This window comes from Clostridium sp. JNZ J1-5 (assembly GCF_053901425.1).
In genome coordinates this window covers 2,667,743-2,898,428 of the sequence record NZ_CM132773.1, presented here as the reverse complement: position 1 = coordinate 2,898,428, position 230,686 = coordinate 2,667,743, and the positions used below count along the sequence as shown (strand labels likewise).

General features: G+C 30.2%; 196 protein-coding genes, 22 tRNA genes, 3 riboswitches and 1 other annotated feature (1 of these 222 only partly in view). Of the genes, 34 read left to right on the top strand and 184 right to left on the bottom strand.

Translation table 11 applies throughout. The features are described 5' to 3' along the window. Nucleotides 1-199: 199 nt before the first annotated feature. The 4 genes from ACWW38_RS13960 (at nucleotide 200) to ptsP (ending at nucleotide 4,335) form a co-directional block, all read left to right on the top strand. A complete protein-coding gene (locus ACWW38_RS13960; protein ID WP_456258134.1) occupies nucleotides 200-1,294 on the top strand; it encodes a DEAD/DEAH box helicase in 1,095 nt (364 codons plus the stop codon). Nucleotides 1,295-1,380: 86 nt separating this feature from the next. Continuing rightward, on the top strand, nucleotides 1,381-2,220 hold the full coding sequence (locus ACWW38_RS13955; protein WP_456258133.1) for a PRD domain-containing protein: 840 nt from the start codon (nucleotides 1,381-1,383) through the stop codon (nucleotides 2,218-2,220). Between the two features lie 145 nt (nucleotides 2,221-2,365). After that, nucleotides 2,366-2,608: an HPr family phosphocarrier protein gene (locus tag ACWW38_RS13950; protein ID WP_456258132.1), complete on the top strand. Its 243-nt coding sequence runs from the start codon at nucleotides 2,366-2,368 to the stop codon at nucleotides 2,606-2,608. Nucleotides 2,609-2,634: 26 nt separating this feature from the next. Further along, complete coding sequence (gene ptsP, locus ACWW38_RS13945) at nucleotides 2,635-4,335, top strand: phosphoenolpyruvate--protein phosphotransferase (RefSeq protein WP_456258131.1); 1,701 nt, start codon at nucleotides 2,635-2,637, stop codon at nucleotides 4,333-4,335. A gap of 150 nt (nucleotides 4,336-4,485) precedes the next feature. Here the strand turns inward: ptsP and ACWW38_RS13940 are convergent, their stop codons facing one another. The 4 genes from ACWW38_RS13940 to ACWW38_RS13925 all read right to left on the bottom strand — a co-directional run bounded on the left by ACWW38_RS13940 (nucleotide 4,486) and on the right by ACWW38_RS13925 (nucleotide 12,558). Then, the gene (locus ACWW38_RS13940) at nucleotides 4,486-6,678 is read right to left on the bottom strand and encodes a DNA topoisomerase III (protein ID WP_456258130.1); all 2,193 of its coding nucleotides are present in this window, start codon (nucleotides 6,676-6,678) and stop codon (nucleotides 4,486-4,488) included. Nucleotides 6,679-7,174: 496 nt separating this feature from the next. Continuing rightward, complete coding sequence (locus ACWW38_RS13935; RefSeq protein ID WP_456258129.1) at nucleotides 7,175-9,196, bottom strand: ATP-binding protein; 2,022 nt, start codon at nucleotides 9,194-9,196, stop codon at nucleotides 7,175-7,177. 249 nt (nucleotides 9,197-9,445) lie between these two features. Next, complete coding sequence (locus ACWW38_RS13930) at nucleotides 9,446-10,408, bottom strand: HNH endonuclease (RefSeq protein WP_456258128.1); 963 nt, start codon at nucleotides 10,406-10,408, stop codon at nucleotides 9,446-9,448. A gap of 2 nt (nucleotides 10,409-10,410) precedes the next feature. After that, nucleotides 10,411-12,558 (bottom strand): AAA family ATPase, encoded by a 2,148-nt coding sequence (locus ACWW38_RS13925; RefSeq protein ID WP_456258127.1) that lies wholly within the window; start codon nucleotides 12,556-12,558, stop codon nucleotides 10,411-10,413. Nucleotides 12,559-13,405: 847 nt separating this feature from the next. On the opposite strand from ACWW38_RS13925, the gene ACWW38_RS13920 reads away from it, so the two are divergent. The 3 genes from ACWW38_RS13920 to ACWW38_RS13910 all read left to right on the top strand — a co-directional run bounded on the left by ACWW38_RS13920 (nucleotide 13,406) and on the right by ACWW38_RS13910 (nucleotide 15,649). Next, nucleotides 13,406-13,606: a hypothetical protein gene (locus tag ACWW38_RS13920; RefSeq protein WP_456258126.1), complete on the top strand. Its 201-nt coding sequence runs from the start codon at nucleotides 13,406-13,408 to the stop codon at nucleotides 13,604-13,606. Between the two features lie 832 nt (nucleotides 13,607-14,438). Further along, nucleotides 14,439-15,137: a Crp/Fnr family transcriptional regulator gene (locus ACWW38_RS13915; RefSeq protein WP_456258125.1), complete on the top strand. Its 699-nt coding sequence runs from the start codon at nucleotides 14,439-14,441 to the stop codon at nucleotides 15,135-15,137. An 80-nt stretch (nucleotides 15,138-15,217) separates the two neighbouring features. Beyond that, a complete protein-coding gene (locus tag ACWW38_RS13910; protein WP_456258124.1) occupies nucleotides 15,218-15,649 on the top strand; it encodes a DMT family transporter in 432 nt (143 codons plus the stop codon). A gap of 70 nt (nucleotides 15,650-15,719) precedes the next feature. On the opposite strand, the gene ACWW38_RS13905 is transcribed toward ACWW38_RS13910, so the two are convergent. Continuing rightward, on the bottom strand, nucleotides 15,720-16,124 hold the full coding sequence (locus ACWW38_RS13905) for a hypothetical protein (RefSeq protein WP_456258123.1): 405 nt from the start codon (nucleotides 16,122-16,124) through the stop codon (nucleotides 15,720-15,722). A gap of 104 nt (nucleotides 16,125-16,228) precedes the next feature. Here ACWW38_RS13905 and ACWW38_RS13900 point away from each other — a divergent pair, with 104 nt between their 5' ends. Beyond that, the gene (locus ACWW38_RS13900) at nucleotides 16,229-16,504 is read left to right on the top strand and encodes a hypothetical protein (protein ID WP_456258122.1); all 276 of its coding nucleotides are present in this window, start codon (nucleotides 16,229-16,231) and stop codon (nucleotides 16,502-16,504) included. Here ACWW38_RS13900 and ACWW38_RS13895 read toward each other — a convergent pair. From ACWW38_RS13895 to ACWW38_RS13830, 14 genes are all read right to left on the bottom strand, one after another. Then, complete coding sequence (locus ACWW38_RS13895; RefSeq protein ID WP_456258121.1) at nucleotides 16,488-17,063, bottom strand: hypothetical protein; 576 nt, start codon at nucleotides 17,061-17,063, stop codon at nucleotides 16,488-16,490. The two genes, ACWW38_RS13900 and ACWW38_RS13895, sit on opposite strands and share 17 nt — an antisense overlap. 90 nt (nucleotides 17,064-17,153) lie before the next feature. Beyond that, a complete protein-coding gene (locus ACWW38_RS13890; protein ID WP_456258120.1) occupies nucleotides 17,154-17,342 on the bottom strand; it encodes a hypothetical protein in 189 nt (62 codons plus the stop codon). A 160-nt stretch (nucleotides 17,343-17,502) separates the two neighbouring features. Beyond that, nucleotides 17,503-17,841: a hypothetical protein gene (locus ACWW38_RS13885; protein WP_456258119.1), complete on the bottom strand. Its 339-nt coding sequence runs from the start codon at nucleotides 17,839-17,841 to the stop codon at nucleotides 17,503-17,505. 10 nt (nucleotides 17,842-17,851) lie between these two features. Further along, a complete protein-coding gene (locus ACWW38_RS13880) occupies nucleotides 17,852-18,139 on the bottom strand; it encodes a hypothetical protein (protein ID WP_456258118.1) in 288 nt (95 codons plus the stop codon). 195 nt (nucleotides 18,140-18,334) lie between these two features. Next, entirely contained in the window at nucleotides 18,335-18,835 is a 501-nt protein-coding gene (locus ACWW38_RS13875) for a GNAT family N-acetyltransferase (protein WP_456258117.1), read from the bottom strand. Nucleotides 18,836-18,989: 154 nt separating this feature from the next. Then, complete coding sequence (locus ACWW38_RS13870; RefSeq protein ID WP_456258116.1) at nucleotides 18,990-19,448, bottom strand: hypothetical protein; 459 nt, start codon at nucleotides 19,446-19,448, stop codon at nucleotides 18,990-18,992. A gap of 33 nt (nucleotides 19,449-19,481) precedes the next feature. Beyond that, the gene (locus ACWW38_RS13865; RefSeq protein ID WP_456258115.1) at nucleotides 19,482-19,862 is read right to left on the bottom strand and encodes an SdpI family protein; all 381 of its coding nucleotides are present in this window, start codon (nucleotides 19,860-19,862) and stop codon (nucleotides 19,482-19,484) included. A gap of 24 nt (nucleotides 19,863-19,886) precedes the next feature. Beyond that, on the bottom strand, nucleotides 19,887-20,354 hold the full coding sequence (locus ACWW38_RS13860) for a VOC family protein (protein ID WP_456258114.1): 468 nt from the start codon (nucleotides 20,352-20,354) through the stop codon (nucleotides 19,887-19,889). Between the two features lie 184 nt (nucleotides 20,355-20,538). Further along, nucleotides 20,539-21,732, bottom strand: coding sequence for an ABC transporter permease subunit (locus ACWW38_RS13855; RefSeq protein WP_456258113.1), 1,194 nt, complete (start codon nucleotides 21,730-21,732; stop codon nucleotides 20,539-20,541). After that, nucleotides 21,725-22,453 carry an ABC transporter ATP-binding protein gene (locus ACWW38_RS13850; protein ID WP_456258112.1) on the bottom strand — a complete coding sequence of 243 codons (729 nt, stop codon included), beginning with the start codon at nucleotides 22,451-22,453 and terminating at the stop codon, nucleotides 21,725-21,727. The genes ACWW38_RS13855 and ACWW38_RS13850 overlap by 8 nt, the downstream gene beginning before the upstream one ends. 80 nt (nucleotides 22,454-22,533) lie before the next feature. Further along, on the bottom strand, nucleotides 22,534-23,229 hold the full coding sequence (locus ACWW38_RS13845; RefSeq protein ID WP_456258111.1) for a DUF3169 family protein: 696 nt from the start codon (nucleotides 23,227-23,229) through the stop codon (nucleotides 22,534-22,536). After that, the gene (locus ACWW38_RS13840) at nucleotides 23,216-23,437 is read right to left on the bottom strand and encodes a helix-turn-helix transcriptional regulator (RefSeq protein WP_456258110.1); all 222 of its coding nucleotides are present in this window, start codon (nucleotides 23,435-23,437) and stop codon (nucleotides 23,216-23,218) included. The genes ACWW38_RS13845 and ACWW38_RS13840 overlap by 14 nt, the downstream gene beginning before the upstream one ends. A 141-nt stretch (nucleotides 23,438-23,578) precedes the next feature. Continuing rightward, entirely contained in the window at nucleotides 23,579-24,124 is a 546-nt protein-coding gene (locus ACWW38_RS13835; RefSeq protein WP_456258109.1) for a DUF2812 domain-containing protein, read from the bottom strand. Continuing rightward, a complete protein-coding gene (locus ACWW38_RS13830) occupies nucleotides 24,117-24,467 on the bottom strand; it encodes a PadR family transcriptional regulator (protein WP_456260467.1) in 351 nt (116 codons plus the stop codon). The genes ACWW38_RS13835 and ACWW38_RS13830 overlap by 8 nt, the downstream gene beginning before the upstream one ends. Nucleotides 24,468-24,695: 228 nt before the next feature. Next, nucleotides 24,696-24,905 (top strand) — a binding site (T-box leader). 263 nt (nucleotides 24,906-25,168) lie between these two features. On the opposite strand from ACWW38_RS13830, the gene proS reads away from it, so the two are divergent. Beyond that, nucleotides 25,169-26,605 carry a proline--tRNA ligase gene (proS, locus tag ACWW38_RS13825; protein ID WP_456258108.1) on the top strand — a complete coding sequence of 479 codons (1,437 nt, stop codon included), beginning with the start codon at nucleotides 25,169-25,171 and terminating at the stop codon, nucleotides 26,603-26,605. A gap of 1,380 nt (nucleotides 26,606-27,985) precedes the next feature. Here proS and ACWW38_RS13820 read toward each other — a convergent pair. From ACWW38_RS13820 to ACWW38_RS13780, 9 genes are all read right to left on the bottom strand, one after another. Further along, a complete protein-coding gene (locus ACWW38_RS13820) occupies nucleotides 27,986-29,053 on the bottom strand; it encodes a GerMN domain-containing protein (RefSeq protein WP_456258107.1) in 1,068 nt (355 codons plus the stop codon). Between the two features lie 435 nt (nucleotides 29,054-29,488). After that, entirely contained in the window at nucleotides 29,489-31,201 is a 1,713-nt protein-coding gene (locus tag ACWW38_RS13815) for a methyl-accepting chemotaxis protein (RefSeq protein WP_456258106.1), read from the bottom strand. A 292-nt stretch (nucleotides 31,202-31,493) separates the two neighbouring features. Next, nucleotides 31,494-31,958, bottom strand: coding sequence for a methylated-DNA--[protein]-cysteine S-methyltransferase (locus ACWW38_RS13810; protein WP_456258105.1), 465 nt, complete (start codon nucleotides 31,956-31,958; stop codon nucleotides 31,494-31,496). A 39-nt stretch (nucleotides 31,959-31,997) separates the two neighbouring features. Then, a complete protein-coding gene (locus ACWW38_RS13805) occupies nucleotides 31,998-32,882 on the bottom strand; it encodes a GGDEF domain-containing protein (protein WP_456258104.1) in 885 nt (294 codons plus the stop codon). A gap of 237 nt (nucleotides 32,883-33,119) precedes the next feature. Beyond that, nucleotides 33,120-33,614, bottom strand: a complete 495-nt coding sequence (locus ACWW38_RS13800; RefSeq protein WP_456258103.1) for a QueT transporter family protein — start codon at nucleotides 33,612-33,614, stop codon at nucleotides 33,120-33,122. 309 nt (nucleotides 33,615-33,923) lie between these two features. Next, on the bottom strand, nucleotides 33,924-34,493 hold the full coding sequence (locus tag ACWW38_RS13795; RefSeq protein ID WP_456258102.1) for a class I SAM-dependent methyltransferase: 570 nt from the start codon (nucleotides 34,491-34,493) through the stop codon (nucleotides 33,924-33,926). A 65-nt stretch (nucleotides 34,494-34,558) separates the two neighbouring features. Beyond that, nucleotides 34,559-34,632 (bottom strand) — tRNA-Gly (locus ACWW38_RS13790). A 14-nt stretch (nucleotides 34,633-34,646) separates the two neighbouring features. After that, nucleotides 34,647-34,723 (bottom strand) — tRNA-Ile (locus ACWW38_RS13785). Nucleotides 34,724-34,955: 232 nt separating this feature from the next. Further along, entirely contained in the window at nucleotides 34,956-35,735 is a 780-nt protein-coding gene (locus ACWW38_RS13780) for an enoyl-CoA hydratase-related protein (protein WP_456258101.1), read from the bottom strand. Between the two features lie 578 nt (nucleotides 35,736-36,313). On the opposite strand from ACWW38_RS13780, the gene ACWW38_RS13775 reads away from it, so the two are divergent. Both ACWW38_RS13775 and ACWW38_RS13770 read left to right on the top strand, forming a co-directional pair. After that, entirely contained in the window at nucleotides 36,314-36,970 is a 657-nt protein-coding gene (locus ACWW38_RS13775) for a lytic transglycosylase domain-containing protein (protein ID WP_456258100.1), read from the top strand. Between the two features lie 1,013 nt (nucleotides 36,971-37,983). Continuing rightward, on the top strand, nucleotides 37,984-39,369 hold the full coding sequence (locus ACWW38_RS13770) for a diguanylate cyclase domain-containing protein (RefSeq protein WP_456258099.1): 1,386 nt from the start codon (nucleotides 37,984-37,986) through the stop codon (nucleotides 39,367-39,369). 56 nt (nucleotides 39,370-39,425) lie between these two features. On the opposite strand, the gene ACWW38_RS13765 is transcribed toward ACWW38_RS13770, so the two are convergent. The 7 genes from ACWW38_RS13765 to ACWW38_RS13735 all read right to left on the bottom strand — a co-directional run bounded on the left by ACWW38_RS13765 (nucleotide 39,426) and on the right by ACWW38_RS13735 (nucleotide 44,544). Next, complete coding sequence (locus ACWW38_RS13765) at nucleotides 39,426-40,109, bottom strand: hydrolase (RefSeq protein WP_456258098.1); 684 nt, start codon at nucleotides 40,107-40,109, stop codon at nucleotides 39,426-39,428. Between the two features lie 324 nt (nucleotides 40,110-40,433). Then, a complete protein-coding gene (locus ACWW38_RS13760; RefSeq protein WP_456258097.1) occupies nucleotides 40,434-41,285 on the bottom strand; it encodes a BsuPI-related putative proteinase inhibitor in 852 nt (283 codons plus the stop codon). Between the two features lie 151 nt (nucleotides 41,286-41,436). Next, a complete protein-coding gene (locus ACWW38_RS13755) occupies nucleotides 41,437-42,264 on the bottom strand; it encodes a M48 family metallopeptidase (RefSeq protein ID WP_456258096.1) in 828 nt (275 codons plus the stop codon). A gap of 38 nt (nucleotides 42,265-42,302) precedes the next feature. Further along, entirely contained in the window at nucleotides 42,303-43,292 is a 990-nt protein-coding gene (locus tag ACWW38_RS13750) for a tetratricopeptide repeat protein (RefSeq protein ID WP_456258095.1), read from the bottom strand. Between the two features lie 147 nt (nucleotides 43,293-43,439). Next, nucleotides 43,440-43,778 carry a hypothetical protein gene (locus tag ACWW38_RS13745; RefSeq protein WP_456258094.1) on the bottom strand — a complete coding sequence of 113 codons (339 nt, stop codon included), beginning with the start codon at nucleotides 43,776-43,778 and terminating at the stop codon, nucleotides 43,440-43,442. Between the two features lie 187 nt (nucleotides 43,779-43,965). After that, nucleotides 43,966-44,136 (bottom strand): zinc-ribbon domain-containing protein, encoded by a 171-nt coding sequence (locus tag ACWW38_RS13740; protein ID WP_456258093.1) that lies wholly within the window; start codon nucleotides 44,134-44,136, stop codon nucleotides 43,966-43,968. 198 nt (nucleotides 44,137-44,334) lie between these two features. After that, complete coding sequence (locus ACWW38_RS13735) at nucleotides 44,335-44,544, bottom strand: hypothetical protein (protein WP_456258092.1); 210 nt, start codon at nucleotides 44,542-44,544, stop codon at nucleotides 44,335-44,337. Between the two features lie 187 nt (nucleotides 44,545-44,731). Here ACWW38_RS13735 and ACWW38_RS13730 point away from each other — a divergent pair, with 187 nt between their 5' ends. Together ACWW38_RS13730 and ACWW38_RS13725 are read left to right on the top strand one after the other, a co-directional pair. Next, a complete protein-coding gene (locus ACWW38_RS13730) occupies nucleotides 44,732-45,313 on the top strand; it encodes a restriction endonuclease (RefSeq protein ID WP_456258091.1) in 582 nt (193 codons plus the stop codon). Nucleotides 45,314-45,390: 77 nt separating this feature from the next. After that, complete coding sequence (locus tag ACWW38_RS13725) at nucleotides 45,391-45,978, top strand: restriction endonuclease (RefSeq protein WP_456258090.1); 588 nt, start codon at nucleotides 45,391-45,393, stop codon at nucleotides 45,976-45,978. 58 nt (nucleotides 45,979-46,036) lie between these two features. Here ACWW38_RS13725 and ACWW38_RS13720 read toward each other — a convergent pair whose 3' ends face one another. The 16 genes from ACWW38_RS13720 to ACWW38_RS13645 all read right to left on the bottom strand — a co-directional run bounded on the left by ACWW38_RS13720 (nucleotide 46,037) and on the right by ACWW38_RS13645 (nucleotide 68,439). Next, nucleotides 46,037-47,317 carry a ComEC/Rec2 family competence protein gene (locus tag ACWW38_RS13720; RefSeq protein WP_456258089.1) on the bottom strand — a complete coding sequence of 427 codons (1,281 nt, stop codon included), beginning with the start codon at nucleotides 47,315-47,317 and terminating at the stop codon, nucleotides 46,037-46,039. A 141-nt stretch (nucleotides 47,318-47,458) separates the two neighbouring features. Next, nucleotides 47,459-49,108: a methyl-accepting chemotaxis protein gene (locus tag ACWW38_RS13715; RefSeq protein WP_456258088.1), complete on the bottom strand. Its 1,650-nt coding sequence runs from the start codon at nucleotides 49,106-49,108 to the stop codon at nucleotides 47,459-47,461. A 27-nt stretch (nucleotides 49,109-49,135) separates the two neighbouring features. Further along, nucleotides 49,136-49,876: an elongation factor P 5-aminopentanone reductase gene (gene ymfI, locus ACWW38_RS13710; protein ID WP_456258087.1), complete on the bottom strand. Its 741-nt coding sequence runs from the start codon at nucleotides 49,874-49,876 to the stop codon at nucleotides 49,136-49,138. Between the two features lie 103 nt (nucleotides 49,877-49,979). After that, nucleotides 49,980-50,591: a DUF3793 family protein gene (locus ACWW38_RS13705; RefSeq protein WP_456258086.1), complete on the bottom strand. Its 612-nt coding sequence runs from the start codon at nucleotides 50,589-50,591 to the stop codon at nucleotides 49,980-49,982. An 807-nt stretch (nucleotides 50,592-51,398) separates the two neighbouring features. Beyond that, on the bottom strand, nucleotides 51,399-53,708 hold the full coding sequence (locus ACWW38_RS13700) for a YcdB/YcdC domain-containing protein (protein WP_456258085.1): 2,310 nt from the start codon (nucleotides 53,706-53,708) through the stop codon (nucleotides 51,399-51,401). A gap of 195 nt (nucleotides 53,709-53,903) precedes the next feature. Beyond that, entirely contained in the window at nucleotides 53,904-54,107 is a 204-nt protein-coding gene (locus ACWW38_RS13695) for a heavy-metal-associated domain-containing protein (protein WP_456258084.1), read from the bottom strand. Then, entirely contained in the window at nucleotides 54,104-54,379 is a 276-nt protein-coding gene (locus ACWW38_RS13690) for a DUF3892 domain-containing protein (RefSeq protein WP_456258083.1), read from the bottom strand. The genes ACWW38_RS13695 and ACWW38_RS13690 overlap by 4 nt, the downstream gene beginning before the upstream one ends. A 177-nt stretch (nucleotides 54,380-54,556) precedes the next feature. Further along, nucleotides 54,557-56,701 carry a methyl-accepting chemotaxis protein gene (locus ACWW38_RS13685; protein ID WP_456258082.1) on the bottom strand — a complete coding sequence of 715 codons (2,145 nt, stop codon included), beginning with the start codon at nucleotides 56,699-56,701 and terminating at the stop codon, nucleotides 54,557-54,559. A 966-nt stretch (nucleotides 56,702-57,667) separates the two neighbouring features. Further along, the gene (gene trmB, locus ACWW38_RS13680; protein ID WP_456258081.1) at nucleotides 57,668-58,312 is read right to left on the bottom strand and encodes a tRNA (guanosine(46)-N7)-methyltransferase TrmB; all 645 of its coding nucleotides are present in this window, start codon (nucleotides 58,310-58,312) and stop codon (nucleotides 57,668-57,670) included. 265 nt (nucleotides 58,313-58,577) lie between these two features. Beyond that, on the bottom strand, nucleotides 58,578-59,723 hold the full coding sequence (locus ACWW38_RS13675) for an ABC transporter permease (protein ID WP_456258080.1): 1,146 nt from the start codon (nucleotides 59,721-59,723) through the stop codon (nucleotides 58,578-58,580). Then, entirely contained in the window at nucleotides 59,724-60,848 is a 1,125-nt protein-coding gene (locus tag ACWW38_RS13670; protein ID WP_456258079.1) for an ABC transporter permease, read from the bottom strand. Between the two features lie 10 nt (nucleotides 60,849-60,858). Continuing rightward, complete coding sequence (locus tag ACWW38_RS13665; RefSeq protein ID WP_456258078.1) at nucleotides 60,859-61,794, bottom strand: ABC transporter ATP-binding protein; 936 nt, start codon at nucleotides 61,792-61,794, stop codon at nucleotides 60,859-60,861. A 119-nt stretch (nucleotides 61,795-61,913) separates the two neighbouring features. Further along, nucleotides 61,914-62,552, bottom strand: a complete 639-nt coding sequence (locus ACWW38_RS13660) for a response regulator (protein WP_456258077.1) — start codon at nucleotides 62,550-62,552, stop codon at nucleotides 61,914-61,916. A 51-nt stretch (nucleotides 62,553-62,603) separates the two neighbouring features. Beyond that, complete coding sequence (locus ACWW38_RS13655; RefSeq protein WP_456258076.1) at nucleotides 62,604-63,704, bottom strand: sensor histidine kinase; 1,101 nt, start codon at nucleotides 63,702-63,704, stop codon at nucleotides 62,604-62,606. 132 nt (nucleotides 63,705-63,836) lie between these two features. Next, entirely contained in the window at nucleotides 63,837-64,490 is a 654-nt protein-coding gene (locus tag ACWW38_RS13650) for a site-2 protease family protein (RefSeq protein ID WP_456258075.1), read from the bottom strand. Between the two features lie 340 nt (nucleotides 64,491-64,830). After that, the gene (locus ACWW38_RS13645) at nucleotides 64,831-68,439 is read right to left on the bottom strand and encodes a 5'-nucleotidase C-terminal domain-containing protein (RefSeq protein ID WP_456258074.1); all 3,609 of its coding nucleotides are present in this window, start codon (nucleotides 68,437-68,439) and stop codon (nucleotides 64,831-64,833) included. Between the two features lie 280 nt (nucleotides 68,440-68,719). Here ACWW38_RS13645 and ACWW38_RS13640 point away from each other — a divergent pair, with 280 nt between their 5' ends. Continuing rightward, nucleotides 68,720-69,937: an IS701 family transposase gene (locus tag ACWW38_RS13640; RefSeq protein WP_456257760.1), complete on the top strand. Its 1,218-nt coding sequence runs from the start codon at nucleotides 68,720-68,722 to the stop codon at nucleotides 69,935-69,937. Nucleotides 69,938-70,243: 306 nt separating this feature from the next. On the opposite strand, the gene ACWW38_RS13635 is transcribed toward ACWW38_RS13640, so the two are convergent. The 4 genes from ACWW38_RS13635 to ACWW38_RS13620 all read right to left on the bottom strand — a co-directional run bounded on the left by ACWW38_RS13635 (nucleotide 70,244) and on the right by ACWW38_RS13620 (nucleotide 75,445). Next, entirely contained in the window at nucleotides 70,244-71,317 is a 1,074-nt protein-coding gene (locus ACWW38_RS13635) for a hypothetical protein (protein ID WP_456258073.1), read from the bottom strand. Nucleotides 71,318-71,330: 13 nt separating this feature from the next. Then, nucleotides 71,331-72,362, bottom strand: coding sequence for a phosphodiester glycosidase family protein (locus ACWW38_RS13630; protein WP_456258072.1), 1,032 nt, complete (start codon nucleotides 72,360-72,362; stop codon nucleotides 71,331-71,333). Between the two features lie 112 nt (nucleotides 72,363-72,474). Next, nucleotides 72,475-73,824 carry an LCP family protein gene (locus ACWW38_RS13625; protein ID WP_456258071.1) on the bottom strand — a complete coding sequence of 450 codons (1,350 nt, stop codon included), beginning with the start codon at nucleotides 73,822-73,824 and terminating at the stop codon, nucleotides 72,475-72,477. Between the two features lie 244 nt (nucleotides 73,825-74,068). Further along, nucleotides 74,069-75,445, bottom strand: a complete 1,377-nt coding sequence (locus ACWW38_RS13620; RefSeq protein ID WP_456258070.1) for a PhoH family protein — start codon at nucleotides 75,443-75,445, stop codon at nucleotides 74,069-74,071. A 197-nt stretch (nucleotides 75,446-75,642) separates the two neighbouring features. On the opposite strand from ACWW38_RS13620, the gene ACWW38_RS13615 reads away from it, so the two are divergent. Continuing rightward, the gene (locus ACWW38_RS13615; RefSeq protein WP_456258069.1) at nucleotides 75,643-76,059 is read left to right on the top strand and encodes a Fur family transcriptional regulator; all 417 of its coding nucleotides are present in this window, start codon (nucleotides 75,643-75,645) and stop codon (nucleotides 76,057-76,059) included. Nucleotides 76,060-76,127: 68 nt separating this feature from the next. Then, nucleotides 76,128-77,084 (top strand): FG-GAP repeat domain-containing protein, encoded by a 957-nt coding sequence (locus tag ACWW38_RS13610; protein ID WP_456260466.1) that lies wholly within the window; start codon nucleotides 76,128-76,130, stop codon nucleotides 77,082-77,084. 245 nt (nucleotides 77,085-77,329) lie between these two features. Here the strand turns inward: ACWW38_RS13610 and ACWW38_RS13605 are convergent, their stop codons facing one another. Continuing rightward, nucleotides 77,330-78,295, bottom strand: a complete 966-nt coding sequence (locus tag ACWW38_RS13605) for a helix-turn-helix transcriptional regulator (RefSeq protein ID WP_456258068.1) — start codon at nucleotides 78,293-78,295, stop codon at nucleotides 77,330-77,332. Between the two features lie 214 nt (nucleotides 78,296-78,509). Here ACWW38_RS13605 and ACWW38_RS13600 point away from each other — a divergent pair, with 214 nt between their 5' ends. Beyond that, nucleotides 78,510-78,863 (top strand): bactofilin family protein, encoded by a 354-nt coding sequence (locus tag ACWW38_RS13600; protein ID WP_456258067.1) that lies wholly within the window; start codon nucleotides 78,510-78,512, stop codon nucleotides 78,861-78,863. Nucleotides 78,864-78,913: 50 nt separating this feature from the next. Here ACWW38_RS13600 and ACWW38_RS13595 read toward each other — a convergent pair whose 3' ends face one another. The 13 genes from ACWW38_RS13595 to carA form a co-directional block, all read right to left on the bottom strand. Further along, entirely contained in the window at nucleotides 78,914-79,438 is a 525-nt protein-coding gene (locus tag ACWW38_RS13595; RefSeq protein ID WP_456258066.1) for a hypothetical protein, read from the bottom strand. 58 nt (nucleotides 79,439-79,496) lie between these two features. Beyond that, complete coding sequence (locus ACWW38_RS13590; RefSeq protein WP_456258065.1) at nucleotides 79,497-79,733, bottom strand: hypothetical protein; 237 nt, start codon at nucleotides 79,731-79,733, stop codon at nucleotides 79,497-79,499. A gap of 39 nt (nucleotides 79,734-79,772) precedes the next feature. Continuing rightward, nucleotides 79,773-80,285 (bottom strand): hypothetical protein, encoded by a 513-nt coding sequence (locus ACWW38_RS13585; protein WP_456258064.1) that lies wholly within the window; start codon nucleotides 80,283-80,285, stop codon nucleotides 79,773-79,775. A 198-nt stretch (nucleotides 80,286-80,483) separates the two neighbouring features. Continuing rightward, a complete protein-coding gene (gene yihA, locus ACWW38_RS13580) occupies nucleotides 80,484-81,080 on the bottom strand; it encodes a ribosome biogenesis GTP-binding protein YihA/YsxC (RefSeq protein ID WP_456258063.1) in 597 nt (198 codons plus the stop codon). Next, nucleotides 81,070-83,403: an endopeptidase La gene (gene lon / locus ACWW38_RS13575; RefSeq protein WP_456258062.1), complete on the bottom strand. Its 2,334-nt coding sequence runs from the start codon at nucleotides 83,401-83,403 to the stop codon at nucleotides 81,070-81,072. Before lon ends, yihA begins: the two co-directional genes overlap by 11 nt. Nucleotides 83,404-83,707: 304 nt before the next feature. Then, a complete protein-coding gene (lonB, locus tag ACWW38_RS13570) occupies nucleotides 83,708-85,390 on the bottom strand; it encodes an ATP-dependent protease LonB (RefSeq protein WP_456258061.1) in 1,683 nt (560 codons plus the stop codon). Nucleotides 85,391-85,652: 262 nt separating this feature from the next. Next, nucleotides 85,653-86,945, bottom strand: a complete 1,293-nt coding sequence (clpX, locus tag ACWW38_RS13565; protein ID WP_456258060.1) for an ATP-dependent Clp protease ATP-binding subunit ClpX — start codon at nucleotides 86,943-86,945, stop codon at nucleotides 85,653-85,655. Nucleotides 86,946-86,964: 19 nt separating this feature from the next. Beyond that, the gene (gene clpP, locus ACWW38_RS13560) at nucleotides 86,965-87,549 is read right to left on the bottom strand and encodes an ATP-dependent Clp endopeptidase proteolytic subunit ClpP (RefSeq protein ID WP_456258059.1); all 585 of its coding nucleotides are present in this window, start codon (nucleotides 87,547-87,549) and stop codon (nucleotides 86,965-86,967) included. A gap of 138 nt (nucleotides 87,550-87,687) precedes the next feature. Then, nucleotides 87,688-88,980: a trigger factor gene (gene tig / locus ACWW38_RS13555; RefSeq protein ID WP_456258058.1), complete on the bottom strand. Its 1,293-nt coding sequence runs from the start codon at nucleotides 88,978-88,980 to the stop codon at nucleotides 87,688-87,690. A 156-nt stretch (nucleotides 88,981-89,136) separates the two neighbouring features. Next, the gene (locus ACWW38_RS13550; protein WP_456258057.1) at nucleotides 89,137-89,919 is read right to left on the bottom strand and encodes a sugar phosphate isomerase/epimerase family protein; all 783 of its coding nucleotides are present in this window, start codon (nucleotides 89,917-89,919) and stop codon (nucleotides 89,137-89,139) included. Between the two features lie 20 nt (nucleotides 89,920-89,939). Next, nucleotides 89,940-90,791, bottom strand: a complete 852-nt coding sequence (locus ACWW38_RS13545; protein WP_456258056.1) for a hypothetical protein — start codon at nucleotides 90,789-90,791, stop codon at nucleotides 89,940-89,942. Between the two features lie 321 nt (nucleotides 90,792-91,112). Continuing rightward, complete coding sequence (gene carB / locus ACWW38_RS13540) at nucleotides 91,113-94,301, bottom strand: carbamoyl-phosphate synthase (glutamine-hydrolyzing) large subunit (RefSeq protein WP_456258055.1); 3,189 nt, start codon at nucleotides 94,299-94,301, stop codon at nucleotides 91,113-91,115. A 23-nt stretch (nucleotides 94,302-94,324) separates the two neighbouring features. Beyond that, nucleotides 94,325-95,410 carry a glutamine-hydrolyzing carbamoyl-phosphate synthase small subunit gene (gene carA / locus ACWW38_RS13535; RefSeq protein WP_456258054.1) on the bottom strand — a complete coding sequence of 362 codons (1,086 nt, stop codon included), beginning with the start codon at nucleotides 95,408-95,410 and terminating at the stop codon, nucleotides 94,325-94,327. 816 nt (nucleotides 95,411-96,226) lie between these two features. On the opposite strand from carA, the gene pflB reads away from it, so the two are divergent. Both pflB and pflA read left to right on the top strand, forming a co-directional pair. Beyond that, nucleotides 96,227-98,473: a formate C-acetyltransferase gene (pflB, locus tag ACWW38_RS13530; protein ID WP_456258053.1), complete on the top strand. Its 2,247-nt coding sequence runs from the start codon at nucleotides 96,227-96,229 to the stop codon at nucleotides 98,471-98,473. 32 nt (nucleotides 98,474-98,505) lie between these two features. After that, complete coding sequence (gene pflA, locus ACWW38_RS13525; protein ID WP_456258052.1) at nucleotides 98,506-99,216, top strand: pyruvate formate-lyase-activating protein; 711 nt, start codon at nucleotides 98,506-98,508, stop codon at nucleotides 99,214-99,216. A 746-nt stretch (nucleotides 99,217-99,962) separates the two neighbouring features. On the opposite strand, the gene pyrE is transcribed toward pflA, so the two are convergent. The 7 genes from pyrE to pyrB are packed head-to-tail and all read right to left on the bottom strand — an operon-like array spanning nucleotide 99,963 to nucleotide 105,671. Beyond that, nucleotides 99,963-100,535: an orotate phosphoribosyltransferase gene (gene pyrE / locus ACWW38_RS13520; RefSeq protein WP_456258051.1), complete on the bottom strand. Its 573-nt coding sequence runs from the start codon at nucleotides 100,533-100,535 to the stop codon at nucleotides 99,963-99,965. Nucleotides 100,536-100,583: 48 nt separating this feature from the next. Continuing rightward, nucleotides 100,584-101,480 carry a dihydroorotate dehydrogenase gene (locus tag ACWW38_RS13515; RefSeq protein ID WP_456258050.1) on the bottom strand — a complete coding sequence of 299 codons (897 nt, stop codon included), beginning with the start codon at nucleotides 101,478-101,480 and terminating at the stop codon, nucleotides 100,584-100,586. Continuing rightward, on the bottom strand, nucleotides 101,473-102,207 hold the full coding sequence (locus tag ACWW38_RS13510; RefSeq protein WP_456258049.1) for a dihydroorotate dehydrogenase electron transfer subunit: 735 nt from the start codon (nucleotides 102,205-102,207) through the stop codon (nucleotides 101,473-101,475). The genes ACWW38_RS13515 and ACWW38_RS13510 overlap by 8 nt, the downstream gene beginning before the upstream one ends. Before the next feature lie 8 nt (nucleotides 102,208-102,215). Continuing rightward, nucleotides 102,216-103,073 carry an orotidine-5'-phosphate decarboxylase gene (gene pyrF / locus ACWW38_RS13505; protein WP_456258048.1) on the bottom strand — a complete coding sequence of 286 codons (858 nt, stop codon included), beginning with the start codon at nucleotides 103,071-103,073 and terminating at the stop codon, nucleotides 102,216-102,218. Between the two features lie 44 nt (nucleotides 103,074-103,117). Next, the gene (locus ACWW38_RS13500; RefSeq protein WP_456258047.1) at nucleotides 103,118-104,302 is read right to left on the bottom strand and encodes a dihydroorotase; all 1,185 of its coding nucleotides are present in this window, start codon (nucleotides 104,300-104,302) and stop codon (nucleotides 103,118-103,120) included. A 14-nt stretch (nucleotides 104,303-104,316) separates the two neighbouring features. Then, nucleotides 104,317-104,745 (bottom strand): aspartate carbamoyltransferase regulatory subunit, encoded by a 429-nt coding sequence (locus ACWW38_RS13495; RefSeq protein WP_456258046.1) that lies wholly within the window; start codon nucleotides 104,743-104,745, stop codon nucleotides 104,317-104,319. Then, complete coding sequence (gene pyrB / locus ACWW38_RS13490; RefSeq protein WP_456258045.1) at nucleotides 104,745-105,671, bottom strand: aspartate carbamoyltransferase; 927 nt, start codon at nucleotides 105,669-105,671, stop codon at nucleotides 104,745-104,747. Before pyrB ends, ACWW38_RS13495 begins: the two co-directional genes overlap by 1 nt. 396 nt (nucleotides 105,672-106,067) lie before the next feature. On the opposite strand from pyrB, the gene ACWW38_RS13485 reads away from it, so the two are divergent. Next, nucleotides 106,068-106,361: a transposase gene (locus tag ACWW38_RS13485; protein ID WP_055668282.1), complete on the top strand. Its 294-nt coding sequence runs from the start codon at nucleotides 106,068-106,070 to the stop codon at nucleotides 106,359-106,361. Beyond that, entirely contained in the window at nucleotides 106,331-107,200 is an 870-nt protein-coding gene (locus tag ACWW38_RS13480; RefSeq protein ID WP_154674973.1) for an IS3 family transposase, read from the top strand. Before ACWW38_RS13485 ends, ACWW38_RS13480 begins: the two co-directional genes overlap by 31 nt. A gap of 896 nt (nucleotides 107,201-108,096) precedes the next feature. Here ACWW38_RS13480 and ACWW38_RS13475 read toward each other — a convergent pair. The 28 genes from ACWW38_RS13475 to ACWW38_RS13340 all read right to left on the bottom strand — a co-directional run bounded on the left by ACWW38_RS13475 (nucleotide 108,097) and on the right by ACWW38_RS13340 (nucleotide 144,589). Further along, nucleotides 108,097-108,852, bottom strand: coding sequence for an EFR1 family ferrodoxin (locus tag ACWW38_RS13475; RefSeq protein WP_456258044.1), 756 nt, complete (start codon nucleotides 108,850-108,852; stop codon nucleotides 108,097-108,099). A 304-nt stretch (nucleotides 108,853-109,156) separates the two neighbouring features. Beyond that, nucleotides 109,157-110,710 (bottom strand): acyl CoA:acetate/3-ketoacid CoA transferase, encoded by a 1,554-nt coding sequence (locus tag ACWW38_RS13470; protein ID WP_456258043.1) that lies wholly within the window; start codon nucleotides 110,708-110,710, stop codon nucleotides 109,157-109,159. Nucleotides 110,711-110,854: 144 nt separating this feature from the next. Further along, complete coding sequence (locus ACWW38_RS13465; protein ID WP_456258042.1) at nucleotides 110,855-112,246, bottom strand: GntP family permease; 1,392 nt, start codon at nucleotides 112,244-112,246, stop codon at nucleotides 110,855-110,857. Between the two features lie 130 nt (nucleotides 112,247-112,376). Then, nucleotides 112,377-113,162 carry a short-chain-enoyl-CoA hydratase gene (locus ACWW38_RS13460; RefSeq protein ID WP_456258041.1) on the bottom strand — a complete coding sequence of 262 codons (786 nt, stop codon included), beginning with the start codon at nucleotides 113,160-113,162 and terminating at the stop codon, nucleotides 112,377-112,379. Nucleotides 113,163-113,422: 260 nt separating this feature from the next. Continuing rightward, complete coding sequence (locus tag ACWW38_RS13455) at nucleotides 113,423-115,078, bottom strand: L-lactate permease (protein ID WP_456258040.1); 1,656 nt, start codon at nucleotides 115,076-115,078, stop codon at nucleotides 113,423-113,425. Between the two features lie 668 nt (nucleotides 115,079-115,746). Then, a complete protein-coding gene (locus tag ACWW38_RS13450; RefSeq protein WP_456258039.1) occupies nucleotides 115,747-117,132 on the bottom strand; it encodes a GntP family permease in 1,386 nt (461 codons plus the stop codon). Nucleotides 117,133-117,950: 818 nt separating this feature from the next. After that, nucleotides 117,951-119,336: a GntP family permease gene (locus ACWW38_RS13445; RefSeq protein WP_456258038.1), complete on the bottom strand. Its 1,386-nt coding sequence runs from the start codon at nucleotides 119,334-119,336 to the stop codon at nucleotides 117,951-117,953. A gap of 392 nt (nucleotides 119,337-119,728) precedes the next feature. Further along, on the bottom strand, nucleotides 119,729-121,282 hold the full coding sequence (locus ACWW38_RS13440; RefSeq protein WP_456258037.1) for an acyl CoA:acetate/3-ketoacid CoA transferase: 1,554 nt from the start codon (nucleotides 121,280-121,282) through the stop codon (nucleotides 119,729-119,731). Between the two features lie 351 nt (nucleotides 121,283-121,633). Then, on the bottom strand, nucleotides 121,634-123,355 hold the full coding sequence (locus ACWW38_RS13435; RefSeq protein ID WP_456258036.1) for a sigma 54-interacting transcriptional regulator: 1,722 nt from the start codon (nucleotides 123,353-123,355) through the stop codon (nucleotides 121,634-121,636). 189 nt (nucleotides 123,356-123,544) lie between these two features. Further along, nucleotides 123,545-123,970, bottom strand: coding sequence for a MaoC family dehydratase (locus ACWW38_RS13430; RefSeq protein WP_456258035.1), 426 nt, complete (start codon nucleotides 123,968-123,970; stop codon nucleotides 123,545-123,547). A gap of 680 nt (nucleotides 123,971-124,650) precedes the next feature. Next, nucleotides 124,651-125,592: an ABC transporter permease gene (locus ACWW38_RS13425; RefSeq protein WP_456258034.1), complete on the bottom strand. Its 942-nt coding sequence runs from the start codon at nucleotides 125,590-125,592 to the stop codon at nucleotides 124,651-124,653. Then, nucleotides 125,580-126,692, bottom strand: a complete 1,113-nt coding sequence (locus ACWW38_RS13420; RefSeq protein WP_456258033.1) for an ABC transporter permease — start codon at nucleotides 126,690-126,692, stop codon at nucleotides 125,580-125,582. The genes ACWW38_RS13425 and ACWW38_RS13420 overlap by 13 nt, the downstream gene beginning before the upstream one ends. Further along, on the bottom strand, nucleotides 126,685-128,217 hold the full coding sequence (locus ACWW38_RS13415) for an ABC transporter ATP-binding protein (RefSeq protein ID WP_456258032.1): 1,533 nt from the start codon (nucleotides 128,215-128,217) through the stop codon (nucleotides 126,685-126,687). The genes ACWW38_RS13420 and ACWW38_RS13415 overlap by 8 nt, the downstream gene beginning before the upstream one ends. Continuing rightward, nucleotides 128,204-129,352: a BMP family ABC transporter substrate-binding protein gene (locus tag ACWW38_RS13410; RefSeq protein WP_456258031.1), complete on the bottom strand. Its 1,149-nt coding sequence runs from the start codon at nucleotides 129,350-129,352 to the stop codon at nucleotides 128,204-128,206. The genes ACWW38_RS13415 and ACWW38_RS13410 overlap by 14 nt, the downstream gene beginning before the upstream one ends. Nucleotides 129,353-129,385: 33 nt before the next feature. Further along, entirely contained in the window at nucleotides 129,386-129,958 is a 573-nt protein-coding gene (locus tag ACWW38_RS13405; RefSeq protein ID WP_456258030.1) for a xanthine phosphoribosyltransferase, read from the bottom strand. A 219-nt stretch (nucleotides 129,959-130,177) separates the two neighbouring features. Then, nucleotides 130,178-130,279, bottom strand: a riboswitch (purine riboswitch). Nucleotides 130,280-130,461: 182 nt separating this feature from the next. Further along, on the bottom strand, nucleotides 130,462-131,763 hold the full coding sequence (locus ACWW38_RS13400; protein ID WP_456258029.1) for a dicarboxylate/amino acid:cation symporter: 1,302 nt from the start codon (nucleotides 131,761-131,763) through the stop codon (nucleotides 130,462-130,464). A 430-nt stretch (nucleotides 131,764-132,193) separates the two neighbouring features. Continuing rightward, on the bottom strand, nucleotides 132,194-132,445 hold the full coding sequence (locus ACWW38_RS13395; protein ID WP_456258028.1) for a hypothetical protein: 252 nt from the start codon (nucleotides 132,443-132,445) through the stop codon (nucleotides 132,194-132,196). A gap of 12 nt (nucleotides 132,446-132,457) precedes the next feature. Beyond that, the gene (locus ACWW38_RS13390) at nucleotides 132,458-134,311 is read right to left on the bottom strand and encodes an aldehyde ferredoxin oxidoreductase family protein (RefSeq protein WP_456258027.1); all 1,854 of its coding nucleotides are present in this window, start codon (nucleotides 134,309-134,311) and stop codon (nucleotides 132,458-132,460) included. A gap of 131 nt (nucleotides 134,312-134,442) precedes the next feature. After that, nucleotides 134,443-135,588, bottom strand: coding sequence for an iron-containing alcohol dehydrogenase (locus ACWW38_RS13385; RefSeq protein WP_456258026.1), 1,146 nt, complete (start codon nucleotides 135,586-135,588; stop codon nucleotides 134,443-134,445). Nucleotides 135,589-136,364: 776 nt separating this feature from the next. Further along, nucleotides 136,365-137,048, bottom strand: coding sequence for a HesA/MoeB/ThiF family protein (locus ACWW38_RS13380; RefSeq protein WP_456258025.1), 684 nt, complete (start codon nucleotides 137,046-137,048; stop codon nucleotides 136,365-136,367). Between the two features lie 29 nt (nucleotides 137,049-137,077). Beyond that, on the bottom strand, nucleotides 137,078-137,512 hold the full coding sequence (locus tag ACWW38_RS13375) for an MOSC domain-containing protein (RefSeq protein WP_456258024.1): 435 nt from the start codon (nucleotides 137,510-137,512) through the stop codon (nucleotides 137,078-137,080). Further along, a complete protein-coding gene (moaC, locus tag ACWW38_RS13370) occupies nucleotides 137,513-137,998 on the bottom strand; it encodes a cyclic pyranopterin monophosphate synthase MoaC (RefSeq protein ID WP_456258023.1) in 486 nt (161 codons plus the stop codon). Between the two features lie 2 nt (nucleotides 137,999-138,000). Further along, a complete protein-coding gene (moaA, locus tag ACWW38_RS13365) occupies nucleotides 138,001-138,963 on the bottom strand; it encodes a GTP 3',8-cyclase MoaA (protein WP_456258022.1) in 963 nt (320 codons plus the stop codon). A 23-nt stretch (nucleotides 138,964-138,986) separates the two neighbouring features. Continuing rightward, a complete protein-coding gene (locus ACWW38_RS13360; protein ID WP_456258021.1) occupies nucleotides 138,987-140,912 on the bottom strand; it encodes a molybdopterin biosynthesis protein in 1,926 nt (641 codons plus the stop codon). Between the two features lie 18 nt (nucleotides 140,913-140,930). Beyond that, complete coding sequence (locus ACWW38_RS13355; RefSeq protein WP_456258020.1) at nucleotides 140,931-142,160, bottom strand: molybdopterin molybdotransferase MoeA; 1,230 nt, start codon at nucleotides 142,158-142,160, stop codon at nucleotides 140,931-140,933. After that, nucleotides 142,138-142,887, bottom strand: a complete 750-nt coding sequence (locus tag ACWW38_RS13350) for an ATP-binding cassette domain-containing protein (RefSeq protein ID WP_456258019.1) — start codon at nucleotides 142,885-142,887, stop codon at nucleotides 142,138-142,140. Before ACWW38_RS13350 ends, ACWW38_RS13355 begins: the two co-directional genes overlap by 23 nt. After that, a complete protein-coding gene (locus ACWW38_RS13345) occupies nucleotides 142,877-143,578 on the bottom strand; it encodes an ABC transporter permease (RefSeq protein ID WP_456258018.1) in 702 nt (233 codons plus the stop codon). Before ACWW38_RS13345 ends, ACWW38_RS13350 begins: the two co-directional genes overlap by 11 nt. Nucleotides 143,579-143,713: 135 nt before the next feature. Beyond that, entirely contained in the window at nucleotides 143,714-144,589 is an 876-nt protein-coding gene (locus ACWW38_RS13340; protein WP_456258017.1) for a substrate-binding domain-containing protein, read from the bottom strand. 143 nt (nucleotides 144,590-144,732) lie between these two features. Further along, nucleotides 144,733-144,851: riboswitch (molybdenum cofactor riboswitch) on the bottom strand. A 249-nt stretch (nucleotides 144,852-145,100) separates the two neighbouring features. Here ACWW38_RS13340 and ACWW38_RS13335 point away from each other — a divergent pair. Next, nucleotides 145,101-145,595, top strand: coding sequence for a MogA/MoaB family molybdenum cofactor biosynthesis protein (locus ACWW38_RS13335; protein WP_456258016.1), 495 nt, complete (start codon nucleotides 145,101-145,103; stop codon nucleotides 145,593-145,595). 361 nt (nucleotides 145,596-145,956) lie between these two features. Here ACWW38_RS13335 and ACWW38_RS13330 read toward each other — a convergent pair whose 3' ends face one another. The 7 genes from ACWW38_RS13330 to ACWW38_RS13300 all read right to left on the bottom strand — a co-directional run bounded on the left by ACWW38_RS13330 (nucleotide 145,957) and on the right by ACWW38_RS13300 (nucleotide 154,729). Then, nucleotides 145,957-146,475, bottom strand: a complete 519-nt coding sequence (locus ACWW38_RS13330) for an SMI1/KNR4 family protein (protein ID WP_456258015.1) — start codon at nucleotides 146,473-146,475, stop codon at nucleotides 145,957-145,959. 24 nt (nucleotides 146,476-146,499) lie between these two features. Beyond that, nucleotides 146,500-146,979 carry an HNH endonuclease signature motif containing protein gene (locus ACWW38_RS13325; RefSeq protein ID WP_456258014.1) on the bottom strand — a complete coding sequence of 160 codons (480 nt, stop codon included), beginning with the start codon at nucleotides 146,977-146,979 and terminating at the stop codon, nucleotides 146,500-146,502. A gap of 134 nt (nucleotides 146,980-147,113) precedes the next feature. Further along, the gene (locus ACWW38_RS13320; RefSeq protein ID WP_456258013.1) at nucleotides 147,114-147,578 is read right to left on the bottom strand and encodes an RHS repeat-associated core domain-containing protein; all 465 of its coding nucleotides are present in this window, start codon (nucleotides 147,576-147,578) and stop codon (nucleotides 147,114-147,116) included. Nucleotides 147,579-147,878: 300 nt separating this feature from the next. Further along, nucleotides 147,879-148,469 carry an imm11 family protein gene (locus tag ACWW38_RS13315; RefSeq protein WP_456258012.1) on the bottom strand — a complete coding sequence of 197 codons (591 nt, stop codon included), beginning with the start codon at nucleotides 148,467-148,469 and terminating at the stop codon, nucleotides 147,879-147,881. Between the two features lies 1 nt (nucleotide 148,470). Further along, on the bottom strand, nucleotides 148,471-148,836 hold the full coding sequence (locus ACWW38_RS13310; RefSeq protein ID WP_456258011.1) for an AHH domain-containing protein: 366 nt from the start codon (nucleotides 148,834-148,836) through the stop codon (nucleotides 148,471-148,473). A gap of 572 nt (nucleotides 148,837-149,408) precedes the next feature. Continuing rightward, nucleotides 149,409-150,026, bottom strand: a complete 618-nt coding sequence (locus ACWW38_RS13305) for an imm11 family protein (protein WP_456258010.1) — start codon at nucleotides 150,024-150,026, stop codon at nucleotides 149,409-149,411. An 11-nt stretch (nucleotides 150,027-150,037) separates the two neighbouring features. Then, nucleotides 150,038-154,729, bottom strand: a complete 4,692-nt coding sequence (locus ACWW38_RS13300) for a polymorphic toxin-type HINT domain-containing protein (RefSeq protein ID WP_456258009.1) — start codon at nucleotides 154,727-154,729, stop codon at nucleotides 150,038-150,040. Between the two features lie 236 nt (nucleotides 154,730-154,965). Between ACWW38_RS13300 and ACWW38_RS13295 the strand changes: the two genes are divergently transcribed. After that, nucleotides 154,966-155,502, top strand: a complete 537-nt coding sequence (locus ACWW38_RS13295; protein WP_456258008.1) for a hypothetical protein — start codon at nucleotides 154,966-154,968, stop codon at nucleotides 155,500-155,502. Between the two features lie 165 nt (nucleotides 155,503-155,667). Here the strand turns inward: ACWW38_RS13295 and ACWW38_RS13290 are convergent, their stop codons facing one another. The 24 genes from ACWW38_RS13290 to ACWW38_RS13175 form a co-directional block, all read right to left on the bottom strand. Beyond that, nucleotides 155,668-156,066: a RidA family protein gene (locus ACWW38_RS13290; RefSeq protein WP_456258007.1), complete on the bottom strand. Its 399-nt coding sequence runs from the start codon at nucleotides 156,064-156,066 to the stop codon at nucleotides 155,668-155,670. Between the two features lie 446 nt (nucleotides 156,067-156,512). Then, nucleotides 156,513-156,589 (bottom strand) — tRNA-Arg (locus ACWW38_RS13285). Between the two features lie 24 nt (nucleotides 156,590-156,613). After that, nucleotides 156,614-156,687, bottom strand: a tRNA-Gly gene (locus tag ACWW38_RS13280). A 20-nt stretch (nucleotides 156,688-156,707) separates the two neighbouring features. Next, nucleotides 156,708-156,783 (bottom strand) — tRNA-Lys (locus ACWW38_RS13275). 5 nt (nucleotides 156,784-156,788) lie between these two features. Then, a tRNA-Gln gene (locus tag ACWW38_RS13270) sits at nucleotides 156,789-156,863 on the bottom strand. Between the two features lie 9 nt (nucleotides 156,864-156,872). After that, a tRNA-His gene (locus ACWW38_RS13265) sits at nucleotides 156,873-156,948 on the bottom strand. Between the two features lie 6 nt (nucleotides 156,949-156,954). Continuing rightward, nucleotides 156,955-157,031 (bottom strand) — tRNA-Arg (locus ACWW38_RS13260). Nucleotides 157,032-157,033: 2 nt separating this feature from the next. After that, a tRNA-Gly gene (locus ACWW38_RS13255) sits at nucleotides 157,034-157,108 on the bottom strand. 10 nt (nucleotides 157,109-157,118) lie between these two features. After that, a tRNA-Pro gene (locus ACWW38_RS13250) sits at nucleotides 157,119-157,194 on the bottom strand. 27 nt (nucleotides 157,195-157,221) lie between these two features. After that, nucleotides 157,222-157,297, bottom strand: a tRNA-Lys gene (locus ACWW38_RS13245). Between the two features lie 9 nt (nucleotides 157,298-157,306). Further along, nucleotides 157,307-157,383 (bottom strand) — tRNA-Arg (locus tag ACWW38_RS13240). Nucleotides 157,384-157,386: 3 nt separating this feature from the next. Then, a tRNA-Gly gene (locus ACWW38_RS13235) sits at nucleotides 157,387-157,460 on the bottom strand. Nucleotides 157,461-157,465: 5 nt separating this feature from the next. Further along, nucleotides 157,466-157,540: transfer RNA gene (locus ACWW38_RS13230), tRNA-Gly, on the bottom strand. An 11-nt stretch (nucleotides 157,541-157,551) separates the two neighbouring features. After that, nucleotides 157,552-157,635: transfer RNA gene (locus tag ACWW38_RS13225), tRNA-Leu, on the bottom strand. Nucleotides 157,636-157,723: 88 nt separating this feature from the next. After that, nucleotides 157,724-157,799 (bottom strand) — tRNA-Lys (locus ACWW38_RS13220). Nucleotides 157,800-157,804: 5 nt separating this feature from the next. Then, nucleotides 157,805-157,879: transfer RNA gene (locus tag ACWW38_RS13215), tRNA-Gln, on the bottom strand. Nucleotides 157,880-157,884: 5 nt separating this feature from the next. After that, nucleotides 157,885-157,960: transfer RNA gene (locus tag ACWW38_RS13210), tRNA-His, on the bottom strand. Nucleotides 157,961-157,964: 4 nt separating this feature from the next. Beyond that, nucleotides 157,965-158,040, bottom strand: a tRNA-Lys gene (locus ACWW38_RS13205). Between the two features lie 9 nt (nucleotides 158,041-158,049). Continuing rightward, a tRNA-Arg gene (locus tag ACWW38_RS13200) sits at nucleotides 158,050-158,126 on the bottom strand. Nucleotides 158,127-158,129: 3 nt separating this feature from the next. After that, nucleotides 158,130-158,203, bottom strand: a tRNA-Gly gene (locus ACWW38_RS13195). Between the two features lie 5 nt (nucleotides 158,204-158,208). After that, nucleotides 158,209-158,284 (bottom strand) — tRNA-Pro (locus tag ACWW38_RS13190). A 101-nt stretch (nucleotides 158,285-158,385) separates the two neighbouring features. Then, nucleotides 158,386-158,856 carry a metallophosphoesterase gene (locus ACWW38_RS13185; RefSeq protein WP_456258006.1) on the bottom strand — a complete coding sequence of 157 codons (471 nt, stop codon included), beginning with the start codon at nucleotides 158,854-158,856 and terminating at the stop codon, nucleotides 158,386-158,388. Between the two features lie 12 nt (nucleotides 158,857-158,868). Continuing rightward, a complete protein-coding gene (locus tag ACWW38_RS13180) occupies nucleotides 158,869-159,468 on the bottom strand; it encodes an XTP/dITP diphosphatase (RefSeq protein WP_456258005.1) in 600 nt (199 codons plus the stop codon). 84 nt (nucleotides 159,469-159,552) lie between these two features. After that, a complete protein-coding gene (locus ACWW38_RS13175) occupies nucleotides 159,553-160,560 on the bottom strand; it encodes an AIR synthase family protein (protein ID WP_456258004.1) in 1,008 nt (335 codons plus the stop codon). A 91-nt stretch (nucleotides 160,561-160,651) separates the two neighbouring features. Here ACWW38_RS13175 and ACWW38_RS13170 point away from each other — a divergent pair, with 91 nt between their 5' ends. Next, a complete protein-coding gene (locus ACWW38_RS13170; RefSeq protein WP_456258003.1) occupies nucleotides 160,652-162,031 on the top strand; it encodes a hypothetical protein in 1,380 nt (459 codons plus the stop codon). Between the two features lie 3 nt (nucleotides 162,032-162,034). Here the strand turns inward: ACWW38_RS13170 and ACWW38_RS13165 are convergent, their stop codons facing one another. The 5 genes from ACWW38_RS13165 to gatC all read right to left on the bottom strand — a co-directional run bounded on the left by ACWW38_RS13165 (nucleotide 162,035) and on the right by gatC (nucleotide 167,487). Continuing rightward, nucleotides 162,035-163,621 (bottom strand): peptide ABC transporter substrate-binding protein, encoded by a 1,587-nt coding sequence (locus tag ACWW38_RS13165; protein WP_456258002.1) that lies wholly within the window; start codon nucleotides 163,619-163,621, stop codon nucleotides 162,035-162,037. 93 nt (nucleotides 163,622-163,714) lie between these two features. Beyond that, nucleotides 163,715-164,197 carry a hypothetical protein gene (locus ACWW38_RS13160; protein ID WP_456258001.1) on the bottom strand — a complete coding sequence of 161 codons (483 nt, stop codon included), beginning with the start codon at nucleotides 164,195-164,197 and terminating at the stop codon, nucleotides 163,715-163,717. Between the two features lie 76 nt (nucleotides 164,198-164,273). Next, nucleotides 164,274-165,704: an Asp-tRNA(Asn)/Glu-tRNA(Gln) amidotransferase subunit GatB gene (gene gatB, locus ACWW38_RS13155; protein WP_456258000.1), complete on the bottom strand. Its 1,431-nt coding sequence runs from the start codon at nucleotides 165,702-165,704 to the stop codon at nucleotides 164,274-164,276. 19 nt (nucleotides 165,705-165,723) lie between these two features. Then, nucleotides 165,724-167,181: an Asp-tRNA(Asn)/Glu-tRNA(Gln) amidotransferase subunit GatA gene (gatA, locus tag ACWW38_RS13150; RefSeq protein ID WP_456260465.1), complete on the bottom strand. Its 1,458-nt coding sequence runs from the start codon at nucleotides 167,179-167,181 to the stop codon at nucleotides 165,724-165,726. 18 nt (nucleotides 167,182-167,199) lie between these two features. Continuing rightward, complete coding sequence (gatC, locus tag ACWW38_RS13145) at nucleotides 167,200-167,487, bottom strand: Asp-tRNA(Asn)/Glu-tRNA(Gln) amidotransferase subunit GatC (protein ID WP_456257999.1); 288 nt, start codon at nucleotides 167,485-167,487, stop codon at nucleotides 167,200-167,202. Nucleotides 167,488-167,730: 243 nt separating this feature from the next. Between gatC and ACWW38_RS13140 the strand changes: the two genes are divergently transcribed. After that, the gene (locus ACWW38_RS13140) at nucleotides 167,731-168,438 is read left to right on the top strand and encodes an FTR1 family protein (protein WP_456257998.1); all 708 of its coding nucleotides are present in this window, start codon (nucleotides 167,731-167,733) and stop codon (nucleotides 168,436-168,438) included. A 61-nt stretch (nucleotides 168,439-168,499) separates the two neighbouring features. Here the strand turns inward: ACWW38_RS13140 and ACWW38_RS13135 are convergent, their stop codons facing one another. The 15 genes from ACWW38_RS13135 to ACWW38_RS13065 all read right to left on the bottom strand — a co-directional run bounded on the left by ACWW38_RS13135 (nucleotide 168,500) and on the right by ACWW38_RS13065 (nucleotide 185,511). Next, nucleotides 168,500-168,838: an arsenate reductase family protein gene (locus ACWW38_RS13135; RefSeq protein ID WP_456257997.1), complete on the bottom strand. Its 339-nt coding sequence runs from the start codon at nucleotides 168,836-168,838 to the stop codon at nucleotides 168,500-168,502. Between the two features lie 94 nt (nucleotides 168,839-168,932). Next, complete coding sequence (locus ACWW38_RS13130; protein ID WP_456257996.1) at nucleotides 168,933-169,196, bottom strand: hypothetical protein; 264 nt, start codon at nucleotides 169,194-169,196, stop codon at nucleotides 168,933-168,935. A 33-nt stretch (nucleotides 169,197-169,229) separates the two neighbouring features. Beyond that, entirely contained in the window at nucleotides 169,230-171,221 is a 1,992-nt protein-coding gene (ligA, locus tag ACWW38_RS13125) for an NAD-dependent DNA ligase LigA (protein WP_456257995.1), read from the bottom strand. A gap of 202 nt (nucleotides 171,222-171,423) precedes the next feature. Then, nucleotides 171,424-173,700, bottom strand: a complete 2,277-nt coding sequence (pcrA, locus tag ACWW38_RS13120) for a DNA helicase PcrA (RefSeq protein ID WP_456257994.1) — start codon at nucleotides 173,698-173,700, stop codon at nucleotides 171,424-171,426. Nucleotides 173,701-173,730: 30 nt separating this feature from the next. Beyond that, nucleotides 173,731-174,030 (bottom strand): YerC/YecD family TrpR-related protein, encoded by a 300-nt coding sequence (locus ACWW38_RS13115; RefSeq protein WP_456257993.1) that lies wholly within the window; start codon nucleotides 174,028-174,030, stop codon nucleotides 173,731-173,733. A 216-nt stretch (nucleotides 174,031-174,246) separates the two neighbouring features. Further along, entirely contained in the window at nucleotides 174,247-175,362 is a 1,116-nt protein-coding gene (locus ACWW38_RS13110) for an alpha/beta fold hydrolase (protein WP_456257992.1), read from the bottom strand. 493 nt (nucleotides 175,363-175,855) lie between these two features. Then, nucleotides 175,856-176,572: a pseudouridine synthase gene (locus tag ACWW38_RS13105; RefSeq protein ID WP_456257991.1), complete on the bottom strand. Its 717-nt coding sequence runs from the start codon at nucleotides 176,570-176,572 to the stop codon at nucleotides 175,856-175,858. 94 nt (nucleotides 176,573-176,666) lie between these two features. Next, nucleotides 176,667-177,158 carry a hypothetical protein gene (locus ACWW38_RS13100; protein ID WP_456257990.1) on the bottom strand — a complete coding sequence of 164 codons (492 nt, stop codon included), beginning with the start codon at nucleotides 177,156-177,158 and terminating at the stop codon, nucleotides 176,667-176,669. Next, complete coding sequence (locus ACWW38_RS13095; protein ID WP_456257989.1) at nucleotides 177,146-178,666, bottom strand: TrkH family potassium uptake protein; 1,521 nt, start codon at nucleotides 178,664-178,666, stop codon at nucleotides 177,146-177,148. The genes ACWW38_RS13100 and ACWW38_RS13095 overlap by 13 nt, the downstream gene beginning before the upstream one ends. Before the next feature lie 142 nt (nucleotides 178,667-178,808). Beyond that, on the bottom strand, nucleotides 178,809-179,459 hold the full coding sequence (locus tag ACWW38_RS13090) for a potassium channel family protein (protein WP_456257988.1): 651 nt from the start codon (nucleotides 179,457-179,459) through the stop codon (nucleotides 178,809-178,811). After that, nucleotides 179,456-180,103: a potassium channel family protein gene (locus tag ACWW38_RS13085; protein ID WP_456257987.1), complete on the bottom strand. Its 648-nt coding sequence runs from the start codon at nucleotides 180,101-180,103 to the stop codon at nucleotides 179,456-179,458. Before ACWW38_RS13085 ends, ACWW38_RS13090 begins: the two co-directional genes overlap by 4 nt. 35 nt (nucleotides 180,104-180,138) lie before the next feature. Continuing rightward, nucleotides 180,139-180,672: a hypothetical protein gene (locus ACWW38_RS13080; RefSeq protein ID WP_456257986.1), complete on the bottom strand. Its 534-nt coding sequence runs from the start codon at nucleotides 180,670-180,672 to the stop codon at nucleotides 180,139-180,141. Between the two features lie 19 nt (nucleotides 180,673-180,691). Further along, nucleotides 180,692-181,285: a response regulator gene (locus ACWW38_RS13075; RefSeq protein WP_456257985.1), complete on the bottom strand. Its 594-nt coding sequence runs from the start codon at nucleotides 181,283-181,285 to the stop codon at nucleotides 180,692-180,694. 22 nt (nucleotides 181,286-181,307) lie between these two features. After that, nucleotides 181,308-183,140 carry an ATP-binding protein gene (locus tag ACWW38_RS13070; protein ID WP_456257984.1) on the bottom strand — a complete coding sequence of 611 codons (1,833 nt, stop codon included), beginning with the start codon at nucleotides 183,138-183,140 and terminating at the stop codon, nucleotides 181,308-181,310. A gap of 277 nt (nucleotides 183,141-183,417) precedes the next feature. Then, a complete protein-coding gene (locus ACWW38_RS13065) occupies nucleotides 183,418-185,511 on the bottom strand; it encodes a triple tyrosine motif-containing protein (RefSeq protein ID WP_456257983.1) in 2,094 nt (697 codons plus the stop codon). A gap of 215 nt (nucleotides 185,512-185,726) precedes the next feature. Between ACWW38_RS13065 and pulA the strand changes: the two genes are divergently transcribed. Beyond that, nucleotides 185,727-187,874: a type I pullulanase gene (gene pulA / locus ACWW38_RS13060; protein WP_456257982.1), complete on the top strand. Its 2,148-nt coding sequence runs from the start codon at nucleotides 185,727-185,729 to the stop codon at nucleotides 187,872-187,874. 43 nt (nucleotides 187,875-187,917) lie between these two features. Here pulA and ACWW38_RS13055 read toward each other — a convergent pair whose 3' ends face one another. Together ACWW38_RS13055 and ACWW38_RS13050 are read right to left on the bottom strand one after the other, a co-directional pair. After that, on the bottom strand, nucleotides 187,918-188,574 hold the full coding sequence (locus tag ACWW38_RS13055) for a phosphatase PAP2 family protein (protein ID WP_456257981.1): 657 nt from the start codon (nucleotides 188,572-188,574) through the stop codon (nucleotides 187,918-187,920). Between the two features lie 35 nt (nucleotides 188,575-188,609). Beyond that, a complete protein-coding gene (locus tag ACWW38_RS13050) occupies nucleotides 188,610-189,053 on the bottom strand; it encodes a YaiI/YqxD family protein (protein WP_456257980.1) in 444 nt (147 codons plus the stop codon). Nucleotides 189,054-189,265: 212 nt separating this feature from the next. Here ACWW38_RS13050 and ACWW38_RS13045 point away from each other — a divergent pair, with 212 nt between their 5' ends. Continuing rightward, a complete protein-coding gene (locus ACWW38_RS13045; protein WP_456257979.1) occupies nucleotides 189,266-191,581 on the top strand; it encodes a YcdB/YcdC domain-containing protein in 2,316 nt (771 codons plus the stop codon). A 48-nt stretch (nucleotides 191,582-191,629) separates the two neighbouring features. Here ACWW38_RS13045 and ACWW38_RS13040 read toward each other — a convergent pair whose 3' ends face one another. The 3 genes from ACWW38_RS13040 to gap all read right to left on the bottom strand — a co-directional run bounded on the left by ACWW38_RS13040 (nucleotide 191,630) and on the right by gap (nucleotide 195,284). After that, the gene (locus ACWW38_RS13040; RefSeq protein WP_456257978.1) at nucleotides 191,630-192,976 is read right to left on the bottom strand and encodes a glucose-6-phosphate isomerase; all 1,347 of its coding nucleotides are present in this window, start codon (nucleotides 192,974-192,976) and stop codon (nucleotides 191,630-191,632) included. 172 nt (nucleotides 192,977-193,148) lie between these two features. Continuing rightward, nucleotides 193,149-193,988, bottom strand: coding sequence for a metallophosphoesterase (locus ACWW38_RS13035; protein ID WP_456257977.1), 840 nt, complete (start codon nucleotides 193,986-193,988; stop codon nucleotides 193,149-193,151). Between the two features lie 255 nt (nucleotides 193,989-194,243). Then, nucleotides 194,244-195,284 (bottom strand): type I glyceraldehyde-3-phosphate dehydrogenase, encoded by a 1,041-nt coding sequence (gene gap / locus ACWW38_RS13030; RefSeq protein ID WP_456257976.1) that lies wholly within the window; start codon nucleotides 195,282-195,284, stop codon nucleotides 194,244-194,246. Between the two features lie 487 nt (nucleotides 195,285-195,771). Here gap and ACWW38_RS13025 point away from each other — a divergent pair, with 487 nt between their 5' ends. The 3 genes from ACWW38_RS13025 (at nucleotide 195,772) to ACWW38_RS13015 (ending at nucleotide 199,696) form a co-directional block, all read left to right on the top strand. Next, complete coding sequence (locus tag ACWW38_RS13025; protein WP_456257975.1) at nucleotides 195,772-197,367, top strand: ATP-binding protein; 1,596 nt, start codon at nucleotides 195,772-195,774, stop codon at nucleotides 197,365-197,367. Between the two features lie 680 nt (nucleotides 197,368-198,047). Then, entirely contained in the window at nucleotides 198,048-198,962 is a 915-nt protein-coding gene (locus tag ACWW38_RS13020; RefSeq protein WP_456260464.1) for a polysaccharide deacetylase family protein, read from the top strand. 23 nt (nucleotides 198,963-198,985) lie between these two features. Then, the gene (locus ACWW38_RS13015; protein WP_456257974.1) at nucleotides 198,986-199,696 is read left to right on the top strand and encodes a tetratricopeptide repeat protein; all 711 of its coding nucleotides are present in this window, start codon (nucleotides 198,986-198,988) and stop codon (nucleotides 199,694-199,696) included. Between the two features lie 117 nt (nucleotides 199,697-199,813). On the opposite strand, the gene ACWW38_RS13010 is transcribed toward ACWW38_RS13015, so the two are convergent. Both ACWW38_RS13010 and ACWW38_RS13005 read right to left on the bottom strand, forming a co-directional pair. Then, a complete protein-coding gene (locus tag ACWW38_RS13010; protein WP_456257973.1) occupies nucleotides 199,814-199,951 on the bottom strand; it encodes a Spo0E family sporulation regulatory protein-aspartic acid phosphatase in 138 nt (45 codons plus the stop codon). A gap of 632 nt (nucleotides 199,952-200,583) precedes the next feature. Beyond that, nucleotides 200,584-200,730 (bottom strand): restriction endonuclease subunit S, encoded by a 147-nt coding sequence (locus ACWW38_RS13005; protein ID WP_456257972.1) that lies wholly within the window; start codon nucleotides 200,728-200,730, stop codon nucleotides 200,584-200,586. Nucleotides 200,731-200,861: 131 nt separating this feature from the next. On the opposite strand from ACWW38_RS13005, the gene istA reads away from it, so the two are divergent. After that, the gene (gene istA / locus ACWW38_RS13000; RefSeq protein WP_456260430.1) at nucleotides 200,862-202,334 is read left to right on the top strand and encodes an IS21 family transposase; all 1,473 of its coding nucleotides are present in this window, start codon (nucleotides 200,862-200,864) and stop codon (nucleotides 202,332-202,334) included. Next, nucleotides 202,327-203,094 (top strand): IS21-like element helper ATPase IstB, encoded by a 768-nt coding sequence (gene istB, locus ACWW38_RS12995; RefSeq protein ID WP_456257365.1) that lies wholly within the window; start codon nucleotides 202,327-202,329, stop codon nucleotides 203,092-203,094. The genes istA and istB overlap by 8 nt, the downstream gene beginning before the upstream one ends. A gap of 47 nt (nucleotides 203,095-203,141) precedes the next feature. Here istB and ACWW38_RS12990 read toward each other — a convergent pair whose 3' ends face one another. The 16 genes from ACWW38_RS12990 to guaB all read right to left on the bottom strand — a co-directional run bounded on the left by ACWW38_RS12990 (nucleotide 203,142) and on the right by guaB (nucleotide 221,200). Next, complete coding sequence (locus tag ACWW38_RS12990) at nucleotides 203,142-203,600, bottom strand: hypothetical protein (protein ID WP_456257971.1); 459 nt, start codon at nucleotides 203,598-203,600, stop codon at nucleotides 203,142-203,144. Between the two features lie 48 nt (nucleotides 203,601-203,648). Continuing rightward, nucleotides 203,649-204,638 carry a site-specific tyrosine recombinase/integron integrase gene (xerA, locus tag ACWW38_RS12985; RefSeq protein WP_456257970.1) on the bottom strand — a complete coding sequence of 330 codons (990 nt, stop codon included), beginning with the start codon at nucleotides 204,636-204,638 and terminating at the stop codon, nucleotides 203,649-203,651. An 89-nt stretch (nucleotides 204,639-204,727) separates the two neighbouring features. After that, nucleotides 204,728-205,240: a hypothetical protein gene (locus ACWW38_RS12980; RefSeq protein ID WP_456257969.1), complete on the bottom strand. Its 513-nt coding sequence runs from the start codon at nucleotides 205,238-205,240 to the stop codon at nucleotides 204,728-204,730. After that, on the bottom strand, nucleotides 205,240-206,268 hold the full coding sequence (locus ACWW38_RS12975; RefSeq protein ID WP_456257968.1) for an AAA family ATPase: 1,029 nt from the start codon (nucleotides 206,266-206,268) through the stop codon (nucleotides 205,240-205,242). Before ACWW38_RS12975 ends, ACWW38_RS12980 begins: the two co-directional genes overlap by 1 nt. Nucleotides 206,269-206,377: 109 nt before the next feature. Further along, a complete protein-coding gene (locus tag ACWW38_RS12970; protein ID WP_456257967.1) occupies nucleotides 206,378-207,562 on the bottom strand; it encodes a restriction endonuclease subunit S in 1,185 nt (394 codons plus the stop codon). Between the two features lies 1 nt (nucleotide 207,563). Then, nucleotides 207,564-209,018, bottom strand: coding sequence for an N-6 DNA methylase (locus tag ACWW38_RS12965; RefSeq protein ID WP_456257966.1), 1,455 nt, complete (start codon nucleotides 209,016-209,018; stop codon nucleotides 207,564-207,566). 294 nt (nucleotides 209,019-209,312) lie between these two features. Then, nucleotides 209,313-209,636 carry a type II toxin-antitoxin system RelE/ParE family toxin gene (locus tag ACWW38_RS12960; protein WP_456257965.1) on the bottom strand — a complete coding sequence of 108 codons (324 nt, stop codon included), beginning with the start codon at nucleotides 209,634-209,636 and terminating at the stop codon, nucleotides 209,313-209,315. Nucleotides 209,637-209,638: 2 nt separating this feature from the next. Then, nucleotides 209,639-209,887, bottom strand: a complete 249-nt coding sequence (locus tag ACWW38_RS12955; RefSeq protein ID WP_456257964.1) for a type II toxin-antitoxin system prevent-host-death family antitoxin — start codon at nucleotides 209,885-209,887, stop codon at nucleotides 209,639-209,641. Between the two features lie 200 nt (nucleotides 209,888-210,087). Then, complete coding sequence (locus ACWW38_RS12950) at nucleotides 210,088-213,450, bottom strand: DEAD/DEAH box helicase family protein (RefSeq protein ID WP_456257963.1); 3,363 nt, start codon at nucleotides 213,448-213,450, stop codon at nucleotides 210,088-210,090. A 517-nt stretch (nucleotides 213,451-213,967) separates the two neighbouring features. Continuing rightward, on the bottom strand, nucleotides 213,968-214,729 hold the full coding sequence (locus ACWW38_RS12945; RefSeq protein WP_456257962.1) for a DUF1829 domain-containing protein: 762 nt from the start codon (nucleotides 214,727-214,729) through the stop codon (nucleotides 213,968-213,970). Between the two features lie 19 nt (nucleotides 214,730-214,748). Beyond that, entirely contained in the window at nucleotides 214,749-215,192 is a 444-nt protein-coding gene (locus ACWW38_RS12940) for a DUF6978 family protein (protein WP_456257961.1), read from the bottom strand. A 210-nt stretch (nucleotides 215,193-215,402) separates the two neighbouring features. Then, on the bottom strand, nucleotides 215,403-215,825 hold the full coding sequence (locus ACWW38_RS12935; RefSeq protein WP_456257960.1) for a hypothetical protein: 423 nt from the start codon (nucleotides 215,823-215,825) through the stop codon (nucleotides 215,403-215,405). Beyond that, a complete protein-coding gene (locus ACWW38_RS12930) occupies nucleotides 215,822-216,718 on the bottom strand; it encodes a ParA family protein (RefSeq protein ID WP_456257959.1) in 897 nt (298 codons plus the stop codon). The genes ACWW38_RS12935 and ACWW38_RS12930 overlap by 4 nt, the downstream gene beginning before the upstream one ends. 13 nt (nucleotides 216,719-216,731) lie before the next feature. Then, nucleotides 216,732-217,526, bottom strand: a complete 795-nt coding sequence (locus ACWW38_RS12925; protein WP_456257958.1) for an FRG domain-containing protein — start codon at nucleotides 217,524-217,526, stop codon at nucleotides 216,732-216,734. A 310-nt stretch (nucleotides 217,527-217,836) separates the two neighbouring features. Continuing rightward, complete coding sequence (gene guaA / locus ACWW38_RS12920; protein ID WP_456257957.1) at nucleotides 217,837-219,372, bottom strand: glutamine-hydrolyzing GMP synthase; 1,536 nt, start codon at nucleotides 219,370-219,372, stop codon at nucleotides 217,837-217,839. Nucleotides 219,373-219,745: 373 nt separating this feature from the next. Continuing rightward, on the bottom strand, nucleotides 219,746-221,200 hold the full coding sequence (gene guaB / locus ACWW38_RS12915) for an IMP dehydrogenase (protein ID WP_456257956.1): 1,455 nt from the start codon (nucleotides 221,198-221,200) through the stop codon (nucleotides 219,746-219,748). A 137-nt stretch (nucleotides 221,201-221,337) separates the two neighbouring features. After that, nucleotides 221,338-221,435: riboswitch (purine riboswitch) on the bottom strand. 211 nt (nucleotides 221,436-221,646) lie between these two features. Here guaB and ACWW38_RS12910 point away from each other — a divergent pair. After that, complete coding sequence (locus tag ACWW38_RS12910) at nucleotides 221,647-223,398, top strand: EAL domain-containing protein (protein ID WP_456257955.1); 1,752 nt, start codon at nucleotides 221,647-221,649, stop codon at nucleotides 223,396-223,398. 48 nt (nucleotides 223,399-223,446) lie between these two features. Here the strand turns inward: ACWW38_RS12910 and groL are convergent, their stop codons facing one another. Together groL and groES are read right to left on the bottom strand one after the other, a co-directional pair. Beyond that, nucleotides 223,447-225,075 carry a chaperonin GroEL gene (gene groL / locus ACWW38_RS12905; RefSeq protein WP_456257954.1) on the bottom strand — a complete coding sequence of 543 codons (1,629 nt, stop codon included), beginning with the start codon at nucleotides 225,073-225,075 and terminating at the stop codon, nucleotides 223,447-223,449. Nucleotides 225,076-225,143: 68 nt separating this feature from the next. Beyond that, nucleotides 225,144-225,428: a co-chaperone GroES gene (gene groES / locus ACWW38_RS12900; protein WP_456257953.1), complete on the bottom strand. Its 285-nt coding sequence runs from the start codon at nucleotides 225,426-225,428 to the stop codon at nucleotides 225,144-225,146. Between the two features lie 351 nt (nucleotides 225,429-225,779). Between groES and ACWW38_RS12895 the strand changes: the two genes are divergently transcribed. Beyond that, the gene (locus tag ACWW38_RS12895) at nucleotides 225,780-226,424 is read left to right on the top strand and encodes a TIGR01906 family membrane protein (protein ID WP_456257952.1); all 645 of its coding nucleotides are present in this window, start codon (nucleotides 225,780-225,782) and stop codon (nucleotides 226,422-226,424) included. 91 nt (nucleotides 226,425-226,515) lie between these two features. Here ACWW38_RS12895 and ACWW38_RS12890 read toward each other — a convergent pair whose 3' ends face one another. The 4 genes from ACWW38_RS12890 to gltA form a co-directional block, all read right to left on the bottom strand. Then, nucleotides 226,516-228,015 carry a 4Fe-4S dicluster domain-containing protein gene (locus tag ACWW38_RS12890; protein ID WP_456257951.1) on the bottom strand — a complete coding sequence of 500 codons (1,500 nt, stop codon included), beginning with the start codon at nucleotides 228,013-228,015 and terminating at the stop codon, nucleotides 226,516-226,518. 213 nt (nucleotides 228,016-228,228) lie between these two features. Next, entirely contained in the window at nucleotides 228,229-229,107 is an 879-nt protein-coding gene (locus ACWW38_RS12885; RefSeq protein WP_456257950.1) for a DNA-3-methyladenine glycosylase family protein, read from the bottom strand. Nucleotides 229,108-229,292: 185 nt separating this feature from the next. Then, nucleotides 229,293-229,991, bottom strand: coding sequence for an FTR1 family iron permease (locus tag ACWW38_RS12880; RefSeq protein ID WP_456257949.1), 699 nt, complete (start codon nucleotides 229,989-229,991; stop codon nucleotides 229,293-229,295). Nucleotides 229,992-230,196: 205 nt separating this feature from the next. After that, nucleotides 230,197-230,686 carry the 3' end of an NADPH-dependent glutamate synthase gene (gltA, locus tag ACWW38_RS12875; protein ID WP_456257948.1) on the bottom strand. It continues 902 nt past the right edge of the window, so 490 of the gene's 1,392 nt are visible here — the last part of the coding sequence; its start codon lies off the right edge, out of view; the stop codon is at nucleotides 230,197-230,199.

The window sequence follows — 230,686 nt, the reverse complement described above, 5'->3', positions numbered from 1 at the left end:
CTAAGTAAGTATTATTGAGTGCAACTTAAAAAACTACTATGCACTTTTAACTATTAGTTATTCACTAAAAAATTGCTTTGCAGAATACTTATATTAATAATGATAGGTAAATTGACAAAAATGTATACTAAGTATAGAATTATATAAGTTTAATCAGAAAAATATAACATTTTGGAAATTATATATAGAGGAGATAAATATGACAATGCCATTTGATAATTTAGGATTAAATTCAAGCTTAATAGAAGGACTAAAAAAAGAAGGCATAACAGAGCCAACAGATATTCAAGTAAAAGCTATACCACTAGCTCTTCAAAATAAAGACGTAATAGGTCAATCACAAACAGGAAGCGGAAAGACTCTAGCATACTTACTGCCAATATTTCAAAAGATAGATGCTAGCAAAAGAGAAATGCAGGCAATTATTTTAGCACCTACCCATGAATTGGCTATGCAAATAGATAAGCAAGTACAATCTTTAAGTGAAAACTCTGGTATGGCTGTAACTTCTGCTTCTATAATAGGTGAAGTTAATATAAAAAGACAAATTGAAAAGCTAAAAGAAAAGCCTCATATAATAGTAGGTTCTAGTGGAAGAATATTAGAGCTTATAAAAAAGAGAAAGATTAACTCTCAAACAGTTAAAACTATAGTAATAGATGAAGGTGATAGACTTCTTGACAAAAGCAACTTATCTGTAGTTAAAGATGTTATCAAAACTACTATGCGGGATAGGCAGCTTATGGTCTTCTCTGCTACTATAAATAATCAAACTTTAAGCATTGCAAATGATTTAATGAAAGAAGCTGAATTTGTAAAGGCTGAAGAAAGTGAAATGGTAAACCCTAATATTACCCATATGTACTTTCTAGCAGAGCAAAGAGATAAAATTGAAATCTTAAGAAAGCTAATAGCTGCTGTCAAACCAGAAAGGGCTATTGTTTTTATAAATAGAAATGATGAAACTGACATAACTACATCAAAGCTTAAATATAGCAAAATTAAAGCAGAAGGCATATACGGAAGCGCCTCAAAGGAAGATAGAAAAAAAGCTCTAGATAGCTTTAGAAGTGGAAAGACACAGGTTCTTGTATCCTCTGACTTATCTGCAAGAGGACTTGATATTAAGGGAGTAACTCACATTTTCAATTTAGACTTACCTGATGATCCTAAAGATTACCTTCATAGAGTAGGCAGAACAGGAAGAGCCGGTGAAACTGGAACTGCCTTATCTATAGTTACTGAAAATGAAGTTTCTCTAATTAAAAAATATGAATTTTACACTAAAACTTAATAAAAGGCTATATTTTATTGTTAACTGTAAATTGTCAATTCTTAATTGTTAATTATATAAATTTCCTACAGAAAGGAGGATTTTCATTGGAAGAATATAAAATAATCAAAGTTTTGAGCAATAATGTAATTCTAGTAAGCCATAGAAATATAAACTATATTCTAGTAGGAAAAGGCATTGGCTTTGGGAGAAAAAGCAAACAAACCTTAGAAAACTTACAGGGTATCGAATCTAGATTTATTTCCCTTGAAGGCTTAAAAACAAACGAATATTCAAGATTTTTTAATGACTTAGACCCAAAAATAATCGAACTTACTGAAAGAATCTTAAAAATGGCTTCTGAAGAGCTTACCCAAAGCTTAAACCCTAAAATTCATGCTGGACTTATAGATCATATTCAATTTACAATTAAAAGACTTAAGGATGGAATAGTTTTAGTAAACCCCTTTTTGAATGAAACAAAACTTCTATATCCCAAAGAGTATATGGTTGCAGAAAAGGCGGTAGATATTTTAAGTAAGGGACTTCAAATGGAAATCCCTGATGCTGAAATAGGCTTTTTAACCTTTCACATTTGTGGCGGCTTAAATGAAAATTCTAAAAAAGAAGCCTTAGAAAATGCCCAACTAATTACAAAAATCTCAAATTATATCTCTATAAAACTAAAGGTTAAGTTAGACCCCTCTTCCTTTGAATATACTAGGTTTATTATCCATATTAAGGGAGTGTTAAATAGAGTTAAAAATAATAAAACTATAAAAAATGATATGTTGACAGAATTAAAGGAAAAACATATAATTGAATATAAAATAGCATATGATATCTCAAAAATTATACAATATAATTTAAAGCTTTCTGTTCCAGAAGATGAAGTCGGATACATTGCTATTCATCTTATAAAATTAAATAGCTTAGTAAATAATTAGCGTGTTACTGATACGATCAGGCATGAGCTAAGATTTAGAAAAAGTATTGCATAAAATTTATCATAGAGTTTATGATAATCTTATACCTTTTCTGAGTTTTAGTTCATGCTTTTTTATTTATATAAAACTAAGGAGGAATTTAATTATGGAAAAAAAGATAATAATAACTGCTGAAAATGGACTTCATGCAAGACCTGCTGCAGCTTTAGCAAAGCTTGCTAGTAGCTTTAAATCAGATATAAGAATAAATGGAGCAAACGCTAAATCTATAATGAACTTAATGTCTTGTGGAGTAAAAAAAGGTGATGAACTAACTATAACTATATCTGGAGAAGATGAAGCAGCTGCAATGGACGCTATAACAGAATTAATTATTAATTTAAAATAGATACTATAATAAGGAGTGTTAGCTAAATGATAAAAGGAATAGCAGTATGTCCAGGGATAGCTTTAGGAAAAGCTCTAATACTTAAAGAAGAAGAGTTAATTATAGAAAAAAGAGAAATAGTTGACATAGCAGCTGAGAAAACTAAGTTCACTAATGCGCTTTTAAAATCCAAAGAGGATTTAGAGAGAATCAAAAATAAAGTATTAAAAGAGCTGGGAGAAGATAAGGCTGAGATATTTCAGGCTCACTTAATGATTTTAGAGGATCCAGAACTAGTTGATCCAACTTTAGCAAAAATAGAAACTGGATTAAATGCAGAATTTGCTTTTAGTGAAATTGCAAATCAAATGATTGATATTTTTGAGTCCATCGAAGATGAATATTTAAAAGAAAGAGCTGCTGATGTAAGAGATATCTCTAAGAGAATATTAACTTATATACTAGAAAAAGAAATGATAGATGTATCAAATCTATCTGAAAAAGTGATATTAGTGGCAGATGATTTAACACCTTCTGTTACTGCTTCCATGGATAAAGATATGATTGAAGGCTTTTTAACTAACATTGGTGGAAAGACTTCTCATACAGCTATAATGGCTAAGACACTAGAAATTCCAGCAATAGTTGGGCTTAAAGATATAACTGAAAGAGTTAAAAATGGTGATATGATAGCATTTAACGGAGGCACTGGTGAAGTTATGATTAATCCAAGTGAAGATGAAAAGAATGCTTTCAGTAACGAGAAGACTAAATTTGAAAATTTTAAAAGAGAAATGAGAGAATTAATAGGCAAAAAAAGTATAACTAAGGATGGAAAAGAACTAGAACTTGCAGGAAACATCGGAACACCTAATGATATCAAAGGATTATTAGAAAACGATGCTGAAGGAGTAGGCCTTTATAGAACAGAGTTTCTATATATGAATAGAAATGCCTTTCCAACTGAAGGTGAACAATTTGAAGCTTACAGAAAAGTATTAGAAGCTATGAAAAATAAGCCAGTAGTTATTCGTACACTTGATATTGGAGGAGACAAAAATCTAGAGTATTTGAATCTTAGCAAAGAGACAAATCCATTCCTAGGCTATAGAGCTATAAGATATTGCCTTGATAGAAAGGATATATTCAATACTCAGCTAAGAGCCTTATTAAGAGCTAGTGTATATGGAAAACTTAGAATTATGTTTCCTATGATATCAAGCCTTGAAGAACTTCTTGAAGCTAAGAAAATGCTTAACTCTGCTAAGGAAGAACTTTTAAATGAGAAAATTGAAGTATCTGATAGTATAGAAGTTGGAATGATGATTGAAGTTCCTTCTGCAGCTATAATAAGCGATCAATTAGCTAAACATGTAGACTTCTTTAGCATCGGTACTAACGACTTAATTCAATATACAACAGCTGTAGATAGAATGAATGAAAAAATAAGTTATTTATATAACCCACTAAATCCAGGTGTACTAAGACTTATAAAAATGGTTATAGACAATGCCCATAAAGAAGGTATATGGGCTGGAATGTGTGGAGAAATGGCTGGAGATCAAAAGCTTATTCCAATACTTCTTGGAATGGGATTAGATGAATTCAGCATGAGCCCTATCTCAATTCTCCCTGCTAGAAAATTAGTTTCCTCTCTATCTTTAGAAGAAGCTAAAAAGATAAGCGATAAAGTTTTAAGCTTAGGCTCTGCTAATGAAATAGATGAATTTTTAAACACAGTTAAATAATTGATGATAAATAGGTAATAAGTAAGAGGTAAAAGAAAATAGGTAAGAAGTAAGAGTGAAAAGGTAATAGTTATATTTCACCTATACTTCTTACCTCTTCACTCTTAGCTCTTACTTCTTAGCTCTTACCTACTACTTCTTACTTCCTACCTACTCCGTAAATTTAAATTTAGCTAATGCATCTGCAAGAGCTGAGTTAAATGGCTCATCATTTGCCTTCTTTTGATTTTTAAGATATCTATTAACATCCTGCTTTGAAACCTTGCTGTTATCTTTTTTCCTTCTCTCATTAAACGCAGAAAGTTTTTCTCTATATCCACAACTACATACAAATATTTGCCCTTCTCCTTCTCCACGAAGTTCAAGCTTTTTGTGACACTCTGGACATCGTGCATTGGTTATTTTAGCAACGCCTTTTCTATAACCACATTCTCTATCCTGACAAATAAGCATTTTACCTTTTTTGCCCTTAACCTCTAACATATACTTTCCACATTCAGGACACTTTGTTCTTGTAAGATTGTCATGCCTAAACTTTTCTTCACTACTTTTTATGTCTTTCACAACTTCCTCTGCATAAGTTCTCATTTCATTTATAAACTTATTCTTGTTAAGATTACCCTTTGAAATTGAAGTAAGCTTTTGTTCCCACTGTGCAGTTAAGGCTGGTGATCTTAAATCTTCTGGAACTAACTCAAGAAGCTGTTTTCCCTTTGAAGTTATAAATATATCCTTACCTCTTTTTTCAATTAGAAAAGTGTTAAATAGTTTTTCAATAATATCGGCTCTTGTAGCTACAGTTCCGAGTCCTCCAGTTTCTCCTATTGTCCTTTTTAATGCTTCACTTTCGCCACTCATGTACTTTATTGGATTTTCCATAGCTGAAAGTAGTGTTCCTTCATTAAATGGTGCTGGAGGTCTAGTTTCCCCTTTAGTTTCAGTAATAGCTGATATATTTAAAATGTCCCCTTTATTTATATTAGGAAGTATCTGCTCTTTAATATCTCCGCTTTCTTCATTGTCCTCAAAGTTATTTTCATAAACTTCCTTCCATCCTTGAGAAAGAACAATCTTTCCTTTAGCAATAAAGTTTTCTTCTCCTATTTTAGCTTTTATAGTTGTCTGTTCATATTCAAAAGGAGGATATAAAACAGCTAAAAATCTTTTAACTACTAAATCATAAATCTTTCTTTCCTTATCATTTAGTGAACTTAAAGCTACATGCTGCTCTGTTGGTATAATTGCGTGGTGATCTGATACCTTACTATTATCCACAAAGGATTTACTAGACTTTATTGGATTTTTTAAAACCTTTTGTGACAGCCTTGAATAAGGCCCTACTCCACAGGCCTTAACTCTATCCTTTAAAGTGTCCACTATATCTGAAGATATATATCTTGAATCTGTTCTTGGATAAGTAAGCACCTTATAATTTTCATAAAGTCTTTGCATTATAGATAAGGTTTCCTTTGCTGAATAGCCAAATATCTTATTAGCATCTCTTTGAAGCTCTGTTAAATCATATAATTGTGGAGCAAAGCTTTTTTTATGGACTTTACTAACTTCAACAACTTCAGCTTTCTTATTTTTAACACTTTTTAAAATGTCATCACATTTTTCCTTATTAAAAGTCTTAAAGTCATTAGTCTTACTATCCTGCCAAACTAATTTTAAATTATTAGCTACAGCTGTAATTCCGTAATAAGTTTTAGGTTTAAAGTTTTTAATCTCCTCTTCTCTTGCAGCAATCATAGCAATTGTTGGAGTCTGAACTCTTCCACAGGAAAGCTGAGCATTGTATTTACAGGTTAAAGCACGGGTAGCGTTTATTCCCACTATCCAATCTGCTTCAGCTCTAGCCACTGCAGAATCATAAAGATTTTCATATTCTCTTCCATCTTTTAATTTGCTAAATCCTTCTTTAATAGCCTTATCTGTAACTGAAGAAATCCAAAGACGTTTAATAGGTTTTCTAACATGAGCTTTTTCAATTATCCATCTTGCAACAAGTTCCCCTTCACGGCCAGCATCTGTTGCAATAACAATTTCACTTACATCATTCCTATTCATTTGACTTTTCACTACGTTAAACTGTCTTCCGCTTTGCTTTATTACCACCAACTTTAAATGTGATGGAAGCATTGGTAAATCCTCAATCCTCCAAGATTTATATCTATCCTCATAAACTTCAGGATCAGCTAGGGTAACTAAGTGTCCTAGTGCCCAAGTTACTATATATTTATCTCCCTCTAAAAATCCATTTCCACCCTTTTTACAATTTAAAACTCTAGCTAAGTCCCTTCCAACAGAAGGCTTTTCAGCTAGCACGACTGTCTTACCCATAATTATGTCAAACTCCTTTCATCTCTTGATTTTACTTAAGTAAGCTAACATTGACTATTTTATAAAGTCAATATAACCTATACTTACTCTATCAAATCCCTACATAAACATTATAAATTATAAAATTTAAAAGTCCACATTATTATAATAATCAAAAATGTAGACTTTCTTCTAAAACAATATATAATTAGTCAATGATTATACTTATTATAAATTTAGTCTAACTAAGCTTTTTTTGTTTCTCTAAATTTGAATACCCTTCTGATAATTTCTATTTTACTTCACTCAAAACTTTATCTAAAATCTTTACATCAGTAACTATATAATTAGATAAAGATAAGAGTTGACCTAATTAAATTATCTTTATTAAAATCATATAATGTAACCTAGTTTGTTTTCATCAAAAATCTGTAATATTAGTTTTATATAATACAATGAAATTAGATATTTCATGTTGTTAATAAACATATTTAATCATCATCTTTTCTAATTATTCTTATTTGCCAACTACTTTCTTTTTAGGCACAACAGCTGGAGCTAACTTCGCTGAATTGTTCTTTATATCATTAACTACTTCGTCAGCTGATATATGCTTTCTTAACCATAATTCTTGTTTTGTCTTTAGCTTATCTATAAGATAGCTGTGTTTTCTAGTAAATTCATCAAATATATCACCCCAGGTCATAACATATATTTTCTGATTACCATTTGCTTCGCTATGAACAAGATGCTGCTCTCCTAAAAATTTATGTCCCTCTATTTCCCCTTTCATGTATCCATTAGAATTAAAATGATTTCCTACAAGATAATATGTCCACTTAACATTATTAGCATTAAATCTATCAACTGATTTAATAACTCTCATATACTTTTTAACCTGTGAAAGCTGATCTTCTCCTAATGAGACTGTTGGTCTCTTAAGTTCTACTACTACATTCTCTGTCACTTTTCCCCTTCTATCTTGGCGTAACATATAAATATCCATCTCTTTATTCTTGTCCTCATGATTAATTGAAACTTTTTCACTCTTGCCTATTTCAGCTTTGATTAGTCCCATTAATGCTTGCTCAAAATCAGGCTCAGCTGCCGTTATCAAATTGTACTGTTCACCAAATAACCAATAATGATTTTCAATAACATCTTGAATATGAGGAACTTCCTTAGCAAACAGTTCCTTGTTAAACACTAATTCCTTCAATCCTTGTACGACCTTGATTCTATCCTCTACTAATTTAATCGTCCTTGTAATATTATTTAGAGATGTATATTTTAAAACATCTGATAATTCCTGTATTTCGTCTTCGTCAAGTTCAATGACTTGCTTTAATACATTAAATAATTCTGGCTTATTACTATTATCCATAATTAAATTTAATAAATGAAGTGTAATTTTCTTATTATCATCATTTAAACTTGTAAATATTTTAGGTTGTGCTGTATAAAGTGTTTCTACTAAATTATCTAATTGTTGTTTCTTGTAGTTTCCAATAATATTCGTTGTATCAAATTGTGGATATACATTTTTATCAACAAGAATATTTATATATCTATTAGATATCTTTTTTAAATACTCTTTCCTATATTTTATAAGATACTGATTTAAAGCATCTACTAAACCTTTGTATTCTTCATCACTCTTACTAGGAAATATTCCTACTTGGCCATTGATATCTAGCTTCTCAAAATTAAATTCATTAAAATATTTACTCCTAACAAAAACACTATGAAAAAATTCATCTGATTTTTTATTCAATTTTGTTGCTTCTTTATACTTTTCTTGGTTGTCTGAACCAAGAAAATAAATTCTAGAATACTCTTTTCCCAAACTCTTACTCCATTGAACAAGCTCCACATCATATTCGTTCTTTAGCTTATACTCTTTCATATCAATTTTCTTTTTTTGGATGATAAATTCTTCATAAGTAATCCTCTCTTCATCGACCCATATTTGATAATTATTCGCGTTATTCAGTTCTAAGAACCAAAAAAATTCTTCCTTTATTTTACCAACAATTTCTTCCCTAGACATTGTAATAAGCTGAGTAAATACTACCATCGTTCCACTATTATCTGTTGTTTCATCTGGTGCCTTTCCCGCATTATCGTTATAAGTATTTATGGAATCTTTATTCATTTCAATAAAATATTTATATTTTTTTTCAGTTTTGCAATAAACAGTATTCCATCTGGCCGTTTGTGCAAACGAAAAAAATGTTAATCTTCCAATTCCTTGTCTTCCATGTGGAATGGAATGATTTACTCTGCTAGCCCCACTAGCTTTTATAGATTCATTAAATGGTTGAAATTTTTGTTTTAACTCTTCAAAAGCAATACCTGTTCCATTATCACTAATACTTATCATATTTATTAGTCCAAGTTCATTAAGATGTAGTTTCAGCTTCACTACATTTGCACTTGCATCAAAACCATTCCAAATATACTCACATATTGCATCTAATGGCTTAATGTTTTTTAAATTTTTCTTTATTCCTTCCGTAGTAATAAGAATATTCTTCATTTGACCATCTCCTAATTTAGAATATTATTTTTATAATTTTTCGTATAAAAGTAATTAATCGTCTAAACAGCAGCATAAACCAATCAATTCTTTACATTCATATGTATATCTCTGCATTTCTATAAACGTCTCAAATTTTCTTAATTTTTCAGCTTTATGCTTTGTAAATGTACTTATTATTATTCCACATGTAGGATAAATATCTAATATCATTTTTAAAAAAGGTATATTTATATCATGCTCTTTTTATCAAATTACATAAAATTCTCTCATCAAATCATATTTAAATTTAGACAAAGGTTTATTTAAAAAATTTTCATCTTCATAATCAAATATAATTTTGATTATTTCTTTTTTATTTAATATATCAGAATATTGCTCTACAAAATCCTTAAGATATCCATTATTATAAATATAAGCTTTTCTAATTATATGTCTTGCAAAAGAAGACATATTTTCATACTTATCTTTTAAATGAAATGTTTCTACTGATTCTCTTATACTATTTGCGTTATTCTCATCAAAATAATCGAATATCTGAATGTTAAATTCTTCAGATAATCCATATAAATAATCGATATTAATCGATTTTGATTCTAAATTAAAATTTGTCTTAAATCGATATACATCTTGTTTATCCATATATGGGTGAAAGTGTATTTTTTCTCGCTCCCCTTTTTCATGATTGCATATCTTACATGAAGGTATAAGATTGTAAACGCATAATGCCAAATATTCATATTTTGATTTAGGAAAATAATGATCTATATCACCATTAAATCTATTAGGCTTTTTAGCCTTTTCTCCATAGTACACATCTATAAAATTTCTATTACAATATGGGCAAGAATGAATATCCAATGCATCAATAATTTTAGGTATTTGTGAATTTCTAAAATTTTTGTATCTATTAATGAAAAAATCTTTTGACTTGGTATTAATTTTCAAACCCTTCATTTTCTCGCGATATTCAAAATGCTTTTTAGGTGCTGAAAAGAAAAAATCTTTTACCTCCTTATAGTCATTTTTTTCATATTTTGAAACACTATTTTCCCAATATAAGTATTTTTTCTCATCTTTAAATATAAGTTTTTGTAAAGTAGTATCATTTTCTAATATCTCTAAAAATTCTTTCATATGCCACATGTAAAACCAATTCCAAAATATTTTTTCAATACTTTCCTTTTTCTTTTCAAGGTTAATCCCAATCATATTCAATCACCTTCTAAAATTTCTTTTATCTTATTAAGTTTTTCCTCATCAATTTCCAGTTTTATTTGTTTTACCAGATCATTCTTTAACCTATGACAATTTCCTCTTTTTTCCCTATACATATCTTCAAGTTTCTTTCTCAATGGCAGTTCACCAATAGAATCTATTAAAAATTTTTCATATTCTATATTACAGCTGTCCGATTGATTCTTAAGCTCGGTAATTAGATTAACTATTTTATTATAAGAGAATGCACCAATTGTCTTTTCTAAAATAAAGCTATCTTTTAAAATTTCATAAATGTTTGCACCAAATGTATTATGAATACTATTACTTTTTTGGGTCATAGAATATATATTAATTCTACCTTTTTTCTCCTCATCATAATCATTTTCTAAGCAATAAATATGTTCTGACATAATATCTGTTGCCATAAACGGTGAATGTGTAGACAACACTATTTGAATATTTTTATTTTTATATTTCTCCATTTCATTGCATAGAACATTAATAAAACGTCTACTCCATTCAGGATGTAAACTTTGATCAGGCTCATCTAATAATATTATTAACAATTGATCCTCTTTAGACTCTTCCACTATATCAAATATTTTTGATAACAAATTCAAAAAATTATTTTCCCCTTCAGATAAATTTAAAGTTTTTATTTTAAATCTCACTTGAATATCATTATATTGATTAAGCATATATTTATCATATGTTCGAAGTGCTTTCACTACCATTTCATCTATTTCTGAATCGCACTTAATAGATATATTTTTTTTATTGAAATAACATCCTTCTAAAGAACTTAATGCATTTAAAAAGTCTTCAATAGCTATTTGATATCTACTATCAGATTTTAGTTCAACTGAACTTTCCATTCTCGAATACAAGTATCTACTTACACAAATTAATTTATCATAATTCTTTAAGCTCTTATCCTCTTTGTAATAGTGTATTACCTTTATTAAATTTTCATATTCTTTCTTCTTATCTAATAACGATCCCAAAATAAACTTCGAATTAGATTGCTTATATTCATTTTTTTTAAAATTATTTAAAAATTTAATATGTTCATCGTCGAAAAGATTAATATTAACTGTTTCTTTGGCATCACTTAATGGCAGACTATCATTTATAATTTCACATATACCTTTTATAAATTGCTGTATAATATAACTTGATAATGTATCTAACAAGAATATTTCTTTATATTTTTTTTTATTATTCACAACTCTTATTTTTTCAATTTCTTCATCATTCTGAAATAATTTCAAACTATCTACTCTATCTGAGTTATCAATGTACAAAATTTTTTCTAAGTTGCTAATCCAACTTTCCATTTCTTCATATTTCATTCCAACTCCTAGTCTATAATCAAAATCTGGCTCAATTTCAATAGTTGATGAATCGGCACAAAAATGCAATTCTTTGCTATTATTTAAATGATTGATATATGTATATTTCATTTCATTTGTAGCTTTTAAATAATATCTTCTCTTGCATAAGTAGCCATCCCTTTCGTAATTTTCTTCATTTTTTCCTATATAGTTATATCTTATATCTATTCGTTCACTATACTTATTTGATACATAATTTACTCCTACTTTTCCACTTATACTATGTCCAAGTGGTGGGTATTCATTAAAAAAATGGTCAACAACTTCAAAAATATCATTATTTTTTTTAATAACTAAACCGATTGGAATTTTATAGAATGGATTATTAGTTTTATAAAAATTGAAGTTCGTCAAATTATTTTTAAATAGCTTTGTTATTTTATCATTTGACTCTATATCATCCATAATCTCAATGCCAAAGTAATCTCCTTGAATATGGTAAAGTATGAAATAGCTATCAATAACCTCACTTCTAGACCTACCTTTTCTTTTTATTGATTGATCACATCTATCATCTATATTCATTCCAAGTATATCTAATATTGTTGTTTTCCCCGAACCATTCTTTCCAAGTAACATGGTGATATTCTTAATACTACTAGGATATAATTTATTCATATAAGATCTTTTATTCTCAATAACCAATCTCTTATTTATAATTTCCACATGAAAATTAGGCGAAAAATTAATTTCTTTTTTTTTCAATATACCATTAAATTTTTCTATATATAAATATATAAGTTCCATACGTTCTCACACCAATCTTATTAATTTCAAATTTTCCCTATAAGCCTAGCTCTAATACCGATTCCTGAACTTCTTTATATTACTACCTGTAAATTTTAATACTGTAACATGAAGAATCAAATATTAACCTTTAACTTGTAATTATAAACATTAGATATATTACAACTTAATTATATGATTCATTGAGATCACATTTTCTAACTATTTTACACATAAAATTTTTATATATAAAATAAATTCTACAAATTATCAAAAATTCCTCTGTTTGTAACTCAGCTGAAAATATTCCCTTTAAAAAGGACAAAAGATAGAAATTGCTACCTTTACAAATTATTTTCCTATCTACAAATATAAAATATATATTTACTTCATCTATTTAACACATCTGTAAAAAATATTTCTATTCAAATTTAACATTTGAATAACTTGTATTGCAGTTATTTTTTCTTCCTTCCACTTTCTATACGTCGTTTCAAATTTGGTTGATAATTCTGTTTTTTCTATCACATTTAGCTTCTTTGTTAAATGCAATATTTATTTATTCTTTTTGTCGCTTTATGTTTGTTTAATGTTAGCGTAATATTTTATAGACAGAAAGCCAAACACCTTAAAATATAGTAAAGTGGAGGAAGCGCCTGCAATGGCAAGAGATCAAAAACATTATACTGAAGAGTTTAAGAATACTATAGTAGAGCTCTACAATTCAGAAAAAAGCCACAACCATATTCGCAATTATAATTAATTGTTTCAATAAAACAAAATTCTGTGTCTACACTAATATACTGATACCAAATATTGTAGACACAAAAAGCCGAACGCTTTAAAATAAAAAAAGGAAGTGTTTAAAATGGCAAAAGGTCAAAAACAATACACAGAAGAATCCAAAAATACAATAGTAGATCTTTATAACTCTGAAAAAAGCTTAGCAAAATTAAGCAGTAAATATGCCCTATCAAAATCAAAAATAACAGGATGGATAAAGAAAAATAACCCTGTAATAGTAGATAGTGATACAACAATAACAGCAGAAGAATACAAAACTTACTGAAGAAAAACACAAAGCTTGAAGAAGAGCTAGAAATATTAAAAAAAGCTATATGCATATTTCCAAGGAAATAACTACTATATTTGAATTCATTACTAACAACAAGAAATACCACAATATTAAGCTAATGTGTAAAATCCTAAAAGTATCTAGGAGCTCTTACTATCAATAGCTAAATAAAAAGCCAAGTAACCGAGAACTTGAGAATAATAGTATTGAAAAAGCCATTATGCAAATTCACAAAGAGAGTAAAAACATAAGATTAATGAATCTCTAAAACAGTTAGGAATAGTAATTAGTATAAAAAGAACTCAAAGATTGATGAAGAAATTAGGGGTAAATTATATAATAATAAAAAAGTATAGACCATCATCATCTAAAAGTAAGATAACCGAGCAAAAAAACCTCTTAAAAAGAGAGTTCAATGCTACTAATATTTTATCCTCTCGAAGTAATATAACTTATATTAATACAAATCTTTATTCTTTAAAACTTTGACTTGATGACTACCCTAATAGGACATTTGTCCTTTTTTTATTTTATCACTTATTTTATACTAATTATATAAACAGAGTTCTAAGCTTCATAGGGAGCTTTTACTCCCTCTAAAGCTTATTAACAGAATTCTTAGGAGTTTCACTCCTTAGAAGTCGTTATCCTTTAGGGGAAATCGTTATCCAGGGACGTAGCCGCTCTTTACTCCCACTTTGAAGAAAAGCAGAGAGTCCAAATCTTCGATCTGGTGCGAATCGCTTTCACAGAGCGCGATGGGCGTATTAGAGCGGGTAGTCATCGGATAAGCAATAAACCATATTTTAAGAGGTTGGTGTAAAATATGAAAAAAATTTTTGACCACAAATTGCTAACTTCATATATAGAAACATACAGCTTAAACTCTATTTTTAAAGAAAAAATTTTAGGTTACATGGAGCTTTTTAAATTTGATAAAGGCGAATTAATCTGCACTAAAGACAGTGAAATTGATTATATGTATTTTCTCGTAGAAGGAAAAATTAAGGTATCCACTTTACATGATAACGGTAAATCCATTCTTTTAAGATTCAATAAGCCTTTAAGCATATTTGGAGACATAGAATTTTTAACAGATTACAAAGTCCAGTGTAACGCAGAGGCTCAAAGCCAAGCTCTATTGATAGGCATAAAAATGGATATTCTTAGAACCTATGCCTACGAAGATACTAAGTTTCTTCAATTTATAATAAAAAATTTAAGTGAAAAATTATATGTAATTTCAAATTCTACTTCAATAAATCTTTCTTATAATCTAGAAAATAGACTTGCCAGCTATATAATATCTGTAATTGACGATGAAAATAACCTAACTAACAAGGAAGTAGATTTTTCTAAACCCACAGAAATAGCATCTCTCCTTGGTACTAGTTATAGACATCTTAACAGGGTAATACAGGAACTTGTGTCTAAAGGCATCATTGAGAAGAATAAAAAAATAATTACTATAAAAAATTTTGAAAAACTAAAGGAATTATCTGATGGTAATATTTACGAAAATTAAATCTTTAAGTAAGGCTATGTTTTAAAAGATTATTGATGATCTATAATATCTAAAATAATTCTAAATATAGGAGGGTAACAATGATAGGAGTACTATTTTCCATTCTTGCAGGAGTTTTTATAAGTTTACAGGGAGTTTTTAACACTCGTGTTAGTGATAAAATCGGTCTATGGGAGACCACAACTATAGTCCATGCTATTGGATTTGTTTTTGCTCTAATTGTTATGTTTATTTATGGAAATGGGAATATGAAGAAATTAGATGAAGTGAATAAGCTTTATCTTTTAGGTGGAATTTTCGGAGTTATAATAGTCTTTAGTGTCATAAAAGGAATTTCACTACTAGGAGCAACTTTTTCAGTTTCAATACTGCTTATTACTCAACTGATAATCGCAACTATAATTGACTGCCTTGGCTTATTTAGCAGCCCTCAAATTAAGTTTGATTTTACAAAACCTCTAGGAGTTTTGGTGATGATAGTTGGAATAATTATATTCAAGTCTAGAGGATAACATAAAAAACTGCTTTCGCCACTTTTTGCTTATAGAACCACACTACTCATTATAAACTTTATAACAAGTGTTAATTTAATAGAGATTTGTATTTATCTATATCATCAAATCCATTTCCAAAACTAAAAGGGGTATCATCCTCGCTGACATTTTTCATTTTGATTGAGTTTCCATTATTTAATTTTTTTATAACTATCTCAAAAGAATTATCATTATTTAATGTGATTTCAAAGCTTTGCTTACTACTTTTAATTCTGTATGAATTGGTATCAAATTTTTCGAAAGTTCCTCTATCAACTTCTCTATTATCGATCCATTCAACAAAACTATTATCTTTTTCTCGAATTAACATTTGAATATGATATCCATTCACTTCACTCTGATAAAATCCTTTAAAAGTAGGATTTTCGAATATAGATCTCAATAATATAAAAGTAATTATTATTGATAATATAATAATTATTGATTTTTTCAAAACAATAACCTCCTAAAAACTACTTCATATATCACCTTTAATATTATTCATACTTTTTCAACTTATGTTATAATTAGGATATTAAAAAAGGGGGGTAGATTATATTGAACGACTTTTTATCAAAGATACGAACTTTGTTATGGGTTTTATTGATAATCTTATTAGGATGCTTTGCTCTTTGGTTAGTTTTCTTTATACCTGCTTTCTTTAGCAAATTCTTAAGCGATACTATATCATTTGCCATCTTCGGTTTAGCTCTATTTTTTATCTTTTATTATTTCATGTTTAGAAGAAAGAAGGTAAATACAACTAGCAAAGACATAATAAAAAAAGAACTATTAAAAGAAGAAATATTTAATAACCTTAAGAATAAACGCTAGTGCCATCTTCTAGTTTCTTAGCAGCTATAATCTCTGCAATTTTTTCCAGTTCTTTTCTATTTTTATTAATAAAAACATTCCTAACTTTAAAGCTTCCTTCAGCAGTATAAAAAACTGCTTTTTTTTCTTCAAAGGATATTCTATTTACCTGATTATACTTAATTGCTTTTGAGCCAATAATAAAACTTCTATCCCCTATGATAACTGATTGATTTTTTAAGCTAGTATTTAACAATAAATGAAGTAAGATAAACACAGCCATTGGAACAATATTTTCGTTAGTAAAATAGTAGATTTCAACTGCAGCTAAACTAATAAATATTATGAGTTCAATTATTTTATATCTTTTTTCAATTGACGATTTAAATATTATCTTTTCATATAATTTTATTGCCCCTCTTGGAAAAACATATGCATATTCAGTTGCCAAAACTAAAGCAGTACCTAAAATAACAGGTAATGTAGATTTTGTATCAGAAACTTTTACAAAAAACGGCATTAAAATAATACCTGTTACAAAATACGCAACTTTGTAATAATACTCATATTTATAATTCATGTCTCTTCCTCCTAAAAATTATATTAACTTATATCTAACAAAGTTGTGAATTAAAGTAGCTTTATTGACTAATTTATAATACCTTTACCATTACTTTTTCTCAAACCCAACCATAATCTCATCCTGATAGAGCCCTACAGGTCTGCAGCAACTACATTCTATGGCATCTTCCAAACACTGTTTTGTAAATTCCACATATGATTTTTGGATTTCACTTACATGCAAAGATAAAGCTTCTTTTAAATTTTCTGCTATAACTTCTCTAATTTCGATATTCATCCTTTACCCTTTAGTAAGAGAGTATATTGTAAGTACCAAACTCTCGCTAAGACTTACCTTCTTTCCATATTATTTTCTGGGTATAACATATTGATAATTCGTCGTATAAGAATATTATAAAGTAACATACACTCAATTATGAATTACAAATAAAATACACCTATTTAATGGATGGGACTATTACTCCTAATGTAAATATGTTGACTACTGATATTGCCAGTAGAATAAATAATCCCGTTGAACCTCTACTCAATTCAGTATTATTAATATTAATTGAAATTATTAATATTAGCGTCCCACATATTATACCCTGTATTCCCAGTATTTTAGCTGTCTTGTCATGATTCTTAGCTATTGCTCTTCTTATACTGGAATTACAAAATGCACTTAGTTTCATTGAGAATTTAACTAATATTTTAGATATATTTGTTAATAAATTTATACTGTTCAATAGTATCACTACTGAAACTACTATAAATACTGCTTGCTCTACATCCACCATAAGCCTCCTAGTAAATAGCCACATATTTCCCTTGTGCAGCTTCAAGTAAGTTATCTTTAGTAATAAAAATTGCGTCGTATTGAGAATTAAAAGTCTTTTTTTCTAGATCAGAAAATTGTATTTTTGTAAACCTGACTTGTTCTTCTCGTACTTCAGGTGCCTCACCAATAATTCCAATGCCTAAAGCTCTACCAGCATAAGGATTTGTTTTTACAGATTGTGACTGTAGCTTATTACAAGATGTAAATATGCTAAGTGTTATAACCAATAAAAAATAACCTAGAATTCTCTTCATACTTAAAATTCCTCCTTAAAACCCACACTTCCATTTATATGATAATTGTAACATAATTTCCAATATGTTATATAAATATATAACTATTAGCTTTATATATTAAAATCAGATATAACCATCCACCCCATGGGTGATTGCGCTAATCACCTTATCCCCTCCATCGGTAAGCATTATATCATCCAATAATGTAATAAACTATTTTTCTAATTTTAACTCCATAAATTTTGCTCCATCAATTGGGTTATATACATATGGATCAATATCATAAAATCCTAATGACTTATATAAAGCTTGAGCATTTTTCATCATAGGAAGGGTATCAAGCCTAATATATTGATAATTTATTTTTAAAGCTTCTTGGATTACTATAGTAATAAGTTTTTTGCCAATTCCCAATCCTCTGTAACAATCACGGACGTATAGCCTTTTCATTTCACATATATCTTCTGAAATATTACGAAGAGCAATACATCCTGCTTCTTTACCATCAACTAATGCTAATATTAAAACTCCACGTGGTTGTCCATACTTACCTGGCAATGTGTTAAGTTCTTCTTCAAAGTTTTGAAAAGAAAGGTCTACTTTCAAAGAGTGGACATATTCTAAAAAAAGCTGTTTAATTTTCTCTATCATATCTTGTCCAGTTACATATCTAAACTCAACAATATGTTCTTTGTTATTAACTATAACTTTCATAAGCTATCCCCCACGTATGTACTATTCTTATAAGTATTATATAATATTTGATTCACATGATTTTACCTTCATACACCTTATATGCATAACATTGCTACATATTTATATAACTTGAAATCCACATTCCCTTATCCATTCCATATCCCGTACCCGTTCACCTCAGGTGTGATTGTGATGTTATTGATTTACTAGGTAGTTTTTTATTCAAAAACCCTATTATTTTATCATAGTCTCTATTATCAAAATAAAGGCTATAATAAAATCCACTTCCTGAATAAGAAACCTGTACATTTTTATCCTTATTTATATGAACTTTCTGTACCTTATCCCAAGAAATAAGTCGTGCACCTCGAAATATAGACGAAAATCCTCTTTCAGTTATGCCAGTTCTGAAATAGCTAATTGCATATAAAATTTCACCTAAGGCTCCTAATAAATAATGCATTTTTACCCTTCCATATGCATAGGTAATATAAAAGATAACCCCAACACCTATTAAAAAAAATATTTTTTCAATAAAGCCCTTTCTTGTTTTTATCACTAACTCTTTTAAAATCTTAAATTCTTTAAAGATAATGCTAGTAAATAAAACAGCTACAATCCAATTAATCATCTCCCGATATTCCTCCTAATCTAGTATATATACTTAATTTTTTCTATTTCCATTTTTATCAAAATTCTTTTTTAATGCACTTTCAACAGGGAAAATAGATGCAATTAAAATAATGGTTTGCGTGGTCACTAATACTGTCTCAATAATTCCCCGAACATCATCATCAAAGGTAAATACTAAGGCACTAGCAATAATGGTGATAATTAACATTACAAGGCCTAATTTTATCCACAATCTTCCGCAATATTGATGTGCAAATTCCCAGGTTTCTTTGTTTTTCATTGACATTGAAGTTCTATAACCATAAATTCCATTGATATTTTTGGGCCCGTGTTTTCTAAATACTATTCCAAAAAATAACATAGTAACTGGAATCATCAAATTAATAACAAATATAAATATTTTGAATCCCATATACTCCTCCACATTATATAATAATTACTCTAAGCAAGATTTCACATAATCAACTGGTACATCCATTCTAATAGCAGTTTCTTCAATTGATAAACCTCTGTTTAAAAATCGTCTGACAACCATAATCATATTTTCTCCAACTTCAATGATATGTTTATCAGGGTCATAGAAACGAACAACACGCTGCCCCCAAGAATGTTCTACCATCGGATGTACATAGTTAATATCTTCCACACCATTAATTTTTTGAATAAAACCATCAAAATCATCTTCTTCAAAATATAACTCTGCTTCGTTTCCTCCAAAAACAATTTCACTATCTTGTTTATGAATAAAAGCAGACCAAGAATCTTTTGTCTGCAATGCAATACCACCTGTTAAAGTTACATTCTCTCCAAAATCTACAACAACTTTTAAACCAAGCACTTCATAGTAAAACAACTTTGATTTTTCCATATTAGAAACAACTATCAATGTATTTAAAAATTTCATTGTACTCCTCTCCTAAAGCCTATATTTTTACTTATATGATAATTATAACATTATCTCCAATACAGTATATAAATAATTCATTTTCTTAATTTAAAATACTAAAAATAGAAGGTATACAATTCTCCGTTAAATTATATACCTTCTATTTTTAGTTCTTTATTTTATGGTTATCAAGACAACCTGTTTAAGTTCTAAATATTACGTCCTCTCTGCTGAACATATATCTTGCAAAAGATATACAAACTACAATATAAACTAGTATCCATCCGAAAGTTATTAGTATATGACTAGTGTTAAATATTCCTGCTAAAAACTCTTTAATTAGACATACAGAATTTGCTATTGGTATATGAAAATATATCATATCTATATTTTTAGCATCCTGCATATAAGTTATATAAACTGGAATCAAAGCTATTATATTTAAAGGTGCAAGATATGTTTGAGCTTCTTTAAAGGATCTTGCATATATGCTTATAGCAAGTTCTAAAGCTCCAAAAGTTAAAGTTATTAGTATTACCATGAAGAAAATTAATACTATTCCCTTGGTGCCTATGCTTGTAAGCATACTCGAACTCATCTCCATGCCCATAGCGCTTTCACCACTTTGAGAGAACGCAATTACCATACCTATCATAGAAGCTAAAGTAGTTAATAATCCAATCAGGGATATAGCTCCAAACTTACCCCATAGCAGAGACATTCTTCCTGCTTGTGTAGTTAAAAGTGGTTCTAGTGTTCCTCTTTCCTTTTCTCCTGCTCCAAGGTCAACAGCTGGCCCCATAGGTCCTGTTATACTGTAGATTACAAGGAAAAGCGGCAATATCATTGAAAGCATCATCTTTCCAAAGCTCTCTTCTTCTTTTTCTGTAGTCTTATAACTTATTTGTATAGGATTTAAAATTGAATTCTTTATTCCTCTTTGCTCAAGTCTAGTAGCTACTATTTGTTTGCTGTATTCTTGAATATAATTTTCTATTTTGCTCTGTGCCATAGAAGATTGCTGACTTGAGTTATCATAAATTATCTTTATAGGAGCATCCTTTTCTTCTTTAATTAAATTATCTATATTATCTGGTACTTCTAATGCTAAAAGAAGCTTTCCTTCCTTTACATCTTCCTCTGGATTTTTAGAATCAGTAATTTGTATTTTATCCATCTTCTTTACGAAACCTATAAAGTTAGAATTTGATCCGCCTTTTATAGAAACCTTAAAGTTTTCCTCTACTTTTTTTACATTGCTTGTAGCTGATTTTCCTATAGCAAAGAAAATAATCGGGAAAAGAATTAAAGGTATTAGGATACTTACTAATAAAGTCTTTCTATCTCTAAAAAGATCTTTTATTTCTTTTTTAAATACTACACTAGCTTTATTCATGCTTTTCACCTACCAAATCCATAAAAATACTTTCCATGTCATCGTTTTTATATTTAGCTTTAAGTGATTCTACTGTCCCTTCTTCTATAACTCTACCTTTATGAATTATTATTATTCTGTCACATAGCTTTTCCACTTCTATCATACTATGACTTGAAAATACTATAGCCTTATTTTCCTCTTTACACTTTAATATAAAGTCTTGAACAATTTTACTAGCACTAACATCAAGTCCTATAGTCGGCTCGTCGAATAGCATTACTGAAGGCTTGTGCACTATAGATCTTGCTATAGCTACCTTTTGCTTCATTCCTCTAGAAAACTTGCCAACTTTTCTATCTATAAATTCTTCCATTTGAAGCATTTTTGTAAGATACTCTACGCTTTCTTTAGCTTCATTATCATTCATTCCATTTAAATTTGCAAAGTACATTATATTTTCTCTAGCTGTAAGTCTATCATAAAGACCTACCTCTCCTCCAAATAAAATACCTATTTCCCCTCTTACTTTATGAGGTTCCTTCTTTATACTATGACCTGCTACTATACAATCTCCATCTGTTGGCTTTAACATTGTAGCTATCATTCTAAGTGTTGTTGTCTTTCCTGCACCATTTTCCCCTAAAAGTCCAAGTACTTCCCCTTTTTGTACTGAAAAGTTTATATGGTCAACGGCTTGAACTTTTTTAAATTCTTTTGTAAGGTTTATAACCTCTACCATGGTACCCCTCCTTAATTTTTATATATTCTATTTCGAATAAATGTTAGCTTTTTCATTAAATTGAAACTCTTCTTGTTAACTTATTTACTATATTTTCTTGTTGCAATCATATATATTGATATTTGAATTATCCATAAAATCGCAATAACAATAGGCATTATTATTGGAACACTAGTAACAGCAGATAGTACCAGCATTAATACCATTGCCCCAGAATAAACTAACTGCATCCCCCTAAAACTTTTGTAACTTGAACTATAGGCTATCCATTTTTCTCCTTCATCTAGCTTATCAAAATACTTTTTATCTGAATTATTTTCAAACATATTAAGTTTCTTATCTGGATAATACCCATTGTAGCATTTAATGGAAAGTATTTGTAGTAAATTTGTAACTACTATGATCACCGCAGTTATTGTTATATAGACTTTTTTATCACCAGTAAAATTTTTGCTTACCATAATGGTTAAAATAGAAAGTCCTAAAATAACTGCCACGGTACTAAGATGAATGGCTAAGTCAATTTTTCTATCTATTTTTAAAGGAAGTTCTTCTAAATCTGTAGTTTTAAATTTACTCTTTAGGAATATTAATATCACAGATACTATAAGAGTTAAAATAATTTCTATACCTAAAAGTACTCTAAATAAATAAACATATATATTTCCGCCTAAGTTTAAATTGATGCAAAAATTATTTCCACTAAAAAAACCTACAAGCCCTCCAAATAGTCCAGATATTATAATTATTATAATAAAATTTTTATACTTCTTCATCTTCGTTGTCCTCCTCCAAATAGAAAACCTCCTCTACATTTACTTTAAGAACTTTAGCTATTTTTAAAGCTAATAGTATAGAGGGGGAATAATCTCCTCTTTCAATGAGGCTTATAGTCTGCCTGGAAGCTCCAATTAACTTTCCCAATTCTCCTTGGCTTAGATTATGTCTTGCTCTAAGCTCTTTAACTCTATTTCTTAACTCCAAGTAGCCTTCCTCCTTCCACATGTTACCATTGTATATTATATCTGTCATATTGTCAATTATATTTGTCATTTAGATAATTTTAGTTGTCATTTTGACTATTTATATTTGCAAGAATATTGGAGGAAAATTAAATTTGTATATTTAATCATGATAAATTTTATCACTTAAGTTTTTAATCCTTTTAGATACTTTGTAAATTGTGTAACCGAATATTGTAATTAGGCCAACCAATAATAATTTAATAATATTCATTCCAGAGTGTTTTCCATAAACTGGATTGAGCGTAAAATTTAAAAATGCAGGCACCTCACATGCTGCTACTATCTTCAAAGTTTTTAAATATCCCCTATATTTTTCAATTTTAGAGTTGTTGTCTGTATAAATATCCTGAATATCTGCCTTTTCTTTTTCTATTCTAAAATAGTGCCAACCTGCAAATTGGCCTACATGTTCCCAGCCGGCATCTTCAAATATATTTAAATACTCATCTATATCAGTATTTTTAGTTGATTTGTAGTCTATTTTATAAATGTATTTCTTTGGCTCTCCTACCTGAAATACATAATAAAGTAGGTTATACCTTACAAAATGTAGTCCCTGTTTTGATAGCTTTTCAAGCCATCTTTCTTCTTTTTCATCTTCCCATCCAAAAAAAATACCAGGTAATCTTTTATATTTTTTAATCATTCTCAACCCCCCCAATTTTATTAACTACTTCTTTACTGCACTCTACCAAGTCTGAAAGTCTTCTATACTCTTGGATAACTACTTCTTTCCCTATATCAGTTAACACGTAGGTTTTTCTTCTATCATCCTCTAAACTTTTACTTTTCGCTCTAACTATCAGCTCTTCTTTTAAAAGCTTATTTATTGCACCATAAAGAGTTCCTGGTCCTATTTTTACCTTTCCTTTGCTTATCTCTTCCACATTTTGCATTATGCCATATCCATGCAATGGTTCAATTAATGATATTAATATATAATAGGTTGACTCCGTTAATGGAAGATATTTTCTAGCATGATCTTGAATCTTCAAAATGAAAACCCCCTTTTAGTATAGTAACAAGATACTATATGGATTAGTTTTATATCGTTGCACGATATATCATGCAACGATATATTAAACTACTATTTACCAATAGTCAACTATATCTAAGGTAAAAATTTCGACAAACACAATAGAATAGTTTATAATTAACCTGAAAACCCCTTGACATATTGCTAATTAATTTTTATCATATTAATTATAATTCAATAGTTTATGACTATGATGAGGAATAGTAGAAATTAATCTTTTTTAAAGAGAGGGAGCCATTGGTGAGAGGCATCTAAAAGGATAATTTTGAACCAGCCTTTGAGTTCTGTACCGAAATAATAGTAGGCTACAGCGGTTTTTACCGTTATTAAGATGAGTGAATATATTTATATATATTAACTAGGGTGGTACCACCGGAAGCCGGTCCCTTTTTGGGATTAGGGCTTTTTTATTTTGTGAAATATTAGAAAAATGCTGAGCACTTTTCTACTTTACTAGTCGCTACTCTCTAATCACTAGGTTGTAGCAATAAGAGTTAGTTTCTAAGTTATAAGGGTTTAACCACTATATTAATGCTAACTCTGTATTTCAGCGATTTCCTCTAATTTTTTAGAGATTAGCCACTAGAGACTAGCGATTTCTTTTAATCTTAAACCTTGAAGATTACTACCTAAAATAATAAGGAGGAAATTAAAATGGGAAAACAGAAAAAATTTGTTGAAGCTATAACTGCAATGGATGTAGATTTTGCTCAATGGTATACTGACATTGTAAAAAAGGCTGAACTTGTTGACTATTCAAGCGTTAGGGGATGTATGATAATTCGTCCTTATGGATACGCCATCTGGGAAAATATTCAAAAATATCTTGATACAAAATTCAAAGAAACAGGACATGAAAATGTATATATGCCAATGTTCATACCTGAAGGTTTACTTCAAAAAGAAAAAGATCACGTTGAAGGCTTTGCCCCAGAAGTTGCTTGGGTAACTCACGGTGGAACTGAAGAACTTGCTGAAAGACTATGCGTTCGTCCAACTTCTGAAACATTATTCTGTGATCACTATGCAAAAATAATTCAATCTTATAATGATCTTCCAAAAAAATATAATCAATGGTGTTCTGTTGTAAGATGGGAAAAAACAACTCGTCCATTCTTAAGAACAACTGAATTCCTATGGCAAGAAGGTCATACTGCACATGCAACTGCCGAAGAATCAGAAAAAGAAACTATAGATATGCTAAACGTATATGCAGACTTCTGTGAAAATGTTTTAGCTATACCTGTTGTAAAAGGGCAAAAAACAGAAAAAGAAAAATTTGCTGGTGCAAAGGCAACTTACACAATAGAAAGCCTAATGCATGATGGTAAAGCACTTCAAAGTGGTACTTCCCACAATTTTGGAGATAATTTTGCAAAGGCATTTGAAATTCAATATACTGATAAAAACAGTCAACTTCAATATGTTCATCAAACTTCTTGGGGTATGACTACTAGAATTATAGGAGCAATTATAATGGTACATGGTGATGACAGCGGCCTTAAGCTTCCACCAAAAATAGCTCCAACTCAAGTTATAATTGTACCAATTGCTCAACACAAAGAGGGAGTTTTAGATAAGGCTAACGAACTTAAAGCTAAAATCTCTAAATTTGCTAGAGTTAATCTCGATTCTAGTGATAAGATGCCAGGCTGGAAGTTTAATGAATACGAAATGAAAGGTATTCCAGTTCGTCTTGAAGTAGGACCAAAGGATATTGAAAACAACCAAGTTGTACTTGTTAGAAGAGATACAAGAGAAAAGCTTATTGTTTCTATGGATGATCTTGAAACTGCTATACCAAAACTTTTAGATGACATACATAACTCAATGTATGAGCATGCTAAAAACCATAGAGAAGAAAAAACTTATACTGCAGCTACCTTAGAAGAGTTTAAAGAAATAGCAGATGATAAACCTGGTTTTATAAAAGCTATGTGGTGTGGAGATAAGGCTTGTGAAGAAAAATTAAAAGAAGTTATAGGTGTAACTTCTAGATGTATTCCTTTTGAACAAGAAAAAATCTCTGATAAATGTATCTGCTGTGGAAAAGAAGCAAAACACATGGTTTACTGGGGAAAAGCTTATTAATTTTGATCCACAATATAAGTATAGTGCAGCAAAATAGCGGCATGTAAGATTACTTGGCTAACGCATATATGTATCATTGAGAAACCTTAAGTACTACTAGTTATTCCTTCAAAGTTTCTTCAATTGACACATATATGCTAGCCAGTAATCTTACATGCCTTAATTAGTTGCACCTAGTAATTACTATAGTAAATACTGAAATGACTTCAAAAATCAAAATGATAATTTTGCATGGCGTAGCCACACTGTAAATTCACTAAGTATATATTGTTAAAGATAGCTAAAAAACTACCTTTTTTTAACAAAACACTTTCTTGATTTAAAATAAATAACTGTCGAAAATACTATACCGATTAAAGACGCAATTATATCATTATTATCCCATGACCCCAACTTGAAAACAACATGCATATATTCTATTAGTGAAAAAAACATAATATTGAGTGCATTGATTAACCATATAAACATCAGTTTATTGATTGAATCGATACCTTTTAAAAAAGGTACTATATAGAATATACCCATTAAAGTAAAAAGGAAACTGGGTATAAGATTTGGTGTAGTTTCTGCAAATAGAGTAATATATTGATTATCTAATTTATACAAGTTCTCTCTAAAAACATATATCAGCATGAACATACTATATATTGCAATTATAATTTTATTTAATTTTTTATATGGCTTGCTGCTAAAAAATTTATTATTTATCTTACCCAATTTTAAATTATTAATTGCTATCACCTCACATATTTATTTCACCTTATATTACTATTATTAATTAACTTATTTTTTAATTATATCATATTATTTACAAATAATTACAATCACCATAAAAACACTTGCAGTTCTACTGTTTACTCCACGCTTAAAGTTGAATACCTGAAAATACTAGTATAACTTCAACAGGCTTCGCCTAAAACCCTGACACCCTATCGTGTTAAGCGCTTTGCGCTTTTTTAATAAGTCAATTAATATAATACTTACACTGTCCATTAAATTAACTATAGTCTAAATAGTCATTACTATTACAGTTGTTAATATATGTTTTGTATAAGCAATAGCGGCCTTGATTTACCCAATTTAAGGTGCTGAAAGTAAGAGGGTGTATAATTCATTAAGAGAATTTTGAGCAAGTCTTAGAAGTTCTTAGTTTGTGAATTTGAAAATTACCGTAATTCCCACCCAGGACGGGTGGGAGCCAGACCTGCATCAGGACGATGCATAGGGCTGGGTAGGGAATTTTTAAAGTCACAAACTTAGAACTTCTTAACGCAGATAAGATTCTCTGTTGAATTATACACCCTCGGTTTTTAGCACCTTACTCTGTAGCTACCAAGGCCGCCATTTTTTTGCACTATACTTATGTTATTCAGTATAAAACTATTGTTTTATTTTTATAGTTTCACCTTTTTTAAATGCAATATGTCCTCCTGCATAAGGTTCTCCATCTACTGTTAGCAATACTTCTTTTGAATTATAATAGTTGCCTACAGTATATGCTACTGCTTCTACCTTTCTGGCTTCTACTTCACTTCCTGCATTCATTTCATTTACAAATTCCTTAGAAAGGTCTATATATGCTATATTATTGTCTAAGTTTATTCCAATTTTATTGATTTTAGTATTCTTACTAAATGCAGGTATTAACTCTTTATTTTCAGGTGATTTTAGATACTTTTCAAAACTTTCATTTACATCCTGATTAGTATTTAATTTTATATCTCTATTAACACCTGCTGTAATAAACTCTGTTGGTTCTGATTTAATATAATAAAACTTAACATTTTGAGTTAATGGAGTATTCCCTTTTATCTCTTTTATCTCTGTTATTACTTTAAAATCAGGATTTTTGCTATCTTCATATACTGTTTTAACATGCCCCATATCTTTTACATAATAGTCCCATGTGACATGCTCCTTTCCTTCTGTTTTTATTTCCAGAGCCTTTAAATCACCAATAGGTGTTTTTATGACTTTATCTAAAGCTGTAATACTTCTTTTATATCCGTTTGGTATAGTCCAACTAGTTCCAACCTTTATAGGTGATTTTATTAGTATTTCCTTTTTAAAATCACTAGGAGAATCAATGTAATTAGTTTTATGATAAATTTCCCCATTTGAATTTAACAAAGTTACTGCATCATCAGTTCTTTCCACTATATTAATTGATGTTGTACCTCCAGTTATAATTCTTAACTGAACTTTGTTGTCTTTAATATAATCTACGTATACATCTTTTGCTGCATACTCATTTCCTTCTCCAGCAAATTTGTATTCTATATTTTCTTTAATTGGATAATAATCTGATATATTAATTTTTATTTCAGGATCACTCTTTACTTGAACATTACTAGTATTTTGTTGATTATTTTCCACCTTACTATTCTTATCACTACAAGAAGTAAAAAGTGCTATTGGTAATATGATTGCTAACAATAATTTCTTCATGTTATATTTTGCCCCTTCCATATTTTATTTATCATGTTACTATTAATTTTAGGGTTCCTCTTAATTTAAATTTACTGTATATATCTATTGTATCATACATCTGTAATAATGTTTATTCCTGCCTTAATCTTAGATTTAGTTTCAAAATTATAGTTATATTTTTATAGAATATTAAATTACAATTCTAATAATAAATATAACCTATTAAGCTACAGTTGTTATGTTAAATTTAGAATTATTTTCGATATAATACGAAATCAACAATCTCTTAAAACACAGCCATTTTATTAAAAATTAAAAGGTATATAATTTATTAGAGAACTTTAAACAAGTTGTAAAAGTTATAAAATTCTCTTGAAAATTATATACCTTAGATTTTAGTAATTTATTTATATATACATGAAAACTGTAAATTTCATCATGAAATACTATGTTCTATATTTTAAAATTTTGTACCATCTTAGTAAGCTGTTCTGCAAGCTCCGCTTGATTTTGAGCTGCTTTTGCTACTTCTTCAACAGCTAAAGTTGTTTCATTTATACTAGTTAATATCTCTTGTGAGCTAGCTGCTGATTCCTCTGAGGTTGCAGATACATTTTGAATAGCACCACTTACTTGTTCAATAGTTTCAGACATTAGCTTTGTTGCAGATGCAATTTCTTCAGAAATATTGCTTAAAAATTCAGCGTCTTTTTCATAATTTACAGCTGTTTCAACAAGTAGTTCATAGTCAGGATTTACATTGTTATCAATGAAGTTTAAAATATCCTTTGCATTCTCTGATAGATTATTAAAGGCTGTTTGAACTTGTACTATTACATTTTGAATATTTGACACAGTTGAAGCTGATTCTTCTGCAAGCTTTCTAACTTCTTCTGCAACTACTGCAAATCCTCTTCCATGCTCTCCAGCTCTAGCCGCCTCTATAGCTGCATTTAAAGCTAGTAAATTAGTTTGATCTGCAATACTTCCTATGGCTTCAGCCATTACTTTAACTTTTTCAACTACTTTTCCTTCATCTATGGCTTTAGATATATTCTCATATTTTTCAGTATATATTCTCCTTGATACTTCTGCTGACTTAACTCCTCTATCTTTAACTGCAAGGGCACGTTTTTGTATTTCTTTAGAGGATTCATTTCCCTCTTCTGCTTTATTAGAAAGATCTAAAATAGCTCCTGTTATCTCCTCTGTAGATGCATTCACTTCTTCTGTTGTTGCGCTTAAACCTTCAATTCCAGTGGCTATCTGTTTTGTAGATTCATTTACATTCTCCATTTTTGATGATATTTCTTCTGTTGTAGCAGAGAGTTCTTCACTAGTACTGCTTATATTTTCTGAACTAGTAATTATTTGAGATATTAGATTTTTTATATTTTCAATAGACTTATTTAAAGCTTTAACAACTTTTCCTATTTCATCATTAGTATCTATATTAATTGTTTTAGTTAAATCTCCTTCTCCAAGTACTTCAGTAAATGCTAAAATCTCATTTAATTGTTTTGATATCATTTTAGATATAATAATTCCCAATAAAATTGCAATAAATAATCCCAATACAATTATAATTATTATCATATTTATTGAAGACTTATATGCAGACATACTCCCTTCATAATTGCTAACAGCTAATTTATTATTTAGTTCAATTGACTTATCAAGAACTGTAAACATATCTGTTCTTATTTTAGATACATTTACAAAAGCTGCATCTGCCTCTGCATACTTTCCTCCCTTAACAAGATCTATTAATTTTTTGCGAGAAGTTCTATAGTCGTTAAGCAATTTTTCAAATTCACCAAATATTTCTTTATCCTCATTAGTAGTAATGGTTTTTTTATATTCCTCTATAATTTTTGTATCTTCATTTGTTAATTTTTCTATATCATTTTCAATAGTTTGGATATTAGCTTTGTTATCTTGATCAAGAATAAGCAAAATATTAGCACGAATTTGTACAAGATTAGTCTTTAATTTATTAATGCTATCTATTCCTACTAAGTTAACTTCATATATAGAGGTGACATTTGAATTTATCTTTTTCATATTTATTACCCCTATACTTCCAACTATGCCTATAAACAGTGAAACAATGATAAAAGAAATTATTAATTTTTGAGCAATTTTTAAATTTTTGAACCACTTCATATATGTTCCTCCAATATCATAATTTATTTTAACTTAATATTCGATACATTTCTTCATAATTTATTATAATATGACAAAACATATACTTCAAATAAAAACTTTGACTATCAAACCTTATTATGTTAAAAAATGATAAACTTAACCGGAACACTCTTCTTAAAATAGGCTATTAGCTTAATAAAGCTATACATCTACTTACAATAAATAAAGAAAGAGAGATAATTCCTTGTCGAATTATATCCCTTCTACATCTTTAACTTTATTTTTTTAATTAAATACAATCATTTTCATACTATAATATATTTTTTTCATGATTTAGCAGCCACTCTTTCCTATGTAGCCCTCCAGCATATCCTGTTAATTTACCATTGCTTCCAATTACTCTATGACATGGTACAACTATTGATATTTTATTTTTACCATTAGTCGTTCCAACAGCTCTTACTGCCTTCTCATTTCCTACTGCAATAGCTATATCTTTGTAGGATACCACCTGTCCATAAGGAATCTTTGTAAGTTCATTCCATACTCTATTTTGAAAATCAGTACCTTCAAAATAAAGCTTTAAATTAAATTCCTTTCTTTTTCCTTTAAAATACTCATCTATTTGAGTATATGCTTCTTTTAGAATTTCTGGCATTTCCACAGTTTCGCCTTCCTTATCTACAAAATATATAGATAGAACAGCATCCTCTGAACTTGTTATTTCTACTATTCCTATTTCTGATTTATAATAAGCCTTATATTCTTTTCTCATACAAAAACCTCTTCTATTATTAATATTTTTAACTATACACTATTCACAAACTGTTTTATTTCTTCCCCTATTTTTAGCTTTATATAAGTTTTGATCAGCCTTTCTTATGAGATCATTTAAACTTTTTTCATAATCATTCATAAAACTTATGCCAAAACTTGCAGTTAATTTAATATTTTTACCTTCAAATTTAAATGTTCTATTTTCTATACTTCTTCTCATTCTTTCTGCAATATAAAAGGCTGTATGTCCATCTGTATTGTTAAGTACTATTAAAAATTCTTCTCCACCGTATCGTGCTATCCAATCCTGACCTTTTCTTATTACTTTAGAAATTATCTTAGCAAATTCTTTTAATATATAATCTCCAGCTAGATGTCCATATAAATCGTTTACTTTCTTAAAAAAATCAATGTCTACCATTACCACAGACAAAGGTGTTCCTTCTACTTGGTTTACATAAATGTCATTAGGAAGCTTTTCATCAATATACCTTTTATTATATATGCCTGTCAATTCATCCTTGGTAATATTATCATTTAACTTTCTAATTTCTTCATTTATTTCATTTACACTTTTCTTCTCTAGGTTACATATAATTCCCGAACTTGTTATATCTTTTATAATTTCCAATACATATTTTTTATTTTCCAATTCTAGAGGAGATGCAATAACTAGAAACATTTTATCTTTATTATACTCAACTTTCATAAACGTGTCATCTTTTAAATAAGCTCTTATGGCAATACAATTATTACAGGCTTTTTCTTTTAACCAAAAATCATGACAATGATGTGCATAAGAATTATGTTCCATATCACCATAAGTAATTATCTCTTTTGTAATAGGATCTACAACTCTCATTTCATCATAAAATCCTTTTAGTCTAGATAAAACTTTTATTAATTCTTCAATGTCTTTCATATGCCATCTCTCCTAATTAATTCTAATTACATCTTAGATTAATTTTTAATCATTATTAACAAATTATCACTATAGTTTATTATATCATAAAAAATTCTTATTTGTTAATCTTTGTAGATTTATGTACTTATTTCTGTAAATTTTTTAGGTTAGTAATTTGCAAAAAGAACACCATTATCTTTTAAATAAATAGTGTTCTCCTATAGAATTAATAAAATTACCATGACTAATTAATTTTTAAGCGCGAGAGCCTCCGATTTTTAATGCCTCAGTTACAGTTTTATTATTTTGAATAAGTTTGAACAAAGGATATCCTATTACAGTCACCACTACAAATTCTCCTGCCGCAACTTGCAATGATGTTAATAAAAATGGAAGTTTAGATAAAAAATATAATTCTCCTCCTATTATGAATCCATTAAACAATGTAGGCCATAAGGTAGCCACAAATAAATTTTTAGATTTACTAATCATGTATACACTAAAAAAAGTTGCTGTACTTCCTACAATTACATCTACAATTCCAAGAGGGCTAAATAGGTTTGAAATAACACAGCCAAGAACTAATCCTGGAATATATAATGGATCAACAAAGGCAAGTAAAGTCATAACTTCTGAAAGTCTAAATTGAATAGGTCCATAGCTGATTGGTGCAATAGCTACAGTTAAAACTGCATAAACCGCTGCAACTAAAGCTATTTTTACTAACTTGTTTATTTTATTATCTTTCATTATTTTTCTCCTTTCTAAAAATATTATTTCTTAATGAATAAGTGGCTGTATATTTTGTTTGCACTCTATTCTTCCAGTAGTAAATTACCAAGAAAACACTTTAGTATTTAAACCAAAATAAAAAACTGCCTTGAAAACAAGGCAGTTTTTGCAATCAAAACAAAACTATACTCAAATTATTTTGAGCACAGCTAGTTAGTACGTTCGGATTGTGTGTTTGCCTTAGTTTTATTTATCGACAGGAGGCTCGCGAACTGTCTTTAAACAATTTATCATAATACTAAAAAAAGTTCAAGTTATAATTTTTACCTATCTCTTTTCTATTACTATAAGTAAAGGCGGATTATTTATTTGATTCATAAATTCCATTCTAACTACATTATATTCTTTTTGATTTAATGTAGTTACAAACTTTTCTATTATAGTCTTTTCTTCTTTGCCGCTTTCATGACCATGGTATATTACTAAAAGTACTACTCCATTTTTCTTTAATAGACATAGTGATTTTTGTATAGCAACTATGGTGGTTTCTGCTTTTGTAGCAATTTCATGGGAAGCACTTGGAAGATATCCTAAATTAAACATAACTAACTTTACTTTCTCACTTACGTATTTATCTATATTTTCATGTCCATCATGTATTAAATATACTCCATTGATTATATTGCTTTTCATCAACTTATCATTAGTATTTTTTATTGCCATTTCCTGAATATCAAAGGAATATATTTTACCACTATCTCCTACTAAATTAGCTAAAAATATCGTATCGTTCCCATTTCCCATGGTTGCATCTACTGCTATATCTCCATTTTCAAGCTTTTTTAAAGCTATTTCTTTAGCTAAGTTCATAGCATTTGTTAAATAGTTTTTTTCCATAATGATCTCTTCCTCATAATACATATTTCAACAAAATAAAAAAAGCACCCTATTAAGGTGTATTTTGGAGCGGGTAAGGGGAATCGAACCCCTGTGTTCAGCTTGGAAGGCTGACGTTCTACCATTGAACCATACCCGCTTATTGAATTTTATTGGTGGGTCTAAATGGACTCGAACCATCGACCTCACGCTTATCAGGCGTGCGCTCTAACCAGCTGAGCTATAGACCCATAAAACATTAAATTGTCTCAAAGACAAGTGTTATTTTAACATAAATTGAATTAGCATAATTTTTTTTGATTCTTATTGCCATAATTTATATATACCGTTCTTTATTTTTCTTTTTTATACTAAAAAATTCTTATAAAGATACACTGGGGTAAGTTTTCTTCGACTTTTCAAAAAAACCGGCTGTTTTTAACACTTCACCGGTTTTAATTGTTGGATTTTTCAGTTTATTCTTCATGCACCTTTTATTTCACTCTCTCTACTCTTCAAAAATCTTAACATACTTTCTTTTTGTTCACCTGAAGCAAAGCATACTCCTACTGCATCTCTTTCAATTTGTAAAGCTATGTCTATATCTGTTTCTATACCTATAGTCATTACAGTTTTAGCATACTTTATAGCAATTTGTCCTTTTGATGCTATCTTTCTTGCCATTCTCATTGCTTCCTTCATTAAATTTTCTTTAGATACAACCTTTTCCACAAGCCCTATTCTTTCTGCTTCTTTAGCATTTATAATTTCTCCAGTATATATTAATTGTTTAGCTTTTCCCCTTCCAGTTAATCTAGTAAGTCTTTGAGTGCCTCCAAAGCCTGGAATCATACCAAAATCCACTTCAGGATGGCCAAATCTAGCTCCTTCTTCTGCTATTCTAATATCGCAACTCATAGCAAGTTCACATCCACATCCTAAAGCAAATCCACTAATTGCTGCGATTACAGGTTTTTCGAAAACTTCTATTTTTCTTAATATATCTTGACCTTTTTTTGTAAACATCCTTCCTTCTTCTGAAGAATAGTTTATTATTTCGGATATATCTGCCCCTGCTGAAAAATCTTTTCCATTCCCCGTAATTAACAGAACATTTATGTTATCGTTTTCCATTATATTATCAATAGCCGTTTCTATTTCTTCTAAAACATAAGTATTTATAGCATTTAAAACTTTTGGTCTATTAATGCTAATTACAGCTACATTTGATTCTTGTTTAAATAAAATATTTTTAAAGTTCAACTCTATTCCCCCTTAAATATATACACTACATAGACCTTTTTATCCCATAATTATTAATTATAGTACTTTATGTATTCTACTAGCAAGAACCATGCTAAAATAAAACCTAGTATTTTCAAGGGTTGTAGCAGGAGGCTAAAATATTTTTGACAAAAAAAGATACACTTTACTGACACTTTACTGAACATCATTGATTTTACTTGCATTGAGCAGTGTATCAATTTGTTAAATTATGAACAAACAGTGACACTTTTACAATACTAATCTACAATATCACCAATAAACAGTCATTTATTATTTTTATCTAAAGGTAATTTAAAATTTTACGATAAATATTAGGTATACACTTTTTATTGATAAAGAGGATTCTTTATTTCAGGTAAAGTTTTTTCTTAACCTGAAGCTTAGAAGCCCTTATCTAGGGACGTAGCATCCGTTATCTCCCACTTAAGCAGACATCACTTAATTTATAATTTGGTGATGGTCGCTTACTCATTCGAGGAACGAGAAGGAGTTTCCTTCTTATGATGAGAGTATTACGGATGGTAGTCATCAGATAAATAAAGGTTGGTGGGTTTATGAACATTGATGATTCAAAAAAAATTGAACAGTTTATGCAATTTCAAATGGTTACTGAAATGTTTAAACAAGCTGCTAGTGACTCTCCTGCTTTTCAATTAGTAATGGAAAGTCTTTTAAATGCAGTATCAGATAGCGAAGGAAATATAGATTTAGATAAGCTTGGCCTCAGTCAGACAGATTTAAATAAACTTGGTTATGCCGGCGGAGAAAGAATCACTAATATATATAATGACGTAAAAACTTCAATTGATTCTGGAAATACAAGTATAGAAAAAGCTGTGGAAATGGCTTCTAGAAAATATGGTATAGATAGAGATCTTATTATGGCTGTAATTAAACAAGAATCTGATTTTGATCCTTACTCTACTTCCCATGCTGGAGCTCAAGGTCTTATGCAGCTTATGCCTGAAAACTCAAGAGATCTTGGAGTTACTAATCCTTATGATATAAATCAAAACATAGATGGTGGATCAAGATATCTAAGAGATATGCTAGATATGTATGGTAATTCAAAACAACTAGCTCTTGCTGCATACAATGCAGGGCCTGGTACTCTCAGAAGAAGAGGAGTAGATACCATAGAAGAAATTTCTAAGCTCCCTTACGAAACAAGGGATTACGTAAAAAAAGTAATGAAATATTACGGAAAATAAATATAGTACGACAAAATGGCGGCCTTGATAACTACAGAGTAAGGTGCTAAAAATCGAAGGTGTATAATCCAACATGAATTATACACCTTCTTACTTTTAGTACCTTAAAATTGGTAAATCAAGGCCGCTATTACTTATACAATACATATATTAGCAACTGTAATAGTAGTAACTATTTAGACTATAGTTAATTTAATGATAAATGTAAGAATTATATCAATTGGCTTATTAAAAAAGCGCAGGGCGCTTTAACCCGATTAGGGTGCCAGGGTTTTAGGCGTAGCTTTTTGAATTTATGCTAGTACATCCTGATTACAATTAATTAAGGTATATAAGAAGAATCCTAGACTTCAGAGGAGATTTGCAACTCCAAGTGAAGTTTATTAAAAGAATTATTAGGAGTTTTACTCCTTAGAAATAGTTATCTAGTATGTATAACTATTAAAAAAACAGTTTTGAAAAATATCAACATGCTACCGCATTTATTTATAGTAATTTTTTAAGTTATACTCAATAATACTTACTCAGTAACTTTACAGTGTAGCTACGCCAGGCAAAATTATCATTTTGCTTTTTGAAGTCCTCATAATATTTACTATAGTACTTTTAATTTGCAACTAATTAAGGCATGTAAGATTACTGGCTAGCATATATGTATCAATTGAAGGTTTCTCAATGATACATATATGCGTTAGCCAAGTAATCTTACATGCCGCTATTTTGTTGCACTTTAATTATATTGTTACAAATACTATGCAAAATATGTTTTTGGAATATATTGACATTATTTTTTTCATGTTATATTATTAATAGTGTATAAGTTCCCAATTTAAGTATCTAATGCATATTTATATAAACGTTTTCTTTGTTATTTTTATTATATTTTATTATTTTTTATTAAATTGTAATTATTTAGATATTATTTATTTTGAATTTTCATTGTATTTACATTAAATGATGATAAAATAGTTTTATATATTAAAATACTGCAATGTTTTAGGAAGTGTTTTATAGTGAGTAAATCTAATGAAATACGCAATCATAATTTATTAGTTTTAACTTTAGTATGGATTTTATATGCAATTAATATAATATTAAATTTGACTTCAGCTGGAATTCCTCTTTCAAATGGACCTGTTGAATTTATTCTATTATTTAGCATATCTTTTTTGGCATTTAATCAAAAATGGGCCAAGTATATTATGTATATAATAGTTACTTTTATATTTGTCTACTTATTTGTATTGATAAATACTCATACTTATCTAATAACATATACCTTTGTTTGGATTATTCTTATTATATGTTCTATTTATAAAAATTACAAAATTATATTGCTAGGAAGTTTTTATTCTATAATTTTTACTATTTACTCTTTTTCTAAATTTAGATTTAGAATTTTTTCATACTTACCATCTGTATATGTAAAGTACTTTATTATATATGGTATATTTATAACAATATTCCTTCTTATATATACTAGATATACTGAAATACTTATTAATAGAGCAGAAAGCAGTAGTGAAAAGCTTAAAAACATTTTAGATAGTGTGGATATATTTACCTGGACCTGGGATAAAAATTCTAATTCTGCATCTTTCTCCAATGAAACTGAAAAAAAATTCAATTTACCTGATAAAAGTTCTTTTTTAGATATTGATATATTTCAGAATTCCATATATCCTGAAGATATTATTATTACAAAAGATGCTGTTAAGTCACTTAAAACAGGTGAATCTAAAACAGTTGAATATAGAGTTATTGATAAGAAGGGACAGGTCAGGTGGATTCAAAATAGAATTATACCAATTAAAGATGAAAATGATGATTTAATCAGAGTAGATGGTGTTGTAATAGATATTACAGATAGAAAATCAGCTGAAGAAAAAATAAATTACCTTGCATATCATGATGGATTAACAGGGCTTCCAAATCGTCATTTATTTAATAGACATTTATCGGGAGCTATATTCAGAAGTAAAATAGATAATAAAAATTTGGCTATTTTATTTATTGATATGGATGATTTTAAAAAGATTAATGATAATTATGGACATGATGTAGGAGATGTAGTTATTAGAAATTTTTCAAGGCGCCTAAAAGAAGCTGTTGGCGAAGAAACTATGATATGTCGTATGGGTGGAGATGAATTTATTGTCTTATTAGAAGATATGCCAAAAGAAAAAGTTAACCTGGAAATAAAAAATATAAAAGAAGCTCTAAAAAATCCTATAATAATTAATAATAATAATATTTTCATTAATGCAAGTATTGGAATTAGTTTCTTTCCAGATGACGGTAAGACCATCAAAGAATTAATTAAAGCTGCTGATAATCATATGTACTTTTATAAGAGACAAAAACCTGGAAATTGTGATTTAATAAACAAGGTTCAGTAGTAAAATTTGCTACTGAACTTTATTTTAATTATATTATTATTTTTATTTTAAACAATTTAATCCATTGCTTCTTCCTTATGAATCTTTCTATATTTAACCATAAGCTCTGAAAAAAGGTCTGCTGAGGATGGCGGAGTATATGTAATCGCATTTGCTCCAGCCTCTATAGTTTCCTTTATAGTTTCATCAGTAGGTCCTCCTGTAGCTATTATAGGTATATTAGGATATTGTTCTCTAATTCCTCTAACTATTTCAGTTGTCCTTTTAGCTCCTGAAACATTTAGTATATCTGCTCCCGCATTTATTCTAGATTGTATGTCTTCATATTCAGAAACCACTGTAACTACTACAGGTATATCTATAGTTTGTCTAACTTGTTCCAATACATAATTAGGTGTAGGGTTATTCAGTACTACTCCTATAGCTCCTTTGAATTCCGCATCTAAAGCTAAGTTGACTACTCTTTTGCCAGTAGTTACTCCTCCACCTACGCCACAGAATACTGGCACATCTGCCGACATAACTAAAGCCGCTGTTATAAGTGGCTGCGGGGTAAATGGATATACTGCCATTATAGCATCTGCATTAGAATTTCTTATTACTGCAACATCAGTACTAAAAACCAGTGATTTTATCCTCTTCCCTAAAACAATTATGCCACTGGCATCTCTTATAACGTGAGGGACTTTAATCATATGGCTTCTTAGATTTCCATTTATTTCTGGTGCTTGTTTCTTCATATCCTTCTCTCCTTGTCCCATTGAAAATTTTACTTATAATGTCCAGTTAGAGTTTGTCCATACATTCTACTCGATAAAGTTTATGATAACTCTTCACATAATTTTAAACAATACATTTATAAAATTTTAACAATATATATGTTTATCATATGATTTATAAATTTATTTTATCATAAAATTCTCAATTATTCTTTAGCAAAATTATACTATCAATAAATAGTATGTAAACTAAAATAAGATTAAAAATCTTATTTTATAAATTTAAATTTTTAATAATTTGAGCCGTCAATATTAATTGCTATATTAACGGCTCTAGTTTTATAACTATTTAATTGTTATTTTTCCTTTTAAGTGTGGAGTGTTTGTTAATTCTTTTGCAGTTGAATAAAATTCATAATCATAATTTCCTTTCTCTAAAGGAATACCATCCAACCCTAATTCATAGATTTCACTTTCAGCTTGCATTAAAGTTTTTTCACAAATTGCCATTGTAAATTTTTTATCCTCTGACCAAGTGTAAATTAATTTTCCTTCTTTATAAAATTTTGCGTCAAATTTTTGTCCACTTGTATAAGTTAGTTTAACAGGTTTTTCGTTTTGATTTTTAACTTCTACTACAAGTTTTTTACTATCTAAATCTTTAACTTCATATTTTAATGGAAAATACGCAATCCCTTGATTATCATTTGGATTATTATTTTTAACTTTACCAATAGTTAAGGTTCCCTTCTTATGTGGAAGATCTTTTAACTCATTAGCTACTAAATAAAATTCATAACTATATTCTCCAGTTTTTAACCCTGTAGAATTTAAATCGATATTATATTCTAGCTTTTCATTTGCTCCTATCTCTTTCTTGACTATCATTTCTCCAAAGGCCTTATCTTTAGAATATCTATAAACTTCCTTACCTGATTTAAATACTATGAATTCATATTCTTGAGTACTTCCAAAAGTTAAGTTAAATTTTGCTTTTAGCGGATTGGTTACTGTAACTTTTAAATTATCTTTACCTTTCTGCTGAGTAACTTTATAAATTTTACTATAGTTATTACCTGCATTTTCTTCAACTTCTTTTCCATTACCTATATTATACTGTTTTTCAGCAGTACATCCAATCATTCCAAAAGCCATTGCAATAGTTACTATTAATAGTGCTACCTTCTTTCTTTTCATAATAATTTTTCTCTCCTTAAATAATATTTTTTCTAAGCAAAGATTAACTTTAAAATTTAACTTTGCTAAACGCATCTTAATTTTCTTTATATTATTAAATACGATTTATAATTTAAAAAGTTTGAAAAATATAGAAAAAAAGGCAGTGAATTTAATTTTCACTGTCTCTTAGTTCCTTTATTATTTCTTTAGTTTTACTTGAAGACGCAAATCTTAAAAGTTCTTTAATTCTAAATGGTCCATAGGGAGCTATTTCATCAAGTTTTGAATACTTAGCCATATTACTTGTACAATCTTCTAATAGATCTCCTTGTTTTATGTACTCACTTAAATTTAATTCTTTGGCTAAAAACTTATTATTCAAAATAAGCTTTTTTATTGAACTTATGGCTGCTTCCATGTTTCTACATAATAAATATCCACAGGCATCACTGGAATATTCGGATACTCTATTCCATTTATACATGATTATTTTGAGCCCCATCTCAAGGCCCTCTATTCCTCCTACTAGGTTTGCAATTCCTGCCCCAGGTACATTCCTAATTAGCTTTGGAGCATTAATACACTGTTTCATAAGAATTTTCCAATACATATGTCCACTTTTAATATGAGCTAGTTCCCTTCCAATTAAAAACTTTAATTCATCTTTATTAAAGTCTTCAATTGTACTTGCTGATATTTGTATCCAAGGTTTATTTAAACCTTCTGCACTAACAGTGTAACAAAAGTCCTCATAGACGTAAATATCAGGTTGTCCAATATTTAATACATTACACATTTCCTTTGTCACACTAAATACTTCCCCAAATTGTTTTTCTGTTACTTTTATTGAATTTCCAATTAGATCTGGTAAAATAGCTTCTTCAATAAAGTTTTTATGATAATTTATGAAGGTTTCCTCACAGAACACTGCTTTTTTCATATCCTTTAAACAATCATCTTCTAATTTGTGCTTATACATATCTATTTCAATCTTCATATATAACTTCTCCTTCCTAGTAAAACATTCAAATCTAGTTACTCCTCAAGCATAGTTACTATTGTATTTTCTAATTCCATTTCTTCTCTCTCATTTAATCCGGCATGAGCTTCAGCCAGTATTTTATGAATATTAATATCTTCTGGTCTATGTTTTACTGCAGCTGTAGCATACTTCTTTGACTCATCATATCTTTTATCCTTTATAAGTAAATAAGCATATACCCTATATACATAATAGTTTTCTAACAGTTCTTCTCCCATACTGAAATATCTATCAAAATTATCTATAGCATCTTGTTCATTTCCAGCCTTAGCATCTAAAAGTCCTTGAAAACAATATTTTGCAAATTCATCTTTCTCTTCTATATCACTTAGAAAATTTACGCATTCATCTAAATCATAGCTTAAAGTCATGTAACACAACTTTTTATTTTTATTCTTTTCGATTTTATGTCTGTAGTCTGAAATAGCTTCTTCATTAGATTTTATATCCATATTACTTATATCTATCTTTACCTTAAGCTGAACTATTTCATCTTGTAATTCTTGTATTTGTAAGTTAACATTGGCTAAATCTTCCTCTAACTCCTCTTGCTGCTCTTTCTCAAATCCACCTATATTAATTTTGCCTCTTATTACTTTTTCTTCATTACTTAATTTCTCTAACTCTTGTTCCCTTAATGATATTTCTTCTGTTATAGAGCATATAGTATGCTTTATCTCTTGGTTCTTTTCATAACAATACATTATTTTATCTTGAAGTTCAGATATATCTATTTCTATATCACATATTTTCTTCAAATTAAAACTATTATTGTAAAAATCATTTTCATACTCTGTAGAAGTGATTTTCCCTGAAACTTTTTGAATAGTCTTCTGATAATTATCTAAAGTAAAATTCACTGCTTTAGTCAAAAGTCCAAGTTCCGTACTGTTCAAGTTTCCTGGATTAGAATTATTTATAATATCTTCTTCATTTGATGATTTTCCTAAAACCATTTTCCTAATTGAATCAAAAAATCCCATAACTTTTCTCCTCACTTTCTAGCTATTTACATCATTTTATCACAAACTATACATTTTTTCCTATGGGTAAAATTGGAACAAACACTAGTTATCGAATAAAACAAAGCATGTAAGATTACTGAATTAATCAGTAATCTTACATGCCTTCTATTTTTCAGTATATATACCTATAGATATTTCCTGTTCCATTAAACACTCTTCATCATCTATTTGCTTTAAATCCATGTGTATAATTCTGTTTAATGGTACATGTCTCTGAACTTCTTTTATTACTCCTCTTACACTTTCTCCATCTATATTAATTTTAATAGTGCCATATTGACCGTATCTTAGTATGTACTTTTCAACTTCATTCCTTTGAAGCATAAATGGTACTTCTCCCATACTACCTCCATAAAGTATGCATGGTATCTTCCCCATTCTTCTAAGTTTTTTCACTCCATGAACTTTATCCAAACTTCTTCTAGTTGCTAATAATTCAACCATACAGCTACCCCCTTGCATAAATTTACCTCACCCTTAACTTTGGGAAATTATCGCTTCTTTATTACATTGATTTTAAGTAAGTAAGGTATTTTTTATATTGTAAATATATGCAAAGTATTGGACAATATTCTATAATGGATTAAAAAATTAAAAAGGAACTGTTGTGACAGTCCCTTTGTATTTACTATTATCTGTTAAAGCCTCTGTTATTATTTCTTTGTTGTTTTCTTTTCTTTCTGCAATCAGGGCATCTTACAGGATCATTTTCGAATCCTTTTTCTTTGTAGAATTCTTGTTCTCCTTCAGTAAATACAAATTCTTTTCCACAATCTTTACATACTAATGTTCTGTCTGCCATTATAAAAATCTCCTTTTTTATTAAACTGCGACTTACATTATCATAATCCATAACTTCTATTCGAAGAGCCTGTTTATATGATACCTCATCGCTATATTTTCTTAAATAAGTTTAACATATTAGTATTTATTATTCAATAGAATTGATGCTAAATTTTTTTAATTTTTCCGACAAAATTTAATGTATTTTACTATGCTCTTACCTAGATATTTCTTGGCTTAAACCTACTAATAGAAAGTATACAAATAAGAATATTATAGATAATATAACCCTAATAAAAACACCATATCTTTTGTGCTTCCACATTAAATAAATTCCTACTGGTGCAAAGAAAATTAATGTAATCCACATAAACCAAATTGTATCAAAAGTCTTAACTCTTTCCTTATTTTCACCACCGCTTATCATCTTAATCCCCTTCCTTTTCCTGCCTAAATATTATTATACATTAATTCATATATAAGTAAATTATCTCTTAAGCTATGTAATAAAACATTACTACTGTATACGTGGTACTACTATATTTTTATATAGTGTATATATTTTAAACTTATGTATAGAATCTAAATATAAAAATTTATACGAGGTGATTATAATGAGTCCATATACAAAGGTTTTTCTATATACAGTTATACTTATAGCCTTAAATCTTGCTGATAAATATTTTATACCCTCTGAAAATGATGTTTGCAATAAATTTAAGGATCATAGATTAATATATGGATTGACTTCTAGATATTTTTTATCTAAATTAAGTAACTATGAATTTGAAAATTTTTGCTCTTATTTTTTAGTAAAAAAGGGTTACTCAAATGTTGATATAATATCCGAAAGCTTTAATGGAGGAGTAAGTATGACATGCATTGGATCAGACTTTAAAAAGATATATGTAAGCTGTATTAAGTCTAGTAATAAAGAAAGCAACAATGATGATAACTATGAAAATGTAGGCTCTCCTGAACTTCAGAAACTTATTGGTGCCATGGTACATGATAAAATCTTCAATGGAATAGTGATTACAAATGGTAATTTTTCTAATGGCGCATATAGGTATATTAATCAACTTTCTAATAAGTACAATATAAAACTTATAGATGGAATCAATCTTTCTAAAGATTCATGGGAAATTAGAAAAAAAAATATAGCTGATTTATCCTTAATAGATATTCTTTCATAATATATTAACCACTATTTGAATAAACATGAAGATGGATGTTTATTTAAGATTTTTATACTTTAAGGAGGTAATTTTCGATGTATGATTATATTGCTACACTTTTAGGTACTTTAGTAGCTTTTGTTTGTACTATATTACTTGTTGTAATTATAATTAAATTCTCAAGACTAATACTTAAAACCGCCAATATATTAAAAATTTATAGACGTGAATATAGTGAAATTGAAGAATTAAAGAATGGAAGCATAAGTTTAGATGATCTCCATAATTTATCTCCTTCTGAATTTGAGCATTGGTGTGCTACATTTTTAGAAAAAGAGGGGTATACAGACATTGTGGTAACTTCTGAAAAATCAGATGGTGGAAAAGATATAATATGCAAAAAAGGTGATGAAACCTATTATATAGAATGTAAAAGATATTCCTATTCAAAGAAAGCTAAACACTTTGTTGATATAGAGGTTGTTAGAAAATTATTAGGTTCTATGGAAGGCGACGGAGTAACCAATGGAATAATTATAACCAGTGGAATAGTAACTCATGAGGCTTTGGAATATTCCAATACTTTACCCAGTCCTTATTCTATAGATATATATGACGGTAAGGATTTGATAAAAGAATATGATAAAATAAAAAGCACTTCTACAGCTACTGTGTTATCTTAATGATTTATTAAAACATAAATACTGGTCTAAAATTGTTCTATTTTAGACCAGTATTTCATTATCTTTTAGATCTTCTGTATCCTGCTGCTTGCGCTTCTGCTTCTGTATTAAACCAAGCCTCAGGATCAGTTCTATCATAGTAAGCTCCGCCAGGCATATGATATATTTTCTCTCCACTACTACTCATATTTCCTTTAATTAATCCACGGGTAGTGCTGCTTTTTTTACTGCTCTGAACTTTTGGAGCCGCTGCTTTAACTGTGGTTCCAGTTGAAGCTTTAGATGTTGAATTGTCTGTATAGTATTTATTATTTGAGGTTGATTTATTATTGTCGTTATAAGTATAACTTCCTGCTTTAGCACTAAAAGAAATTGTCTTTCCATTGCTAGTTGCTACAATAGTACCTGATTCATCAGTCCTATAAACAGGTATATTCTTAGATTTTAATCTATCCATAGTGGACTTATGAGGATGTCCATAATCATTCCCTTTTCCTAGACTTATTACTGCATATTTAGGATTAACCTTATTTAAAAAGGCCTCTGTAGTAGATGACCTACTTCCATGGTGTCCTACCTTAAGTACATCAGCTTTTAGTCCGTATCCTTTATCCAGCATTTCTTTTTCAGATATATCTTCAGCATCTCCTGTTAAAAGAAATGAATTATTTCCATATGTGATTTTTATCACTATAGAATAATTGTTGGCATCTTCATAATCTGATCTATTTGGAGCTAATATTTGGCAGCTTGCATCTCCTAGCTTAAAACTTGTTCCTGGGGTTGGAACTGTTACTTTTAAATTTTTATTTTTTATAGCATTTATTACATCTTTATAAGTCTCAGTTGTAGTTGTTTTTTTAGGCATATATACTTTATCAATATTAAAACTATTAATTGCAACATCTAATCCACCAATGTGATCTTCATGAGGATGAGTTCCTATTACATAGTCTAGCTTAGATACCCCCTGTGACTTTAAGTAATTCACAACTAGATTAGCATCTGCATTATTTCCTGCGTCAATTAGCATGCTATGACCATTTTCAGTAATTAATATGCTATCCGCTTGGCCTACATCTATAAAATGAACCTTTAAATTTCCATTGACTTGCGTACCTTTTTTCTCCTGTTCATTTGTGTTACCACTATCTTTATTTGAATCTTTTTGATTTTTATCTAAATCAGTATTTTGAGTAGTCTTTGAAGTATCTCTATTTTCTGTTTTAGTATTGCTTCCACAAGCACTAAATAAAAACATAGCACTCATCAATAGAGAAATTAAAACTACAACGTATCGCTTTTTAGACTTATCCTTTGTTTTTATGAACTTAAACAATTTGCCTCTCCTCCCGCTTATTCTTTACAGTAATATTATAATATCACATTTTATGTTATAAAACATGAATTATAAAATACAGAAGGCCGCCTGGAGTAAAATAATCTTTACTCATAGACAGCCTAATATGACCTAATTCTACTATTTTATTTTAAATGCTTTTAATCTTTCTGAGAACTCAGATGCTATAGCTGACAATTCTTCAGCTGATGAAGAAACTTCTTCAACAGAAGATTCCTGAGATTCAATTGAAGCAGATACTTCTCTAATATAATCTGCTAACTCTTGTGAATCTGAATTAACCTCTTCAATTTTTTCTACAATTTTGTTTTTCTGTTCTATAGATCCATATACAGCCTCATCTGCACTTTTTATGTGTGGTAATATTTCTTCAATCTCTTTAATAATATTCTTGAATGAATTTACTGTTCCATCCAAAGTGCTCATTTGTGTATCAATCTTATTTGAAACAAGTTCAGTAGTCTGTGATACTTCCTTAGTATTCATCATTATAGTTTGCACTAATTCAGTAATACTCTTTGAAGACTCCAATACTTGTTCTGCTAATTTTCTTATTTCCTCGGCAACTACTGCAAATCCTTTACCGGCTTCCCCTGCTCTAGCAGCTTCTATTGCAGCATTTAGTGCAAGAAGATTAGTTTGCTCAGCAACTGCATTAATTACATCCATAACCTCAGTTATCTTTCCAACATTGTTATCTAAAAAATCAATCTTTTCTGCTGAATAATCAAAAGATTGTTTCATATCATTTATTACAGCTACAAGTGACTTTAGTTCTTCTTCTCCTCTATTTGCTGAGCCCTTTATAATATTACTGCTGTCTGATACCTTTTCCATTTTATCGTGTATTATGTCAAGATTCCTTGAAAAGTTTTCAACATACTCAGTTGTTTTTTCTATAACCTCTGCTTGATTTCTTGACTTTATAACCACTTCATCCACACTATTTGTAGCTTCTTCACCTGTGGCAGCTACTTCTTCACTAGAAGCACTTAAGCCTTTGGACATTTCATCTAAATTAATAGCCACACCCTGTATCTTTCCTATTATTTCTCTTAGAGTTTCCATTACATAATTTAAGGAATCCATAAGATTTCCAATCTCATCTTTCTTTTTAGGATTAAACTTTATAGTAAAGTCTCCTTTAACTACCTCTTTCATCCTATCCACTATAATATTTATTGGTTTTACAATATTGGATGATATTATTAAACCGCTTACTGCAGCCAATATTAATATTATTATTGCTACTATAATTATACTTTTAATTGCACCTTTTAAAGCTTGATCCACACCTGCAAGAGATATACCAACGGATATTACACCCTCAACATCTTTGTTAATGTTATAAAAAGGCATTGATACATTATATACCACTTCTCCAGCATCAGTTTTATATAATCCACCTAATTCCTCACCTTTTAGTATTTTATCAAACTCTTCGCTCTTTATAGCTTCCTTTCCTATGCTGCTTGAATCACTATGAGCTATTATTTTCTTATCCTTTCCTGCTAAAGATATGTACTTAAATTCCCCTTTTGAATCTTGCTTTATATTATCAAACTCTTTACTAATTTCACTAGCATTATTAATAGAATATTGATTAACAGCTTGTCTAACTATTATAGCTGTAAGGTTAGCTGTTTTATCCATTTGAAAATTTAAAGCTTTATCTGCCCCATATATAGACATTGCACCAAGAGCTATCATTGCTATTAATGTTATAGAAATAAATCCTGATGTTATTTTATTTTTTAATGACTTAAACATATTTCGTCCCCCCAACACAATCTATTATCATATATATCCACCGTCTACGGTTACAACTTGGGCTGTTATATACTTTGCACTATCACTAGCTAAAAAAGCAGCAAGCCTAGCTATATCTTCACCACTTCCAAATTTCATCATAGGTATTTCCATTTCAATACTTTCTCTTTCTTCTTTTGACATCCAACTATTCATTTCAGTATCAATTACCCCCGGTTGTATGGCATTAACCCTTATACCAGAAGGTCCAAGCTCTTTACCTAATGCCTTTGTAAATGAATTCACAGCTCCTTTTGAAGCCGAATATATCACTTCACATGAAGCACCTACTTGTCCCCACATAGATGATATATTAACTATACTTCCACTTTTTTTCTCAAGCATATATTTTGCTGCATGATGGCAGCAATTAAACATACTCTTTAAATTTGTATTAATTATATTGTCAAAATCACCTTCTTCCATGTCTATAAAAAGGCCTACTTTTGATATTCCTGCATTATTAACCAAAACATCTATTTTTCCAAATTTCTTTACTATACTTTCTATCATATCTTTTACAAAAATATAATCGCTCACATCTCCTTTTATACTTGTAGCATACCCCCCAAGTCCCCTAATACAACTTAAAGTTCCATTAGCTGCTCTATCATTATTCTTATAATTAATTATCACTGTAGCACCAAGTCTTCCAAATTCTTCAGCTATGCTTCTTCCTATTCCTCTACTTCCGCCAGTAATTAAAACTACTTTTCCTTTAAAGTCCATATTCTTACCCACCTTACTAAAATTGGAGTATATTAGAAATATTATCACGTTTACTACGATTGTCAATATGTTTACACTGTCATTAAATATAAATTAATTTAATTTACATATTATTCATAATGATTCTAGGTTCTACACCGTTCATAATAAGATCTATAACCTTCATTTTTATCTCATCATATTTTCTAAATGTATTAGATGCCGACTCCATATTATGGTATACTTTCCAATATCCAAACATTAGTGCTGCCCTATTTGGATGTTCTATAAATTCAATAACATCTTCTATAGGATAACCAAGAAATAATCCCATCTCATGAGGACATGTAATTTTATATCTTTCCTTCAATATAGATAAGCTCTCCTTTACTGACATCTCCCGCTTATATCCATACTTCTCTAAAAACTTTATGTGATTATCCTGACTCAATATATTAAATAATTGATTTTCATTATAGAACAATACCGCTGTGCTGCAATCAGCACTTTTAAGCTCATAAAAGCTTATGTTTAGTTCTTCTTTTACTATATCCTTATATTCTTCCCAAAAATCATAAAGTTTTCTTTTTCCCTTATTATGAAATATTATAAGGTAGGAAGGCTTAAATTTTGCTATTGCCGGAGCTGCATTGTATGCAATTATTGATAAAAGATAGTCTTTATCATCAAATTTATCTATTAAACTAATAAAATTTTCTGCTAATTCATTGCACATATGAATATCTCCTTCATTATTCCTACTTAATCTTATGTATAGTCTCTCATTTGTATTATATTGTATACATAACAAAGGAATTTAATGCCCTGGACTTATAAAAAAATAAATTACAACAAAATAGCGGCATGTAAGATTACTTGGCTAGCGCATATATGTATCATTGAGAAACCTTCAGTTCATAAAGTAGTACTAAGAAGGCTTCAAAAATCAAAATGATAATTTTGCATAGCGTAGCCACACTGTAAAGTTACTAAGTAATTATTATTGAGTACAACCTAAAGAATTACTATAAATAAATGCGACAGCATGTTGATATTTTTCAAAACAATCTATAAACAAAGCATCCTATAAAACAACTTATCTTTTATTCAATGATTAGCAAGTTATTTTAATCTGCTATCTCTAAACTAATATCCCGATTAATGGTAACTCTTTTCTTAATAGTTATACATACTGGATAATAATTTTATATACCTCAATTAATTGCAATCAGAAAATACTAGTATAACTTCAACAGGCTCCGCCTAAAATCATAGCGCCCTAATCGAATTAAGCGCTCTGTGATTTCATAGGAGCCTATTGATATAGCACTTACTGTAGTTAACGGATCATTTATATCCTTAATAATATTTATCATTACAGTTGTAAATGCATGTATATAGTATAAGCAATAGCGGCGGTACTAAAAGTAAGAAGGTGTATAATCCATGTTGAATTATACACCTTCGATTTTTAGCATCTTATTTTATAGTTACTAAGGCCGCCATTTTGTTGCACAATACTTATATTATAAGTGATACTTTATTAGTATATTTCTCTCTGCAGATTTCCAAGAGAGTTATATACTGCTATGGCTAACTCTAACATAGTTGTTTTAGATTTTGGCCTAAATTTACTATCTTGTAATTCCATTATATTAAGGCCTTGAACTATAGCAACATACCCTTTCATGTCAGAGCTTACATCTTTAGAATCACTATTCGGTAAATTAAATATTTGATTTGCCTTAGCAAGCTTGTCGTAGCCTAGAGTTTTAACTAAAATTTTTGCTACTTCTTCCCTTGTAAGCTTCTCATTTAGATTTACTTCACCTTCTACATTATCTATAATTTCGTAAAATACAGCCATTTGTAGATACCTGTAATTTTCATCACCCTTTTGTGCATTGGACTTAAACTTAATATCCTCTGATTCTCTTAAAATATATGGTCTGTATCCCTTTGCATTAACTAAAATCTTTATTATATCCATTCTTGTTACTTCTTTATTTAATTCAAAATTTTTAGTGTCTAAAATAGCATTATTAGATAGTATTATTAATTCTTTTTCATATTTATTTCCCTTTATTTTTTCTCTAAACGCTTTTATATTATCATCTATTTCTTCTCCATTATAGTCTAAATATCTTCCTGTAAAAGCATCTATGCTTACAAATTCTCCATAATTATCAAGCGGTACTAGTTTATACACTAGTTTTGTTTCTAATTTAGGTTTATTAGCATCTTTACTAACATTTATATTAGCATACACAAGTTCTGGAACAAGTTTCTTCATGTACAATTCCTTTGCTTCATCTGAAGAAATATTACCACTTGGTTTAGGGAAAGTTATATTTTTTCCCCAATTATAATTCATCTCTACCGGTTCTCCTGTTAATGCATCTATGCTGATAGATATATTATTATCCTGGAATGTAATTCCACTTGCTACCCTTTGGAAACTAAAATAATATCTTCTAGCAGGCATTTCCTTTCCATTTATATATTCTTTATTCTCATACAATACCTGTTCTGTCTTTATATCCTTTATCTTATCTGGATAATATTTAGCCAATAAGTCTATAGCCTTTTTATAAGCTTTTTCTTGACTTATTTTAGGCTGGAAATTATTATCTTCTGGATAGTAGAATTTATAATTATTTAATATAGCTCCATTTAAAGCGTCTATTTCAATACTTCCACCACTCTCTTTATAATCATTACCATCCTTAATTTTATAATTTGCTGTCCAGGATTTTATAGTTTCTCCATAGTTCCTATACTCTTCAGAATACTCTCTGTAATTTAAGCCTAATATTTCAACTTTGTTACCGTATAATTCTTTTAAGATTTTACTTGTCAGCTTCTCAGCTTCTTCTCTATTTAATTCCTTTTCAAAATTTTTTAGTGGAGCAGCCTTTTTATAAAATTCTTCCATTTCTTTTTGTGTTAAATTCTTTACTATAGGTTTTAAATCTAATAATGGGTTATAGCTTATAACTTTTCCATCACTTGCATCAACCATGTATCCTTCTTTATATTCTGGAGAATACAATAATCTTGTGCTCAGACTTTTATTATAATAGCCATATTTATCTGAAGGTATTCTATAATATAAGTTCATCTTTGTATTATCTTTTAGCATCTTTTTGGCCTTATCTATACTTATTACACCTTCTTTATTAGGAACTTTTACATTATCATCCCACATAAAACTATAACCAATTATTTCTGAAGTGGCTCCATTAACCTGTACATTTATTGAATTTCCGTCGAATGGTATGCCATTTATTTTTCTTCTGAAATTAAAATTATAGCTAACAAGATCATATTTAGCTGTTAATGGGTTATAATTGCTTAATTCTACTTCTTTATATTCTTTTGGAGCAATTTTTTTTACAAAGTCTATAGCTATTTTTTTTGCTTCTTCTTGAGTTATACGCGCTATTTGCTGTTGTTTTCCTTGTTCATATTTATTTACTCCAATATTAACTACTCTGCCTGTAGCATCGTCTATTGATACCCATGCATTTACATTTTGTTTTCCACTGTTATAATTCCACCTAATATCCCAAACATAGGCTTCTTTATTGCTTACACCCTCGTCTCGTCTGAAAGTCACATCGCAACTGTATTTTTTTTCATCAATTTCAAGATTGAAATTATCTTTTAAAATTTGTCTTGATATAGTTTTTGCCTGTTCCTTTAAAATTTTTGATGAATATTGCTTGTCTACATTTTTAATAACTTGAACTTCTTTTTTAACTTCTACATTTGGTGTTGCAATAGCATAGGGTGCATAACTTCCCATAAGTGATCCTGTAATTATCAGTGATAGGATTTTATTATTTATCATAACCCGTCCCCCTTTTTATTTAACTAAAATGTGATCTTAGATAATAATCAGTTCTCTAATTATTACACATATTTAATTATATATGCATTGTATTACTTATAATAGTATTAAAAGTTAAATTTTGGTAACATTTTCAATAAAATAAACCATCCTAAAAACATAATTATTTTTATGATGGTTTATTGCTAAAATTGTCTAATTTATTATATATCCTGTATGTTCTATGCATTGTTGTATTTGCTGTGGATTAGTAGCTTCATTATAATGCACTTCAATAGTTCCTCTTGCTAAATCTACTGCTATCTTTTGAACTCCATCTATTTTGTTTAAAGCATTTGTTACCTTAGTTTTACTTTCAGAATTTGCAAGTCCTGAAACATTATAATGAACAGTATTCATATCTTATTATCCCTTCCTATATATTCTCCATTTTGTATTACGGGCAACTGTGATATATTACTTAATTCTTCCTTTGGTACACTTGTAAAAAATTCATCTCTTTGATTATAAACTCCTTCACTTATTCCTTTTAATGCCCCTTGTTTAGATAAATCAACAGCTTCTCCTTTTGAGATTACTTCTCCATTTTCTAATTTGTACCCTACCACATTATCCTCATGATCTTTCACTAAGTCTGTTATTACATGGGCATATGTGAAATCTATATACATGACTAGCACCTCCAAATCTTTTCTTTGGTATAATATTTCATATAAATATTATTTGCATTTTATATTTATATATTAAAGTAAATAAAGGAATTAGCCGTTGTCTCCTACTTTAAAAGTTGAAGCATTACGGATGGTAGTCATCAGATAAATCTAAAATTTTATAATAAGAATCACTATTTAATTTTCTACAGTTATAAACTTATTCATGTATCTTAATAAATTATAGGAACTAGCCGAATTTTCCTTTGATTCTTTTGTTATAGATTCATTTTTATAACTAATTTCTCCTATACTCTCTCCTATTTTAAAAGAAGCACTAGCTGCTTCATCCATAGACATGCCTATATCATTCATATTATTTACTATGTCTTCTATAGAAATTGATATGGTATCTGTAGTATAGGTAAAATTTTCAATAATATTTTTTATGCTATCTCCATCTTTTTTATATTCTTCACCTATGTTAATAAATTCATCATAATCTTTAATTGTTTCTTTTTCTAAAGTATTTAGCATATTTTCTGATGACTCTGCCAGTTCATCCACTGAATACAAAACCTTTTTTACTAACACTTGAATATCTCCCACAGTCATTGAAGCTTCTTCAGCAAGTTTTCTTATCTCTTGCGCAACTACTGCAAAACCTCTTCCATTTTCTCCAGCTCTAGCAGCTTCTATGGCTGCATTTAATGCTAATAAATTAGTTTGTTTAGATATAGAAAGGATACTTTCTGCCATTTTTGATACTTCATTAACTACTTTAGCATCATTAATAGATTTTTCTAGTCTTTCTTTAGAAGTGTTATATATGTTTACTATCCTATCTTTTGATTCATAAGTTTTATCTTTGATACTATTAGCTTTATCTTTTATTTTTTTAGCAGCTTCAAATCCATTTTTTATATTTATAAGTGCATTACTAACTTCAAATTTTACACTTCCAGTTTTTTCGATTATATCCCTAACAGCAAAATTTGAGCTTTCCATACCAGCACTTATTTCCTGAGAAGCTGCTTGTGCCTGCTGCAGAAGTAAATTAACTTCATTTATCATTTTATGTGTATTTTCTGCAGAAATAAAGGCTTTATTGCTTTCCTCTTTTACAATTTCTATTGCCTTTTGAAGTTTATCTACTCCTGTATTTAAAGCTATAGCCGTCTTTGCAAATTCATCTTTTCTTTCTATAGATATTCTATGAGATAAATTTCTCTCAGCCAGCTCCCTAGCATAATTCTCCATTTTAATAAGTGGATTCTTTATATCCTTTGCAAATGCAATACTCATAATAATTCCTAAGATTATAAACCCTGCTGTAGCTAATGCAACATCTTTTCTCAAATGATTTACTTCCTTAAGCACCTCATCCTTTGGAAGTACTAAGGCTAGAGACCAATCCGTATTAGGCACTGGTGCATAGGATATTATCATACTTCTTTCATCTTTAGAATATGTATCATATCCGTATTCTTTATTGGCCATTTTCATTTCTATATCTGATAGCTTCTTTAGACTAGTATCTTTTTTAGCTCTTTTAATATCATTATCCTTTTCTAATACTAAATTCATATCTTTATGAGCAACTTTGGTACCTTCACTATTTATGATAAAAGCAAAACCTTCCTCTCCTACTTTTGTCTTTTGGACTATTACATTTAGCTTAGATAAACTGAAATCGGCAAGAATAACTCCTAATATTTCACCTGAATTGTTTTTTATTGGAGCTGCTATAGAAAGAATATTCTCTCCATATATAGTTTTTATTGGATCAGAAATGCTAGCTTTACCTAACATAGCATTTTTCAGATATTTTATATTTTCGCTTTTTGAAGATAAATCAACTTTATTATTTATGCCATTGGTAAAATGGACAATTCCACTGTTATCTAATATGCTGAGCTTTATATAATCCATTCTCTCTGCCTCAGTTATTAAAACAGGTTTTTGAATATTAAAATCCATAGATTGAATATCCGGTCTTGTAGCAAGTACATTTAAAGATTTAATCTCTTTTTCTATCATAGCAGCTACTATTTTTGACCCATCCTCAGCTCTATTTTGAAAAGTTGTACTTATACTATCTTTTAAAGCTTTTGATGAATTATAATAAGCTATTGACCCTAATGTACAACATACCACTATAACTAGAATTGTGATTTGGATAATTATTTTCATTCCAATATTTCCAGATATACCCTCGGCTTTTATTTTTCTATACTCTTTATCGTTTTTAGTTTCTTTTTTATATTTTGCTTTTACTGCAGACAACAACTTTGTGAACTTTGAAAATTTTATCTTCTTTAATTTTGGAATAATTTCTTTCATTTGTATTACCCCTTACTTAAATAAATTTTCTCTTTGCACTTTATTGTAATTTTAGCACTACTAAATGAAAAATATGGCTTTGTAAAGGGCTTTTAACATTTATTTACCTAGAATTAGCAAATAGAGACTTCACACAATATAAGAAAGTTGCGTCGCAACTTTTTAGTGAATAACTAATAGTTAAAGGTGAATAGTGATGGATATTTTTCTCCGCCTTGCTACGAAAAATTTTAATTTTATTTAATTTGTTAAATTTAGTTGCCTTATCGATAATTCCTTTAACAAAGCTAAACATTTGTTTTTCTATAATTAAAAACTTTTCTTAATACTAATGGAGAAAAGTTATCCTTAACTATTCACTGTTATCTATTCACTATTCACTTTATAAGAACTTCTAGAACTTGTTCAAAATTCTCTTAATGAATTATATACATTCTAACTTTTAGTACCTTAAGGTTGGTAAATCAAGGCCGCTATTGCTTATACAAAACATATATTAAGAGCTGCAGTAATAATAACTATTTAGACTATGGTTAATTTAATAACCAGTGTAAGAATCATATCAATTGGCTTACTAAAAAAGCGCAAAGCGCTTAACCCGATAGGGTTTTAGGCGTAGCCTGTTGAAGTTATAGAAGGTTAAAAAAACTTGCTAGCCATTGAATAAAAGGTAGGTTATTTTATAGGGTGCTTTTTTATAGATTGTTTTGAAAAGTATCCACATGCTAACGCATTTATTAAAGGTAGTTTTTTAACTATCTTCAATAACATATACTTAATAACTTTAAAGTGTGGCTACGCCATGCAAAATTATCATTTTGCTTTTTGAGGTCCTCATAATATTTACTATAGTACTTTTTATTTGCAACTAATTAAGGCATGTAAGATTACTGGCTAGCATATATGCGTTAGCCTAGCAATCTTACATGCCGCCATTTTGTCGTACTTTACTTATATTTTGCAACTCTACTTAAGTTTAGCTATGATGAAGTTGCTTTTTATTCCTCTTTCTTTAAATTTGCTTTCATATTCAGTCATAATATTCTCGTCTGCATACTCGCTATTATGCAAATCATAAGTTTTATAAATAATCTCAAATCCGCTTTCTTCAAAATACTCAAATGACTCTTCAAATAATTCTAAATCATCTGTCTTAAAGTAGATTTCTGTTCCAGGTTTTATAAATTCTTTGTACTTATTTAGAAAATTTGTATGTGTAAGTCTTCTCTTATTATGTCTATCCTTAGGCCAAGGATTACAGAAATTTATATAGATTCTGCTTATTTCATTTTTATCAAAAATTTCAGATATAAAGGCAATTTGCATAGCTATAATTCTTACATTAGTAATTTCTGCTTCCATTATATTTCTAAGAGCATAAACTAGAACCTCATCCTTTAGATCTATAGATATTAAGTTTTTATCTCTATATCTATCAGCAACTTGTTTTGCAAAACCCCCTCTTCCGCAACCAAGTTCTAGGTATATATCATTATTATTTTTAAATTCTTCTTTCCATTTTCCTTTTAAATCCTTTGCTTGTTCAAAAGATTTAAAAAAAGGATTTGCTTCTAATTCGGGTCTTGCCCATCTCTTTTTCCTAAGTCTCATGTTTTTCCTCCCAGAGTATGTTTTCTTCTTTATTGTTATATTAATTTAAAATTCTACTTTTTAAGTTTCAATTGATATTATACTTTAACTATAAGCACTAAACAACTATTTAAATATTTTTATCTGATGACTACCATCCGTAACACTCCCACTTCTAAAGTGGGAGATAACGGCTTCCACGTACCTAGATAAGGCCTTCTAGGCTTCAGTTGGAGAAAAAAACTCCATCTGAAGCAAAGAATCCTCTTTATAGATTTATTCTTAATTAGATAAAGCTTCCTGTTTTATCCGTATTTTTCATTTTAAATGCTGATAGTGCAAAGAATACTAATGCAAATCCAGCTAATATTAAAATATTGAATTTTATACTATTTAATCCTCCGCCACTTTGTAGTTTTTCTATAGCTTGTATTACCCATTTTTGTGGTATAAAATTTGATATCTTTTGCACTTTTTCAGGCATTATGCTTAATGGCCATAAGCACCCACCTAACATGCAAGTAGGAGTAATTATTAATGTTGATACGTTTCCTGCCTCAGCTGTTGATTTTGAAAATGCTACTATAATCATTCCAATACCAACTGCTACAATTCCAAACATAAATAGCACTAAAAATAACTGGTAATTAGGTATATAGGTATCTATCTTAAGTACTTTTCTAATTGTAATTAGAGCTAATATCACTTGAATTGTTATTATAATTACATTTGATATTATATTTCCCATTATATAAACTTTAGAGCTTACAGGAGTAGAACAAATCCTTTGGTATACCCTCTCTCTTTTTTCTTTTAATATTATACTTGAGGTTAAAGTAGATCCTATTAGCATAAACATTATAAAGAATCCAAATCCTTGTTGAGTTAATCCCTTACTATACCTTTTGTCCTTTACTTTTTCTACCTTTAAAGAAAGCTGTTTATTTTCATAGCTATTATATATTTTATTGAATATTTCTTTATCTCCATTAGATGCTTTACTTATGTCTAGAAGGTTTTTTATATATAAATTAGTATAGTTTTCAACCCAAGCAGTAACTTCTTCCCCTTTTATAGATATTATCCTAATTGGTTTAAAGTTGTTAGTATATATACTCTCTTGAAAGTCCTGAGGTATGATAATAGCTAAATCCACTTTCTTGTTTACTACCTTTTCACTAATGTCTTTTTCCTCTATAGAAATCCCTTTAAACTTACCAGTGTCCTCAAGGTATTTAACCATGTTTTTTGATAAAACTCCCCCGTCTTTATTCACTATTCCCATTTTTACAATAGAGCCTCCATCACCCACAGTTACGCTCATTAGAAATAGTATAGCTACTACTGGGAGTATTAAATAAACTACAATATTAGATTTTTTCCTAAATGTAACCTTAAGAGTATTTAATGCTAGAAGTAATACATTCTTCATTTAAACTTCCTCCCTTCTAAAAGCTAATGAGGCAAAAACTAGAAGTACTAGAGCTATTCCAATATTTATTAATATAGCTGAAATTACAGTTCCATAATCATTTCTGTAAATCACATTAAACATAGAATCGTTAATCCATTTAACTGGAGATATTTTTGAAAGACCACTTATTACTTTACTATTAATTTGTTCTATGGGAACATACCCTCCCCCTAGAAATATAGTTATAGGAATAATTAAGTTTAATATTCCAGTCATAGCTGCTTCACTTTTAGCAAAGAAGGATACAGCAATCCCGATAGAAATTGACATTGCTATTTCCGCTGATAATACTGCCAGTATAATTCCTATATTATCTCCCCAATTAACTTTAATGACATACTTTCCGAACACAACCACTACTCCTATTTGTATCATAGTAATTAGCAAAAATCCTATAACTTTTCCTGCAAATATTTCCTGCTTTCTTAATGGACTCACAAACATTCTGTTTATTGTATTTCTTACTCTTTCTGAATTCATTCCATATCCTGCAGTCATAGCAGCATACATTACTATTAAAGTTGTCATTGTAACTCCATAATAATCAATTGCCCTTGGCTGATGTCTTTTGTCTAGAGATTCTAAACTAACAAAATTAGCTTTGTCATCCTTTACTATGTTAGGTATAACTTTTGGATTTACAACTGCAATTTCATTTATAACATTATATCTTTGAACAAAAGTATTTAATATTCCTTCTATAAAGCTAGCATTAAAATTATATCTATCATTTTTGTATAATTTAATCTCCTTATTATTTTCATTAAAAACAACATAACAAGAGTATTCAGAGTTTTCCATATCCTCTATGGCCTTTTTCTTATTATCTGTATAAGTGAAGCTTACATTATACTGCTTTAAACTTTCTTTTAATGCATCAAAAGATTCTGATACATTTCCTTTTCCTTCAACTGAATATATAACCTTTATCTCACCTAAATCAATATTATCCCCCATAACTTTTGAAAAAGCTGTCCCTAAAATTACTATTAAAACAATAGGAAATAATATCATCAATGCCATTGCTTTTCTATCTCTTAAATTTTGTTTTAATTCCTTTATGGCTATACTCAATATTCTCACAATATCACCCCTAATCTCTTAACTTTCTTCCAGTAAGAGTTAAAAATACTGTTTCTAAATCTGGCTTCTTAGTCTCTATATTATTTATTTGAATGTTATTATTCGTAAAATAAATTATTATTTTATCTAAGTTGTTTACTTCCTTATAAGAATTTATTTTTATCTTATTGTCATCTACGTTTACGTCAATAACTCCATTGATTTTCTTTATTTCATCTCCGTCAACTTTGTCTATTACATTTACAGTTACTTCTATACTGTTTTTATCTGTTACTATTGATTTAAGCTCCTCTTTAGTTCCCTCTGCTATTAATTTCCCGTGATCAATGACACCTATCTTAGTACAAATGACTTCAACTTCCTCCATATAATGTGTTGTATATATTATAGTACATCCCATGGAGTTTAACTTTCTTACTGACTGTAAAATGTGGTTTCTTGATTGTGGATCAATTCCTACTGTAGGTTCGTCCATTATTATAAGTTTAGGTCTATGAGCAATAGCACAAGCTATATTAAGTCTTCTCTTCATACCACCTGAAAACTCCTTAGGAAACTGCTTAGCTCTATCAGAAAGGCCTACAAATTCCAATGCTTCATTTGTCCTTTGTTTTAACTCTTCTCCTTTCAATCCATATAGGCTTGCAAAGAATTTAACATTTTCATAGGCAGTTAAATCTTCATATATAGCTATATCTTGTGGTACTACTCCTAAATTTTTTTTAGTAATCGCAGCTTCTCTTTTTACATCCTTTTCTAAAATTTCTATTTTGCCTTTATCCATGCTTAAAAGACCGCACATAATATTTATTGTTGTACTTTTTCCTGCTCCATTAGGTCCCAATAGCCCGTATATTTCTCCTTCTTCTATGCTTAAACTTATATTATCAACAGCAGTTACATCTCCAAATCTTTTAACTAAATTTTCTATCTTTACTATCTCCACTGAATACCATCTCCTTATTAATTAAATAATCTTTTAATTAATTTCATTATATAAAAAAGTGACTTTTTCCTTTACTAGAAAAAGTCACTTCTTAGGTATGACTAAAGTCATAATATAAATTATAATATGTTTTTTACATCCCCTGTTAAGTAGTATATAGCTATTTGAGTTCTATGCTTAAGATTAGTTTTAGATAAAATATTAGTAATATAATTTTTTACCGTACCTTCCGAAATATATAATTTAGATGCAATTTCCCTATTTGATAAACCTTCTGCAATAGCTTTGATTATCTCTATCTCTCTTTCAGTAAATAAGCTTTCATCTATAGTGGTCTTTTTGTCATCTAAGCCATTTTTTATTTTATCCAAAACTACATCCTGCATTACCATATTACCTAGATATACTGTTCTAATTGCATTGATAATCTTGTCTGGTGAGTTATTCTTTAATATATATCCCCTAGCCCCATGTTCAATGGCAGCTTTAATATAATCATCTTCATCAAAAGTAGTTAAGATTAACACTTTAGACTTTGTTTTCTCAGTTATTTGTTTAGCTGCATCTACACCATTTAATACTGGCATTCTAATATCTAGAAGTGCTACATCTATGTTTTTTCTTAAACATAGATCTACAGCCTTAAGTCCATTATCAACACAATCAATTACTTCTATTTCTTCATCTATAGTTAAAATTATCTTAAGACTTTCTCTTATTAGGGAGTCATCATCTGCAATTAAAACTCTAATCCCCATAACACATCTCCTTAATTAGTCATTTCTATTCTATTTCAAATGTACAATCTACTAAATAGGAAATAGCATTATAATAGAAAAACCATTGCTTCCGTCAATTATAGCTTTCCCATTTACATTTTCACATCGTTCTTCTATTCCAACTATTCCAAGTCCTTTTTTTATACTAAAACTTCCTATACCATTGTCTTTAACTTCAACTTTAATAAACTTATTTAATATTTCAATCTTAACTTTAACACTAGATGCCTTAGAATATTTTATAGTATTAGTTAAAGCTTCTTTTACATTGTCATTAATTATTCTCCATAAATTATATGATACTTTTTCCAATCCCTTATTGTAAAACAAATTGGTTTTTATCCCACTGTTTATTTCAAATTCATCTAGCATCAACTTTAATCTATTTATGCCCACCTGTTCTGATGGAGGCTTTATATTTCTTAAAGTGGCTCTTATACTCTCCATTCCTTCCCTTAATATACTTATGGTACTTTGGAGCATATCGCTTGCCCTTTCACTATCCTTGTCCAAAATAAGTTTAACTGCTTCTAGCTGCATTAAACTTCCTGAAATAGTATGCCCAATATTATCATGTATTTCCTGGGCAATTTTATTTCTTTCTTCAATCTGAGACATATATTTAATTTGTGATTGATATTCCATATCCTTTATTAGATTTTTATTTAAAGTATGATTCTTTTTTTTCAATTCGTCATTTTCATTTAAGAGTCTTAGAATTCTACCTGAGTTGTTATAACAAAGTATACATATTACATAGGATAGAACTGATAATAATATATATTCCTTTATAAGTGATATATTTATAAAAAATAAAGCTATAAAATTTATAGCTATACCTATCCAAGCTTCAAGCTTATTTAAAACTATAAATTCATATACGTTTATTGGAAATAGCAAAATAAACATAGGATTTATATATATGCTGCATATAGTTGATATGAATATGGAAACTGCAGCACAAGTTTTTTTTAACTTAGCATTTTTTAATATATGCATTATCGTATTTAGACCTATTAAAACAAGTAAAAATAAAACTACTAACTCTACATTATTTATGCTGTTTATAATAGACGATAAAGCTATATATATAAATATAGCTAATTTACTTAGTACAAGCCAAGCTTCCATATTTCCCTCCATCAACAATTATCCATTACCCTTTATTCAATTGCTATTAATTCTTTTAATTATAAATTTGAATCTTATTTCTAATCTTCATATAGAATAAAATGCACTAAATCAAGTTTTGTCTCATATTAATTATGCAATCAAATTTACAATATTAGCAAAAATACCAAACAACAATGATACTGGCCCATCTAATATAAGATCAATAATAGCGTATCCACCAAAAATAGGAACTATAAATATTAGAAGTATTATCATTTGATATCTATATAGATGTTCCTCAACTTTATAGAATGCTTTAGGAAATAAGTCTCTTAAAATATGGAATCCATCAAATCCCGGTATGGGAATTAAATTAAGCACAAATAACACACAATTTATTTCTATTGATAGAGATGCTATTTTAAATAATACTAGTGCAAGATTTTTATTACTAATAGGTGCTTTTATAATCAAAGCTAATATAATTGAAGAAATTAAAGCTGCAATTAAGTTACCTATTACCCCTGATACAGATACTTTTAAATCATCCTTATAATAATTTTTAAAGGCACTTGGATTTGTTTGTACTGGCTTTGCCCATCCAAATTTGAAAATTAATATCATAATAAATCCCAAAGGATCAATATGTGCTAATGGATTAAAAGTAAGTCTTCCTTGGAATTTTGGTGTCTTATCTCCTAGTTTATATGCAACCAAAGCATGAGCATATTCATGTAGAGTGAACGCAAGTAATATCCCAGGGATTAGTAATATTGTATTAAGTAAGTTTTCTGAGCTGAACATTTTTTACCTCCTAAACTTTTTATCTGATGACTACCATCCGTAATACTCCCACTTATAAAGTGGGAGATAACGGCTGCTACGTCCCTAGATAAGGGCTTCTAAGCTTCAGGTGGAGAAAAAAACTCCACCTGAAGTCAAGAATCCTCTTTATACACCTATTATATCAGAACCTGCTATAAAAAACATTACACCAATTGAAACTACTTCCTAAATTAGGATTATACTTCTAATAATTCTGAACTATTATATAGAAAACCTTACTTTCTAATCGAAAGTAAGGTTTTAGTCCTATGAGTATATACCTATTTATCCTCTATGAAGCTAAAGATATTATTAATTTTTAGCTTGCAGGTATAATTAATTCTTCACCTACATAAATCATATTTGGATTTTTAATATTATTCTTCTTAACTATCTTAGAATAATCTAATCCAAATTTATTTCCAATACTCTTCATAGTATCACCTTTAACTACAACATAAACTGTGTCATTATTGATAACTATCTTTCCTGGTATTTTGAATTTTTGTCCTGGGAATATCATATTTGGATTCTTAATTCCGTTAGCCTTTATTATTTCTCTGTAAGATACACCATATCTATCAGCAATTTTGCGTAATGTATCTCCTTGTTTTACTACATATACATTTGATAATTCTGGTTTAGGTTGTGGTTTAACTTCTGGTTTTGTATTTTCTTCTGTTAAATATCCAACCTTAGTAACTGAAAGGTTCTTAGCCTTTTTAATAGTTTCAACCATTGCATCTCTAATAGGCACAGAAGTATCAACTACATTTTTAGCACCACTAAAGTTATATTCATCTCCACCAGTTATCATAAAGTCGTTTGTAACTACTGTATAGTATTTGTTCATATCTAATGGAGTTCCGTCTAATAGAGTTATAGAAGTTATTTTTCCTTCACTATTATAAACAGCTTTTACTCCTGCAACTTGTACCCAGCCATATTTACTGTTATTTATACCATGTTCAATATTAGCTTTTATGTCTGAACCTTTAAGTTCCATTGTAACTAGTGTATTATCAAATGGCATAACTTCGTATAGGTTACCCATAGTTATATTGCCTTTTGCAATTGATGTTCTAATTCCGCCACCATTAGTTATAGCAATTTGTGTCCCTGCAGCCTTTTTCATAACGTCACATGTCCATTCACCAAGTAATGAAGGTCCTTGTGTTTTATCATGAGTTAAATCTTTGTCAGTTGTTCCAACAACTTCGTTTAGTACTGGCCCAACCTTTTCTTTGTACTTTTCTACAATTGCTTTAACTGAGGCATCTTCTTTTACTGTATTTGCAGCTCTCTTGTATAATTCATCAAGAGATGGATCTATTGATACAAGTTTATTATCTTTATCTAAAACTATTTGTAGTCTTCCTAAAGTTCTTCCATTATAATAAGCTTGAACTACTGGTACTCCGCTTACTTTTCCTGATACTGTCATATGAGTGTGACCTGCTATTACAGCATCTACTACACCAGCTTTTGCAAGGTCTGCAGCTTCTCCTGTAATCTCCTTAGTTTTACTATCTTGAAAAGCACCTAAATGTGTTAATGCTATAACTACATTAGCTCCATTATCTCTTGCCACTTTAGCCCATTCTGTAGCAGACTTTATTGGATCTTTAAACTCTAAGTTTTTAACATTTTCTGCTTTTGTCTTAGAGGCTGTTTCTGGAGTTGCAAGACCAACTAATGCTATTTTTACACCATCTTTTTCGACCATAACATATGGTTTTGCCCATTCTACAGGTTTTCCTGTAGTCTTGTCATAGATATTTGCTGCTAAGAAGTCAAAATTTCCTTCTTTTGCCCAATTAGAAATTCTACCTCTTCCCCAGTCAAACTCGTGATTTCCTATAGCTGAAGCTGTAATTCCTATAGATTTTAAGAATTCACTAACTACAGCACCATAAGTTAAGTTAGACATTGCACTTCCTTGATAGCTATCTCCAGCTGATACAACTATTGTATTAGGATTTTTAGCTTTTATTTTATTTATCTCTCCTGCTAACTTAGCTATACCTTGATTTTTTCCACTTTCTTCAACTTGGCCATGGAAGTCGTTGAAGGATACTACATCAACTATCTTATTTCCTTTAGCTTTTAAAAGATCATAACGAGTTACTGCTGCAACATTAGCAGTTCTTCCATCTTCTGATGTAGGTATTGCTATTTTGCCTTCATTTATAAGTTTTATAGCTTCTTCTCTTTCTGCCTTATCCCAATTTGTTCCTATCACTTTCCAGTTATTGTCTACTTCTGGAGTTATAACTCCCTTTTTAACATTTTCTATATAATCCTTAATTAATTCTCTAATAGGAGTTCCGCTCTTAACATCCTTTTCTATAGCCTTAGTAAGTTCTTCAGCGGTGAATATACCACCTTTTGGATTTGATAATTGTGAATCATATCTATAATTATTTATAGCAAGCTTTAATACATCTGTATCTTTTATTGGAGTATCATCCATTTTTCTTAAATTAACTATTCTACTACCTGATTCTTTGCTTATATCTATTTCATATTTTACGCCTGTGAACATATCATAATTATATCCTCTTACATTTTCATTAAAGGATATTGTTAAATCTCCAGGTTTGTATGTGTTATAGAAACCTGCTGACCATTCCATGTATTTCTTTAATTGTTTTCCAGTTACTTCTACTAAGTGAAGTGTATTATCATACTTATAAATTAAAGCAGCACTAGCTTTTTGGATAGGTCCTTGTTTCATATTGGCATCATCTCTAAAAGCTGCTGCAGCTGAGACATCAGCTCCTGTATAGTACATTTGTACATCATTGATTAATTTTATCATAGCTGTCTCTTCAACTTGAGCATTAGGTATTCCTTTTATTTTTTGAGGGCCTACTAAATCTCCACCCTTTAATTCTCCAATTATAGTTTTAGCATCTTTTAATGCTACTTCATGATATGGTTTTAGCTTATTAGATAGTTCTTCATCAGCTTGATAATTTACTTCTTTAGTTTTAGAATCTTTCATCCAAACTAATTTAGAAGCTACATCTGTTTCTCTGTTTTCAACTATATATTTTCCATCTTTTTTAGTTAATTTTATGTCTATTTTTCCTAAGCTAGCTGCTGCATTCTTGTTTTCTAAAATTACTGTATTACCAACTTTTAATTTGTCTACTGCATTATGCCCATGAGCGGCTACTATAGCTGTAAGTTCTGGACATGCTTTTGCTAGGTTTGCAGCTGAATCTGCTTCAACATATTCTTCTTTTTCTCCAATATGTTGCACTGCAATCATTACATCTACTTTGTCTTTTATTTCATTAATTACTTTTTTAGTTTCTTCTATTGGACTGGTTACTTTATAATCTGTTAACCTTGGACCATCCCATCTTGTAATATTAGGATTAGTCATTCCTATAATTCCTACTTTAACTCCAGCCTTTTCTACTATAGCATAAGGCTTTCCAAGTGTTGTACCGTCTTTTTTGTAAACGTTGCCAGCAAGTATTGTACCTTTAAATTGAGCCATGTTTTTCTCAAGGGTAGGTATTCCTTTATTAAATTCATGATTACCTAATGTCCATGTGTCATAGCCTATCTCATTCATAGCTACTATCATTGGATTTATTCCCTCTAGAAACAATCCCTGCGAGTTTCCTTCTATAGTATCTCCAGCATCCACTACTATCGTATTTGGATTTTCTGCTTTTAATTTTTTCACTGCAGTTGATACTTGAGTTAAGCTACCTGATAAATCATTAGATGCATTAGTTGCATAATCATATGGATAAAATACTCCATGCATATCACTTGTAGCAAGTATTTGCAGTGTTACAGCATTAGAATCCGTTGCTGCAAAGACTGTAGATGGCGTTATTAATGTAAAAATCATTAAAAATGCCACTATGCTTGATGTCAATTTTTTAAACTTTAGATTTTTGAACAACATTATCCCCCCTAAAATTTTGTCTCCAAATTATTACTTAATATCTAAGTATATGTATACAAGTAACACTTTGGACTATAATTAAATTATAGTAATTTATTCATTATATGTAAACAGCCATTAGAAATATTAACCAATATATTACACTTGTTTAATAACTTTAGTTCTGCAAAATAAAAATTCAATTTGGTAATGTTGCCAAAAAATAAATATGGCACACTGACGGTTTCCGTGATATATAAAAGTTACCACACAATCATAATCACGGGGGGTTATCAGTATGCCAAGCAATAATATTGTATCCATTAATAATGAACTTTACAACTACTTAAATGATGTAAATTATGGAATGAATAAACCACAATTTCATCATCTAACCACAATTATAAATGGATTAATAAATTTACCTGGCAATAAATCTTTATTAAATATTTCAGAACACATATTAAGTGCTAAAAGTAGCAGCTGTATATATAGGTTTTTAAGCCGTTCCAAATGGGACGATAGTCTCATTGATAGAAATCGCATTAGCTATTTAAAGCTGCACTTTGAAAAACTTATAGAACCAAAATCCGTAGGATTCTTAGTAATAGATGATACGGTAAATCCTAAAATACAAGCAAAGAAGATGGAATGCTTAAGCTATAATCACTCCCATACAGAGGGTAAAAATCTTTGGTCTCACTGTGTGGTTACTTCTAATTTTGTTGTAGGAGATATATCTATCCCCTTAAACTATAAAACCTATTTAAGTGAAGAAAATTGCTTAAAACATAACAAACCATTCATGGGAAAGTCTGATATTGCAGTTGACTTCATAAGCTCATTTGAAAAGCCATCTAATTGCGATAAAGTATATTGTCTTGTTGATAGTTGGTACACTAGCCAGAAGCTTGTAGATAGCAGTTTAATGCAAGGTTTTTACCTAATCGGTGCGTTGAAGTCCAATAGGAAAATATCTCCTTTAGGAATTTCAATGCAACTGAAAGAATTCGCCAAATATATTGATCCTTCTACCTTAGATGTAGTTACCGTCAAGGGTAAGAAATATCGAGTATATAAATACGAAGGCAAAGTTTCAAAAATTGAAAATGCGCTAGTTTTAATCTGCTATGAAGCTGATGGCGAAGGCTTTAAAGCCCCTGTATATTTAATGTCGACAGACATAGAGCTTGATGCTCAAACTATAATAAAATACTATCTAAATAGATGGAGTATTGAAACTAATTATAAATACCTTAAAAGCCATTTAGCCTTTGATAAATATAAGGTCCAAAGTATACTCTCTATCGAGAGATATTTCTTGCTTGTATTTTTAGCGATGAATTTCTTAGAAATATATAGAATATGTCATCTTACTTCAATGTACACCGTAGGTGATACCATCAGGCTTATTCAAAGCCTATCGGCTAAGGAACTTGTGTGCTTTGTTTATGAGCAAGCTAAGAATGATATACCTATAGAAATAGTGTTTAACAAGTTAAAATTGGTTTCTTAAAAAAGGCATAAAATTCTATAGGATAACTATACTCACGTATAATGGAAACTAATTCACAAAGGTGATTTTATATCTACAATTGGTAAAATAGCTTTTTAAATTAAAGAAGTTAAGTTAATAATCATAATAATTATTTAACTATTTTTAGAATACTGAGTATAATTTTTTCTGTTTTGTTAATTAACCTACTGCTTTATTAAGATTAATTAAAATTTTTAACAATATTTTTTTAAAACCTTTTAAAAAAAAGCTGTTTTAAAAGAAGATATAAATAGTCTTCTTTTAAAACAGCTTTTCATCATAATTTTATTTAAGTTCTGTTTCTAGTAGCTTTCCATCACTTATTGAAGCTACTCCTCCATCATACATTTGGAAGAATATACCCTTATAAGCAGTATCTTTGTTTGATTTTAACTCTGTTACTACGCCCTTTAAATTGTCATTTATATATATATTGCCATCTCTTGTTACATATGCATCTTTTTTATTAATAGCATCTTTTAGTTTTACACTTTTCCACTCACTTACATCATCATTTATTGTTCCATAGTATATATTTTTTATTTTAGATGAACCATTGGAAGCATCTCCTTCAAGTTCTCCAACATAAATCATATCATTTTCATCAACACCTAATAAGGATAGCTTGTCTACTCCATCTATAGATATTGGCTTAGTTTTCCCTGTAACATAAACATTATTTTTTGTAAGAGACTCATATGCTATTCTATCGTCATTAGGTATTATTTTAATATCTCCAATAAAATAAACCTGAGTTTTAATTTCATTTATTCTCTTCATTATATTTATACTGTGAATACTGCTTCTTCCACCTTTTAAAGAAGTTTTAATATATATCATATTTGTAAGTGGTGATAGTTGAAGATCTACAATCTCTGAGGTTTTATTTGTAACAAATGCAGTCTCTTCTTGTTCTTTGGTCTCTAGTTTATCTTTTTCATCTCTTTCAGCGTCATATGAATAGAATAAAAATTTTGAGCTTTTATTATATTCTTTCTTAGTTGATATAAGAAGTATATTTCTATCAGGTGCCCATTTATAAAAAGATACCTTTTGATTATCTTCAAAATCCACCTTTTTTTCTTTTCCTGTATATATATCTATAATTCTAAGCTCATCATCTTTGTAATAAGAAAGATAACCTCCATCGTAAGATACTGATACATGTTCAGCAGCTTCTGGAATAGAAACGTCTGCTTTCTTCTTCTTTTTTTCTTTTTCTTTATCAACTTTTGTAGAAACTATTGTTCCACTTACCCCCTGGGAACCAAACAGATAGTTGTCTACATAATAGAGAACAGCTACTTGCATAATTAGAGATATAAGTATCCATATAATTATTCTTTTTAAAGCTTTCATTTATTACTCTCCTTTAAGGTTCAACGTATATAACAGATGGTATTGATCTTTCACCAAGTGCACTATCAGGTTCATTAATTACTTTTCCTTCATAGTACATAGTAGTAGATGATCCACCGTCTAAATTACTAGCATTATAAGCACCATGTTCATATAGTACATCTTGTACATCTCTTAGAGTTGCAGCCAATCTTTTTACTTGTTTACCATCAAGAACTAGTAGAAGTATGCTTCCATCTTTTCTTTGGGCTATAGCTGTTCTAGGGGCTTTTCCCCAACCACCATCTCCACTTGTAATAGTCTTTTTGCCATTAACTATTAATGCTGGTCCAAAAGAAACCGCATCTGTCACACCCTTCTTCTTAAGATCTGCCACAGAATGCTTTCCAACTAGCAATGCACCTTTTTCAGTCATTGCAACAATATCATCTTTTACATTATCATTTTTATAATCATTGTATACAGTTTTACCCTTGGACATTATTATTCCTCTTGGCATTCCACCATTTCCTGCCCACTGCTTACCATTAGCAGATTCATCAGTAAATCCACCAGCATTTATAGCAGCTACAGCATTATTATTTTTTGCTATTTTACTGGTAGTTTCTCCGGCTTTTTTTATTTTACTACTGTAGCCTACTCTAACCCTTTTGGGATTGTGAATTACTAAAAGATATCCTTTAAATGTTTTTCCGTCTATATCATATCTTTCTATAGTATTATCATGAGTATTTTTTATCTGCAATTCTTCCTCATTTTCTGAATTTTGCTGTATATCTTCTATTTTGTTTCTGTTTAGTATTTCATTAATACGGTCTTTTGATAAAAAAGTTGTTGCAATCCATTGATGGCTAAGAGTCGTCATAGCAGCTCCTACCATTGTACTTTTTGCATTTTCAAAAGGTCCATAATAAAGCATAAATGGACCTGTTATTCCTGTAAATACAATCTCGAAAACTAGAAAAGCTATAAATATTTTGAAAGAAAACTTTTTTTTCTTCTTTCTCTTCCCCTTTTTATTATCTCTTGTATTTTTATTATTCATTAATTACTCATCCTTTTTTATAAAATTATTCACTTTTTTTAAATAATCCAACTTATATTGTACAATAATTACAGCTTTTTTCAAATTAAATTTTTTGTAAACATAAGAAATTTTATCTTTTTTCTTCATTATCTAACTTAATATCACCATTTTTTGTTTCCTCTATTTTATCTTCTTTCGGTACATTAGAATTGTTTTCTGCATTTGTATCGACTTTCTCTTTATCTTTATTTCCATCTAATTTATTTTCTGTATCATTTTTATTTTCTGAATTTGAATTATCTTTTGGTACAGTATTGCTGTTTTTATTTACTTTATTGTATTTATCTTGTTTTTTATTTTCATATTTTTCATAGAGTTCTGCTTCATCGTCTTCATAATTATTTTTATTACTCTTACTTCCTTTTCCAGAATCTATTTGTGTTTTATATGACTCTAAAACTTTCTTAAATGAAGCTATATTCAAGTCTTTTTTACTATATATTTTATCATCAAAAATGAAATCGTGCATTATTTTTGCATTTTGTTCTTTATCCATTATTAAAACCCAGCCCTTATTTTTAAGTGTCACAGGTTCGCTTATTTCAGTTACTGGAATTTGAATTTGATCTATCTTAAAATTATTTATTCTATACACGGTATAAGCATAATTAAGAATATCACTAATATCCATATTTGTTTTAAAATATGGCAGTAATTTTGATGCCATCATAGGGTATTTTAATACATTCACATCTGAAATTTTATTTACTAATAATGAAATAACTTCTCTTTGTCTTTTTGTCCTATCATAATCTCCATTACCTAGTTTTCTTATTCTGACATAGCTTAAAGCTTGTTGTCCATCTAACCTCTGCATACCTGCCTGCTTAACTAAATGTGGGTTTTCTGGATTTACCTCTGGTATGAACTTATTCATCTCTTTCATTTCTTCTTTTGTAATATTAATGTCTAATCCTCCAACAGCATCCACTAGCTTTTCAAAACCTTTAAAATTGATAATTGCATAATTATCTAATTTTATTTTAAAATTTTCTTCAATTGTCTTTCTTAATAAATCTGCTTCACCTAATGCAAATGAATGATTGATCTTTTGTTCTCCATGACCTGGTATTTTAACATAACTATCTCTCATTATAGAAGTTATCTTTACTTTCTTGTGAATATTATCAATGGATAATATCAAAATTGCATCTGCTCTAGCCTTTTCGTCTAGAGTTCTTGCGTCATTACCTATTAATAATATATTTGTTATTCCATCCATCTCTTTATAATCTTTTTTATCCGTTCCATCATTCACATTATTTTTAGTAGAATCATCTTTAACGTAGCTATTGCTTAAGAATAAGTGATACAAATATGCTCCTGTTGATAAGACTATAAATAATATTCCTATAATTATAATAGATATTATGGTTCTCTTCTTAACTCTATTTCCATCACTTTTTTCGTGCTTCGCCATATAAACTCACTCCCAATTTTTTATAGAATTATAACCTATTTAAAACATAACTTAGAAACTATATTGTTTTTATTCATATTAATCAGTGTGTCCATATTGCTTATAAATCTTAATTTAATTATATAATAAAATTATACTTCAATTGTTTAATAAATAATTACATTTTGTAATACGAATTTATGTATTTAAAAGTTTTTAATTTTTTCAAACAAAAAAACGTCAAATTAATGACGTTTTAGATATATCAAAGTCTTTTAGATGCATCATGTGCAAGATCCGACCTTTCACATTCATCATATTTGAGAGTGACTTGGTAACACAGTTTACTTCCTTTCATTCTTTCAGATGCATAACATAATCCATTGGATCTATAATCTAAAAATGGCTCATCTATTTGTTCTGGATCTCCAATAAGTACTAGTTTAGTTCCTTCTCCCACCCTTGTAGTTATGGCTTTCACTTGTTTAGGAGATAAATTTTGAGCTTCATCAATTATAACCCAATTCTTAACTATAGATCTTCCTCTTAAAAAAGCCACTGCTTCAGTAGTTATAATTCTTCTGTCAAATAATTCTTTGATTTTATCATTCAATTCTTTTTCATTTTTATATCTTTCTTTTTCGTCTGAATCAATTAGTATTTCTAAATTGTCTAGTACTGGTCTCATATAGGGAGCTATCTTTTCCTGCTCAGTCCCTGGCAAATATCCTATATCTTCATCCATAGTTACATTTGGTCTGCAAACTAGAATTCTCCTATACTCTCCACTGTTCTCTTCTAAAATTTTATTAAGTCCCACAGCAAGTGAAAATAAGGTTTTCGCAGTGCCAGCTGGCCCCTTTATAATCGCTAATGGCACTTCCTTCGCACTTGTAAATAGAGCCTCTAACATAAATCTTTGTCCTATGTTTCTAGGTGAGATTCCCATGGGCATCATGTCCTTAAATACAAGAGGCACAATTCTTTCACCATTGAATTTAGCTAAAGCAGTTTTCCTCGGATTTTCTAGTGAATGAATTAAAAGAAACTCATTTACACATAAATTAGGTTTTAAATATTCTTCATTAGTCTCTGAATATATTTTTAATTCATCTACATCCAACCATTTATTTTTATAAAAGAAATCTATATTATCTGATAAAGTATATACTTCCCTCCTACCTTTATATTGATCGTCATATTCTGGAACAACCTTTTCATAATAATCATCAACTTTTATTCCCACTGTATCAGCTTTAATTCTTTCAAATATGTCTTTTGTAATTAAGTATACATCTTCACCTTTTTCCTTTAATCCTTTACAAACTTGAATTATTCTATTATCGGGCTTCATTTTATCCCAATATGGTGGTATATTAGTATCGTAGTGGTTCATTTCTACTCTTAATTTTCCGCCATTTGGTAAATCTATTCCTTCATTTAGATTTCCTTTTTTCCTTAGAGTATCTATGAGCCTTGCTGCTGTGCGTGCATTTACCCCAAGTTCACCAGTATTTTTTTTAAATGCATCTAATTCCTCTAAAACTACTTCTGGTATTACAACAATACCATTTTCGAAGCATAATATTGAACGTGGAGAATATAAGATTACATTAGTATCTAAAACATAAGTTTTATTCAAAACATAATTCCCCCTCTCTTTATCGGATGCCAAGAATCTTATTTATATTATATTATGCTTACACAACTATATATGTATTAAAAAGAGTCAAAAAATACCATGTAATAAATTTCTATTCAAAAACATAATTTGTAGTAATTGACAGCGGATAACTTTTATTATATAATATAAATGTTTAATTAGGAAGGGTGGTACCTATGGACAATATTACAGCAATATTTAAAGAAAAAAAATTGAAATTAACTCCTCAGAGGATTGCAGTGTATATGTATTTACGTTCAACTAAAGAACATCCATCAGCTGAAACTATTTACAAAGCATTGCACAAAGACTATCCAACAATGAGTTTAGCTACAGTCTATAAAGCATTGAAGACTTTAGTTGAAGTGAATTTAGTTAAAGAATTAAACGTAGGAGAGGGAAACTTTAGATATGACGGCAATGTCATTCCTCATCCTCACATACAATGTATTTCTTGTGGTAAAGTCGATGACATCGAAGGTATTTCCTTTGACGAACTTAATGATAGAATAAAGGGTTTTACAGATTACAAGATACTTTCAAATAAGATTTATTTTTATGGTATATGCAAAGATTGCGAAAATGCTGAATAGACATTTTGTCTATTCTTTTTTTTTATAAATAATTTTCTAGTTTCCTTCATAAATATAATTAAATGGAGGTGACTATTTTGAAACTTAGAGTACTGTTTCTAAGAAAAAAATACATTTATTATTTTTTATTAATACTTATTGTATTCACTTTTTTTATAATTTCGTATGTATCAGGTAATAATTCTTCTCCTATTTTTAATGTTAATCAAAACGAAAGATTTTACAAATCAGATTTAACAGGTGATGGTAAAGAAGATATACTTTATATAACTACTAACAAAGATAGATATTATCTTCAAGTAAATACACAAAAGGATAGTCTATATTTAGAACCAAACAACAAATCTAGCAATATGGGTATATATTCTCCTTTCTGGCCTATGCGGGTTAAATTATTAGATATATCTCGTGATAGTGTTCCAGAAATTTTTACCCAATCATCACAAAATAATACACCTATTCAGCATATTTTTAAATACGACAGTATAGATAACAAATTTAAAGATGTATTTTGCAGTTATAATAATGTATTGGGTTTTATAGACTGTACTAATAACCAAACCCCTAAAATAATCTCTGGGAGTATATATCAAGGTAATTTCGCATTTGCTAATTACATATTGATTGGAAATAAATTAGAAAGGTATAATCGGAAAGCGTCAGATACCTTTATGGGTAAGGATACTATTTTATATTTTATAAATCTTATAACTACTCTCACTTCTGAATATGTACAAACATCCGAAAATATCTTCGATCCGAAAATAAATTCAAATTCACTATCTGTACTTTATAACTTATCAAATTCCGGCAAAAATTATATTTTTCAAGATGCACTTTTTATGGATACAAAATCTAATAAAAATGGCGAACCAATTCAAATTCAATGGATTCTTAATTTTAGGGGAAATTCAATTAAATCTGAAGGGGAAGTTAAAAATTTCACCTTAAAAGTTAACCTTAAAGCATTTGATGATTCTAAAGAAAAATATCATTTTAAAATATATTCTATATCTTTAACTTAAGCTCCCTACTTAGCAGGGAGTTTTTTTATTCGCTTTAATTTTAAATTATTTTCACTTTAGTAATCAGCTTTAAGATCCTTTAAACAATTTTTCTATAAAAAAAATGGACCGCCTTCTTGCGGTCCGAATCAAAAGGGGGATGGGGGGTTTTAGCACTAGTGGGAGGGTAACACCATTTATGTATTGTTACTCCTCCATTGTACATTATATATATTAACCCCTTTAAAAATTTTTATTCATTTCATCTAAACTTTTTTCAAATACTTATCTAAAAGATTTGATGTATCCTGCTTTATTTCTTCTCTTAAGCTTAACGGCTCTAGAACTTCGGCATTACACCCAAATCCTAAAATCCATTTTTTTATTTCACCTAAATCACTAACATAAGCTTTAAAAACTATGTTTTCGTCCTTAAGTAATTCTATTTCTTGGTTTGGTAACCATTCACTTTCTTGTATAAATGAAGTCACACTTTTATCAAATTTAACCTTTACTAAAATTTGATCTTCCCTGAATACTTCCCAAGACTTATTTAAATACTCTTTTAAATGAAAATCTCTAGGTTTTATAAATTTATCATTTGTTATATTTATGCTTTTTATTCTAGAAATTCTAAAAGTTTTTTCCTCTTTTTCAGTATGACAATATGCAATTAAATACCATACGCCTCTTTTGCAAAAAATAGTATATGGATTTATTCTTCTGCTAGTTTCACTATCTTTATTAATAGAATAATATTTAATATCTAGGATTTTTCCTTTACTTATAGAATAATTTATCTTAGAAATCATGTCATTAAACTTCTCTAAATTTCCTGCTTCATTAATTTTAAAAGATATGCCTTCTTTTAAATTTCCGATGTCACTATCATCACTTGAAAAAATATTCTTTATCTTTATTATGGCTTTTTGGAATTCATCTGCATAGAAAAAACCATTTTCCTTAGTAAGTATTTTAGAAGCCAATAATAGAGCTTGTAATTCACTTCTATCAAGCTTAGGATATTTCATATAAAATTCCTTATTTATATAAAATCCACCGTATCTACCTTTTTTAGATTCAACAGGTATATTGGACATCTGAAGAGTATCTATATATCTATATATAGTTTTCTTGTCTACTTTTAATAGGTCTGCAAGTTCTGAGGCCGTTGTAAATTCTTTATATTGAAGCATTAAAATTAATTCTAATAAATGTGAAAGTTTAGACATGGTTTTCCCTCCAATATTTACTTAGATATGTTATCGTAGATTTTTATATAATATTGATATTTATATAATTATAATTTTGTAATATTAATCATAAGTTTAAATAAACATATATTAAAATGTATTTATTTCTTAAATTTTAAATTAATGTGAAAAACAACATTCATTTAAAACTGAACCTTATAATATAGTCTGTGATAAGTATGGAGGTGTTTTCTTGTTTAGTGATAAGGATATGCATAAAATCGAAAATCTTCTGGGAAAGCAGTGTAAATTTGTAGGTACTCTGTCAGGAAAGGGACTACTCAAAATTGATGGAATAATAGACGGGGATATTATATGGGATGACAACATCTTACTTGAATCTTCTTCAATATGTATAGGTAATATTTCTTGTAAAAATGCTGTTATTAATGGCAAGGTACAAGGTAACATTTTCTGTGAAGATGCATTAACTATACAAAGTTCTGGTCAGATAATTGGCGACATTACAATGAATGCATTAGTAATTAATCAAGGTGGAAGCTTTACTGGTAATTGCAATATGAAATTAAATGAATGCCATGAGTAGCACGTAAAAATATAAACTTCCTTTTCTGGAAGTTTATATTATGTTCCATTTTAAATTTTTCCTTGAACATATAATTCAATTATTCTATCTATTATTTCAGCTTTATCTGGAGTTACTAAATGTTTTACAGCATTTAAAAGTCCAGTTATTGAATCTTGCTTATTCTGATTGGATGGCTGTTGCTGATTATAATTTTTTTCTTTATTAGACTTACTTTTGCCATGCCTTTCTCTACGTTCTTCACCGCTAGGCTCATTTCCATTTCCATTTTCATTTCCATTTACAATCATATTATTTAAGGCATTAGCTTGGCTAAGCAATTGCCCAATATCTATATTATTTAATAAGTTTCCATTACTCTCTCTTTGTTCTCCATTTGATTTATCTTCATTTACTGAATTATTATTACTCAAATTGTTCAAGATACCTGTTGAATTTAGAAGAGAGGTTATTTGATTTATGTCTATATTTCCCAATATAGATGCTAAATTACCAAGTCCAGGATTCGTATTGTTAAATTCATTTATCTCATCATAGTCTCTATTATCTCTTCTATGTTTTCTACTTTTTGACATTTTATCACCTCTCTATTCTATAAATAGGAGGGCATATAGCCCTCCTTTAATTTTGGTATTAATATCCGCCTGCACAAATACCTCTTGAGCCAAATCCTCTGCAGCAAAGTAAGAATAAGAATATTAATATTGTTGCAGTTTCGTGGTCTATAATGCATGCTCTCTTTAATATTAATAGAAACAATGCTAATCTACATGGATCAAATCCACCGCATCCGCTAGCTATTCCAGCTACAGGTCCGTATCCCATAGGATATCCGCATTCGCATCCACAGTCTTTATATTTTCTTGACATGATATACCCCCCCTTCTTGGGCCATGGTTTCAATGTAATCTATTCTTCTTCATTAGCTACTGTAAAGTCTACATCTTGATCTTCAGTTCCTCTAACATCATCGGCATTAAAGTTGAAGATATCACATGTGTCAGTAGTTGGCATTTCGCAATCTCTTCTGCCTGTGCGTATTAGAAGCAAGATTATTATAATGAATATTATATTACTAGAGCCTCCAAAGCCGCCTTGGCCGAATTGACCACCAAATCCAAATTGACCCTGTCCGCCACAGCAGCAGCATCTTCTTCTATGATGTTTGCGATGTTTTCTCTTATAACAGCAGCATGCGTATTGTTGTGGGTAATTACAATTGGATACTCCTCCTCTATTGCCAAATAGGACTAGTAAAAGTAAAATTAAGATTATTGGAAACCTTCTTCCAAATCCTAATCCGCCCCCTCTAGAACCTAATAGGCCGGTGAGCTTACCAATATCGCCGAGACCCTCAATGCCAGCCCCGCCTGTTAGATTGTTTATCCAAGAGCTTACGCCCTCTAAGTTGTTTAGATCCACTTTACCTCCCCCTTTCTGCCCATCCTACTTCTTCTTTTGTTTATAATATATACTATTCATTATCATTTTAATTTGACACAAAAAAAATAAGGCTATATTTTAATAAAGTATTGACTTTCTGTATCATGAAATCAACACTTTACTAAATAGCCTTACATTACTTGAGGAGAGTTTTAAATATAGGTAAATAAAAACATTCTATACATCTTCTAAAACTATTCCTTCTGTTAAAATTTCTATAATTTCATCTTTTCCTTCTTTATTTAAAGCTGAAAAGAAAATAAACTTATCTTGTTCTCTTATATTTAAAGTCTCTTCTATAATCTTTTTATTCTTTTGATATTCATTTCTTTTCAATTTATCGCTTTTAGTAGCTACTATTATTACTTCATATCCGTAATATTTAATCCATTCATACATTTGAACGTCTTCTTTAGTTGGTTTGTGTCTAGAGTCTACAAGTAATGCTATTCTCATTAGCTGTGGTCTATCGATTAAATAATTTTCCATCATTTGACCCCATTTTTCCTGTTCACTTTTTGACACTTTAGCAAAGCCGTATCCTGGCAAATCAACAAAATAAAATCCATCATTTATTAGAAAAAAGTTTATTAATCTAGTTTTACCAGGAGTAGAACTAGTTTTAGCAAGTTTTCTTCTATTTGTAACTGTATTTATTAATGATGATTTACCTGCATTTGATCTACCAACAAATGCTATTTCAGTTCTATTATCTGTAGGATATTGACTAGGTTTAACCGCTGATGTTATAAATTCCGACTTTTTAATTATCATTTTTCTTATCTCCTACAAGGGCATTTTCTAAAACGTCCTCTATCTTTTCCGCTAATACAACCTTCATTTTGCTTAAAACTGATTTTGGTATCTTTTTCAAATCTTTTTCATTTGCTTTAGGAACTATTATTGTATCAATCCCTGCTCTAAAGGCTGCTAGAGTTTTTTCTTTAAGTCCACCAATTGGGAGTACTCTTCCAGTAAGTGTTATCTCCCCTGTCATAGCTACATTATGTTTTATTTTTTTATTACTTAGTGCAGATACCATAGCAGTTATCATTGTTACTCCGGCTGAAGGACCATCTTTGGGCACAGCTCCTTCTGGTGCATGTATGTGTATATCTTTTTCTTTATAAAAGTCTGCATTTATGCCATACTTTTCTGCATTTGCTCTGACATAACTGTATCCTGCTTCAGCAGATTCTTTCATTACATCACCAAGTTGTCCAGTAAGCTGCAGCTTACCTTTACCCTGCATCACTGTAACTTCTACTGGTAGTGTATCCCCGCCATATCCTGTCCAAGCCATTCCAGTAACAACACCTATTTTATCTTCTTTATCAATTTTATCGTAAATAAATACTTCAGGTCCTAAATATTTTCTTATATGATTTGCTGTTATGTTTATATTCTCTTTATCTTTTTCCAACATATCAGCTATAGCTTTTCTTATTGCAGCAGCTATTTTTCTCTCTAAATTTCTTACTCCAGATTCTCTTGTATAGTCTTCAATTATTTTGTATATAGCTGAATCTGAAAAAGTTATTTTATCTTCTCCTAGGTTATGCTCATTAAGCTCTTTTTTAATTAAATGTCTTTTTGCTATATGGAACTTTTCTTCATAAGTGTAACCTGAAACCTCTATTACTTCCATTCTATCTAAAAGAGGTCTTGGTATAGTATCTAAACTATTAGCAGTAGTTAAAAACATTACTTCTGATAAATCTAAATCTAGTTCTAAGTAATGATCTCTAAATGTATTATTTTGCTCAGCATCAAGCACTTCTAATAGGGCACTAGCAGGATCTCCTCTAAAGTCTCCATTTAACTTATCAATTTCATCTAATAAGAATAATGGATTTTTTGATCCAGCTTGTTTCATTCCATAAACTATTCTTCCTGGAATAGCCCCTACATATGTTCTTCTATGTCCTCTTATCTCTGCCTCATCTCTAACTCCGCCTAGTGACATTCTAACAAAATTTCTATTTAGGGCATTTGCAATTGATCTTGCTATAGATGTTTTTCCAACTCCCGGTGGACCAACTAAACATAGTATAGGACCCTTTAATGACTTACTTATACTTTTAATTGCTAAAAACTCTATTATTCTATCTTTAACATCTTCTAATCCATAGTGCTCATCTTCTAATATTTTTCTTGCTTTTTTAATATCAAGATTATCATTAGTTTTCTTATTCCATGGAATGTCTAAAACCCAATCAAGATAAGTTCTTATTACTCCACCTTCTGAGGAATAAGTACCTGTATTCTTAAGTCTATTTAATTCATAAAGTGCCTTATCTTTTACTTCCTTAGGTAATTTAGCTTTTTTTATTTTTTTAGCATATTCATCTATTTCTTTTTTGCTCTCGTCATCTTCTCCAAGCTCTTCTTGTATTGCTCTAAGCTGTTCTCTTAGGAAATATTCCTTTTGAGATTTGTCTATCTTATTTTTTACCTTAATGCCTATCTTTTTTTCTATTTTCAAAATTTCAATTTCATTTTTTATGATTAGTAGTAATTTCTCTAATCTATCATGTACATCATAGGCTTCTAGTAGCTCCTGCTTCTTTTCTTCTTTTAGAGTTAGATATGAACTTATTACATCAGCAAATCTTCCTGGTTCATCTAATTCATCTAGATTTACTAGAACTTCTGATGAAATAGTGTTTGATAGTCTCATATATTCTTCAAATGACTCTTTTACTAATCTAGTTAACGCCTCGCATTTGTCATCATCCACGCATTCATTATCTTCTAATTTCTCAACCTCTGTTTTAAAGAAAGGTTCTTTATCTACATACTTAATTAATCTAGCTCTATATTCCCCTTCAACCAATACTCTAATAGTATCTCCTGGAAGTTTTAAAATTTGCTTTATGTTACATATAGTTCCTATACTAAAAATATCTTTTTCTTCCGGTTCTTCAATCTTCGCTTCTCTTTGGGCAGCTAAGAAAATTTCCTGACCATTTAGCATTGCTTCTTCCACTGCTAGAAGAGATTTTTCTCTCCCTACATCAAAATGCAATACCATATGAGGAAATATTGTTATACCTCTTAACGGAATTAAAGGAAGAACTCTTAACTGTTTTTCCATGTTTTTCCCCCACTTCTAGATTTAATATTATTGTGGTATATAATGTTCAGATTATTTTATACTATGCTATTATACCTATAAACTGACTTTTTTTCAATTAGTTTAGCAATTAGCCTTTTTATCATTTGCATTAGTATATAGAACTTAATAAAAAATCATTAAATAAAAACATAGCCGCTCTTTACTTCCACTTTAAAGAAAAGCTGAAAACTCAAATCTCAGATTTAGAGTAAAGCACTTTTCCAGATAGTAATGGTAGTATTAGGGCGGCTTAGTTATCAGATAAAGATACTAATTTTTTATACTATAAAGATTCAGCTGTTAGAATATCTACATTAGAATTTATTTCTAGAACAGCATCCTCTTCTTTTTTAACTTCTTCCATCACTGCTAAGCTAATTACTTCTTTAATATCTACTACTGGAATAATTTTAATATCTTCTTCATTTTTAAATCTATCTTGCCAATTTTCTTTAGGAATAATTACTCGTTTTGCTCCTGCTTTTTTAGCAGCTGATATTTTGGCGTTGACTCCTCCTATTGGTTTTACCCTACCATGAATGGATATTTCTCCTGTCATAGCTACTTTACAATCTATAGGAAAACCTTTTATAGCACTATATATAGCTGTAACCATACTTATTCCAGCTGATGGGCCATCTACAGGCATTCCCCCTGGAAAATTTACGTGTATATCATATTTATCACAATCTATATTAAATATCTTTTCTAATACTGTTAATACATTTTCAATTGATGCCCTTGCTGTGCTTTTTCTTCTCACTTTTTTATTCGTACTACTTATTTCTTCTTCTTCAACTATACCTGTTATAGTAAGCCTTCCTTCTCTTGATGAAACTTTTACAGCACTTGCCTCTATCTCCATAATAGTTCCCATATTGGCTCCATATACTGCTAGACCATTCACATACCCAACTTGAGATTTTTCTGGTACATTTTTTTCAGGTCTTGGCGAATACTGACCATTTTCTATAATCCATTCTATATCTGCAACTTCTATTATATCTCTATCCTCATTTAAAGCTATTCCCGATCCAAGTTGAACTAAACTTACAGCATCTCTTCCATTATTAGAGTACTTACCTACCATCTTCTTTGCTTTTTCGTCTATTTTAAATCCAATCTTATCTACAGCATTTTGTACTATAATCTCTATTTCTTCCTGTAAAAGCGCTCTAAAATATACTTCAACGCATCTTGATCTTATTGCTGGACATATTTCTTCCGGATTTCTAGTTGTAGCACCTATAAGCCTAAAATCTGCTGGAAGCCCATTGTCAAAAACTTCCCTTATGTATTCCGGCATATTATTATCCTCTGAATTGTAGTATGCACTATCTAAAAACACTCTTCTGTCTTCCATTACTTTTAGAAGCTTATTCATCTCTATTGGGTGAAGTTCTCCTATTTCGTCTATAAATAGAACTCCGCCATGTGCCTTTGTAACAGCTCCTGGTTTAGGCTGAGGTATACCTGCACTTCCTAGAGGCCCTGCTCCTTGATATATTGGGTCATGAACTGAACCAATAAGTGGATCTGCTATTCCTCTATCATCAAATCTTACAGTTGTAGCATCTATTTCAACAAATTTAGCATTCTCCTTAAAAGGTGATGATTTTCTCTCTTTAGCATATTCCAATACCAGTCTTGCCGCTGCAGTTTTTCCAATTCCCGGTGGTCCATATATTATTACATGTTGAGGATTAGGTCCACAGATTGCAGCTTGTAGTGCCTTTATTCCTTTTTCCTGTCCTATTATTTCTTCAAAGGAAGTTGGTCTACTTTTTTCTGTGAGAGGCTCTGTTAATCTAATATTTCTCATTATTCTTAACTTTTCCATTTCCTTCTTGTTCTCTCTTGTAACTACCATTTTATTTCCAGTTTGTTCTTTTAAGGCATTGAAAAAATACATTCCCATTATAATTGTAACACCTAAACTGATTACACTTAATATTGAGCCTGACATTATATTATCATCCCCTTTTCTTATAATTTTTAAATACTTCTTCTCTTTTTGTATTTTGTGCAAATAGGGGCAATATATTCTCTATTTAGAATTTTAGTCAAGCTCTTTCTAATAAAATTTTAAAACTCCTCATTAGTCCATTAAAATAATGGAATTCTATAGAAGCTCATTACTTTGCTTTACTTATAATTTTTCACAAAAGATTAAAGGATAGAGTTGTGTTAGTGCTCTATCCTTTATAATTTAGCTTTTTATATTATGCTTATGCTGTTTCTATTCCTCTTTTCTTTCTCTTACGCTTTTGCTGAGCAATAGCTTGCCTAGGCTCTCCGTCTGTTAGAACTGTTTCTGGCTGCTTTGTCTTTATAGTATTCTCATTTATTATAACTTTCTGAATATCTTCTTTAGACGGTATATCGAACATTATATCTCTCATTATGTCTTCTATTATAGCTCTAAGTCCTCTTGCTCCAGTTTTTCTTTCTATTGCTTCATCTGCAATTAATTTCAGAGCTTCATCTTCAAATTCTAATTCTACATTATCCATAAGCAATAATTTTTGATATTGTTTTACAAGAGCATTTTTTGGTTCTTTTAATATCTTTACAAGTGCTTCATTGTCTAATAAATCAAGTGTTACAAGTATAGGCAATCTTCCTACGAATTCAGGTATTAGTCCAAACTTCAGTAAATCTTCTGGAACTATGTTTCTCAATAGTTCTCCTATATCTTTTTTGTCTTTACTTTGAATTTCAGAGCCAAATCCTAATGTAGCTTTTCTTGTTCTCTTCTCTATAATTTTATCCACGCCATCAAAAGCTCCACCACATATAAATAATATGTTTGATGTATTAATCTGTATAAATTCTTGATGAGGATGTTTTCTTCCACCTTGTGGAGGTACTGAAGCAACTGTTCCTTCAAGAATTTTTAATAAGGCTTGTTGTACTCCTTCACCTGATACGTCTCTTGTTATTGAAGGGTTCTCAGACTTTCTAGCAATTTTATCTATTTCATCGATGTAGATTATCCCTCTTTCAGCCTTTTCTATATCATAATCAGCATTTTGGATTAACTTTAAAAGTATATTTTCAACATCTTCTCCAACATAACCTGCTTCAGTTAATGTAGTTGCATCAGCAATGGCAAAAGGTACATTAAGAAGTTTTGCTAAAGTTTGAGCTAATAAAGTCTTTCCGGAACCTGTAGGTCCTAAAAGAAGTATATTACTTTTTTGAAGTTCTACATCATCTACATCAACAGCTGCATTTATTCTCTTATAATGATTGTATACAGCTACTGCCAATGATTTTTTAGCATCATCTTGACCTATTACATATTGATCAAGATATTCCTTTATTTCGTTTGGCTTTGGAAGTGAACTAATGTCAACTTGTATATTTTCTTCAAATTCGTCTGCTATAATTTCTGAGCATAAATCTATACATTCATCACATATATATACTCCTGGTCCAGCTATTAATCTTTTCACTTGTTCTTGATTCTTTCCACAAAATGAACACTTTAATTGTTTCTTATCCTCATATTTAGACATTCCAACACCTCACTTAGGTTTATTTCTTTCTAGTTACAACGTCGTCTATTAAACCATATTCTTTGGCTTCATAAGCCTCCATGAAATTATCTCTTTCAACATCCTTTTGTATTTGTTCTAATGGCTTTCCTGTTCTCTCGCTTAATATTTTATTTAATTTATCTTTTATTCTTAAAATTCTTTTTGCATGAATATCAATATCAGTAGCTTGACCTTGGAATCCTCCTAATGGTTGATGTATCATTATTTCACTATTTGGAAGTGCAAATCTTTTTCCTGGTGCTCCTGAAGCTAAAAGGAATGCCCCCATAGAAGCAGCCATACCAACACATATAGTAGATACGTCAGGTTTTATATATTGCATTGTATCATATATAGCCATCCCAGCTGTAATTGAACCTCCAGGACTGTTTATATATAAATAAATATCTTTATCCGGATCTTCTCCTTCTAAAAATAATAATTGTGCAACAACTAAACTAGCTGTAACGTCATTTACTTCTTCTCCTAAAAACACTATTCTTTCTTTTAATAATCTTGAATAAATATCGTAAGATCTTTCTCCTCTATTAGTCTGCTCAACTACCACTGGTACTAAACTCATATTAATCTCTCCTCCTTATTAATTAATCTACTCTTTATGATTATCACCTATATCAATGATGATATTCATATTTTCGGATATTTTATTGTAAAATTAATTGCCAGAAATATTTCTGGCAATTAATTCTTTTTATTTATATTATGCTATTTCTTTGCTGTTATTAACTAAAAGTTTTATTGCTTTTTCATTAACTATTTGAGTAGCTAAATATTGTTTTTGTGTACTCATTATAGCATCTATTAATTTTTCTGGTTCTTTACTTCCGTATTGTTTTACCATTTCTCCTGCTTTTTCTTTTATTTCTTCTTCAGTAGCTTCAATTTTTTCTTCTTTTGCTATTTTTTCAAGAACTAATTCAGTTTTTACTCTCTTTTCAGCAGTTTCTCTCATATATTCTCTAACTTTTTCTTCTGAATTATTTGTGTATTGATAATATGTTTGAAGATCTAATCCTTGATATTGTAATCTCATTTCTAAATCTTTAATCATCATATCTGTTTCTTTATCTATCATAACTTGTGGAATTTCAATTTCAGCTTTCTCACAAACTGCTTCTAAAACTGCTTCTTCATATTCAGCTTTTTCTCTATCTTTATTAGTAGTTTCTAATTTTGTTCTAATATCTGATTTTAAAGCATCTAAAGTATCAAATTCTGAAACTTCTTTTGCAAATTCATCATCCATTGCTGGTAATTCTTTTGATTTTATTTCTTTAACTTTAACCTTGAATACTGCAGGTTTTCCATTTAATTCTTCTCTTCCATAGTTTTCAGGGAAGCTTACATTTATATCTTTTTCTTCTCCAACTTTTAATCCAACTAATTGATCTTCAAAGTTATCTATAAATGTTCCTGATCCAATTTCTAGTGAATAGTCTTCTGCTTCTCCACCTTCAAATGCTACATCATCTATAAATCCTTTAAAATCAATTTTAACTATGTCGCCTTTTTCTACAGTTCCGTCTTCTTTAACCATAATTCTTGCATTCTTTTCTTGCATTGCTTTTACTTCTTTTTCAACATCTTCATCAGTTACATTATATGTATTCTTTTTTACTTCTAAACCTTTATATTCATTAAGTTTTACTTCTGGTTTAACTGTTACTTCAGCACTATATACAAAGTCTTTATCTGAACCTATTTCAACTACATCTATTTTTGGGTAGTCTACAGGTAATAAATTATGCTCTTCTACAGCATTTGGATATGTCTCCTCACAGCAATAATTTATAGCATCTTCGTAGAATACACCTTCTCCATAATATCTAGTAACAATATTAAATGGTGCTTTACCTTTTCTAAATCCAGGAATATTGAATCTTCCTACATTTTTCTTATATGCTTTCTTTATAGCTTCATTGAATTTTTCTTTTTCTACTGTTATTTCTAGTTTTACAACATTATTTTCTACTTTTTCGATCTTAGTGTTCATTAAATTTATTCCTCCCAATCACCGTAAGTACTTATTTTGACTTCATACATTATAACACATATTATATTTTTTTTACAAATATATATAATCATTTTTTTCGCAATTATAATAATTATATACTAAAAGTTTTATTACAACAATAATTTTATATAAGTTTTATAGCATTTTTGTTAAATATTCCCTGCTATCTATTAACTCATTATATTTTCTATAATTGTCACTATATACTTCTATTATTCCTATACCTGTATATCCAACACCTTTTAATCTTTTACATATGTCTTGGTAATCCACCATTCCCTTGCCCGGCAATATACACATATTATTCTCATCTACATCATTAATATGGAAATTAACTATTCTATTTCCCATGACTTTTATATAATCTTCTATGGAGATTCCTGCTCTATATGCCTGTTTTATATCTAATGTAAAATTTATTTCATATTTACATTTTTCCTGAATTGTTTCTAAAAACTCTGTATTTGATGACATACACCAGGACACATTTTCCTGTGCTAGCTTTATTCCTATTTCCGATGATGTATAAATAAGTTCATCATATATATCTATTATATTATTATGATTGAAAAACTTAAAATCTACATTTCTCATACCATGAAAAGTGTAATATTCTGCTCCTAGCCTTTTTCCTGCTCTGCATACAGCTTTAAAATATTTCATCATATCATCTCTTCTTCTTTTATAGGTATCAAAGAGATGGGGTTCAAAAAAAGATGAAAATGGATGTATAGAATTTATACTGAATTCATTTTTTATACTTTCCTCTATGAGCCTATCTATAAAGCTATCTTCAAATTCGCTTGGGCAATTTAAAAACAATTCTCCTCTGTTAAATCCTAACTTTTTCATTAAGCTTATTGTATTTTCTAAATCTACTTGTGGATAAAAACATGCTGATGAAATTCCTATTTCCAATTATTATAACCGTCCTTACTTTATTTAATGATATTACTTTGTCCATCAACTATTACTTCTAGTCCTTCTGGGGCAATATTCCCATATTTTATTTCTGTTCCTGAAATTTCTCCTCCTTGTGGGGAAAGATTATGTTGATGATTATTTGTACTTATAGTATATTTCCATAAAAATTTTTCATTTTGTCTATTAAACCATGGCAGCTGAGATAAATATGCTATATTATCATCATTTATAAATTTAGGAGAAGCACACCATATATAACTACTATTTTGTTTTATCACATTATCTTTAATAAATACGGTACCTTTACTTGATGTGTACTGTGTTTTAGTAATGTCCTTTTTATTACCGTTAATATCTATGAGTATAAAGTTTTGGGTACCTTTTTCTATTATAACCATATTATTTTTAGATGGACTTATATCATAACTTATAGTATTTGGTGTTAAGCCAGTAAATTGTTTTTGATTATTTACTATGTTATAAAGCAATTTTACATCTTCACCATTAGAAAGCTTTATAGCATATTCTCCTGTTTTTGCAGGCCCTGATTTAGTGTTTTCATTTTTATTTTCTACATTTTTATTCTCTGTCTTTTTATCCGTAGAATCTTTACTAGATTCTTTGTCTTTATCTTTACTTTCATCTTTAGATTTATCCGTAGTCCCCTTATCTTCTTCTACAGTTATTTTGGTTTTTATTTTATTAAGACCAGCTCTAACTTTCTTGCCAAATATTTTATCAATACTTCCACTGAATATAATTATTAAGACAATAATAAGTATTATAACTACAGCTATTATCTTATTTCTTTTTCTCTTTCTCATTTTTTCATCATAATCTTTACTAAAAATACTAGGTTTTGGCACATGGTCACCTCCTGCCTAATCTTCTTAATCATTACATAAACAGAGTTCTTGGCTTCAGATGGAGTTTTTACTCCCTCTGACGCTTAGAAATCGTTATCCAGGGACGTAGCCGCTCTTTACTCCCACTTTGAAAAAGACGGGAGTATTAGAGCGGGTAGTCATCGGATTAATTATAATCTACATGCTAAAATTAACATACATTATAATTATAATACTATTTTCTGCTTTGATACAAATATATTATGCAGAAAAAAGCCAAAGATTCAAAAAATCTTTGGCCTCCTCAAATTTACTTATAATTAGTCCTATTTAAGATTAATGTTAGATAAAATATTTATTTAAAGGTCTATATACTATTTCTTCATTATTCTTTACCAGCTGAATTGTTTTTAAAAATATCCTTGCTGTATCTATACATGTGAATACAGGCACTTTATATTCAGCTGCTTTTCTTCTTACTTTAAATCCTGTACTGGAATGGTTATTTCCTTTAGTTGGTGTATTAATTATTAAACTAATTTCACCCTTGCTTACAAGCTGGAATAAATTATCTATTTCTATTTCTTCACACTCTATATTGTTTTCCTTTAACGCTTCTCCTGTACCTTTAGAGCTATAAATTTTGAATCCCATGTTGTAGTAGTCTTTTATTATATTAATTCCTTCTAGTTTATCAACATCTTTAAGGGAAACATAAATGGCTCCTTTAGTTTCTATATTTATTCCTGCTGCTATGAATCCTTTGTATATAGCCTTATTTAGATCATAATCTATTCCTAAAACTTCCCCTGTAGACTTCATTTCCGGTCCCAAGTAGGTATCTACATCAGCAAGTTTTTCATTAGAGAATACTGGTACTTTAACTGCGTGCATTTTATTTTGTTTCATAAGCCCTGTACCATACCCTATATCTTTTAACCTTTTTTCAAGCATAATCTGTACAGCTATATTTACCATTGGCACACCTGTTACCTTGCTTAATATAGGCACAGTTCTTGACGCTCTAGGATTAACTTCAATTACATAAACATCTTTTCCATCATAGACATATTGAATATTAACTAATCCTTTTATATTAAGTGCTTTTACTATCTTTTTAGTGTTTTCCACTAGCTTATTTACAGTGTCATCATTTAGGGTTATATAAGGATAAACTGTTATACTGTCTCCAGAATGCACCCCTGTTCTCTCTATGTGCTCCATTATTCCGGGAATTAACACATCTTCTCCATCTGATAATGCATCTACTTCAATTTCTGTTCCTTTAACATACTTATCCACAATTATTGTGTGTTCATTATTTAAGCTTACTGCTTCCCTCATATATTTTTCTAGAGCTTGTTTATCATATATAACTTCCATTGCTCTTCCGCCTATTACATAAGAAGGTCTTACTATAACCGGATACCCCAACTCTTTTACTGCCTCATAAGCCTCTTCTACATTAGTAACTGCTCTTCCTGTTGGAGTTTTTATATTTAATTCTTCTAACAGGTTTCTGAATTTATCTCTATCTTCTGCTAAATCTATTGATTCAAAACTAGTTCCTAGAATATTTACTCCCCTTTGGGATAGTTTCTCAGCAAGATTAATTGATGTTTGTCCTCCAAATTGAAGTATTACTCCTTTTGGATTTTCTTTTCTTATTACATTCATAACATCATCTATATATAGAGACTCAAAATAAAGTTTATCAGAAGTATCAAAATCCGTACTTACTGTTTCAGGATTATTATTTACCATTATTGATTCATATCCTGCTTTATTTATTGCCCAAGCACCATGGACACAGCAGTAATCAAATTCTATCCCTTGGCCAATTCTTATAGGTCCAGATCCTATTACCATTATTTTTTCCTTATCTGATACTACATTTTCATCTTCACTATCATAACAAGAATAATAGTAAGGTGTTTTTGCTTCAAATTCTCCACTGCAGGTATCAACCATCTTGTAGACAGGATATATATCTTTTAATTTTTTAACTATTTCTATCTTTTTTACATCTACATTAGATAGCTTACTTATTTGCTCATCTGTAAATCCTAAAGTACTAGCATCACAAATTAGCTCATTGTCTATATTTTTACTTTCTAATCTCTTTTCTATCTGAACCATGTTGTTTATCTTATTTAAAAACCATTTATCTATTTTTGTCATTTCATATATAAAGTCTATGGAAAAACCTCTTCTGAAAGCTTCTCCTATAGCAAAAATTCTTTCATCATCCTGCATTTTTATTTTTGCTAAAAGTTGTTCGTCTGTCATTTCACTTCCGTTTGGAAGCTTTATCCCTATCATTTTACCTTCCAAACAAGTTACAGCTTTTAAGAATGCACTTTCAAAATTTCTATCTATAGCCATAACTTCACCAGTTGCCTTCATTTGTGTTCCAAGAGTTCTTGCTGCTGTATTAAACTTATCAAAAGGCCATTTAGGCATCTTAACTACTACATAATCTAAGGCTGGTTCAAAACAAGCACTGGAATTTTGAGTTACATAGTTTTTCAATTCATCTAAGCTATAACCAATTGCTATCTTTGAAGCTATCTTAGCTATTGGATATCCTGCAGCCTTTGAAGCTAGTGCGCTAGAACGACTAACTCTTGGATTTACTTCTATAACTATATATCTCTCACTAAGTGGATCCAATGCGAATTGTATATTACAACCACCTTCAATTTTTAAGTTTCTTATAATTTTAAGAGCTGAATTTCTAAGCATATGATACTGTTTATCTGTTAATGTCTGTGAAGGCGCTACAACTATGCTATCTCCTGTATGTACTCCTACAGGATCAATATTCTCCATATTACATATAATTATGCAGTTATCCTTTTTATCTCTAATTACTTCGTATTCAAGTTCTTTCCAGCCAGCTACACTTCGTTCAAGTAGTATTTGATTTATAGGGCTCATTTTAAGACCAAGCTCACATATTTCCAAATACTGCTCCATGCTCTCTGCTATTCCTCCACCAGTTCCTCCTAAAGTATATGCTGGTCTTATTATTATAGGTAACCCATTCTTTTCAACAAATTCTTTGCACTGTTCTAGATTAACCGCAATAGTACTTATTGGAATAGGTTCGTTTATCTCAAGCATTAACTTCTTAAATTCTTCTCTATCCTCAGCCTTTTTTATAGATTCGCTATTAACTCCAAGTAACTTAACGTTATGTTTATCTAAAACTCCTTTTGCTTGAAGTTCCATTGCAATATTTAAAGCAGTCTGCCCACCAAATCCAGCTAATATACCATTAGGTTTTTCCTCTTCTATTATCTTTTCTATAACTTCAGTTTTTAGTGGCTCAATGTATATCTTATCTGCCATGTGCATATCTGTCATTATGGTAGCTGGATTGCTATTAACTAAGATTGTTTCTATTCCTTCTTCTTTTATTGACTTACAGGCTTGAGTTCCTGAATAATCAAATTCTGCCGCTTGTCCTATTATTATAGGTCCTGATCCTAAAATTAAAACCTTTTTTAAACTTTTATCTAATGACATATTTTACCCTCCCCGTTGTATTCCTACATAGCTTGCTTTTTAATATTTCTATCCATATTACTTATAAACTGATCGAATAGGTAAGCTGAATCTGCTGGTCCTGGTGCACCTTCTGGGTGAAATTGAACCGAAAATACTGGGAGGAATTTGTGCTTAATTCCCTCTACTGTATTATCATTTAAATTTATATGAGTAATCATTAAATCTTTATCTTTTATGCTTTCAGGTTCCACTGCATAACCATGGTTTTGAGCTGTTATATATGCTTTATCTTTTTCTATATCATATACTCCATGATTCCCGCCTCTATGTCCAAACTTCATTTTATATGTGTCTCCTCCAAGTGAAAGAGCTAAAATTTGATGTCCTAAACATATTCCGAAGGTTGGTTTAACCTGAATAACTTTCTTTACAGTTTCAATTGCTTCTAGAACATCCTTTGGATCTCCAGGTCCATTGCTAAGCATTACTCCATCTGGATTAAGCTCCATTATCTTTTCAAAACTTGTATTATAGGGTACTACTGTAATATGACATCCTCTTTCACTTAGATTTCTTATTATATTTGACTTTGCCCCAAAGTCCATAAGCACAACTCTGTGGCCTTTCCCATTTATATGATATATCTCTTTAGTACTTACTTCTTCAACAAAATTTATATCTTTTTTTAAACTATTTAATTTTTGCTCAAGTTCTCCTATTGTCAAATTCTCATTTGTTATAACGCACTTCATGGTACCATTATTTCTTATTTTCTTAGTTATACTTCTTGTGTCCACTCCGTAAACTCCAACAACATTCATTTTTTCTAGCATTTCACTAATAGACTCTTCACTAGTATAATTTGAAGGAATTTCGCAAGCTGATTTAACCACAAGTCCTCTAGCATATATTTTTTTAGATTCCCAATGTTCTTTGTTTATTCCATAATTACCAATCAGCGGATATGTCATATTTATAATTTGACCTGCATAGGATGGGTCAGTAACTATCTCTGCATAACCTGTCATAGAAGTATTGAATACTAATTCTCCTACTGAAGTACCTATTTTGCCAAAACCTTTTCCAGTATAAACCGTTCCATCTTCAAGATATAATGTTCCATTCACTTTATATTACCTCCTCATAATTATAAATACATTCATACCTGCATGCATGTAAGTTTATGCATAACCTTTGTATAAACCCATAATAAATCTATTTAAAACCTATCTAGAATTTAATTGCTTATTGTGTTTATTAACCTCATAAGTATCAATTTTCAACTGTTCATACAGCTTAATCATATTTATACATTTATACTTATATTTATACAAAGATTATCATTTTAAATTTTTAATGTCAATACTATACAAATAAAAAAACCTTCTGCTGGAGAGCAGAAGGTTAAAATTTTGCATAACTTAACACAAAAATTTATTAATAGGTAATTAAGTGCACCTTTCTAATCTCTCAGGACTAAATTAAAGGCATGAATATATTCAATTTTAATTTTTTCCATAAAAAAACTTCTGCTCTAAGACAGAAGGATACTTCATTTTTATATGAGTACCTTTTTAGTCTCTCGGACTATCTTAAAGGCTTAATATATTAACTATTTTTTTTATGTTAACACGACTTATATTAAATGTCAATACAAATATTGTTATTCATTTAACAATCATAGATTCAATAATTTAAAATTCTATATAAAATAAGAAATTTTACGAACATTTTTATGATAATTCACATACATAATTCGTTATATAACGAGTATTCAAAGTTTTTTTGAATTTAATATTCACTTTCTTATTTTTTTATCGTATAATAAAAACATAGTTATTGTTCGAAAAAATATTATAACTTTAAAGTACAATGATACCATTATTTTTACTATATTGGAATAGTAGATGAAATTATGATGGAATTTTAAGGGGGTTTTTTATATGTTTAAACAATGGGAAGGCTTTAATGAAGGCCATTGGACAGAAGAAATCGATGTACGAAACTTTATACAAAAAAATTATACTTTGTACGAAGGTGATGAGAGCTTTTTAAAAGCTACTGCAGAAAGAACCAAAAATTTATGGAATAAAGCCTATGCTCTTATAGTTAAGGATATTAAAGAAGGTGTATCTGAAATAGAAACTAGCAAATTTTCTAGCATAGATAACTTTGAACCTTGTTATCTTGATAAAGAAAATGAATTAATAGTAGGCTTTCAAACAGATGCTCCACTAAAAAGAATTATGAATCCCTACGGTGGAATGAGAATGGTAGAACAATCACTTGAAGAATATGGCTTCCAAATGCAAAATGGTCTTAAAGATACTTTCAGTGAATTCAGAAAAACTCATAATGAAGGTGTATTTGATGCTTATACTGAGGAAACTAAAGTGGCACGACACGTTGGACTTTTAACTGGATTACCTGATGCTTATGGCAGAGGAAGAATCATTGGTGACTATAGAAGAATATCTCTATACGGCATAAATTTCTTAATAGAACAAAAAAAGAAAGATTTTAAAGAATTAAAAGGACATGCCACAGAAGCTCTTATAAGACTTCGTGAAGAGGTTTCAGAACAAATAAAAGCATTGAAAAAAATTAAAAATATGGCTGCAAGTTATGGTATTGATTTATCAGAACCATCTAAAAATGCAAAAGAGGCTGTTCAAGCTGTATACTTCTCTTATCTAGCAGGTGCAAGAGAAAATAATGGTGCGGCTATGTCACTTGGAAGAACTTCATCTTTTATTGATATATATATAGAAAGAGATTTAAAAAATGGTTTGATAACAGAAGAAGAAGCTCAAGAAATCATAGATCAATTTATTATGAAATTGAGACTTGTAAGACATTTAAGAACTCCAGAATATAATGATCTATTTGCTGGAGATCCTAACTGGATAACTGAATCTATTGGTGGAGTTGGAATTAACGGAAAACCATTAGTTACTAAAACTTCCTTTAGATACTTACATACTCTAACAAACTTAGGACCAGCTCCAGAACCAAATATGACAGTTTTGTGGTCTGAAAAACTTCCAGAAGAATTTAAAAAATACTGTGCTAAGATGTCAATTATAACCGACTCAATTCAATATGAAAATGATGATATAATGAGACCTATATATGGAGACGATTATGGTATAGCTTGCTGTGTTTCTGCTATGCAAATAGGTAAACAAACTCAGCTTTTCGGTGCTCGTGCTAATCTTGCAAAATCATTGCTTTACTCTATAAACGGTGGTATTGATGAGATGTGTGGAGAAAAAGATGGTAGCATAATAAAAGTTATACCAAACATCCCAAAAATGGATGATGAAATTCTAGACTACAAAAAAGTTAAAGAAAGTTATTGGAAAGTAATAGAGTACGTAGCTGAGCTTTATGTAAATACAATGAATACAATACACTTTATGCACGATAAATATGCTTATGAATCTAGCCAAATGGCTCTTCATGATACAAATCTCCATAGATTTATGGCATTTGGTATAGCAGGATTATCTTGTATTGCAGACTCATTAAGTGCAATAAAATATGCTAAAGTTAAGCCTATTAGAAATGAAGATGGTATTGCAGTAGATTTTGAAATTCAAGGAGACTTTCCTAAGTATGGAAATGACGACGATAGAGTTGATGATATAGCTGTAGAAGTAGTAAAAAAATTCTCATCGGAATTAAAGAAGCATTCAACTTATAGAGAAGCGGAACATACCTTATCAGCACTTACTATAACTTCAAATGTAGTATATGGTAAAAAGACAGGTTCAACTCCAGACGGAAGATTAAAAGGTGAAGCCCTTGCCCCTGGTGCAAATCCAATGCACGGAAGAGATTTAAATGGAGCTCTTGCTTCATTAAATTCTGTAGCTAAAATTCCTTATAGAGAATGGTGCCAGGATGGAGTTTCTAACACTTTCTCAATAGTTCCAGATGCATTAGGCAAAGAATCAGAAACTAGAATAATTAACTTAGTAAATATTTTAGACGGATATTTTGCTCAAGGAGGTTTCCACTTAAATGTTAATGTATTAAATCGTGAAACTCTAATAGATGCCATGGAAAACCCAGATAATTATCCAACACTAACTATAAGAGTATCTGGCTATGCAGTACATTTTAATAGATTAACTAAACAGCAGCAATTAGAAGTTATAAAAAGAACTTTCCATGAAAAAATGTAACTAAACCTTTTAAATATTAAGGAGGGATTTTTATGACCACAGGAAGAATTCATTCTTTTGAAAGTATGGGACTTGTAGATGGTCCTGGAATAAGAAATGTAGTATTTTTTCAAGGCTGTCCACTAAGATGTGCCTTTTGCCATAATCCAGATACTTGGAACATAAATGGAGGTCATGAAATCTCCTCTGAAGAACTAATAAGAAAGATACTTCGGTTCAAATCTTACTTTAAAGATAATGGTGGTGTTACCTTTTCTGGTGGAGAACCATTGATGCAACCAGAATTTCTAATTGAAATAGCAAAAAAATGCAAGCAGCATCACATTCATACCACTTTAGATACCTCTGGATATGGTGATGAAAAAATTGGTGAAATTTTAAAATATATAGACTTAGTACTTTTAGATATAAAACATGTATGCCAAGATGATTATAAAAAGTTAACAGGTAAATCTATGGATAAATTTTATGAATTTATAAATCATCTTAATAACTCTAATTGCCGAGTATGGATAAGACATGTAGTTGTTCCTGGAATAACAGATTCAATAGAACATATAGAAAAATTAAAAAATATTATAAAAGTTATTCACAATGTGGATAAAGTGGAGCTACTTCCTTATCATACTTTGGGAGTATATAAATATGATAAGCTTAATTATAAATACAAACTTGATGGTATTAATCCTATGGATAGTGCTAAGTGTCTCGCTCTCCAAGAATTAGTTGTAGACACAAATTAAGTAAAGTGCGACAAAATAGCGGCCTTGGTAACCAGAGTGAGGTGCTAAAAATCGAAGGTATATAATTCAACAGAGAATCATATACCTTCTAACTTTTAGTACGTTAAAATTGGTAAATCAAGGCCGCTATTACTTATGCAAAACATATATTAACAACTTTAATAGTAATAACTATTTATACTATAGTTAATTTAATGATCAGTGTACGAATCATATCAATTGGCTTACTAAAAAAGCGCAAAGCGCTTAACCCGATAGGGTGCCAGGGTTTTAGGCGTAGCCTTTTGAATTTATGATAGTACCTCCTGATTACAATTAATTAAGGTATATAAGAAGAATCCTAGACTTCAGAGGAGGTTTGTAATTCCAAGTGAAGTTTATTAAAAGAATTATTAGGAGCTTTACTCCTTAGAAATAGTTATCTAGTATGTATAGCTATTAAAAAACAGTTTTGAAAAATATCAACATGCTATCGTATTTATTTATAATAATTTTTTAAGTTTTACTCAATAATACTTACTTAATAACTTTACAGTGTGGCTACGCCAGGCAAAATTATCATTTTGCTTTTTGAAGTCCTATTTTATTAGTACTTACTGTATTAGTTATTAGTTGCACTAATTAAGGCATGTAAGATTACTGGCTAGCATATATGTATCAATTGAAGGTTTCTCAATGATACATATATGCGTTAGCCTAGTAATCTTGCATGCCGCCATTTTGTCGTACTTTATTTATTTTAAGTACTACTTGATATTTCTACTACCTGGTTTTACATACTCAATTCCCTGTTTACATAGTGGACAGTCATCACTATCAAAGCTTTCTATTTCTAATTCTATTGAGCTATATATAGGGTATTCTATATTGCTGGTTTTTCTATCTACTATACAAGCTATTCCTATAACTTCTCCTCCAAGGCTTTTAATAACCTCTGCTGTTTCTAGAGAAGATTTTCCTGTAGTTACTACATCTTCTGTTATTAATACTTTTTGTCCAGGTTTTATTTGGAATCCACGTCTAAGTGTCATTTTTCCTTCTACTCTTTCAGTAAATATAGCAGGTTTCCCTAGCTGACGTCCTAATTCATATGCAACTACTATACCTCCCATAGCAGGTCCTAATACTATATCAAAGTCTAAATCTTTAACCTTATTGTATGCTACACTTAATACTTTTTCTGCTTTATCTGGGTATTGTAAAAGCTTAGCACACTGTACATATCTGTTACTGTGTCTTCCTGAAGATAATAAGAAATGTCCTTCTAATAATGCTTCTGCATCCTTTAATATTTCTAATACATTTACGTTGTTATTCATAATTTTTACCTCCAATTTTTATAATAATCTCTAATTTCTGGTCACTGCTTAAACAATTCCTCTTATCTCGCTTATATCTTTAATTCCCTCATTTTCCATAAACTCTTCTATACCATTAATTATATCTAGGCATATATCCGGTTTTATAAAGTTTGCAGTTCCTACTTGAATTGCATGGGAACCAGCCATTATGAATTCTATAGCATCGTTAGCGTTAGATATACCGCCCATTCCTATTACTGGTACATTTACATGTTTACATACCTCATGTACCATTCTAAGAGCTATAGGCTTTATAGCAGGACCTGATAGCCCTGCATATATATTATTAAAAACAGGCTTTCTATTCTTTATATCTATTGCCATAGCTTTAAATGTATTTATCAAAGATATAGAATCTGCTCCTGCCTCACAACATTTATATGCCATGTCTACTATATCCTCTGCATTAGGTGACAGCTTTACTATAAGAGGTTTTCTGCAGACCCTTTTTACCTCTGATACTACTTTATAGGCTACTTCCGACTTTATTCCAAAAGCCATACCACCACTTTTTACATTTGGACAGGATATATTTAATTCAATCATATCAATATCAGACATATTTAGTTTTTCTATCCCTCTGATATAGTCTTCTATACATCCTCCTCCAAGGTTTGCTATTACTACTGTGTCTAGCTTTTTCATATTACTTAGCTTATCTTTTATAAAAGAATCTACTCCTGGATTTTGAAGACCTACACTATTCATAATTCCACTGGAAGTTTCATGTATTCTAACTCCGTCATTTCCTTCTTTTGGGCTTATAGTGAGACCTTTTGTGGATATACCACCTAGCTTAGATACATCATATATCTGCCCATATTCTTCTCCAAATCCAAATGTACCTGATGCAGCAATTACAGGATTTTTAAAGTTAATTCCACAAATATTTACATTAATCATTAAAAATCAAATCCCTTCCATTGAATACTGGACCATCTTTACAGGTTCTTTTATTACCACTTGATGTTTTGCAAGTACATACTAAACAAGCTCCTACTCCACAGGCCATTCTTTTTTCCATTGAGGCATATACTGGTATATTTTTTTCGTTGCACATCTTAACTACCTTTTCCATCATAACCTCTGGTCCGCAACATATAACCACATCATAATCTTCAACCTTTATTAAATCAGTTACATATCCCTTATATCCATTTCTTCCACTTTCAGTAGCTATATTTACTGAATTTACGTATTCTTTCAATTCATCTATACAATAATCTATATCTCTAAAACCAGCGTATAAATCTAAATTACACCCTTTAAGCTGTTTTATTAGATAAATCATAGGCGCAATTCCTATTCCTCCAGCAACTATTGCTACCTTGCCATTTATTTCATCGGTATTAAATCCATTTCCCAGCGGCCCCATTATTTGAACACTATCTTCTTCTGTTAATTTGCTTAGTATTTTAGTACCTTTCCCTACTGCAGCATAAAGAAAAGTTATACTATTGTCAGTTAATGCATTTACACTTATTGGTCTTGGAAGTATCAATCCATCCTCCCAAGCTTTTAACATATAAAATTGACCTGGTTTAGCTTCAAAATTTCCCTCTATAGTAAGTTCAAATATATCCTTAGAAATTTCTATATTTTTTTTAACTTTTTTCTGTGAGTAGATCATCTATAAGTTTACTCCCCTCTAAGTTCTTTTTTCATCTTAAGTACTTCTTTTCTAGCGCACTGGTCAAATATTCTTTCACCATTTTCATATTTTTTATAGGCTAATAGTATTCCTCTAGAGGAATTAACAACTCCTCCATTACCATTTTTTAAGTATACATTAGCTTCTTCTGCGCCTCCACCTTGTGCTCCAAAGCCAGGTATTAGAAAGAAGGTTTTGCTAAACTCTTCTCTTATCTTTGCTCCATCTTCAGCAGTAGTACACCCTATTACCCCTCCGATAGATGTATAGCCGCATTTTCCTAAAACCTCTTCTCCTAGATGTTCAACCTTTTCTCCTACAATTTCATAAAGTTTTCTTTCACCTTTACTGTGTACATATTCAAAATCTTTAGCTCCACTATTGGAAGTTCTAACTAATACAAATATTCCTTTTTCTTTATTTTTAATATATGGTATATAAGGCTCTATACTATCCATTCCCATATAAGGATTTACTGTTATAAAATCTGTTTCAAAATCTCCTTCAAAATGTGCCTTAGCATACATCTCTGCGGTTTTAGATATATCTCCTCTTTTAACATCAGAGATTGCTATGGAACCACTATTTCTTATATACTCTAATGTTCTCTTATATGCTATAAGTCCTTTAATCCCATAAGCTTCATAATAGGCTATTTGAACTTTATAACATGCTGCATGATCTTGTGTAGCATCTATTATTTTTTTATTAAATCCAAAAATTGCATCCTCTATGTGGTTGTAATTATTTAAAAATTCTTTTGGAATGTAGTTAACATCAGTATCTATTCCTACGCATACATTTCCTTTATTCTGTACCTCTTCATATAATCTATCTATTATCACGCTCTTACCTCCATCTTTAATAGCCCACTTAACAAATACAATGGCTAATCTCTGTACACTATCTCTCCATTTTTAATAGTCATTAATATTTTTCCGTAAACTTCTTTGCCATTAAAAGGCGTATTTTTTCCTTTTGACATAAACTTTTCTGAGTCTATTTTATAGTTTGCTTGTAGGTCAGCTAATACTAAATCTCCATCAAATCCTACAGTAACTTGTCCCTTATTTAATCCCATTATTTCTGCTGGCCCTTTAGACATAAGTTCAGATAGTTTATTTAGTGATATATTTTCTTCTCTTACTAGTTTTGTGTAACATACTGAGAAAGCCGTCTCTATACCAGAAATACCTGGTGCTCCATTCTTTTTATCTTCCTCTGTATGAGGGGCATGATCTGTAGCAATAGCATCCACAAATCCATATCTAATGGCTTTAATTATAAATTCTATATCTTCCCTCTCTCTAAGCGGAGGATTTACTCTATATTCTTTCTCTCCCATTAGTGCAAGATGATGTGGTGTAACTTCACAGGTAAGCTTAACTCCCTCTTTTTTCCCATCTATAACATATCCCATAGCTTCTTTTGTGCTAACATGAGCCATATGAAGCTTACATCCTGTAAACTTAGCAAGAGCTATATCTCTCCATGTCATCATATTTTCCGCCATTCTCATATCTACTTTACTCATTTCTGGATTTTCCGCATGAGAGATTACTGTTATTCCCTTCATTTTTGCCTTTACCATAGCATTCATCATTACCTTATTATCTTCTACACCTTTTCCATCGTCTGAGATAAACTTTACACTTGAACTTATTTTATCCAAGTGACTTAAGTCTTTTCCATCTAAATTTCTTGTTATAGATACTACTTGATGCACATCTACAAGTCCTATACTTTTTGCTCTCTCTTTTACTTCATTAACTATATCCATACTAGAACAAACAGGATTAGTATTTGCCATAAGATTTACTGTAGTATATCCTCCTCTTACAGCTGCTCTGCTCCCACTTAATATATCTTCTTTATGGGTAAATCCTGGCTCTCTAAAATGTGCATGTAAGTCTATAAAGGATGGCATAAGTACCTTTCCACTTCCATCTATAATAGTGCAATTTTTAGATAAGTGCTTTCCTATTTCATATATTTTGCCTTTACATATATAAACATCTCCATAAAAGTCTTGTGCCCAATCTACTATTCTTACATTCCTTATTAAAAGTTCCATACTTAGCCACTCTCCTAGATTTCTTTTTTATAAGCTTCATCGCAATACTTGCATCTATATTCTCTTTTTATCTCATCTGCTAGATAAAATTGTTGCGGTATATCTTGCTCAACTGTAGTTATACATCTAGGATTTTTGCATGTCATTATGTTTTCAACTTCCTCTGGAAGATCTAATTTAATCTTCCTCACAGTTTCTCCGTTTTCTATAATACTAATTGTTATATTTGGATCGGTTAATCCTAAAACTGCAAAGTTAACATCTATTTTATTTTCTATTTTTATAATATCTTTTCTGCCTGATTTTTTGCTTTGAGCATTCATTATAAGTGCTACCGAAAACTCAGCTTTATCTAGACCAAGATAATTAAATATTTTAATTCCACTGCCTGCTTTTATATGATCAATTACAATACCATTTCTAATGCTATCTATATTTAACATTAATCACACACCCCCAAAAGCTTTGATATTAGAGCCATTCTTACGAACATTCCAAATTTTGCTTGCTTAAAGTAGTATGCTCTTGGGTCTGAATCAATTTCGTAAGATATTTCATTAACTCTTGGAAGTGGATGAAGAACTATCATATCCTCTTTTGCCATTTTCATCTTTTCTGTATCAAGTATATAGCTGTCCTTAAGTCTTATATAATCTTCCTCATTGAAGAATCTTTCCTTCTGCACCCTAGTCATATAAAGTATATCTAATTCTTCAATAACTTCTTCTAATCTTTCTACCTCTACGAATTCTATGTTTTTCTTTTTTAATATTTCTTCTTTTATATAATCTGGAATTTTTAATTCATTTGGTGATATTAGTATGAATTTATTATTTTCATATCTCGATAAAGCTTTAACCAAAGAATGGACGGTCCTTCCGAATTTTAAATCTCCACAAAGACCAATTACGTGATTTGAAAACTTACCTTTTACATTTCTAATTGTAAGCAAGTCTGCTAATGTTTGAGTTGGGTGTTGATGTCCACCATCTCCTGCATTTATAACTGGTATATCTGAATTCATGGTAGCTACTCTAGCTGCCCCTTCTTTAGGATGTCTCATAGCTATAATATCAGCATAACATCCAACAGTTCTTATAGTATCTCCTAAGCTTTCACCTTTTGATACTGAACTAGAATTCGAATCTGAGAATCCTAATACCTTTCCACCTAGTCTAAGCATTGCTGCTTCAAAGCTTAATCTTGTTCTTGTACTTGGCTCATAAAACAATGTAGCTAAAAGCTTTCCTTCACAAACCTTTGAGTATTTTTTAGGATTTTCTATGATTTTGTCTGCTAAATTAAATAACTCTTCTAATTCTTCTAATGTGAAATCCATAGGGTCAATTAAATTTCTTCCTGTAAGCATATTTATTCCTCCTTTTTAGCCTCTCTGAACTAATATTAAAGGGTAATAAAAAATGCCTTCACGATTTACGAGAAGGCATAATTATGCATAAACTTATATATACAAAATTATAATATTTAAAATTCTAGCTTAGCACCGAATATCCTTCCCAGTATCTCGTACTGAGTTAAAGGCATCATTATTAACTTTTAGGTAATTGTAACACATTTATAATATAAAAGCAATGTATAATTTTAACCTCTTATAATTATTAATATAAATATTTTGCGAAGCAATTTTTTAGTGAATAACTAATAGTGAAAAGTGAATAGTGAATAGGAAAGTTGTATAGTAAAAGTACACACCTAAAACAGTTAAAAATATAGTATAATTTTAACAAATGGAGGTTGTGTACTTATGGCAAGAAAATATACAAGTGATTTTAAAATTCAAGCATGCGAATTAGTGGTAAACGAAGGTTTAAAACCGAAGGTTGTCGCTGAAAAATTTGGCATTAGCCATATAATGCTATATAGATGGATTGATGAGTTTAAAACTTACGGACATCAAGCTTTTGTAGGTAGTGGAAAGCTTCGTCCAGAGGACGCTAAATTAAAGAAACTTGAGAAGGAAAATGAAATTCTCAGGCAAGAGGTTGAAATACTAAAAAAAGCAGCGGCATACTTTGCGAAACAACAAAAGCACGATTAGAGTTTGCCAAAAAAGAACTCAATCAATATGACACAAGCTTAGTATGCCGTATCTTAAAAGTGTCAAGAAGTGGCTTGTATAAACACAAATTCAAATGTAAGACAGTTAAAGAAATAGAGGTTGAGCAGGAAGTAATTAATTGTTTTAAAAGACATCATGGAAACTATGGTAGAATTCGTATTAGAAAAGAACTTTTAAATAGGGATATCCATGTCTCGGAACCCAAAATTACTTCAATATTAAAGCATAATGGACTACAACCTAAATGTGGTAAAAAACGTAAAAGCTACGCTAAAAAGACATCTGCAGAATATCTTAGTGAGAATTTGGTTGTAGATAAATTTTCTATCACTAATCCAAATGCTCTTTGGTGTGCTGATATTACTGAAATAAAAATCTATAAATCTAAGCTTTATCTAAGTGCAATAATTGATGTAGCTTCGCGTAGAATAGTAGGTTGGAATATAAACACTCACATGAGACAAGAAATAGTACATGAAGCTATAAACATGGCGTATCATAGATTTAAGCCTACAGAGGGTGTTATATTTCATTCAGATCGTGGTTGTCAGTATACCTCAAACGCTACAAAGGATATTCTTATAGGTTACAAAATGCGTTCAAGCATGTCTAGACCTGGAAATCCAAGTGACAATCAACCTATAGAAACATTTTGGAAAACCCTTAAGCAAGAAATTGAGGATATTTCAAAATTAAAGTTCAAGGAAGCGAAGCGTGCAATTATCAAATATATTGAGTTGTACTACAATAGTGATAGAATGCACTCATCGCTTGATTATAAAACACCAAATCAATTTTGGAAAGAAAAATGTTCTTAAAAATTAACTGTTTTATTTGTGTAATATTCTTGACAGTTTTCATATTTTTCTCCGCTTTGCTACAAAAAATTTTAATTTTATTTAATTTGTTAAATTTAGTTGCCTTATCGATAATTACTTTAACAAAGCTAAACATTTGTTTTTCTATAATTAAAAACTTTTCTTAATACCAATGGAGAAGTGTAAGAATTATATCAATTGACTTACTAAAAAAGTGCAAAGCGCTTAACCCGATATGGTGTCAGGGTTTTAGGCGTAGCCTGTTGAAGTTATACTAGTACCTTCTGATTACAATTAATTAAGGTATATAAGGAAAATCTTAGACTTAAGAGAAGATTTGTAACTTCAAGTGAAGTTTATTAAAAGAATTATTAGAAGTTTTACTCCTTAGAAATAGTTATCTAATATGTATAACTATTTAAAAAATAGTTTCGAAAAATGTCAACATGCTGTCTCATTTATTTATAATAATTATTTAAACTGTACTTAATAATACTTACTTAAGTAACTTTACAGTGTGGCTACGCTAGGCAAAATTATCATTTTGCTTTTTGAAGTCCTATTAGTACTTACTGTATTAATTATTAGTTGCACTAATTAAGGCATGTAAGATTACTGGCTAGCATGTATGTATCAATTGAAGAAACTTTGAAGGAATAACTAGTAGTACTTAAGGCTGCTGTTTTAAAAATTCGTAATTGTGATCAAGGACGAGCACAGCCCGCTCCCCCACAGGACGTGGGATGGAGCGAGGTAGAATTTTTAAATAAAGCAGCCTTTAGTACTACTCTATGAACTGAAGGTTTCTCAATGATACATCTATGCGTTAGCCTAGTAATCTTACATGCCGCCATTTTGTCGCAACATACTTATATTACCACTTAAAACTAATCATACTATAATTTATACTGCTCAAAAGTTCTTCCTTTATACCTAAAAGCATTTACTGGGCATTTATGGATACATTTTTGACATGATATACAGTTTAAATTAAATGTGATTTTATCTTTTTCTAAGTTAATGTTACCTGTTGGACATTCTCTAACACACTTGTTACATTTAATACATTCTTCTTCATTTACACTAAGTTTTTTCTTTGCCCAACTTTTAGAGTAAATTAAAAATAGCTTATATACTAATTTTGCTGATAATAATCTAGCTTTTGATACTCTATTTATACATTCTTTATTTTTTAAAAATTGATCTATAATTATCTTAACTTTTTCAATAGCATTCTTCTTAAGCTCTTCTATTCCTTCTCTTGAATCTTTGTCAAAAGCAACAACGTAATAATTATTAGGCATTTCTATGAACTCTTTTATTATAACTTTTAATCCCTTTTCTTTTAAAATGCCAGCTATATCATCAGGTCCTGAAGCAGTTTTTGCAGCTTGCGTGGAAAATACTATACATTTTCCTCTACATTTTTTCGGTATATTTTCAACAATCCACTTTTTGAAAAGTTGAGGAAACATTTCTGCGTGAATGCAAGCACCAAATACATAAAAATCATAAGCTTTGCTTAAACTTTTGACTTTAGTAATATCAATCATATCACAATCAATTCTGTTGTCTTTAAAGTTTCTTTGAAATTCTCTTGCAATAAATTCTGTATTACCTGTTCCTGAAAAATATACTATAGCACCTTTCATTTATTTTTCCCCCACAAAATTTTTTAAGATAAAGAGGCTTCTAAGCTTTTGATTTATATTTTACTTCTCTAACATACATTTTACAACAAATATAAATAGGTATATATTTTATCGATATATACCTATTTATATTTCTAAAAATCTTATATTATATATAGTTTAACAACAATTCTAGATAATTAATAAAAAATTTTTTCTAATCTAACATTCTATTTTGGGGATATATTTTAAAGATTGTTGAGTTCATTATAATTTAGAATTATTTTTGATATTATACGAAATCAACAATTTCTTAAAACATAGCCTATTTTTTTAATCCCATTAATTCATCTTTAAAAATTCTTTCATCCATTGTTTTTAAATCAGCTGAAATTATTGGCACGAATCCCATTTGATCTAATACATCTTTTTGAAGATCTACTCCAGGAGCTATTTCTGTAAGAACTAATCCTTCTTCTCTTAATTCAAATACAGCTCTTTCTGTAATATATAGAACCGGCTGTCCAACTTCTAGCGCATAGTCTCCACTGAAAGTTATTTGTTCAACTTGTTCCATAAATTTTTTAGTCTTTCCTTCTTTTTCTATTATAAGTTTGCCATTGTCAACTGCAACCTTTAAGCCGCCTGCAGTAAATGTTCCACAATATATAACTTTTTTAGCATTTTGAGTTATGTTTATGAATCCGCCACAACCAGCTATTCTTGGTCCGAATTTACTTACATTTATATTTCCTTTAGCATCACATTGTGCTAGTCCTAAATATGCTACGTCAAGTCCGCCTCCATCATAAAAATCAAATTGATATGCTTGATCTAATATAACTTCAGCATTTATAGATGCTCCAAAGTTTCCTCCACCTGCTGGTACTCCACCAACTGGACCAGCTTCAACTGTTAGTGTCATTGTATCTCCAATGCCTTCTTCATTAGCTACTCCAGCTACCATTTCAGGCATTCCTATTCCTAAATTTACTGCAGCATTTTTAGGTAATTCCATAGCTGCTCTTCTTCCTATAATCTTTCTTTCACTTAATGGTTCTGATTCTATTGAATTCATTGGAATTACTGCTTCTCCACAGAATTCTGGCTTGAACGGCTCTGAGAAAGTTTGCCATGAAGCTTCTCCATCAACAACTACTACGGCATCCACACATATTCCAGGAACTTTAACTAATTTTGGATCTAATGAACCATTAGCTACTACTTTTTTAACTTGAGCTATAACAACTCCGCCAGAAGCTTTTGCAGCTTGAGCCATAGATAAAACTTCTACTGTTGCAATTTCTTGTTCTAAAGAAATATTTCCTCTTTCATCAGCATAAGTTCCCTTTATTAGGGCTACATTTACTGGAAATGCTTTGTAGAATAATCTTTCTTGTCCTTCTATGTTAACTACTTTTACAATATCTTCTTTTGTTTTCTCATTTAACTTTCCACCTTCTACACGTGGATCAACAAAGGTTTTTAAGCCTACGTGAGTTATTGTACCAATCTTACCTGCAGCAATATCTCTCATTAAATGAGAAATTACTCCTTGTGGTAAATTATAAGCCTCTATTTTATTCTCTAATGCTAATTTTTGAAGCTTTGGAGCAAGATTCCAGTGTCCACCTATTACTTTACTAACAAGACCTTCGTGTCCCATGTGGTTTAAGCCTTTATCTTTGCCATCACCTTGTCCTGCAGCATAAACTAATGTCATATTTTTAGGACACGCTTCCCCATTTAGAAATTTTTCTTCAATAGCTGTAGTAATTCCTTCTGGGTGTACACCTCCTACGAAACCAGATACAGCAACAGTATCTCCATCTTTAATCATTGCAATAACTTCTTCCATTGTTTTTACTTTTGAAGCCATTTTTTTCTCCTCCTTCTATTATTCAACATTATGAAATAATGTAAAATTACAGGCTGTTGACATTTCGCCAACAGCCTGGATATATATCCTACAGATATATATCTAAATTTATATTTAAATTAGATTATTATTTTTAACTATGCCTTATACTACTCCCATAAGTGCAAATATTACAGTTATGACAAGAGTACATATTGGAATTACAACTGAAATCATACCAATATCTTTATATGATTCTTTATGTGTTAATCCACAAATTCCAAGAAGTGTTATTACTGCTCCATTATGAGGAAGTGAGTCGAAACCACCACTTGCAAGAGCTGCAATTCTGTGAAGTACTTGTGGATTAATATTTTGATCTATAGCCATTTGTAAATATTGTTTTCCTAGCACTCCAAGAGCAATACTCATACCGCCTGAAGCTGAACCAGTTATACCTGCAAGAACGTTTACTGATATTGCTTCTGATATAAGAGGGTTACTTGAAACTCCAAGTAAAGCTTCCTTAACAATTGCAAATGCCGCCAAAGATTGTATAACGTTTCCATATCCAACCTCTGAAGATGTATTTATAATTGCAAGAAGAGAGCCTATAGCACCTTGGTTTACGCTATTTTTAGCACTTTCCATTCTCTTTAAGTTTAATAATATTGTTACTAATATTGAAATAACTAATGCTATGATTAAGCTCCATGTACCTGCTACCTTTGATAAAGTAGTTAAGTATGGCTCTTTTTCTAAGAATGCTCCATCGTATTTTCCTGCTACAATCACGAATTTTGATAATATAAAGTTTATAACTAATACTAATACTATTGGAGTTAATGAAAGTGTTAATGAAGGTAATTGACTATCATCAAATTTAGTAATTTTTTCACCTGGGTGATCTCCATAACCTTCTCCTTTAGCTTTAGCTTGCTTTACTCTATGAGTTAACCATGCCATACCTCCAATAAACATACAAATTGATGCTATTATACCAAGCATAGGTGCTGCGTAAGCGTTTGTTCCAAAGAAAGGCATTGGAATTGCATTTTGTATTTGTGGTGATCCTGGAAGACCTGTCATTGTAAAAGTAAATGAACCTAATGCAATGGTTCCTGGTATTAATCTCTTAGGTATATCTGCTTCTTTAAATAATTGCATTGCTATTGGAAATACTGCAAAAGCAACAACAAACATTGATACTCCGCCATAAGTTAAGATACTAACTGATAAAACAACTGCTAATACACATTTATCCGCACCTAATTTTTTTGCTATAGCGTGAGCAATTGATTTTGCTGAACCTGAATCATCCATAACTTTACCAAATATAGCTCCTAATAAAAATACAGGGAAATATGATTTTGCATAACCTGCAAACGCCTTCATAAATATTTCTGTATAGGTTGCCATTACATGAGCATCCATTCCACTGCTCATAATAGTTGCAAACAAGGCTAAAACAGGTGCTAAAATAAGCACTGTAATACCCCTATAAGCTAAATACATTAAAAGACCTAGTGAAATTATAATTCCTATTACTCCTATCATAATTGCTATTCCTCCACCCCTATAATATATTTTAAGGTTAAAACGTTTACACTATGTTGCTAAGAAAATGTTAAAGAAAACTACATTAACATTTCCTTAGCCCCAAATATGTTCTCTTTACCTCTTACTATTATCTATTCTTGAAGTTCTTTTCTTTTCTCTTTTCTATGAAAGCTGTCATTCCTTCTGTTTGATCTTCTGTTGAGAAACATGCTCCAAATAATTCAGCTTCAAAAGCTATTGCAGTATCCATATCTACTTGCATTCCTCTGTTTATAGCTTGTTTACAAAGCTTAACAGCAAATGGTGCATTTTTAATAATGTCTTTAGCTATTTTTTCAGCTTCTGGAATTAATTCTTCTAAAGCAACAACCTTATTTACAAGTCCAATTCTGTAAGCTTCTTGAGCATCTATCATGTTTGTTGTATATATTAATTGTTTAGCCATTCCCATACCAACAAGTCTTGGCAATCTTTGTGTTCCACCAAAACCTGGAGTTATTCCCAATCCTGCTTCTGGTTGAGCAAATTTAGCATTTGTTGAAGCAATTCTCATATCACAAGCCATAGAAAGTTCACAGCCTCCGCCTAGAGCAAAACCGTTTACAGCTGCTATTACTGGTTTTTCTAGTGTTTCAATAGCTCTGAAAGCCTTATTTCCTAATATTCCGAATTTTCTACCTTCAATAACATTCATATCTTTCATTTCTGAGATATCTGCTCCTGCTACAAAAGATTTCTCTCCTGCACCTGTCAAAATTACTACCAATATTTCATCATCTTTTGAAATTTCGTCAACAGCTAAGCATATTTCACCTAAAGTTTCTGAATTTAATGCATTTAAAGCCTTAGGTCTGTTGATAGTAAGATATCCTATTCCATTTTCTTTTGTTAAAATAACATTTTTGAAGTCCATTATTACTCCTCCTCTAATTTTAATATTTTTTATAATATTTACACATTTCATCATGCTTAATAAAACTTTCTCCAGTTACATTAAGCATAATGAAATAAGTGAAACCAAATTAAAAATAAGGATACTAATTGTTAGAATGCTAATTATATTAGATTTTATTATCTAGCATGTTAAAACTCCATTGAGTAATATAAATTAACATGCTAGATAATTATTTTAGCTATAATACTTACGGTATAATTCGCATATTATATTTTTTATTAAAATAGATTCAACATAAAGAACTTAACAACTATTATTGCTATTATTCCTGCTAACACTCCATATGCAATACATATCTTAATATTATTTTTAATTATCTTACCTTCTTTACCTACAAGCCCAACTGTAGTTAAAACAGCAACTACATTGTGAACACATATCATATTTCCAGCGGCTCCCCCAACTGATTGTAATGCTAATGTAGATATTATTGGTATTCCAACTTCTTTAGCTGCACTAAATTGTAATGCACCAAACATAATATCTGATACTGTGGCACTACCAGATACAAAGGAACCTAGTATACCAACTATAGGAGCAACTATATACCATCCACTTCCAGCTATCATAGCTGCAGTTTTAGCCATAACTATAAGCATTGAATCACTGCCTGCTGCTGCTCCTGAGTTCATCATGATATAAGTCATACCTAATGCGAAGAATAATGCTATAGCTGCTGGTTTTATTTCCTTTAACGTATCTCCCCAAGCTTTAAATGCTTCTTTTCTATCTAATCCATGCATAAATGGAATAATTAATGCAACTAACATGAATGGAATAATTCCTGGATTATATAGTGGTGTAATACCTCTTGATATAGATGTTCCTAAAATATTTGTCCATTCTATATTCCAAACTTTTAATAATGGAGTAACCCCTAACCATTTTAGACGTCCAATTAATAGTAATATACCTATTAATATATATGGAGCCCAAGCCTTTGCTGCACTTAATTGTTTAGCATCTACTGGTCTGCTGCTTCCAGCTTTAATTGAACCTTCCCAGTCTTCTTCCCATTGATCATGAGGTTTAAAATCCCAATTTGCTTTAGGAACAAACATTCCTTTTTTAATAGCAATTACAAATATTGGTATAGATATTAATCCACCTAATAATGCTGGAAGTTCTGGTCCTACAAAAGTTGCTATTATTACTTCTGGGACTGTAAATACTAATCCTCCAAATAAAGCTAATGGTAAAACTTCTAATCCCTTTTTAATGCTTTTATCAACTATTAATGTCATAGTACAAACCATAACAAGTGGAATAAATGTACCTATTACAAAGTGTATTATTCCTGAAAAAGCTCCTATTTGGTTTAAAAATACTGTAAAATCTCCAGTATATCCACCTGACATTACCATATCTTTTAAGTTTGCAAATCCCCCAATAATAGGTGTTCCAACAGCACCAAAACTAACTGGAGCACTGTTACCTATTAGAGCAACCATAGCTGCTACTAGTGGTGGAAATCCTAAACCTACTAATAATGGAGCTGCAACTGCAGCAGGTGTACCAAATCCGGCAGCACCCTCAAAGAATGCACCCATTAAGAAACCTATTATAATAACTTGTACTCTTCTATCTGTAGAAACGCTGGCCATAGAATTTGCTATACCATCTACGCCTCCACTTTTTCTCATAATCTGTAATATAAGTAATGCACCATATACTATTATTAGTATATCTACGGTATTAATAGCTCCGCATATAGTAGCTGCAGATATCCATTTAAATGGCATCTTCCAAAGAGTGGCAGCTATTATTAATGCTACTATAAATCCTACTGGCATTGCTTTTGTTGATGGCCAGTTAAAGGCTATCATTAGTACTCCAACGATCAATATAGGTATAAAGGCTATTAGTGCTAACATATTTTATTTTGTTCCCTCCCTAAAAATTTTGTATAGTAATCGTTTGCAAAATCTCTAGACCACATGGGCTTTAAGGCTTTTCAAACTTTATCAAAAGAATTTCTTCAATTGAATTTGAAACAAATATAAGAAACAATAAATATAAATTAAAATATAACTAAGAAAAGAATTACTTCATGATTAAAAAATATAATTTAGTTTTATGATATGTTGTCTCAATACTTATAGCATTGATAATTCTGAATAAACTTGGTATCTCTCGAGATAAAATTTTTTTAATATATATATTAAATTATTATTAAGATCCATCTGTTCTAACTTATTGGATCAGTGTTTTCTATTTTATATAATAGTTTTTAAATAAAATATATTGTTAACTTTCTAACAATTATATTTTATTTTATTAATTGATCCATCACAAGTACGCACTTTTTTGTGTTATAGTAGCTTATCTAATACATAGTTTAATAAATAAATATTACTTACTTTTTAGATACTAAGTTATTTAAAATCACTTAGTATCTTAAGTTCTTCTATTTTGAATATTTAATTGCACATTAAATTTCAAACCATTAAACTAAAATTAGCAATAAAAAAATAGGTATGGACTGATTAAATCCATACCTATTTCTTTATTGCTATATTTATTAAACAAAGAATTTTACTAATTAAACTACTCCAAAGGTTGCTAATATTACTATGAGAACAAGAGTACATACAGGGATAACAACTGAACACATACCTACATCTGCATAAGAATCTTTATGAGTTAATCCACAGATACTAAGTAATGTGATAACTGCTCCGTTGTGAGGAAGTGAGTCAAAACCACCACTTGCTAGAGCTGCGATTCTATGAAGTACTTGCGGATTAATTCCTTGTTGAATTGCTGCATCTAAGTATGTCTTTCCTAGAACTCCTAAAGCTATTGACATACCACCTGAAGCTGATCCTGTAATACCAGCTAGTACGTTAACTGATACTGCTTCTGAAATAACTGGGTTGCTAGAAATTCCAAGTAAAGCTTCTTTAATTATAGTAAATGCTGCAAGTGATTGAATAACGTTACCATATCCAACTTCTGAAGATACGTTAACTACTGCAAGAAGTGAACCGATAGCTCCTTGGTTAACACTTTCCTTAGCATTTTTTAATCTCTTTAAGTTAAGTACTATTGTGACAATTATTGAAATAACAAGTGCTATAACCAAACTCCAAGTTCCTGAAACTGATGCTAATTTTGTTCCATACTCCTTTAAATATTCTCCATTGTATTTACCAGCTACGAAAACGAATTTAGAGAATATAAAGTTTATAACTAGAACTAAGATTATTGGCAATAAAGCTAATCCGAGTGATGGAAGATCTTTTTCATCAATCTGAGTTATCTTTTCATTTGGATGATCTCCATAACCTTCTCCTGCCGCCTTAGCTTTTTTAGCTCTATGGTTTAACCATACTACAGCGCCGGCAAACATACATATTGCTGCAACTATACCTAATATTGGAGCTGCATAAGCGTCTGTTCCAAAGAAAGGCATTGGAATAGCATTTTGTATTTGTGGTGTTCCTGGAAGAGCTGTCATTGTGAAAGTAAATGCTCCAGCTGCTATAGATCCAGGTATTAATCTCTTTGGTATATCTGCTTCTCTAAATAATTGCATTGCTATTGGGAATACTGCAAATGCAACAACGAATAATGAAACTCCGCCGTAAGTTAAGATACTACAAGCTAATATAACTGCTAATATTGCTTTATCTCCACCTAACTTTTTAGCAATAGCATGGGAAATTGCTTTTGCTGAGCCAGAGTCATCCATTAACTTACCAAATATTGCTCCTAATAAGAAAATTGGAAAATATGACTTAGTGTAGTTTGCAAATGCTTTCATAAATGTTTCTGTGTATGTTGCCATTATATGAGCATCTGCTCCTCCAGCTATAAAGGCTGCACCTAGTGCTAAAATTGGTGCTAAAACAAGAACTGTTATACCTCTGTAAGCGAGATACATTAATAGACCTAGTGAAACTATAATTGCTATTACTCCTACCATACGATTATTCCTCCATCCCTTTTTAAAAATTTTTATAATTATACTAAGAAGTGGTACTTCCCAGCAAAATTAACCCTAATTTTATTTTGCACAATTCACTTATACAAAATCCTTTATAATAAAAAGTCGAATAATGGTATAAGTATCACTAGTTTTGACATTTTTTTTACGTATCAAGTTTGATTTATTTAATCGTTTACAAAACCAGTTCTAATACCTTTTAAATCTTTTTTTAAAGTTAATAGAAATATAATATTGGGGGGTAATTATATACATACGTTCTTTTATCTCTCTAAATATATTAAACATATATAATATTCTGAATCTTCTGATTAAAATTAGATTTTTTTTTTACTTATATACATATTATACAATATTTTTTTATACTTGTACATATTTTCTTAGTTAAATATGTATTTTTTTTTTATTTTTGTATAATGTTATTTAATTTTCTTTAATACCTCATTATATATAAATATATACTATATTATTCAGTGTTTTATATCCTATTGCACATTACTTTGCTTATAAATTCATACAATCGATTTTGCTAAAACTCTTTCCAGTAGTTATATCACCTCTGCTGACTTTCTTCAGATTCCACCTCACAGTGGAAACCCTTGCCTTAAGCTAATGGTTGGCGCTATCAGCCTCCATATCGAACTTTCACCGATTAGTACGCGCCCATGCTGGGCGCAAGAATAAAAAAACCCTATGCATCTGCATAAGGTTTTTAACAATCTCAAAGTGGATCATAAAATTAACTTTGTTGTCCACTTTGAGAAAACTTTATTCAATTTAAATTAAATATACTCTTTCTATACAACTCCGAAAGTTGCCAGTATTACTACGATTACAAGAGTAAATACAGGAATAACAACCGAACACATACCTACATCTGCATAAGAATCTTTATGAGTTAATCCACAGATACTAAGTAATGTGATAACTGCTCCGTTGTGAGGAAGTGAGTCAAAACCACCACTTGCTAGAGCTGCAATTCTGTGAAGTACTTGTGGATTAATTCCTTGTTGAATTGCTGCATCTAAGTATGTCTTTCCTAGAACTCCTAAAGCTATTGACATACCACCTGAAGCTGATCCTGTAATACCAGCTAGTACGTTAACTGATACTGCTTCTGAAATAATTGGGTTACTAGAAATTCCAAGTAATGCATTTTTAAGTATAGTAAATGCTGCAAGTGATTGAATAACGTTACCATATCCAACTTCTGAAGATACGTTAACTACTGCAAGAAGTGAACCAATAGCTCCTTGGTTAACACTTTCTCTAGCACTCTTTAATCTCTTTAAGTTAAGTAATATTGTGATAATTATTGAAATAACAAGTGCTATAACCAAACTCCAAGTTCCTGAAACTGATGCTAATTTTGTTCCATATTCTTTTAAATATGAACCATCATATTTACCTTCTACAAAAACAAATTTAGAAATTACAAAATTGATAACTAGAACTAAAACTATAGGTAATATGGCTAGTCCAAATGATGGAAGATCTTTTTCATCAATATGAACTACCTTTTCATTTGGGTGATCTCCATAACCTTCTCCTGCTGCCTTAGCTTTTTTAGCTCTATGAGTTAACCATGCTAAAGCACCACCAAACATACCTATTGCTGCAACTATACCTAATACTGGTGCTGCATAAGCATCTGTTCCGAAGAAAGGCATTGGAATAGCATTTTGTATTTGTGGTGTTCCTGGAAGAGCTGTCATTGTGAAAGTAAATGCTCCAGCTGCTATAGATCCAGGTATTAATCTCTTTGGTATATCTGCTTCTCTAAATAATTGCATTGCTATTGGGAATACTGCGAATGCAACAACGAATAATGAAACTCCACCATATGTTAATATGCTACAAGCTAATATAACTGCTAATATTGCTTTATCTCCACCTAGCTTTTTAGCAATAGCATGAGAAATTGCTTTTGCTGAACCAGAGTCATCCATTAACTTACCAAATATTGCTCCTAACAAGAATATTGGGAAATATGATTTTGCATAACCTGCAAACGCCTTCATGAATATTTCTGTATACGTTGCCATTACGTGAGCATTTGCTCCACTTGCTACTAAAGCTGATAATAACGCTAAAATTGGTGCAAGAATAAGTACTGTTATACCTCTATAAGCTAGGTACATTAATAAAAAAAGGGAAATTACAATTCCAATAACTCCTACCATCTATTTATTTCATCCTTTCCTTAGTAAATTAATTTCAACTAGTTTTCTAGAAAAAAACCTTCCTAGAAAACTAATTGATTATTACTTATTTTTATAGCTTAATTATATTTATGGGTTAGTTCTATGATACTTTTTATGGGATCTTATTTTTTTATGGTATTTTTTATGGGTTTTATTTTTATGGGTTTTATTTCTATTAATTTATTTTATATTTTATGGGTTTTTACGGTAATTTTTATAGGTTTTCATTATAATTTGTAGGTTTTATAATGATAAATTTCACCTAATATTATAATTTGGTATGGGTACTAAATTATAATATTAAATAAAAGTATGGTATTATTTAAAATAAATTTAATAGTAAATTTATTTTTTACTGTTTAATCGGACTACTAGTTAAGTCCCATAAGTTGATCTTTGAAAATTCTTTCATCCATTAATTTTAGATCTTCTGCAACTATTGGCTTAAATGCCATTTGATCTAATACATCTTTTTGAAGGTCTACTCCAGGAGCTATTTCTGTAAGAACTAATCCTTCTTTTCTTAATTCAAATACAGCTCTTTCTGTAATATATAGAACTGGTTGGCCAACTTCTTTAGCATAGTCTCCACTGAATGTAACTTGTTCAACTTCTGGTATGAACTTCTTAACTTTACCTTCTTTTACGATAACTAATTTACCGTCTTCAGCTTTAACATCTAATCCTCCTGCAGTAAATGTTCCGCAGTATACAACTTTCTTAGCATTTTGAGTTATATTGATGAATCCGCCACAACCAGCAATCTTTGGTCCAAACTTACTAACGTTGATGTTTCCTTTTGTATCACATTGAGCAAGTCCTAAGAATGCTACGTCAAGTCCACCACCATCATAGAAATCAAATTGATATGCTTGATCTAATATAGCTTCTCCATTTATTGAAGCTCCAAAATTCAATCCACCTGCTGGAACTCCTCCAACTGGGCCAGCTTCAACTGTTAATGTCATTGTATCTCCTATTCCCTCTTCGTTAGCTACCATAGCTACCATTTCAGGAACTCCTATACCTAAGTTTACTGCTGCATTCTTAGGTAATTCCATAGCTGCTCTTCTTGCAATAAGTTTTCTTTCGCTTAATTCAGCTGGTTTCATTGCATTTAGTGGAATTGTAGTTTCTCCACAGTATTCTGGCTTAAATGGTTCACCAAATGTTTGCCATGAAGCTTCTCCTTCATCAACTACAACTACAGCGTCTACACATATTCCTGGTATCTTAACTAATTTTGGGTCTAATGCTCCATTACTTACTACTTTTTTAACTTGAACTATAACTTTTCCACCAGAAGCTTTAGCTGCTTGTGCCATTGATAAAACTTCAAGAGTAGCAACTTCTTTCTCAAGAGAAATATTTCCTCTTTCATCAGCATATGTTCCTCTAAGCAAAGCAATGTTTACTGGGAAAGCTTTATATAACAATCTTTCTTGTCCTTCTATATTAACAACTTTAACTATGTCTTCCTTAGTCTTTTCGTTTAATTTTCCACCTTCAACACGTGGATCAACAAACGTTTTCAACCCTACATGAGTTATTGTTCCTATTTTACCCCCTGCAATATCTCTCATTAATTGAGATATTGTTCCTTGTGGTAAATTGTAAGCTTCTATCTTATTTTCTAATGCTAACTTTTGAAGCTTTGGAGCTAATCCCCAGTGTCCGCCTATAACTTTTCCCACTAATCCTTCGTGACCTAGATGATTTAGTCCTTTATTCTTAGAGTCTCCTTGTCCTGCTGCATATACTAGTGTTAAGTTTTTTGCAACTGCTTCATTGTTTAAAAATTTTTGTTCTATTGCAGATGTTATTCCTTCTGGATGAACAGCTCCTAAAAATCCGGATATAGCTACTGTATCTCCATCCTTAATCATTGCAATAGCCTCGTCAATAGTTTTTACTTTTGAAGCCATTAGTTTCCCCTCCTTTTATAATTTCTCTTCATAGTTATAATTAAAATAATAGTTTAATAGCCATTTATTATTTAAGCAATTAGTGTGCCAATTTTTTTATAATTATATTCAATTGATATAATACACGTCTTTCAGCTGTATATGGTTTTTAATATCCTTATAAATATTTTTTCTAACAGCTTATATGGTATTCTAAATTCCATTTGCAACACTTTTTTGTAAAGGATTTCGTACAATTGTAAAATTTTAATACAAAAAGTGTAGTGATTTCCTTACACTACACTTTTAAATAGATTTTTTTTGTTAAGATATACTTACACTTTTTTATTTTTCAATATCTTTTCACTAGAATCAAACTATAATATTATGTTTAGTCATTTTCTCATATAATGTTGTCCTGCTTATATCTAGTGCTTTTGCTACCTTGCTTTTATTTCCATTATATGCCATAAGCGCACTTATTATAGCATCTTTTTCAGCTTTATTCATAACTTCATCTAATTTATCCACATGATGGTTAGTCGCCTTACCCACAACATTCTGAGGAAGATTCTCCAATTTTATTTCTTTCCCGTATTCAACAAGATTTATTGCTCTTTCGATAACATTTTCTAATTGTCTTACATTACCTTCCCAATTGTAGCTCTTCATGCATTCCATGGCCTTAGTACTTATGCCTTTAACATTTTTATCTAATTTCTTACATATTTTATCTATTAAGAAAGATGCAAGCGTTACTATATCCTCAGGCCGTTCTCTTAAAGGAGGTATATTTATAGTTACTACATTTAAACGATAATATAGATCTTCCCTAAACTCACCAGCTTTTATCATCTCTTCTAAATTTCTATTTGTAGCCGCAATCACTCTTATATCTACGTTTTTTGTAACTATCGAACCAATTCTCTCTACTTCTTTTTCCTGAAGAACTCTCAATAACTTAGCTTGCATGTGTAGTGGCATATCTCCTATTTCATCTAAAAAAATAGTACCTCCATCAGCAACCTCAAATTTCCCCATTTTTCCCTCTTTTTTAGCTCCAGTGAAAGAACCTTTTTCATATCCAAACAACTCTGATTCAAGCAAATCTCTTGGGATAGCTGCACAATTTACCTTAACAAAATTACCATAAGCTCTATCACTTGCTTTGTGTATGGCATGAGCAAAAAGCTCTTTTCCAGTCCCACTCTCTCCTATCAATAGCACATTGGAATTTGTAAGGGCTGCTTTTCTAGCAATAGCCTTAGACTCTTCTAATTTAAAACTATTTCCAATAATATTATCAAATGAGTAAGTTGCACTATTAAGCTCCTTTATATCACCTTTATACTGATGCACTTCTTTTTCTATTTTGCTTATTTTATTATATAGTGAATTAAAATCTTTAACATTTCTAAATAGTACCTTACCTACCGCTCCTTCTACTTTTCCATCCTTAATTATTGGTATTCTTGTAGCTATCATATATCTTCCCTTTATCTTTTGAAGTTGAGCGGTTTCTGGTATTCCCTTTTTAGCTACTATATGCATTCTTGTATTTTCTATAACCTCTGTAACATGTTTACCTATTACAGACTCTCTATCTAGCTCTAGAAATTCAGCATAAGCCTTACTTATCATAGTTACATATCCGTTTTTATCTACAACTAGAATTCCATCATAAACCATCTCAAGTATAGTATTCAAAACTTCTCCTACATGTTTTTCTTTTTCTAGTTGCTTAACAACATTTACATAACTTGTTTCATCGTTGATCAATATCATAAAACCTAATACTATCTCTTGGTTTACTACAGGTATTTTATCAATTGACAATTGTTTATCCCTATACTGAATATTAACTTTCCTATATGCAGTTTCTGAGTATAAAATGTTCATAACATAAGAATCTGGCAATACATCGGCAACTGGTTCACCAATAACTTTTTTGTTTTTAATTCCAAAAACCTTTTTCGCAGGTTTGTTAAATTCCGTAATTACCCCTTTAGAATCAACGCCAATAACTCCAATATCAATATTTTCTACTAGTGTTTTAAGTTTTTTATCAGCACAATCAAACAAATTATCTCTCACCCTTATTAACCCTTTCTATATCATAAGTATGAAACTTTTAACTAATACCATTTTATCAGATAATTGTATTTAATTCACTATATTAACTAATCTAAACTTTCAATTATATAATAAAAAATAGCATGTAAAATCATTATATACCGATTTTACATGCTACCACTTACAAATTACTATTATATTTTTTTATTACTATTTTGCAGCTCTAGGAGGCATAACTTTAGCTTGTCCTTCTATAACTACTTTTCCTTCTTGGTTAGTTACAGTTGTTTTAAGAACTAATCTGTTCTTCTCTGCATTCTTTTCAATAACTTCTGCTTCAGCAGTAACAGTATCTCCCATTTTTACTGGAGCTACGAATCTTAATTCTTGTCCCATGTATATTGTTCCTGGTCCTGGAAGATACATTCCAAGAACTGTAGAAATTAAGCTTGAAACTAACATTCCATGACAAATTCTACCTTTGAACATTGTTTTTTCTGAGTCTACTTGGTTAACGTGTGCTGGGTTTAAATCTCCAGAAATACCTGCAAATAAGTATACGTCAGTTTCTGACATTGTTTTAGTAAAAGAAGCTTTGTCTCCTACATTGATTTGATCAATAGTTTTTCCTATCATTTAAAACACCCACCTTATGTAATATTTTAAAGTTACTTATTAAAAAAGTAACTCTAATTTAATTAAAGCAATTTTCATACCAAGTCAATTTACAAATAATTCTCACTTTTATTTTACCATTTAAATGCACTTTAGGCAATAGCAGTATAGCATAATAAAAATGGAGGCCTTGGTAGCTACAAAATAAGGTGCTAAAAATCGAAGTTATATAACTTCTTACTTTTAGTACCTTAAATTAAGTAAAACAAGGCGGCTATTACTTATACTATAGATATATTAAAAAATGTAATAATAATCAACATTTAGACTATAGCTAATTCATTGACTATGGTAGGTACTATACAATAGGCTCACTTGAAAAGCGCAGAGCGCTTAATCCGATGAGGGTGTCAGGGTTTTTAGGCGAAGCCTGTTGGAGCTATACTAGTATTTTTTGATTACAATTAATTAATGTATATAAAATTATCATTTTGCTTTTTGAAGTCCTCATAATATTTACTATAGTACTTTTTAGTTGCAACTAATTAAGGCATGTAAAATTACTGGCTAGCATATATGTATCAATTGAAGAAACTTTGAAGGAATAACTAGTAATACTTAAGGTTTCTCAATGATACACATATGCGTAAGCCAAGTAATCTTACATGCCGCCATTTTGTAGCACTTTACTTATATTACATCTATCTTTCTTCTCTAAAGTATGCATTTCCAAGCCCTTGAGGTGGGGCATTCTTTTTACTTTTTTTCATAGAAACTAAAACTAGTACAGTTATAGTAACAAGATAAGGTAACATATCAATTAGATATTGAGATACATGAGCTGTTAAAGCTTCAAATCTAAAAGCTACTATTCCTAATCCTCCAAATAAATATGATCCAAATATAGCTTTATATGGATTCCAAGCTGCAAATATTACAAGTGCTACTGCTATCCATCCTCTTCCTGCAGTTACGTTTTCCTGCCAAGCTGGTATATAAACTAAAGATAAGTATCCACCGCCAAGTCCACATAGTCCTCCTCCAATAAGTACATTTACGTACTTATATAAAGTTACATTTATGCTGGCAGCATCTGCACAGGCTGGATTTTCTCCAACAGACCTTAAATTTAACCCCTTGTTTGTATTATAAATATATATTCCCAATATTATAGCTAGTATATATCCAAGGTAAACAAATGGATCATGTTGAAAAAATACTTTACCTAAAACCGGTATCTTACTTAATCCAGGTATAGGGTAAATATTAAAAAAGCTTTTTACTGTATTTGGAGTTTTTTGTCCTATTAACCCTAACCCCTTACCAAATAAACTTGAAAATCCAGTACCAAAAATACTTAAAGTAAGTCCTGAAACAACCTGATTAGCTCTAAGACTTATAGTTAGAAAAGCATATATTAAAGCACCAAAAGTTCCAGCTAGAGCTGAAGCAATTATTGACAATATTGGATTTCCTGTTTTTAATCCTACAGTAAACCCAACAACAGCTCCCATAAGCATCATACCTTCTACACCCAGGTTTAAATTTCCTACTTTTTCTGTAAGTATTTCACCTAATGTAGCAAATAATAGTGGAGTTCCAGCAACTACTGCCGCACTTAAGAATACTGTTATTGCACCCATTGCTCAGCCCCCTTTATAGCTTTTTTATTTCCATCTTTTTTATTTTCATCTTTTTTATCTCTTATTAATACCTTGTATTTAACAAAGAACTCACTACCTAACACAAAGAATAATATAGTGCCTTGTAGTACAAGTGCTGCTGCATCAGGTATTCCAAAAGCTGTTTGAATATACGCTCCACCTTGAAGTAAACCAGCAAAAAGTACAGATACTATCATTATTATAGGTGCACTTAAAGAGGCCAACCAAGCTACGATTATAGCTGTATATCCTACTCCTCCAGCTACTTCTACAGATAATGTATTTCCGATAGCAGAAGCTTGAATCATACCCGTAAGTCCACACAATCCTCCGCTTAAAAATACTGCACTTATTATTGTATTTTTAATATTAATACCTGCATATTGTGCTGTTCTTTCGCTTTCTCCAAGTACACTTATTTCATAGCCTTTTTTAGTGTAATTCATGAATACATATATTACCAGAACCAATATTGCTGCAATTATCCACCCCATGTGAATCCCTAAAACTTTTGGAAGTATAGCATTATCAGAAAAGTTAGGTATCTTAGGGAAACCTAGAGCTTTTGGATCCTTCCAAAGATCGTATTGAAGATAGGTAATCCAGCTTAGAGCAATGTAGTTCATCATCAAGGTAACAATGGTTTCATTAGTTCCCCACTTAGATTTAAATAAGGCAGGTATAAAAGCCCAAATACCTCCACCTATTATTCCAGCTATAGCCATTAGAAGCAATAATACTGGCTTAGGAATACCAGGGAACTTCAAAGCAACAAATGCAGCTGAAAAGGCTCCCATAAGTATTTGCCCTTCCCCACCTATGTTCCAGAACTGCATTTTAAATGCTACAGATATACCTAGCGAAGTTATTAAAAGAGGAATAGCTTTTATTATAGTCTTTTTTATCTTGATGTCAGAGCCAAAAGCTCCTTCAACCATTGAAGTATAAACCTTAAGAGGATTTAAACCTAAGCTTAGTATAAAAATTCCTACTATTATAAGTGCAAGAATTATAGCTATGGTTCTTATTATTATACTATCTCTTCTATTTACTTCGCTTTTTTTTACTATTCTAAGCATCAGCTATTTCCTCCTCCAGTTTATTTCCTACCATAAGCATTCCTATTTCTTCTTTTGTAGTATTTTTTGTATCTACTATTCCTGTTACTTTTCCATTATATAGTACCACTACTCTATCACATAGTTTGATTAAAACATCTAAATCCTCGCCTATATACATTACTGAATTGCCTTTTTCTTTTTCTTCATTTATAAGGTCATATATTGTATAACATGTGTTTATATCTAAACCTCTAACAGGATAAGCCATAATTAGCAGCTTAGGATATAAACTTAACTCTCTTCCTAATAGTATTTTTTGAATGTTTCCTCCAGATAAATATTTTATTGGATAGTTTATATTAGGAGTCTTTATTTCAAGCTTTTTAACCATTTCCTCAGCTTTTTTTTCAACAGGTTTTCTATCTATAAATAAGCCTTTCTGGCTTTGATATCCCTTTAAAAGAAGGTTATCTACCATGTCCATACTTCCTACTAGTCCCATTCCAAGTCTATCCTCAGGTATAAAACTCATGCTTATTCCTTTAGTTATGATTTCTCTAGCAGTTTTTCCAACAATGTTTTCACCTTCAAAAATAATTTCTCCACCTTCAACTTTTTGAATTCCAGCTATAGCCTCACATAATTCCTTTTGTCCACTTCCTGCTATTCCAGCTATTCCTATAACTTCACCAGAGTGAACGTTAAAGCTAACATCCTTTAGCACTTCAATTTTTTCTTCATTTAAAACTTTTAAACTATTTACTTCTAAAATCTTATCTCCCATCTTAGAATCTACTTTCCTTATAGATAAATCTACCGAACGTCCTACCATAAGTTCTGTAAGTTCTTTAGGAGTACAATCACTCTTATTTACTGTTTTTACAGTTTCCCCTTTTCTGAGTATTGTAATTTTATCTGACATAGCCATAACTTCATCCATCTTATGGGTAATAAATATTACAGCGCAGCCTTGACTTTTCATCTTTTCCATTATCTTAAACAACTTTTCACTCTCTTGTGGAGTAAATACTGCTGTAGGCTCATCTAATATGAGTATATTTGCCCCTCTATAAATAACTTTTAATATTTCTAAGTTTTGTTTTTCTCCTACAGACATTTCGTATACATTTTTATCTAAATTAACCTCTAGCCCGAATTTATCAACTATATCTTTTATCTTTTCAATGTTTTTCTTTTTATCTAAGAATAGCTTGCCCTTTTGGCCAAGCATTATATTTTCTACAGCAGTCATAGTTTCTACTAATTTGAAATGCTGATAAATCATACCTACTCCTGCAGCTATAGCATCCTTTGGAGAGGTAAACTTTTTTTCAGCGCCATGTATAAAAATAGAACCGCTATCTGGGGTATAAACCCCTGATAGCATGTTCATAAGTGTGCTCTTTCCAGCACCATTTTCCCCTAGAAGTGCATGAACTTCTCCCCCATGCACTTCTAAATTTATATTATTGTTTGCTATTACACTTCCAAAACACTTGGTTATATTTTTCATTTGTATATATGGAATTTTATTTTCCGGCATTTTGAACACCCTCTACAAACCAATCAAATTTTAATAATTCTTGATCTGACATTACTTTGTCTTTAGCTACTTTTTCTGTTCCCTTATTATCTTTAATAGGTCCTACAAATATCTTATTTTTGCCTGAAATTATATCTTCTTTTACTTGTTTAACTTTTTCTTCTGCTCCAGCAGGTGCATTTTTAGTAAGTGGTGCTAAATCAACAATTCCTGCCTCTAATCCCTTCCAGTAACTTTCGCTTTTCCAAGTTCCATTCATTATAGCCTTTACTTGTTCTACATAATAAGGTCCCCAGTTCCAAACTGCTGATGTCATATTAGCTTTTGGTGCTTTACTTTCCATGTTAGTGTTGTATCCTATAGCGAAAGCTCCTTTTTCTTCAGCTGCTTGTTGTGGTCCTGCTGTATCTTGGTGTTGAGCAATTACATCTGCACCTTCATCTAAAAGGGCTTTAGCTGCTTCTTTTTCTTTAGCTGGATCATACCAAGTATTAGTCCATTTTACTTTAACTACAGCTTTAGGATTTACAGAACGAACTCCTAATGTGAAAGCATTTATTCCTCTTACAACTTCTGGTATTTCAAAGGCACCTACATATCCAATTGTATTTGATTTTGTTTTCATTCCAGCAACTATACCTGATAAATATCTTGCTTGATATATTCTTCCAAAATAATTTGACATATTTTCAGCTGTTTTGTATCCTGAACAATGCATAAACTTAACATCTGGATGTTCTTTTGCTGCTTTTTCCATTCCATCCATAAATCCAAAACTTGTTCCTACTATAACGTTAGCTCCTTGATCAATCATGCTTTCAATAACATTTTGAACTTCAGCATCATCTTCCTTTACAGACTCTTTAATTATAGATGGTTGAAGACCTAATTCTTTTTCCATATATAATCTTCCTTGATCATGAGCGTAAGTATAACCTCCATCTCCAACAGGTCCAACATATAGAAAACCAACTTTAATATCCTTATTTGTTAACTTTTTTCCAGCCTCTTTACTATTGCCATTAGCTTCTGTCTTATTTGTTGATGCTTCTTTTGAACCCTCAGATCCACATCCTGTCAATAATGCTCCTAATGAAAATACTAAAATTAATAATAATGCAGTTATCTTTTTCATAACTTTTCCCCCTTTGTTCTTAAAAGATTTATATTAATTTTTAAAAATAATGTTTCCATTGTTCATTGACTCTACAATAGCTAAAGATTCTAGCTGAATTTCCTTGTCTTCTATAACTTTTCTTCCATTTTGGAATCCCTTTTCAATAACTATCCCTACACCTGATACCTCTGCCCCAGCTTGTTTAACTATATGTATTAATGCTGAAGCTGCATTTGCATTTGCTAAAAAATCATCTATTATTAAAACTTTATCATTAGAATTTATGTATTTCTTAGATACTCTAACTATATAAGACTTGTTTTTTGTAAATGAATATACTTCTGCTTCATAGTTATCTTTATCCATATTACTTCCTTCATGTTTTTTTGCAAAAACCACAGGCACATTAAAATACTGAGCAGTTATACATGCTATGCCTATACCTGAAGCTTCTATAGTAAGTATTTTAGTTACTTCTTTGTTTCTAAATCTATTTTTAAACTCTTTTCCAATTTCATTAAATAGTTCTACATCTATCTGATGATTTAAAAAACTATCTACTTTTAAAACATCTTCTCCTAAAACCTTACCTTCTCTTAAAATCTTATTTTTTAATAATTCCATGAAGTAATCCATCTCCCATTTCGTTTTTTATTAAAAAGTCATCTACATTTTATTTTACTTATGTGATTTTATAGAATAACGCAAAAAATCCCTAGGATTAACTAGGGAGTTTATATACTACAATTTTTAATATAGACTAAAACAAATTATATAAATGCAAAATAAAGTTATTAAAACCATAAAAATTATTAAGCATTCATACAGTCTATAATCAAATATAATTACAATATAAACACCCGTAGTCAAACAGTTCAAGGCCGTTTGGTAGAAACGTTTGGACCATATTTCCAAACATATACGGATACACGAACATTATTTAATTTTTACTCATAAATATTCGACACATCTACTTATATTTTATATAATAAACGAAACTCGTCCAAAAAGCAATACTAAATTTAAAAGCCATAGCAATATTTTACTTGCTACGGCTTTTTATTATCTATTATGATAAATTAACAATAAAATTTCAAAGAAAGTTCTAGTTTTTATTGATAAATTTATTATATATTATTTTCTGTTTCATATTTTTTATTGTTCGTAATATTAACATTGTTGTAGACTTCCAAGTTAAGTTCATTTTCTGAATTAGCCATTATAATTGTTGCTGCAGCATCTCCAGTAATATTTACAACTGTTCTAAACATATCTACCAATCTATCAACACTTAATACCAATGCTATTCCTTCTAAAGGAAGCCCAACTTGTTGAAGTACCATAGAAAGCATTACAATACCAGCTCCAGGTACACCTGCTGTGCCCACAGATGCTAAAGTAGCTGTTATTACTACTGTTAGCATTTGATACATAGTAAGGTTTACTCCTACCAGTTGTGCTATAAATATAGTTGCTACACCTTGCATTATAGCTGTTCCATCCATATTAACAGTAGCACCCAATGGTATTGTGAAGCTTGCAATAGATTTAGATGCTCCTAGTTTTTCTTCACAAGTTTCAAGATTTATTGGAATTGTTGCATTACTGCTTGATGTACTAAAGGCAACTACCATTACAGGCCAAAACTTTTTGAAGAATTTAATAGGATTAACTCTTCCAAATCCTCTCAAAGCAAGTCCGTATACTAATGTAATTTGCAGAAATAAGGCTACTAAAACTGTAATAAAGTATTTTAATAGTGGTAATAAAGCGCTTGCTCCTTGAAAAATTATAACCTTTGATATAAGTGCAAATACTCCTATAGGTGCAGTAATCATAATAATACCTATCATCTTTAGTAAAACTTCATTTATTTGTGAAATTATATCTAAAAGGAATTTAGCCTTTTCTCCTAATAGAGTAATACACATTCCAAATAAAATTGAAAATGTAATTATTTGAAGCATATCACCTTTAACCATGGCTTCAATAGGATTTGTAGGTATCATATTAACAAACATATCCATTATAAAAGGTGGTTTTGTGCTTTTAACATTTTGTACAGCAGTAGATAAGCTTAGCCCTGTCCCTAAACCAGGCTTTGAAATATTAGCTACTAACATAGCTAATGCTACCGCTAAAGCTGTTGTTAGCATATAGTATGCAATTGTTTTTACTCCTACTCTTCCAAGTTTTTTAACATCTCCAATACTAGCAACTCCACATATTAAAGAGCATAGTACTAAAGGTACGACTATCATCTTTATAGCTCTTAAGAACATATCTCCCAGTGGAGATAATACCCATTTACTTAAATTATTATTAATTCCTGTTGAAAAAAACATATTAGCTATTATTCCAAAAACTATTCCTAGACCTAATGCTAAAAGTATTTTTGCAGCTAAAGATACTTTTACATTTTTTCTCATTTGCTAACCTCCTTAATGAAATAAATGTTTTTCAATTTATTCATTTTACTCTAGGATTATAGCATTTTTTAAAGTACATTTCAATATAAATGAATTTTCCAAATTTAAAATCCTTCATTTTTTTCATTCTCTTCTATACTATATATTACATATATACCTAGATTCATTATGATTTTCCAGTTATAACAAATAGATAATATTATCATAATCTATTTTCAGAGCTTTTCACTGTACTTGCAGGGCTCATTTAAAGTTTCATATAGTGGTTTTATATTAGTAATGAATTATGCTTTTTTATAAAATAGTAATTTTAGACCACTATAATAGAAGAATTACTTATTAGTATGTGATACTGAAGTATATCAGGAGACAATAAAATATAGCTCAAAGGCTGTTGAAAATTAAATCAACAGCCTTTCTAATTTCTTGATCACCCTCCACAAATCACTGGAGCTACTATTATTTGATCACCTTCATTTAGTTTTAATGTTTCATCCATATCAACTTTTTCATTATTTCTTGTTATATAGTGTACTTGCCTGATAGGTACATTTAATTTGCCAAGTACTTCTTCTATTTTAATCTCTTCTTCTACCTGTAAATTATGATCCTTTTGTTTTTCGTCAGCATACCACATCAAATGTCCTAATAGCTTTATTTTTATGCCTACCTTTTTGCCCATAGCTCCACCTTCTTATTGTGCAATGCTAAGTATCCCAAGTTTATTTAGCTTCTCTTCTGTCGGTATACCTTCAGGAGTCCATTCTCTATAATCATAATAATCTTTTAATATTCTAGTGTAATTTGGAATACTTCCACCTGCACTGCCAGTTTTACGATCATGCATTAAAAGTCTAGGAGGAAGTACATCGTCTTTACGACTAATTCCTAATCTCACATTATACATTCTTTTAAGATTAAAGAGTCTATCTCCTATAAGCTCCATTTCTTCAGTACTAAGATTCCATCCAGTTACTGCATTAACCCAATTTTTCATTATTTCTGGAGTTATATGTCCTAACATAATAAATTTACATAGCCCTAAAGCATCAAACAGATTCATAAAGTTTTGCAATCTTATAGCATATTCTGCTTTACCTTCAAAACCATGTGGCTCTGTTTTTTTACTAAAGCCTACGCATTCTCCTGGAACAGCTCCCCCCTCTGAGAAGTATCCCAAAGTTCCAAGATGGCATGCCCCTCTATTTGTGGTTGCATAACCTGCTACCATAGTTGTATAAGCTCTAGGGTCATGCATAGCATAAGAGAGTCCTTTTGTTTGTATTGCAAATTCCTTTGCGATACCTCCAATTTCCTCTGCTGCTTTTCTAGATCCTTTTGCTAATATTTTTCCAATACCTTCTTTATGTGCTATCTTTTCTATGACTTCAAGCAGCTCATCTTTTATGCCCCATTTCAATTCTATTCCGTCAGTATCTTCCTTGGTTAATAAACCATTTTCGTAGCACTCAATAGCCATAGCAATTGTATTTCCTGTCTCAATAGTGTCTAAACCGTATCTATTACAAAGATCGTTTGCAGCACAAATATAGTCTAAATCATCATTTAAAATAAGAGCACCAAATGCAGCCCCTGTTTCATATTCAGGACCATGCCCAACAGAACCTTTGTAAGCTCCTACTCTAACTTCAGCACTTTTACCACATCTTACTGGACATGTATAACATGCATAATGACCAGTTTGACAAGTTTGTGCTAGCATCTGACCACTGGTCTTTGTAGCACCTTCTTCCCATGACCCAAGAGTCCAATTCTTGATTGGTAAATCTCCTTCTGATTCTACTCCTTGTATAGTTCCTAATGTCCCATAGTCATGAAGAACTTCAGCATTTTTTGTGAGATTAGGCATAAACTCCTTTACTAAGTCTCTTAATCTTTTACTATCATAGACTTCTGGCTGCTTTGTTCCTTTAACTGCAATTGCTTTAAGATTCTTAAATCCCATTAATGTTCCAAGTCCGCATCTTCCTGCAGCTCTAGTCTCTCTTCCACCTATCATTATCCCTGCATATGAAACCAAATTCTCTCCAGCTATTCCGACGCATGCTACTTCCGCTTTTTTATCTGTTCTTTCCTTCAATAATTCTTCTGTTTCATAAACATCCTTACCCCATAAATCTTTCGCATCTAAGAATTCAACCTTATCATCATTTATATAAATTGCCACAGGTTTTTCTGCTTTTCCTTTAACAACAAAACCGTCAAATCCTGTTTTTCTAATCTGCGCTCCCCAAAATCCGCCAACAATAGATTCACCCCATATACCTGTCAATGGTGATTTAGAAACAACTGTTGACTTAGCAGCTGTTGGAGCAGGTAATCCTGTTAAAAAACCATTTATGAAGATTAAAGGATTTTCCGCTGATAGAGCTGGCTTTTTATAATCATACTGCTCATATAAAATCTTTGCTCCTAGCCCACTACCACTCAAATATTTTTTGTAATCTTCATCTTTTATTGGAATTATTTTAGTACTTCTTGAATCCAAATCTATTTCTAATATTTTTCCCCAATATCCATATGCCATATTCTTATCCCCCTATCCAATATTTATTTTGCATACTAAAACTGGGAGTTATCTCATCCCAGTTTTAGATCTATATATATCTTAATACATGTAGCATGTAAAATTTCATTGATTAAAAAAGTTAAGAATAATTACATAGCTGCTTCAAAAATCTTTACAATATCCTTAGTAGTTCCTTGTATTGGGTTAGAACCAGCATTACCATCTTTTAAAGCGTTTACAGCCATGAGTTCAAAGTCTTTTGGATCAACATTTAGTTCTCCAAGTCCAGAAGGAATACCTACATCTTTAGAAAGTTTACTAATAGCTTCTATTGCTTTGTCTGCTGCATCTCTTAGAGAAAGTCCTTCTATGTTTTCGCCTAAGAATTCTGCGATATCAGCAAAACGTTGTAAGTTTGAAGGCATATTATAACGTTCAACATGTGGAAGCAAAATAGCATTTGCTACGCCATGAGGCATATCATAAAGACCACCTAGCTGATGAGCCATGGCATGTACATATCCAAGACCACCATTATTAAATGCCATACCAGCTAATAATGATGCATATGCCATATTTTCTCTTGCCTCAAGGTTACTACCATTAGCTACAGCTGGTCTTAACCATTTATTGATTAATTTCATTGCTTGTATTGCCTGAGCATCTGTTACTGGGTTTGCTCCAGTAGAAACGTAGGTTTCTAGAGCATGTGTTAAAGCATCCATACCAGTAGCTGCAGTCAATGCAGGTGGTTTTTTCATCATAAGTATTGGGTCATTTATAGAAACTTGTGGTAGATTTCTCCAACTAACAACAACAAATTTTACATGTGTTTCTGTATTTGTTATAACACAGTGTCTAGTAACTTCACTTGCTGTTCCAGCAGTAGTATTAACACAAATTAAAGGTGGTAATGCATTAGTAAGAGTCTCTATTCCAGCATAATCACTAATTTTGCCAGGATGAGTAGCTAGTATGCCAATCCCTTTACCACAATCGTGAGCACTTCCACCACCTATAGTAACAATCATATCACATTTTTCTTCTTCAAAGATTCTTGCTCCTTCTTCGGCATTCTTATCCTTTGGATTAGGTTCTACACCATCATAGATTGCCACTTTTATACCGGCATCTTCTATATAACTAATTACTTCGCCAACGATGCCAATTTGAACCATAACCTTATCCGTAACTACAAGAACTTTTTTTCCATCTAGTATCTTACACCTTTTGCCTATTTCCTTGACTGCTCCAGGTCCCATTAAATTAACTGCAGGCATTAAAAAATCATACATTTAAAAATTCCCCCTATTTTTGAATTTTTATTTATTTGACTTTTCCATTAGAACTTTAACCTCATGGGAAAGTCAACAAATACGCTTTTATTAGGCCTACCTTCACTGCAATTTATACTAATGTAAAAAATCAGCATATTACCATTTACTGCAATATACATAATATACTACAATGGTTAATTTTCCTCGAGTATCCAAGTGCAGATTACATTTTTACAAAAATGCGTAATGATACTGATATTTATGTGATAAAAAATAAGTCTTGTCCATAAAAAATCATTCATTATTCTACTATTCAAATATGTTTCTTCTAATAATTAATTTTTGAATTTCATTTGTTTCTTCATATATTTGTATTACTTAATATACCAACTGAGCCTATCTCTAGGACAAGTTTGGTGTAAGATGCAATAATTTTAAATTAAGTTCAGGATATAACACGTTTTAAAGACGCTTAAAAAAACGTAAACAATACAAAGTATCATATTACGTCTTTGGGTGCTGTAGCGAGAAGGTTGTCATATATAATATACGCTGTATTTAAGAATATTGAATTTATAACATAATTATACATTGTGTTATATAGCAAATCAATAATGCACTTTTTTGTTACATAGTCACTTTTTTGTTACATAGTTACCTATTTGTTACTTAGTTTACAATAAACCCATATTAACCCATAAACAATTAATTCATTTGGCACTGCTAATTTAAAGAATAACATAAATAAAATAAAGCTATACACTAGTTTCAAAAATTTTTAAATTCTTCAAGTTCTAATATAATTCTAAAACCGTGTAGCTCTGTTCGTAGGTATCAATGTGCAAAATTTTATTTCTTAGCAAATCTCCTCTTCCAATTAATACCTTTAAAATCTCACTTACCTGTATTGAAGCGACTAGCGCTGGTGTAAAAGATGGATTTCCCAGTTCTTCTTCCACCCCATGATCATGTTTTCTAGGATAAATTTTTTCTAAGGTGCTATCCTCTGGAAAAATTGTAGATACTTGCCCATACCATCCTGCTATAGCTCCATGAACCATAGGTATTCCTAGTCTTGTGGCAATATTCTTAATTAAAAATCTAGTTTGAATATTATCAACTGCATCAACTATTACATCATGCCCCTCTAGGAGTTCTAACCCATTATTTTCTGTTATTCTCTCAGTTACAGGATGAATTTTAACCCCAGAATTAACTAAGTTCATTCTTTCTTTTGCAATCAAGGCTTTTGACTTGCCTAAATTCTCACAGGTGGATAGAAGCTGCCTGTTAAGATTAGTTTCATCAAATACATCTCCATCTATTGCAGTAATAAATCCTATTCCAAGTCTTCCTAACATCTCAATTATAAACCCACCTAGTCCTCCACAGCCTATGACACAAACCTTGAAATTTCTCAAATTTGAGTTTTCCTCTTTCGATAGCATATTCATGTTTTTAATATATCTTTTATCCATATAGCTGCCTCCTATAGATTACTGCTATCCTAATCTATTATCTCAATTAGATCCCCTGCTTTTACTTTTCCACCTGTCAATACCTTTGTAAATATTCCTTCTCTTGGCATGATGCAATCTCCAACTAAGTTTCGAATAGCACATCCTGCATGACATTCCTTACCTATTTGAGTTACCTCTTGAATTGTTTCTCCTATTCTAAGCTTAGTTCCTATTGGAAGCTCCCAAAGATTAATTCCCTCAGTAGTTAGATTCTCAGCAAATTTTCCTGTGCACAAGCCTTTTGCTCCCATTTCCTTCATCTTATTAACACTTTCAACTCCAAGTAAGCTAACCTGCCTATGCCATTTTCCAGCATGTGCATCCCCCTCTAGTCCGAAATCCTCTATAAAATTTCCTTCTGGAATTCCTTTCTTTGGAACTCCCTTTTTCTCACTAATATTAACTGCTAGTATCTTTGCCATTTATACTTCCTCCCCTTTTCTTATAAATTCCCCTGATTTTCCGCCTGTCTTTTTAACAAGTCTTATGCGATCAATAATCATCTCTTTATCAATGGCCTTGCACATATCGTAAATCGTTAAGGCTGCTATAGAAACTGCACTTAAAGCTTCCATTTCTACCCCTGTTTTACCAGTAGTTCTTACTTCTGCTTCTATGTTAATAGATGAGTTTTCTTCATCTATTTTGAAATTTAAGTCTACTCCATTTATAAGTATATTGTGACACATAGGAACTATATCACTCGTCTTTTTAGCTCCCATTATTCCAGCTACTTGAGCTACTGCTAGTACATCTCCTTTTTTCATTTGACCATCTCTAACTTTATTTAGCGTTTCTCTATTCATCTTTATAGTCCCTCTAGCAATAGCAACCCTTTTAGTTTCATCCTTTCCCCCTACATCAACCATTCTAGCCTTTCCATTTTCATTAAAATGCGTAAACTCCATAATCATCCTCCTATTTGTACCATTTCTCTTGCTATTGGAGTATAGTCCTCTTCATTCATATGGTGCTGTTTTGGTTTAACTTTTATAGCTTTAGTCATGATAGGTAAGACATTTCCGCCCTGTCTTAATGTACTTTTTATATCTATTTCTTCATTAGAATGAAGACAAGGCTTAATTTTTCCATCAGCTGTAAGCCTTATCCTATTACAGCTTGAACAAAAGTGTGAACTTATTGGATTTATAAGCCCTACCCTCCCTCTCGCTCCTGGGAGCTTGTAATGTTTGGCCGGCGCTGACTTATCTTCACTTACTACAGGTATCAAATCTGGGTTTTTATCTAATACTATAGAATTAGATATGAAGTGGCTTTGAGCCCAATCTCCATTCTCTCCGATTGGCATAAGTTCTATAAATCTAATATCAACTTCATTTTCTAAAGTAAGATTTACAAAGTTCTCAATCTCATCATCATTGAATCCTTTAATTAAAACTACATTAAACTTTAAAGGAGATAAACCATATTCCTTAGCTGCTTTTATTCCATCAAGTACATCCTGAAGTTTGCCACCCTTCGTTATATACTCATACTTTTTTTCTTGTAGAGTATCAATGCTTATATTTACCCTTTTTAATCCTGCTTCCTTTAGAGGTTTAGCGTATTCTTTTAGTAAAGTTCCATTGGTAGTCAATGCAACTTCATTGATTCCTTGTATATTTGAAATCTTCTTAACAAGCTCTACTATACCTTTTCTAACTAGGGGCTCTCCGCCAGTTAATCTTACCTTTTTTACTCCTAGATTACTTGATACCTTAACTATTTCTTCAATTTCTTCTACACTTAAAATATCAGAATGACACTTTTTTATGATGCCTTCTTCTGGTATACAATATCTACATCTTAAATTGCATAAGTCGGTAACCGATATTCTTAGATAATTTATCTCTCTTCCTTCTTCATCTAACACTAATCTCCCCCCAATCCCTTTTATTAGTTGATATGAACTATTTCTCCTGGAGCTTCTAAACAATACCCTCCTATTTCTTCAAGCTGCTTTGCTAAGTCTTCCGATTTAAGTACCTTTATAAACTCCTTTATTTTTTCCTCTTCTAAAAAGGTTTCTTCTACTAAAAAGTCATAGTCTTCCTCACCAATTGGTATAAAATCAAGATGCATGGTTTTTGCAACAGATTCTATCCCCATGCCTACATCCGCTGTTCCTGATAATACCGCGGTGGCTACAGTCATATGAGTGGTCATTTCTCTATCATACCCTTTTATTTCTTCTGAGTTTATAGACAATTCATTTAGCTTATAGTCTAAAAGTACTCTTGTCCCTGCTCCCTTTTGTCTGTTTGCAAAGATTACATCTTCTCTTATTAAGTCTTTAATAGAGTTTATGTTCTTAGGATTGCCCTCTCTAACCATGAGTCCTTGTACCCTTTTCACTCCTTTTATTAGAGCCATTTTTTTATTACCTAAGTACTTCCTAGCATATGCTATATTATATACTCCAGTTTTATCATCAAGGAGGTGAATAGGTGCTATGTGACATTCTCCTCTTCTGATTGCCATAATCCCACCTAAACTGCCCACATGGGCAGAAGATAGGTTCATTCCTTTTGATTTCAAATTCATTTCATTAGCTATAATATCCATTATTATGTCATGACTACCTATAGAAACTATTGTATTTTCAATACTCTTATAGTCCTTTAGAAGCTCCACCTCAATCTTTTCTCCTGCTTCAATACCTTCAACAGTTTTAGGAATTTTAAGTACTCCGTCAGCTCTTACTAAAGACATTGTAACTCCTGCACCTCTATTTAATGGAGTAGCAATTAATTTTTTCCCTATCTTTCCAAGCTTTATTCTTACAAATTCCAAGTGTTTCAAGGAAGACATTAATCTACTAGATAAGATTGCTTTCACCTTTTGTCTTTTTTCTTCCTCATGTCTTAAGTATTTAAAGATCAATGGTGTCACAAAAGCATCAAAAACGAAATATGCAGATACAGGATACCCTGGAAGGCCAATTACAGGTTTATTATTGATTTTACCAAGTATAGCTGGCTTACCAGGTTTTATGGCTATACCATGTGCTACTACCTTACCTAGTTCCTCTATTATTTTTGAGGAATAGTCTTCGCTTCCTGCTGATGAACCAGCATTTATTACAACTAAATCATTTTCCTCAACCGCTTTTATCATCGCTTCCTTTATGAGCTTATAATCATCTATAATGGGCTTGTATCTATTAGCCTGTCCTCCATACTGTACCACTAAAGCTTCAAACATCCTTGAATTAGAGTCGATTATCTTTCCTTCTGAAATTTCTTCTTCTGGATTTATTATTTCAGTACCTGTTGGAATGATACCTACTCTAGGCTTTTTAATTACCGCTATCTCTAAAATCCCCCCGCTCAATAATGCTCCTATATCTACAGGAGTTATTTTGTGAAAAGCAGGAATTATCATTTCTGACGCTACAATATCTTCTCCAACTGGCCTTACATGCTGCCATGGGGAAGCTGCTTTTATTATCTCAACAGTCTCATCATCTATCTTTACCACATCTTCTATCATAATGACAGAATCAAAAGGATCTTTTATAACATCTCCTGTATCTACGTATATGAAGTCACTGCCTTTTTTTAATCTTATAGGATTAACTTCATTTGCTTCAAAGGTGGACTTATATCTAATTGCTATTCCATCCATTGCCGAAGCATTAAAATACGGTGACGATATTTTTGCAAATACAGGCTTTGCAGCAATTCTATTTAAAGAATCCTCTACCCTTAGTATTTCTGTACCTAAGGCTTCAATTTCTTCTTCTACTTCAGTAAAAAAAAGTTCTTTTGCCTCTTCTAATTCTAGATTAGATAAGTATACATTTCTTTGAAAATTATTCAAAATAAATCACCGTCCTTATTAAAATAAGTTTACTCTAATCTTTTCTCCCTCTTTGATTCCTTCTTTGTCTTCATCAATTTTTATATAGCCCTTAGCCTTAGACATTAAGGTTATCATCCCTGACTTTCCATACACAGGACGAGCTTTATATTCGCCATCTTCCTTTTCTAAATAAACCATCTGATAAGTTTCTTTACCTGGAGCTGAATGTATATTGGTAGTCATAGAGGCCTCTACAAATCTATCTTCATATTCATCTAAATTAAATATATTCTTTATAAAGTACTCAACAAAAACCTTAAAGGCTATCATGGCTGAAGCAGGTTGTCCTGGTAAACCAAACAACGGTTTATTATATACCTTAGCTAGTATAGTTGGTTTCCCAGGTTTCATAGCTACCCCATGAACGAATACCCCCGGCTCTCCCATCTCATTAATTACTATTTTTGTAATATCTTTAGTACCAACTGAACTGCCTCCAGATAACATAACCATATCACTTTTTTCTATACATTCCTTTAAGGTATTTTTGAGAAGCTCTTTGTTATCTTTTACAACACGTCTTTCCACTATATTAAGTCCAATTTCCCTAGCCATAGCCGATAATGTATAGGTGTTAATGTCCTTTATCTTTCCAAGTTGTAGCTCCTCTTTTGGGTCAATAACCTCATCTCCTGTTGAAATTATAGATATAGAAGGCATTTTAAATACCTTTACTTTATATACGCCTATAGAAGACAGTACCCCTATATCCTGTGGTCTCAGTCTAATTCCCTTTGACAAAATTTTTTGATTTTCTTTTATATCATCGCCTACATCAATAATATTCTCTTTTAACACAGCTGGTCTTGAAATGGTAATATTAGTATCATCTAATTTTTCCACATACTCAACCATAACCACAGCATCTGCACCTTCAGGTATCATACCTCCCGTTGGCACATAGACAGCTTTATCAGTGGTTACCTTCATATCAGCGGCTTTTCCCATTTCAACTTCCCCTAAAACTTCTAAAAACATAGGTAAACTTTCGCTAGCTCCATAGGTATCTTTACTTATAACAGCATACCCATCAACAGTAGATCTTCTAAAATGAGGTACATTTAGCTTTGAGTGTATATCTTCACTTAGAATTCTCCCCTCTGCCTCAAGTATCTCAATCTCCTCTACTTCGCATTTAAAGTCCTTAAAGTTTTCTATGAGTTTTTCTCTAGCTGCTTTAACGCTATGAACTTTGAACATTTCCATATTGGACACCTCCCTTTAAGTAATCATATTCAAGCTCCATAAACTTTCTCGTTTTTATATTTTGTGAAGAAGTTAATACCTTATCTGTTTTACCCCACTCTATTATTTCTCCATTTTCCATAAACACTGTATTGTGGGAAACTCTACTGCATTGAGCAATATTATGGGTTACTATTAAAATAGTTGTTCTAATATTATCATTTAATTCAATTAAGTTTTTCTCTATTACATTTGTTGAATTAGGATCAATATTTGCAGTTGGTTCATCTAATATCAATAACTTAGGTTCAAAAACCATTGCTCTTGCAAGAGCCACTTTCTGTGACTCGCCTCCAGATAGTTTAGTAGCTATTTGGTCTTTCAATTTATAAATTTCAAACTTATCCATAATTTCATTTACTCTATCATATATCATCTCTTTATTGATTCTTCTAATTATCAATGGATAAGCAATATTTTCAAAAACTGTTCTTCTTAAAAGGTAGGAACTTTGTTCCGAATAAGTCATAGATTTCATTATTTCAGAATTTAATTCTAAACCATCATACGTGACTTTCCCTGAATCTTTTTCTTCGAGTCCAGCTAAAATTTTCATGAAAGTACTCTTCCCTGAGCCATTTGGTCCTAATATTCCATGAATTTTGCCTTTTTCAAAGTTTAAACTGTCAACACATAATACAGTTCTACTTCCATAAGATTTTTTAATATTTTTCACCTTAATATCCATCTTCATCACCTTGAACATATTTGTATAAAAAAGAATTGATGGTAAAAGAAATAGCTAAAAGTACTACTCCCATAGCAATTGAAGCTGAATAATCGCCCATACCATTGTTCATTGAAATATAAGTAGTCATCACTCTTGTATGTCCTTTAATATTCCCTCCTACTAGCATTACAGCACCAACCTCCGATATGGCTCTTCCAAAGCCCGTTACTACTGCTATAAATATATTAATTTTTGTTTCTCTTATTAGCAGAAACATTGTCTGGAATTTGCCACCTCCCAATGTCAAACATAAATTTTTTATTCTTTTCCCACTCTTTTTTGTATTGTTAAAAATTATTCCTGTAATAATTGGGGTTACTAATAGTGCTTGCGCAATTATCATTGCAGTAGGAGTATAAAGTATTTCTAATTCCCCTAGGGGACCCCTCCTTGAAAACATTATAGAGACTAATAATCCAAGAATAACAGGAGGAATACTCATGCATGTATTTAGAAATTTTCCATATACCCTTTTAAATTTGAATTTTTTTAGAGAGCTATATAATCCAATAGGTATTCCTACTAACATTCCAATTATAGTAGCAGTACCTGAAACACATATAGACAAAAGAATAATAGAATATATCTCCTTATCTAAGTAAAATAGGAGCTTAAATGCTTCTTTTACCCCTTCTAAAATGTATGTCATAGTATCCCTCCAGTTTATTACATATAAATGACTATAAACAAATTTCATAGCTTAATATAAGTCTTATGTTATTAAAGCTTAGAAATCGTTATCAGTGACATGTAAATCTTGTTTTTAACACCGTCATCGGATAATCTATTTAGATTTTGCATTAGGATAAAAGACTTGATCATCATGACCTTCAATTTTATAAGATTTAATTAAATCTTGCGTCTTATCAGATATAATCCAGTTCACAAATTTTTCTGCCCCTGCTGCATTTATTTTATCATTTGCTTTAGGGTTTACAGGAATTACCCCATATTGATTAAGTAAACTTGAATCTCCTTCACAAATTATCTGTAATCCAAGTTTATTTTTCATTTTTATATAAGTTGATCTATCCGCAATGGTATATCCTTGCTTCTCATCTGCTACTTTTAATGTTTCACCCATTCCCTGTCCTGTTTGTACATACCATTTTTCTTTGCTTGGATCAATTTTCTTTTCTTTCCATATTGATTTTTCCTTCTTATCAGTTCCAGAGTCATCTCCTCTAGAAACAAAGACTTGTCCACTGTCTGAAATTAATTTTAATGCTTTCCCCATATCTTTTCCTGCATTTTTAATAATTCCTGCTGGATCACTTTTAGGTCCTAAAAGAATAAAGTCATTGTACATAACGTCATGTCGAACTGTACCATAACCTTCTGCAACAAACTTTTCTTCATCCGCTTTTGCGTGGACTAACAATACATCTGCTTCTCCATCCTTCCCCATTTGCAGAGCCTTACCTGTACCAACAGCTACAACTTTAACCTTTACCCCCTCTTTTTTCTCAAAATCAGGGAGTATGTAATCTAATAACCCGCTGTCCTGTGTACTTGTTGTTGTGGATAAAATAATAGAGTCCTTTGCTGTTTCCTTATTTGTAGTGCTATTACTTAATTCTGTTTTTCCTGAACACCCAGATAAAAAAATAGCTCCTGCAACCATTGAAGTCAGAACCATACTGATTAATTTTTTTTTCATTTTCTCTTCCTCCTTAATTTAAATTAATGATTTATAAATTTTAGAAAAAAAGAAAAGGTTATAAGTAAATATAATGCTGCAATAATAAAATAATATTATAGCACCAAAAAACACAAAACACTCCTAGAAAGGAGTGTTTATATTAAAACTTAAAACCATTTCCTTTCCAAATACGGGAGGCATAATGATTTCTCATTATACCCATGGGCTAAAAATCCATAGTGCACACCTTAGAATAAATAGCTCGGAAATATAAATAAAGTTCTTGCTTTCATATGGACTCTCCAGTTCATATGAAGTTTAAAAATCTTTGTCCAGTGACATATTCATAGAACAAAATCACTTTTCAATTTTATATTATACACTAAAAAGGAAACATTTACAATTTATATATTCGTATATATAAATATACAAATATGCAAATATACTTCACAGTTGGTATTGATTTTATATTATTGGTGTATTACTCTTAATATAAGTAAACTATAATTTTCTTTAGGTGGTGTTATTATTGTTTAAGGTGGGTATATTAACTGCTAGCGATAAAGGGTATATTGGACAGCGTGAAGACGTAAGTAGCAAAGTCATAGATGAAATTATGGCAAGCAATGAATATGAAGTTATTTACTATAAAATTCTCCCTGATGATAGAAAAATGCTTTCTAATGAGCTCATAAAAATGTGTGATGATTTAAAATTAGATTTGATTTTAACGACCGGTGGGACAGGATTTTCTCCAAGAGATTGGACTCCTGAAGCTACTTTAGATGTAATTCATAGAGAAACTCCTGGAATATCTGAAGCCATGAGATACTATAGCTTAGGTATTACTCCAAAAGCAATGTTAAGTAGGGGCGTTTCTGGAATTCGTAACAGCACTCTAATCATCAATCTGCCTGGAAGCCCAAAAGCTGTTAGAGAAAACCTTGAATACATACTACCTGCATTAAAACATGGCTTAGAAATTTTAAAAGGGATAGCCTCGGAGTGCGCAGCTAAAAACTAGAAATCATATGAAGTTATATTATTAGCAGATAGAAGATTTAAGAGTATAGATTTATTTAGGTCTATATATAAAATTGATTAGAAATATTGCATAAGATGCACCAATGATATGCTAGTAAAAATAGAATGGATAAATGAAATTAAGTACCGTCGAGCCTCATTATAAAAAGCAATGAACTAGCCTACTTATTTTTCAGCTAGTTCATTTAACCTTTTTCTCACTGCTTTATTACAATTATGTGGTAAGCTTAGATTTACTCAAGTTGTTATGTGTGTACATTTCTAAATGATTAATGTATTTCTGCTACAGTTTTCCCATGTTTTGCAGTTAGTTTAGCTAGGTTATTGTAGCCAAATACCGTTTAATACCATCGCCAATACTTGGCTCCTTGTGATACAATTAATCTATCAATCCATTTGCAAAAATCACCTTTTATAAACTCCCAATCATCTGTCTGATATCCTTGTTCTCCGTCAATAATATAATTTTTTTCACCTGCATTATATTTCTCTAAGTCAAAAACAACCATATCTCCATCACCAAGCCAAGTTGCAAAAACAAGCCATTTGTCACTAAGGTCATATCCTCTATTTTTCGCTTCTCTTGTCACCATGATTAATTCATTTAACCCTAGTATATTACAGCCCCATTGTCCATACTTTATATCTTTAAATAGTGTAGCTCCGTTAGATATTTTAAGAAATTCTTTAAATTGTTCAGGTAACTTAGTACCATTTTCAACTTCAAACTGTTGAATTTCTTCATCAGTAGCAGGTTTTCTCCACTCAAAACCTGCTTCAGCTAAATATCCATCTTCATTTTGTACATTTAAAGTATTTTCTATTGTTAGCCTTTTTTTTAGTGAGTCAACTGCTTTCATTTAATAGTACCTCCTTATTTTAAATTAGTAACCCAGCCAGAATGGGTTAAACTCATTTTTATGTAATGTTCTTTCAACTGGAACTAAGTTACCAAACGAATTATCTCCATCATATTCTCTAGGTTTAATATGGTGGAGATCATATTTCTCCCATCCTCCATCAGGTGTTTTATAACCTCTATCATACCATTCTTTAATGTAATCGCCTCTTGCTTTGTTATTCCACTCAATTCTTTGGTCTTTCGGAACTTTTTGCAGATTACCTTCTGGGAACGATATATTTTTTCCTGTTCTTGGGTCAATTATTTTTGGGTAAACTTTCCCCGGCTTGTTGGCGATTTTAGTAGCATCAGCTGCCCCCTTACTCCCTAAAGGTCCTAAATATATTGTTCCTTGTGATTTTTGCGGTTCAATAATTTGATAAGTGTACGTTTTTGTGCTCATCGTTGTTTCATCATCTAGTTTAATTTCAAAATCAGGTAATTTTCCCCCATTAAATCTCATAGTATCTTCTGATAATAAGTAAGTATATGTGTAATCAGAATCCTTATAGCTTATTTTATCTGGTAAACTCTTAGCCTGAATGTCGTCATATGTTTTTGTTGATTTTATCCAACCATTTAAATATTCTTCATATATTAATTTTTCATCTTCTGAAAATCTATTACAGCTGCCTTAGTTTTATCTCCGAATTTACCATCTATCTTTAGATCATAACCTAGTGTAACCATCATTTGTTGTAGTTTAGTTACACCTTTACTATCTGTTGACCCTTTTCGCAATGTTGGCTGATTATTTGCAGCTACTTTCTTTGGTGTTACTTTAGGAATACCACTTCCATCATCATATGCATTAATTGGTTTGTGTCCGCTTGGGTCTATATTCATTACAGGATTATTTTCTGTATATGCGTATCTATTTAGGCTCAATGGTTCATTGATATCTCCTAAATAGCTATCTCTTGTTATAAATCTTGCTGTCTCTGGATTATAATATCTTGCTCTTAGGTATTGGAAGCCTGATTCTAAATCATGGTATTCTCCATTGTAGCCATATGGATTATTAAGCAGCTTTGTATTAGGGCTTAACTTTCCTCCTGACATCAATTCCCTTTCCTTCAAGGAATGCTACGAAGGCAGCAGTATCTCCAATATAGCTTTCTATTGTTTTAGGTACAGAAAAAAGGCTAACGCCTTTTCATCAGCGTTAGCCTTCATTATTACTATAATATATATTTGATTTTTACTTTTGTTACTGCTTACTGCATTATTACAATTCTGTAGTCAGTTATATAATTTAACAACTACTCAAACTCTTTGTGCATAAATGCTTTGTTCGTTTTGAGTTTTCCAAGTTTAATTTTGCAGTCAGCTGAAAGAGAATATTGCAGTGTGTTTTTCGATTTAGACTAGCTCTACTTCTTTAAAAGAATATCCTGTAAAATTATTCTTTTCAAACACATCTACAAATTTTTTCGAAACAAAAAACCTCTGATTATACTCCTTTAATCTAATTATATCAAAGCCTTTGAGTTTTTCCTTTATAAGCACAAATTTCGTGACTCCTGCTATTGCTCCTCTTACATTCGGATTTGGAAAATCCTCACTAAATCTATTATAATTTGATTTGGTGAAGTCAAATGCTTCTACATAGTTAAGGAAGTTTGCAATACAAAATGTATTTTGTACCTCTTCTTTATAATTCAGAACTTTAATAGGCAAGTATTGTATACCTTCTATTCCAGCGTTAAATAACTCATCTATTAACTTCTTCGAATACACTGGTATCATGTATGCATTCTGTAATGCATCATCTGGTATTCCATCATATTTCTTCTGACTTGCTCTGAAGAAAATATCACTATGCCAATTTAAAATTTCTTTGCCAGTTTTAAAATCATCTTCTTCAAAATCATACTCTTCAAAATTACTATCATCACAAACAAGTGGCTTTTTTACAGTTTTATCACACTCAATGGGCTGAAACCATCGCATTTTATAGTCCTCCTTTGTAAGGCATTTTAGGATTTTTTATCAATTGGTCTTTTAAATCTGTTAGAGCTTTTGTCAACGCTTCCTTTGCAGCGTCACCTTCCAACCCTTTAGTTGCATTTGTAATATAGTCAAGTACATATTGCTTATATACCTTTGTATGAGCTCCACTATGACCTTCAAGGAATATTAGATTTGCATCATCCTGTAGATTCATTCCTGCATTTTTAAATATTTTTTCATACTGAGCGGTAAATCCACTTACTAAAGGTTTATCTGAAGCAATATGGTGTAGTTCACCTTTACCCGCCCCCTTAGTAAATTTTTTACCAGCCATCTCAATTGCTTCTTCGCCAGCTTCTTTTAACAACTTAGATGATCCAGGAAGTAATGCAAATGCTAAATATGCAGCTTTTTCTTCTTTTGTAGCAAACCGCTGTTCCTCAATGTCATATCCAATTGTAATTTTTCGGACTTACAACATCTAATGATATATTTCTGATCCAATTTCATCCTTAAATCCAATATCTACTTAGCAGGATATGAAGAAATCATCTATTTCCTCTCTCCAATCCTCACTTATTATATTAAAAGTTTTTATTTCCAATTTTATCTACTAACCTCCTATTTATCTAAAGCAACACTCTCTGTAGCACTTCCTATTGTAGCAAGTCATTTATCCACATTCTTTACGCCTAATATAGTTTGTAATTCATTCTACCACTACACAGAAAATCCAATAGACACTATTTCAGCATCTATTGGATTATATCTTTATTTTTCTTTATAATTTGTTAAACTTACTGCATTATTATAGTTCTGTGGTCAGTTTCTACTTTCTTTAACAATGCAAAATCTTTTGTTAGCAGTGTCTATGAACTTGTAATTCTTTCTTTACTAATTATGCAGTCAATTAAAGCTATTTTTTGTAGTTAGATTTGTTTATGCCCATGTTGCTTTGTATTGCTCAGCAGGAACGAAATCTATATTTGTAAAGCTATTATCTCTTACAAAATCATAAAATCTTTGTGAAACCAATATTGTACCGGGTAATCCAGTTGGGAAAAAGATATCCTGTCCTTCCCAAGTACCTTCCTCCAAGAATATGCCATCAAAGGAACAAACTACCCCACCTATCCTACATGCATCACACTCCACCTCACCATCTCGAACAAATTTAGATTTTAATTCATCTATTTTTGCCTTACTCTTTTCAAACTGCACATTGTAGTATTGTGGAGGTTGCATTGAAGTTGTCTTTTTTCCATTAACCTTTATAATTTCAACAGCTTCAAAAGTCTTAATTCCTTTTAACCCTGAAATTTCATACTGCTGTTTAAACTTCTCAGAAACTAAGCATGTTATAAAAGTACCGAATACAAAATCACCATATGATGGTTTTGAAAGTTTTACTTTTAATGGAGGTAGCCATTTTCTCATACTAACTGGAGAGCCGCATACTTGGCATTTTTCAAAATCACCAGTCTTTTTATCTACTGATTCACCAAAAGTATATTCGCTATCATTAAATCTATCTCTTACTATTACATAGAAATTCATATTATCACATCCTACTTAATATTAACATTAGGTATCCTTTTGCTTATATCTGGGTTCTGGTACAGTTTGTTTAAGAAATTCTTGAACTGTTGCTCTGTTGCTTTCGGATTATTTTGCAACCAATCGACAACTGTATTATCAACATCCCTATGCCATTGCTGATACCCTTTGTGGGCATCAACATCTGCTGCCTTATACTTGAACATTGGGTCCTCTCTATTGAATTTCCCCTTAAGCGTAGGGTGGTCATCTAACGCCTTCATTGTCTTATTTGTAAGAATATGGTGAACTTGTCCTATAGCTTCAACTGACCCCTTAATTGCATCCTTTGGATCAGCTTTACATGTATTGTGAACAAGTACATCCTTATCTGAGACATAATATGTGTGCCAGTCTTCTACTTCAAAATTATATACCTTTACTGCTTCCTTTAGTATCTCTTTTTCTACTTTGGTAACTTCAACTTCTTCTCCAGAAGATAGCTTTACTTTATCTCCAACATTTACTTTCTCAGCTGCAATCCATCCTTTTCCTATTATCCAGAATGGATGTGAAGGGGTTGCTTTTATCTTGGTTTCACCAATACTTATATGAATAAGCTCTTTTGTTTCATTTACATATATATTTTTTACTTTCTTTAGTCCTTTTTCACCGGTTTCCGGATTTTCTGAATATACTTCATCTCCTACTTCTATATCTTTAATAAATTTATACCCATACTTACTAGCTATTAAAGTTTCTCCGGTAAAACAAATCACGTCATCTAATACTTTTTTTGCTCTTTCAGCTACTTCATCTGCACCCTTTGCAATACCTTTACCAATAGGACTATCCGCTACTGTTTCTATTGTTTCCCTTGCAGCTTTTCCATTTGCAATAGGTAAAAGCATCATAACTCCCGTTACTACCCTTTGTCCTTTAGTCAACTTTTCGCCTGTTATGAGGTCTTTTCCTGTTACTGTTTCTTGTACATCCTTTGCGTCCCCTAATATTGGTATAAAGGAAGCTGTAATTGACCCTGCTTCTTTTATAAATGAATTGCTACTTCCAATCTTCTCCCCGCCGTAACAATTCTTATTATTATAACTAGTTTTCTGCTTTTCCTTCTTTGAAACATAATTGTTACTAGTGATTGTCATTCCCATGGCACCTGGGTTTATTCCTGTGTTGGTTGCATTACCATATACTGTATTTAGGGCTGTCCATGTATTAGTGCCTACTATTCCATCCTGAGATAATTTGTTTTTCTTCTGAAAATCTATTACAGCTGCCTTAGTTTTATCTCCAAATTTACCATCTATCTTTAGATCATAACCTAGTGTAACCATCATTTGTTGTAGTTTAGTTACACCTTTACTATCTGTTGACCCTTTTCGCAATGTTGGCTGATTATTTGTAGCTACTTTCTTTGGTGTTATTTTAGGAATACCACTTCCATCATCATCATATGCATTAATTGGTTTGTGTCCGCTTGGATCTATGTTCATTACAGGATTATTTTCTGTATATGCGTATCTATTTAGGCTCAATGGTTCATTGATATCTCCTAAATAGCTATCTCTTGTTATAAATCTTGCTGTCTCTGGATTATAATATCTTGCTCTTAGATATTGGAAACCTGATTCTAAATCATGGTATTCTCCATTGTAGCCATATGGATTATTAAGCAGTTTTGTATTAGGACTTAACTTTCCTCCTGACATTGGTACTCCGAATGGAGTGTATCTATACTTGTCCCTTACGTTACCTACAGAGTTTGTAAGCTGAGTTACACTTCCACGTCCATCGTATAAGTAGTATAGTGGGTTATTTGGTACTCCTTCTACTTCTACTAGATCTCTTACTGATATTCTCTCTTGTCCATAGGTGTATACTCCTCGGTAAACTCCATTTTTGTCAGAGGTCATGAGAGTCTGGGTGTATTCATTATTTATGTCATTAACATAATTGATTATCTCATAGGCATCTGGCTTGTTCAATATTGGGTCTTCTCCATCCCCATGGTTCTTTGGATGATCTGCTTTCTTATACCAGCCTAAGTGTTTTCCTTTGTTTCCATCTTTTACTTTGTCTTTATCCCAGCCTTTATGTTTTCCGTTGTCATTGTCCTTTACTTTGTCTTTTCCGTTATCATGCTCTTTATCTTTACCGTTACCCTTGTCCTGATTATTGCCTTTATCTCCGTTATTGCCCTTACCATTACCTCCACCATTATTATTTTTTTCTTCCCCATTACTATTTTCATTTCCTTTACCATTGTTTCCATTGCTATTATCGTTTCCATTATCCTTGTTACCATTTCCACTATTTCCATTGTTGTCACTACTGTTTCCATTACCATTTCCATTATTTCCGCCGCTGTTGTCATTTCCTCCATTGCTATTTCCGTTACCATTACCGTTTCCGTTGTTTCCAGCTTCTTCTGGCTTTGGAGGTTTAGGGTTATTTTGCTTTTCTAGTCCTTTTGCCTCTTCTTTTGGCTCTGGTTTATTTTCCTTTTTGTTATCCTTTTTATTATCTTTTTCTTTAATTTGTTTATTATCTTTAGCATCTTCAGAATTTAGCGGACTTTGAGATATAAAGTATTCTCCTACAGTCTTGTAGGTTCTGTTGCCATCGCTGTCGTAGCCGAAGGTTTCTATTTTCCCTTGGTGGTAGGTTATTTGTATTAGTCTGCCTTCCTCATCATAGTCATAGTATTCTATTTGATTTCCTGGAAGAATTCTCTTTGTCATGCTTCCATTTGTGTCGTACTCATATTTTATTAGGTTTTCATCGCTTTTTTCAGTTATAAGCTCATCTGCTTCATTGTAGCTGTAGGTTATATTCTTTGAGTCATCTCCTCCAGTTATTTGCATCTTTGTTCTGTTTCCTGCTGCATCGTAGCCGTAGCTGTATTTCTTTGTTATTCCGTCTTTTTCCTCTGTAAATTCTATGATTTCCTCAGCGCTGTTGTATTTATAGTTTCGGATGTAGGTACTGTCCTCTTGAACTTGTATTTCTTTTATTATATTTCCTGCCTTGTCGTATTCATATTTAAAGCTGGATATTACAGTTCCATTTAAAAATGTATTTTCTAGCTTTATAAGTCTGTCTGCTTCATCATAGGCATAGGTAGTCTTTGTTCCATTTGGAAGTATTGTCTCTATCCTTCTTCCTGCCTCATCATATTTGTAGAAGGTTCTTTTTCCCTCGTAATCTTCTACATATGAAATTCTATCTAGCTGATCATAGCCGTAGACTACAAATTTTCCATCTGGGTATATTATTTTTGATTTTCTTCCTAGCTCGTCATACTCATAGCTTACCTCTTCTCCTGTTTGGAAGTTTACTCCTATAAGTCTTTCCATCATGTCATAGGCGTAACCTGTTTCTCCTTCTGCACCACTCATATAGGTTCTGCTTCCCATTAGGTTGTATTCGTAGTTTACTTTATTTTCTCCCTCTTTGCCGTCGCTGCCTATATATGCTTTTCCAGTAACTCTATTTAAAACATCGTAGCTGTAGTTTATCTTGCTTCCATCTGGTTTTGTGTAGCTTAGAAGATTTCCTGATTTACTGTATTGAAGCTTTTCAGTCTCTCCTAGTGGATTTTGTATTGATGTAAGTAAACCTCTTTTGTCATAGGTGTATTTCGTAGCATTTCCATTTCCATTTGCCATAGATGTCATGTTACCTACTGCATCATACTTGTAGTTAGTTACACTTCCTAGTGGGTCTGTTACCTTTGACAATCTGTTTAGTGGGTCATAGGTGTAGACCGTTTCATATCCATTTCCATCTTTTTCAGATACTAAATTCCTGTTACCATCGTAATTATAGGTTGTTGTATGTCCTAAAGGATTAATTACCTTTTCTAGCTGATTTACAGGATTATAGGTAAAGCTTGTGGTGTTTTTTAATGGATTTGTTATCGATGATAAAAGATTATTTTTATTGTATTCATAACTAGTAGTTTCACCTAAAGGATTAGTTTCTGTTTTTAAGTTATTTGCTGTGTCATATGTGAATTTATATTCTCTGTTTCCTGGTTTTACTGCCTTTGTAAGATTTCCTAAAACATCGTAGTCTAAAGCAGTTACCTTTCCCTCTGGGTCTTTTAATTCAGTTATCCTGTCTAGTATGTCATATTTATATGCGTATACATTTCCATTTGGCTGCTCTACCTCTGCAAGATTTCCGTAGTCATTGTATTTGTAGGAAGTTATGTGTCCTGCTGTATTTTTTTCTGAAAGGAGCCTGTGCATTTTGTCATAGCTGTAGTCTTTTATGTTTCCTGCATTATCATACTCCCTTGTTAGATTTCCAAGGCTGTCATATACAAAATTTCTAATGTATTCCTCTGGGTCTGCTACAGAAGTTAGTCTGTGTACACTGTCGTAGGTAAACTTGTGTTTAGAGCCTGCTGCATCTGTTTTTGTTAGAAGATTGTCATTTAAATCATAGTTAAATTGTGTTACACCATTCATAGCATCAGTTACTTTTGTAATTTTGCTATGTTTATTGTACTCATAGGCTGTTTTATTTCCTCTTGGATCTATATTTGCAATAACTCTTCCAAGCTTGTCATATTCATATGTGGTATCAAAACCTAGAGCATCTATGCTCTTTTCTAGTCTGTTTAAGGAGTTATAGACATATTGAGTAGCACCTCCCATTGGTTCTAATACCTTTATAAGGTTTCCATTTGCATCATAATCCAAAGAGGTAGTGTTTCCTCTTTCATCTATTACTTCTTTAATTCTATTTAGAGGATCATAGGTGTATTTTTTACTATTTCTTTGATTTTTTATTTTTTAGTTTTAATATCAAATTGTTTTGAGTACAATGTTTACAGGATGAATTATTAGAATTTTATATATACCATGTGAAGGTAAATAAATAAAAATATAGAATTATATAATAAAGATTATTTTTAAGGAGTAAGGAGTGAGAAGTAATGATTAAAAAATCTAAAATAATTGTATTAAGTATACTGAGTATAAGTTTATTATTTACATCATGTAGTGGACAATCAGAAAAATCAACTAATATCAATGAAACTAACACTACCAAAGTTACTACTAAAGAATCAACTAAAACTACTAATGAATCCAAAACCTTTGATAAAGTTAAGTTCAATAAGTTTATGGATGATACTGATAGCATATTACACAGAATAGATGAATTAGTAAATACCACTGATCCTAGTAAATTATCATCAGTTAATGCAGCAATAGAAAAGGTATCTAGTATAAATGATGAGATATTCGCATTGAAAATACCTGATGATCCTACTGGAACAATGAATCCATACGAATTACAATCCTATCTAAGTGCTTATAATTTGGACTTCAGAGCATTACTTATTTATAAACAATGCAAATTAACTAATAAACCAACTGATATTAATCCTGTAAATATGAGTACTACAATGAATAATGATAGAGATTTGTATGCTAAACTATTAGCTAAATACAGAGAAATATGTAAATAAAATAACCTAGTGATCATTGATATCACTAGGTTTTTATGTCATTAGTACAAAATAGATGCAAAGATTAATTAAACTACACTCCAATATCTTTTCTCTTCGTTTTCGTTGATGGGGTGTGGTTTGAATTAATATTTTTTTATAAATTTTTAGAGATGCACTTCTTCATTATCCCGCAGCCCATATTTCTATTTCAATTTTTATTGCTTCCAGACCCAAAGCATTTACATAAGCAATTGTCATAGAAGGAGGGATTTCGCCGAAAAAATCACAATATATCTTATCGAAATAATCCCAATCAATTTCTTCTTTGGACCATATATTTACTTTTATAACATTGTCCGGCTCCAAATCTACACTCTTAAGTAGATTTGATATATTTATAAATATATTCTTTACTTGTTGACTAAACGCTTCAGGAATATTTCCATCTAGATCTGCTCCAATTTGTCCTGAAAACGTATAAAAGGTTGAATTGGGCTTTATTTTTGTTATATGGGTATAATTCCCCACCGCTTTGCTTATTCTTCCTGATGAAGATAATCTCGTAACTACATTGTTATTCATTTGATAACATCCTTTCCCTATTGGATAAATAATTTCTAACACTATATATCATCAACAATATACAGTTACCCACTGCTAGAAATTTATCTATCAAAAACAGAGATGGAATTCTCGTTGTTTTTTATATTGCTCTTAATTAAAACCAATCTCATTCCCGCACCCCCTTTCGAATAATTATATGAGTCACCAAAGATCTAGTCAAGTATTCATTTACAAAATTGGCAAATGGAGTTGTTTTTTCACGATTAAGATCAAGGGATATTTCAGCAGGTACTTAGTGTATTGCTATGAAAACTTATTAACTAATTATTCTAAATAAAATTTCAAAAAACCTTAACGCAAAAATGCAGCACCCGCTTGGGTACTGCATTTTTCAAATACTATTCTACATATGAAAAAGCTACATCTTCATTAGTCTATTACCAACAAAAATATAGCTTAGAACTTGGTGCGCCCAACAGGAGTCGAACCTGCGACCTCCGGATTCGAAGTCCGTAACTCTATCCAACTGAGCTATGAGCGCAGAAATAATACAAAAAATGAAAAATGGAGCGGGTAAGGGGAATCGAACCCCTGTGTTCAGCTTGGAAGGCTGACGTTCTACCATTGAACCATACCCGCGTATGTAAATAATATTAAATTGGTGATCCACCGGGGAATCGAACCCCGGACAACTTGATTAAAAGTCAAGTGCTCTACCGACTGAGCTAGTGAATCGCAAATGGCTGGGATGGCAGGATTTGAACCTACGCATGTAGCAGTCAAAGTGCTATGCCTTACCGCTTGGCGACATCCCAATATGTAAATGGGGTGGACAAAGGGACTCGAACCCTTGACAACCAGAACCACAATCTGGCGCTCTACCAACTGAACTATGCCCACCATATATGGTGCGTCTTAAGAGATTCGAACTCCTGGCCCACGCCTTAGAAGGGCGTTGCTCTATCCAGCTGAGCTAAAGACGCATTGGAGCGGAAGACGAGATTCGAACTCGCGACGTTCACCTTGGCAAGGTGACGCTCTACCACTGAGCCACTCCCGCTCGTTAGTTTTGGTCGGGGTAGCAGGGCTCGAACCCGCGGCCTCATGGTCCCAAACCACGCGCGCTACCATCTGCGCTATACCCCGATAATGATTATTTATATAATTAAAATATGGTGCGCCATCAGGGACTCGAACCCGGGGCCCACTGATTAAGAGTCAGTTGCTCTACCATCTGAGCTAATGGCGCATATTTATGTGGTGCGTCTTAAGAGATTCGAACTCCTGGCCCACGCCTTAGAAGGGCGTTGCTCTATCCAGCTGAGCTAAAGACGCATATGGAGCGGGTAAAGGGAATCGAACCCTTGTGTTCAGCTTGGAAGGCTGACGTTCTACCATTGAACCATACCCGCATGTTTGGAGCGGAAGACGAGATTCGAACTCGCGACGTTCACCTTGGCAAGGTGACGCTCTACCACTGAGCCACTCCCGCTTAAAAAAAATTGGTGCAGGTGAAGGGAGTCGAACCCCCACGCCAAAGGCGCTAGATCCTAAGTCTAGTGCGTCTGCCAATTCCGCCACACCTGCATATTATTAACTTATGAAACTCCTCTTCCTTTTAGTCAGATGAGTAAGCGATTCACACCAAATCATGGATTTGGGTTCTCTGCTTAAATGGTGATCCACCGGGGAATCGAACCCCGGACAACTTGATTAAAAGTCAAGTGCTCTACCGACTGAGCTAGTGAATCACAAATGGCTGGGATGGCAGGATTTGAACCTACGCATGTAGCAGTCAAAGTGCTATGCCTTACCGCTTGGCGACATCCCAATAAATGGGGTGGACAAAGGGACTCGAACCCTTGACAACCAGAACCACAATCTGGCGCTCTACCAACTGAACTATGCCCACCATATGGTGCGCCATCGGGGACTCGAACCCAGGGCCCACTGATTAAGAGTCAGTTGCTCTACCAACTGAGCTAATGGCGCATATTTTTATGGTGCGTCTTAAGAGATTCGAACTCCTGGCCCACGCCTTAGAAGGGCGTTGCTCTATCCAGCTGAGCTAAAGACGCGTATGGAGCGGGTAAAGGGAATCGAACCCTTGTGTTCAGCTTGGAAGGCTGACGTTCTACCATTGAACCATACCCGCATAAGTGGTCGGGGTAGCAGGGCTCGAACCCGCGGCCTCATGGTCCCAAACCACGCGCGCTACCATCTGCGCTATACCCCGAAAATCATGTCCGCTTTTATTTCAGAACTTGTTTGTTCCTTAGCGACATTGATTATTCTACACTATATTTTTTTATACGTCAATACCTTTTTCGCATTTTTTTATATTAATTTTATACTAGGACTTATCTCTCCATCTTCTATACATATTATGGCAATACTCCTATGTCCATCTCTAGGTAAAGCTGCACTGCCTGGATTTATAAGCCATATACCATCCTCAAAATTTATTTCTGAAATATGGGTATGTCCAAACAAAGCTATGTCTGCTTCTAGTTGTTGTGCTCTATACTTTAACTCAGCTAAAGTGTTTTTTACATTATACTTATGTCCATGAGTAATCAGTATTCTTACTCCATGGAATTCCTCTATTAACTCTGTGGGTTCATTAGCCATTATATCGCAATTTCCCTTAACATATACTATCTTATTATTAATCAAATCTTTAATTTCTTCAGCATCTGCCACATTATCTCCAAGATGTATTACTACATCTAAGTTTTTAATCTCCTCAACAACTTTTTTTAAAGCAGTTTCGTCTCTATGAGTATCACTTACCACTCCTATGAGCAATTATTCCACCTCCTAAAAGTAGGTTTTAATCTCCTGTTGTAGTTTTTCTAATGCTTCTCCCCTGTGGCTTATAGAATTTTTTTCTTCTGAGCTTATCTCTGCAAAGGTTTTATTAAATTTAGGAACATAAAATAACGGATCATAACCAAATCCATCCCTACCTCTTTCTTCTTCAATTATATAACCTTTTGCCTCACCTTGTACATTAATTATTCTCTCCTCATCAATAATTAATTCTATAGCACAGACAAATTTAGCAGTTCTTTTTTCAAATCCTATTCCACTTAAGTTTGAAAGCAATTTTTCATTATTTTTTTTATCATTTCCATGTTCTCCGCTATAACGTGCAGAGTAAACTCCTGGTTCCCCATTTAAAGCATCTACCATAAGACCTGAGTCATCTGCAATAACCATATATTTTTTATCCAACATTTTATAAATTTCCATAGCTTTTATATGTGCATTTTCCATAAATGTAGTTCCATTTTCTTCAATATCAACATCAATTCCTGCTTCTTTTAATGAAATAATGTCTAATGGAAATTTATTTAATATTTGTTTAATCTCATCTATTTTATGTTGGTTATTACTTGCAACAATAAGCTTTTTCATATATATTACCTCTCTTTTTAAAACTTCACATACTACTAGTGTCGAACTCTCTTTTAATATTTTGGTTTATAAGCTATACTTTATTTATTTAACCTCATTCTCTTTATTTTCACTTGATGAAACCTTTAGTAGTTCATCTTCTTCTGGTGGAGGTACAAGCTCTTCTTTGCCTTCTATAACTAATATTTTATCACTTTTTATAATCTCTCCAACCACTGCAGCCTGAACACCATTTTCCTTTAACTTTTCAACTAAGTTCTCTCCATTTTTGCAAGTTATAACCATGCTTCCTGAAGATATAAATTTTAAAGGATCGATATTAAATAATCTACACACCTTTTTTGTAATATCTGTTATAGGAAGTCTATCATTATAAAGCTTGAATCCAACATTGCTTCCCTCTGCAACTTCCCATAAAGCCCCAAGAATACCTCCCTCTGTTATATCATGCATTGAGTTTACTCCAAATTTACCTGCTATTTTTCCTTCTTTTACAACACTTAAATTATCTATATATTTTTTAGCCTCTTCTACTTCTTCATAACTTAATGTTTTTATCACTTCATTATAATAGTCGTTTACTAAAATTGATGTACCCTCTAAGCATAAATGCTTTGTAACAACTATTTCATCTCCTTCTTTAGCTCCTGATGTAGAAATAGCCATTCCAGCTTCTGTTCTTCCTATAACTGTACAAGAAACAATTATTCTATTAACTGCATCTGTTACTTCTGTATGTCCCCCTAGTATCTGCATGTTCAATTTTCTAGTTTCTACATCTATTTCACTCATTACACTTTGAATTTCTTCTAGCTTTACATTAACTGGAGCTAAAATTGTTACAAGAATTCCTATAGGTTCCACTCCACAGGAAGCTATATCATTAGCATTTATATGAACTGCCAATTTTCCAACATTATTTTCTGCTGCTGTTATTGGATCTGTAGACAAAACACACTCATATTCTCCAAAATTAACAACACTACAATCCTCTCCGATTCCTCCGCTTATCCTTACATCTGATCTAGTAATTCCTCTATTTTCATTTATAATTTTATTTAAATCCTTCCATTGTAACTTTCCAATTTTCATGAAAATCACCCCTTAAGTTATAAAAAATTATCATCATTTATTATTTGTTTTCATATTATTTATATAAGGATTAATTTATGGTGGTGTAATTATGTTAAGATATATAGGCCCATTTTTACGAATGAATAAACTAAGTATAGGTCAAATTCAAAGTCAATTAGTGCATTTATCAAAAGAATCTATAAAGAATATTGTTCTGTATTCAAAATGTGGCATTACTTTAGATCCTAAAGAATTAAACTTGAAACATATATCTAGTACTGATATTAACACATTAAATTTGAATTCTCCACTTTTATGTGTATATAAAAAGGCTAATCCTAAGCTTAAAATCAGCAATAATAAGTTTCATTGGGATGAAGATAAATTAAAAAAAGATATAAACATATCTAGTAATGCCTACATGACTTTATGTATTTTAGAGTTAGTTGACTATTACAAAAAATTTAAAGGTATAGATTCTAAAAAGTATTCCTTAAGTATTGTATACACTGAACTTGCCAAAAAGCAATTAGAATTTTATGCTTCTTATTTAAGAAATCATGAAGGTGTATTTGTTGACAAAAAAGATTCTACAGACCCTATAATAGGAAAGGTTAAATTGAAGGATAAAAGTACAGAATTTAAGTTTTCAGAGCAGGCTTTATTAATGAACGCTTTTTATAAATGCTCTACTTATCTAGATGGTGAAGTCAAAGATTCTTATGAAAATTTTTCACTAGACATATTAAAAATGTTCCTAGACTTCAAAGAAGAAATGTATGACATATCCTTTGAAGATAAATGTATGTTGTGCTTAAATCTCAACATCTTTTATTCCTACTCTAAAATTGATGATGTAAAATTACTCTTGTTAGATATTTTCGATTTACTATATGAAGAATATAACAAGCTACATGACAATGATAAAGTAGAAAATATTTGTACCATGTATTTAAATTCTTCTCTATTATATAAGCATACTGGCATGTTTAAATTTAAGAAAATTGCCAATGCTATTAATGAAATTTTAGCTAAGCACTACAGTGAAGATTTTTCTATATTTATAAAAACTACTGAAAGTAAAGAAATTAAGTTTTCATCAAATGAAATAGTTCTATATCTTATTTCCATGCTGCATCAAAACAATTTAGGAGAGAATATTGATGAAAAGTTAATTACAGATGTATTTAAGTATCAACTAGTTGATTCTGGAATAGTTCTTAGCTGGCCTGATACACCTAATTTAGATGATGTAGAGCATTATAAAAATTTTAGATCCATACCTGAAAATCTTTTAGACGAACAATATTTTAAAATGCCTACAATACCAAGTCCTGAAACTAGCGAGCTGGCACCAATATTTATCAAAAATGTAACCTATGATAAGGATAAAAAATCCTTTAAAGTTGGAAAACCTACATTTGATAGTAGAAAAAATTTAAATTTATTTTTCTTTATATTATACTTTCTTAAAGATGAAACTCCCTAAAACTTAGGGAGTTTCATCTTTAGATGTTTCCGCATATATTTTCTTTAAGATTATATTTCCTCTCTTATTTATCTCAATTCCATTTATGTAACTTTTCTTACATAGTACAGTGTTATAAAATCCTAATGGTATAAATGGAACATCTTTTAGGAGTATTTCTTCTGCTTTTCTAAAGTTATTTCCTGCTTCTTCTAAATTATTTAAAACTCTGCCTCTTAAAACATAACTGTCAAAGTCAAAATTTTTATATCCTGATATATTATAATCGGAAGTACTAATCCATTTTTCTAAAAAAGAAAATGGTGAATCATATTCTCCTACATAACTTGTTAGCAGTATATGATAATCCTTATTGTCTAAAACCTTTTTTAATTCCTCTTTATTATAGCCTTGGTTAATTATACTTATATTTACCTTTTTCATATCCTTTGCAATAGAGTTTGCTATTATCCTATTTCTATCATCAGAATTTAAATATACTAATTTTAACTTTTCCCCTTTATATTTGTTATCAGCTAATGTTTTTTCTAGATTATTATTAACCTTATTTATATTTACATAACCATCTCTTTTGCCTATACCTTTTATATTGTTTGGTATATATAGGGAGTCTACTTTCAAAATACCATTTAGCTCTGATTCCATATTGCTTTTATTAATTGCCAGATTAATAAATTTTCTAAAGTTAACGTCTCTAAGAATTCCATCTTTATTTAAATTGAAGTTCAGACTAACCCCCTGAGCCGTAGGCCCTTTGACTAATTTTTCACTGCTTTCAAAAGTTCCCATCTCACTTGGAGGCAAACTAGTAAATCCATCTATTTGCTTTAAATTATATTTAGCTAATGCAAAAGCAGTAGTACCTTCACTAGTTATATGTATTTTATCAGTTGCTACACTTTCATTGTCCCAGTAATTTTTATTTTTTTTCAATGCAAGTTCACCATTGCTATATATGTCATCAAGAATGAATGGTCCTGTATATTTTATTTTTTTAAAATCATTTTTCCAGTGTTTTAGATTCAAGAAATTTTTTCGTAGTGTAAACATAGGTTGGCTAATTATCTCTAAAAAATAACTACAGGGATAGTTAAGTCTAATCTCTAAATTTTCATCATCCTTTGCAGTTATAGCTACTCCATCGAAGTCTATTTTCTTATCCACATAATCCTTTACACCAAATATGCATTGTAATTGATTAGAATAGACATTACTTCCTTCTGATAATACCTTTGAAAAGAAGGTTACATAGTCTGTGGCTGTTACAGTGGTATTATCACTCCATTTTGCTCCTTCTCTTATATGGAAGTTATATGTTAATTTATTTTCTGACACTGACCATTTATCAGAGAGTGCCGGTATGATGTTCCCATTAGCATCCGTAGAGACTAAACCTTCAAATAGACATAAAATTAATTCTTCCTGTCTTATACTACTATTATTTAACATTAATAAATCTTCCGGTAACTCTTCCATGTTATAGACTATATAATTTCTATTATTTGTGGAAGAGACTTTTTTCTGTATACATCCACTTCCAACAATCAATATAAATATTAGAAGTAATGCTATATATTTTTTCTTTTTCATCTTCAATCACCATTTTATTCATAATATATCTTGATTATTGACTTTAAAAGAAAAAAGTAAACAAGATTTTATTTTAAAACATAAAAATCCTGTTTACTTAGGCAAATATCTATAAAAATTTAATTGTTTCTTATCAAATACAGTATCAGCTTTTCCAAATAATCTTATCTGTTTTTTGAAAAAGCAATAATAATCATCTAATAAAATCTTTTTTAAGCAAAGTAATTTATTTTCATTTTTATGGATTTCCGCTTCGAATAGCCCCGTAGTTATGTAAATCCCCTTATCCACATGTTCTCTTTTTAATTTATTTATAAACTCATTGTAATCTTCTCTAAATACCATATCTGACTTATGATATTTTAGTAAAACCTTTTCTTTTTTACCAAACAGGTCAATACAAATTGTGTCATGATTTTTTTCTAAGATTTTGTATCTTACTGATCTATCTTCGCAATTTTTTATAATTAACTTCAATATATCATCTATAGGAATTTTCTTTATTCTAATTCTAGCTTTTTTTATTTCCTTCTTCTTTAGTATAAAATATACAATATTCAGCAGCTTATTTATCATATAATATCCCCACCCTTACTATCATATTATATGCTTTATACATTATATGTTTTATTCAAAACATTATTGAATAGTTTTAATTAATATTATCTAATTCTTCAATTATAATCTTGTTTATTATATTAGGATTAGCCTTTCCCTTAGTTGCCTTCATAACTTCTCCTATAAAATATCCTAAAAGCTTTGTTTTTCCACTCTTATATTCCTCTACATTTTTTAGATTATTTTTTAAAACTTCTTTTATAACTTCTAGAATTTCATCTCTATTATTATTTTGCACCCATCCTTTTTCTTCTACTATTTCTTTTGCATATTTTCCAGTTTGAAATATTTCTTCAATAACTTTTTTACCTATGCTATTAGAAATAATCCCTTCATTTATAAGCCTTATAAGCTCTGAAAGATGTTTGGGAGCAATTTTCGTTTTATCTAATGCTATATTATTTTTATTTATAAATTTTAGAATATCTCCCATAATCCAATTAGAAGCTGCCTTAGGATCTCCACATAAATTTGTTGTTTCTTCAAAAAAATCTGCTATATATAAATTTGATGTAATTATTGAAGCATCATACTTAGGAATATTGTATTCTTTTATAAATCTCTTTTCTTTTTCATAAGGAAGCTCTGGAATAGTTCTTTTAATTTTCTCTATCCATTCATCTTTAATTATAACAGTGCTAAGATCTCCTTCTGGGAGATATCTATAATCATTAGTCTCTTCTTTACTCCTCATAACTACTGTTAAACTATTTTCTTCGTCCCATCTTCTAGTTTCTTGATATAATATTTTATCATTTTTAATACATTCTACCTGTCTTTTGAATTCATAATTTAGTGCTTTTTCTAAAGCTTTAAAGGAATTCATATTCTTAATTTCACATTTAACTCCTAAGCTATTATCTCCTTTTTTTCTCACAGATATATTAGCATCGCATCTTAAAGATCCTTCTTCCATTTTACAATCTGAAACTCCAATGGACTGAAGTATACTTCTTAACTTTACCAAATATTCTACAGCTTCTTTAGGATTTCTAATATCTGCTTTTGACACTATTTCTATAAGAGGTACTCCTGCCCTGTTAAAATCTATTAATGATCCTTCTTCAGTATGTATTAGCTTACCCGCATCCTCCTCTATATGAATTCTTTCTATGTTTATTCTTTTATTTTTTCCTTCTAATTCTATATCTATATATCCATTTTTGCATAGTGGATAATCTTGTTGAGTTATTTGATAATTTTTAGGTGAATCTGGATAAAAGTAATTTTTTCTATCCATTCTAGTGAACTTTGTTATAGAACAGTTTAAAGCCAAGCCTGCTTTTATACCGTATTCTACTACTCTTCTATTTAATTGTGGAAGAGCTCCAGGAAGTCCCAAACATGTAGGACATATATGTGTGTTAGGTTTTCCGCCAAATTTAGTGCTGCATCCGCAAAATGCTTTTGTCTTGGTTAATAGTTCAGCGTGAACTTCTAGCCCTATTACCGCCTCAAATTCCATAATATCACCTTCTTATATTCTATATTTCTGGCATCTTTTTATCCCAATTAATGGATTGTTCAAAACTATAGGCTATATTAAAGAGTACATCTTCTCTAAAGTGATTCCCTATAATTTGTAATCCAATCGGCAGATTATTTATGCTGCCACAAGGGATAGATATTGCAGGTAGTCCTGCTATGTTAGCTGGAACTGTATATATATCTGACATATACATTGAAAGCACATCCTTTGTCTTTTCTCCTATTTTAAAGGCTGTTGTTTGTACAGTAGGTGATACTATTGCATCAAACTCCTTCATAACTTTACTAAATTCCTGACTTATAAGCTTTCTTACCTTTAACGCTTTTTTATAATATTCATCATAATATCCCTTTGAAAGCACATAAGTTCCAAGCATAATCCTCCTTTTAACTTCTTCTCCAAAGCCTTCAGTTCTTGAATTAGTATATATATCTTCTCCCTTTTCTAAATACTTTGTCCTATGCCCATATCTTATTCCATCAAATCTTGAAAGATTTGATGAAGCTTCAGCACTAGAAATTATATAATAAGCTGCAAGAGAGTAATTTATCAACGGAATAGAACATTCCACAATTTCAGCTCCATTTTCTTTTAATACTTCAATGGACTCCATAACAACCTTTTTAACCTGATTATCTAATTCTTCACCAAATAACTCTTTAGGTACACCTATTCTTTTACCCTTTATGTTCTTATTTAAAATACTGGCATATTCTTGTACCGGAACATTTGCAGTTGTAAAATCTCTGGAATCAAATCCTGCCACAACCTCTGTGAGTATAGCACAATCCTCTACATCTTTACCTAGAATCCCCACCTGATCTAATGTAGATCCAAAAGCCGTAATACCGTATCTTGATATTCTTCCATAGGTAGGTTTCAATCCAACTACACCGCAAAATGATGCTGGTTGCCTTACAGAACCTCCAGTTTCTGTCCCAAGAGCAAGAGGTATCTCTCCTGATGCCACTGCTGCTGCCGAACCACCTGATGATCCTCCTGGTACTCTATTCAAATTCCAAGGATTTTTTGATATTTTAAATGAACTATTTTCTGTTGAAGAACCCATAGCAAACTCATCCATATTTAATTTTGCTATAATAATTCCATTGTTCTCTACCAATTTTTTAGTCACATTGGCATGATAAGGTGAAATATAATCCTTAAGCATATTTGAAGCACAAGTATTTTGCATTCCTTTAACAGATATATTATCTTTTAATCCTATGGGTACTCCCCAAAGCTTTCCTAGGGCCTCTTTTTTTTCTATTTTCTTATCAAATTTTCTTGCCTTATCCAACGCTTCTTCAATTGCCACATAAAGACATGCTTCTATTTTTTTATCCACTTTTTCTATTCTATCTATATATCCCTTTATCATCTCTTCAACTTTAATCTCTTTATTTTTTACCATATCTCTAAGCTCATGGGCAGTCTTTCTGTATAGCTCAATCAATTTTATCTTCTCCTTTTAATCTATTATTCTAGGTACTACAATAAATTCTCCTAAACTTTTAGGAGAATCTTCGATAAAATTATCTAGCTCTGAGGATTCACATACTAGATCCTCTCTATATCTACTTCCTATTTCACATGGATTTATCATAATATCCACATCATCTGTATTTACTTCATTAAGTTTATCCATATAATTAATTATTTTATTTAAATCATTAATCAAGTCATTTTTTTCGCTTTCAGTAAACTTTAATTTTGCAAGTTTTGCAATATATTCTACATCCTGTTTTGACACTGACATAATGTAATCCTCCATACTAATCCATTTAACTATATTATATCATTTTACTCCAATCTACAGTTATTCTTAACTTTATTTTATATAACAATTATAGTTCAATTTAAATTTAAGTACTAAAAATTGTACTTACTGTTTAAGTAATTGTATTTCTGAAATTTTTTATCAAAAATAATAAAAAAACAGTAGCATGTCCACATGTTCATGCTTACTATATATTAGAAGAATATAAGGGGGGAAATGTATATGATTACTTCATTGATTGTTTCCTTTAGAGAATGCTTTGAAATGCTTTTAATCCTAGTCCCTTTACTTGCCTATATTTCAAAAATAGACAGGAAAGATTTAGCTAAATATATTTACTCTGGTTCCCTTCTTGGAGTTCTTTCTAGCATAATATGTGGAGTATTAATCTTCAATCAAGTAAAATCTTTAGAATTTGCAGTTCAGGGATTATTTGAAGGATCAATAATGTTATTCTTAGCTGCTTTAATATTATATAGTATAGTTTTAATCAAAAAACAACGTAAACAACTGAATACAGATTCATTAGATGCTTCAACAGTAAAAACTACCTCCTATAGTCTATTCGTACTATCATTTTTAACTATTTTTCGTGAAAGTTTAGAAATAACTCTTTTCACATTACCATACGTTGCTAAATCAGCCTTTTCAATTGTGTCTGGTATAGCAGCAGGAGTTATTTTAGCTTTAGTGATAATGTATGTAATTTATAAGACTTCTTTAAAATTAAGTATTAATTTAATTTTCAACATTTTGACAATACTATTAATAGGAATAGGATCTGTTTCCTTTGGAGAAGGTCTTGCTAAGCTATTACCATCTATGGGACAATCCTTAGAAAAGGGTGCTATGTTAATTTACGGAATTCCAACACTATATCTATTCATTAAAAGCTTGCTAAGGGAGTACGCAAAAAAACAAAATAAATAGTATCTAACCTAATTATAAAATTGGAGGTAAATTTATTTAAAAATAAATTTACCTCCTTATATTATTCCCATGTTTTCCATATCTCTGGTTCATACCCAACTGTTGCTTTCTTTCCATTTCGAACTATAGGGGTTTTATAGAGCTTTGGATTATTTAATAATATCTCTTCCTTTACACTATCATTAATAATATGTTGAAGATTCGATTTCGTATATTCTTTAGATCCCTTGTTAATTAAATTTGACAATCCTACTGCTGTTTTAACACTTTGTAATTCTCCTTTGCTTAAAGCAGTCTCATTTAAATCAATAAATTGATATTTAATTCTTCTCTCTTTAAAATACCGTTCAGCCTTTTTTGTATCAAAACATTTTTTAACACCAAAAATTTGAATATTCATATGTTACTCTCTCCTTTCCTAACATGTATTAAACCTATACAAAAATAGAGAATAAATGGCTATTACCATATATTCTCTTATCATCATAATCAACCTAATATACTTTCATAAACATAAAAAACATTGTTCCAAACCCTATAGACATACAAATAATTGAATTTACCCATTCTCCCTTTCCTATTTGAAGCTGTTTAACACTCCAAAGAAACATAGTTACTATTATGCTTATTTGAAAAACGTAATAATTATTAAAATAGCTTAAATTAATAAATCTGTAAGTTGAAAGCATAGTAAGGATTAAAAATATCATAGTGAATAATACTGAAATCCATGCTAAAATGCTTATAATTTTCTTCATTTTATCTCCCCCGACTTTACATCTACGAAGTTTCTAACTTAGCATATTTTTAAATTCATCTTCATTTATAATCTTAATATTCAACTCAACAGCCTTTTCATATTTAGATCCTGGATCCTTACCAGCTAGGACATAGTCTGTCTTTTTGCTTACACTGCCTGAGACTTTTGCTCCAAGGGATTGAAGCATTTCTTTTATCTCATTTCTAGAATAGGATTCTAATGATCCAGTTACTACTACTGTTTTCCCATTAAATACATTGTCTTCAACTTTTTCATCTTCAAAGTATGGACTTACTCCTAATTGTAGCAGTTCATCAATACTTTCTAATATTTTCTCATCACTAAAAAATTCAACTATACTTCTTGCAACAATATCTCCAATATCTTCTACGGATATAAGTTCCTCAAAGTTGGCTTTTTTTAGGCCTTCAAGTGATTTAAATCGTTTTGCTAAATCTATGCTAGTCTTCTTACCAACATTAGGAATGCCAAGAGCATATATAAATGAAGGCAAATCACACTTTTTGCTTTTTTGCATTGCATCTATAAGATTTTGCGCTTTTTTATCTCCAAATCTTTCTAGATTTAATAAGTCTTCTTTTTTTATTCTATAAAGATCTGAAATTGATTTTATATCTAATTCTTCAAACAGTTGTTCAGCTGTTTTTTCACTAAATCCTGATATATTCATAGCTTCTCTATTTCCAAAATGAACAATAGATTTTACAAGTTGAGGCTTACATGAAAGAGAATTTTCACAAAAATAGTGTACTCCTTCTTGTATAACTTCACTTCCACAATAAGGACAAGTTTTTGGAGGCTCTATTTCTCTTACTTCTTCTTGTGATTCCACAACTCCCATTATTTCTGGTATTACATCATTAGAACGGCGAATAAAAACATTGCTTCCTATTTTAACACCTTTTCTATTAATGTCATCCATATTATTTAAAGTTGCTCTTTTTACAGTAACACCACCTATGTCCACTGGTTCTAATATGGCAGTAGGGGTTACTCTTCCACTTCTTCCTACATTCCATTCAACATCTAACAGCTTTGTTGTAGCCTCCTCTGCCTCAAACTTATAGGCTAATGCCCATTTAGGGAACTTCACTGTATATCCTAATAACTCTCTAGTAGTAATATGATTAATAGCAATTACAACTCCATCTATATCATAATTTAAATCATGTCTTATAGATTCTATATATTCTATCTCTTTTTCTATCTCTTCTACAGTAGAACATATTTTAACGTATTCATCCATAGGCAGTCCTTTTTCTCTTATAAATTTTAACATATCCATATAAGTTTCAAAAGCTTCTCCTTCATTATATCCTACATCATAAAAAAACGCAGAAAGGTTTCTTCTTGCCGTCTCTCTTACATTTAAATTTCTAAGTGCTCCAGCTGCACCATTTCTTAAATTCTTGAGAGGAGTTGCTGCTAGTTTATTATATTCTTCAAAGGCTTCTTTTGTCATTATAGCCTCTCCATGCACCTCAATTAGAGCATTATTATCTATCTTTAGAGGAATAGTTTTTATTGTCTTAATTTGTGCTGTGATATTTTCTCCAATTTCTCCTGTTCCCCTGGTAGCTGCATTTATTAACACTCCATTTTCATCATAGGTACAATTTACAGTTAATCCATCAAACTTTTTAGTTATAACGTATTCTATAGGTGGAAGCTTTTCATCATGGGTTTCATTGTATTCATTAATAGCTTTAATATTTCTATTGTGCCAGTCTTTCAATTCTTGAATATTTTGAGCTTTACCTAAACTCCAAAGCCTTCCCTTATGTACATGCTTTTCGAATTGAGATAAAATCACATCTCCCACTCTTTGAGTTGGCGAATAGGGAAGTATTATTCCTGTCTCCTTCTCAAGTTTTAGTAATTCATCATATTTTTCATCATATTCTCTATCCGATAAACTAGGGTTATCTAATGTATAATATTCATAGGCTAACCTGTTAAGCTCTTCTACCAGCCTAAGAATCCTTTGCCTTTTATCTTCCATAACTTTCACCTTTCTCCATTTAATCAGTAATTAAACCTATATCATATATAATATAGGTTTAATACTTTATTTTACTGTTAAGTTCTGTCCTAAATACATGTTTATTTGTAACATTATTTAAAACTTTACATTAGTTATTTATATAATGCTTCTATCTATTTTCGAATACTTTTAATATCTCTCTAAAATATTGCATTATATATTAGATTAACTTTAAAGGTGCCATATTAAACATGAGCTGCTTAATTCCCATATTATCAAAAGCAATAGTGACTTTTATATCATTGTCAGTTTTTGAAACACTTACTATAGTGCCTACTCCAAATTTATCATGCTTAACTTTTCTTCCCGCACTTACTTCATTTATATCAACTTTTTCTTTATCGTTTAAAGATTCTTTTACTGAAGTATTATAGCTCTGGCTGCTTAAAATAGAGTTTATAGCTTTTTCTGCCTTTCTAATACCAAAGCTAGATATTCCATGGGAGCTTGTGCTACTATTCCCATACATGGAACTGTTACTTGATGAGAAATTTCCAGCCATTTTTCTCTCACTTACAACTTCTTTGAGATTTGGAGCTATTTCATTTATAAATTCTGATTCTGCATAACTTACAGTTCTTCCAAAGACCCTTCTAGTGCTTGCAGAGGTCATATATAACTTTTCTTTAGCCCTTGTTATACCCACATAACAGAGTCTACGGGACTCCTCCATTTCAGCAAAGTTCTCTAAAGATTGAACTCCTGGGAAAATACCATTTTCCATACCAGCCATAAACACTACTGGGAATTCTAGTCCTTTCGCACTATGCATTGTCATCATAACAATAGTATCAGTATCTCCATCATAATTATCTATATCTGACACAAGTGTAATTTTTTCTAAAAATGCAGATAGAGACTTGTCCTCTGACATATTCTCAAATTCTACCGCTGCTGATACCAATTCTTTTATATTTTCAATCCTACTAATATCCTCTATCTCCTTAGAGTCTTTAAGTTCTTTTAAGTATCCAGTACTTTCTAATATTTCTTCTATTAAAGTAGAAACACTAACCTTGTCTTTTGTTCTGTTAAAACTATTTATAAGACTTGTAAACTTATTAATAGATGAAATAGTTCTTTTTGAAAGTCCAGGTATATTCTCTATATCTAATAAGACACTGTACATGCATTCATCCATATAATTTGCGTATTCTTGTATTTTTGCCACAGTAGTTGCTCCTATAGCTCTCTTAGGAACATTTATTATTCTTTTTAAACTAATGTCATCTTGAAGATTATTAATAAATTTCAAGTAGGCTGTTATATCCTTTATTTCTTTTCTATCGTAGAATTTTAATCCACCAATAATTCTATATGGAATATCTCTTCTCATTAAAATATCTTCAAATATTCTTGACTGAGCATTTGTTCTGTAAAGAATAGCGAAATCTTTAAATTTTCTATTTTCACTTTCTATAAGTCTTTTTATTTCATTAGCTACAAAGTTCCCCTCATCCATATCAGAGTAAGCTCTATAAATTTTTATCTTTTCTCCCTCTGGATTTTGAGTTCTAAGAACTTTATTTTTTCTTTGAGCATTATTTTTTATAACTGTGTTTGCTGCATTTAATATATTTGCTTTAGATCTATAATTCTCTTCTAATTTTATAACCTTTGTCTGAGGGTAATCCTTCTCAAAGTCTAGGATATTTTTAATATCTGCCCCTCTCCATTGGTAAATGCACTGGTCATCATCACCTACTACGAATATGTTCTTATGGGCTTCTGCTAGCATCTTAACTAACTGATATTGAGCCTTATTGGTATCTTGATATTCATCTACCATTATGTATTTAAACTTATTTTGATAGAACTCTAGAACCTCTGGATTTTTCTTAAAAAGTTCTACTGTTTTATAGATCAAGTCATCAAAATCTAAAGCATTGTTGTTCTTAAGTTTCTTTTGATATAAAAGATAAGCATCAGCTATTTTATTCTTTCTAAAATCTTTTTCATTTATCTTTTTATATTCCTCTGGTGAAACTAAGTTATCCTTCTGCTTTCCTATCTTACTTATTATCTCTTTATCATCTATATCTTTATCGTTTATATTTAATTCCTGCATGCACTGTTTAATTAAAGTCTTTTGGTCTGAACTATCGTATATTGCAAAGTTTTTACTATATCCAAGCTTATCTATCTCACGCCTTAATATTCTTACACAGCATGAATGAAATGTAGAAACCCACATACTTTCTATATCTACTGTAATTAATTTCTTGATTCTTTCCTTCATCTCACCTGCTGCTTTATTTGTAAATGTTATAGCTAGTATATTATAATGAGGAATTCCAAGATCCTGTATCATGTGAGCTATTCTATAAGTTAATACTCTTGTTTTTCCTGAGCCAGCACCTGCTAGTACAAGCAAAGGTCCCTCTATTGTTGTAGCTGCATCATACTGTTCTTTGTTAAGTAAAGATTTTAAGTCCATCAAACCCCTCCTTTAAACCTTTTCTATCTATTATTCCCACTTTATTCTATCTAATACAATATTGTATCCATCACTTCCATAATTTAAGCATCTATTTACTCTGCTTATAGTAGCAGTACTTGCCCCTGTTTTACCAGCTATTTCGCTGTAGGTTTTCTTTTGTTTAAGCATCTTTGCCACTTGCAATCTTTGCTCAACTGCTTTTAATTCATTAATGGTAAATATATCTTCAAAAAATTTATAACATTCTTCCCTAGTTTTTAATGATAAAATAGCTTCACATAAATAATCCATTTCTGGATTTTCTAATTTAGACTTATAATCAGACACAAAATCACTCCTATTCATCTATATACAATAATTTAGTTAACTAAAGTTAATAGTCATATATAAATTTTAACATTTAAAAATTCTTTTCTCCATATGAATTTACACATCCTTATATTTTAATACTTTATGCCTTCTTATTCAACAATATAAAACCTACAATATTTTATAAAATTTAACAACTTTTGATTGGAAAATAAGTAAAGGCTAGGAAAATCCCTAACCTCTAGGTTTAAAACTATTTATAAATTCGCTTATTTCTTTATTTAAAACTTTTCCTTCTTTTACACACCCTAAATGACCCCAACTTGATTTGATAGTTAAAGCTTTAGCCTGATTAGGCTCTTTAGAGTTTAATATATCTGCAAGTTCATAAGCATGCTCTGGTGGGAATTCAGAATCCGTATCTATATTCATGATTAATACAGGACATTTGATTCTCCTAACTCCATCTTCATAACTCTCAGCATCTCTTCCTAGGTCATAAGTGTTAATAGCATCTAAAACACTTATATAACAATTAAGATCCCTTCCATAAATTTGAGCTTCTACTCCTTCTTTTACATAATTCTTGCAGTTATTATTTCTAATTTTCTGAGCTTCCTTTCCTTCTGGAACAGTATCCCAGCAAACTTCTTTTATGATTTTATGACTAGTATAATATATTCTTGCAATTTCATTAATTACCTTTAAAGAATACTTAGGTTTTCCTATTTCATACCATCCATCATTAAATTCCGGATCTGACTTAGCTATATCTATAATAAAATTATGCATTGCCATACCGCCTGGAGTCATTCTTCCCGCTGTTGCTACTGCAACTACAGAGCCTACAAATTCCGGATAAAGTGCAGCCATTTGAAGACTTTGGAGAGATCCCATGGATGGTCCAGCCATCATAAATAATTTGTCTACATCTATTTCTTCTAAAAAAGCCTTATTGAACTTTACTATATCTATTAATGTTATTTCTGGGAAATCAGGTCCATAGTATTTTCCAGTGTCAATATTTAGAGTTAGTGGACTAGTAGTTCCACCTTTATTGCCTAGGCAATAACAAGTACATCCTAAGCAGCTAGCAGAAATAACTCTGTATTTATTTGTATCTATAGCTTTACCTTCTCCTATAATATCATTCCACCAGCCTGGCAACAAATCATGTTCTGAATATTTTCCAGCTGCATGTTGGTCTGATAGTCCTCCATGGGCAATAAATATAACCGGCCCATCTTCTCTTCCGTACCCTTCATAGGATATAATAGGTTCCTTTATTACATATCCACTTTCTGTTATAAAAGGCTTAGAAAGTTTTTTAAACTTTTTCTCTACTATCATATAGACATACCCCCTATAATATGTAGTTGTAAGTATATACCTATATATTAGTCTATATGGGTATTATTATCAAACCTTGCTTAAATGCAAAATTGCTTAGCTTGACTCCTTCACATTAAATGATTTAGTATTACATTAATTAAAATATTGATTTTTTTAGTGCATTAATTATCATTTAATGCAACATTTTAGTCATTGCTATGTAGAAGCTGATAATTTTATAATAATTTATTTTTGAATAGTAAAAAAACACTATCACCGGTGATAGTGTTTTTAGTAATTATATAGGGCAAGACAAGTCCTGGGGCGGGACTGCCTTGAATAAAAAGGGGGCTATTCATTCTTTTTATTTTCCCTTACACAAGCTATTATATTAAATAAACAAATAAAACGCAAGAGAATTTGCAAAATTAATTGTAAATAAAGTGTTATAATAACCTATATCCTTCATAATTTGTTAATATGAAAAGTTTTATTTACAAGTTAAATGAATTTATATTTTCTTTAAAATCTCTATCTCTTCCTGTGACAATTCTCTATATTGCCCTTCTTCTAATTCCTCATCTAAAGCTATTTCTCCCATACTTATTCTTTTTAAATAGACTACCTTTTTATCTCTTGCTTCAAACATTCTTTTTACCTGATGAAATTTTCCCTCTTGAATAGTTACATACACCTCTGATCCATCTTCATTAGCTGAAATTACTTTTAAATTTGCAGGTAAGCATTTATATCCATCATCTAATGTTATGCCTTTTTCAAATGCATCCATATCTTTTTCATCTACTGTTTTGTCGATTTCAGCATAATACAATTTATCCACATGCCACTTTGGAGAAGTAAGTCTATGGTTCAGTTCTCCATCATTTGTTATCAGTAATAAGCCTTCAGTATCCTTATCTAATCTGCCAACAGGGAAAGGATTAAAAGCTGCATGTTCAGGCTCCAACAAGTCTATTACAGTCTCATCATAATTATCAAAAGTAGCTGAAACTACCCCTGCAGGTTTGTTCATCATAATGTAAATATATTTTCTGTAGTTAATTTCCTCTCCCCATACTTTTATTTTCACCTTTTCTGGGTCTACCTTCATATCACTATTTTTAGCTGTATTACCATCCACCTCTACTTCTCCATTTTTAACAAGAGACTTTATTTCTTTTCGTGATCCATATCCTAAGTTAGACAAGACCTTATCTAATCTTTCCATTTAAATTCACTCCTCGTTTAGTATATAACACTAAACTATTTTATCAGACTTAGTATTAACTTTCATATACAATTTAAAACTTAAAATGGAAAACTTAAATTTTTTTTAGCTTTTTATAACTTAAACCACCAAAGACTATAGTGATTCCTGCTAAAATTATAGTTATATATAATTTACTTTTATCTATATATCTATCTATTTTATATCCTTTTTCTTTAATTGACATACTCTTTACATGAACATCTATATCTCCGTCGTGCTCATCACAACTACCATTAACAACACCTTCTACTTCTAGAATATCTCCCTTATGATGATAATCTCCATAGGTCAATATTTTAGAAGCTTCTTCTTTTTTCATCCATAGACCTATAGCATTACTTCCATCATTTATATTTATCCAAATATATTTTCCTCTATTCATACCTTCCCCTATAGCTTCACCTTCAATTTTTATTGTGCTTCCATTTAAACTTTTAGAGTTTTCTATAATATCATTTATTTTTATGTCTTCTCCTTTACTTATCGAAATTAAAAATAAACTAAATATTAAGGAGAATATACTTATTTTCATTATCTTTTCCATAATCTTTTAACCCCTCCAAGTATAAATCCCATTAAGGCAAAAGCTGATATAAACTCTAGTCTTCCTAGGTACATTCCAATTATATACATTATTTTCATTACAACTGGCATGGATGGAGAAGTAACCCCTATAGTAAGTCCTACGTTACCAGTTACAGATGCAGCTTCAAAAGCGGAATTTGCGAAAGAATAGTTATAATAAAGCCCTATTCCTGTTTCTAATGTGAATAATATTATATAACATACAATTATTATTAAAGAGCTCTTTACTACATTATCAGTAAGAATCTCATCCTTCATATAATGAAACTTAGAGATACTAACCTTTCTTTCAGAACCTAAAAGTCTTTTTATTTCAGCTACAACACCTTTAGCTACAATACCTACTCTAAGTCCCTTAATTCCTCCTGCTGTGGAACAAGCTGATCCTCCAATCATCATAGCTATAACCATTATAAAGACTCCAAAGCCTCCCCAGTCTTCAGCAAACTGCTTTACATATACATTAGCAAACCCTGTTGTAGTATGAGCTGATATTACATTATAAAAAACTCTTCTAAATACTGCTATTCCTCCAGTATATATTTCCAATTTTTTCAATCCTATTGCTGCAAAAAATGTTGTTAGAAACACTGTAATGAAAAAGCTTTTAGTCTCTATATTTTTAAATATCTCTTTCTTATTTCCCTGCCATATGGCATAATGAAGCCCAAAGTTAAATGAACCAATAGTAAAAAATATAATTGTAATTATTTCATAAGAAATACTATGATAATATATAATACCTTGAGACATAGGAGAAAATCCTCCAGTACTCCATGAAGACATATATATGAACAAACCATGTAAGAATGCATTGGCTGGTTTTAATCCTATAAACATTCCATCAATCCAGAATACTAAGGTACCAACAGCTAAATATATCATACTAATTATCCATATAATTTTAGCTGTTCCTTTAACATTAGGCACTAATCCTACATCTTTTCCTTCTCCCACATACATGCTATAAGATCCAACTGTATTTTTTACAATAAAAGATAAGGCTAGTACTACCATTCCTTGTCCACCTACAAAAGTCAATATATGCCTCCACATATTAAGTCCTACAGATGCGTGATCCAAATCCTGTACCATAGCTAATCCTGTAGTTGTAAATCCACTCATTACATCAAAGCAAGCATCAATGAAGGATAAATAATTGCCGCTTAATCTATATGGAATTGCACATAAAATCATTAAAATAACCCATGAAGCAGCTGCAATAATAAGACCATGCTTCCATTCAACCTTATGCTCATTTACCTTATCTCTTCCAAACATAATCAGAATCAATGCTATATTAAAAGAAATGCAGCTGTTTATTATGAAATTGAGTACTACATCCCACTCTTTAAAAAACATAGATGTAATCATAGGTATTAACATTAATAATGATACTGATAAAATTACATATCCTATATAATAACTAATTATTTTTGAATCTATATATTTTTTCTTTGTTCTCATTTTTCTTACCTCATAACTATAGATACTGTACTAAACACTAAAAGCATAAATACTGTAACTGAAACTACTTCTATTGCAATTCCATCAAATACTTTTTTCTTGTTTAACATTTTATTCCTCCAGGATTTATTTTAGTTTTATTCTAGATACTATTCTCCAGATCTAATCTTTTCTCCATATCTACTGCAACTAATACTCTATCTTCTTCTCTTATCTCAATGCTTCCCTTAGGAAATATAAGCTTATCATTTCTAAAAATAGAAACTATAATGCATCCTTCTGGAATTGATATATTACTTATAAGTTTATTTCTCCATTTGCTGTCTTGTCTTATAATTGTTTCTACCAGGATCATTTCTCCTCTATCTAAGGTTTGTACAACTCTAATCTTACTGTTATTTAGTTCACTTTCTATTAAATTAGAAATAACTTCTGTACTACAAACAGTTTTATCTATTCCTAAAGCTTTGAATAAAGCTCTATTTTTAGGATTATTTATTCTTGCTATAGTATTTATACCAGGAAAATTTATATTAATTATTTGGCATATTATAAAGTTCCCTTCATCTTTTCCTGTAACTGTAGCAACAATTTCAGCTTTCTCTATCCCAGCATCCTTTAAAACATCTATGTCTGTTCCATCTCCACATATTATATCTATTTCCATTTCCTCTGCTATCTTATTACACAAATCTAAATTTTTTTCTATCAAAGTAAGATTATATCCTTTATCTTTTAATGTTTTTAAAAGATAGTATCCTACCTTACCTCCCCCTATTACAATTGCCTTCATATTAATGCATCTCCTCTTGATAAAGTTTCTATAAACTTTTCCTTATTTTCATTCTTTATAGTACAAAGTATCTTGTCCCATTTTTGAAGAATTTCTTCTCCAGTAACTATCCTAGTAACTCCATTTCTTGTTAAAGATGATATAATGCAATCAAAGTTTTTCTGAAGAGAGCTTATACTTGTTATTTTAACTCTATTTACGGTAACCTCAATTATTGATATATCGTCACTTAAATTAGCTATTTCTCTTCTGCTGGATATTTTCCCCTTTATACTTTCAACTGATAAAGAAATAGGGCTTATAGTCTCTATTCCTAGCGCCTTGTAAATTGCCTTTATACTTAGATTAGATACCCTTGCAATTACTCTCTTTACACCAAAAATTTCTTTAGAAATTCTTGATGCAATAATATTTATATTGTCATCTGGAGTTAACGCTAAAAATACATCTGCTTTATCTATTCCAGCTTCAAGCAAAATATCGTTATCATATTCAATCCCTCTAATCTTTTCTCCATCAAAACTTCTAAGTTCATCTAAGTTTTCATTATTTTTATCTATTATAACTACTTCGCTGCCCCTTTTACTGAATTCCATAGCTATACTACGACCTAGTCTTCCAGCTCCTACAATTACTATATACAATTTAGCTCTCTCCCTACTTTAATTATTTAAAAGCATTATATACACTTTTTTTCAAATGAATTTATATTCTCTTCCATATCAACTTCAAATGTTTTTATTATATTAAACAATCTTTTATTATCTACATAATATTTTCCTATATATTCCTCATGATTTTTTTGAAATTCATGTATATGTGCAGCTCTCATATATTCTCTTTCGAAGCTGCAATCTAATGTTATTATTTTTCCAAAGAAATCTACTTTAACATAGAACCAAGGAATTATTTTGCATTCTCTAGCTATTAAGTGCCTTGTGTTATCTTCTACATGAGCATACATTAGTTTAGCTTTAAATCCAGATTCTTTTAAAATAGTGTATAGCAATATATTTTTGTCTAAATTATTACCTCTGCCCTCCATTAAAGTTTCTGATGCTTCCTGCGTTGGGCAGTATGGGTCATAATAAATAGAATTTTTTATTATTTTAAAAATCATGTTTATTTTGTTTATACCGTAAGCCCCATCATTGAAATTATTTAAATAATTTGTAACAACTGTGTGCTCACCATCGCATAGTTCTTTAAACATATCTTTCCACCTTCTTATATTAAATTAATTCTTTAAATCCAAATGTCTTCGCTGTAGAATAAAATTTATTAGCATCGTTTTTTAAATTCTTACCTTCGTATACTCTGCCAATAAGATAATAAGTTTCTCCTTTTGTAGGTTCTATTTCTAGGGCCTTTTTTAGTGCCTTCAAAGCTTTTTCAAAATCACCTTTTTCAAGTAGCTCTTTACCAGATGTTATATACATGTTTAAATCACGTTTTTCTTTTTCCTCTACACTTTCATAAATCTCTTTTAGTAAGTTTTTAACTCTTTCTGCTGTAAATGGCTTTTGTAAATATGTGACTGCTCCAAGCTTTGTACAATCTACAGCATTCTTTACAGTAGGAAATGCCGTCATTATCACTACTAAAATATCAATATTTAGTTCCTTAACTTTCTTCAAAAGTTCAGTACCGCTTATACCTGGCATCTTTACGTCTATAAATGCAAGATCTATATCTTCCTGTTTTATTATATTTAAAGCTTCTTCAGCATTTTTAGCATTAAATACAATATAACCTTCCACTTCTAAACAAGTAGTCAACAAAGTTCTAATATTTTTTGTATCATCTACAACTATAACTTTTTTCATTTTAAACCTTCCTTTCTATGGCCTAATGGATCACTGGAATAGTAAATATAAACTTACTTCCTACTCCTAATTCACTTTCACACCATACTTCTCCCCCATGTACTTCTACTATTTGTTTAACTATAGCAAGTCCTAGACCTGTTCCATCATTATCAATCTCTTGATTATTCACTTGAATAAACTTTTCAAAAACTTTATCTAAATACCTTTTATCTATGCCAATTCCAGTATCCTCAACTGATGTGTGTATTTTATTGTTTTTCTGATAGCATTCTACAAATATACTTCCACCATCGTTTGTAAACTTTATTGCATTAGAAATCAGATTACTCACTACCCATGTAAGCTTTTCATTATCCCCCATTACTTTTTCTAAATTATTATCTAATTTAGAATGCAATTTTATATTTTTGCTTTGTGCTGATGCTTCAAAGCTTTTAACTGACCTTTCTATAACTTCTGACATAGAACAAGGTTCCATATCAAAAATTGACTTATCATACTCAATCTTTGATATTTTTAATAAATTATTTACTAGGTTTGATAGCTTTTCTACATCTTCTTTTATAGTATTCATGATTTCAATTTGTTTTTCACTTAATTGCCCTATATCTTTATTAGCCATTAGATCCATTCCTATCATAATAGACGTAAGGGGGGTTTTAAATTCATGTGAAACTGATGAAACAAACTCTGATTTAATTTGTTCAACTTGCTTTAACGCAGTAACATCCTGCAGAAATATAACCAATCCATTATGTTTTGAATAATTATCTGCAATTTCTGTTATTATGACGTTAAAGTAGTATTCATTATTGTTTTTTACAAAGCTCAAAATCTTTTGTCCTTCCTTTTTTTCTCCATGGCATACATCCAAGATGTAGTCGTAAAGTTCTCCACTTCTTATAGCCTCAAGAAAGTGTCTTCCTATAACATTTTCTTCTTTGATATTGAAAAACTCCTCACACTTATCATTAAGAAGAATTATTTTGTAATTAGTATCTAGAACAATTAGTGGATCTGATATACTTTTTACTATGCTTAAGGATTTATTTTTTTCATTTAATAAATTTCCAAGGGTACTTTGTTCAAATTGTTGGAGTCTCTTCGTCATATGGTTAAATTCCTTAGCTAGATTACCTATTTCATCTTCAAAAATTATGGGAGCTTCTTGATTTAAATCTCCAGCTTTTACAAGTTTCACTGTTTCTGTAAGAAGATAAATAGGCTTTAAAAATTTATTTACATATATTCTTGATAAAAAGAAACTTGCACCAACCAAAAGTATGGATAAACTCAATACAAAATTACTGGATTCATTAGTATCATTAGTAATAATATCTTTACTTCTAAGCATGGCATTATCATTTATGCTGGATATACTTCTCAACTCTTCTCTCAATCCAGAGAATATTGGCATTATGCTGGAATTATAATATTTAAGTGAAGCTTCCGTATTACTATTACTTTTAATAATCTGGAGTTCAGAAAAGGCCTTTAAATAATTTACATATTGATTTTTTACCTTCTCAACATTCTTCATTTCTCCTTCTTCCGTAACATTATTCAATTGAACGTTAAACCATTTATAAAATTCATTACTACTCTTATAAAATTCATTTACATTATCTTTATTAGGATAATCAATATAACTTACAATTACATCATTTTGATGCTCTAAAACCTGAAGCATATTGTTGCATGCATTTATACTTTTGTAGTTGTCAGTCATGAGTCCATTCACTGAATTTCCAAGTGTGTATAAATTAAATAAAGAAATACCTCCTACAATTGCTATTATTAAAACAAGGCAGAGATAAATTAAAGTTATCTTGCCTTTTAAAGTCCTAATCACATTCTCATCTCCCTATATTTTAGGCTAGTAATAGTATAGTTTCATGGATATCTGAAATCAAAGTTATATACCCATGTTAAATGTTGAAAACTAGAATATTTCGTAAGATAATTAATCTCAATCAATCTAAATAGTATTCTATGGATAAGATAATTGATTTTATACGTTTATAAAAAACTTTATAAAAATTTTTTTGATTTTATAATCAAAAAATAAATAAAGTGGTACTTCAATGAAATACCACTTTAATATAATTACCCTTATCTAAACAAAACTTCTATTTTTTATAATTAAGTACTTTAATTTCTTCCTCAGTAAGTTTTATACTCATTAATATATCCTCATCGCTGCCTATCCATTTTTCCTTTACTTTAATTTCTATCATGCAATAGTCTTCGTAAGAATTTTTCTTATAATTGCTTTTAGATAATACAAGTAATTTATATTTTCCCTTCGTAAAAGGTATAAAAGTATAGTAATTCTTTTTACTATAGTTTTGAACTAAGTTCCATTCATCTCTTTCCATTAAATAAAATTCATAAACTACATCTTTTCCACCAAAACTCTCTGCCGTTACAGTTATAGGGTCATTACAAAAAAATTCAATTTTATCACATTTAAGTACCGTATTCATTATAGGTGGAGCATCATTAACAGCTAAATTAATCTCTTTAATACTGTCAAATTCTTTTTTACTCTGTTCATTTTTTGCATATACTTTTATGCAATACTTTCCGCTGCATTTAGGGGTAAGTATATATCTCTTACTCTTTACATAATCTGTTTCTTCAACCTTATGTCCATTAATATGAAGTACATATTTAAGAAGAGTGTGTGAAGTATCTCTGGTTATCACATCTATTACTATTTGATCATGAACAAGATAGTATTCTTTTGGTTCCATCAATATATAATCAATCTTAGCAGGAATATACTCTAGAACCTTTAAAGATACTACTGAGTAAGCATCAAATTCTTTTTCAGAATACTTATCTTTTACTCTAATTTCAAATTCATATTTTCCTTCTTCCTGTGGAATACAACTATAATAACTCTTTTCTTCGTAAGCTGTTTCTTCTATTTCCACACCATCTTTTCTAGCTATAAAACTATATAAAAGTTTAACTCCCCCTTCAGCTATAACTTTAATATTTATATCTTCTCCAATTAAGATATTTCCGTGTTTATTGGATATAACTTCATTAATAACTACAGGGTCTCTTAATATTTCATCTATCTTAAATTCCATTTCATTACAGGTTTCATATTCTTCTTTACAGGAAACATCTTTGACCCACAATTTAATTTTATAATTTCCCGGTTCTTTAGGTTCCCATGTAAATGAATTTGCTCTTATATATCCTGAATCCTCTTTTTTATCTCCATCCATATCAATTATGAATCTGTATCTAAGTTCTCTGCCTCCACTGACAATAGCCTTAAGATTTATGCTTTGATTTACAACCTGTGGTGAAGTTAATTCGCTTATAAAACTTTCTATTTCAATTGGTTTATATGGTTTAACTTCATAATATAATATTGCTCTATCGTCATATTCCTTTTGAGAATACATATCTTTTGCTAAACAAAGCAACTTATACTCTCCACTTTGAACCTCATTATAACTTACAATTTTCTTAGTTGAATAATCTTGTATACATTTAGTTTGTCCATCATCACTTAATTTTATAAACTTATATAGAGTAGTTCTATTGTCTTCACATTTTGCGTCTACTTCAAAAACAAGTTCCTCATCAACTAATATCAAGGAATTTAAGCATTTAAAATTTATTATTTCTAGCTTTTCTATATCTTCTACTTCAAGCTCTGCTTTAGCAGCATCCTCGAAAGCTTCTTCTGAGTCAAAAAACTTGCACTGTACTAAAACTTCTTGTTTCCCTGGTGAAGTAGCACTAAATATGAATATATTTTCAGTACAATAATCCTTTGCAAGTATCCACTTTTCGTCTTCTTTTATTAAATATCTAAACATAATAGGACTTTTTTTACTCTCTACTGTTACAGTTACTTTTTCTCCTACCTTAACTTTATCTTTATCTAAATAAACATCACTAATTATCTTTTGATTAAATTCTCCTATAGTAAATTGCTTTCTTGAAACATAATCAAAAGCCTTATTACTATCTTCACGCTTAGCTTGAACCATTAATATATAATTCCCATATTCCTTAGGCGTCCAAAGGACATTTTTTTCCTCCCCAAAATCCCTTAAAGTTTCCCATTTACCTTCTAATCCAACTATAAATTTATATAGTAACTTTTCATCAGGCTCATTTAGTATAGAAACATTTATTTTTGAATCCTTTTTTTGTGGAGATTCCATATTGCAATCAATAATAATTTCATTCACCTATCATCATCTCCTAGCCACAATATTCCTTTATTGTATATTGTATCATAATTCCATATTTTGTAAAAGTAATATTTTGAATTACTCCTTCATATAATATTACTTACTAATATACCTGGTGAAAATATGTTACTGTGGAATTTAAAACAAAATACATTCAAATCTATAACACTTTTTTAGCAAATCAGTATATTGATTACTCTAGGAGGGTATTTATGCACATTATACAAGCCCACGCAATAGGATTTAACAAAATTATTATAAGTTCAAATGATCCTAGTAATTTTAGCATAGGAAATATTTCTATAAAAAATGGAACTAATCCTTTGTCTATAAATAGCTATACAACAACCATTGAAAACTCATTCTTGATTTTTCTAGATAGAGAAATAAGCATAAAATTCTATTGCTTCATTATTTATGAGGGATTACAGATTAAAGTCAGCTATAAAAATTTATTTACTACTGAAGAATTTAATAACAAGTTTTATTATAATGGCAATTTAGGTTTGTCCTATAATAAAGAAAGTTCTACCTTTAAAGTATGGTCCCCTGCTGCCACATCTATTTTAGTTATGTTATATAAAAATGGTGATCCATCAACCTATGAAATTCCTCTAGAACTTATTATGAATGAAGAAGATAATGGCGTCTGGACTATCACTATAAATGAAGATTTAGATAATTATTTTTACACTTATAAAGTAACTGTGTATGATTCTATCAATGAAGTAGTAGATCCATATGCTAAAGCTGTAGGCATTAATGGTCTTCGTGGAGCAATAGTTGATATTAATATTCTTAATCCAAATGGATGGGAAGAAGACATTTCCCCTGCTCTTAATCACTATACAGATGCAATAATTTATGAAACTAGCATTAGAGACATATCTATGCACCCTAGCAGCGGATTAATCCATAGTGGAAAATATTTAAGTCTTACAGAAGAGGCTACTTTATATAATAAATCTATTACTACTGCACTCTCTCATATAAAAGAATTAGGGATAACTCACCTGCAAATAATGCCCTTTTATGATTTTAGTTATAAGAGTATAGATGAAAAAAACTCTACAAAATATAATTGGGGATATGATCCACAAAATTACAACGTTCCTGAAGGAAGTTTCTCGTTAAATCCTTATGATCCAAAATGCCGAATCTTAGAATTAAAAAAAATGATCCAATCTCTGCACTATAACAATATTTCTGTAAATATGGATGTAGTTTATAATCATGTATTTCATAAAAATGATAATAATTTTGAAAAATTATTTCCTGGATACTATTTTAGATTAAAAAATGATGGAAGCTTCGCCAATGGTAGTGGATGTGGTAATGATACTGCTTCCGAACATAAAATGATGAGAAAATTTATTGTAGATTCCGTTTGTTATTGGGCGAAGGAATACCATATAGACGGTTTTAGATTTGATCTTATGGGAATTCATGATATTTGTACGATGAATTCTATATATAAAAGTTTAAGTAAAATTAATAGAAAAATTATGATTTACGGAGAAGGCTGGAATTTAAATACACCTTTACCTCATAATATAAAGGCGATACAAAGCAATTCTTTCAAAATGCCTAATATAGGATTTTTTAATGATACAATAAGAGATTCCATTAGAGGGAATGTGTTTTCACTAAGTGATAAAGGTTTTGTAAGTGGTAAGGAGAACTTAGAAGATATAATGAAATTTTGTGTTATGGCGTGTACAATTTCTTCTAATAGATTTAAGGCAATCTATGCTTCTCCTGAACAATCAATAAATTATGTATCATGTCATGATAATAATACACTATGGGATAAATTGGAAATAAGTAATCCAAAAGATTCAATAGAAGATAAAAAGTACATGCAAAAATTCGCTAATGGAATAATTTTAACCAGTCAAGGAGTTCCATTCTTACACTCTGGAGTTGAGTTTTGCAGAACAAAGGAAGGAATTGAAAATAGTTTTTCTTCTCCTGATAGTATAAATAGTATTAACTATAGCAGAAAGGCTGACTTCATAGACATATTTAACTACTATAAAGGTTTAATTAAAATACGAAAAGAGCATCCAGCTTTTAGAATGTATTCAGCCGAACATATTAAAGAACATATAGAGTTTTTAGAAGAGATACCTAAAAATACTGTAGCATTTATATTAAAAAATAATGCTAATGGAGACTTATGGACTAACATATTGATTATATATAATGCAAATAAATTTTCTACAACTATAAACGTTCCATATAACAGATGGAATTTAGTTGCAAATAAATACTCAGCTGGAACTGATATAATCAGTACATTTGAATCTAATAAAATTACAGTAGACAGTTTATGCTTAAACATTTTTTATTGTAATTAATATTCTGCATATTAGGCTATGTTTTTCTTAACACATAGCCTTTTTAATTAGTAATTTTTCTGTCATACTCATGTTGACGAACCCTAGGAATGACATAGATAAAGAAATAAAGCACTATAGAAAGCCCTATTCCCGCCATAACATCAATTATAGAGTGTTGTTTAATAAATAGTGTGGAAGCACAAATAAGTATCATGATTATTGAGGATATTACTTTTATTATTCTTCTATCCTGAAATAATTCACTTTTACACACAACCGCATTTACGCCAATAGAATTTATCACATGTATGCTAGGACATACATTTGCTGGTGGATCTATAGAATATATAAATCCTACTAATGCAGAAAAAATACCTTTATCAGTTAATATAGGTCTAAGATTTTGACCACTTGGAAAAACTATGAAAGCTGCATAACTTACGCCCATACCCCAAAATATAAATTTTACAAGCTTTATAAAATCACTTTCAGACTTTAATCCAAAGTATACAAAGCCTATTCCTATATAGGCAAACCAAAACATATAAGGTATTATAAAAACACTTAAAAAAGGAATATAATCGTCATATTTACAATACATAATATATTTAGGACTTATAAACTTTTGGCATAAATAAAAAATTAACAGCAATGGCACAAATATAAGTAAATATAAGAAATGTCTATGTTCTTCTATAAATTTTTGTAAGACCTTCATTTTATTCACCTTCATTAAATATTTTAAACAGATTTTTACCTATGATTAGCATATTCTATAAGTTTTAATATATTCCTATATAATCTATCATTATCTTCCTCAGTTCTCTTTTTAGGCCCTGAAGTTTTCTTTCCCCCTCTTCTTGCTTTAGCTGATAAATGCCTCTCAAATAATAGTCTATCAATATTATTATTGTCATAAATGTAACCAGTTGGACTTATGGCATAACACCCTTTCCCAAGTACCATAGCAGCAACCCCGTAATCTTGTGTTATGATAATATCCCCGTTTTTAGCTTCATTTGCAATTTTCATATCTACACTTTGAAAACCGCTATCAACAATTTTTATCATGCTATAATCACTAGTTATAGCATGATTTATATCACTAAACATTATAACCTGTATATTATTTTCTTTTGCTGCTTTTTCTATAACATGTTTTCCTGGACAAGCATCTGCATCAACAACTATTCTCACTTAACATCCCTCCCGATAAATGCTTAACTGAACATAATAAAATTTTACCACAATAAAAATGTAAAATTTATTAAATTTAATTAAAATATGATAACTTATTTAATTTTTACATCGTATATAAAATAAATACACTCTAATGGAAAGTTTTAAATGAATGTAAAAATCAACATTCATTTAAAACAGAACCAATAATTAAAATTGGAGGTTAATATATGAATAAGAAAAAATTATTTTCAATTTTCCTAACCTGCTCAATAATCTGCTGTTCTATAATTCCTGCTTCTGCATTAGAAAGCACTATTCCAATTAATAAAACAATTTACTCTAATGAAAAAACATCCTTAAATGAGGAAAATAACGTTAAAATAACAAAAGAAGATGCTATTAAAACAAGTAAAAGCATACTTGAAAAAAATTTTGGAATATTAGTTAATGAAAAAGATTTTAAAGTCAACACTACTTTAGACACACTATCCTACCAAGAATCCAATACTGAGCAAAAAGTTTGGAATATACAATGGTATTCTCGAACTTTCAACTCAAATGTAGACATTTATGTATCCATAGATGCTTCTACCGGTAAATTAATTTATATGAATAAGAATGAGTATGGAAGCAATAGTCAGAGCTCCATCCCAACCATCTCTTTAGAAGAAGCACAGAAAATCGCCGAAGATATAGCAAAAAAAATTAATCCTAAGGAATTTAAAAGCTGTAAACTAAGTAGTGACAAATGGTTCGCTAATAGTGGAAATTCCTCTAACTATCAATTTAATTATATCAGAACTATAAATAATGCTTCTTACTCAAATAACAATATATATATAAATGTTGACGGTACAACAGGCAAAGTAACCTCCTACAATTGTAATTGGAACTATGATCTATCCATTCCTAGCAATGAAAATTATATCTCCTCCCAAAATGCACAAAATATATTTAATAATAATATAGATATGGTTCTAAAGTACAAGCTTTTTAAAAATAAATATGAATATCAAAATAAAGAAAATAAGAAAAATATAAAACTTGTATATGAACCTAAACTTAAAAATGGATCAGTAATTGATGCTAAGACTGGAAAGTTTATAAATAACGACTATTATAATAACATAGAAACTGCAAAATTAAACGAAAAAGAAACTGAAGATTTTTACAATAAGTATAAAAAATTAGATAATCTTAAAAATCCTCTTAAAGAGTCAGAAGCTTTAGATATAATTAAAAATATAGTTAATGATGCATACGGAAAAGGTTATTCTATTAATAATCTAAGATATGTTGAGGATGATAATAAAATTTGGTCAGCTCATTTTACTAAAAAGATAAACGACAAAATCAATCAGGAAGGTTCTATATCTATAAACGCTCTAAATGGACAAGTAATCCATATTAATAACTACTATCCTTATGATTACAATGAAAAATTCATTGCAAAATTCACCTGGAAGGAAGGTTATTATAAAGCTGTTAATTTAATAGGTAAATACTACAAAGATAAAGTTAAAGATATAAATCTTAGCTTAGTCCATGAAGAAGCTAGATATAATCCAAAGGATCGAGAACCTGAAATATTCTATAGATATACCTTCTCAAGAAAGGTTAACAATATACCTTATGAAGATAATAATATCTACATTGAATTTAATGCTAAAACTGGCGAAATATCTGGCATGCACTGTTATTGGGATGATAGCATATCATTTGTAAATCCTATCAAAAATATAGGAATTGACAAATCAAAAGAAGCATATTTCAGTAAATATAAGCCTTATTTAAACTATATGGTAAGAAATCTTAGTGAAAATGCTAATGAATATAAGCCTGGATTAAATCTAGTATATTCTCTTGATGAAAGCAACATTTTTGTTGATGCATTCAATAGCACAATATTAAACCGCTATGACGGGGAAGAAGTAAAATTTGATATATCTGCTTTTTTAGATGAAATTAAAGGAAGTAAAGCTGAAAAAGAAATAAAAATACTAGCATATAAAGGTTTGATAGATACTGATGGTTTTAAATTGAATTCTGATGTTAAAAATCTAGATTTAATTAAAACCCTAGTAGATGCATTAGGATATACTCCTTATATAGTCAATGATACGGCTGATCTAGAATCGAAAACAGAGTCTTCTAGTAATACTAATAAGGTTGCTCTTACTGATGAAGACTATATAAAAATGGCGAAATATTATGGAATACTTATAGATAATTTGGAAAACTTTAAAGTTGACGCTAAAGTTTCTAGAGAAGATATGTGTAAGTCTCTTATAAGATTTTTAGGCTACGATAAAATTGCTCAATGCAGTGATATATTTGTATTAAACTTTAAAGATGCTAAAGATGTATCTAAAGAGAATATAGGATATATTGCTCTAGCTAAAGGCTTGAACTTAATAAGCTTAGATAAAAACAACAATTTAAATCCAAAGAAAATAATAACTAATGAAGAACTTGCCTTAGGACTTTACAGAGCTTTACAGCTAAAACAAGTTAATTATATCGGTCACTATCCTATGAAATAAACTAAAAAATATGGTCTGTATAACTTACAGGCCATATTTTTTAGTTTATCATTTAAGTTTTTCTTCTATTTCAGCTTTCATTGCTTCATATCCAGGCTTTCCAAGAAGTGCAAACATATTTTTCTTATATGCTTCAACTCCTGGTTGATTAAATGGGTTTACCCCAAGTAAATAACCACTTATTCCACAAGCTTTTTCAAAAAAGTACACTAGATATCCAAAATAATGTGGAGTTAATTCAGGTATATTTATTATAATGTTAGGAACTCCTCCGTCATTGTGTGCAACTACTGTTCCTCTAAAAGCTTGATGATTAACATAGTCCATGTCTTTTCCAGCTAAAAAATTTAATCCATCAAGATTATCCTCATTTTTTTCTACAATAACAGATTTCCTTGGCTTTTCAACATTTAAATGAGTTTCTATTAAATTTCTTAATCCCTCTTGTATATACTGGCCCATGGAATGTAAGTCAGTTGAAAAATCTGCTGCTGCTGGGAATATACCCTTATTATCCTTTCCTTCACTTTCTCCAAAAAGTTGTTTCCACCATTCGCCAATATAGTGAAGAGAAGGTTCAAAGTTAACAATCATTTCAACAGTTTTTCCTTTATTATATAGTGCATTTCTTGCTGCTGCATATCTATAAGCCTGATTTTTACTTAAATCTGGAATACTATATTCCTCTCTAGCGGCTGCAGCTCCCTTCATCATTTCATCTATATCTATTCCAGCTGATGCTATTGGAAGTAGCCCTACTGCTGTTAGAACTGAAAATCTTCCTCCTACATCATCAGGTATTATAAAGGTCTCATATCCTTCTGCCTCAGCTAAAGTCCTTAGGGCACCTTTCGACTTATCAGTTGTAGCAAAAATTCTTTCTTTTGCACCTTCTTTTCCATATTTCTTTTCTAATAAATCTTTAAATATCCTAAATGCTATAGCAGGTTCTGTGGTTGTTCCTGATTTAGATATGACATTTACAGAAAAATCTACTTCTCCTAACATTTCAAGTAAATCCATCATATATGTGGAGCTTATATTGTTACCTACATAAAATATTTGTGGATATTTTCTTTTTTCTTTTGAAAGATTATTATGAAAAGTATGGCTTAACATTTCAATTGCTGCTCTTGCCCCTAAATACGATCCACCTATTCCTATAACTATTAGAGCATCTGAATTATTCTTGATTTTATCTGCACATTTTTTTATTCTTTCAAATTCCTCTTTATCATAATTTTTAGGCAAGTCTATCCACCCTAAAAAGTCATTCCCTGCCCCAGTCTTCTCATGTAGTAAATTATGTGCTGCTGTTACTAGTGGTTGAAGTTGCTCAACTTCATGATAATTTAAATAAGGCTTTGTTTTAGACAAATCTAATTTTATAGACATATACTAACCCTCCGATATTGTTAATTAGGATAGTATTTAATTCCAAGAAAATTTTAATGTATTTCTATCCCCAATTCAAGTTTTTATGAAATTTTCTTCTTCTACTTATCCTTAAAATATTCCTATACCCTATTTAATATTCCCATTTTAATATAATCAGTATACTTTTATTTTAATCTTTAATAAGCTGAACCACTATAATCTCTGGTCTATTAAAAACTCTAAGAGGTGCTAGACTATTTCCAAGTCCTCTACTGACGATCATAGTTGAATCTCCTTCTTCATATTTTCCAGAGGTGTATTTTGGAAAAAATCCTTGTTGTGGCGCTATAATCCCTCTTAAAAATGGCAGCCTTACCTGTCCTCCATGAGCATGCCCACTAAAAATTAAATCTATATTATTTCTTATATAAATTGAGAACTTTTCTGGCCTATGAGATAATAGTACTTTATATTTATCCTTAGAATGATTTTTTATTGCATCATTTATTCCATTTTGAACTATTTTATTTTCTTTCACATTGCTATTTGGTGAATTAGGATCATCTATGCCCCCAATGACAATTTGTCCTAATCCCTTTTTTAATACTATGCTTTCATTTCTTAATACTACAGCTCCATTTTCTATTAATTGCTGTTCTAATTCTTTAAGTCTTCCAGATCTCATTTCGTGATTTCCCGGGACATAATAAACCGGTGCTATTTTTCTAATACTATTTACAAGTTTGAGACTAGGCACTTCATCATATCTCCTGCTATCAATAATATCTCCTGTAATAACTATTAAATCTGGACTTATTTTAGCAACTCTTTCCACTAACTTTTCTTGATTTTTTCCAAAAGACTTGTTGTGTAGATCAGATAAATGCACAATTTTATAAGCATTAAATTCTCTTGGAATCTTTTTTGATGTAATCTTAATACTACTTACTTCAATAAGATTATTGCTAATATATACAAAAACAATTAAAAGAACTACTATTATGAATACTATAACTAATTTTTTCTCCATACTTTTGTTTCTCCAATTGCTATAAATTATATTCTTATTCTTTACTTTTTAATTTTTAATATTTATTCTTTATTATCTATTTCTAATTTTAACTTAATAATATCATATAAATAAAAGGCTATGTTTTAAATAAATGTAAAAATTAGCATTTACTTAAAACATAGCCAAAATAAAAAGAAACTCATGCTTATCACATGAGTTTTAAAATTAATTCATTTAAAATAATTTTAAATGAAAAGTTGCCTAATTAATTTATCAGCCTGCTGCTTTTTCATTTTTAACTGCTACCATTTGATCTGCCACATAATTTACAAGATCAACTACTCTCACTGAATATCCCCATTCATTATCATACCAAGCTATAACTTTAACCATATTACCATCTATAACCATTGTTGAAAGTCCATCAACTATAGATGATCTGTAATCACCTTTATAGTCTACAGATACTAGTGGCTCATCTGAATATCCAAGAATTCCAGCCATTTCACCTTCTGCTGCACTCTTAAACTCTGCATTTATCTCTTCAACAGTTACATCCTTTTTTAGTTCACATACTAAATCTGTTACAGAAACAGTAGGTGTTGGAACTCTTAGTGCAAATCCATTAAGCTTTCCTTCTAGTTGTGGCAATACTTTTGCAACAGCTTTAGCTGCTCCAGTAGTTGTTGGTATAATAGATTCTGCTGCTGCTCTTGCACGTCTTAAATCTTTATGAGTTTTATCAAGAATGTTTTGGTCATTTGTATATGAATGAACAGTTGTTATAAGCCCTCTTATTATTCCAAACTTTTCTTCAAGAATTTTTGCAACTGGTGCAAGACAATTTGTTGTACAAGATGCGTTGGATATTATATTGTCATTTATAGGATCGTAAGTTTCTTCATTAACTCCAATAACAATTGTAGTATCTTCACCCTTTGCTGGAGCAGTAAGAACAACTTTCTTTGCCCCTGCTTGTATATGTTCCATTAATTTTTCTCTTGTCTTAAACTTACCTGTAGATTCTACAACTATATCTACTCCAAGCTCTTTCCAAGGCAAATTTTTTGGTTCATTTTCTCTAATTATTTTTATTTCTTTTCCGTTTACAATAAGTGCATTTTCCTTAACTTCTACTGTACCATTAAATCTTCCAAAACATGAATCATACTTAAATAAATGTGCTAATGTCTCATCATTTGCTCTAGCATTAATTGCAACAATTTCTAGATTGTCATTTAGATTTTCTTGAGCAATTCTAAGGAATGTTCTACCTATTCTACCGAATCCGTTAATTGCAATTTTAATAGACATAAAAATCCCTCCATAAAATATTTATATAAACTGATTATTATAATTAATATATCTTGTAGCTGGTACGCTTTTGTCCCGTTCCCTAACTCCATATTAGTTATATCAATATTATATGTTTTTGTCAATAGTATATATTATATATTTTTTTATATTATATAATATATCACTTTTATTTTTTATGTTCCAATTAGTATATACATATTATCTATTCATCTTACACCATAGAAATTGTGTATTATTTTTCACTTTTTTAAATTATATTAAAAACTATTATGTATATGGATACTTTTAGATAAATTATTAACTATAAATATTCTTTATGAACATTTTGTAAACTTTTTAGCATTTAATTGTAAAAATACTATATTCAAATAAAAACTAGTAAATTTATCTTTAACATTTTATTACTTTTCTGTGAGAAGTATATTATATATAGAGATATTGTAGTATAATAATCTTTGATTTAATAATAAGGATGTGATTAATTGTGGTGAATTTATGTAATCTCATAATTAATAATAGATCTAATATCTGCGAAAATGTTTTGATGTATGCAAATAAATACACCTTACTAAAATACTATAAAAAAGTACCCAATAGTGTTTGGTTTAATCCAATAGATACAATCTCAACATCTATTTGTTTGATACTAAAGGAAAACATAGATTATACTGTAAACTCAAATTCTGAAAATTTATACAAACTAATCTGTAAAGTTGGCATAAATAATCTGCTTACACATTATAATAAATCAGTAGATATGGGAACTGTTTTACTAACAATAAAATGCTACAGACAAAGCTATTTAGATATAGTCCTAAATTCAAATGCTTTTTCTGATAAAAAAATAGAATATATAGATTCCTTAGGAGTAATTTTTGACACTATCGAAATCATGTCATGTAATGAATGGAATAAAACATCTAATAGTGAAATCAAATTTAATGCACTATCTGAGATAACATCTGCATTTATTTTTATACATGATTTCAAGAATTTAATTTATATTAATTCCGCTGTTGAAGAATTTACCGGTTACACAAAAGATGAATTATTTAAAATCAATTTGGAGGATTTAATTAATTCCTTATCTCTAAATCAATTGGACAATCTTTCTAGTAATCATGATTCAAATTCATCTATTCGTGAATTTAAAATATTTACCAAAGATAAATGTGAAAAATGGATTGAATTTAGTCAATGTGAAGTTAGTTTTTCTGGAAAACCACTAATGTTAGGCATTGCTTTTGATATAACAAAGCGTAAAGAAACTGAAGCTGAAAATTTAAATTTGCAGCATACTATTGAATGTGATAAACTTAAAAATCAATTTTTTGCTAATCTATCCCATGAATTTAGAACTCCTCTTAATGTAATTATGAGTTCAATTCAGTTAATGGACATGCTTATGCCAAATGATCAAATACATGATTTTAAAAAATACATATCTATTATGAAACAAAACTGCTATAGGTTATCTAGACTTATAAATAATTTATTAGATATAACAGAAATAGAAAGCGGCCATATGGGAGTATGCTTTGAAAAAGCTGATATAATTTCCTACATCGAGGATATAACTTTTTCAACCATTAAATACGCTAAAAATAAAGGAGTTACAACAATATTTGATACTGAAATAGAAGAAAAAATAATAGCTTTTGATAAAGATAAAGTTGCAAGAATACTGTTAAATCTTCTATCTAATTCAATTAAATTTACAAATCCAGGTGGATATATATATGTAAACTTATATTTAGAAAATAATTTTATTGTAGTATCTATAAAAGATACTGGCGTAGGAATTCCAAAAGAAAAGCAAAAAATCATATTTGATCAGTTTACTCGGCTAGATAGGTCTTTTTCACGTAAGCAAGAAGGTAGCGGTATAGGCCTAGCCATCGCTAAATCCCTAGTAGAAATTCATAAGGGAAAAATATACTTAAATGATAAATTTAAAGAAGGAACAGAATTTATAATTAAACTTCCTACAGATCTATCTGTTTATAAAAATTGTGACCATAAACACCAAATTGAAGATTATGTTGATAAAGTCAATACTGAGTTATCCGATATATATTAAGGATAGTGCAACAAAATAGCGGACTTCGTAACTACAAAATAAGATACTAAAAATCGAGGATGTATAATTTAATAGCCAGTGTAAGAATCATATCAATTAACTTACCAAAAAAAGCGCAAAGCGCTTAACCCGATAGGGTGCCGGAGTTTTAGGCGTAGCCTGTTGAAGTTATACTAGTACCTTCTGATTACAATTAATTAAGGTATATAAGGAGAGTCCTCGACTTCAGAGGGGATTTGTAACTTCAAGTGAAGTTTATCCGATGACTACCCGCTCTAATACTCCCATTGCACTCTGTGAAAGCGATTCGCACCAAATCGAAGATTTGAGCTCTCTGCTTCTCTTCAAAGTAGGAGTAAAGAGCGGCTACGCCAGGCAAAATTATCATTTTCATTTTTGAAATCCTCATAATATTTACTATGGTACTTTTTATTTGCAACTAATTAAGGCATGTAAGATTACTGGCTAGCATATATGTATCAATTGAAGAAACTTTGAAGGAATAACTAGTAGTACTTAAGGTTTCTCAATGATACATATATGCGTTAGCCTAGTAATCTTACATGCCGCTATTTTGCCCAACTTTACTTTTGTTGCAATTTGTTACTAATATTTGTATACTTTATTCATATGTTTAAATTAAATATAGAATTATTTAAAGTTATATATTAGGAGGCTTAATACTAATGAAAAAGACTTTAGCTATAATTTCTACACTAATACTGGCTCTATCATTTAGTGGATGTGGAATAAATAAAACTTCAAAAGAAAGTACTTCAGTTAAACCTTCTTATGAAGAAAATAAAAATAAGGAATCAGCTGGACAAGCAGAAAAAAAGTCTTCTGGACTTAGTTCTACTGAAAATAAAACTACTGCAAATTCAAATAAACCCTATGATGTAAAAGAGCTAAAACACAATAATGAGGGCGTACCTGTAATTATGTATCATTCAGTTAAATATGAAAAAGATAATCCTGTTAGAATTTCTAAGGAAAATTTCGAATCTCAAATGAAATATCTAAAAGATAATAGATATACTACCTTAACTTTAGATGAATTATATGACTTCCTTGAAAAAAACGTTCCCATACCAAAAAAATCCGTAGTACTTACTTTTGACGACGGTTATAAGGATAATTATGAAAATGCGTATCCTATTTTAAAAAAGTATGGATTTAAAGCTACAATTTTTGTTATAACTAATTGTATAGGTACTGGGGAGTATTTAACTTCTGATGAGCTAAAAGAACTTCAACAAAATGGAATTGACATTGAAAGTCACACTATAAATCATGAAGCATTAAATGAAATTTCATATGATAAGCAACTTGAAACACTTAAAGGATCAAAAGAAAGTCTAGAAAAATTATTAAATAAAAAAGTTAAATACATAGCTTATCCTTATGGAAAATATAATGAAAATACTATAAAAGCTGCAAAAGCTGCTGGATATAAGTTAGCTGTTACAACCAATGGTAAGTGGTCTGATAAATCTGATGGGATATATACATTAGATAGAGTTTTTATAAGCGGATTCCATGATATGAATACTTTCAAAAAAAGAGTAGGTAACCCTCAATATAGTCTTGACTAAATATATTTTTATGAGGTGCAAAAATGGTTAAGTTGTCTATAAATAGAAAGGTATCTTTTGCTTTATTAATAGTATGTTTATTATCTCTCACAGCTTGCAAAAAATCACCAAATGCTTCTAATGATAGAACCAATGATAAAAGCAATACTATTACTAGTGATACTAATAATAAAATTGGTTCTAAAGCTAATTCAGAAAATACACTTTCAGTTACTGAAAAAGAAAAAAAATTTAAAGAACTACAAAACGCTCTTGAAACTAAATATAGTGATGCTCACGCTGCATTTTTTAATCATAAGTATGAAGAGGCTATAAAGATATCTAATGAGATTATAATGCAAGATAACAGCTTCTATAAAGCATATAATATTAAAGGTATAACTCTATGTTTTTCTAATAATTTTCAAGAAGGAATGGAAAATATAGATAAATCTCTAAACATTAATCCAAATTTCGGATATGCAAGATTTAATAAAGCTTTAGCTTATGAACTATACGGAAATTACGATGACGCTCTTAAATGGTATGATAAAGCTTTAGAGGTTGAAAATTATATTTGGAGTTACTACGGAAAGGCAAGCATTTATGGAAGACTAGGTGATGTAGAAAATACTACTAAATATCTAAAAATTGCTATTGATATGGATGCTAATGTAAAAAATGAAGCAAAGAAAGAAAAAGACTTTGATAAAGTAAGAAATAGTCCAGAATTTAAAAGATTAGTTGAACAATAATTTCAATTGTTACTATATATAAAATATTAACAGCCCCAACTCTGGGCTGTTTTTTGTTAAAACAAAAATCCCTAGACTCTCCTAGGGTATAACTAACCTATAAATAAAGTTATTTTACTAATTTTTATTCATTTCTTTATAATATCCGTATATTAGTTTGTCCAATTCTTGACTTACCATAACCACTTCTTTACTACATAAAGAAATATTATCATCTTCTAACATACCATTTAATTTTTCTCTTAACGCTTCCACAAATTCATCTCCTAAAACCTTTTATAATTTCTATAATGAACCAACGTTTTATATTATAAACTAATATTAGATGATTGTAAATAATTGTTACATTTTTATCAAAATAAAAGGCTATACTTTAAGAGATTGCTGATTTCATATAATATCTAAAATAATTCTAAATTTAGTATAACAACTGTATCTAAGCTTTCATTAACTCGCATAGCTCAGACAAATGAAAGTTCTTAACGCTACAATTGCTATAATTATAATTTCTCATTATAATGAACTCATCAATCTTTAAAATAGCCTTAAACTACTAATGGAAAGTTTTAAATGAATGTAAAAATCAACATTCATTTAAAACAGAGCCAAATAAATAATAAATCTATGATTAATAGCAGGTTATACTGGCTATTAATCATGGATTATTATTAGATTAAGATTTCATAAAAAGATTCTACAAAATTGTCTATTACTTGTAATTGACCTGATTGTATCTCACAACTCTTCCCAAGGCTTCATCTCCTTAACCCTTATAGCAACATCATATAATTCTCCCCATTCTTCTAAAGATGCTTCGTTTCTCATAATGAATATCTCCAATCAAAATTAAGTACCATCATTTAATTAAACATTAGTGTATTTACACCTTATACTATATTAAAATCTTTAATTATATTATAGCTAAATTTCAATTTGTCAACTTGGTTAACGAAAGCTGCAAATTGGTTTTGAAGTTCTATTGGTGGTACTGGAATCTTCAAACTCATTAACCTTTGTTTAGATATATTCGACATGGTGTTAATGGTAATATAAAAATACCCACTTATGGGATTAAAAAATCCCCACCTATCTTTAAAAATATTGTCCTATGTAGTTAAATTATTTTAACAAGTACATAGGAGGAAAGGATATGTTGGGGATAGCAATGCATACAACAATTGAAACACTTTATAAAAAAGGATTGAATAAGTCTCAAATATCAAGGATGTTAAAAATTGATAGGAAGACTGTAAGAAAGGTTTTGACAGCAATAGAAACCGAAGGTGAGGTTATTAAAAAGACTAGGCCATCAATTTTAGATCCACATAAGGAATATATTCAAATTCAAGCAAATAAAGGCCTGACGGCCAAAAGAATACATCAAGACTTAATAAGAGATTTTAACTTTGATGGAGGTTATGACACTGTTAAAAAATATGTTAAAACAATAAAGGATATCCCTTCTAAGGTATACATGGTTCTTCATTCGCAGCCTGGTGAAGAAGCTCAGGTAGACTTTGGTTATATAGGGACTTTAAAAATAAATAACACATATAAAAAAGCTTGGATCTTTGTAATGACATTAAGCTATTCAAGGTATATGTACGTTCAAATAGTATTTGACCAAAGCGTTAAGACCTTTATTGAGTGCCATAAGGCTGCTTTTAAGTATTTTGGAGGCATCCCACAAAATATAAAAATTGATAACTTGAAGGCTGGTATTTTAGAAACCGACTTCTATGAGCCTGTAATTCAAAAAGAATATGCTGCATTTGCATCTTATTATGGATTTTGGGCGGAGCCCTGCAGAGTTTATACTCCTACGGATAAAGGAAAAGTTGAATCATCTGTTAAATATGTAAAAAATAATTGCTTTAAAGGAAGAGAATTTAAGGATGCTGACGAAGCAAAGACTTTCCTAAAAGAGTGGCTTGATAATATTGCAAATAAAAGAATACATGGAACTACTAAAAAAACACCAATAGAAGTATTCACATCTACAGAAAAGAATAGATTATCATCCCTACCAATTGAGGACTTCGTCCTATCTCACAGCAGTGAGTGTCTTGTAAATACAAACTGCCATATCTCCTATAAAGGTAATTACTATTCTGTACCTTATGGGTTTATCGGACAAACTGTTAAAGTAATAGAAATGAATGGACTTTTAAGGATATTTTTATCCGAAAAAGAAATCGCCCTCCATAGTTTGCAGACCAATGAAAAGGGCAACTTTATAACAGATATAAACCACTATCCTAGAAGTAAGAATATCTCTATTAAGGACATTTTGTCAAGACAAAAATTAGAAATGAGTGAAATAGGAATTCATGCACTGGAATTTTATGAGAAATACTTAAATACCAATCTTAAAAATAGAAAATATGACTATAGAGCAATTTCTGGAGTACTCTCTTTAAGAAAAAAATATGATAGTGGAACTATAAATGAAGCCTGTAAAAGAGCTATAACATTTAATGCTATAAGTTATAAAATGATAAAAAACATCTGTGATAAAGGTGTAGTTTGTGATGAGATACCAGCCCAAAGCTATGTTAACTCTGAAGCTACAGAAATCGCAAGAAGTTTGCATGAATATAATAAATTACTATCAGGGGGAGTAGGAAAGAATGAATGATTTACTTTTATCTAAACTAAAAGATTTGAAACTCTCAGGGGTGATTAAAACCATCGATATGAGGAATGAAGAAGCCATAAAAGATAATTTATCTTTCATGGAGTTTATTGAGTTATTGATAAATGACGAGGTATTAAACAGAAAAAATAATGGTAATACTAAGAGAATTTCTAAGGCAAAGTTCCCACAACATAAATCTTTGGAAGAATATAATTTTAATTATCAACCTACGGTTAATAAAAGATTTATTTATAATTTAGGGACTTGTGAATTTATAAGAAAAAAAGAGAATATAGCATTTATTGGCCCACCCGGAACTGGCAAAACTCATTTAGCGATAGCTTTAGGTTTTAAGGCTATCGCCCAAGGATATAATGTTCTATTTACTACAGTTAACCAAATGCTCGAAGAGCTGTATATGTCTAGAGCAGATAACTCTTTTAACTCAAAAATAAAGAAGTACATATCACCAGATTTACTAATATTAGATGAGCTAGGTTTAAAAAAGCTCACACAAAGCAATGTAGATGATTTTTATGAAATTATCGCTCGAAGATATGAAAATGGCTCTATTATCATTACTACAAATAAGGTTTTTGATGAATGGGGAAGGATTTTTTATGATCCAGTTTTAGCTACTGCTATCTTAGATAGATTCATACATCATTGCCACTTTGTAGTTATAAAAGGTGAGAGTTATAGGATGAAACAAAGAGAAAGTATATTAAAAGAAATCTCCTGTGACGAAAGTCACAAATAATTTTTTATCTAAAGTGGGGAATTTTTAGTCCCATTTTTGAGGAATTTTTATTGACAATAACACATGGATTTCGCGGAGCCGTTCGATAACGCTTTTATATTCTCTCTAAAGAAGTCATGGTTAATTAATTGCCACAGATATATTTTGTTACATAAATCATTTGTATTAAGTCTAAAAATTAAATCAGGCATCATTAAATTAGGATCTGTATCATAAACATATGCACTCATTCCAACTAGCTCTGGAGTATTCTTTCTAGTAAATAATAGATCGTCTTTTCTTACCTCAGCACTCTCAACAAACAATCCTTCATCTGTTAAAGCTTTGTTTTCAGTAGAGTTATATAAGCCATAAGTTACTGCACTTAATTTTAATATAGCTGGATAATCTCCTGTTCTACTAAAATTCTCACATATAAAGCTCTTCCCATTATCAATGTTAATTAATGCCGTTGAAAGTTCTTTAACTATCCATCCCTTAGAATTTATAGCTGGATTCCCAAACATATCGATAAATCTCGATTTGACGTTAGAAGTTAAAATTTATACAAAGCACTATCCGATATACTTTCTATGTGAAATCTTAACATTATTTTGGTTTACCATTGCATACTGAAGTGTTGTATCTATCTTTTGATGACCTAAAAGCTGTTGTACCTGCTCTATGGGCATTCCTTTGTCAATAGCTCTTGTTGCAAGTGTTCTTCTAAATTTATGTGGATGTACTTTGTTAATATTAAGCTTCTTTCCCAAAGATCTCATTCTAATTTCAACCCCACTAATATTTAACCTATTATATGGTTCTATTAGTGATACAAATAATGCTTTATTATCATCAACCCTGCTATTAAGATAATTTTGTAAATGTATTTTAGTTCTTGCATCAAAATAAACTATTCTTTGCTTATCACCTTTTCCTTGAACAATACATTCTCTGTCATTGAAATTTATGTCATCAATATTTAATTTTACTAACTCTCCAACACGTATTCCAGCAGAGTTTAACAAATCTATAATTGCAAGATCACGTATTTCTTTACAATTATCACGCATTATTTCTAAATTCTCATCTGTATATATTTCTTTCACAATTTTTCCAGTTCTTATTTTATGAATCCGTCTTACTGGACTCTTTATAATATAATTTTCATCCTCAAGCCATGAAAAGAATGTTGATAAAATTCTTCTAATATTATCAATATTGACCTTACTGCAACTACTTCTTTTGTAATATTCTGCTAAGTATCCTCTTAAATCTTCTGTTGTGATATGCTTGACTGATTTATTTAATGCTTTTAATGCATTCCCTATAGTTGATTTATAGTACTTAATAGATTTTTCTGAGCAACCTTCAACTCGCTTTGCACAAATAAATGTATTACAATAATCTACTTCTTCCTTCTCTAAATTTTTATTATTGGATTCATCTAAAAAAGCTAACCCTTGTAGGTTTTTCAATAAAACCTTATGAAGTTCTTCCATTTGCATATTATTAAGCAAATTTATCATTTCCTGTTCAATTTCAATAACAAGCTTTTCTACCATAATTTTCAGCTCCTAATCTTTAATATATTATGGTATATTGCCATCAACTGTATTATTATACTCTCTATAGAACAATTTAATTAAAAGTGTTATTTTTCAACGCTTTTAACTAAATTATATTTATTAGCAACCTTGTCATTCATTACAACAACTTCACTTTTCCAAATTGTATTCTGATATGATAATTTCTTTTTTAATGCATCTGATATAGGTAATAACCATTCTATCTCATGACCTTTAATTACAAGAATAAATTTTAGCTTTGTTTGACTATTATCTAATTCAAAAAAATTATTATTCATTTCCCCATAATCTTCATTTCTTTTTAAAATCGCTGAATAAAATAAGTTGAAGGAATGTATAAATTTATCTGAAATTTCCTCTATAAACTCATTAAACCGTATAATATTCTGTTTTGTTGGTCTTGGTGAACTTGATTTTGCTTCAATAAAATTTAACTCATTTTCTTTTCTTAAAATGATAAACTCTACAACTTTTATTCCATTTCCTATTTTATTATGCAGTTTAGATTTTTCAATTTTAAATATTTTATCTTCCTCAAAATCACCAAAAATCATATTAGATTCATTTATTTGTACCATTATTCCATCGCCCTTTCAACTTCATCTTTGTACAATTGAATAAAGGTATCCATAATTGTATTGTTTTTTAGATCTCCAAAGTTAACATTATTTTCACATTTTACACCATCATTAGTTTTATATAATGAATAATACACAATTTCATCATTTTCTGAACGTTTAACTTCAAAATATTTTGCAAAAATATAATCATGTGTAGTAAGAAAAATTTGAACACCATTTTTTTGTAATTCAATTAATATTTCTACTAACTCTGGAATAAACTTAGGATTAATGTTGGCTTCTGGCTCATCCCATAGGAGAACACTATTATCTGTTATATTTTCATTCATTAAAAGCTGCCATAACAAACCTATTTTTTTTAGTCCTTCTGCTTCAACTGCAAAACTAACCATGTCACCATTATTTTTTTTCACATAAAATTCTTCATTTTCAATGACTACCTTACCATCCATCATCTTTTCAAGAATTGGCAGTATTTTTAATGCAATCTTAGGAGGTTCTTTTAATTGCCACTGTCCGGCTATTTTTATAATATCAATTAATGTTTTATCAAATGGAAATTCATTAAACTTATCAGCCATTGATACAAGACCTTTTGAATGTGTAAGCATGTCTTTTGCTGGAATGAATGTGCAATTTATTTCTTTTGATGGATAGGATATTTCATATGAACATTCATCATCACTTCCAAATGTTGAATTTATTCCATTAATATTAAAATTTAATTTGCCCATTAAATATTTTTTATCTGACTTATTATGAATTCTTGAAGCCTTTACTTCTAAAAATAACGGTTTAAGCTGTTTAACAAAAAAATAATTATTGGTATTAACATACTTGAAATACTTTGAAATATCATCTATATTTTTGCTTTTAGAAATTTGAATGTCTGCATAAATTGCTTTAAGTAATTGCGTTTTTCCTGTTCCATTTTCCCCCACTATTATATTTATGCCTTTTGAAAAATTAATTTTAAAACTTTTAAAAACAGTAAAATTTTTCAATTCAATACTTTCAATACTCACAATTATATCCCTCCTTATGGCCTATAAGTGTATTATCCTTATATTATACCCTATAATTTTCCACTTTAAAACGAAGATAGTAGTGATTACTCCAAGACAACATCCATTACTAATTAAATAATTCACCTTTAAATGCTCTCTGCATTAATGAGTTAAAGTTATTTTCCATTTCTTCTAAGCTATTTTGCATTTCAAATTTCAATTTGTCGATTTGCTTAACGAAGTCTGCAAATTCATTTTGGAGTTCTATTGGTGGTGTTGGCATTTTAAAGCCTCTGAGCTGCTCCTTATTTACCTTTGGTATATTTGTTCTTCCGCTAAAAGCAAGAATATAACTTAAAAAAAATTCACTTCTTAACACATATCCTAAGTAACTCCTTGTAGTAATCTTTTCATTACATAATATTGGATATGAATCTGCTGAACAAACCCCAGTAAAGCTTGGTAATGCAACTTTGTTTAAATTTGGTCTTATTTTACTATATATAATGTGTCTATTATCAAAAACATATTTTCCACTTTTCAAATCGCTATCTTTAACAAGTTTATACTCTAAAATTCTTCCTGTGTTTTTTTCTATACATTCAATTCCAATATGAGGATAATCCTTATACTCCTCAAAGTCTTTAGTCATATTGGCATCTATTTTAGCAAACTCATCAAACTCCAATACATCCCAATTTTTTGAGTTACTTTTTAAGTCACCAAACATCTCGATAAATCTCGATTTGACTAATTCATCCAACAACCTATTAGCTTCTTTTCTCTTTTCTAAAGCCTTTTCAGCCTTTTCTAAAACTTCAACTATTTTCTTTTGAATTTCTAATGGTGGTATAGGAATATGAATGCTTAATAATTGTTTTGGACTTATGTTTGGCTGTGCACATCCACTTGCCATTACTTTAATTTTATTTTGAACAGAATCGCACCCTAAATAGTAATATAAGTAATTATTATCAAGAATCCTCTCATCAATTACTTTAAATTTGCCAACTCGTTGATTTAATAAAGCATCAGTATTACTTTTGTATATTCCTAGTTTTCCTATAGTTGCTCCAGACATAGCAATCAATATATCTTGATTTTTTATGAGATATTTCTCAAAGTTTCTATTTTTAATATCATATCCAATGTTATAATCTATTTCAATATTACCATTCATAATATTACCTATTCTAATAATAGGAGTTTTATTTTGCACAAATTCATCACTTTTAAATGCATACCCACCATCAATACTTACGACTTCACTTAACTTTCTTAAGGATACTTCATTAGAAATATTGACTTCCATACTACTTCACCATTCCTTTTAACTCAGCTATATCATCTAAAATTGATTTTTCCAATTCTTCAATCTTATCCAATATAACCTCTGGTTTTTCATACACAACTTCTTCATATTCTATTTCCTTATATTTATTAATAGAAAGGTCATATCCATTTCCCTTTATTTCTTCTACTGGTACAAAAAAACTTTGCTCTGTTCTTTTTCTTTTCACTTCATCTTCAAGATTATTAAATCTCTCAATTATATCTGGAATATCATTTTCTTCTATTGGATTTCTCTTATCATCTAAGCTATACCCATCTGCTTTCATATCATAGAACCAAACTTTATCAGTACCACCAGTACCGGTTTTAGTGAATATCATAATAGCTGTGGATACTCCTGCATAAGGTTTAAATACCCCGCTTGGCATTGATATTATTGCTTCAAGTTTATGATTATCAACTATTTCTTTTCTTATATCCTTATGTCCCTTTGTTGAACCAAATAGTACTCCGTCGGGAACAATTGAAGCACATCTTCCACCTATTTTTAATATTCTTAAAAATAATGCTAAGAATAATAGCTCTGTTTTCTTTGTTTTGCTAACTTTTAAAATGTCAGCGGATACTGCTTCATAATCTAAGCTGCCTTTAAAAGGAGGGTTGGCCAATACCAATGTATACTTTTCACTATCCTTATTAGTTTCTGAAAGTGAATCTCTATATTCAATGTTTGGATTGTCAACTCCATGAAGCATCATGTTCATGGCACCAATTCTAAGCATAGTTCTATCCATATCAAAGCCATTAAACATCTTATTGTTAAAATGTTCTTTTAAGCCTTGAACTAAGAATAAATCACTATGCTTTTCTCTTAAATATCCTTCAGCTCCTACTAAGAACCCTGCTGTTCCCATAGCTGGATCAACTATTATATCTTCTGGTGTTGGTTTCATTAATTCCGCCATCATTTTTATTATGTGTCTTGGAGTTCTAAATTGACCATTTGTACCTGCTGTTGCCACCTTAGACAGCAAATATTCATAAAGATCTCCTTTAACTTCATTATCATCTATTTCAAGCTTATCTATTGCATCAACTATTTTAGATAACATAAGTGGAGTTGGTATTTTAAACATAGCATCTGACATATATTTTGAGTATGCAGATTGTTTATCATCATGAATATTCTTTATGAAAGGAAAAACTTCTTCTGATATTATTCTATACATTTCCCCTGCTTCTTCATTTCTAAATTTACTCCATCTTAAATACTGCTTATCCTTTGGAAACATTCCTTCAAAAGGTATTCCAAGTAATTCTGCATTGCTTTCTCTCAATTTTTCATTATCATCTAAGTCTTTTATAAATAAAAAGTATGTAAATTGTTCTATGACTTCTAGCGGATTAGTTATACCGCCAGTCCAAAAGGTTTCCCATATTCTATCTATTTTGCTTTTTAACTCGCCTGTAATCATTATGTTTCCTCCAAAACTATTTATAATTCTGTAATATAATTAAGTTCTTTTACATATATAAGTAAATAAAAATAATTACATAAACTCACACCAATGCAATTATATTATAACCTTATTTTTTTATGTTTGCCATAAATCTTGGCAAGCCTCTGTTCCTAACCATGCATTAAGAAACATATACCATCTATTCCTTTGTTTATTTTCATGCATCAATGTATCCAGTTGTTTTTTAACGCACTACATTGAAATACATCCATATAATAAAAAAACACCTGACAAATGCCAAGTGTTAAGCTAGCTTTTAAATTTATTATCATTCTTTAGTAATGACATATAGTCTCTTTTTCCATGCAAAACACGTTGAATTGAAACTATATTATTTTCGTAAATATAAAAAATGAGATACTGCCCACATATAATATATCTGTACTTGCTCTTTAGTCTAATTTTGTACATTAACATCGTTCCCATCTCTGGGAAGTCCGCTAAGCTTTCAATTTTTTCAATAATATCCTTAATGGTTTTTGTAGCAGTTTCTATACTATCTTCTGATATATAATTTTTTATCTCCTGCAAATCAGTATTTGCTACTGGGTTAATTCTGATTTTTACTCCCATTTCTAGACCCCCAAGCTAGCTTTTAAATCATCTAGAGTTTGCCATTCTTCTCCTGTTTTAATAGCTTCTTCTGACTCATTTAGTTTTGCAAGAAGTTTTAAAATTGTTTGCTGTCTTTCATACTCTTCCATATCAATAAGAACATATTTACCTCTTCCGTTTTTTGTAAGAAAAACAGGTTCTCCATTTTGACAATCCTTTAAAACTTCGTTGTAATTACGTAAATCTGAAATTGGCTTTATGTTTGGCATACGTTTCACCTCTCAATAATATTGTTGATATTATTGTATGCTAATTTTACTTAAAATACAACACTAAATTTATCAACATTTTTAATTTGACTATAATAACTTAATATCAGTTCTTTTAATTAATATCTCCATTTCTCTCATTAATAAATGATAGTTTCATCTTCAAATATAACTTCTTATTTAGTATAAGAATTCTTATACTAAATAATTATTTCAGCGTTAGTTTTAATTTCGGCAACTTTACCCATTATCCTTTTAGCATCATTTATATTGTCTTTAAATAATGTAGAAAGATTTCCAACGGTTCTAAATGGGTCTTCCATAAGAACTCTATTATCTTCAATTAATCCATTTTTTACTACATAATCAATTATCAGCTTTACAAAATGTATCTGCTTAGTATTTAGGTTTTCATCATTTAAGAACTCCGAGAATAATTCATTAGCGGCATTTCTGTCTAATCCTACCATCTTTCTTACAAGCTTGTTAACTGACATATCTCCAAACTCCTTTTCATAATCTGCCTTTGTGCCAAGCTCCTTCCACATAATAGATTCAAGAGTTTCTAAATCTTGCTTCGTCAGTTTCTTATTATTTTTAAGTTTATATATAGCAAGCTGATTTTCATGTTCTTTAAAATAATATTCAACCTTCTTTTTATAATTTTTTAAATTATTTGTGTTATACATAGCTCCATGATATTCTTCATTTATTATCATATCTTCAAAATGAGTATAATAAGTCCTTTGATCAGTTTTCTCTAAATACTTTATAAGCTCTCTTAATGCCTGTCTAACTTCATCCAATTCAAATAAATCAACTTCTTCCCAAAATTCAGTTGTTCTAACTTTATCTATAATATATTTTTGTTCCTGAACCTGTGGTATAGTTCCAAGCTTTGATAGGCTTTCTGCTGTTTCTATAACACTTTTTATCGACCTTGTTGCATTATTACCTTGCAATTTAGCAAGTTCAATAGTGTACATAAGTATATCAAACCTTTTTGCAAGCTCGTCATCATTCAGTGTTGTTATAAGTGGAGATATATATTCTTTAATATCTTTTGTGCTAACCGCTCCAAGGCTCTGCCATTGTTCTTTGTTTTTATTTTTTTGAACATATTTTAAGTTCATTTTCACTAAAAAATTATCTTCATTTAAATTGTTTACGTCTTCAAGTACATCTTGAAGCAATTCTTCCCTATGTCTTACATACTCTTCTTCTGAATACTTCAAATCTTGAAGTTCTTTTATTAAATCCACTTTAAGATTAAAAATTCTCTCACTTAAGGTCTGTCCTAAATTACCCTCAAAACCCTTTGGATTCATTCTAAAAAATTCAAAATTATTACAGAAATCAAATATTAAAAACTTATCCTTATTCTCTCCGATTCCTAATAAGTCTTCACAAAGTCTTGTACCTCTTCCTATCATCTGCCAAAACTTAGTTTTAGATCTTACCCTTTTGAAGAAAACAAGATTTAAAATTTCAGGAATATCAATACCTGTATCAAGCATATCAACACTTATTGCTATCTGAGGCAACTTATTTTTATCAGAGAAATCATCAATTAAATTTTCTGCGTAATTAATTCTGTTATCTATTACTTTTGTATCTATTACTTTTGCATAGTTTGAGCCAAGTTCTGGATATAACTTATCAAATCTTTCTTTAATAGCTTCTGCATGTTTATGGCTTTTAGCAAAAATTATAGTTTTACCAAGCTTTTCATTCCCCTCAATTCTTAATCCCTTTTCCATAAGTTTATTTAAAACTAAATCTATAGTATCTGCATTAAATAGCCATTCATTAATAGCAGCACTACCTATTTCTTCCCCTACATTTTCATCATCATTAAACTTTTCTTCATACTCTTCCTTTTCTTCATCAGATAATTCATCATATTTAATTCCATCTTCCATTATCTTAGACTGAACTTCTATAGTTTTATAATCTACAAGAAATTTATCTTCAACTGCTGTTTCAAATTCGTAAGCGTAAGTAGGTACTCCATTTTCCATATCAAAAATAGTATAGGTATTCTTGTCTACTTCATCTTTTGGAGTAGCTGTAAGCCCTATTAAATATGCATCAAAATACTCAAAGATAGCTTTATATTTTTTATAAATGCTTCTATGGGATTCATCAACAATAATTAGATCGAAATGTCCGCAAGTAAACAATCTTTTACCATCTTTAGCTTTAGTATCATCAATAGCATTCATTATTGTTGGATAGGTTGAAAAAATCATTCTTGCTTCTTCTGGATTATCCCTGTTATCCAATAAATTACAAAGTGAAAGATCTGGAAGCAGTTTTGAAAAATTCTTTTTAGCCTGTCTTACAAGAGCCGTTCTATCTGCTAAAAACAATATATTCTTAACCCAATTATTTTTACTTAATACATCAACTAAAGAAATAGCAGTTCTTGTTTTACCTGTTCCTGTTGCCATAACTAATAGAAGTTTTCTCTTTCTTTTTTCTAACTCTTCACAACATGTGATTATAGCTTCCATTTGATAATATCTATTTGTTATTTCATCTTTTATATTAATATTTCTTAAACTCTTTTTTTGAGTTCTTCTGTCAATTATAAGTTGTAATTCATCTTTCTTAAAGAAACCATAAATTCTTCTTTCAGAATAATCGTTGTAATCATCCCAAATATAGGTTTCAAATCCATTAGTAAAGAAAATAACCGGTCTTACATTATATTGCTTTTCTAAACAATCAGCATACAATTTAGCTTGGTGCTGTCCAACTTTCGCATCCTTACTGGTTCTCTTTGCTTCAATCACTGCAAGAGGCTTCCCATTATCACCATACAAAACATAATCAGCATAACCTTTTTCTTTATTATTAGGCATTCCCAAAAGCTCTATTTCTTCTCCAATATCTTTCTTAAAGTCCCATCCAGCAAGTTTTAACTCTACATCTATATAAATCTTTCTTGTTTCAAACTCGCTTATTTCATCTATATAAAAATCGTAGTTTTCAGTATTTTGTTTTCTCTTTTCAGTAATCTCTTTTCTAAGCTCTTCATTTTCCTTTATAATCTCTTCAAGCTTTTTATCCTTTGAGCTTAATTTTTCGTATAAGTCTTTAATCTCCTCTGGTCTTAATCTTTTTTCTTCTCCTTTTAGAAGAGAATTTTCATCAAACTGTTTTTCCTTGTAATCATCACCATAGCAATAATCAATCCAGTTAACAAACTGGTACAAATTATGTAATGAAAGAATTGCCTCTTCTCTACTAACATTTTTATTAGTATGAACTGCTACATTACCTAAACTAATAACAAATTTAAGTAACGGCAACATTCCACTATGGGTAAGTTCTAAGAAACTGTTATTATGAATTAAACTGCTTATATTATCTTGATATGGTAACTTTAAATCTTCATCAAAACTATATACCCATTTAACGGCAAGTTCTAATGCCCGTCTGCTTAAAATAGCAGTAGTTGCTGGACTTACAAATATACTATTTTCTGCTTCAATACAAGCATTTGAAAAACTACTAAATTCTTTTTTAAACTTTAGAAATTCAAAGTTAGTACACAAAGGTTCCATCCCCCTTCTAATGTAATATACTGTTTTCTATGAACATATTATCATATTAAAACATTTTTTTACATAGAAAAGTCTGGATTTTTCCAACTTTAGAGCTATTAATAAATGATCTATTATTTATTCTCTAAACATACACATCTTTAACATTGATACATTCCTATCAGTTTAAAGATAATTTTCTGCCCAAATATAAAAATAAAGTAGTGTATAATAATCAATTTTTTAACTGAAAATCATACACTACTTATTATTCATAAATGCCTAAATCACCGGCTTTATTTTATTCCTACTCAATCACAGTATTTAAGCAAGGTTTATCAAACATTGATATTCCTTGCTTCCATTATATAAATTATTTATATTATATAATATATTTGAATGTTTTTTAAATATTAGTACGTTTTTAGTATGATATGCTTAAGAAAAGCCTTCTATTATACATAGTATTTTTGCAGTTAATTTTTCGATGTCAAAAGTAAAAACCTAAAATTTAATACCTAGGATTTTTTTAAGCTGTTAATTCTTTTACTATGTCATTCTTTTTTGTCCAAAATAACGGTTTAACATCATAGGAATTATATGCAGATAAGATATCACTCTTTATTTTATTATCTTCATCATTTAATATAACAAACATTAAATTAGGTGACTTACGATAGTTCTTTATATCATTCCAAGTAAATAGCGTACTTTCTGTATTGTTTTTCGAAGGATTGTTTATCACTTTTATATATTTTTCTGGAGTATTTTTTTTTCTATTTGGTGGTAAAATATAATCTATATTATGATCATATCCACTCTTACCTGTTATTTTAACATTGTCATTATATAGAATATCATTTTCTTCCAAAAATTTAGCAACATCTTCTGCAAAAAGAGAAGCTACGTTATTTTTATTTATATTATACAAGTCATTAATTGCGAGTATACCTTGTATATAAAAATGCTTTCTTTGCGGAAAGTCTTTTTCTGAAGTTACTATAGTTAAACAATCATCCTTTTTATCTATATGATAAACTTTAAGTATGTCATTTAAAATATTTTTTCGTTTTAATGTGTTAAATGTGAATCCACTATCCTCTAAATCATTAAGGACATATCCGTCATCAGTTAAAAAAATTTCATTATTGGGAAGTTTCTTTATATAAAATTGAATACAATCATTATGTCTATCTAAAAATGGAGTTGTAACTTCCGTATACTCTCCGATGGTATTTATGATAGTATTCTCTTTTAACCAGTTGTAATAACTTTCTATTAGCTTTTTCACATTAACACCTCCTTATATATTAAATTAGTGATTCAGAATATATTATATTAGGTATAGATTCAACATTAAAGTAATTTAGAAAATCTCTTAATAGTTGTGCTAAATTACTATCATCTTTAAAAATATTATTATCTAACTTATAAGCCCATTTATCTCCATAACCTTCTTTATATATATGTATATGAGGACAATTTATAAATTCTCCATCTGGATTTTGATGCCTCGGACCATTGGTATCCACTCTCAATAAAATATCATTTGTAATTTTACTTCTAGTTTGATACTTAACTTTACTCAACTTAATCTTACCACGTTCTATATTTAATATAAAGCCATCTTTACCAGACAAGCTTCTAATATATCTTTTTATCTTTCCACCTTTATTAGGCAAAACAATAGCTGAATTATCTTCTAAAAACTTTTTTGTTTTTAAAATATTTTCAAACTCTTTTTCGGATATCATATATATTATCTCCTCTTTATACCCTAATATACATTAATATGTAACTTTACTACATGTTATACATTTGATATTCTACATTATTCTATATATTCCTCCTAAAACAAAAATAAGCTTAGTTTTCTCAGCTTATTTTTAATTCTTTACATTTAAAAAAATAAAAAGATCTCTGAAGAGATTTATGGGTATTATTATTTACTATGAATTTAATAGTTATTTTTTATTTCTAGGAGACTCATTTATATATGTATTCCAGTTACTAAAAAAGCTCGCTTCTTTTTTCTTACCACCTTTTGTAGCTTTGGATACTTCTAAATCTTGTTTTGCAATTTTATTAGCCTTCGATACGTCTAAAATGAATTTATTAACTTTATTATTAATTGAAACTGCTTCTTGAATTTCTAATACATTAATGCTACTTACTATTTTACCAACTAATATTGTTTTAGACCTATATGCATAATCAGCAACTATTAAACCAAGAACATTCTCAACAAAATCTTTTTTTTCTTTACTATTCTTAAAAAACTTTCTTGAAAGTATCAAGGGGATCAATATACTATATAATTCATTTTTGTTTTCACTAACTATACAAATCTCACTAATCAAATTATTTATTGACTCATTTTTAATCACGATCTATTCTCCACCCTCCATATAAATTCTTCTGTTATTGATTTTATTGTCGTATCTACACCATTATTAGATATATCAATCATAAATTTTCTATCTGAAACGCCTCTTGGTATATCAGTAAAATATTTAATTGTTTCAGAAAAAACATTATTTTTTCCAATGCTCTTTTCAATATCTTCAATAACAGGTTCATGCAACTTATTTCTTGTATCTATTAAAGTATATATTACTCCACAACTATTAATTACTTTATTATCATTTTCAATAGAATCAACTGCTTTCTTTAATAATGCCAAGCCTAAAGATGACACATAGTCCGGTTTTAATGGTATTATATATGTGTCCGAAGCGAGATAAGCACTTATAAAATAAAATGAATATGTAGGTGCACAGTCAATTAATATGTATTTATATTTTTCTCTTAAATTTTTGTATTCTATATATCTTTTTAGACGTTTTGATATCCCATCTTTCTGCGTTATTTGTAATTCTATCAAATCTATGTCTCCAACTATCATGTCAAAATTATCTTTTATTTTTATTATATAATCTTCTTTTAAGTATGGCTCTGTAAGATTATTGCTATTAAATAGAGACCCTACTTCTTTTTTTAATTCACTCTTTTCACTAGAATTAATATCTCTATTCTTATCATCATATAAATAATAAATAGTTTTCCTATTATTTTTGAATTCTTTATATTTTTCCATATAATTATCTTCAGTTATTCCTAATATATATTGAGTTGCATTAAATTGCGGGTCTATATCTATTACTAATACTTTTTCCTTATACACGGTAGCTAATGTATTAGCTATGTTAGCACACAATGTAGTTTTGCATACTCCACCTTTCATATTCATAAACGAAATTATCTTTCCTTTTGTAGTCATACATATCACCCTTTTAAATATTTTCTAATTTTAGTCTTAAAAGCTCATCTTTTATATATCCACATAACCCTTCTATCCCTCCAAATAAAGAATAATGAGTTATCCCGTTTATATCTAAAAAATCAATACATTCCTCTATAATTTCATTTTTTAATAGTATCTTAACTATTAACTTATCTATCTCGCTAACATATTCTTCTTCCAACGGAATTCCTCTAGTTCCCTGAATAGTAAAAAATCCATTTTGAGATATAAGCCTATCATTACTTCTTCTAGGCACTATTGCAAAACTATCTATTTCAATATGCTTTTCAAAAAAACTTCTATAATCTTTAATCCTATCTGGCAGAGTATCTAGCGTTAATAGCCCAATATTATCATATCTATTTTCATGACCTTGTAGGTATAAGTTCTTACATTTATTATTTAATTGAATTGGAGCAATCATCCAAATACAAGCTTCGCTAATATCTTTTTTATTTTTTATTGCAAAGTATAATGCTGTCACAAAACTATCTGTCCAATCTAATAGTCTTGTATACATCCCATAATGCTGCATAAGAAAAATAGAATTCCATTCCTTATTTTCATAAAACCTGTTACAATATGAATCTCCATAGTTTATAAAACAATTAAAAACATTATTTTCTGCTTCTCTAACTTTGCTTAAATCAGTACTTATTCTATATAAACCACTATTAAGCTTATAACTTGCATTGCTGTGACCTCTAAACCAAACAGTTCCGTATTCTTTTTTAAATATTGCAACTTTATTTAAAATTCCAGCTAAATTATTAATACTAAACACTTCCTAATCTACTATAAGTTATCTTTATTGATTAATTTCTACATTAATTTGTAAATTCCTTTATATTAAATGAAAAAATAAAAAAGAACTCTAGCACTAGATTTTACTCTAATGCTAGAGTTTCAATTATATTAAAACTCTTTTATTATTTTTTCTATAGTTTGTAATGCTTTCTCTGTATTAGTTCCATATATGCCATCTTCCGAAACTTGTACGGCGGTCTGTATTATTTTATTGTACCAACATTGAAACTCTAGATATTAGTTTACACTGTATTTAGGTATACTATCTGTTTTAATAGCTTTCCCAGTTATTCCCATTCAATAGTTGCTGGTGGCTTAGAGGTTACGTCATAAACAATTCTGTTTACTCCTTTAACTTCGTTAACTATTCTTCTTGATACTATGTCTAATACCTCATAAGGTATTCTTGCCCAATCTGAAGTCATAGCATCTGAGGATGTTACAGCTCTTAATGCTACAGTATGGCAGTATGTTCTTTCATCTCCCATAACGCCTACTGATTGTATATTAGGTAAGCATGCAAAGTATTGCCATATCTTTTCTTCAAGGCCTGCTTTTGCGATTTCTTCTCTAAATATTGCATCTGCTTCTCTAGTTATAAATAGTTTTTCTTCTGTTATTTCTCCTAGAACTCTTATAGCAAGACCTGGTCCTGGGAATGGCTGTCTCCATACTAATTTATGAGGAATTCCAAGTTCTTCTCCAACTGCTCTAACTTCATCTTTGAATAATTCTCTTAATGGCTCAATTAGTGAGAATTGCATATCTTCTGGAAGTCCTCCAACATTGTGGTGACTTTTTATAGTAGCTGATGTATTTGTTCCGCTTTCAACTACGTCTGGGTATATAGTTCCTTGAACAAGGAAATCTATTTGCCCAAGCTTATTAGCTTCTTCTTCGAAAACTCTTATAAACTCTTCTCCAATTATCTTTCTCTTTCTCTCTGGATCACTTACGCCTTTAAGCTTTCCTAGGAATCTCTCTCCAGCATTAACTCTTATTAAGTTCATATCAAATTGTTTCTTAAATATATATTCAACTTGATCTCCTTCGTCTTTTCTAAGTAGACCATGGTCAACAAATACACATGTAAGTTGTTTACCTATTGCTTTATGAACAAGTACTGCTGCTACTGATGAATCAACACCACCTGATAGAGCACAAAGTACTTTTCTATCTCCTACTAATGCTTTTATTTCTTTTATCTTGTCTTCAGCAAAAGATGCCATTGACCAGTCAGCTTTTAATCCACAAACTTTAAATAAGAAGTTAGAAAGCATTTTCTTTCCAAATAGTGTATGTTCAACTTCTGGGTGGAATTGAACTCCATAAATTTTTCTTTCACTATTTTCCATGGCTGCTACTGGACATTGTTCTGTAGTTCCTACAATTTTAAATCCTTCTGGAACTTTTGAAACATAATCTGTGTGGCTCATCCATGATTGAGCTAATTCTTCTTCTATATCATCAAATAATAATGATTCTTTAGATAATTTTACTTCTGTCTTACCATATTCTCTGATTTCAGGGCTTTCTACGTTTCCACCTAGTGTATATGCAGTTAATTGGTGTCCATAGCATATTCCTAGCACTGGAATTCCCATTTCAAATACTTCTTTGTCTATTCTTGGAGTTCCCTCTCCATAAACACTATTAGGTCCTCCAGTAAAAATTATTCCCTTAGGATTTTTGTTCTTTATTTCATCAATAGTTACAGTATATGGGACAATTTCACAATATACATTGTGTTCTCTAACTCTTCTTGCTATAAGCTGATTATATTGTCCACCAAAATCTATTACTAAAACCAACTCTTTGTGCATTAAATTTAATCCTCCCGTTAATTATTTAGTAACCACTGGCTTCAAAACAGCCACCGGTTACTATATATCATGCTTGTTAACTATATTATATCATGGCACTGTTTTAAATGAATGTTGATTTTTACATTCATTTAAAACTTTCCATTAGTAGGTTAAGGCTATTTTAAAGATTGTTGAGTTCATTATAATGAGAATTTATAATTCTTATTTAGTATAACTATTGTAGCGTTAAGAACTTTCATTTGTCTGAGCTTTGCGAGTTAATGAAAGTTTAGCTATAATAGTTATACTAAATTTAGAATTATTTTCGATATTATACGAAATCAACAATCTCTTAAAACATAGCCTATATATATCCGTTCTTGATATTTAACTACCCTTGAACACTGTAATTTGGTGCTTCTTTTGTCATTGATATATCATGAGGATGGCTTTCTCTAAGACCTGCTGAAGTTTGAACTACAAATCTAGCATTTTGGAATAAGTCTTCAAGAGTTGGTGCTCCTAAGTATCCCATTCCAGCACGTAGTCCTCCAACTAGTTGATATATTGTATCTGCAACTACACCTTTATAAGGAACTCTTCCTTCTATACCTTCTGGAACTAGCTTCTTACCATCTTCTTGGAAATACCTATCTTTACTTCCACAAGCCATTGCTCCTAATGATCCCATTCCTCTATATACTTTATAGCTTCTTCCTTGGAATATTTCCATTTCACCTGGTGCTTCTTCACAACCTGCAAGCATTGATCCCATCATAGCTACTTTTGCACCAGCTGCAAGAGCTTTTACTATATCTCCTGAATATTTTATTCCTCCATCTGCAATTACAGGTATTCCATATTTATTTGCTTCTTCAACACAATCCATAACTGCAGTAAGTTGTGGAACTCCAACTCCTGCTACAACTCTTGTAGTACAAATTGATCCTGGTCCTATTCCAACCTTTATGCAATCTGCTCCAGCTTCTATTAAATCCTTTGTTGCTTCTGGAGTTGCAACATTTCCTGCTATAACTTGTAACTCTGGGTATTTTGCTTTAATTTCTTTTACTGCAACTAAAACTCCTTTTGAATGTCCGTGAGCAGTATCAACTGTTATAACATCTACTTTAGCTTTAACTAGTGCATCAACTCTCTCCATCATATCAGCTGTTACTCCAACTGCAGCTCCACAAAGTAATCTTCCGCTTTCATCCTTTGCTGCATTTGGAAATCTCTTAACTTTTTCAATATCTTTTATTGTTATAAGACCTTTTAAGTTATTATCCTTATCCACTAAAGGAAGTTTTTCAATCTTATATTTTTTAAGTATTTCCTTAGCTTCTTCTACTGTTGTATGTTCTGTTGCAGTTATAAGATTTTTGCTAGTCATAACATTTTTTATTGGTTGATTATAATTTGTCTCAAAAGCAATATCTCTATTTGTAATAATTCCTACTAGTCTTCCGTCTACAGTTATAGGAACTCCTGAAATTCTATATTTACTCATTAAATTAAGAGCATCTTCTATACTATTATCCGGTGCTAAATGGAATGGATCTGTTATTACTCCATTTTCCTGTCTTTTTACTCTGTCAACTTCAATAGCTTGTCTTTCAATACTCATATTCTTGTGTATTATTCCTATTCCACCTTCTCTAGCTATTGCTATTGCCATTTTAGCTTCTGTTACAGTATCCATTCCTGCACTCATTAATGGCACATTAAGTTTAATACTTTTTGTTAAATTAGTCTTTAAACTAACGTCTTTTGGTAAAACTTCTGATTTGTTTGGTACTAATAATACATCGTCAAATGTATATGCTTGTTTTAAAATAGTTGCCACTTCCATCAACTTCCTTTCAAATTATTATAATAAATCTACTTAAATTAGATAATCTTATTATGCAATTATGTAAAATAAAAATGCATTAATTTCATCGTAAATATACCTCGAGTGAAATTAATGCATCTTTTTTTAAAAAATATGCAATAACCACTCATAGTCGGGAATTTACGGCTCCCGGTAGAGACTCCTTGCCATATTCAAGGTATATATAAGTGAAGCAAATGCTAAATATTAAATTATGTTATGTCTTATTTTATTTTAGTTTTTGAATTTTGTCAATTTGTTTCTATCATTTTTTGATAATAAACTTGCATACTAAAACAAGGCTTGTTAACTCCTTATTAACTGATTATTAACACAATTTTACTTATAATCTAATATTTAAATAATATATAATATTTAATAATAATTCTTACTATTAAATATAAGAGGTGCATAAGTTTATGGAAACTTTTAATGAATTAAATAAAATTTTAAGTACAGGAAGTATAACCACAGTTTTCCAACCTATAGTATCCTTGAATGATGGAAATGTAATTGGATATGAAGCCTTAAGCAGGGGACCAAAAGACTCCCCCCTTTACTATCCAGATAAATTATTTCAATCAGCTTCAGCCTATAATAAATCTTGGGAATTAGAATCTTTGTGTAGAGTTAAAGCATTAGAAAAGGCTCATAATATAGATTGTGATAAATTATTATTTATAAATGTAGATCCTCTAATCTTTAAAGATGATAAGTTTAAAAAAGGCTTTACGAAAGAATTCTTGATCAAACATAAGATATCACCTGCATCTATAATATTTGAAATAACAGAAAAGACAGCAATAGAAGATTATACTGGTTTTAAAAGAGCTTTAGATAACTATACAGAGCAAGGTTATCAGATAGCTATAGATGATACTGGTTCAGGATATTCTGGTCTTAAAACACTATACCAGACTAAACCTCACTATATAAAAATAGATATGGATTTGATTCGGGATATTGATAAAGATTATTTTAAACAAGCTCTAATAAAATCTCTAGTAACCTTTGCAAAATCAACTAATATGAAAGTAATTGCAGAAGGAATAGAAACTGAAGCTGAATTATGTACATTAATAAATTTAAATGTTTATGCCGGTCAAGGATTCTTTATTCAAAAGCCATCTGAAAACTTTGATTTAGCTTCAGATAAATCTAAAGAAGCTATAATTAAATATAATAAACTAAAAAACACTAGAAATAATTTTGGAAATCACTGTATAGGTGAAATCAGTAGCTTTCAACCTTCCTTTTCACCTGATGTTTCTTGTGAAAAAATAAAAAATTATATTGATAAATCCAATACACGAGGTGTTTGTATAGTAAAAAAAGATAAGCCTGTAGGGCTAATCATGAAATATTCTTTGGACTCAGTAATGGCATCACAATACGGCTTCTCAGTTTTCTCAAAACGTCATATCGCCTTAATAATGGATAATTCCCCTCTAATAGTAGACTATAACACTCCCGTAAGCGAAGTTTCTAAAATTGCTATAGCAAGGGAAGATTCTAAAGTTTATGATTGTGTTATTGTTGTGAAAGACTCCAATTATTATGGACTTGTAAGTATAAAAGACCTTCTAGAGTTCACTACAAAACTTGAAAGAAATTACGCCAAAGAATTAAATCCACTAACTGGACTCCCCGGAAATGCCATAATCGAAAAAATTTTAAACGACATAAGGACTTTAAGCAGCAAATGCTGTGTTTTATATTTTGATTTAGATAATTTTAAAGCCTATAACGATGTATACGGCTTTGAAAATGGAGATAAAATACTTAAATTTACATCAGATCTATTAAAAAGTAATTTAAAAAAATTCTTTCCTTATAATAGCTTTCTAGGTCATATTGGAGGAGATGACTATATATGCGTAATAGAAAACACTATAGATAAATGTGAAGAGTTATGTAATAAGTTATTGATAGACTTTGATAAAAATATGCTTTCTTTTTTTAATGAAAGAGATATCCTCAATGGATATATAGAATCTACAGATAGACAAGGTAATAGAGCACTATTTAATATAACCTCTCTTTCTATAGCTGGGTTATATGGAAGCTTTAATAATTTTTCAAGCAGCGAAGAGATTGCAAAATTAGCAACCAAAATAAAAAAAGAAGCAAAATCCATAAAAGGAAGTTGTAAAGTCATAAAATTAATATAAAAGAGGTTCTTAGATTCAAGAACCTCTCTATATATCTATCATTTAATTTTAGTACATTCCATCCATTCCCATTCCGCCCATTCCTGGTACTGGTGCTGGGTTCTTTTCTGGAATATCAGCTACAACACATTCTGTTGTTAAGAATGTAGCTGCAACAGATGAAGCATTTTGAAGTGCTGATCTTGTAACCTTAGTTGGATCTACTATACCTCTTTGAACCATATTTACATATTCTCCACGTAATGCATCGAATCCTACTCCTGGATCACTATTCATTATTTTTTCTATAATTACTGATCCTTCAAGTCCAGCATTTGAAGCAATTTGTCTTACAGGTTCTTCAAGAGCTCTCTTTATAATTTCAATACCAACTTTAACATCAGCATTGTCTGCTGTGAGTTTAGCAACTTCTTTTATAGCATTAACGTATGCTGTTCCACCACCTGCAACTATACCTTCTTCTACAGCTGCTTTAGTAGCTGCTAGAGCATCTTCTATTCTTAATTTTCTTTCTTTCAATTCTGTTTCAGTTGCAGCACCAACTTTAATTAGGGCAACTCCACCAGCAAGTTTTGCTAATCTTTCTTGTAATTTTTCTCTATCGAATTCTGAAGTAGTTTCTTCTATTTGTCTCTTAATTTGAGATACTCTTTCTGAAATCTCTAGTTTATTTCCCTTGCCATTAACTATTGTAGTGTTTTCTTTAGATACTTTTACGCTTTCAGCAGTTCCAAGCATATCTAAAGTTACATCTTTAAGATCTCTTCCTAATTCTTCAGCTACAACTTCTCCACCTGTTAGTATAGCTAAATCTTGAAGCATTTCTTTTCTTCTATCACCAAATCCTGGAGCTTTTACAGCTACGCAAGTAAATGTTCCTCTTAATTTATTAACAACTAATGTTGCTAGAGCTTCTCCTTCTATATCTTCTGCAACTATTAATAATTTTTTTCCTTGTTGAACTATTTGTTCAAGTATTGGAAGTATTTCTTGTATGTTAGATATCTTCTTATCAGTTAATAAGATATAAGGATTATCTAATATAGCCTCCATTTTTTCTGCGTCAGTTACCATGTATGGACTTAAGTATCCTCTATCAAATTGCATTCCTTCAACAACTTCAAGCTCAGTTGCCATTGTTTTTGATTCTTCTACAGTTATAACGCCTTCATTACCTACTTTTTCCATAGCATCAGCTATTAATGTTCCTATTTCTTCATCAGCAGCTGAAATAGAAGCAACTCTTGCTATATCTTCTTTCCCATCAACTTGCTTTGATCCTTTTTTAATTTCTTCAACTGAAACATCAACAGCTTTCTTTATTCCTTGTCTTATAAGCATTGGATTAGCTCCAGCTGTAACATTCTTTAATCCTTCTCTTATAATAGCTTGAGCAAGTAATGTAGCAGTTGTTGTTCCATCTCCAGCTACATCATTTGTCTTTGTAGCAACTTCTTTAACAAGTTGAGCTCCCATATTTTCATATGGATCTTCAAGCTCTATTTCTCTAGCTATGCTAACACCATCATTTGTTATAAGTGGTGCACCAAATTTTTTATCTAAAACAACATTTCTTCCTTTAGGTCCTAATGTAATTTTAACTGCATCAGCTAATTTATCTACGCCTTTTTGCATTGAACGTCTAGCTTCTTCGCCAAATAATATACTCTTAGCCATCTAAAAAACCTCCTTATTTTTGCTATATACTAAATATACACTTTTCATATTCTATTTTCTATTATCCATTACTCTACTATAGCTAATATATCATCTTGTCTTAATATTGTGTATTCTTCTCCATCTATCTTAACTTCTGTTCCTGCATATTTAGAGAATAATACTTTGTCTCCAACTTTAAGTTCCATTCTTACTTCTTTTCCATCTACTATTCCGCCAGGTCCTACAGCAACAACTTCTGCTTCCTGTGGTTTTTCTTTAGCACTTCCAGGTAACACTATACCGCTTTTTGTTGTTTCTTCAGCTTCTAATCTTTTAATTACAACTCTGTCCCCAAGTGGTTTTATTCTCATACAAAACCCTCCTTATGTAATTTTTTTATATTTTATTTTAATAGATTTTATAATCTGTTAGCACTCATTAACCTTGAGTGCTAATACAATTATAATAATAATTTATACTAAATTTAATATCAAATTCCATGTTTTAACTTATATCATGATTTAACCCATTTAATTAAAATTACAATGAATTATCACTTTAATTCATATTATTTCTTTTATTTACTATGTATTTAATTATTATTAAAAAATCATTAATTATTCTTTTTACCTAAATAAATGATTAACTTGATTATATTCTCACATCTATGTTAATACTTCAATTAGTTAATTAAAAATATTGAACACTATGAGGTGAATATTTTGAAAAAGATATTAAATATAAGCTGTTTTAGTGAAATTCTACTTTCAATTTCAATCTCATTACTTATAATAATCCTGGCTGTAAAACTAACTTTAAATTTTAAAGCCATATATTACTATAGTATAGTAGACTTAGATTTGCCTTCTTCTTCAAACCTAAGTGTTAGTGAAATAAAGAAAAACTACAATTATATAGTAGATTATATGCAAAGCCCAAATTATGAATTTAAATTACCTACTCTCCCATATTCCAAAGAAGGTAAAATTCATTTTGAGGAAGTAAGAAATATATTTTATCTATTCAATAAGTTAGCATACATTCTATTTTTCGCCATAATTTTATTATTTATTCTTAACTTGAAAAATCACCGACATACATTTTTAAAATGTTCTTCTATTATACTTATAATTTTTCCTATATTAATTCTTATACCATTCGCCATAAACTTCGATAAAAGCTTTACATTATTTCATAAATTAGCTTTTAATAATGATTATTGGCTTCTAGACCCTAACCTTGATCCAATAATAAATATAATGCCTCAAAAATTTTTCTTTAATTGTTCCATTTTCATAGTTATGATACTAATTTTAAATAGCTACATATTATATAGAATATACAGAAAGTGTGTTTATCTTAAATAAATAGTCCAGAAGTTTTATGTAACTTCTGGACTATTATTATTATATGGAAACTCCTTGTCGTTCCTCCAAGGAGTAAGCGATTCACTCAAAATTAAAATTTTGGTTCACTGTTTAAGTTTATATCCTTAAATTTTATTAATTTTTCGTTTGAAATTACCTGCTGATTTTTAGCTTCTTTGCTAAACTTATTTAGCGGCGCTTTTGTTTTCTTTTGACAGCATACAGTTGCTGCTCCTCCAATACATCCACCTTCACACATCATTCCCTCAAAAAAGTTTCCTGGAAGCTTTCCATTTTTAGCTAATAACATAAACTTTCTAAGGTTTGAATATCCACTTATTTTTACAGGATTAAATTCTACTTCTATATTCTTGCTCTTAATAAAGTCTTCCACAGCAGCGCTTAGTCCTCCACCCTGAGCAAATCCTCTACCAAAAGATGATGCATCATTAACTTCTACGTCTTCAAATTCTTCTAGTTCAACTTCATATGCTCCAAATATAGCTTCTATCTCTTCAAAAGTTAAAACATAATCTACAGCATCCTTTAGATTTTCTCTTCTAATCTCACTCTTTTTAGCAGTACATGGTCCAATAAATACAACTACAGCATCTTTATCTTCCTTCTTCACTAATCTTCCTGTGGCTACCATTGGTGAAACTGTATTTGATATCTTGTCTACTTGATCCGGGAACTTCTTCTCTATATATGAAACAAATCCAGGACAGCAGGAGTTTGTCATGTAACTATCTCCTCCTTCCATTCTTTCAACAAATTCTACAGCTTCATGAGCAGTTACTGCATCCGCTCCGCAAGCAGCTTCTATCATATCTCTAAATCCAATAGATTTAATTGCAGACTTAATTTGTCCAACTGTTATATTTCCACCAAATTGTCCAGTAATTGAAGGAGCTACAACAGCATATACTTTTTTATTGCTTTTTAAAGCATCTATTACTGGAACTATATAGCTTCTATCTGATATAGCTCCAAAAGGACATGCTGACATACATGCTCCACAATCAATACAATCTTTTTTGTTTATCATGGCTCTTCTATCTTCTGGATCTATAGCTAGTGCCTGTGTAGGACATACTGTCTTACAAGGTCTCATAACTTCTGAAATAGCATTGTATGGACATGCATTTTTACACAATCCGCATTCTTTACATGCATCTTGATTAATATAAGCTCTTCCATTAATTCTTGTTATTGCATTAGCATTACAAACTTCCATACAGCTGTGTTGTAAACATCCTCTACATGCTTCTGTAATAGTATATTTATTAATTGGACATCTATCACATGCAGCTTCAATTATATACATTATTTGATCATCATCTTTTGCTTCTATTAACTTTCCAGGTCTGTCTCCATTTGGTATATATCCAGCTGCTAACTTTGCTCTCTCTTTAACAATAGCTCTTTCATGATATACGCAACATCTATATCTAGGTTTTTCTCCTTTTATTATATTGTAAGGTACTATTTCAAGTTCTTCTTGATTTATTTTGCCATCCTTAGCTAACCCCGCCACTTCTTTTAAAACTTCATATTTTAACTTTTTTAATTCTGTTTCAAAAACAGCCATATCCTATTACCCCCAAAAATATTACATTTTTCTAGATGCTAATCCACCTTTACTAATTTAAATTCCTTTATTATTATAACAGATACTTATTATAAATAGAATAAATTTTTTATAACAGTTTATATATTTTATAGAAACACATTATATATTTACTATCTAAAAAGACTGCTAATAATTTATTATTATCAGCAGTCTTTTTTAACTCTATATAAACTATATCTTTATATTATTTTCTCTAGCATAAAAAAATAAATATTGTTGAGCAAAGCCTGAAAACTCGCCGAATTTTTCTCTTGCAAAATCTCGCATTTTTTTCAATGATACATCTGGTGCTAAGTAAAAGTGCTGCATAGCTCTCTTAACCCATACATCTACTGGAAATGCTGAGTATTTTCCCATGGAAAATAGCATTACGCAATCTGCCACTTTTGGACCTACCCCGCTTATATTCTGCAATTCTTTGTGACACATATCATCCTCTAGATTTTTTATATAATTAAGATTAATCTCACTATTTAATATTCTATCTATAGTATCTTTAATATACTTAGCTCTAAAGCCTGTTCCACATTGTTCTAGTTCTTCAATAGTACAGTTTTTTAATTTTTCAACTTTTGGAAATGTATAGTAAGTTTTATTTTTGTATTCTATTTGATTTCCCCACTTTTTCGATATATTATTTATTGCTCTTTTTATCATTGGTATTCTATTATTAGCGGATATTATAAATGAAATCAATATTTCAAAAGGTTCTTGTTTTAAAATTCTAATACCTTTGCCAAATTCAATGGAACTTTTTAATATAGGATCCTTATGCAAGACTTCTTTTATTGTTGAATAATCTCTATATAAATCAAAGTAATTGCACCATATGTTTTCAAAATCTTCTTCTGTACAATTATAAATAATCACATCTTTATCTTTTTTTTCTACTTCAATTACTTTTTCAAAAGCCACTCCTATGTAATTACCATCTTCTTGTTTTTCCCACCTAAAACATTGCCCACAATCAAATATATGAGTAAGTTCAAAATTTTCAACATCTTTTATTATTATTCCATCTTTAAAACTATCTATATAGTTAAAATCCATAATTACACCTCATTTTCTATACTCTATAATATTATATGTTAGTCAAAATTTGAAACTATTGCAAGTTTTTTAGTTAAGTTAACAATTATTATTATCTATAATTCCATTATATATGTAAAATAACCTATGGTAAATTGAATAACATCTTCTAGTGATATACTACTAAAAGATGTTATTTAACTAAATTAAGGTTTTCTTATATATTTTTTTATTGTTCTTTTAGCAAAAACAAACATTAAAGGTCCTATGAATATTATTTTTCCAAACAGCTCTGCATTTTTAATGTTTGGCAATATATATACTAACCCTTCTCCCAGTAACTCTCCCCCTATAATTATAAGCATAAAGGTTAATATACTAAATAATAATTTTACATTCAGTTTAATAGTTGTTTTAAATAAGATAAATGTTAGTGAAAGCGAGCAAAACAGTCCAATGACTATAGAAGCTGCCATCTTAAATGGACTGCTTAATGTTACTGGTACTACAAAAATAATTATCTCTACCCCTTCTCTAAACACATTTAAAAATGCTATTAAAAAGATGCTCCTCCATTTTAACTCTATATTATAAATTTCTTCTTGATTTATTTTCAACCCTTTATCTTGTTTAAATATCCAAACAATATTATATAGAACTAAAGCTGCTAAAAAAATCATCATAGCCCCTTGAAAAGCTTGTCTCATATACCCTTCTAGACTATTAACTTGCCCAATTAACAAACTACCTACAATAATACTTAATACAACACCAGCTATACATCCTACATATATATACTTTTCTAAATCATCCCTTTTTATTTTGTGAAGGTAAATCAATAGCGGCACTATTAGTAGTAATGCTTCAAGTGATTCTCTAAAAGTAATTATTATTGAAGAAGCCATATTATCACCTCATTTAGTGTCTTATTATACATAATATTAATTTCACTAGCATTTGCCACTACAAAATTATTAAACTCTCAATTTTATAAAAGTTAACGGTAATTTTACATAAAATCATCATTAACTTCTAATATAAATAAAAATGAGATTATCCAGTATTTTCACATCACTGAATAATCTCATTATGAATGGCTAAAACTTATTTTTAGGCTCTTTTACTAATTAGAAACTCATCAATGGCTTTAGCTGCTTTCTTACCAGCTTCCATTGCAAGTATAACTGTTGCAGCTCCGGTTACAGCATCTCCACCAGCAAATACTGCATTTTTCGATGTCTGTCCTGTCTTTTCTTCTGCAACTATACATCCCCATCTATTAGTTTGTAATCCTTCTGTTGAAGACGATATAAGTGGATTTGGTGAAGTTCCAAGGGACATTATAACTGTATCTACATCCATTACAAATTCTGAATCTTTAATAACCTTAGGACTTCTTCTACCTGATGCGTCTGGCTCTCCAAGTTCCATTTTCACGCATTTCATACCTTTAACCCACCCTTTTTCATCAGCTAGTATTTCTACCGGATTAGTTAGTAGGTCTAAAATTATTCCTTCCTCTTTTGCATGATGAACTTCCTCCACTCTTGCTGGAAGCTCTTCTTCTGATCTTCTATATACTATGTGAGTTTCTGCCCCA

Excerpts from the sequence above, each read along its gene's own strand:
- ACWW38_RS13950 (WP_456258132.1), top strand. The coding sequence starts at position 2,366 with ATGGAAAAAAAGATAATAATAACTGCTGAAAATGGACTTCATGCAAGA.
- ACWW38_RS13810 (WP_456258105.1), bottom strand. The coding sequence starts at position 31,958 with ATGAGAAAAGAATATAAGGCTTATTATAAATCAGAAATAGGAATAGTA.
- pflB (WP_456258053.1), top strand. The coding sequence starts at position 96,227 with ATGTTTAAACAATGGGAAGGCTTTAATGAAGGCCATTGGACAGAAGAA.
- ACWW38_RS13725 (WP_456258090.1), top strand. The coding sequence starts at position 45,391 with ATGTATGATTATATTGCTACACTTTTAGGTACTTTAGTAGCTTTTGTT.
- ACWW38_RS13760 (WP_456258097.1), bottom strand. The coding sequence starts at position 41,285 with ATGAAAAGAAAGAAGGTAGCACTATTAATAGTAACTATTGCAATGGCT.
- ACWW38_RS13935 (WP_456258129.1), bottom strand. The coding sequence starts at position 9,196 with ATGAAGAATATTCTTATTACTACGGAAGGAATAAAGAAAAATTTAAAA.
- ACWW38_RS12890 (WP_456257951.1), bottom strand. The coding sequence starts at position 228,015 with ATGGCTGTTTTTGAAACAGAATTAAAAAAGTTAAAATATGAAGTTTTA.
- ACWW38_RS13865 (WP_456258115.1), bottom strand. The coding sequence starts at position 19,862 with ATGGGATTCAAAATATTTATATTTGTTATTAATTTGATGATTCCAGTT.
- ACWW38_RS13180 (WP_456258005.1), bottom strand. The coding sequence starts at position 159,468 with ATGAAAAAGCTTATTGTTGCAAGTAATAACCAACATAAAATAGATGAG.
- ACWW38_RS13415 (WP_456258032.1), bottom strand. The coding sequence starts at position 128,217 with ATGCCGGAAAATAAAATTCCATATATACAAATGAAAAATATAACCAAG.
- ACWW38_RS12880 (WP_456257949.1), bottom strand. The coding sequence starts at position 229,991 with ATGGCTTCTTCAATAATAATTACTTTTAGAGAATCACTTGAAGCATTA.
- carB (WP_456258055.1), bottom strand. The coding sequence starts at position 94,301 with ATGTCATTAGATAAAAGTTTAAAAAAGGTTTTAATTTTAGGATCAGGA.
- ACWW38_RS13340 (WP_456258017.1), bottom strand. The coding sequence starts at position 144,589 with ATGAAAAAAAAATTAATCAGTATGGTTCTGACTTCAATGGTTGCAGGA.
- ACWW38_RS13750 (WP_456258095.1), bottom strand. The coding sequence starts at position 43,292 with ATGGGATTTTTTGATTCAATTAGGAAAATGGTTTTAGGAAAATCATCA.
- ACWW38_RS13160 (WP_456258001.1), bottom strand. The coding sequence starts at position 164,197 with ATGATAAATAAGCTGCTGAATATTGTATATTTTATACTAAAGAAGAAG.
- ACWW38_RS13055 (WP_456257981.1), bottom strand. The coding sequence starts at position 188,574 with ATGAAGGTCTTACAAAAATTTATAGAAGAACATAGACATTTCTTATAT.
- istB (WP_456257365.1), top strand. The coding sequence starts at position 202,327 with ATGAATGATTTACTTTTATCTAAACTAAAAGATTTGAAACTCTCAGGG.
- ACWW38_RS13765 (WP_456258098.1), bottom strand. The coding sequence starts at position 40,109 with ATGAAGAAACAAGCACCAGAAATAAATGGAAATCTAAGAAGCCATATG.
- clpP (WP_456258059.1), bottom strand. The coding sequence starts at position 87,549 with ATGAGTTTAGTACCAGTGGTAGTTGAGCAGACTAATAGAGGAGAAAGA.
- ACWW38_RS13685 (WP_456258082.1), bottom strand. The coding sequence starts at position 56,701 with ATGAAAGAAATTATTCCAAAATTAAAGAAGATAAAATTTTCAAAGTTC.
- ACWW38_RS13135 (WP_456257997.1), bottom strand. The coding sequence starts at position 168,838 with ATGAATATTCAAATTTTTGGTGTTAAAAAATGTTTTGATACAAAAAAG.
- ACWW38_RS13395 (WP_456258028.1), bottom strand. The coding sequence starts at position 132,445 with ATGGGCAAAAAGGTAGGCATAAAAATAAAGCTATTAGGACATTTGATG.
- ACWW38_RS13295 (WP_456258008.1), top strand. The coding sequence starts at position 154,966 with ATGATTAAAAAATCTAAAATAATTGTATTAAGTATACTGAGTATAAGT.
- groES (WP_456257953.1), bottom strand. The coding sequence starts at position 225,428 with ATGAGAATAAAACCACTTGGGGACAGAGTTGTAATTAAAAGATTAGAA.
- ACWW38_RS13855 (WP_456258113.1), bottom strand. The coding sequence starts at position 21,732 with ATGAATAAAGCTAGTGTAGTATTTAAAAAAGAAATAAAAGATCTTTTT.
- gatC (WP_456257999.1), bottom strand. The coding sequence starts at position 167,487 with ATGTCAGTGTCAAAACAGGATGTAGAATATATTGCAAAACTTGCAAAA.
- ACWW38_RS13960 (WP_456258134.1), top strand. The coding sequence starts at position 200 with ATGACAATGCCATTTGATAATTTAGGATTAAATTCAAGCTTAATAGAA.
- groL (WP_456257954.1), bottom strand. The coding sequence starts at position 225,075 with ATGGCTAAGAGTATATTATTTGGCGAAGAAGCTAGACGTTCAATGCAA.
- ACWW38_RS13090 (WP_456257988.1), bottom strand. The coding sequence starts at position 179,459 with ATGAAGGCAATTGTAATAGGGGGAGGTAAGGTAGGATACTATCTTTTA.
- ACWW38_RS13315 (WP_456258012.1), bottom strand. The coding sequence starts at position 148,469 with ATGCGATGGTTTCAGCCCATTGAGTGTGATAAAACTGTAAAAAAGCCA.
- ACWW38_RS13455 (WP_456258040.1), bottom strand. The coding sequence starts at position 115,078 with ATGTTAGCACTAATAGCCTTTATACCTATATTGATCGTTGGAGTACTA.
- ACWW38_RS13640 (WP_456257760.1), top strand. The coding sequence starts at position 68,720 with ATGCCAAGCAATAATATTGTATCCATTAATAATGAACTTTACAACTAC.
- ptsP (WP_456258131.1), top strand. The coding sequence starts at position 2,635 with ATGATAAAAGGAATAGCAGTATGTCCAGGGATAGCTTTAGGAAAAGCT.
- pyrE (WP_456258051.1), bottom strand. The coding sequence starts at position 100,535 with ATGAATAACAACGTAAATGTATTAGAAATATTAAAGGATGCAGAAGCA.
- ACWW38_RS13910 (WP_456258124.1), top strand. The coding sequence starts at position 15,218 with ATGATAGGAGTACTATTTTCCATTCTTGCAGGAGTTTTTATAAGTTTA.
- ACWW38_RS13425 (WP_456258034.1), bottom strand. The coding sequence starts at position 125,592 with ATGGGTGCAATAACAGTATTCTTAAGTGCGGCAGTAGTTGCTGGAACT.
- ACWW38_RS13630 (WP_456258072.1), bottom strand. The coding sequence starts at position 72,362 with ATGAATAATAAAAATACAAGAGATAATAAAAAGGGGAAGAGAAAGAAG.
- ACWW38_RS13845 (WP_456258111.1), bottom strand. The coding sequence starts at position 23,229 with ATGAAGAAGTATAAAAATTTTATTATAATAATTATAATATCTGGACTA.
- ACWW38_RS13755 (WP_456258096.1), bottom strand. The coding sequence starts at position 42,264 with ATGAAGATTGAAATAGATATGTATAAGCACAAATTAGAAGATGATTGT.
- lonB (WP_456258061.1), bottom strand. The coding sequence starts at position 85,390 with ATGTCAGGCTCAATATTAAGTGTAATCAGTTTAGGTGTTACAATTATA.
- ACWW38_RS13735 (WP_456258092.1), bottom strand. The coding sequence starts at position 44,544 with ATGATAAGCGGTGGTGAAAATAAGGAAAGAGTTAAGACTTTTGATACA.
- ACWW38_RS13095 (WP_456257989.1), bottom strand. The coding sequence starts at position 178,666 with ATGAGAACAAAGAAAAAATATATAGATTCAAAAATAATTAGTTATTAT.
- ymfI (WP_456258087.1), bottom strand. The coding sequence starts at position 49,876 with ATGGACTTTAAAGGAAAAGTAGTTTTAATTACTGGCGGAAGTAGAGGA.
- ACWW38_RS13925 (WP_456258127.1), bottom strand. The coding sequence starts at position 12,558 with ATGGAACTTATATATTTATATATAGAAAAATTTAATGGTATATTGAAA.
- ACWW38_RS13890 (WP_456258120.1), bottom strand. The coding sequence starts at position 17,342 with ATGAATATCGAAATTAGAGAAGTTATAGCAGAAAATTTAAAAGAAGCT.
- ACWW38_RS13080 (WP_456257986.1), bottom strand. The coding sequence starts at position 180,672 with ATGTTTAAAGAACTATGCGATGGTGAGCACACAGTTGTTACAAATTAT.
- ACWW38_RS13475 (WP_456258044.1), bottom strand. The coding sequence starts at position 108,852 with ATGAAAGGTGCTATAGTATATTTTTCAGGAACAGGTAATACAGAATTT.
- ACWW38_RS12980 (WP_456257969.1), bottom strand. The coding sequence starts at position 205,240 with ATGGTACAAATAAATGAATCTAATATGATTTTTGGTGATTTTGAGGAA.
- ACWW38_RS13700 (WP_456258085.1), bottom strand. The coding sequence starts at position 53,708 with ATGATAAATAATAAAATCCTATCACTGATAATTACAGGATCACTTATG.
- trmB (WP_456258081.1), bottom strand. The coding sequence starts at position 58,312 with ATGAGACTTAGGAAAAAGAGATGGGCAAGACCCGAATTAGAAGCAAAT.
- ACWW38_RS13650 (WP_456258075.1), bottom strand. The coding sequence starts at position 64,490 with ATGTTCAGCTCAGAAAACTTACTTAATACAATATTACTAATCCCTGGG.
- ACWW38_RS13510 (WP_456258049.1), bottom strand. The coding sequence starts at position 102,207 with ATGATCTACTCACAGAAAAAAGTTAAAAAAAATATAGAAATTTCTAAG.
- ACWW38_RS13100 (WP_456257990.1), bottom strand. The coding sequence starts at position 177,158 with ATGGAAAAGATAATGAAAATAAGTATATTCTCCTTAATATTTAGTTTA.
- ACWW38_RS13895 (WP_456258121.1), bottom strand. The coding sequence starts at position 17,063 with ATGAATTATAAATATGAGTATTATTACAAAGTTGCGTATTTTGTAACA.
- ACWW38_RS13350 (WP_456258019.1), bottom strand. The coding sequence starts at position 142,887 with ATGGATATTAAGGTGAAAAATATTAAAAAATCTTATGGAAGTAGAACT.
- ACWW38_RS13820 (WP_456258107.1), bottom strand. The coding sequence starts at position 29,053 with ATGAAGAAATTATTGTTAGCAATCATATTACCAATAGCACTTTTTACT.
- ACWW38_RS13850 (WP_456258112.1), bottom strand. The coding sequence starts at position 22,453 with ATGGTAGAGGTTATAAACCTTACAAAAGAATTTAAAAAAGTTCAAGCC.
- xerA (WP_456257970.1), bottom strand. The coding sequence starts at position 204,638 with ATGGTAGAAAAGCTTGTTATTGAAATTGAACAGGAAATGATAAATTTG.
- ACWW38_RS13170 (WP_456258003.1), top strand. The coding sequence starts at position 160,652 with ATGTTAAGATATATAGGCCCATTTTTACGAATGAATAAACTAAGTATA.
- ACWW38_RS13110 (WP_456257992.1), bottom strand. The coding sequence starts at position 175,362 with ATGATAGTAGAGAAAAAGTTTAAAAAACTTTCTAAGCCTTTTATAACA.
- ACWW38_RS13105 (WP_456257991.1), bottom strand. The coding sequence starts at position 176,572 with ATGGAAAGATTAGATAAGGTCTTGTCTAACTTAGGATATGGATCACGA.
- ACWW38_RS13805 (WP_456258104.1), bottom strand. The coding sequence starts at position 32,882 with ATGAAAGACATTGAAGAATTAATAAAAGTTTTATCTAGACTAAAAGGA.
- guaA (WP_456257957.1), bottom strand. The coding sequence starts at position 219,372 with ATGCACAAAGAGTTGGTTTTAGTAATAGATTTTGGTGGACAATATAAT.
- ligA (WP_456257995.1), bottom strand. The coding sequence starts at position 171,221 with ATGGAAGATAAAAGGCAAAGGATTCTTAGGCTGGTAGAAGAGCTTAAC.
- tig (WP_456258058.1), bottom strand. The coding sequence starts at position 88,980 with ATGAACACTAAGATCGAAAAAGTAGAAAATAATGTTGTAAAACTAGAA.
- ACWW38_RS13835 (WP_456258109.1), bottom strand. The coding sequence starts at position 24,124 with ATGATTAAAAAATATAAAAGATTACCTGGTATTTTTTTTGGATGGGAA.
- ACWW38_RS13165 (WP_456258002.1), bottom strand. The coding sequence starts at position 163,621 with ATGAAAAAGAAAAAATATATAGCATTACTTCTAATATTTATATTGATT.
- ACWW38_RS13355 (WP_456258020.1), bottom strand. The coding sequence starts at position 142,160 with ATGGAAATGTTCAAAGTTCATAGCGTTAAAGCAGCTAGAGAAAAACTC.
- ACWW38_RS13660 (WP_456258077.1), bottom strand. The coding sequence starts at position 62,552 with ATGGGGATTAGAGTTTTAATTGCAGATGATGACTCCCTAATAAGAGAA.
- ACWW38_RS13045 (WP_456257979.1), top strand. The coding sequence starts at position 189,266 with ATGAATAAGAAAAAATTATTTTCAATTTTCCTAACCTGCTCAATAATC.
- ACWW38_RS12930 (WP_456257959.1), bottom strand. The coding sequence starts at position 216,718 with ATGACTACAAAAGGAAAGATAATTTCGTTTATGAATATGAAAGGTGGA.
- ACWW38_RS13695 (WP_456258084.1), bottom strand. The coding sequence starts at position 54,107 with ATGAATACTGTTCATTATAATGTTTCAGGACTTGCAAATTCTGAAAGT.
- ACWW38_RS13320 (WP_456258013.1), bottom strand. The coding sequence starts at position 147,578 with ATGTCAGGAGGAAAGTTAAGCCCTAATACAAAGCTGCTTAATAATCCA.
- ACWW38_RS13495 (WP_456258046.1), bottom strand. The coding sequence starts at position 104,745 with ATGTTAAATATAGATAGCATTAGAAATGGTATTGTAATTGATCATATA.
- ACWW38_RS13715 (WP_456258088.1), bottom strand. The coding sequence starts at position 49,108 with ATGTTTAAGTCATTAAAAAATAAAATAACATCAGGATTTATTTCTATA.
- ACWW38_RS13915 (WP_456258125.1), top strand. The coding sequence starts at position 14,439 with ATGAAAAAAATTTTTGACCACAAATTGCTAACTTCATATATAGAAACA.
- ACWW38_RS13405 (WP_456258030.1), bottom strand. The coding sequence starts at position 129,958 with ATGGAATTATTAAAAAATAAGATTTTAAGAGAAGGTAAGGTTTTAGGA.
- ACWW38_RS13430 (WP_456258035.1), bottom strand. The coding sequence starts at position 123,970 with ATGATAGGAAAAACTATTGATCAAATCAATGTAGGAGACAAAGCTTCT.
- lon (WP_456258062.1), bottom strand. The coding sequence starts at position 83,403 with ATGGAAAAACAGTTAAGAGTTCTTCCTTTAATTCCGTTAAGAGGTATA.
- ACWW38_RS13345 (WP_456258018.1), bottom strand. The coding sequence starts at position 143,578 with ATGACATACATTTTAGAAGGGGTAAAAGAAGCATTTAAGCTCCTATTT.
- ACWW38_RS13175 (WP_456258004.1), bottom strand. The coding sequence starts at position 160,560 with ATGAAAATTGGAAAGTTACAATGGAAGGATTTAAATAAAATTATAAAT.
- ACWW38_RS12910 (WP_456257955.1), top strand. The coding sequence starts at position 221,647 with ATGGAAACTTTTAATGAATTAAATAAAATTTTAAGTACAGGAAGTATA.
- ACWW38_RS13330 (WP_456258015.1), bottom strand. The coding sequence starts at position 146,475 with ATGAAAGCAGTTGACTCACTAAAAAAAAGGCTAACAATAGAAAATACT.
- ACWW38_RS13375 (WP_456258024.1), bottom strand. The coding sequence starts at position 137,512 with ATGGCAAAGATACTAGCAGTTAATATTAGTGAGAAAAAGGGAGTTCCA.
- ACWW38_RS13860 (WP_456258114.1), bottom strand. The coding sequence starts at position 20,354 with ATGAAATTTTTAAATACATTGATAGTTGTTTCTAATATGGAAAAATCA.
- ACWW38_RS13325 (WP_456258014.1), bottom strand. The coding sequence starts at position 146,979 with ATGAGATTTAATGGGGGAAAATTACCTGATTTTGAAATTAAACTAGAT.
- ACWW38_RS13625 (WP_456258071.1), bottom strand. The coding sequence starts at position 73,824 with ATGGCGAAGCACGAAAAAAGTGATGGAAATAGAGTTAAGAAGAGAACC.
- ACWW38_RS13930 (WP_456258128.1), bottom strand. The coding sequence starts at position 10,408 with ATGATTGGGATTAACCTTGAAAAGAAAAAGGAAAGTATTGAAAAAATA.
- ACWW38_RS13420 (WP_456258033.1), bottom strand. The coding sequence starts at position 126,692 with ATGCTTAGAATAGTAAAAAAAAGCGAAGTAAATAGAAGAGATAGTATA.
- ACWW38_RS12940 (WP_456257961.1), bottom strand. The coding sequence starts at position 215,192 with ATGATATCCGAAAAAGAGTTTGAAAATATTTTAAAAACAAAAAAGTTT.
- istA (WP_456260430.1), top strand. The coding sequence starts at position 200,862 with ATGCATACAACAATTGAAACACTTTATAAAAAAGGATTGAATAAGTCT.
- pulA (WP_456257982.1), top strand. The coding sequence starts at position 185,727 with ATGCACATTATACAAGCCCACGCAATAGGATTTAACAAAATTATTATA.
- ACWW38_RS12960 (WP_456257965.1), bottom strand. The coding sequence starts at position 209,636 with ATGGGAGTAAAAATCAGAATTAACCCAGTAGCAAATACTGATTTGCAG.
- ACWW38_RS13675 (WP_456258080.1), bottom strand. The coding sequence starts at position 59,723 with ATGAAGAATGTATTACTTCTAGCATTAAATACTCTTAAGGTTACATTT.
- ACWW38_RS13385 (WP_456258026.1), bottom strand. The coding sequence starts at position 135,588 with ATGTATGATTTTTTAATGCCTGCAGTTAATTTAATGGGACCTGGAGCA.
- ACWW38_RS13440 (WP_456258037.1), bottom strand. The coding sequence starts at position 121,282 with ATGGCTTCAAAAGTAAAAACTATTGACGAGGCTATTGCAATGATTAAG.
- ACWW38_RS13655 (WP_456258076.1), bottom strand. The coding sequence starts at position 63,704 with ATGGAAGCTTGGCTTGTACTAAGTAAATTAGCTATATTTATATATATA.
- ACWW38_RS13615 (WP_456258069.1), top strand. The coding sequence starts at position 75,643 with ATGGACAATATTACAGCAATATTTAAAGAAAAAAAATTGAAATTAACT.
- ACWW38_RS13875 (WP_456258117.1), bottom strand. The coding sequence starts at position 18,835 with ATGAAAGTTATAGTTAATAACAAAGAACATATTGTTGAGTTTAGATAT.
- ACWW38_RS13690 (WP_456258083.1), bottom strand. The coding sequence starts at position 54,379 with ATGTATATAGATTTCACATATGCCCATGTAATAACAGACTTAGTGAAA.
- yihA (WP_456258063.1), bottom strand. The coding sequence starts at position 81,080 with ATGATAATTAAAAAGTCGGAATTTATAACATCAGCGGTTAAACCTAGT.
- ACWW38_RS13035 (WP_456257977.1), bottom strand. The coding sequence starts at position 193,988 with ATGGAGAAAAAATTAGTTATAGTATTCATAATAGTAGTTCTTTTAATT.
- ACWW38_RS12990 (WP_456257971.1), bottom strand. The coding sequence starts at position 203,600 with ATGTTTGGGAATCCAGCTATAAATTCTAAGGGATGGATAGTTAAAGAA.
- ACWW38_RS13740 (WP_456258093.1), bottom strand. The coding sequence starts at position 44,136 with ATGGCAGACAGAACATTAGTATGTAAAGATTGTGGAAAAGAATTTGTA.
- ACWW38_RS13730 (WP_456258091.1), top strand. The coding sequence starts at position 44,732 with ATGAGTCCATATACAAAGGTTTTTCTATATACAGTTATACTTATAGCC.
- ACWW38_RS13485 (WP_055668282.1), top strand. The coding sequence starts at position 106,068 with ATGGCAAGAAAATATACAAGTGATTTTAAAATTCAAGCATGCGAATTA.
- ACWW38_RS13605 (WP_456258068.1), bottom strand. The coding sequence starts at position 78,295 with ATGTCTAAACTTTCACATTTATTAGAATTAATTTTAATGCTTCAATAT.
- ACWW38_RS13745 (WP_456258094.1), bottom strand. The coding sequence starts at position 43,778 with ATGGTTGAATTATTAGCAACTAGAAGAAGTTTGGATAAAGTTCATGGA.
- ACWW38_RS13075 (WP_456257985.1), bottom strand. The coding sequence starts at position 181,285 with ATGAAAAAAGTTATAGTTGTAGATGATACAAAAAATATTAGAACTTTG.
- pcrA (WP_456257994.1), bottom strand. The coding sequence starts at position 173,700 with ATGGACTTAAAATCTTTACTTAACAAAGAACAGTATGATGCAGCTACA.
- clpX (WP_456258060.1), bottom strand. The coding sequence starts at position 86,945 with ATGTCTAAATATGAGGATAAGAAACAATTAAAGTGTTCATTTTGTGGA.
- ACWW38_RS12885 (WP_456257950.1), bottom strand. The coding sequence starts at position 229,107 with ATGGATTTTAACTATATAGATAGTTTTAAAGATGGAATAATAATAAAA.
- ACWW38_RS13775 (WP_456258100.1), top strand. The coding sequence starts at position 36,314 with ATGAACATTGATGATTCAAAAAAAATTGAACAGTTTATGCAATTTCAA.
- ACWW38_RS13450 (WP_456258039.1), bottom strand. The coding sequence starts at position 117,132 with ATGGTAGGAGTAATAGCAATTATAGTTTCACTAGGTCTATTAATGTAT.
- gap (WP_456257976.1), bottom strand. The coding sequence starts at position 195,284 with ATGTCTATTAAAATTGCAATTAACGGATTCGGTAGAATAGGTAGAACA.
- ACWW38_RS13410 (WP_456258031.1), bottom strand. The coding sequence starts at position 129,352 with ATGAAAAAGATAACTGCATTATTATTAATTTTAGTATTTTCATTAGGA.
- ACWW38_RS13795 (WP_456258102.1), bottom strand. The coding sequence starts at position 34,493 with ATGGAAAAAAACTATTTAACAAATGCTATGAACTTAGCTAAAGAAATA.
- ACWW38_RS13400 (WP_456258029.1), bottom strand. The coding sequence starts at position 131,763 with ATGAGAAAAAATGTAAAAGTATCTTTAGCTGCAAAAATACTTTTAGCA.
- ACWW38_RS13015 (WP_456257974.1), top strand. The coding sequence starts at position 198,986 with ATGGTTAAGTTGTCTATAAATAGAAAGGTATCTTTTGCTTTATTAATA.
- ACWW38_RS13005 (WP_456257972.1), bottom strand. The coding sequence starts at position 200,730 with ATGTCGAATATATCTAAACAAAGGTTAATGAGTTTGAAGATTCCAGTA.
- ACWW38_RS13040 (WP_456257978.1), bottom strand. The coding sequence starts at position 192,976 with ATGTCTATAAAATTAGATTTGTCTAAAACAAAGCCTTATTTAAATTAT.
- ACWW38_RS13305 (WP_456258010.1), bottom strand. The coding sequence starts at position 150,026 with ATGAATTTCTATGTAATAGTAAGAGATAGATTTAATGATAGCGAATAT.
- ACWW38_RS13470 (WP_456258043.1), bottom strand. The coding sequence starts at position 110,710 with ATGGCTTCAAAAGTAAAAACAATGGAAGAAGTTATTGCAATGATTAAA.
- ACWW38_RS13130 (WP_456257996.1), bottom strand. The coding sequence starts at position 169,196 with ATGAAGAAAATTATAAGCATTTTAGCATGGATTTCAGTATTATTCACT.
- ACWW38_RS13590 (WP_456258065.1), bottom strand. The coding sequence starts at position 79,733 with ATGTCAAGAAAATATAAAGACTGTGGATGCGAATGCGGATATCCTATG.
- pyrB (WP_456258045.1), bottom strand. The coding sequence starts at position 105,671 with ATGCTTACAGGAAGAAATTTAATTGACCCTATGGATTTCACATTAGAA.
- ACWW38_RS13380 (WP_456258025.1), bottom strand. The coding sequence starts at position 137,048 with ATGGATAAAAGATATATTAAAAACATGAATATGCTATCGAAAGAGGAA.
- ACWW38_RS13940 (WP_456258130.1), bottom strand. The coding sequence starts at position 6,678 with ATGGGTAAGACAGTCGTGCTAGCTGAAAAGCCTTCTGTTGGAAGGGAC.
- ACWW38_RS13870 (WP_456258116.1), bottom strand. The coding sequence starts at position 19,448 with ATGATTAATTGGATTGTAGCTGTTTTATTTACTAGCATTATCTTTAAA.
- proS (WP_456258108.1), top strand. The coding sequence starts at position 25,169 with ATGGGAAAACAGAAAAAATTTGTTGAAGCTATAACTGCAATGGATGTA.
- ACWW38_RS13595 (WP_456258066.1), bottom strand. The coding sequence starts at position 79,438 with ATGTCAAAAAGTAGAAAACATAGAAGAGATAATAGAGACTATGATGAG.
- ACWW38_RS13445 (WP_456258038.1), bottom strand. The coding sequence starts at position 119,336 with ATGGTAGGAGTTATTGGAATTGTAATTTCCCTTTTTTTATTAATGTAC.
- ACWW38_RS13635 (WP_456258073.1), bottom strand. The coding sequence starts at position 71,317 with ATGAAAGCTTTAAAAAGAATAATTATATGGATACTTATATCTCTAATT.
- ACWW38_RS13465 (WP_456258042.1), bottom strand. The coding sequence starts at position 112,246 with ATGATAGGAGTAATAGGAATTATAATTTCACTAGGTCTTTTAATGTAT.
- ACWW38_RS13815 (WP_456258106.1), bottom strand. The coding sequence starts at position 31,201 with ATGAAGTGGTTCAAAAATTTAAAAATTGCTCAAAAATTAATAATTTCT.
- ACWW38_RS12965 (WP_456257966.1), bottom strand. The coding sequence starts at position 209,018 with ATGATTACAGGCGAGTTAAAAAGCAAAATAGATAGAATATGGGAAACC.
- ACWW38_RS12955 (WP_456257964.1), bottom strand. The coding sequence starts at position 209,887 with ATGCCAAACATAAAGCCAATTTCAGATTTACGTAATTACAACGAAGTT.
- ACWW38_RS13920 (WP_456258126.1), top strand. The coding sequence starts at position 13,406 with ATGGCAAAAGGTCAAAAACAATACACAGAAGAATCCAAAAATACAATA.
- ACWW38_RS13880 (WP_456258118.1), bottom strand. The coding sequence starts at position 18,139 with ATGAAGAGAATTCTAGGTTATTTTTTATTGGTTATAACACTTAGCATA.
- ACWW38_RS13800 (WP_456258103.1), bottom strand. The coding sequence starts at position 33,614 with ATGAAAGATAATAAAATAAACAAGTTAGTAAAAATAGCTTTAGTTGCA.
- ACWW38_RS13500 (WP_456258047.1), bottom strand. The coding sequence starts at position 104,302 with ATGGAACTTTTAATAAGGAATGTAAGAATAGTAGATTGGGCACAAGAC.
- pflA (WP_456258052.1), top strand. The coding sequence starts at position 98,506 with ATGACCACAGGAAGAATTCATTCTTTTGAAAGTATGGGACTTGTAGAT.
- gatB (WP_456258000.1), bottom strand. The coding sequence starts at position 165,704 with ATGGAATTTGAGGCGGTAATAGGGCTAGAAGTTCACGCTGAACTATTA.
- ACWW38_RS13140 (WP_456257998.1), top strand. The coding sequence starts at position 167,731 with ATGATTACTTCATTGATTGTTTCCTTTAGAGAATGCTTTGAAATGCTT.
- ACWW38_RS13390 (WP_456258027.1), bottom strand. The coding sequence starts at position 134,311 with ATGGCATATGGATATTGGGGAAAAATATTAGAAATAGATTTGGATTCA.
- ACWW38_RS13290 (WP_456258007.1), bottom strand. The coding sequence starts at position 156,066 with ATGAATAACAATGTAGTTACGAGATTATCTTCATCAGGAAGAATAAGC.
- moaC (WP_456258023.1), bottom strand. The coding sequence starts at position 137,998 with ATGGAGTTTACGCATTTTAATGAAAATGGAAAGGCTAGAATGGTTGAT.
- ACWW38_RS13705 (WP_456258086.1), bottom strand. The coding sequence starts at position 50,591 with ATGTGCAATGAATTAGCAGAAAATTTTATTAGTTTAATAGATAAATTT.
- ACWW38_RS13460 (WP_456258041.1), bottom strand. The coding sequence starts at position 113,162 with ATGGACTTCAAAAATGTTATTTTAACAAAAGAAAATGGAATAGGATAT.
- ACWW38_RS13515 (WP_456258050.1), bottom strand. The coding sequence starts at position 101,480 with ATGATTAATGTAAATATTTGTGGAATTAACTTTAAAAATCCTGTAATT.
- ACWW38_RS12970 (WP_456257967.1), bottom strand. The coding sequence starts at position 207,562 with ATGGAAGTCAATATTTCTAATGAAGTATCCTTAAGAAAGTTAAGTGAA.